Genomic DNA, 230,686 nt, shown 5'->3' on the forward strand with positions numbered 1-230,686 from the left:
TTATTTTTGATGCCATTAGTGCTGCTAAAGCGCGTGGTGTTGATGTACTTATAGCTGATACTGCTGGACGTTTACAGAATAAAGGCCACTTAATGGAAGAGTTGAAAAAAGTGGTTCGTGTGATGAAAAAACTTGATGTTGATGCGCCCCACGAAGTGATGTTGACTATCGATGCTGGCACTGGACAAAATGCTTTAAGCCAAACCAAATTATTTGATGAAGCGGTTGGCTTAACAGGCTTAACATTAACTAAGTTAGACGGCACCGCAAAAGGTGGTGTAGTGTTTGCTGTCGCCGATAAACATGCCATTCCTATTCGTTACTTAGGGGTTGGTGAAGGTATTGATGATTTACGCCCATTTGACGGCGATGATTTTATTGATGCATTATTTACCGAAGAAAGCTAATTTTCGTTAATATTAGCGAGATAAAATAACAATAATTAATAAGTACGGTAATGATCCGATTTAACAACGTAAGTAAAACATATCCCGGCGGCTTTTTAGCACTCAAGCAAGTGAGCTTTGCTATTGCTGCTGGCGAAATGGCGTTTTTAACGGGGCATTCTGGCGCAGGCAAAAGTACCTTACTCAAGTTAATGAGTATGATGGAAAAGCCAAGTGTCGGTAGTATTGAAATTAATGGTACCGAATTATCGTCAATTAAGTATCAACAAATACCTTATGTACGTCGCGGTATAGGCATGATTTTCCAAAATCATAATTTGCTGATGGATCGTACCGTATTTGATAACGTTGCATTGCCGTTAATTATCGAAGGCTATAGTCAGAAAGAAACCCGTAAACGGGTAGAGACTGCGCTTGATAAGGTGCACCTTTCGAGTAAGCTTAAATGCTACCCTTATATGCTTTCTGGTGGTGAACAACAGCGTGTAGGTATTGCACGTGCCATTGTAAATAAGCCGCCAATATTACTGGCCGATGAACCAACCGGGAATTTAGATCCGAAATTGTCGTTAGATATTATCCGCTTGTTTGAAGAATTTAACGATATGGGCGTAAGTGTGTTAATTGCTACCCATGATCTAGGTTTGATCGCACGGATGAAATATCGCACTTTAACCTTAAAACAAGGCCATATGATTACAGACGGCATTGTTGATGGCTTGCAAGCGGATGGACATGCTGATGGCAGCTAATCTTAGGCGACACAATCATCAATTGGGTTGGACTGGACGTTTGACCGCGTATGTTATCCGCCATCTACAACAAGCCATAGGTAGCATTGGAGATTTATGGCGCACACCGTTTACCTCGATAATGACAGTGTTAGTGTTAGGCATTAGTTTAACCTTACCTGCCACATTACATTTGTTTGTTAAAAACACTCAAGCCGTGACTGAACAGTGGGATTCTGCCTCAGAAATTACGTTGTTTTTGAAACTATCTACCGCCGACAAAGCGGCACAAAACTTTGTTCAACGTGTGCAGTTGTATCCTGAAGTTGAAAAGGTTGTTTATATTTCTGCAGAGCAAGCGTTACGTGATTTTAAGCTAATTTCAGGTTTTGGTCAGGCGTTAGAATATTTAGATACCAATCCGTTACCCGCTACGGTGCTAGTGACACCCTCTAAACGCTTTAGTCAGGCTCAGGCTGCCCGAGAATTATTAGTAAAACTAGAAAAAGAGCGAGAAGTTGAACAAGGTAAGCTTGATTTAGAATGGTTAACTCGCTTAGAAGCAATGGCCGCGTTAATTGAAGATATGGTGCTTGGCATCGCCCTGTTGCTTTGTTTATCTGTGGTGTTAATTATTGGCAATACCATACGTTTGGCGATTTTAAATCAAAAAGATGCTATTGCGGTTATGAAATTGGTGGGAGCAACCGATAGCTTTATTCAGCGGCCATTTTTGTATGCTGGGATTTGGTATGGCGTTCTGGGCGGTATAATTGCCGGTATATGTGTGGCGATTTTAGCAAGTTATCTTTCGGGAGCCCTGACACAGCTAACCGACTTATACCAAAGCCAGTTTGTATTATCTGGGCTATCTTTTTATGAATTTATGTTTCTACAAATGGTTGCTATTAGTTTAGGTTTGTTAGGGAGCTTTATTTCTGTTCGTCAACATATTCGCGCTATTGAACCTACCGCAGATTAATTTAGCGCATTTAGAGGATCGTTTACGACCTTAACATCACCTTGTTATTACTATTGATTTTCTACTCAGTGACAAAGTTTAACAAATTTTTAATAGAAAATTCGAAAGAGACTATTGTTTCCCCCTGTCTTCTAAGCTAATGTTGGCGTATTAAGTCGTGGTAGTAACAAAATTTGTGTTATAATCGCGAGCTAGGTTAGATAAAGAGGTTATTATTAAATGAGTGATACAATGCAATCGATGGCACTAACAGTTCCACAAAGTGGCAGCATTGAAGCATACGTGCAATCGGCGTACAGCATTCCTATGCTGACTGCTGAAAGGGAGCATGAGTTAGCGACTCGTTTATATTCTGAAAACGATTTACAAGCGGCACAAGAGCTTATTATGTCGCATCTTCGCTTCGTTATTCATGTTGCTAAAGGCTACGCCGGCTATGGTTTGCCGCAGGCTGATTTAGTACAAGAAGGTAATGTTGGCTTGATGAAAGCGGTTAAGCGCTTTAATCCTGAAGTTGGTGTTCGCTTAGTTTCTTTCGCTGTTCATTGGATTAAAGCAGAAATTCATGAATTTGTACTGAAAAACTGGCGTATCGTTAAAGTAGCAACAACAAAAGCACAACGTAAGTTATTCTTCAATTTAAGAAAGAATAAAAAACGTTTAGGCTGGTTTAGTAATGACGAAGTAAATAACGTTGCTGAAACGCTTGGTGTGAGTACCAAAGATGTGCTTGAAATGGAATCTCGAATGAGCAATCAAGATCAAGCTTTTGAGTTATCCAATGATGATGATGATAATGTTGGTGCCGGTAGTTATTCTCCTGCCCAATACTTAGAAGATAAACAATCTGATTTAGCCACTGAAGTTGAAGACCGAAATTGGGAGCAGCATGCAAACCAAAGATTAAGTAATGCTTTAGTCGGTCTTGATGAACGCAGCCAAGATATCATTCGCACGCGTTGGTTAACTGATGATAAGTCAACGTTGCAAGAGCTTGCTAATAAATATGATATTTCGGCGGAGCGTGTTCGTCAGTTAGAGAAAAACGCTTTAGCTAAGTTAAAAGGTGCAATGGCAGCTTAAAGCCTAGATAAGCATTCAATTTAAAGCCGGCTTTAGCCGGTTTTTTTATGCCATTTTTTCCTAGTGAATTAGAAAAATTGGTACTACCTGTTAGTTAAATGTAACGATTTAACGTCAAATAACATCGTTATGCCAGTTAAAACAACTCTCCAACATTAAATAACAAACCTGAGTGAACTTTTATCGCAAGATGAATTTAGGCGATAACAAGCCAATAAATAATAAAGATGTTAATTGATGTTGGAGATTTAGATGTATTCAAAGAAAAACTTAAGTAATGCTATTAGCATTGCTTTAATAGCAGGCACCGCAAGCTCATTATCGATTGTAAATTTAGCTAATGCAGCAGAAGAAAAACAAGCCGATGTTGAGCGAATAGAAGTTACAGGCTCTCGTATTAATCGTACTGATGTTGAAACGGCTAGCCCGGTTACCGTTATTTCTTCAGAGTTTATAGCTCAAAGTGGCTACAATTCTGTAGAAGAAATATTATCTGCGCAACCTACTGCTGCAGGTATTAATTTAGGTGCTACTACTAACAATGGCTCTGGCGGATCAGCGACCGTTAACCTACGTGGTATGGGAGCACAACGTACATTAGTATTGTTAAATGGTCGTAGAATGGTGTCTTCAGGTACTGGCGCTGATTCAGCGGTGGATTTAAATACAATTCCTGTTGCCATGATCAAAAATATTGAAATATTAAAAGACGGTGCCTCTGCGGTTTACGGCTCAGATGCTATTGCTGGTGTAGTTAATATCATTACTAAAAAAGATTTTGTTGGTACGGAATTAACAGCTGACGGCAGTCAAACTGACAAAGGCGATGGTACTAGCAAAGGTATTAGCATTTTGCATGGTTTAGAAATAGGTGATGGCAATTTAGTCGTCGGTTTACAATATTCTGACCGTGGTGAAGTTATTCAATCTGACCGAGATTTTGTTGAGCCTGGTCAGTCATCATTTATTCCTGAAGGTTCGCTAGGTGGCAAGGTGCCTGATGGTAATGGTGGTTTTAAAGATCGTGATACTTCGTATGATTACACCGAAGACAGTTATGCACAAACGCCAAATGAATTGTTAAGCTTTTTTACCGCTTTTAATACAGAATTAGATTCAGATACTGAACTCAGTGTTGACTTTATGTATACGCGACGTGAGTCAAATCAACAAATGGCACCACAACCAGCAAGTATTGATCTCGTTGTTTGTCAGTCAACAGAAGCAGATCCTAATTCTTGTATTGAAATGGGAGAAGGCTTGATACCAGAACTACAAGAACTAGAGTATCGTCGTCGTATGACGGATGCTGGCCCACGTATATTTGAACAAGAAACTGATACCTACCGTGCTTCAATCGACTTAAAAGGTTATTTAGAAAATGATGCCGTTTGGGATATCTCAGCAACTTATGGTCGTAATGACTCAAAAGACCGCGTTCAGAACTCAATTCATGCGGGCAATATGGAAGATAGTATTTATCAGGATCAATCACTTTGGTTTAGTGGTGATCCTATAAGCCGAGATATTTTATTATCACAAGGTATTATTTATACAGAAAATAATGAAGGTGGTAATGAGCAATTTACCTTAGCCGCTGGCTACAGTGGTGTTACGGAAAGTGATATTGGCTATGCGGTAGGGTTTGAAACTCGCCATGAAAGTGGTTACTACACACCAGATCAAGTAACACAAGATGGTGAAAGCACTGCAGCTCAGCAAGATCCAACCGACGGTAACTATTCTGTGCAGTCGGTGTATGGTGAAATTTCAGTGCCGGTAACCGATGAATTAACAGTGGAAGCGGCAACTCGTTATGATGAATATTCTACTTTTGGTGGTGAATTGACTTGGAAATTAGGGGCAACTTACCGCTTCAACGATTCTTTCATGGTTCGTTCTGTCGCAGCAACAGGTTTTAGGGCGCCAAATGTTAGTGAATTATATGGCGGCAACAGTGGCTCATTTGATTATCTTAGTGACCCGTGGGGAAATGAACAAGATGCCCAAATTAAAGTAAATTATACGAGCGATGCAAACTTACAACCGGAAGAAAGTGAATCATTTACATTAGGTGCTGTGTGGGAGGTAGCTGATGGTTTATCAACGACGCTAGATTATTGGAAATTTGATATTACTAATGCCATAAGTCGAGTTGATGTACAAAAGGAGTTAAATGCCTGTTTTGATGGCATGCAAACCTCATGTGATGCCATTAATGTTACTGCAGATGGTGATTTATCAAACATGACATCGGCATTGACCAACATTGGCTCACAAAAAACATCAGGAGTTGATTGGAATATTAGCTTTAGCCATGACTTATTCAAAGTTACCTTAGATACGACTTATCTAATTGAGTTTGAACAGGATGACACCGACTATACAGGCACTATTGATGGTAATATCGGTGGTTACTCAGAAATAAAATCTAACTTATCAGTTCAAGGTTTTGTGACAGAAGACTTAACTGTACTTTATAGCGCTCAGTTTATCCAAGGTATGGATGGCGAATACTATGGTGATAAGTTTTCAACTGATAATGTTATTTATCACAATCTTTCAGCCTCGTATCATATTAATGATCAGTGGACAGTTAATGGTGGTGTGAAGAACGCTTTTGACACAGAACCAGAAGAAGTATTGGGTGGTAATGATATGGGCACAGTGCCAAGTATTTATGATGTGGTTGGCCGTACTATGTTTGTAAGTACTTCTTATAGCTTTTAACATTTGGCATTTTTTAGTTTGATGATAAACGGTGGCAATGCCACCGTTTTTTAATTATGTATGTAAATAATTACGATTAAAGTGAGATATATAACTAATCATCTAGAATAATTGTAACTAAGGTCTAGCGAAAATTTTTTATTTTGATAGACTAAACGTACAAAAATAATACTAATAAAGATGGAATTTCCGTAATGGGATCAGGGGCGAAGGATAATATCCATGCGATACGCCAACTTCCGAAATTAAAGTCGTTATTAAAAAAATATCGACAACTTAAAACCATGCAGTCAGGTTTACTGCAGCTGTCAGAGTTGGCTAGCACAGTAACCGACATGGATGCGTTTTATCACGCCCTTGAATCAGTTATCAAAACTTTACTTGTTACTGATAGTTTTCATATTGCTTTATTAAATTCCGACGATGAATTACAACTAAGCTATTGTCACAACCCTGTTGAGATGCGATTACGTGAACATGTTGATTTAGCTGATTGGCGGAAAAGCTTAACTGGGTTGGTTCTACAGCGAAGACAACCACTGCACTGCTCTGCCGATGAAAGAATGGCGCTAGCGAAAGCTGATGAAATTGTTTTATATGGCTCGGTTTGTGTTGATTGGTTAGGCGTACCATTAATGCGTGGCCAGCAAGTGATTGGCGTTATTGCCTTGCAAAGTTACGATGAAAAGTTATTTTTTTCCGAACGCGACTGTCAGATTTTAGAGTTTATTGCTGAACATTTAGTCACTGCAATTGACCGAGTACGTAGTAGAGAATTACTAGAGTCGAGTATTCGACAACGGACTCTGAAGTTGACTGAAACCAATCAGCAATTACAACGAGAAATTGTTGAACGTCAACAAGCCGTCAAAACTCACCAAGTTTTGTTAAATGTTTCTGAGCTAACGGCTAAAACTCAGGCTATTGAGCATTTTTATCAAGCGCTACATCATGAAGTAAAAAAATTATTAGCCGCTAATAATTTTTATATCGCTTTGCTGTCTGAAGATAAATGTCAATTAGAATTCCCTTATTATTGTGATGAAAAACTTGCACCACCAAAAACGAGAAAGCTCAGTAATGGCTTGTCAGAGTTAGCAATTAGTACTGCTAAACCCGTTTTGTTAACAGAAAATGTGGTTTATACCTTAGCGTCCCAAGGAGAAATAACTCAGCGACCATTTACTTTGAATTATCCTGAAAATGAATTACCTAAATCGTGGTTAGCTGCGCCATTATCAGATCAAGGTGAAATTTTTGGGGTTATTGCCATACAGCATTATCAGGATGAGTCGGCCTATCAAAGTAGAGATTTAGAGTTAATGCGCTTTATCAGCCATCATATTTCTGTTGCAATATTACGTCATAAAACGCAACAGCAAGCGCTAAAAAGTAATGAAGCATTAGAGCAAGTTATTAATAAACGCACGCAAGAGCTACAAGCAACAAACCTTAATTTGAGAATGCAAATAGAAGAGCGTCGAAAAGCAGAAGCTCGCTTGTATCACGAGGCCCACCATGATGCTTTAACACAGTTGCCGAACCGAGCAATGTTTTCTGATCGTCTGACTTACTCTATTCGACACTTAAAGCGTCATCCTAATCATAGATTTGCTGTTTTATTTATTGACTTAGACCGTTTTAAAATGATCAATGACACATTAGGGCACCATGCTGGCGATCAATTTTTGATTGAGATTTCTCATAGATTACGTGATTGTGTCCGAGATAACGATATTCTTGCGCGTTTAGGCGGAGATGAGTTTGTTGTGTTATTAGATTCACTACAATCCTTAGAAGATGTAGAAGAAATCGCCTCACGTATTATTAACTCTATTGAACAACCTTTTGATCTTGAAGGGCACACACTTTATTCGAACGCCAGCATTGGTATTGCTCAAAGTCGTGTCAGCTATAAAGATGCTAATGAAATTTTACGTGATGCAGACGCTGCTATGTATCAAGCAAAAAGCTTAGGTAGAGGCCGTTACGTATTTTTTGACGACAGTATGCGTGAACAACTTATTGCTAGTATGACTTTAGAACAAGAATTAAGACAAGCGATTAAAAGTAAACAATTTGAGTTACATTACCAACAAATTTCTGATTTATCGCTGACCAACACCTTAGGCTTTGAAGTTTTACTGCGCTGGCAGCACCCAACAAAAGGTTTATTGACGCCAAGTGAGTTTCTATTTATGGCGGAAGAAACCGGCATGATTTTGGAAATTGAAACTTGGGTGATTGAAGAAGTGTGTTTGCAATTAAAGCTTTGGAAACAATCAAACGAATATCAACACGCGTATATTGGTGTCAATTTGTCAGGACGTCATTTAACTCAAGCAAACCAGTTAGCAAAACTTATTGAATTAATTAGTGTTAATACCATTGAACCAGAACGCCTGATTTTAGAATTCAATGAATCTGCTTTTGCTCGTCATACTGAACTAGCATTAAAAGGTTTGCGAAAACTGAAAGAGTTTGGTGTCAAACTCGCGCTAGATGATTATGGTGCTGGCTTATCATCATTTAATTTCCTTCATAATTACCCTTTCGAATTTATAAAGCTTGATCGTAGTTTCGTTCGCAGTTTAAATCACAATGAAAAGAATTTATCTTTGGTAAAAGCGCTGCATGAATTAGGTACTAACTTTGGGTATCGTTTGGTGGCAGAAGGCATAGAATCTGAAGAAATGTTACAGAAGTTGCAAACTGTTGGCTGTGAGTTTGGTCAAGGCTACCATATCAGCCGACCAGGAAAAATTGTTAAAGAAAAAGTTGAAGATAACGTTATTGAAATGTATCGAGCCTAACCTAATAGTTATAACTTTGGTTAACCTTTATGGAAAAAACCTTCAACTCTTAAAGCAATACCTGGTGTGGTGGTATAATTTTCTTGCTCAGGAAACTCTAAAAATGGTTCAACTTCAAAAAACAGCCAATCGCGTAGGGCATTAAATCGGTAGCGGTAGCCTAATGTGTAGTTATCAATAACAAAGCCACGCGCACCATTACGCTCCCCTTCAACTTGTAAGCTGATTACTGAAGCGGTATTTTCGTCAATTTGATGCAATTTATACATACCGTGTTTCCATCGAATACCACTAAAAGCGGCAGAGCCACGAATACTATAGTTAATACGAAATTGTGACTTTGCACTCAGTTGGTAGTCATATTCGAGCAGCAGCTTTGCGCCTAGCCCATCACCAAGGTAGTAATAAAGTGATGGCTCAACTAGAAATCCCTGTTGTTCAGAAAAATCAAAACGACGATTATGCTTTGCACGAGCGAATATATCACCACCTGATATACCAAGACGATAATTTATTAGCTTTTTTTTACTTTTTTCTTCGGTGTAATTAAGTGCGAGGGAAAATTTTTCATCTTCAGTTTCAGGTTTAGTGTTTACCGATTCTAACGGTAAATTATTAAGCTCATCATCTGTTTCATCTGAAAGCACTATACTAACTTTATCTTGTAGGTGCGGCAGTTTTACTCGGATGCGAAAGCGAGTTTCGATATCATTCCAATCACGACTTTTTGGTAACCAAGCAAAGCGAATTTTAGCCGTTGTGGTAGGTTGTTGCTGTTGTTCACTATCATTTGCAACAAAAAAACTATCGAACCATTGTGCTGATTGATAAACAGAATTCGAAACCGTTTCGTGCAATCCTTGCATCCAGTGATCATCTTTTGTTTCAGCTGGGCTTTTTGCGTCTTGCGCTTCGTTTGCCATTACTGATGTAGCAAATGCAGAGTAAAATAAAGCTAGGTTAAAGCACCTACAACATAATTTTTTACAATACATTTTTATCAAAATTTGTTTTACCTCATTATTTAGCATATCAGTTGATGATTTTTTTTCTATAAACTTTATAATGAATTCAATTAAATTATAGGGGTTTTTTATGGGCGGTATAAGTATTTGGCAATTATTAATTATTGCAGTGATTGTCGTGTTGTTGTTTGGCACTAAGAAATTACGTAATTTGGGCTCTGATTTGGGGTCGGCGGTTAAAGGTTTCAAAAATGCTGTAACAGATGATACGGCTAAAAAAGAAGATGAGACAACTGAAGCAGATAGTTTAGCGGATAAGTCAGTTGAACAAAGTAAAGTTGCTGAAAAAGAGAAAGATCAAGCCTAATGTTTGATATTGGCTTTTGGGAATTACTTTTAATCGCGATTATTGGCCTAGTGGTACTTGGGCCAGAGCGGTTACCTGTCGCTATTCGAACGGTTCGTGGTTGGATGAATAGTATTCGTAGTTTTAGTGATGGTGTTAAGAATGAACTTTCTGAAGAGTTGCGCATCCAAGAGCTACACGCAAACTTAAAAAAAGCTGAACAATCTGGTATGAAAGATTTATCACCAGAAGTTGCAGCTTCAGTAAAGTCGCTACAAGAAGCTGCAGAGATGGTAAATAGCCCATATCAAACAGAAGATAAAAAAGACAACTCTCCTCAAGACGCTGAGTCTCTTGACGATAAAAAAATTGAAAAGCAGGATTAATGAGTTCAGGCGCTAAGCAAAACTACACCTTATTTGATCATTTACTCGAACTTAGAACACGATTACTGCATGCCGTCTTAGGGGTGTTAGTGGTGTTCTGTTGTATGATCTACTTCGCCCAAGATATCTATCAATATGTTGCGCAACCCTTACTTGAAGTGATGCCGACCGGTACACAAATGATTGCAACTGATGTTGCCTCACCTTTTTTTACGCCGTTTAAATTGACCATTGTTTTAGCAATCTTTGTCGCCATGCCATATATTTTGTTTCAGTTATGGTCTTTTATAGCGCCTGGTTTGTACCAAAATGAAAAGCGATTAATTGCACCACTAATGTTTGGTAGTACATTGTTGTTTTATGGCGGTATTGCCTTTGCTTACTACATTGTTTTCCCTGTTGCTTTTGCTTTTTTCTCTTCTGTAGCACCTGAAGGGGTAACGATCGCGACAGATATAAGTAGTTACTTAGACTTTGTACTAAAACTTTTTTTCGCTTTTGGTATGGCGTTTGAAATCCCAATTGCAATTATTTTAATGTGTTGGACAGGCGTAACAAGCCCTGACAGTTTGCGTGCTAAGCGCCCATATATTGTTGTTGGCGCTTTTATTATGGGGATGTTATTAACTCCTCCCGATATTATTTCGCAAACCATGTTGGCGGTACCTATGCTGCTACTTTTTGAGGCAGGTGTAATCATTGCCTCTTTTTATTATCGTGATGAAGAAGATGATAAAATTGAACCAAAGGAAGAATAATAATGAGAAAAATCACCCTTATTTCACTGGCATGTATTGGGTTAGCCTCACTTTCAGCGAATGCTGAAAATTTAAAAAATAATTTAGCACAATGTGCGAAAGTTAATGATAGCCTGGCGCGTTTAGTTTGTTTTGACGATTTAGCAAAAAAAGTAATCTCGTCGTCTGATAATATTAAACAGGAAACTATTGCGGGTTCGGTAATTAAACGTGATCCTGTTATTGCACCTTCAGTAAGTAAAGAAGCCAACTTTGGTGCGGAACATTTGAAAAAAACTAACGTTAGTGAAGAAGATTTACAAGTGGTTTTTGTTGTTGAAACATTAAAAAAAGATCAATATGGTAGATGGCGCTTTACCTTTAAAAATGGCCAGCAATGGAAACAGAGTGACTCTGGTTACTTTAAAATTAAAGTTGGTGAAAGTGTTTTGTTGAAAAAAGGTGTATTAGACGCTGTTTATTTGAAAAAGAACGATCCTGATTCTAACCGAAAAATTCGTGTTAAGCGGGTTAAATAAACCATTTAGAAAGGCCCACTTTTGATTGATATTGGTGTTAACTTAACCAATGCACGTTTTGATAAAGATCGCTTAGCAGTTGTCGAGCGTGCTAAACGTGCAAATATCAGTGCCATGCTGGTAACGGGCACTAGTGTCAATGAGAGTGAGCGGGCCATATCCCTTTGCCAGCAACATCCGAACTTTTTATATGCCACTGCAGGTGTGCACCCTCATGATGCGGACAATGTCACAAGTGATTACTTGAAAACTTTGGCTCATTTTGCTGAGCAACCTTGTGTAAAAGCAATAGGTGAATGCGGTTTAGACTTTAATCGAAACTTTTCAACTTCTGAAAACCAACAACGTGTTTTTAATGAGCAAGTTGCCTTAGCGCATGACGTACAGTTACCACTATTTTTACATCAACGTGACGCTTTCGAACCTTGGTTTAATATTTTAAAACCCTATTTTGGTAGAGTACCCGCTTTAGTTGCCCATTGTTTTACCGGTAATAAAATTGAATTACAGCAATGTTTAGATGCTGGAATGTATATTGGAATTACAGGCTGGGTTTGTGACGAAAGACGTGGGCAAGCGTTACGAGAAATTGTGCCTTTGATTCCTCTTGAACAATTAATGATAGAAACAGATGCACCTTACTTAACGCCAAGAACTATTCGGCCAAAACCTAAAAGTAGTCGTAATGAACCGAGTTATCTAACTTATGTTGTCGCTATGCTAGCGGAGTTAATCGGTTGCAGTGAACGGGAGTTAATTACCCAAACTCGACGTAATAGTGAAAGCGTTTTTAAAATAAGAGCTGAACATGGCTAAGGTTAATTTATTAGCTCTTGCGATATGTATGATGCTAGTGCCACTTTTTGCTGTTGCACAAGTTGTTGGCATGACTACCATTGCTGAGCAAACGTCAATTTTACCTTCTTCAGCGCACTTGCACCTCCAACACAGCTTTATTGGTAGTAGTTTAATTTTGTCATTTATGTGTTTTGCTTGGGCACGGGCATTACGTAGCTTTAGCATGGCCATTTTAGCATTATATTTTTCGATTAAGTCATTGTGGGTTCTTGCCGATGGTGGTATTTCTATTATGGCTTTATTCACTCATAACGTTGATTTCATGAAGATTGAGCACACACTGCTCGCTGCGTTATCTGTCATCATATTGATGAGCTTTACTGCTAATCTATTTGCGCTTAAAAAACATGCTTATCATTATTATGTATGGTTACAGCGGTTAGCTCTAATCTTTCTCTTACTTATTCCAATAAGTTACTTTCTAACACGCATAGATATTATTCTATTAACGCAAGTGCTAACCAGTGTAGGTTTACTTTCCTTACTCTATATCGCAAGAAATTTACCGGAAAAACAAAGCCGTTTGTCAGCGATATATTCCGCAATGCTGATCATACAGATATGCTTTAATTTAGTTGCCTATGGCTTACACTTTGCTGATGTAACAGTAAAAGTTATTAATTGTATTGATATGTTTGCCTTTTGGTCGATGGCGGTAATGGTAACTTATATTATGGGACGTCGTTATCATAGTCATTTACAAGATGTGAAATTGGCACAAAAACAAGTACTAGCAAGTGCTGAGGCTTCAGAGCTCGCGCAAAAAGAACTTTTTGCCGTGCAACAAGAAGGACAAGAGCTACTCGAAAGTCGTGTGCAAGAACGAACGCTCGAACTTAATATTGCATTACAAGAGCTAGAGGTTGCTAATCAGGAGCTTAAAGATAAAAGCACAATAGATGAATTATCTGGCCTTTATAATCGTCGCTATTACGATCAAAAGTCACTGGCGGAATTTAGACGAAGTCGGCGAAATTTAACACCACTGAGTCTTATTATAGTGGATATAGATCATTTCAAAAAAGTGAATGATAATTATGGTCACTTAATGGGTGACAAGTGCATTATCGCGACGGCTAAAATTATCAAATCGTTATTACGACGCAGTACGGATATTGGTTGTCGCTATGGTGGTGAAGAATTTTGCTTAATTTTACCGGAAACCGACGCCAAAGGTGCATTGGCATTAGCACAGGAGGTTTGCCAAACTATTCGTGAGCAACGAGTTTTTGGTAATGAGACGCAAATTAGTTTAACGGTAAGCTGTGGCGTCACAACGTACCATCAAGAAAAGAATATTATACCAGAAGCTATTTTTGCAAGTGCAGATAGCGCGCTATATAAAGCGAAACAAGCTGGTCGAGACCAAGTGCAAGTCAGTTTGTTAAGCGAAATTTAAATTACTGTAGGAAATTAATATGAACAATGCCTTTGGTCAATATCCAGCACGCCGTTTGCGTCGTATGCGCAGCGATGATTTTTCTCGTCGTTTAATGTCTGAACATCAGCTGACGGTTAACGACCTTATTTATCCCGTTTTTGTTTTGGAAGGTGAAAATCAACGTGAAGTTATAGACTCAATGCCTGGCGTTGAACGCAAAAGTATTGATCTATTGCTTGAGGAGTGCCAAGAATTAGTAGATTTAGGTATTCCTGCCATTGCTATATTCCCAGTAACACCGGCAGAAAGTAAGTCGTTAATGGCAGAAGAGGCATATAACGAAGATGGTTTAGCACAGCGCACAGTGCGCGCAATTAAAGCGAAGTTTCCTTCGCTAGGTGTGATTACCGACGTCGCATTAGACCCTTTCACTACCCATGGACAAGATGGCATTATCGATGAAGAAGGTTATGTTTTAAATGAGGTCACTAAAGATATTTTAGTGAAACAAGCTTTATCCCACGCCCAAGCCGGTGCTGATGTTGTGGCCCCGTCAGATATGATGGATGGTCGTATCGGTGCTATTCGCGAAGAATTAGAAAAGCATCATTTTGTTAATACTAAAATATTGGCCTATTCAGCCAAATATGCTTCAAATTATTATGGCCCATTTCGTGATGCAGTCGGTTCAGCTGGAAATATTAAAGGCGGTAATAAGTACTCTTACCAAATGGATCCAGCTAATAGTAATGAAGCGCTACACGAAATTGCTCAAGATATTCATGAAGGGGCTGATATGGTGATGGTTAAGCCGGGTATGCCTTATTTAGATATAGTTCGTCGTGTTAAGGATAACTTTCAAGTGCCAACTTATGCTTATCAAGTTAGTGGTGAATATGCCATGCATATGGCAGCAATACAAAATGGTTGGTTAGCCGAAAAGCCTTGTGTTATGGAAGGATTATTGGCATTTAAACGTGCCGGCGCTGATGGCATTTTGACTTATTTTGCCAAGCAAGTGGCACGTTGGTTAAAAGAAGACGCTTAGTTGTCAATTACTAGTTAATAGATGACAAGTTATCGCACTGCAATGATCGCGCTACATAGCGCGGTTTTATTATTTGCCCTATCAGGTTTATTCGCTAAATGGTTAACCGTTTCGGCTAGTGTTATTGTTTTTGGTCGAGCAGCTTTTGCCGCTATAGCGCTGGGAGTTTTTATCCGTGTTATAAAAGCTCAATCGTTAATTATAAGCAATAAATATATAGTACTTATGGCAGTCACTGGCGCGGTTCTAGCACTACATTGGTTAAGTTTCTTTTACGCTATTCAGGTGTCTAGTGTTGCTATTGGTTTGATCACTTTTGCGACATTTCCTGTTATTGTCAGTGTTTTTGAACCATTATTTTTTAAGTTATCTTTTCGTAAAGACTCCTTAACTCAAGCTCTGCTAACTTTAATTGGCGTAGCACTTGTTTTACCTTGGGAGGAGCTTACAACGAGCACACTAGATGGCATATTTTGGGGTTTTATCTCGGCACTATTGTTTGCCATATTAGCCATTTTGAACCGTAAATATGTTCGAAAAATATCACCACAACACGTTGCGTGTTACCAAAATCTATTTGCTAGCTTACTCTTAATTCCCGTGATCTTGTTTAATGATTTTGAAATTACATTTACTGAGTTGTCGTTGCTGGTGCTTCTAGGTGTTGTATTCACTGCTCTGGCGCATAGTCTTTACAATTTATCGCTTACACGTTTACATGCCTCTACTGCCAGTATTGGTGTATCCTTAGAGCCTATTTATGGTATTGTTGCCGCGAGTATATTTCTGAATGAGTTACTGACACCGTTAATGATATTAGGGGCCAGTATAGTTATCTTTGCAAATGTTTGGGCGGCGAAAAAAGCTATTAACAGCTAATTGTTAAAGTTATGTCCACACAGCTAAGGTGATGGGATTCTTGCTGTAATTCATCGGCGATTAATGGATGTTGGGATAACCAAGTATTAGGTACAGTTAGCTGAATTGCTTTTTCTGTAACGTTTACTACGCAATCAGGCAAGGGTTCATTAGTGCGTCGGCGACATAAAACAATGGCTAAACGAAGTAAAGTTAACAGCTTTTTTGCTTGAGGGATATTCACTGCCGATTGCTCGACTAACACTTTATGTTCAATTTCGCCTTTATATAACTTTACCAACATGACTAACAGTTGGCGATCGGTAAAACTAAAACCAGGCAAGTCAGCATGATTTAATATATAGGCGCTATGGCATTGATGATTTTTATACGCTAACAACAGGCCAGCTTCGTGTAGATCACAACTTGCTAATAAAATTTTATAAGCATTATCTCTCGGTAATTGCCAGCTAGAACTTACCTGGAGAAAGAGTTTCTCAACTTGATGCTTGACATTGTTTGCATGTGCTTGGTCAATATGGAATCGTTGAGATAATGCATTTATTGTTCGCTGACGAATGTTAGTGTCGCGGCTATTAGGTAGCATCTCATAAAGCAACCCCTCTCTCAGTGCGCCACTAGAAAGCTCTAACTTTTCAATAGAAAATTGCTTAAATAAGGCGATTAAAATGGCTAAACCGCTTGCAATTACAGGGCTGCGTTCTGATGACAGGCCGACAATGTTTATCGCGTTTACATTTTCAAAATTGAGTAATTCTTGCTGAATTTGATATAAAAAGTTTAGGGAAAGTGTTGTTGGTTTATGTTGATAAATCAGAATTTCTGCGAGCGCTTGCATGGTACCTGAACTACCTAAAACGCACTGCCATCCGATATTTAAATATTCATCTCGAATAGGTTTAATAACTTGCTCGGCCGCACTGATAGCCTGAATAAAGTTATTTTTGCTTATGGTACCGTTTGGAAAAAATCGTTGATTGAAGGTAACACAGCCAATGTCGAGACTTAGGGCTTTTTTTACTTCAAAACTGTGTCCTGCAATGATTTCGGTACTTGCACCACCAATATCCAAAATTAGTCGTTTGTCGGCACTACAACTGGTGTGTGCAACACCCAAATAAATATTCTTCGCTTCTTCAATGCCACTTAATAAGTTTATTTTGTTGGCTAAAATTTGCTCAGCTTGAGCAATAAATAAGTCGCGATTAACCGCCAGCCTCAATGTTGCAGTGGCAACAATACGAATATTTTGTGCAGGAATATCCTGTAAGCGTTCAGCAAAAAAATTTAAGCACTCTAAGCCTTTTGCCATTGCTGACTCAGACAAAATGTTATTGTTATCTAAGCCTGATGCTAAACGAACCTTACGTTTCACTTTGTCGACAACTTGCACGCTATCAGCAAGTTGTCGAGTGATCAGCATATGAAAGCTGTTAGAGCCTAAGTCGATCACCGCATACAGAGGCGATAAAGACTCTTCTTTGGTGAACGCCATGAACTAACGGTTCCTTTGTTGCCTATTACCACCGCTACGACTGCGGTTCTGACCACCATTATGAGGTTTATGGCGACGTTGACGAGGTTTAGGTTTTGGTAAATCTGTTAGTAAGGCGTCATGATCATATTTACTCACAGGCAGTGCATGTTCAATGTAGGTTTCAATGGCTGGCAAGTTAAATACATATTGTTCACAGGCTAAACTAATGGCATGGCCTGTCGCCCCTGCTCTACCTGTACGTCCGATACGATGAACATAATCTTCGCAGTCGTCTGGCAAGTCGTAGTTAAAAACATGTGTTACCGCTGGAATATGTAAACCGCGAGCGGCAACATCTGTAGCAACTAATATGTCGAGTTGCCCGGCAGTAAACTGCTCTAAAATCTTAAGGCGCTTCTTCTGCATAACATCGCCAGTTAATAAGCCTACGCGAATTTTATCGGCATCAAGGTGTGCATGTATTTTTTCACAAACGTGTTTAGTATTGGCAAATATAATTGCTTTCTCTGGCCAATCCTCTTCAATCAATGTTTGTAGTAAAGGCATTTTATCTTCGTTTGAAGGATAAAATAGCTCTTCTGAAATACGAACATTGGTTTTTTGCTCTGGCTCAACTTCAACACTGTCAGGCTCATTCATGTGTTCAAATGCTAATTCTTTAACACGAAATGATAACGTTGCTGAAAATAGCATGCTTAAACGTTCAGTTGCGACCGGCATTTTTCTAAACATATAGCGAATGTCTTTAATAAAGCCTAAATCGAACATACGATCGGCTTCATCAAGCACTACTGCTTCAATATTGTTTAGGTTATAAACGCCCTGTTTTAAGTAATCAATTAAGCGGCCACAAGTACCAATTAAAATATCAACACCTTGCTCTAATTCCTGGCGTTGACTTTCGTAACCTTCACCACCATAAACACAACCTAAGCGTAAGCCAGTGCTTTTGGCCATTTCAATGGCATCGCGGTGAATTTGAATAGCAAGTTCACGTGTTGGTGCCATGATAAGGGCACGAGGTTGATTATGGGTAACATCTTTCTTTTGTAATAAATGATGAAATGTTGCCGCTAAAAAGGCGATGGTTTTACCTTCACCTGTTTGTGCTTGACCAGCAATATCTTTACCGGTTAGCAGAATAGGAAGAGACTTTGCTTGAATTGAGGTGCAATATTCAAAGCCCATTGATTCGAGGCCAGTAACTACTGTTGGCTCGAGCTTAAGTTCCGAGAACTTTATTTCAGTTAAGTGTGTTTTTTTCATACCGCTAGCTTAACAGGTTACGCTATTTAATAGAAACGAGAATTAGTGAATTTCATTGTTATATTGACACTATTAGTTGATTTTGAAATTAAATGCCCATAACTGTTATATATGATTGTTGGTAATTCAAGATGATGAAGGTATAATCTTAACCAATTGGCATAGTGCCACCATTAATGGAGATATAAATGAGCGATAAAATTGTTCAGTTAACTGATGATAGTTTTGACTCTGATGTGATCAATGCATCAGGCCTTGTTCTAGTTGATTTCTGGGCTGAGTGGTGTGGTCCATGTAAAATGATCGCGCCGTTGTTAAACGACGTTGCTGAAGAATACGCTGACAAGGTGACTGTTGGTAAATTAAACATTGACCAAAATTCAAATACTCCGCCTAAGTATGGTATTCGTGGTATTCCTACCTTGTTACTATTTAAAGATGGCGTAGTTGCAGATACTAAAGTTGGCGCCCTATCTAAAACTCAACTTAAAGAGTTTATTGATAACAACTTGTAATAAAAAGGTCCGATTTTCGGGCCTTTTTGTTTTTTAGTCAAAGATCAAGCATGTGATCCTTTACCTGTTTTGTTTTTAGTGCTAAGTTTAACATTCGAAAGAAAATAACATTTCAAAAATCATACTCAAACATTCTAAATTGCCAAACGGCACAGCATAACAACCTAAATAGTTTAAGAAACCTCCACTATGAATCTTACCGAACTTAAAGAAAAAACCATCAATGAATTGGTTAAACTAGCTGAATCTATGCAGCTAGAAGACCTAGCAAGAACACGTAAACAAGACATTATTTTTGCAATTCTTAAAAAGCATGCTGAAAATGACAACGACATTTTCGGTGGTGGTGTTTTAGAAATACTGCAAGACGGCTTTGGTTTTTTGCGTTCGGCAGACTCATCGTATTTAGCGGGTCCTGATGATATTTATGTGTCTCCAAGCCAGATTCGACGCTTTAGTATGCGTACCGGTGACACTATTCATGGCAAGATTAGAGCACCTAAGAAAGGCGAACGTTATTTTGCCCTGCTAAAAGTTACAGAAGTAAACTTTGACCGCCCAGAAAACTCTCGTAATAAAATCCTTTTTGAAAACTTAACGCCGATTCATCCAACTGATCGTATTACCATGGAACGTGGTAATGGCTCGACAGAAGATATTACAGCACGTGTTCTAGATTTAGCGTCGCCAATTGGTAAAGGTCAACGTGGTTTGATTGTTGCTCCGCCAAAAGCTGGTAAAACGCTATTGCTACAGAATATTGCGCAAAGTATTGCTCATAATCATCCTGAAGCAGAGTTAATGGTTTTGCTTATCGATGAGCGTCCGGAAGAAGTTACAGAGATGCAGCGCTTAGTTAAAGGTGAAGTAGTTGCTTCAACATTTGATGAGCCAGCAAATCGTCATGTGCAAGTTGCTGAAATGGTCATTGAAAAAGCCAAGCGTTTAGTTGAACACAAAAAAGACGTAGTGATTCTACTTGATTCAATCACTCGTTTAGCGCGTGCATATAACACGGTTATTCCATCGTCTGGTAAAATCTTAACTGGTGGTGTTGATGCTAATGCTTTACATCGTCCAAAACGTTTCTTCGGTGCCGCTCGTAATATTGAAGAAGGTGGCAGCTTAACTATTATTGCTACGGCGTTAGTTGAAACTGGCTCTAAAATGGATGAAGTTATTTACGAAGAATTTAAAGGTACAGGTAATATGGAATTACACCTTTCTCGTAAGATCGCTGAAAAACGTGTATTCCCAGCTATTCACTTTAACCGCAGTGGTACTCGTCGTGAAGAGTTGTTAACTAAGCCTGATGAATTACAAAAAATGTGGATTTTACGCAAGATTGTTCATGAAATGGGTGAAATTGATGCGATGGAGTTTATGATTGATAAACTTGCGATGACGAAAACGAATAATGAGTTTTTTGATTCAATGAAACGTCAATAGACTTAGTTGTTAACATAAAAATGCCAGCAAATATGCTGGCATTTTTTATGTCTGATAATATTATTTTTCGATGTTTTTTGTATAAAGGCCATCAAAGGCTGTTTGCCAAGTTTTGCCATTATCTTGGCTAAATTGCCAATGTTGCTGAACGGTACCATCTTTATGCGGCGTCCAACTTATTTTATTTATTACTACTTCTTGGTTTTGCCCTATGGTTTCTCCTGTCATCACCATTGAACCTTTCTCGATACCACCTTGCAATTGTAGCAGTAAACCTGAGCTATCTGTCCAAGTTTGATGCCATTGCTTGGTTTGTTTATCGTAAATATTAAGGCTTTTTCCAACATAGCCACTTGGCGAACTATATTCTTCTATAATTGTGCAGCCATTATTAACTTTATTTATGGTATTAAAGCGGGTGATATTATCGGCTGAGCTTGTTACATGCCATTTTCCTAGCCAAAAATCGAATGCTTGATAGTTTTCATCACTACAGTTTGCATGTGCGATATTTGGCACTAAAAAGAAAACAAACAGTGTATAAAGTGCTTTTTTCATTAAAACGAATCCTTGATAATGATTTTCTAAGTTGTAAATGAACTTGTATAAAAATTATACGACAAATTAAAGTTAATAGTGTAGTATGCGCATTTTTTTTAATCATATGCTGTTATTTTAATCATGCAAAGACCATTTATGCGTTGTGCTGCTGTTTTTTGTCTATTGATATCACTTGTTAGCTATCGCGCGCTAGCATTTGAAGAGCAAGTAGATATTCACATCAAAGTGGTAACAGAAGACACCTTTCCCGTGCAGTATATTGAAAATGGAGTAATTACCGGCCCAGCGACAAAGCTCGTGGAACAAGTGTTAATTACCGCTAACCTTAAATACGATATTGAAGTGTTACCTTGGGCTAGGGCTTATTATTTAGCAAGAACAGAGCCTAATGTGCTTATTTACTCATTAGCTAGAACTCCTGCACGAGAAAAACATTTCAAATGGATTGGGCGTATCATGGCATTAGATTACTATTTGTACGGTGCGGTTGACGCAAATATTGGTTTTAGTACACCAATAGCAGCTTTAAAGAACTATCGTATCGGTACAGTAAGAGATAGTGCTGTTGATCAGCATTTAAGAGCTAATGGCTTTAAAAATTTAACAACCGTTGTACAAGGCACACAAAATTTCCATTTATTTGCACAGAAGCGAATTGACTTATTACCAGCGAACCAATCAAGTTTTCAGGCGATATGCCTGCAATATGCTTTTAATTGCGAGGCGCTAAAACCTTTGTATAAGCTAGATATTTCGTCAATTGATTTATTTATGGCATTTAGTAGGCTTAGTAGCGATCATATCGTTGAGAAGGTTCATAGTGCATATCAACAAGTGATGAAAAAACGAAAAGCATTGCTGGCGCTTTAGTTAAATGAATATTACTGATTAAAGAATGATATTAATTGGTATTAGCGTTCTTTGGCTTGTTACCGTTATAATGCATGAAAAATTTTTAGTCTATATCGATTATGAAATACAGTGATTTAAGAGATTTTATCGATCAACTTGAGAATTTAGGCCAGTTAAAACGTATTAGTCAGCCTATTTCTACTGATTTAACTATGACAGAAATCAGTGATCGTACTCTGCGCCAAGAAGGTCCCGCATTATTATTTGAGAACCCAGTTGATAAAGATGGTAATCCGCATGGTATGCCTGTTTTAACTAACTTGTTTGGTACCCCTGAACGTGTTGCACTTGCCATGGGTCAAGAAAATGTTAGCGCCTTACGTGATGTTGGCAAGTTGTTAGCGACATTAAAAGAGCCTGAACCACCAAAAGGCTTTCGCGATGCTATGGATAAGTTGCCGCTTTATAAGCAAGTGCTAAATATGCCTGTTAAAGTGGTCAAGAAGCCAGTTTGCCAGCAAGTTGTTATTGAAGGTGATGATGTTGATTTAACTAAATTACCTATTCAAAAATGTTGGCCAGGTGATGTTGCACCACTCATTACTTGGGGTTTAACAGTAACGAAAGGCCCACACAAGGAACGACAGAATTTAGGTATTTATCGTAATCAACTTTTGGGTCGTAATAAAGTGATAATGCGATGGTTATCACATCGTGGCGGCGCATTAGACTTTCAAGAATTTAAAAAAGCATTTCCAGGGGAGAAGTATCCAGTTGCCGTGGCGTTGGGAGCTGATCCTGCCACTATTTTGGGCGCAGTAACCCCGGTTCCTGATACGCTATCTGAGTATGCTTTTGCTGGCTTGCTACGTGGAAGTAAAACCGAAGTGGCAAAATGTATTAGCAACGAATTGGAAGTACCTGCTAGCGCTGAAATTGTTTTAGAAGGTTACATTGACCCAGAAGAGTTAGCTCCTGAAGGTCCATACGGTGATCATACCGGTTATTATAATGAAGTTGATGACTTCCCAGTGTTTACTGTTACACACATTACTCATCGTAAAGAGCCTATTTATCACAGTACTTATACTGGCCGTCCACCTGATGAGCCAGCTATTTTAGGTGTGGCATTAAATGAAGTGTTTGTACCTATTTTGCAAAAGCAGTTTCCAGAAATTCAAGATTTCTATTTACCGCCAGAAGGCTGTTCATACCGTTTAGCGGTTGTAACCATTAAAAAGCAATATGCTGGTCATGCGAAACGGGTGATGATGGGCGTATGGTCATTCTTGCGTCAATTTATGTATACCAAATTTGTTATTGTTTGTGATGATGACGTCAATGCGCGTGATTGGAAAGATGTGATTTGGGCAATGACCACTCGTATGGATCCAAGCCGTGATACTGTATTAATAGAAAATACACCGATAGATTATTTAGATTTTGCTTCTCCTGTTTCAGGGTTAGGTTCTAAAATGGGCATGGATGCCACTAATAAATGGCCTGGCGAAACTGACCGAGAATGGGGTGAACCCATTGAAATGACACAATCAGTTAAAGACCAAGTAGATGATATTTGGCATGAACTAAATATTTTAAATTAGATAAATTAAACACCTACTTTTTGCCATAAAGTAGTCATAAGGTAATAATTAATGAATGAGATTAAATGTCAGGTAGCGGCAATAATGCCGTTAACAGAGTATGTTTATAAAGTGCTGTTAAAGCCAAATCAAGCGGTTGATTTTGCTGCCGGACAATATCTAAACTTTGTTATGAGTGATGAAGACAAGCGACCATTTTCTATTGCTAGTGCACCTGGAGCAGAGTTAATAGAATTGCAAATAGGTGCCTTTGGTTCGGATAGTTACCCAATGCAAGTCATTGAGCGCATTAAAGCCAATACTGAAGTGACTATTGAAATGCCGTTTGGTAATGCACAATTGCGTGAAAGTAGTGAACGTCCGTTATTGCTTATTGCCGGTGGCACGGGATTTTCGTATATAAAATCAATGTTTGAACACTTAGTGAATAAAAATTCACAGCGTGAAGTTATTGTTTACTGGGGCTTACGTGATCCAAGTGCTTGTTACGAATTAGAAGAAACTGCTGCCATGATCAAGCAATTGGCTAATGGTAAATTTATTCCGGTCATCGAAACACCGCATGATGATTGGAACGGTAAGTTAGGTATGGTGCATAAAGTGGTCATGAACGATATTGATAATTTAGCTGATTTTGATATCTACTTAGCGGGGCGCTTTGAAATGGTTGGTGCTGTGCGCCAAGATTTCGTAGCAAAAGGCGCGTTAGTGGAACATATGTTTGCTGATGCCTTTGCGTTTATTTAATTACAATATTTTACCAGACATTAATAAAGCTGAGCACCTAGTGCTCAGCTTTTTTATTTTCAGAATGAACAGTACGAAGTGATCGAACCGATGTGAAAAACCGTCAATGTTCAAAATAAGTTACTGGCATATAGATATCGAATAAATTCAATATGATGTGTATTATCTATAGTCAAGGTTAGATCTATAAATATGGCACTTTTTCTTTAGCATTATTTAAGTAGTCATTTGCTAAAACTACAAAGTTATTAACCGGACTATTTAGGTTATTGGCCGCAATAAATATGTGCGCGCCATATGCCTGACGTAGTATTTCACAGTGATGTAAAAATGCTGCTAATGGTCCTTTAATAATCTCACCATTCTTCAATCGGAAAGGCTCAAAGTTTATTATACCTTGCTCGAAAGTGATTAAATTATGCTTAATGGCATATTGAATTAAGGGCTTTTGTTCATGAATCAGTCGATTCGCAAGGCGTAAAGAAATATTATTTACCAGCACATCGACACAAGGCAACTTTATACCGACATAGTTTAACTCCTCTCTAGTTACACCGACCGTATTTGTTACGCTATGTACGTTATGTATTTGATGCCATGAAAGTTGCCATTTTCCATGACGGTGATAAAAGCTTATATCTTCAGTTTTAAGAATTAAACTGTGTTGAGGTTCGGCTAATTTTAGTAAACCAATAAATATAGCGACACCACTAGTTAAGAGCATGAACATTAACGGAAAGCGCGCTTGCTGCCAAAAATAGCTAGATAAAAGAGCCACTAGCAATAAAGCAATAAAGCCCATTAAGGTGATAAACATGCCGTGATGTCGAGCTATAGCTTTTATTTTAATCGTTTTTTCTGGTCTCAGAGCAGGCGACTTCATAAGGTAATTGCAAACTGAATAATTTTCATGAGTGTTTATATATTACGCATATTTGGTTGCTTAAGATATAATGCGTTTTGAGAATGAATATTGGTATTTATTCTCCATTAACCAAAGTAATAATTTAAAAAGGAACTAGCTTTATGGCTAAAAAAAATAAAGTTCAGCGAAACAATGCTGGATGCGAACTAGGGCGAGGAATTATAAAGGATAATTTTCTAGCAGCAGTGGTCACTTCTCGACTGTATAAGCAACAAGTTATTAATGCTAAAAAAGGAAAGGGCTCGTATCAGCGTAAGCAAAAACACAAAGGACAAGAGTCCTATTTAATAGCAGCCTAAAAGGCTTTTATTAAATAGGGCTTTTATCATTTTGTGGTAGCAAGTGATAACGATTATATTCGTGTTTATGTATGAACTTTACGTAAAACTTGATTAGCTTTTTCTAGTTGATTTTGATGTTCTAACACTTCGGAAAAAGCCAATAAATCCACGTTGTCGTAAGGTGTGCCTTCAAGGTTAACCAAAGTATTAAATGCTTTTTCAGCTAAAGGCCATTGCTGAGAAAATACTGCAAAATGTGCAACAAGTGACAGCCAAAGAGCATTGTGTGGGTCACTATGTAAATGCTTTTGCGCAGCAGAAATTAAGTCATCAGCTTGTGTTATTGGTAAGCTTCTTATTGCTTTTAACAACTTGATATCAGCGCTTTTTTTAATTACCGGTAATAGTATTTTTGCTAAGGGTTGGTGAATATTGTTTTCGGCTAATACCTGACAATAAGCTAGAACAATGACATCAACTTGTTTAGTTTTTCTCGGCAATTGTTGCCAGTATTGAGTTAATGCATTGTTGTCATGTTGTGTTATCTGTTGATTAAAAGCGCCATAGAATGCAATGTTCTGCCACTGAGTAATGGTTGTTGAAGTAATCGTTTTTTGTTTCTTTGCCGCACTCAATTGCTTAATAACGTAGTCAAAGCGCTTTTCGATTAAGCTTAGTTCTATTTCTAATGACAATAAACGAGCATCATGGCCAATATGCTTGTGATGTTGATCAATAACCTCACGTGCCTGTTGATAATTTTGCTGACCGATCAGTAATTTAATTTTAATTAAAATGGCTTCCAAACCTGCCGCTTTTAACGTGTCACTACTTTTCTCTAGTAATGTTAAATAGTGTTCGGTGTTAGGTTTTAACGCTTGTTTTTGTGCGGCATCAGCAGCAACTAAATAAGCAATATGCTCTAATGATGATGCATCAGCCGACTTTGCCAATAAATGCTCAGCTTGTTTGTAGTCGCCTAATACATAAGCCGCAATACCTTTGTTTAAATCGCGTAATGCACGGCGACGGCTAGCAAAGGCCACTTTATTCCAAGCAGCAAAGCTGAAATTAATACCACCACGAAATATTTTCAATGCAATTAACAGCGTTATAAACGCTAGAATCAGCATGATAGAGGCTGATATTACTGTAGACTCTATGGTTAGATCGCCCATTGCAATTAAGATATAGCCTTTTTCGTCGATTAAAAATGGGCTTAGGGCTACTGCCGCAAATATTAATAGCAATAATAAAAAGAGTCGTTTCATTATGCTTCCTCACGCGTATCTATTTTATTCTCATCATTAGACTGCTCGGTTGCTGGTTCAGCTTTACTTTCGCTCTTGAAACTTTCAGAGTTTTCTATATCAGTCTTATCAGGTTGTGTAGTTTGCGTTTGCTCGGAAAGCAAATCACGAATGCTAGCTAACGATGCTAATTTTATCGGATATTGAGCACTAATCGTTGCTTTATCGAGTGCTGTAATAGCTTTAATAAAGTTCTGGTTGCTTATAACGCTCATATCAAAGTAATCGATCAACCAAGCACTGATATCTGTGAGTGATTGCTGATAAATTTCAGTATTGTTTTTACTTGCCGCCCAAATAGCTGTTTGTATTTTCAAGTTTAAATTTTCACGTAAATTTTGTTGAAACTTTGGTGACATTAAAGGCTCTACATTGCCTGTTCTTCGGCTTACCGTAATAAAGTCAGCAGTAAATTTTTTCCATGATTTCGCTAAATTTTCACGCCAATCACTCGTGTTTTCTGTTAGCTCTAAATCACTTGCTTTCTCGTCATTACTTGGAATTTTCACCGTAGCTAAAGGTAGTCGTTCAATTTGTTGGGCGAGTGCCATCAATTTCAGTATCACTTCATCGGTGTCTAATTTTGGCAACAGTTGCAGGCTAGTAATGTCTTGTTGAATCGTTTGGCGTAATGGTAAATATTGCGGATCATTAAGCTCTTGAATACGTTGCTCTGCGTCATTTAACAGGCCAATTGCTGCAGTGGTGTCTTTTTCTAACCATAAGGTGCGCGATGCGATACGAATTAAATACTCGGCTTCGTGTAATAACCAATCACTTGGTTGATTCTGAATTAAACTTGCCATTTGTCGTTTAACTCTAGCGAGCTCTTGCTGCTGCTCAGAGATATTGTTCAGTGTATCGTGTTGAATGCTTTTTTCTATGGCTTTTAACTGCGCACTGCTTTGCTGATTTTGTTGCTGAAGTTGCTGTGAAATCTGTGTTTGATTTAATTGCAGTTGTTTTTGAAACTCAGTATTTAATTGTTTTGTAAACTGTATTTTTTGTTGCTCTGCCCAAAAGTAATGCACAACGCTGGCAGCAATTGCCAGCAAAGCAAGAAGCAATGCCAATACTGCCGTTTTTGATAGTTTATTTGGTTTTTCAGCTGCTATAGTTGCGGAAGTTTTTGCTGAAGAAGCCGCAGATGATTTATTCACAGGTGTTTTACTCTTATCATTGATTTTTGCAGTAGTAGATACTTTTGTTTTTTTGATGTCGGTATCGGCTTTATTTTCTGGTGTTTTACTACTTTTGGTTGTTGTTAAATTTATCGACGCAGATAGGCCTTGCTGATTTTCTGAACGCTCAGCGCTAGAACTACTTGAGGTAGTCTTATTGTCTTGGTTGCTATTTTCTTGCTTGGGCTGATTTTTATCGCTCATGACTGATCCTATCTTACATGTTGGCGCAGGTGTTTGCCTTTCTAACTAATTGCTCATTGAGAGCACTATAATTTTATATTCTTAAAATAACGCCAAAGACAGTGCTTGAGAGATAGCGTGTTTATTAGCACCATCAGCGTTAATAACCCGCTTTAGCCCTAATTTTTCGGCGTTTTTAGCAATGCGCTTGCTTGCCACTAACCAAATACAATCATCTTGCCAGTAACTGTCTGAATCTTTAACTAAGTTTACTATGAATTCCAATAAAGCGTTACTGGTAACTAAGATACAATTTATCCGCTGTTGTTGCCATGATTTGATGACACTAACAGGGAAATTTCGCCAAACACGTCGATAACTTTCAAAATAATGAACATTGGCACCACGGGCCGTTAGTGTTTCGGCAATTAATTCTCGTCCACCATCACCGCGAATAATAATAACGTCTTTGGTATTAACATTATTTAGTCGTGGTAAGGCTAATAGCCCTTCACTGTCGTGTTGCTCAGGTATGCTTGCTGAGACATATACCGTTTTGAGCTTTTGCTGTGTTGCACTTCCTACTGCAATAACATCTGATACTGGCCATTGCGCAATAGGGATAATTTTTTCAGCAAACTCAACTGCGGCGACACTGACAAAAATAATGATAGGTGCTGCTAATTGGTGTTGTAAGTTTGTAAGTTGTTCGAGTGTATCTTTGGCTTGATAATCAAAAAAAGGCTGACAATGACTTGCAATACCCTGGCTTTCAAGGTGTTGTTGGAGTTCACGCCCAGCAGATTCTGGGCGCGAAATTAAAATATTAATCTTATTGTTGGTCATAAACCTGGCGAAGAATTTTATCTGCGCCATCTGCTAATAATGTTGTTGCCAGATCGTTACCAAGCTGTTCGGCATCGGCAGTTTTGCCGCGTACTTCACTGGTTAAAATTTCGCTGCCATCAACCGCACCTACTAAACCGCGTAAATAAACTTCGTTATTTTCAATAATGGCGTAGCTGCCAATTGGTACCTGACAACCGCCTTCAAGTGCTCTGTTCATGGCTCGTTCTGCGAGTACGCGAATGCGTGTTTCTTCACAGCCCAGTGGCGCAAGTAGGTTTTTAATGATGTTATCGTCAGTTCGGCACTCAATACCGACTGCACCTTGGCCATTTGCTGGTAGCATAACTTCTGGAGCAATAAATTCACGAATACGCTCAGGCATTTCTAAGCGAATAAGACCAGCTGCCGCTAAAATAATCGCATCATATTCGCCGTTATCTAGTTTCTTAAGGCGAGTATTTACATTACCGCGTAAATCACGAATATCTAAATCAGGACGTAATGCTTTAATTTGGCATTGGCGACGTAAGCTTGAGGTACCAACAATGGCGCCTTGTGGTAAATCTGCGAAGCTTGCAATGGTATTTGAAACAAAAGCGTCACGAGGATCTTCACGCGGACAAATAATTTCTAAGCCTAAGCCTTCCGGAAACTCTACCGGTACATCTTTCATTGAGTGTACGGCAATATCGGCGCGGTTTTCTAACATTGCCACTTCAAGTTCTTTAACAAATAGTCCTTTACCACCAACTTTAGCAAGTGGAGTATCAAGAATAATGTCACCTTTAGTGGTCATAGGGACTAATTCCACGTTAATACCTGGATGAAAGTGCTCAAGTTGCGCTTTCACGTACTCTGCTTGCCATAGTGCTAAGGCACTTTTTCGCGTTGCAATACGAACTGTTTGTTGAGTCATTTCGGTTACCTTATTTATTGTGCAGACAGGACAATGGTTTCTTCTGCTTGTTTACTTACTGCGTCAGATAGAAACTGCCATAGTTCATCGCCGCCACGCTTATCAAGCCACTGATCATTTTCAAAGTGAAAGTGGTGACCATTAAATTTCGTTGCTACCCATATTTCGTGTAATGGTGCTTGTTTGTTAATGATGATTTTAGTCGCATTCTTAAAGGTTAGCGTGAGCAAACCACCAACCCCTTCATAATCGATATCGCAGCCGCAATCTTCAATGGCTTCTTCTACTGCCAATAAGATATCATCGGCGGCTAAATTGTATTGACTATCATTCATTAACTATTCCTTTTTACCTAAGTGTTATGATTGTTTAATCTTTGCTTGGTAATTATTGGTCATGGGATTATAAAACGTCTATCATGGGAAAAAAATCGAATAAATCAATTATGCGTAAACAAATTGCAATTATTTTCATCAGTTTGCTTAGTTTAGCCACAACATCCGGCTGCGGTATTAAAGGACCTTTATACCAAACTCCCGAGCAACAGCAAGAAAACTCGTCTAAAACAAACGATGAAACCAATAAAAACAGTGAAAATACTAAGCTGACTAATTAATTAGCGCACATAGCAAAGATATTAGCAGCGGTATTATTTATTAAACGAGTATAAAATAGTAGGAATAGTTCCTTGGACTTTTTCAATCGTAAACAAAAAACCTTGTTTGCTGAACAATGTTCGGTACCTGCATTAGCAAAAGAATACGGCACGCCGCTTTACGTTTATTCTAGAGCGACTATTGAGCGACATTGGCATGCCTTTGATCAAGCTGCAGGCGATCGCCAGCATTTGGTGTGCTATGCGGTGAAAGCCAATAGTAATATTGCCGTACTCAATGTGATGGCGCGTTTGGGCTCAGGTTTTGACATTGTTTCAAAGGGCGAGCTATTACGCGTACTGGAAGCCGGTGGCGACCCTAAAAAGGTAGTTTTTTCTGGTGTGGGGAAAACGTCGGATGAAATTGCTTTTGCACTCGATTTAGGCATTTACTGTTTTAATGTTGAGTCGGCTGCAGAGCTAGAGCGTATTCAAGATGTTGCTAAAAACCTAGATTTAGTCGCGCCAATATCACTGCGTGTTAACCCTGATGTTGATGCCGGCACACATCCTTATATTTCTACTGGCTTAAAAGAAAATAAATTTGGTATCAGTATTGATAAAGCGCCTGAACTATACGCGTATGCCGCGTCTTTATCGCACGTGAATATTCAGGGAGTTGATTGTCATATTGGTTCTCAATTAACAGAAATACTGCCATTTTTAGATGCTTTAGATCGCGTCTTGAAGTTGATTGATATACTCGACGCGCAAGATATTTCAATTTCACATATTGATGTCGGTGGTGGTTTAGGTGTTTGTTATGATAATGAACAACCACCGCACCCAAATGAATATGCTAAAGCTATTGCTGACAAACTTGCTGGCCGTAAACTAAGCTTAATTTATGAGCCAGGCCGTGCAGTTATGGCAAATGCCGGCATATTAGTGACGGAAGTAGAATATATAAAAACCAGCGAAGATAGAAATTTTGCAATCGTTGACGCGGCAATGAATGACCTCATTCGTCCTTCTTTATATCAAGCTTGGCAAGCAATTATTCCCGTAGAACAACGTAGTGATATTACTGAAGCTCAATATGACGTAGTTGGACCGATTTGTGAAACCGGTGATTTTTTAGGTAAAGAACGTAATTTAGCAATTGAGGCCGGTGATTTATTGGCAGTGCGAAGTGCTGGTGCTTACGGGTTTACCATGAGTTCAAATTATAACAGTCGACCGCGAGCAGCAGAAGTGATGGTTGATGGCGATAAGAGCCACTTGATTCGACAACGTGAAACCTACAGCCAACTGTGGCAAGGTGAACACTTATTACCGTGATGGTGTGAGAATAAATAGTAATGTTAGTAAATTTTTCTAAAATGCACGGCTTAGGTAATGACTTTCTGGTGCTTGATAATGTCACGCAAAATGTTTATTTGTCGAATGAACAAATTAAGCAATTAGCGGACAGAAATTTTGGTGTTGGCTTCGACCAAGTATTGGTGGTTGAGCCGCCGTATGATCCTGATTTAGATTTTCACTATCGTATTTTTAATGCTGATGGTAGTGAAGTGGGTCAGTGTGGCAATGGTGCTCGTTGCTTTGCTAAGTTTGTACGGTTAAAGAATCTAACCAATAAAAACAAAATTAGAGTTTCCACCCAATCGGGCAAAATGACATTATTCATTGAACGTGACGGTAATGTCTCAGTTAATATGCCAGTGCCGCAATTTGAGCCAAATAAAATCCCTTTTACCGCCCAAAAAGCCGAGGGCACATACATACTGCGCAGTGAAGAAGAAACCGTATTGTGTGGTGTTGTATCGTTAGGTAATCCGCATTGTGTACTCACTGTTGATGATGTTAAACAAGCGCCGGTTGAGAAGCTTGGTAAGGCTTTATCGCATCATGAGCGTTTTCCAAAACAAGCAAATGTGAGTTTTATGGAAGTGGTTTCGATGGAATATATCAAACTACGAGTATACGAACGCGGTGCTGCAGAGACTCTTGCTTGTGGCAGTGGTGCTTGTGCTGCAGTTGTTATTGGGCAAATGCAAAAGAAACTTAATCGACAAGTTTTAGTCGACTTGCCTGGCGGCCAATTAAAAATTTATTGGAAAGGGCCAGGTAACTCCGTGAAAATGACAGGTCCGGCGGTTCATGTATTCGACGGGCAAATTAACTTATGACACAAGATAAAAATAAATCTATGCAATCAAAAGAACCTCTATCATCTAGTGAAGCTGAGATGATATCGAACGATATTAGTTTAACCGATGAATTGGTGGTGACTTATTTACAAGATCACCCTGAATTTTTTAATCGCCAAGCTGAGTTTGTCACGGGCTTACGCTTACCTGATCATCAGCGTGGCGTAGTTTCTTTAGTTGAGCGCCAATTGTCACAACAGCGGCAAAAAATTCATAACCTAGAAGAAGAGATCACTCAATTAATGGTGATCGCTAATCAAAATGAGCAATTATTCGCCCTTTACAGTGACTTGTACTTACGATTATTAGATTGTTCAACCGCTGAAGAACTCTTGGATTGTTTGCACTTAGCTACGACGCAATTATTATCATTAGATGCGTTAAAACTATGGCTAGCTAAACCAACTAAGGTTGAACATAGTTCTATTGTTGACTCGGACTGTAGTGAAATTGTTGAAAGTAAATTAAGCAAAGATGGCTATTACTTTGGCCGTTTACAGCAAAGTGAACAAGAGCTGATTTTTGCTGAACCAACGCAAGGTTCTGTAGTATTAGTACGACTAACGCACCATGATCAAGATATTGGCTTTTTAGCAATTAGTAGCCGTGATGCCGAGCATTTTGATCCAAGAATGGATACTTTGCTACTTAACCAATTTAAAAAGTTGGTGGCTAAATTACTTCATCAGCAACTTTACTAAGTAAAGTTAATGAGATTTTATCGTCGTTTATTACCGTTTCAGGCTATTAGCTTTGATTTGGACGATACCTTGTATAGTAATCACCCGATAATGTTAGCGACCGACAAAAAAATGGTTAGCTATTTTGCTCGGGTGTTGTCAGACTTTGGTATCGATACCATGAAAAATATTTATAACTTTCGTTTTTGGTTTCCATATCGTCAGCAAGCTATTTCACGTTGGCCTAGGCTAAAACACGATGTTGGTTTATTGCGTCAAAAAAGTTATTTTTTAGGGGCGCAAGCGTTAGGGCTAAATAGTAATGCTGCAACGGAAGTTGCTGACGCAGCCTTAGCTTATTTTGTTGAGCAACGTAGTAATTTTACTTTACCTCAAGCTACCCATGATTTTCTCGCTTATCTTAAAAGTAAAAAACCATTAGTTGCTATTACCAATGGTAATGTTGATACCGATAAAATTGGTATCTCCCAGTATTTTACACACCACTTTCATGCTTCAATTGAAAACCGCTTAAAGCCAGATGCCGATATGTTCAATAAAACCTGTATGGCATTGAATATTAGTGCTCAACAGCTATTACACGTTGGTGATTGTGGTAAAAATGACGTTTTGGGCGGCGTTAATGCTGGTTGTCAAACAGCCTGGTTAAATAAATATTCTGTTGGTAAGCCATTAAAAATCATACCCACCTTAATGCTTGATAACGTTGAGCAATTGACAAAAGTTGTTGGCTAAAGTGAATTCTAAGTAAACCTCAGCAGTATCAAGTTTACATATAGCTTTAAGCCGCCGCGCTAAATTTTAACTAAACTTGTTATAATACAAGGCTCTACTTTTCATTGTTAATGTCGAAGCTATATTGGAAATAACAATATAATTATCAATAGCGTTATTAATAAAGTGCTGAGCTTGCTATGATAGCGCCATATTTTTGTTATTAATTTTTACCTGTTATGGACGTTTCTGAATTACTTGATTCGCTAAATGATAAGCAACGTGATGTTGTGGCCGCACCCTTACAAAATATGTTGGTGCTTGCCGGTGCGGGCAGTGGTAAAACACGAGTTTTAGTGCAGCGCATTGCTTGGTTGATGAAAGTTGAACAAGCCTCTCCTCATAGTATTTTAGCGGTAACTTTTACCAACAAAGCTGCTGCAGAAATGCGTGCTCGCGTTGAGCAAACTGTTGATGGTAATGTTCATGGCATGTGGGTTGGCACTTTCCATGGTTTAGCGCATCGTTTGTTGCGCATGCACTTTCAGGAAGCGAAATTACCGCAAAGTTTTCAAGTATTAGATTCTGATGATCAATTACGGTTAATTAAGCGTATTGTGCGTTCATTAGAGCTTGATGAAAAACGTTGGCCAGCGAAACAATTTCTTTGGTATATCAATGGTAAAAAAGATGAGGGCTTGCGTCCTCAGCATATTGATACTCAGTTCGATGTTACTGAAGAAATGTTTGTTAAGGTTTATCGTGTTTATCAAGATACCTGTGATCGTGCCGGCTTGGTCGATTTTGCGGAATTATTGCTAAGAGCCCATGAGCTTTGGTTGAATAACCCTGAATTGCTACAACACTATCAACAGCGTTTTTCACACCTACTTGTTGACGAGTTTCAAGATACCAACGCCATTCAATATGCTTGGCTAAATATGCTTGGCCAGAAAAGCGGTAATGTCATGATTGTGGGTGATGATGATCAATCTATCTATGGCTGGCGTGGTGCAAAAATTGAGAATATTCAACGATTCTTAAAAGATTTTGATGGCGCAAAAACCATTAAACTTGAGCAAAATTATCGTTCGACTGCCAATATATTAACAGCCGCAAACCAATTAATTGGTAATAACAATAATCGCCTAGGTAAGGATTTATGGACTGATGGTGATGCTGGTGAAAAAATTTCTATTTATACTGCCTTTAATGAAATTGACGAAGCACGATTCATTGCAGGTCGCATTGCCGATTGGCAAAAAAATGATGGCTCGCTTGATGATGTTGCTATTTTGTATCGTAGCAATGCTCAATCGCGATTAATGGAAGAAGCGCTTATTCAAGCCCAATTACCATATCGAATTTATGGTGGCCTGCGATTTTTCGAACGTCAGGAAATTAAGGACGCTTTGGCGTATTTACGATTATTAAATAATCGTGATGACGATGCTGCTTTTGAACGTATTATTAATACGCCGGCTCGAGGTATAGGTAATCAAACCTTAAGTTTAGTGCGCGACGCGGCGCGCAGTTTAGAGTGTACTTTGTGGCAAGCGTGCCAACATATGATGCAAAATGAACAACTTAAAGGGCGTAGCGCTAAGGTTATTCAACAGTTCATTCATTTAATTGATCAACTAGAAGATGATTCATGTAATTTAAACTTAGATCAGCAGGCCAATTTTGTTATTCAACATTCCGGTTTGAAAGCTATGTATCAAGCGGAAAAAGGCGAGCGTGCTGAGGCGAGAATTGAAAACTTAAATGAATTAGTTACCGCTTGTCAAACCTTTGAGGTTGATCCAGAGTTAGAAGAAGAGCAAAGTGAACTAACGGCGTTTTTAACCCATGCTGCATTGGAATCAGGCGAATCACAAGCAGATGATTATGAAGCTGCGGTGCAACTAATGACCATGCACTCAGCCAAAGGTTTGGAGTTTCCATTAGTTTTTATTGCCGGTTTAGAAGAAGGTATGTTCCCTTCGCAGCAATCGGTAGAAGATATAAGCCGCTTAGAAGAAGAACGTCGCTTGTGTTACGTTGGTATGACACGTGCTATGGAAAAGTTGTACTTGTGTCATGCCGAAAGTCGTCGTTTATATGGCCAAGAAAAATATCACAAGCCAAGTCGTTTTCTTAAAGAACTACCTGACAAGTGTACTGAAGAAATTCGTATGCAAAATCAAGTGAGTCGTCCGAAAACTACGGGACGATTTTCATCAACCATTACTTTAGAAACTTTTGAGAGCACAGGCTTTAAATTAGGTCAAAATGTTCGACATAAGAAATTTGGTGACGGGGTTGTGTTAAATTATGAAGGCAGTGGTGCGCAAAGTCGTATTCAAGTAAATTTTGCAGATGTAGGTAGTAAATGGCTGGTTGTCGCCTATGCTAATCTAGAAGCGTTATAAAAAAGAGCGAGGAAGTAGGATTATTATGTCAAAAAAGTTGTTAGTAGTGGAAGACAGTCGTCCGATAGCTCGTGTTATTAAGCAAATTGGTGAAGCATTAAATTATCAAGTCACTGTAGCAGCGAGCTTGGCGGAAGTAGAGGCGATATTACAAGGCGGTGAAAATGAATTTTTCGCTGCAACCATAGATTACGCATTGCCTGACGCTACTGATGGTGAAGCTATCCCATGTATATTGTCTCACGGTATTCCTGGTGTGGTAATGACAGGGAAAATGGATGATGCTACTCGGCAGAAAATTTTATCCCAACCCGTTATTGATTATATTCCAAAAGAAAACAGCCAAGCATTTTTGTATTTAAAGCGCATTTTACATTGGCAGTTAACTAACCAAGGTAATGGTATTTTGGTGGTTGATGATTCATCGTCGGCGCGAAACCATGTTGTTGAATTATTGAAACGTCGTAACTTTAATGTTTATGTTGCTGAAAATGGTCAGCGAGCGTTAGAAGTGTTAGCACAGCACAATGATATTAAAATGGTGATTACCGACCTTGAAATGCCGGTAATGGACGGTATTGAGTTGACCAATGAAATTCGTAAACTCTATAGTCGCGAGCAACTTGCTATTATTGGAATTTCAGGGGCTAGTAATGGCGTACATTCTGCTCGATTTATTAAAAATGGTGCCGATGACTTCTTACGTAAGCCATTTTGCCCGGAAGAGTTTTATTGTCGAATTACCCAAAACATTGAAAGTTTGAACAATATTGAACAAATTCAAAAAGCAGCCAATACTGATTACCTAACTGAATTGCCGAATCGACGTGCCTTTATTCGCGATGCACAAGCCGCTATAGCTGAATTTACCGCAAATAAAACACCTTATGCGCTTGCTATGCTTGATATTGATTTCTTTAAACGTGTAAATGACAATCATGGCCATGACGCCGGTGATCATATTCTAAAAGTACTTGCCCTTTATATGCGCAAGCATTTCGGTAATGGCATTATCGCCCGATTAGGTGGTGAAGAGTTTGCTGTTGTTATCTCAGGAATCGATGAAGATCAGCTGTATAATCGTTTGGACGATTTTCGTCGTACCATTTCTGTGGCGCAAATATCATTTGAGCAACAGCACATTAGTTTTTCGGTGAGCTTAGGTGTGGTGTTTAATAGTGAAGAGCAACTTGCTAAGCAAATGAGTGTTGCCGATGGCGCGTTATACTATGCAAAAGAAAATGGTCGTAACCAAGTCAGTATTGTTGGTGCTACTGAGGAATAAACATTTCTCTGGAAAGCGCGTATACGATAGTTAATTCTAGATAGAAAAAAGCAGTGAGTTTCACTGCTTTTTTTATTTGAAAGGTTATCTGTTTTAACTTGTAGCTACTTTTCTTGAATTTTTTCGTGCCTTAATTGAGTCAATGCTGAAAATTGCTAGTGCGGTCCAAATACAGGCAAAAGTAACAAGTTTGGCAAAATAAAGTGGCTCTTGATAATAAAATGTCGCTAATACAAACATAATACTTGGGCCAATATATTGGAAGAAACCTAAGGCAGAAAGTGTCATGCGTTTAGCGGCAGCAGTAAAGCACAGTAATGGTGCTGTAGTAACGATACCTGCACATATTAATGTGGTATTTAGCGACCAGGTATTGTTTAAAATATTACTAGTAGAGGTTTCGAGAAATAGCAGCCAGTACACAATTGCGATTGGCAGCATCATTAATGATTCAATTAATAATCCCACAAAAGAATCAACATGCATCTTTTTCCGCAATAAGCCATAAATACCAAATGTGCCTGCTAATGCAAGTGAGACAATGGGTAATGAGCCGATCATTACTAGCTGAATAAGCACGCCAATAAGCGCTAAAATTACTGCAAATATTTGCCAAGGTCGTAAGCGCTCACCGAGAAAAACAACACCCAAAGCGACACTAAATAACGGATTAATGTAATAGCCTAAACTCGCGTCTAACAGATGGTCGTTATTAACGGCCCAAATAAACATAAACCAGTTAACACCTAAAAACGCTGCTGATATCGTCAAACGTATTACCATGCTAGGTTGGCTAATAACGCTGACAAAACTACGCCATTTCCTAGAAATAAGAACTACTAATAAAAGTAATAGTGTTGACCAAACCACGCGATGAACAAGAATCTCATCAGTGCCTATGTGCTGAATAAGTTTAAAATAAAGCGGCGCTATGCCCCACATAGTATAGGCGCTTATGGCACTGATAATTCCGCCACGTAGGGCCGTTTGTTGCGTAGTTGACATGAGATACTAATTTGCGCTGGTGATATTCAATGAAGTGCAATGATATCATTAATCACGTTGAGGAAGCATCAATGTTAATTAGCCCACCATATAGGTACCAGTACCAAAGGCAATATGATCCCCTTGCTCATTATGCATTTCCATTCGGGCAACCGCGACTTTATTGCCACTTCGGATGATTTTTGCTGTTGCAACAAAAAGCTCGCCGCGGCCTGGTCTGAGAAAATCAGTGCGTAAGTCAATAGTACTTAAACGGCTAAGGCTTTGCGATATTACTTCCGGTGTTAGCGTTGGTAATTGCATTAAAATATTAGCTGCCGCAACTACGCCACCAGCAAGATCAAGTGCCGATGCCGTAACACCACCATGAAGAATTTTTTGTTCCGGATTACCAATAAGTTTATCGTGCCAATTAATGCTAACGGCTGATTCTTGAGCATTAAAGCGTGTTATTTCTAGTCCCAATAGCTTATTGAATGGCATAGCTTGGTTCCAATAATGTGCTATTTGTTGAAATGATTCTTCCTGTGTCATGATATATCCTTCTGGTCGGATGAGATTAAAGAATAACAATATTTATTGAGATTATGAAAATAATTCTCTGCACATAGCAGCGACTGGGTTAAAATGGCGGCTGATTTAACCTAGCGAAGATTATCTGTTGCACGCGACATCATCCACAACATTGACTGAAGCCTTGAAGCATCATTTCGGCTATCAAGCGTTTCGCCCCGGACAAGAAGAAATTATTCAACAGGCACTACAGGGCAGAGATAGTCTAGTATTAATGCCGACCGGTGGCGGTAAGTCGATGTGTTATCAATTACCGGCCACAATAATGTCAGGCGTCACTATTGTTATCTCACCATTAATTGCTTTAATGAAAGATCAAGTGGATGGTTTGATCAGGCAAGGTATCTCTGCAGCGTATGTCAATTCGTCATTAAGCACTGAAACTATAAACGATATTTTTCAACGTTTAGGTCAAGGTGAAATTAAATTACTATATGTTGCGCCTGAACGTTTAAAAAATTATTACTTTATTCAAGGCTTGTCGCAGTTAAATATTAGCTTATTTGCCATTGATGAAGCGCATTGTATTTCTCAGTGGGGACATGACTTTAGGCCGGCTTACACTCAACTGCACTTATTAAAACAACACTTTCCCAATGTGCCATTAATGGCCTTAACAGCCACGGCCGATGTAACTACTCGACGTGATATCTTGCAGCAGCTTGCCTTAAATGATCCTTATATTCACCTTGATAGTTTTGACCGACCCAATATTCGCTTTACCTTGGCTGAAAAATATCAGGGTGAGCAACAAATTTTGGGTTATGTTAAAAAGCGCAAAGATGAATGTGGCATTATTTATTGTAATAGTCGTTGGCAAGTTGAAAAACTCGCAAAATCATTAGCGAGCTCAGGTGTTAATTGCGCGGCTTATCATGCGGGCTTAGAGGCCGAAATTCGCAATATTATTCAAGATAAATTTGCAAAAGACGACGTGCAAGTTGTTGTTGCGACTGTAGCATTCGGTTTAGGTATCAATAAGTCTAATGTCCGTTATGTTATTCATTATGAACCACCAAGAACGTTAGAATCGTATTATCAGGAAATTGGCCGTGCTGGTCGAGATGGCTTACCCGCCGAAGCATTATTTTTACATGATGATAAAGATGTGGAACGTATCAGTAAACGTATTGCTGAAGGTGAAAATGAACAACGCGTGAATGTTGAAATGCAAAGATTTCAAGCGATGCGAGGTTTTGTAGATGCACAAACTTGCCGACGCCGTGTTGTCCTTAACTATTTTGCAGAGTTTACTGAAAAAGGCTGTGGCAATTGCGATATTTGTTTAGATCCACCTAGCCAATTTGACGCCACACAAGCGGCCCAAAAGGTTTTGTCATGTGTTTATAGAATTGCACAGAGTGGTGATATTGAACATGTAATTGCCGTATTACGTGCAGATAGCAACGAAAAAGTACGTCAGTTTGAGCATGATAAAGTGTCAACCTTTGGTATTGGCAAAGATAAAACTCCGGGTTATTGGTTTTCTATTATTCGACAACTTATTCACTTGGGCTACTTACAACAAGATATCGCTGAACAATCAAATTTGTGCTTAACACAAGCTGCTGGCGATGTTTTAAAAGGGCAAAAGCCATTAATGCTTGCAGCTCCTCGACTACAAAAAGCAAGTTACTGGCAGCGAAATAAACAAGGAAAAGTATACGACCGAGCTTTATTCTCTAAGTTAAGGTCACTACGCAAAGAGATTGCTGAGCTAGAAGATATTGCGCCATTTATCGTATTTAATGATGCGACATTAGCTGAGTTAGCACGAGTTAAGCCGATGAGCTCTTCGCAAATGCTTAATATTAGCGGTATCGGAGATACTAAGCTTGCGCGTTATGGTGAACCCTTTCTATCACTTATTAAGCAGCACAGTAGTTAGGAAATTAAAGACAAAAAAAGCGCTAATTGCGCTTTTTTTAGAGATCGTACATCAGGTTGTGCTCACGTATTAGCGAAACCTAGATATGCACGAAAGTATGAAAGAGACAATCTTAATAATCGTCTATCACTTAACTTTACTTAAGGCTTGCGTAGTATGCTGCAATGTTTGCAACATCTTCGTCAGATAATGCCATTGCCATTGGTGCCATTACTGGATCTTTACGGCTACCCGATTTAAAATCTTTTAATTGCTTAGCTAAGTATGCTTCTTTTTGGCCAGCAAGGTTAGGATACATAGGAACAGCAGAAATACCTGCAGCACCGTGACATGCGGCACACATACCTGATTTAGCTTTACCGGCAGCTGCGTCGCCAGCGAAAACAGGTGAAGCCATCATAACAGTAGCAGCAACAGCTAAAGTAAGTTTTTTCATAAATATTATCTCTCTTTGATAAAGAATTTTAAAGGATCCTTACTTGATTATATGTAAAAAGTAGCCAATTGTCCTTGCTTTTTTTGGTATCGTGCCAGTTGATAAAATTATCTGATATTTAGTTGCGCTAGCACAAGTTTTGGTCAATTAAATAACCTATTCGGAACATTAAATTACTATGCAAAACCAGAATACAAACGAAATATCGTCAGTAACTTTAATTGATCAGCGTATATTGCAAGTGCAGTTTAGCCAAGATTGGTCGATAGATGAATGTGCGCAGCTTAGTGAAAAGTTGATTTCATTGACATCTGCAACGGTGACCGAGCAAATATTAGGTGCTGATCTACAATGTACCCGTTTAGACTGCGAAGACGCGCAGTTAAACTTAACTTTTGAAGAATATAGTCAGTCATGTTGGTTTGAATGTGCAACAGAGCTAGATAGCCGTGGTTTAATATTCGTTCAACAACGATTATTACCAGCAGTGGTAGGGTAACGAAAAAGTTAATTTTATTTGAGCGATAACTGTGGAAAAAATATTAATTAGTAGCTGTTTTTTAGGCAATAAAGTGAGATATGACGGCGCAGACAACTTGTTAACCGAAAGTGTTATTCAACGTTGGCATCTTGAACAAAGGCTTGTCGTTATTTGTCCTGAATTATCTGGCGGTTTATCAACGCCTCGTGCGCCAGCAGAAATACAAAATAGTATTGAAATTCAGGTGCTTACTAATCTTGGTGAAGATGTTGCATCTGCCTTTGAGCAAGGCGCTAAGGCAGCATTACGTTTATGCCAATTACACAATATTCGTTATGCCCTATTAAAGGAGTCGAGCCCGTCTTGCGGTAGCACAACTATATACGATGGCTCATTTAATGGTAAAAAAATTGTTGGGCAAGGTATGACAACGCGATTGTTAACCGCCAATGATATTAAAGTGTATTCTGAAAAAAACATTGCGGCGTTAGCAGCGCAAATCGAAAAATCATCAAAGTAGAATTGCTTTTAAGCTTTGGCGATATTTACATGGTTAGTGATATTGCTGGCAATGTTGTCAATTAGTTTTCGTGTTTGAGCAACAATTGTATTGGCACTTGTCGCGACATTATAATCGCTAACACCTATGCTAAGGGTCATTTGAGGCAAACGAGCACCAGACTTGCTACTCACAAACCTTAATTTTTCAACGCCCTGCCGAATTTTCTCTGCAATTTCACCCGCAATATTACGTTCGACATCAGGCAGTAAAATTAAAAACTCATCACCTGCAGATCTAACAGGTAAACCACTTTCTCCAACATAACTACTAATTTTGTTCGCGACCTTGGTGAGTAATACATCACTTATTAACGGGCCAAATTGCTCATTCATTGTCGAAAATTGATCAATATTGACAATAATAGCGGCTACTTGCTTGTTCGGGTTATCAGACAGCCAAACATCTAAGTGCTTACTCATAGCTTTACGATTATATAAACCCGTTAGCGGATCTAAATAAATTTCTTTTTTAACGTCGTCTAACTCTGTTCTCAAAGCGTCTGTTGATTGTTGAGAAACTTGTAATTGTTCTGCAAGTTTTTGCTGTTGCAGTTTAAATTGTTGTGCTGCGTCACGTATTTGTTTTATTGCAGTGAATACTTGACGCTTATCCGATGATTTCAAGTTTGAAATGTTATCATCAAGCTGGCTAACAAGTCGTTCTGTGCAATGTTTTGATTTCTGGCTATTATCTTTTAAATCGACGAGAACATCGTCTAGATCATCAATAAGATCTTCATTAAGCGCACTTTGCCCTAAGACATATTGGCGATAGAGTTCTTCCAGAAAAAAGTTATCGAGTTTTTTACCAGTGGCAAGTTGCTTTTCAATGGCACTATTTAGTGCTTTTGAGGTTTTATTGAGGTAATCGTAACTAACAGCGTAATTAATTGGCGTCGCAGGTATATGCCATAACTGCAATTGTTTTATGGCGGCGTGCATTTTCTGTTCGGCTTGTACTATGGAATCATGGTACTTCACTATTCCAACCTTTTTACACCTTACTGAGTTAACCTTCTATTGTTAGTATTCTCTAGTAAATTGCGCAAAAGTGCCATAGCTAAATGCTTTTAATACTAATATAAATGCAAAAATACTCATACAAAATTGTAAATATGTATTTGTCGTGTGTGAAACAAATAAATACTTTATAAATGTCATTGTTTTGTTATGGTTAACAGCCATTCACTGCCTTTATTCATTCACTAATGAGATTTTTAATGAAAGTACTGCTACCTACTATCGCTATGTTAGTTTTTCTAACAGCTTGTCAGTCAAACTTTACACATGCGCCAGCACCAAGCCTAGAACAAGTTATTAGTGAATATCAGCAATTTAAGGATCAACAAAGCCCATTTAATCAAGATGTTGCAGGTGGCAGTAATAGCTTATTGCCTGATTTGTCTCCAGAAAATTTAGCTCAGCAACATCAGAAACTCAGTGTTATTTACCAAAATTTATTGGCAATCGATAGTAAGCAACTCGGTCGCTCTGCTCAAATTAACCATTCTGTATTGTCTTATACCATTAAAAATCAATTAGATAGTTATAATAATAACGAGCATTACATGCCACTTACAGCTGAGTCTGGTTTCCATGTTTGGATCAGCCGAATTAATCAGCAAGTTAGTTTTAAAACTGAGCAAGATTATCGCGATTATTTAATGCGGCTTGCCGCACTTCCTCAGTATTTCGACCAACAAATGGCTTGGATGGATAAAGGCATAGCTGAGGGGGTTACTCAACCACAAGTAGTTTTACAGGGATTTGAAGAATCAATTGCTGCATTTATTAAAGATGATGCAACTCAAAGTGGTTATTATCAGCCTTTTAAAAAGATGCCGAACCATTTTTCTAAGCAATTAATAACACAATTACAATCACAAGCCGTTAATGTAATTTCTGCATCTGTTATCCCTAGTTATCGTAAGTATTTTGATTATATGGTAAATACTTATCAGCCTAATGCTCGAGTAAATATTGCGGCAAATTCAATTCCTAATGGCGAAGCTTATTACCTTAATAGACTTCAGCATTATACGACCTTACCTATGTCGGTTGAGCAAGTACATCAAACAGGTTTGGCGGAAGTAAAACGTATTCGCCATGAAATGGAGCAAATTATTGCTCAGGTGGGTTTTGATGGTAGCTTTGCTGATTTCGTACAATTTTTGCGTACTGATAAGCAATTCTATGCAACAAGTCCTGAAGGTTTGTTAAAAGAGGCGTCATTTATTGCTAAAAAAATGGATGCGCAATTACCTAAGCTTTTTAAAACCTTACCAAGAACGCCTTATGGTGTAGTTCCTGTGCCCGCCAATATTGCGCCTAAATATACTACTGGCCGATATTCTGGACCATCAAGGGATGACCAACCTGGTAATTATTGGGTAAATACTTATCGCTTAGATCGTCGACCATTATATGTATTAGAAGCGCTTACTTTGCATGAAGCCGTTCCTGGTCATCATTTACAAGGCTCACTAGCGCGTGAAATGAAGAATGTACCTAAGTTTAGAAATCGCACCTATATCTCAGCTTTTGGTGAAGGCTGGGGTTTATATTCTGAATATTTAGGAATTGAGGCTGGTTTTTACCAAGACCCCTACAGCGATTTTGGTCGTCTAACATATGAGATGTGGCGCGCTGCACGCCTAGTTGTTGATACTGGCATGCATGCACAAGGTTGGAGTCGTCAGCAATCTATGGACTTTTTAGCTAATAACACCGCCCTGTCATTACATAATGTTAAAACTGAAATTGACCGCTATATTTCTTGGCCTGGGCAGGCGCTCTCATACAAAATGGGTGAGCTGACTATTAAGCGACTACGTACCATGGCTGAAGAAAGTTTAGGGGAGAATTTTGATTTACGTGACTTTCATGATCAAGTCTTGAAAAATGGTTCTATGCCACTATCTATGCTTGAAATTATTATTACGGAATATATTGAGGAGCGTAAAGCGCTCATATTGAAAGATAAAAACGAAAAATAAGATGACAAAGGAAAGGCACGCAAAGTTACCGAGGGTTATGATGGCTGGCTGTTCAATAAAGACAAGCCCCCACTATATCTAAATCTGGCAGTCCCGCTATCATAGGTTTCCCCTTAGATCGGTAACTTTGCGTCTCCAGTTTTCACTGGGTTTGCCCTTGTCGAGCTTTAGCAGCTCAAGGACGATTATAGGCAAAGAATTTTATTTGTAAACTTTTTTTACAATTATCATGTAAATTCAAAGCTTAATACTTTCAATCGTAAGTAAAAGCATTAAAATATTAATTGCTATATGTTTGTCTTGTATGGAATTTTTATCACTACCAGTTAAATTCGCGTGCTATTTGATGACGATAAATAAATTAAAGGTGTTTACGTTTAATGTTCAACACGGAAGTCAGATTTAAATGACGGCAATACGACAAGGCCTATTTTCACTGTTTTTAGTTATTTTCACGAGCCAAGTTAATGGAGCTGAGGCTAGTAAGGAAACTCGCTTAAAGCTCAATAATTATTATGAACAAGATAAAGAGTCGCTGATTTATCAAGATGTTGTTCTGGTTGCTCAAACTGTTGTTAATAATAGAAAAATCTATAGTCGAGATATGGTTGCTAAAGCCTTTTCTTTATTGTCTGATATTGCCTATAACCGTGGAGATTTAGTTGCCGCGCTGCAGTTTGCACAATATGGCGGCAATATTGGTGAAACAGCAGTGTTAATCCGACTTGATTTACTCCTTAAAGTGGCACGTGGTTATTACTCACAAGGTAAATATAGTCAACTAAGGGATATCTCCCAAGAAACTGCTTGGCTGGCAGAGCAAGTGGGTAATATGAATTACCATTTACAAGCGAGTGCCTATTCTGTAGTAGCCTATGCCTTGAGTGCTGATTACGGCTTAGCAATTAATGAGTTGAGTAAAGTTGAAAAGCTTTTAAGCCAAAATCAACACCGTGTTGAACAAATAACTTTATTGGAAACCATTGCCGAAGCGCATTTCTATTTAGCAGAATATGACAATGCCACCGAGTTACTCAATAGAGTATTGACCCTGCGTATTGAGCTGGAAAAAATGAGAGGTGTTGCGCGAACTTATCACCTATTAGCAGCAGCATATTATCAGCAGAAGCAGTACGACGATGCTTATCATGCTTATTTTGAATCACAGCAGTTTGCCGCGAAATTTGGTTTGAATATAAGAACATCTTACGCTGAACTTGGTCTTGGGGAGGTGTTATATCAACAGCAAAATTTTATACAAGCGAAAGAGCATTTAATAAGTGCTCAAGCAACTTTTGAACGTTATAACCTACCTAGAGTTAATTTAACGACACAAATTGTTTTAGCTAAAGTTTATTATGCATTAAATGAAGACCAACTAGCGGTTTCGCTACTATTGGATGCTGAAAAAACTGCAGAAAAACTGGTTTTAACACCGGAGCAAATTGCTTTGTATACGCTGTTGGCAGAGCATTATCAAACGCAGGGTGAATTTCAAAAGGCGATAGCAATGCAAACTCGTTTTATTGAATTGCATCAAGGCTTTAATCATACCATTGAAGCTAAAAATGCAATGGTTTCTGCAGCTATAAATGCCAGTAAAAAAACCAAAAATTTAGCGCTAAATTTGGTAGAGCAAAGCGAATTAAGCATCCAGTTCAATGAAAAATACCGTACACAAGCGCTACAAATTAAGCTATTAGTGGCTGCATTAAGTATTATTGTGTTGCTATATATTTTGCGGCGTTTTCGACAGTATCGTGAAAAATTGCATCAAGGCTACGATGAAATCGAGTTACCAAAAAATCAATTAGCTCGTCCAGTAACCACTAAGCAGTGGTATCAACAGCAATATAAAATGGCGCGTAAATATCAGTATGAAATTTCGATAGCTTATTTGGTTGTGGAAAATTGGCAGGAATTGTCATTTCATTTTAATGCAAAAATATTGGCGGATGTATATCAGGCTATTGCCGTTATTGTTAATGATAATTTGGAAGAAGAAGATTATTCAGGAGAAATTTGTGCTGGCGAATATTTGTTTTTATGCCCACATCAAGGTGAGGAAGAAACGCAAATTAAATTAACAAGGATTAAGCAGGCAATAAATACCAGATTTTTTGCCAATTTAGGTGATTATTCGGTTAAGATTAGTTTTTCAGTTGCGTCGCCCAATATTCAAGATATTGATCCGTATGTTTTTCTTTCTCGTTTAAGTGATGATACCGGCGCAGAATTTACTGAGTAGATTGAAGGGTAAATAATGGTTTTTGTTTTAATTGTAATCGCAATATTTGTTGCCGTTAGTATCTATTTCTTCTTCAAAGCAGAGAGCTTGCAGCGTGAAGTTTTATTAATGAAGAGAGAAGTTTCAAGTGCTAAAAAAGAAAATAAGGTTTATATAGAAACTGTAGCGATTATTGGGCAGCGTTATGAAGATATTGCCAAGAAAAAGCTTAATAGTTTGCGTGAGAATGGCAATGCAGATGCCAAGGAGCTTGATTTAATTGCTCCTATGATTAATAACTATGCAGTGATCTTTACTGATAGTATTAATGGTAAAGGCAAATTGCAAGCGGCGGTTAAAAAGGTCTACGAAGGATTTCAAAAAGGCTCTTATAAAAAGTTAGCTAATCATATTAGCCAATCGAGCGCAGAAGTTAAACGAGCGTGGTCAAGTAATAATATCAATGGTTGCATTGTTTTAATTGAAGCATTATTACAAACAGATAAGCAAAAGTGATGTTTTAAAAAGCAAAAATCCACCGCTTGCGGTGGATTTTTTGTAAACTTGATAGTTACCTAAGGGCGAATAGTAATGTCGGGTGAGGTATCTATTTCACCATCATCGGTAATAGTTGCCGCGTTACTATCACATAATAGCACGGCTATATTGCCTGCTTTACTACTACGAATAAAAGCTAGGTCATAGCCAAATTGCGTTAAGCTACTGGTGGCAAATTTTTGTGCAAGTGACAGCTTATCCCATAAATTAGATTGCTCGGGTATATAATGACGTCTTTCAAGTAAAACTTCGCGTTCAAGAACTGCTTGCACAATGGCCTCTTTATTTATCTTTAAATCAAATAACATGGTTGTTACATGTAGCAACTTATATTAGATATTTATCAATTACAACCTTAAATTAAATAAATTTGCCTATATATTGTTCTGGTAGACCAGATTGCAAATAAAACACTTACTTTATAATGTCAGTTTTATTGAACTAGCCTTTATGAATTGTGCTTTTGCTCGTTATAATGTCGATAAATAATGTTAGTAATAAAGAGTATGTATGAGTCAGGTATTGAATGATTTATCCGCGCTATTAAAATTGGAAGTGATAGAGCAAGGTATTTTCCGTGGTGAAAGCCAAGATTTAGGTTTTCGAGCCTTATTTGGTGGCCAAGTTATGGGGCAAGCTTTGTCTGCTGCGCAAGAGACCGTTGAAGCAACTCATCATGTTCACTCACTACATTCGTATTTTTTAAGGCCTGGAGATGCTAGTAAACCTGTGGTCTATCAGGTGGAAAATATTCGTGATGGCCGCAGTTTTAATACTCGACGAGTTAATGCCATACAAAATGGTAAAGCAATTTTTTATATGACAGCATCGTTTCAGCAACAAGAAACGGGATTTGATCATCAAGATACAATGCCAGAGGTTCCGGGTCCTGAAGAACTTAAATCTTATACTGATTTTATATTTGATAATCAGGCGGCAATTCCTGAAGAAATTCGTGGCAAATTTTTATCTGAAAAACCAATAGAAATAAGACCAGTAGAGCAATATAACTGGGTTAAACCAGAAAAAACAGCAGCTAAATGCCAGATGTGGATTAAGTCTAACGGTTGTTTGCCTGACGACTTACGTATTCATACTTATTTACTTGCATATACGTCTGACTTCTTATTTTTACCAACAGCACTATATGCTCATGGTTTAAGCTATTGGCAGCCAAATTTCCAATTGGCAACCATAGATCATTCAATGTGGTTTCATCGTCCATTTCGTTTAGATGAATGGCTACTGTATAGCATAGATAGCCCGTCAGCTAGTGGTGGCCGAGGGCTAGTGAAAGGGCAAATATTTAACCGTGAAGGTTTGTTAGTAGCCTCAACAATGCAGGAAGGCGTTATGCGTCAGCGTTAGACTTTTGCCAGTCATAACCACTTGGGTGTTGAAAAATACGAAGCTCAAATAAAGGGGCTGCCGCATATAAATGATCAAATATATCAGCTTGTATTGCTTCGTAATTGACCCAATTTTTATCATTACTGAAAAAATACAACTCTAGAGGTAAACCTACTTCAGTGGCTGGCAGTTGTCTAACCATGCAAGTCATATGTTGGTGAACTTTAGCATGTTGTCGTAAATATGCGGTGATATAGGCGCGAAAAGTACCAATATTGGTAAGTTGCCGAGTATTTATAGTACTGGCGGTTATCGTAGCACTTTGCTCACTTTCATTGTTAATTTCTAATTGTTTTTGTGCCAAATAGTCAGTGATAAGTTGTACCGATTTAAGTCCCTCAATTTGTTGCTGGTTATAGAAACGAATACTGGCAACGTCAATTACAATGGCCCGTTTAATCCGTCGACCACCAGAGTTAAACATGCCACGCCAGTTTTTAAATGAGCCACTTGTTAACGCGTAAGTAGGTACAGTGGTGATAGTATTATCAAAGTTTTTAACTTTCACAGTATTAATACCTATCTCAAGAACGTCACCATCGGCACCATAGGTTGGTAGCTCTATCCAATCACCAGGAGCTACCATTTTATTGGCAGAAATTTGAATGCTAGCCACTAACCCTTTGATAGTATCTTGGAATACTAATATAAGTACTGCAGTTAAGGCACCTAAACCACTGAGTAAATATAGTGGTGATCTATCTAAAACTTGTGATATTGCGAGTATTGTCGAAACTAGGTAAACCGCAAGCTTAATGACTTGCAGTGTTGAATTTAGCGGTAAATAGCGCTCACTAGCAGTTTGTCGATATAAGCTATTAATGACATTTAAGACTGAGCTAATACTACGGGCTATTTGAAAGCAAATAGCTACTTTAGCAAAAACAATTAAACTAGTGGCTAGTAAGGTATTAAGTTCAATAAATATAGGTGTGAGAAATAATAATAGAACAAATGGAACTAATAATGCGATGCGAGAAAAAACGTGATGATCAAATAATAGATCATCCCAAGTGTTTTTTGAGGCTGTAATAAGTTTTTGAATAATCACCAACACCTGATGTTTGGTCAGGTAAAAGCTAATACTGCATAGCAGTAAAATAATAGTGCAGCCGATTACTGCAGCGCTTAGCTCGATATAAGAACTATTAACACCTTGTTCAATTAACCATGCAGTGATTATTGCTTGCATTACATTTCCTTGTTTGCCTTTTCTTCAAATTGCAGCATTTTTTGGTCTTTTTCAAGCCAAAGTTGGTTTACCCATTTTTGAAATTCAATTTTATAAGCACGATCATTAACGTAATCGCCCTTGAGTGAGTCGTCAATATCTTGTGTCTCAATGCAAATATTCACCTGTTTAATGCGACCGCATAAAAAATCAATAAAGTTCGGTGTGCCATCTGGATAGTGAATGGTTACGTTAACCACTTTGCTTAAATTACCTTTCATGGCTTCTAATACAAAGCCAATACCGCCAGCTTTAGGCTTTAGTAAGCGTTGAAAGGGCGAATTTTGTTTCTTATGTTTTTCATCAGTAAAACGCGTTCCCTCAATAAAATTCATCACACTAACAGGTTTGTGCTTGAATTTTTTACAGGCCTTTCTCGTCGTTTCTATGTCTTTGCCTTTTAGATGAGGATTCTTTTTAATGAAGTGCTGGCTATAACGCTTCATAAATGGAAAGTCTAGAGCCCACCAAGCTAACCCCAAAAGAGGCACGTAGATTAGCTCTTTTTTTAAGAAAAATTTTAGAAATGGAATTCTGCCATGTAATACACGTTGCAGAACAACAATATCTACCCAACTTTGGTGATTACTGATCACTAAATACCAGTCTTTCATTTTTAGTTGCTCTAAACCAATAACATTCAATTTCGTTTTAGTGAATAACTTTTGATTAAAGGTGTTGAGTAATACCCAGTTGCTAGCCATTTGATCAAGCAAGTAACTAAAAAATTTTTGCCAAAAGTTTAGCGGTACTAATGCTTTTAAAAGTGAACAAACTAAAATAGGAATTAGCCATAATATTGTATTGGCAATATAAAGTATCAGCGATAAACAGCCGATTAGAGGGCTAGGTAAAAAATGAAACATAGAGCAATAACCAAAATCTGTAGAACCATAATCACGAACCATAATATTAATGGGTTTCAATTAGGGTTTCAGTAAAAATCGTTAAAAATTTATTTAGTATTTATTAGAGCCGGAGTATTGAATTGTGATGAAAGTCACAAAATTTACAGTTATTGCAGACTAAATTTCTATAATTTAAGCTTGAGGGCCTACAACTTGGTATTTTTATTATCAAAAAATAGTGACCGAAAACGCATCACATTTTTATTGTATCGTGGTGTTAATCACTAAATGTCTTTTTTAGCTTAGTAAAATTGTTGATTAGTGGGGCTAATTCCATAAAGCGTTAGAAAATAGCAAACAAGTCTATAATTATTGCAAAAGTTGATTGCAAATCAACCATCTTTCAAGGCAAGCTTATTGAACATTAAATAGAGGAGTCGTCATGAAGTTTAATCGTGCGGTTATTAAAGTGGGCAGTGCCTTGGTTTCTCCAGACGCCAAGGGATGTAGTGGTAAGTATTTACTTGCAATAGCTCGCTTTATTACTGAATGCCAACAAGCAGGTAAAGAAATTATTCTGGTCTCATCCGGCAGTGTTGCTGCCGGCAGAAATTTGATTACGCACGGTTCACCCAACCCCTCAATTCCAACGAAGCAGGCAATGGCGGCCGTAGGGCAAATGAAAATGATGGCTAATTGGCAACGCTTTTTTGATGTGCCATGCAGCCAGCTATTGATAACTCATGGAGATTTAAAAGATCGTCAACGCTATATTAGTATTAAAAACACCCTAAGAATACTATTAGAAAACGGTGTTATTCCCATTGTTAACGAAAATGATACCGTTGCGACTGATGAGCTGAAAGTGGGTGATAATGACAACCTCGCGGCGTTAGTTGCTTTAGTCAGTGAAGCGGATAGTTTATTTATTTTAAGTGATGTAAATGGTGTTTATCAGCAAGATCCAAGGATAAATCCACAGGCAAAATTATTACCTGAAATTACGAAAATTGATCAATCCGTGTACGCCATGGCTGGTGCTACTAATAATCATATCGCTACTGGCGGTATGAAAACAAAAATTCAGGCGGCAGAGAAAGCGGTAGAAAATGGCATTGAAACCTTTATTTTGAACGGTAGCAATGGTGATGTCTTTGAAAAAATTCTCCGGGGGGAAAATCCAGGCACACATTTTGTTGCTCAACAAGGTGCAATGCGTGCGCGTAAACATTGGTTGAAACATACCTTAAAAAGCAACGGTAAGATAATGTTGGACGCAGGAGCAGTGCAGGCGTTGATAAAAAAAGGAGCTTCTTTACTACCATCGGGAATTGTGAGTATTAGTGGTGAATTTACTGCCGGTGATTGTGTTGATCTTTATGATGCTTCTTCTGAGCAGTATATTGCTAAGGGCATAAGTCAATACAGCTATCGAGATTTACAACGTATTCAAGGTCAAAAGAGTGATGAAATAACAACTATTTTAGGTTGTTGCCCTAGCAAAGTTGCTATTCATCGAGATGATATGGTTGTGATTGAAAAATCAGAAATAAATTAGCAGAGTAAGAAGTTATGTTTGATATTGTAAAAAGCGCTGCCTTAGCAAAACGAGCAGCATTAACAGTTGCACAATTAACAAGCCATGAAAAAAATCAATTACTTGTGAAGATGGCTGATGCTATTGCTGAAAATAGCACAACAATTATCGCGGAAAATGCCAAAGACATAACTGCTGGCAAAGCAAAAGGTTTATCGACAGCAATGTTGGATAGACTATTGTTAACACAGCAAGGCGTTAGAGATATTGCCGAAGCAATCCGAGATATTGTACGTTTAGATGATCCCGTCGGCCATATTAGTAATTTAGCGTTAAGACCCAATGGTATCCAAGTGGGTAAAATGCGTATTCCGCTTGGGGTTATTGCCATGATTTACGAAGCTCGGCCAAATGTGACTGCGGAGTCTGCGGCCTTGTGTTTGAAGTCAGGTAATTCGGTCATTCTGCGCGGCGGCTCTGAAGCTATTTATAGTAATATTGCTTTGGCAAATTGCTTACATCAGGTATTGGAGCAAGCTAATGTTGATAAAAACTGTATTACCGTTATTCCTGATACTAGCCGTGATGTGATTGAGCAGCTATTAAAACAACGAGAAAGTATTGATTTAGTAATTCCACGTGGTGGTGAAGGCTTAATCCGATATGTGACTGAAAATAGTCAAATTCCAGTCATTCAACACTTTAAAGGTGTATGTCATCTATTTATCGATAAGTATGCTGATATTGAAAAAGCGATTAATATTTTGGTCAATGGCAAAACGCAAAGGCCAAGTGCCTGCAATGCCCTTGAAACTGTATTAATTCATGCCGATATTGCAGAAGAAATATTACCTAAAATAGCCAGAGCATTAAAACCTGCGGCTGTGACAGTACACGCCTGCGCCGATAGTATCGATTATTTCGAGAATGCGGAGCTTGCCACTGATGCCGATTTTGCAGCTGAATATTTAGCACAAGAGATTGCCGTTAAAATTGTGCCTAGTTTCCAACAAGCGCTTGAACATATTCAAACGTATAGTTCTGATCATACTGAAGTTATTGTTACGCAAGATACGAGTCGAAGTCAGCGTTTTATTCGCAGCATTAATTCTTCAGTGGTAATGATAAATGCTTCATCACGCTTTTCTGATGGTGGTCAACTTGGCCTTGGTTCAGAAATTGGTATTTCTACCAGTAAGTTACATGCCTATGGACCTATGGGGCTAACAGCATTAACGACGGAAAAATTTGTAGTATTAGGAGACGGGCAAATTAGAGGTTAAGTGATTTATTAGTTGTATAGATCAAACTTTAGCATCCGTTAAATATAAAAATGGCATTGAATGGGAGTTCCAATGCCATTTTCGTAAGCTATGTTAGTGGCTTGCTTCAACAATACGTTTCATATCTGTCATGTAACCACGTAACTCTTTACCAATAACTTCTACTTGGTGGCTACGAATCGCTTCATTCACTTCAATTAAACGTACGTTATCGACACCGGTATTTGTTGCTGATAAACCTTCGCCTAATTGTTCTAAGCTTAAATTACTGGCGTAGTCAGCTAGTAATGGTACTGCGGCATGGGTGAATAAGTAGTTGCCATATTCTGCGGTGTCAGAAATAACAACATTCATTTCATACAGTTTATTACGCGCAATACAATTAGCAATTAATGGCGTTTCGTGCAGTGACTCATAATAAGCTGACTCTTCAATGATCCCTGCCGCTACCATAGATTCAAATGCGAGCTCTACACCTGCTTTGATCATAGCAACAACAAATATACCTTTGTCGTAATATTCCTGTTCGCTAATTTCGATATCACAGTCTGCAGCTAGTTCAAATGTTGTTTCAGCTGTTTCTGCACGCCATTTTAATAAGTTAGCATCATCGTTCGCCCAGTCTTCCATCATAGTTGATGAGAAACGGCCTTCAATAATGTCGTCCATGTGTTTTTCGAATAAAGGGCGTAGAATGACTTTTAGTTCTTCAGACATATCAAACGCTTTAATTTTAGCTGGATTTGACAGGCGATCCATCATATTGGTGATGCCGCCGTGTTTTAGCCCTTCTGTTGTGGTCTCAATACCATATTGCAAAAGTTTGCGTGCATATGCAGCGTCAACACCTTGGGAAATTAGTTGTTTATGGCCTAAAACTGCGGCAGTTTGTAGCATGCCACATAAAATGGTTTGTTCACCCATAAGATCTGATTTTACTTCAGCAATAAATGAAGATTCCAAAACACCGGCACGGTCGCCACCAGTTGCAGAAGCATAGGCTTTTGCAATAGCTAACCCGTTACCTTGCGGATCATTTTCAGGATGCACTGCAATTAGCGTTGGTACTCCAAATCCACGTTTATATTCTTCTCGTACTTCTGTGCCTGGGCATTTAGGCGCAACCATAACTACAGTAATGTCCGGGCGAACTTGCATACCTTCTTCAACGATATTGAAACCGTGAGAATAAGACAGTGTTGCACCTTGCTTCATTAAGGGCATAACGGCGCTTACAGCTGAGGTATGTTGTTTATCTGGTGTTAAATTAAGTACTAAGTCTGCCTGCGGAATTAGTTCTTGGTAGCTGCCCACTTTAAAGCCATTTTCATTGGCCCATTGATATGATTGGCGCTTTTCGGCAATGGCCGCATCACGCAATGCATAAGAAATATTCAAGCCAGAATCGCGCATGTTTAAACCTTGATTGAGGCCTTGGGCACCACAACCTACAATGACAATATTCCAATCTTTAATGAAGTTACAGCCGTCGTTAAATTCTTCTCGTTGCATAAAACGACATTTGCCTAATTGCGCCAATTTTTCACGCAAACTTAATGTATTGAAATAGTTAGCCATTTTTGTCTCCTGTGCTTGGCCATGAACCAAGAAATGTAGTGAATCAGTTAAATTATTACCAGTTGATATATCCTAACGAAATTTTTATGTTGCTTAAAATGATATATTTGCATTGTAGTGTTGCTAAAAACGCAATATAAAATTAATATTATCTAATTCTCATTAAGTTAAAGGTTTGAATATGGATTTGAAAGCATTGCGCATGTTTGTTGATTTAGCTAAATCACTACACTTTGCAAAAACAGCAGAACTTCACCATGTTAGCCCTTCAACCTTGAGCCGAACAATTCAGCGCTTAGAGCATGAAGTAGGGAGTTCGCTATTACATCGCGATAACCGCACAGTGGTATTGAGTGAGGCAGGAAAGCAGTACGGTAAATTTGCCGAGCAGCAGCTTGAGCAGTGGCAGATATTGCAATTATCGCTGAATCAAAAACAGGCTGAACTGCAAGGTAAGTTACATATTTATTGTTCGGTTACTGCAGCTTATAGTCATTTACCTCCCTTGCTTGAACGCTTTCGACAACAACACCCTTTGGTTGAAATCATGCTGACAACAGGTGATGCAGCAGATGCACTAGAGCAAGTTGAGAAGCAAGCGGTTGATTTTGCGATTGCTGCACGGCCTGAGCAATTATCTCGTATTTTTAATTTTCATCATCTTGCAGAAATTCCTCTCTCTGTTATTGCCCCGACTATGATATGTCAGGTGCAACAGCAGCTACTGCAAGCGTTTTTATGGTCTGAAATTCCAATTATCTTGCCTGAGCATGGTCCTGCACGTAAACGTTTTGAACTCTGGTTTCGCAAGAAACAACAGGGGAAAGCTAATATCTACGCTACGGTTTCTGGTCATGAAGCATTGGTCAGTATGGTAGCGTTGGGTTGTGGCGTTGGTATTGTGCCACAGGTTGTCGTTGAAAATAGTCCGGTAAAAGAGCGAGTGCACTATTTGACCAATGTAGGAGAAATTGAGCCATTTGAATTAGGCGTTTGTTGTTTAAATCAGAGTAAAGATCAGCCATTAATTAAAGCTTTTTTTGAGTCAATAAAGTAGTTAATTATACTGAAACGGCTTCGGTTAAGTGACGTAAAATCCTATCCATGGCGCGATAGGATAAGGCTTCAGTTAAATGTTTTCGCTCAATGTTTTCTAGCGCTTCCATATCAGCAATCGTGCGTGCAATTTTAAGTATTTTATGGTGTGCTCTGGTGGATAAATTTAACTTTTCAATTGCTAATTCTAAAAACTCATTATCGTCGGCATCTAGTTGACAGTTAATTTTAAGTTCAGTGCTAGATAATTGAGCATTCGCTTTTCCTTGGCGTATCATTTGTCGTTGATGACAGGAAAATACACGTTGTTGAATTACTTCACTGGATTCATTTTTTTCCGTACTGTTAGCCCACATTCCCTTTGGCAATCGTGTAACTTCAATTTGAATATCGATACGGTCGAGGAAAGGCCCAGAAAGACGATTTAAGTAACGTAATACTTGTTCTGGCGTACTACGATGGTCGTTGTAAAAACCGGTCGGACTGGGATTCATCGCCGCTACTAACTGGAATTGAGCGGGAAACGTTTGCTTGACCAGTGCTCGTGATATTGTTACTTCGCCAGACTCCATAGGCTCACGTAAAACATCAAGTACTTTGCGTTCAAATTCAGGCAATTCATCAAGAAATAATACACCGTTGTGAGCAAGTGAAATTTCTCCTGGCTGAGGATGACTGCCGCCGCCAACTAAGGCGGCAGATGAAGCGGTATGGTGTGGTGCTCTAAATGGCCGAGTTAACCAAGAATCAGGGCTAATGCTTTTGTGGCAAATAGATTGAATGGCAGCACTGTCAAGTGCTTCATGCTCAGTCATTGGTGGTAGAATTCCCGGTAAACGACTGGCTAACATCGTTTTTCCGGTGCCCGGTGGGCCAATAAATAATAAATTATGACGGCCACTTGCAGCTATTTCTAATGCACGTTTTGCTAATGGTTGACCAACAACATCAGCAATATCTTCCTGAATACTAATTTGCGGTTTGTTAGTTAAATTTGTTTCAACAAAGGGTAATACTTGTTGGTTAAAAAAATGTGGAAATAGTTGTGTTAAATGCGACAAACTCAATATTTTTGCTTGTTTCACCCAGCTTGCTTGGTCGGCATTTTCTTTTGGGATAACTAAAGTTCTGCCACTTTGTTGACATGCCATAGCCATTGGAATTTCACCAATGATGGCTCTAAGCTCACCAGAAAGTGCCAATTCACCAGCGAATTCATATTGCTTAAGATCTGTTTCGGGTAATTGCTGGGCGGCTGCCAAAATACCAATTGCTATGGGGAGATCAAAACGGCCACCTTCTTTGGGTAAATCGGCTGGCGCTAAGTTAACGGTTATGCGTTTGGCGGGAAATTCATATCCGCAATTAATAATGGCACTTCGAACTCGGTCTTTTGCTTCCCGTACTGAAGTTTCCGGCAAGCCAACAATATTAAATGCCGGTAAGCCATTCGCTAAGTGCACTTCCACAGTAACTAAAGGTGACTCGAGGCCAATCCTTGCCCGGCTATAAACACATGCTAATGCCATAAAAGTCCATTTCAATTATGTCAGGTTTAGCCTGTAGTTTAGTCAATAACTGTTTTTTTGCGCGAAAATTTATTGAGAAAAGTACCTTGATATAACTAATTAAATAACCTTGCTTAAAAAAACTATAACAAAAATACTTGCGTTGGAGATTAGAGCTATGGTACTAATTTAAATAGGCTGGAAACAGCAAAACTAAAATTAATAAATTTACAGAAAAATTATATAAAAATGCAAAACTATAGCTCAGTGATTATTAACATTCTCGTCGTGGTGATTATTAAATCGTCGCGAGGTTGTTTGTTGAGCTAAAGAAAAAGAATTCAAAATAACAAACCCCTCGCTCCGAAAGGACCGAGGGGTTTGTTTTTTTAGGGCTTTAAGAAACTTATTACAACCTACTAGCATCATTAATCTTGGAGAAAACTGGAAAATTACGAAATTTTAGAATATTTGTTCAAATTGAATGGTTTCTGAATAAGTGATAATTGAAAAGTTAAATGAAACATGGCAACAGAAAAGAAATTTACCGGTGGAAATTTGCTATTTAAAGTGTTGGAACAGCACGGTGTTGAGCATGTTTTTGGCTACCCTGGTGGTGCGATTATGCCTATTTACGATGCACTTTATGACAGCAATGTAGAACACTTTTTATGCCGTCATGAACAAGGTGCTGCCTTTTCTGCCGTTGGTTATGCAAGGGCTTCAGGGAAAGTTGGGGTGTGTTTTGCCACCTCGGGTCCAGGTGCAACAAATTTAATAACCGGTCTTGCTGATGCATTAGCTGACTCTATCCCTGTAGTTGCTATAACAGGGCAAGTTGCTACATCAGCTATGGGTTCTGATGCTTTTCAGGAAATTGATATTTTTGGTTTGTCATTGGCCTGTACTAAGCATTCTTTTCAGGTAACAGATATCAACGATTTAGCTAAAGTGTTGCACAAGGCATTCGCGATTGCTTTAGAAGGCCGGCAAGGCCCAGTGTTAGTCGATATTCCGAAAGATATTCAGTTAGCAGAAGTTCAAGGCTGCTTAGATGAATTGGTTAGCTTGAAAAATAAAGTTAAGTTGCCACCAGCCAATGTTGGTAGTGCTATTGCGTTATTAAGCCAAGCAGAGCAGCCGGTATTATATGTTGGTGGCGGTGTTGGTATGGCAAATGCTATTGATGAACTAAGAGAGTTTTCGAAAGTAACCAATATACCTAGTGTTTCAACGTTGAAAGGTCTAGGCGCCATTGCACCAAGTGATGAAAATTATTTAGGTATGTTGGGCATGCATGGTACGAAAGCTGCTAATTTAGCGGTACAAGAGTGTGATTTATTGATTGCAGTTGGAGCCCGTTTTGATGACCGAGTAACCGGTAAATTAAATGAATTTGCGCCGCATGCGAAAGTGATTCATTTTGATATCGATACCGCTGAAATTAACAAACGTCGAATGGCCGATGCAGCTATTTTAGGGGACCTAAAAGTTAACTTACCTGCGTTGGCAATTCCATTGGCCATTGTCCCATGGCAAGAAAAATGTCAGCAAATGAAAACTGACTTTGCTTGGGATTACAATCATCCTGGGGAATCTATTTTCGCACCTGCAGTTTTGAAGGAGGTCAGTGATCGCATGCCTGCAAACACTTGTGTAACCACAGATGTCGGTCAGCATCAAATGTGGGCAGCGCAGCATATGTTATTTGATGACCCTAGCAACTTTCTAACCAGCGGCGGAATGGGAACAATGGGATTTGGCATTCCTGCAGCTATAGGGGCACAGGTTAGTCGGCCGACTGACTGCATTGTTGCTGTGTCAGGTGATGGTTCATTTATGATGAATGTTCAAGAATTATCAACCATTAAACGCTTTCAATTACCGGTTAAAATTGTCCTCATAGATAATGCTAAATTAGGCATGGTTCGTCAGTGGCAAGATTTATTCTTTAACGGCCGATTAAGTGAGACTGATTTGGCAGATAACCCTGACTTTATCATGCTTGCAAATGCCTTTGATATTAAAGCAAAACAGATCACCAAAAAAGCACAGGTGAGTGATGCAATTGAAGAAATGATGAACCATGACGGGCCGTACTTACTACAAGTTAAAATTAATGCACAAGATAACGTTTGGCCTTTAGTTCCACCAAATACTGCCAATGATAAAATGATGGAGAATAGCTAAATGAACCACTATCAATTAATGATCAAAGCAGACGATAAACAAGTGGTACTGGAACGAATTTTACAAGTGGCTCGTTACCGAGGGTTTTTAATTGCTGGCATTAATGCACAAGTTAATACTGGCACTCATATTGGCACCATTGAATTACAAGTTAAAAGCGAGCGTCCGATAGAACTTTTGGTCGATCAAATTAATAAACTGATCGACATCAAAGAGGTCAAAGTAGACAATAGCGCATCACAGCAATGCATTGCATAATGCTGGGTGACAACTGACAACAACAAGTATTCAAAATTAAATTAGAGAGACTAGCGGAGTTTAGTTCTATCTGATTGATATAAAATAAAATTTAGGAATGAAAAATGGCTAAAGTTAATGCAGAACTAATTTGGTTTAATGGTGAACTCATGCCGTGGCAAAATGCTACAGTACATGTGATGAGCCATGCACTTCATTACGGTTCTTCAGTTTTTGAAGGTATTCGTGCCTATGAAACACATAAAGGCACTTGTATCTTTCGTCTAGAAGAGCACATAAAGCGTTTATTTGATTCGGCTAAAATTTACCGAATGAATATTCCATATTCGCAAGAAGAAGTTATTCAAGCGTGTAAAGATTCGGTAGCAAAAAATAACTTAAAATCAGCGTATTTACGTCCGTTGGCCTTTTTAGGTGACATTGGTATGGGACTTCGTCCACCAATTGATGCTGTTGCTGATGTTATGATTGCAGCCTTTAGCTGGGAAGCTTATTTAGGTGCTGATGCTGTAGAGAATGGCGTTGAAGTGGGTGTATCAAGTTGGAACAGATTAGCACCTAATACTATGCCTACAGCAGCTAAAGCTGGTGGTAACTATTTATCTTCACAGTTAATTTCTACCGAAGCTGCGCGTCATGGCTATGCTGAAGGTGTGGCTTTAGATGTTAACAATATGGTGAGTGAAGGTGCGGGTCAAAACCTATTTTTAATTCGCAAAGGCGTGATTTATACACCGCCAGGAACGGCTTCTATTTTACAAGGTTTAACTCGTGATACGGTATTTTTCCTTGCTGAGCAATTAGGTTATGAAGTACGTGAAGAGCCAATTTCTCGTGAATCATTATACCTTGCAGATGAATTCTTTATGTGTGGTACAGCAACTGAAGTGGTACCGGTGAAATCAGTTGATGGTATGCCAGTAGGTAATGGTTCTCGAGGACCTATCACCAAAGCTTTACAAGAAGCATTTTTTGGTATTTTTGATGGTACCACTGAAGTACCAGAAGGTTGGTTAGACAACGTAGAATAACGTTAGATTAAATTCAGTGCTCGCTGAAGATAGCCTAGCTACGCGTTCTGCGTAGCGGGCTAATTTAACCTATCGAATTTAGCTCTCCTACCGTTGTATTTAGCCATGTTTACAAGCGTTTTCTTTAAAGCGGCTTGTGCTTACAGGTGCAAATTATTTTAAAAGAACATTCAAGCAGTGTTTTTTTAAAATAATTCATTTCACATTTTATAGATTTAACTTAACGCATTTAGGGAATTTGTTATGCCAAAATTACGCTCAGCAACCTCGACTCAAGGCCGAAATATGGCGGGCGCTCGTGCGCTCTGGCGTGCAACAGGCATGACAGATGGCGATTTTGGTAAACCTATTATTGCCGTAGTTAATTCATTTACCCAATTTGTGCCCGGTCATGTGCACTTAAAAGATATGGGACAATTAGTTGCCGGCGCAATTGAAGAAGCGGGTGGTGTTGCTAAAGAGTTTAATACTATTGCAGTAGATGATGGCATCGCCATGGGACATAGTGGCATGCTGTATAGTTTACCGTCTCGTGATCTAATTGCCGATTCGGTTGAGTATATGGTTAATGCTCATTGTGCCGATGCTATGGTCTGTATTTCAAACTGTGACAAAATTACCCCCGGCATGTTAATGGCGGCAATGCGCCTAAATATTCCGGTTATTTTTGTTTCTGGTGGCCCGATGGAAGCAGGAAAAACTAAACTTTCTGATCAAATTATTAAATTAGATTTAGTTGATGCCATGATCCAAGGTGCTGATCCAACTGTGTCTAACGAACAATCTGAGCAAGTGGAACGCTCTGCTTGTCCTACGTGTGGCTCGTGCTCAGGTATGTTCACCGCCAATTCCATGAACTGTTTAGCAGAAGCTCTAGGCTTAGCCTTACCAGGTAACGGTTCTATGTTAGCGACCCATGCTGATCGTGAGCAGCTTTTCTTAAAAGCAGGCAAGCAAATAGTTGCGTTGACTAAGCGTTACTATCAAGACAACGATGAAAGTGCATTGCCACGTAATATTGCTAGCAAAGAAGCGTTGCATAACGCTATGTGCCTCGATATTGCCATGGGCGGTTCAACTAATACTATTTTGCATTTACTAGCTACTGCACAAGAAGCTGAGATAGATTACACCATGGCAGATATGGACAAGTTATCACGCATTGTTCCGCAGTTATGTAAAGTGGCACCATCAACGCCGAAATATCATATGGAGGACGTTCATCGCGCTGGTGGTGTTATCGGTATACTAGGTGAGTTATCACGAGCGGGTTTATTAAATACAGAAGTACCAAATGTATTAGGTTCTACTTTAGCTGATGTGATTGCTCAATATGATATTAAAGTGACCGATAATGAAGATGTGAAAAAGTTCTATTGCGCTGGCCCAGCCGGCATTCGTACGACTAAAGCCTTTAGCCAAGATTGTCGTTGGGATACTTTAGATGATGACCGTGAAAATGGCTGTATACGCAGCATTGATAATGCTTTTTCAACGGAAGGTGGCTTAGCTGTTTTGTCCGGTAATATTGCCGTTGATGGTTGTGTCGTTAAAACGGCTGGTGTTTCAGATGATAATTTAACATTCACAGGTCCAGCCCATGTATTCGAAAGCCAAGATGAGGCGGTAGCGGGTATTTTAGATGGTAAAGTAGTTGCTGGAGAAGTGGTAGTTATCCGTTATGAGGGCCCTAAAGGTGGCCCAGGGATGCAAGAAATGTTGTATCCAACCACGTATTTAAAATCGATGGGATTAGGTAAAGCATGTGCACTATTAACTGATGGTCGCTTTTCGGGTGGCACGTCTGGTCTATCTATTGGTCACGTTTCACCTGAAGCGGGCAGTGGCGGAACTATAGCTTTAGTCGAGCAAGGTGACATTATTGAAATTGATATCCCTAATCGAGCAATTAAATTAAATGTAGATGAAGCAATATTGGCGGATCGCCGTGTGAAGATGGAATCCAAAGGCAAAAGTGCTTGGCGGCCTGCAGAGCGAATTCGCCCTATCAGTTATGCACTGAAAAATTATGCCATGCTAGCAACTAGTGCGGATAAAGGTGCGGTTCGTAATCGAGCCTTACTTGATGGTGAAGAGTTTGATGGTGATGCTCATGACTGAAACTGAGCAGCAAGCATTGGTTCAAGCCAACGCTACTCAAGAACAAGCGCTCGATTATTTGCGTCGAATATTGCTTGCGCCGGTTTATGATATTGCAGTTGAGACTGAATTAACGCCGTTAACAAAATTATCGTCTCGTTTAGGGAATCAAGTTTTTCTCAAGCGTGAAGATCAACAACCTGTGCATTCATTTAAGTTACGTGGTGCTTATAATAAATTAGCGAATTTATCTGAAGCGCAATGTATTCATGGTGTTATTGCCGCATCGGCAGGTAATCATGCCCAAGGTTTGGCATTAGCGGCAAGTAAACTCGGTATCAAAGCAACCATTGTTATGCCAATTACTACTCCGGACATAAAAGTTGATAATGTTCGACGTTTTGGCGCTGAAGTTCGTTTGGTGGGTAAAAGCTTTAATGAAGCACAAACAGCTTCTTTAGCTTATGCAAAAGATGAACATAAAACCTTGATTCACCCTTTTGATGATGTTGATGTTATTGCTGGTCAAGGCACGGTTGCTAAAGAGTTGCTGCAACAACAAGCTAAAACCGATGTGGTATTTATTCCTGTTGGCGGTGGCGGTTTGCTTGCCGGTATGGCGGTTTACTTAAAACAATTACAGCCAAATATTAAAGTGATCGGTGTTGAGGCAGAAGACTCTGCCTGTTTACAAGCGGCGATGATCGCTGGTGAGCCGGTTGACTTAGCACAAGTAGGCTTATTTGCTGATGGTGTAGCGGTAAAGCGTATTGGCGAACACACTTTTAATTTGATTAAGCATTATTGTGATGACGTTATTACAGTATCGACTGACGAGATTTGCGCTTCAATTAAAGATATTTTTGAGCAAACTCGTGTTATTTCTGAGCCCGCCGGTGCTTTGTCGCTTGCTGGCTTGCAAAAGTATTGTAAAAACAGTCCAGGAGATGAATCATTAGTGGCTATTCTTTCTGGCGCTAATATGAATTTTCATACTTTGCGCTACATTTCTGAACGCTGTGAATTAGGTGAACAAAAGGAAGCCGTTTTTGCGGTTAAAATTCCTGAAGAAAAAGGTAGTTTTAGAAAGTTCTGTCAATCACTTTCTGGGCGAGTTATTACTGAATTTAACTATCGTTACGTGGATAAAAGCACAATAACGGCAAAAGTTCAGCAAGCTAATATTTTTGTTGGTGCAAGGCTAGGTGGTAATGCTGATGATAGGCAACAATTGACGACAAGTTTGCAGGAAAAAGGCTATCAGGTAACCGATTTTACCGAAAATGAGTTAGCAAAATTACATGTTAGATACATGATAGGTGGTCAAAATACTCTATCTGCACAAGAACGAATTTTTCGCTTTCAGTTTCCCGAATATCCTGGCGCATTAGAAAAATTTTTAGATACACTTGGTGAACGTTGGAATATCACTTTATTCCATTACCGAAATCACGGTGCCGCGTTTGGGCAAGTATTAGCAGGATTTGAGGTGCAACAAGATCAAGAACAAGACTTCTTTAAGCACTTGCAAGATTTAGGTTATGAATGGCAGGAAGAATCTGATAACCAAGCTTATCGAGCTTTTCTAACTTAAGTTAACATGGTTATTCGATAGCTAACTATAAAAATGCAGCATTTCGCTGCTTTTTTTATATGGAAAAATTTATATTTAGATCAGATAAAATAATAATAAAAATAAGGAAGTTTTATGTCAAATGATCAAACTAAGCAAGCAGATTTACCTCTGTTTTCATTAACTAGTACAGATAATTTATCGCCAATCGCGATGAATGAACGCATTGATGCAATGGATATACTCCGAGGTTTAGCTTTAATCGGTATTTTGTTGATGAATATAGAGTGGTTTAATCGTGCTATCGCCGGTTTAGGCAGTCAAGATACTAGTTTGACGGGAATAGATCATGCAGTGGGTTGGTTCATTCGATGTTTTGTTGAAGGAAAGTTCTATACCTTGTTTTCATTACTTTTTGGTATGGGCTTTGCCGTGATGCTCATTCGAGCTAAAGAATCTAAGCGCCCTTTTGGGGCTTGGTTTTCTCGAAGAATGTTAGCACTAATTGTTTTTGGCCTTTTGCATATGGTGTTTTTATGGGGTGGTGACATTCTGCATGTTTATGGTTTTGCGGGGTTTCTATTACTGGGTTGGGTGACATTATTAAAACGAGAGCGTTTTAAAATATATGATAATCCGAATGCCTTTTTTAAACTTTCTGTTGTCTGGCTCTCTGTGCCCATTTTTGTAGCGATTCTGGCAGGTATTAGCTATGGCGTAATGCAAGACAATGATGATTTAACCTTACTATGGCAAGAAGAAAGGCAGGTTACTGAGCGTGTTGAGGCAATTCATGCAGAAACTGATGTTTTATTAGAAAAAAATAATGACGAAATTGCGCAACAGTATAGTACTGACTCAGAACAGTTATCTTTGCAAACCTCTATTGAGCAACAAGCACAAGCTATTATCGTTCAGCAACAAGAATTAGCAGCCGATGAAGCAGAAGAGATAGCCGCCTTTACTCAAGGAAGTTATATAAAAGCAACTGAGTACCGATTAGGCTTTACGCTGTTTATGCTGATATTTGCCATACCATTTTCTTTTATGATGCTATTACCATTATTCATCTTAGGCTATTGGCTAGTATCAAGCGGTATCATGAAGAATTATCGACACCACTCTGGTACTTTCAAAGCGGTGGCTTGGGTTGGTATAAGTATGGGACTAGTTATGGAAGTATCAGGGTTGCTAGTTACGCAACATCCTGTTGCCAACCAAGTTTCATTGCTCTTGGTGGTTGGTGAAACACTCTTTTACATTGGTCAACTCGTCATGACAGCGGGTTACTTTGGCTTAATCATGTATCTACTAAATATTGGTAAGTGGTATAACAGGTTATCAATATTTGCGCCAATGGGTCGTATGGCACTCACCAATTATATTAGTCACTCAGTAATATTAACCAGTATTTTTTATGGTTATGCGGGTGGTTACTTTGGTGAAATATCCCGTGCACCACAAATGTTGATTGTGTTTGCAATTATAATGTTTCAGTTATTTCTTTCACGCTGGTGGTTAAATAACTACGCTTTTGGGCCACTTGAATGGCTGTGGCGCTGTTTGTCTTACAAGAAATTGCAACCAATGCGTATTACGGAAAATTAATATTTAAATTTGTTTACAGGCCTATAGCTTATCGACTTTAGGCCTTTAATTAGGTTATTCGGCGTTAAACTTAGCTTCTAATTCTGCAACTTTTGCCTCAAGTTCAGTTAATTTAGCGCGGGTTTTAATCAGAACTTGTGTTTGCACGTCAAACTCTTCGCGTGTTACTACGTCAAGTTGCGACAGTTTTCGTTGTAACACTACTTTAGTTTTGTCTTCCATTTCGTTAGCAAATTCTTTTAGTCCTGCAGGAATTGAATCTGTGACTTGCTTGGCGATATCTTCTATTTTTTGAGCGTTGATCATCTGAGTTCTCTGTATGGATAAGCAATGACGTTATTGTAACCAATCTTAGCAACATTGATAATTAATTCGCACATAAAGAATGTAAGAAAATGCCCTACTTGGAGAAAGTTTATGTTGTCTTGCGTTAAAAGCAGGTAAAATTGGCGGCCGATCATCTTATTCACGAAATTGAGTTACAGCGCAGCAATGAAATTAAACCCAGGTCAAAATGAAGCAAAGAAATATGTTAGCGGTCCATGCCTAGTGTTAGCTGGGGCTGGTAGTGGTAAAACAGGGGTTATTTGTCAAAAAATTGCGTACTTAATTCAAAACTGTGGTTACAAAGCGAAAAATATCGCTGCGGTTACTTTTACTAATAAAGCTGCACGAGAAATGAAGGAACGTGTGGTTAAAATGATGGACAAGTCGTTAACACGTGGTTTAACGGTATGTACTTTTCATTCTTTAGGCTTAGATATTGTTCGTCGAGAATTAAAAACTTTAGGTTATAAACCCGGCTTTACACTTTTTGATGACCAAGACACACTTGCGCTATTGAAGGAACTTACCCAAGAACAGCTTGATGGTGATAAAGATTTATTAAATAAGCTGCAGATGATGATTTCTAACTGGAAAAATGACCTGCTACTGCCTGATGCCGCTATTAAGCAAGCTGGAGATGCCGATGCTAGATTATATGCAGAGTTTTATGGCATGTATCAAAAGCATATGAAAGCTTATAACGCTTTAGATTTTGATGATTTGATTTTAATACCAACATTATTATTGCGCAATTACCCTGAAGTTCGAGCCCGTTGGCAACAAAAAATTCAGTATATGTTGGTGGATGAATACCAAGATACTAATGCGAGCCAGTATGAATTAGTAAAACTAATCACCGGTGAGCAAGGCTTGTTAACTGTGGTTGGAGATGATGACCAGTCAATCTACTCTTGGCGTGGTGCCAAGCCACAAAACCTAGTGCTATTGGGGCAAGACTATCCTAATTTAAAATTGATTAAGCTAGAGCAAAACTATCGTTCAAGTGGCCGTATTCTAAAGTGTGCCAATATCCTGATTGCCAATAATCCACATGTATATGACAAAGCTCTTTTTAGTGAACTTAACTATGGTGTTGAACTGAGAGTACTGCAAACAAAAAATGAAGAGCATGAAGTAGAGCGCGTTGTTGGTGAGCTGATTGGTCATCGCTTTTTAAATAAAAGTAAATTTAAAGATTACGCAATTTTGTATCGTGGGAATCATCAATCTCGCTTACTTGAAAAAGCACTGATGACTAACCGTATACCCTACAAAATTAATGGTGGTACTTCATTCTTTTCTCGCGCTGAAATAAAAGACATGATGGCTTTTTTGCGTGTGCTTGTTAATCCTGATGATGACAATGCTTTTTTACGCATTGTTAATGTTCCACGTCGAGAGATAGGGCCAACTACCCTAGAAAAATTAGGGAGTTACGCAAATATGCGACAAATTAGCATGTTTGCCGCTAGCTTCGAGTTAGGGTTAGAACAGCATTTAACGGGGCGTGGCTTAGTCAGCGTGCAACGATTTACGCAATGGTTAGTTGAAACCGCAGATCATGCTGAGCGTGGTGAAACCTCAGCGGTATTACGTTCCATGGTTCGTGAAATTAACTATGAAGATTGGCTATACGATACTTCGCCTAGTGCAAAAGCAGCTGAAATGCGTATGAAGAATGTAACTCAGCTATTTAGTTGGGTGACACAGATGTTAGAAGGCGATGATGATGAAGAGCCGATGACATTAGCGCAAGTTGTTACGCGTTTAACATTACGCGATATGATGGAACGTAATGAAGATGAAGAAGACACCGATCAAGTGCAATTAATGACTTTACATGCTTCAAAAGGCTTAGAATTCCCGTATGTATTTTTAATTGGTATGGAAGAAGGTTTATTGCCACACCAAACTAGTATGGATGAAGGCAACGTAGAGGAAGAGCGACGGTTAGCTTATGTGGGAATAACGCGTGCCCAGCGAGAATTGATATTTACTTATGCGCGAGAGCGACGTCAATTTGGTGAAGTAGCGCGAACAGAAGCAAGCCGATTTTTACATGAATTACCGCAAGACGATCTAAGTTGGGAGTTAACTCAAACCAAACAAAGTATTGAGAAGAAGCAAGCAACCGCAAAAATGGGTGTGGCTAATTTACGTGAAATGTTAAAAAAGAAGCAACAAAGTTAACACTATTTTCTTGATTAGGTTCAATTACTAACCTAAGACAAACAGCTTTACATTGACGGTTAATATTTAGACAGGTATTTTAATGGGATAACTAAATCTTACATGTGACAGAACGTAATGACAAAACGCACTACATCAGAAACCATGCTACTGATTTTAAGTGCGTTATCTGCTTTATTAATTTTGCCATTTGTATATTTACGTTATTCAGAAGGTGATTATCTTGTTGCCTTGATTGACGCAATAATTATTCTTATTTTAATCGCATTTTTCATCTTTGTTTATGTCACTCGTAAGGTTGAAAAAGCAAAGCTATTGCTGGCGTCTTTTTTAGCTGTTGCAATTGCGTCGGTTGTAATTATAAGAGGGCTGGGACATATATATTGGCTATATCCGGCTATCATTGCGTTTTACTATATTCTGCCAGAACGCGTGGCTGGAGTGATATGCTTACTAGCGATTTCGGTCATTTCCTTTCAAATATATCCTCAACTTAGCATCATAGATTTTGTGACTATTGTTATGTCACTATTACTAACTTTATTGTTCTCTTTTATGATATTTAACAATTATCGTAAATCAAATGAAAAACTAACCTTATTGGCGACGATAGATCCTTTAACTTTGACGGGGAATCGTAGAGCACTCGATCTCAAATTAGCTGATATTCTTGCTGACCAAAAGCGACAGTTTACTCAAGCATCACTTTTACTTTTAGATCTTGATCACTTTAAACGCATTAATGATAAGTATGGCCATGCTATAGGCGATCAAATATTGGTTGATGTCGTGCAAGCCCTATCAGAACATACACGGCCTTTAGATGCTTTATTCCGATATGGCGGTGAAGAGTTTATCATTGTGCCATTGAAGATAACTTTGCCTGATGCAATAGCTGTAGCAGAGAAGCTCAGAGCACTAATAGCTAATCATCAGTTTGTTAAGGGTATTCAATTAACAATTTCTATTGGTGTTGCCCAATACCGTATGGATGAAAGTGCTGAAGCATGGATAGCTAGAGCTGATGCCGCACTGTATGTTGCGAAGGAAGATGGTAGAAACAAAGTTGTTGCTGAAGCTAAAAAAATACATTGCCCAACCCAGGAAAATTAATCACTGTTTTAGATTGGTTTATAGATCGTATTTATTGATAATTTTTTGGTAAATGCCAGCGTCTTTAATTTCAGTTAACGCCTTTGCTAATTGCTGTACAATTTCTTTTGATGTATCTAAACCGGTGGCAATGTTTAATTCATTGGGGAAGTTTGTAATAGATAAATAAGGGGTGATATTTTCTGGTTTAAAACCTGCTTTTTTGATATCTCTATCTAAGGCCATATAGTTGGTTAATACCAAATCTATGCGTTTATTAAATAACATTGCCCACATATGTTTGCTTGTAACACTAAGCGATAGATTTTGATGTTCTTTAAAGCCATGTGTTTTTAGAAAGTGTGCAGAATGATAACCTCGAATAGTACCTACGAAAAATGCTTGTGCATCATTAAGTGATGACAACTTAATACTTTTGTTATCTTTTAGGCCAACAAGCACTGCATAGCTTCGATAGGTTTCTCCAACCCATTGAAAACTCTTATCTCGATTTGGTGTTTTTAACAAAGAAAACATGAACGTATTTGCTTGTGTTTTAGTTGCTTGAAAGCTACGAGCAAACGGCCTAATTTGAATATTTCCAGTTAGGTTTGCTTGTTTAAGAACGGCCTCAACTATTTCAACTAAGGCACCGTCAACCTCACCCTGTTGATTAATAAAATGATAAGGAGGGAGCTCTTCGGCGAGGAATGTAAGAGGTTGTTGGATAGCGAAAATTGTCTGTGTAAAAAAACACAAAGCTAAACACGAAACCTTTAATTTTAGCATTCGACTCACTAGCATTTGATAACTACAGCAAACTGTTATTGGTTATAATATAACCTAACTGGTTTAACAGGTAAACCAGCTTCAAGTAACATATAACAGAGGTAACACACTCAGCAAATAGTATTTTTTGAATTAATTGCTGTGTGCGCTACTCTTTGATTTCTTTAATGGTAGAACGATATTTTAAATGTAAGCCATTAAAAAATTTTGTTAAGGTTTCATCGTGACAAGGGCGGTAGTGCTTATGCTCTGGCTTTCTGAAAAAGGCACTGAGTTCATGCTTACTTAAAGTGAGCTCTGCTGCAGCAAGTAGGTTAATAATATCGTCAGCCTTTAATGCCAACGCTATTTTCACTTTATTAAAAATAATATTGTTATTAACTTCTTGGTTTAATTGCGCTTGCGCCCCTTCTTTTTTACCTCGATTTTCAATAATTAAGCCATCAAGGAAGCTTGCCAAAATATTATTAGGTAAGCGTGAAAATTTATGTTCTCCATTTTTTCGTAAGTAATTTTCAATTACTTCATCTGCTTGCTGACATTCGGCATGCTGAAACAATGTGGAAATTTTTTCACTATTTAAAGCGAAAATATAACGAATGTGCTGAAAAACTTCGTTGTTGGTCATGTATATTCCTATTGAAAATGCTTGTTAAGCTATAAGCTTGAACAAATACCAGTGGTTATGTAAAAGCGATGGTTAGGCAAATAGCAATAGTTGCTATTAAGGATAGCTTCGTTATTTGTTTGCTATGTTGATTTTGTTGTTGATGAAGTTTATTTAACATCAATAACTGCTGGCGTTGAGCTTCACGATTAGTTTTTAGATAGTCATAAACTAAGTCTGGAATTTCAGGTAACTTTTCGTTCCAAAATGGCAAGTTGTCTTTTACTTTTGTAAATACCGCCTTAACACCCATTTGCTCTTTAACCCAGTTTTCCAAAAATGGTTTTGCTGTTTGCCATAAATCAAGCTGTGGGTACAATTGTCGGCCTAAGCCTTCGATATAAAGTAAGGTTTTTTGCAATAAGACCAATTGCGGCTGCACTTCCATATTAAAACGTCGTGCAGTATTAAATAAATTTACTAATACTTGTCCAAAAGATATTTCTGAAAGTGGTTTGTTAAATATTGGCTCACAAACTGTGCGAATAGCAAACTCAAACTCATCAACACTGGTGTCGCCAGGGACCCAACCGGAGTCAACATGTAGTTGTGCGACCTTACGGTAATCTTGATTAAAAAAGGCAACAAAATTTTCTGCTAAATAACGCTTATCTTCACGGTTTAAGGTACCAACAATACCACAGTCAATAGCAATCCAAGTTGGGTCGTCAGGGTTCGTAGCATTAACGAAAACATTACCCGGGTGCATATCTGCATGAAAGAAACTATCACGAAAAACTTGCGTAAAGAATACTTCAACGCCACGTTCTGCAAGAAGTTTCATATTTACGTTCTGTGTGGTTAGCATGTCAACTTCACCAACACCAATACCGTAAATTCTTTCCATTACCATAACTTTTTTGGAGCTAAATTCGCTATAAACTTCTGGTACGTAGAGAACTTTGTCGCTTTCGCGACCTTGGCTGAAATTTCTATTTAATTGAATGGCATTTGCTGCTTCACGGTTTAAATCTAATTCTTCTAAGATGGTTTTTTTGTATTCCGCAACAACTTCTACAGGGCGTAATCTTTTGCCGTCAGGTAGCCACTTAGCGACAATGCCAGCGAAGCGCGACATCACTTTAATATCGGCTAAAATAGTTTTTTCAATATTTGGTCGTAGGACTTTTATGACGACTTCATGTTCTTCATCTTGGTGCAACATAGTTGCGGTATGAACTTGTGCTATAGATGCCGAAGCTAAAGGGGTAAAATCAAAATGTTGGAAATGCTGGGTAAAAACGTCTTGTCCCATAGCATTAATGATTATTTTCTCGGCATCTTCGCCTGAAAAAGCAGGCACTTTGTCTTGAAGTAATGTCAGTTCAGTGGCGAAGTCATCTGGCAGTAAATCTCGTCGAGTTGACAGCATTTGACCAAACTTCACAAAAACTGGGCCAAGCGACTCTATGGCTATACGAAAGCGTTCAGCTTTGCTTTTATCTTTATGTTTATTTCTCAGCCAAAATAATGAAGAACGGGCAACCTTTACATACCATGGCAGGTATTTTTTGGGCAAAAGTTCATCTAAGCCAAACTGCAAAAATGTTTTTACTATTTTGTATAAACGCTTGCTACTCACTGTTGGCCTTATTATGTTGTTTAGTTAAATGCTCAATACGACTACTGAGTTGCTCGACATGGCTAGAGGCTTGCTCAACACCTTGGTAGTAATGTGTTAGTTCGCTTTCGGTAACAAAAATATTTTTCTCGTGAATTAACCATTCACTGGCATCAGATTGAACTTGTTGGCGAGCGAAGCTTAATTTTTTAGCTAAACTCTTTCCTAATTGACCAATCTTATAAGTTGGAATATCACCAATACGTTTCGCTAATTCACTGCGCCAGTCGATATCAAGAGTACTGGCTATATCGGCAAAGCGTTGGGCTATTTTAATATCACCTTCAATATCTAACTTATCTTGTTTAATTAAGTCAGTTAAGTTTTGCTGATCTTTTAACGTTCGTAAGGTTTCGATACTAGACGTTAAGGTGCAATCACTTTCATTAACGCCGCTGCTAACATGTATTTTTTCAGCGCTTATAAAGAAGTTTAATGGAAAACCCAATTCCGCTAACTTAACCGTTAAGGATTTTTCGTTTAACGGGATTAAAGCGCGAGTTCCATGCAAGTTATATATTAACGCTTGGTTAAATAGTTTTTCTATCACCGCACTAATGGCTTGAGCAAACATCAATTGTTGACTTATAGAAGATGGCATAGTGCTAGAACTTATAACCTTTGTGGAGTGCAACAACACCACCCGTTAAGTTTTTATAACTGGTTTGCTCAAAACCGGCATTATCCATCATAGACTTTAAGGTTTCTTGATCTGGGTGCATGCGAATAGATTCAGCTAAATACTGATAGCTGTCGCCGTCTTTTGCGACAAATTCTCCCATTTTCGGTAAAATATTAAACGAATAGAAGTCATATGCTTTATTTACAAGTTCATGTTCAGGTTTTGAAAATTCCAAGACCAATAAACGCCCGCCAGGCTTTAATACGCGAAAAATAGACCGTAAAGCCATATCTTTGTCAGTGACATTTCTTAAACCAAAGGCAATGGTTACGATATCAAAGGTGTTATCTTCAAAAGGTAGATACTGTGCGTTGGCTTGTACATATTCAATATTTTGTACTAAACCGCGATCGCGTAATTTATCACGGCCAACGTTGAGCATAGAGCTATTTATATCAGCTAAAATAACTTTACCTTCACGGCCAACTAATTGTGAAAACTTTGCAGTTAAGTCGCCAGTACCACCAGCTAAATCAAGTACCTTATTACCTGGACGTACACCACTTGCGTCAATAGTGAAGCGTTTCCATAGGCGATGAATACCAAAAGACATCAAGTCGTTCATCACATCATATTGTTGGGCAACAGAATGAAATACTCCGGCAACTTTAGATTCTTTTTCAGTTTTATCGACAGTTTGAAAGCCAAAATGAGTGGTGTTTTCATCGCTATTAGCGTTATTGCTTTGATGATTTTGATCGTGTGCTGACATCATGTGTTCACTATTAACTAAAATTGTCGTTAGTTTACCGCATTTTCTTTGATTAATTAACCATAGAGATCAAGGTGATAATTAATAGATTTGAGCAGATGTTGTAAAAATTATTATTAGGTCTTGTTGTTTAAGGTTTAAACCATTTATCTGCTATTGTTGTTATGCTGCCATTGGCGCGTAACTCATCGTATGCGCGTTGTATCTTTCGGCGAATTCGAAGTGAAGTATCATGACTGGCTGCGATATAAAGCTCATGTTTTTGCTGCGGAAAATCAAGCGTTTTCGTTAAATCATACTGACTAACAGCCATTGATTTTAAGCGCCAATTTAAAATTAACTCATTGGCGAGAAAGTAGTCCGCTCTTTGTTTGGCAACCAAGGCAATTGATTGTTCTTTAGAGTCAGTAAACAGGAAATTTTTTTCTGTTAAATTTGCGTAGTTTCGAAGCATAAGCTGATGATGGTCATGGCGATTAACGGCAATAACTTCATCGGTTATATCATTAATTGAGTTGAGTACATTATTGTTACCTTCATAACTCCATAGACTTGCCGTGCTATCACTTAGTTTTATTAACCAATGGAACTTTTTTTCTCGCTCAGCTTTTTTCACCATTGAAAGAATGAGAGTGTTTGGTTTAGTTCGTCCGATGCGGTATGCACGATCCCAATTGGTTGGCATAATAGAATAGTCAATATGGGCTTGTTTTAAGGTAGCTTTCAACACCTCAATACTATAACCTTCAACAGGATGTTTTGGATTACTGTCAATTATTTGAAATGGTGGCATGTGCTCAGTCACAACCATTAGGTTTTCATTTCTTGCCAATGTTGATGTTGAGCACAAAGCAATTAATGATAAAAGTATAATGAATGAAGTTGAACGAAACATATAGTATTTATTTTAACCTGATGAAAACTATCTCGGACAAATTATAGTCGATATTGGTTACAGGTAATTCGCAGGTTTGTTATTGTTTTGTAATCAATTGTGCAGTGTCTACATTATGCGTTTGAATAATGTTCACGATTGCCAAGCCAACGGTCAATCAGAGCCATGGCTTGTTTTGGATGTTTTTTCCAAATCAAATAGGCGCTTTGTTGAATTTCAGGAATTAAATGGGCATCTCGCTGTAAATCAGCAATTTTTAAATCAGCAAGTCCTGTTTGCTTAGTGCCAAGTAGTTCGCCAGGCCCTCGAATTTCCAAATCTTTTTGTGCAATGACAAAACCGTCATTACTTTCCCTTAGCACATTTAAACGCTTGGTTGCTGTTTTCGATAATGGTGCCTTGTACATCAACACACAGTGGGAGGCGATGGAGCCTCGACCAACACGACCACGTAATTGATGTAACTGTGCAAGACCAAGGCGTTCTGGATTTTCAATGACCATTAAACTGGAGTTTGGTACGTCAACACCCACTTCAATAACGGTAGTAGCAACCAGTAAATCAAGCTCTGCTTGTTTAAATTGCTCCATTACCGCTTGCTTTTCGTCAGCTTTCATTCGGCCATGCACTAAGCCAATTTTTAACTCATTTAATTGCTCTTGTAAATAGACGGCAGTATCTTCAGCTGCTTGGCATTGCAAAACTTCTGATTCTTCAATAAGCGTACATACCCAATATGCTTGGCGGTTATCGTTGATACATCCTTGGCGAATACGCTCAATAACGTCATCTCGCCTGCTATCTGGTAAGGCAATGGTTTGAATGGGAGTGCGTCCCGGTGGTAGTTCATCAATAACTGAGGTATCAAGGTCAGCATAGGCTGTCATGGCTAATGTGCGAGGTATTGGGGTTGCGGTCATAATTAACTGGTGTGGATAATTGCCCTGCCAAGCCCCTTTTTCACGTAGTGACAATCGTTGATGGACGCCAAATCTATGTTGTTCGTCAATAATGATCAAAGCAAGTTTATTGAATTCTACTTGCTCTTGAAATAGTGCATGGGTACCAATAACCATTTGCATATCGCCATTTGCAATATGCTCTAGGGCAGTTCTTCGGGCTTTAGCTTTGGTTTTTCCCGCTAGCCAACCGACTGAAATTGATAGTGGCTCAAACCATTTCTGAAAGTTTATTGCATGTTGTTCTGCTAAAATTTCAGTGGGTGCCATTAGTGCTACTTGAAATCCCTGACCAATGGCTATTAATGCTGCTAAAGCCGCAACTAAGGTTTTACCTGAACCGACATCACCTTGTACTAAACGCATCATAGGTAATGGCTTTTGTAGGCCTTGCTGGATTTCTTTGGTTACTCTTGCTTGTGCCCCTGTAGGTGAAAATGGCAATGAGGCAAGAAATTTTTCATTTAAGGCTTTATCTAACGACAGTGGTACCGCTGGATGTTGGTCGCTAGAAGCCCGTAATTTTAACATACTTAAGTTATGAGCCAGCAATTCCTCTTTAATTAATCGTAGTTGTGCAGGATGTTTCCCTTCTTCCATTAAGGTTACTGAGGTGTCTGGCGGGGGACGATGAATAAGTGCTAACGCATCTGCTAAATCATATTGTTCGTGGCACACATCGGCAGGTAAAAGTTCTTCAACTTGACCACGTTGCAAGCGCTTTAAGGTTTGTTCTGTTAAGTTTCGCAATGAAATTTGTCGTAAGCCGTCGGTGGTTGGATACACTGGTGTTAATGTTTCTTCGACAGGTGTTAAAGCTTGGTCTTGATCGAGTGGCTTATACTCTGGGTGAACAATTTCAAAACCACGCATACCCCGATTAATTTCACCATAACAACGGATACTCAAGCCAATGGCTAAACTGTTCTTTTGGCTAGCAGAAAAATGGAAAAAGCGTAAATTAACACTACCAGTACCGTCATTAATGGTTACTAGCATCATTCTGCGTTTGCCTTGAATGATTTGGTTTTGGGTGATTTCACCAATAATATTAGTGTAGATACCAGGTATAAGATCGCGTACCGTAGTAATTCTGGTGCGATCTTCATACCGCAACGGTAAATGAAAAAGTAAATCTTGTAGGCTCACTAGACCTATTTTTTCCAGTTTACTGGCCATGCCGGGACCAACACCCTTTAACGTTGTTACAGGGATTTTGGCTAAGTTATTCAGCGCTTCGATTTGTCGTGGCACAATGTGATTTCTCTATAAATATAGCTTATTCGTCATCAATGTTTTGCCATGCATCTTGTGTCATTTGCATTTGCTGCCACCATTGTTCAGAAGCAACTATTTGTCCATCTTCATCAATAGCTGGATAAGGTAAGCCTTTACGCTGACATGCTTTAGCAAATATTGGGTGACCACCTTCAAATAAAATACGCTGACGGCGTTCATGGCTAATACTAGGTTTATTATATAAACCGGCGGCCTGACGTTGGCGCTGTGCTTCATAAAGAACAACAGAACATGCAACTGATACATTCAATGATTGTACCATTCCGACCATAGGAATAATGATATCTTGATCAGCAAGTTCTAATGCTTTTTCTGATGCACCAAATTTTTCTTGGCCAAGGATAATTGCCGTTGGCTTGGTGTAGTCAATTTCTCGAAAATCAACTGCTGTGTCAGATAAGTTAGTAACTAGCACCTGCATACCTTGCTTTTTTAACTCTGCAATTGCATCTTCGGTAGCGTTGTAATTATGAACATCAATCCAATTTTGACTACCAGCTGCACTGCCACCAGATACCCGCATTGTTTCGTTTTTCCATACGGCGTGCACATCACTAACCCCAATGGCATCGGCAGTACGAACTACAGCGGCTAAATTATGGTTTTTATGTACGCCTTCCATACATACAGTTAAATCGGGTTGGCGTTGATCTAACATGCTATTAATTCGTTGTAGTCTATCTGGGGTCATATACTTTTTCTAAGGTTGATTGAATCGGTGGCAGGTATTTAATCAAATAACCTGCCTATTTAACTAATGAGCGCTTAACTGAAGTTCGGTAATTCCATAACACCATCAATTTCAATGGCTACGTCTTTTGGCAAACGCGCTACTTGCACGGCCGCACGCGCTGGGTAAGGCTGCTCGAAGTATTGGCTCATAATTTCATTAACAGTGGCGAAGTTAGCTAAGTCTTGCAGGAAAATGTTGACCTTAACCATATCGTTAATATTGCCGCCTGCCGCTTCACATACAGCAACTAAGTTCTTAAATACCTGCTGGGTTTGCTCGGCAAAGTCTTCAGAAACGATTTCCATCGTTGCTGGTACTAACGGAATTTGCCCCGATAGATACACTGTATTGTTAACTTTTACGGCTTGACTGTAGGTACCAATTGCACTTGGTGCGTTATCTGTATTGATGATAGTTTTCATGACTATTTTCCTAAGCTAGTTTATTTGTTACGAACAACGCGTTGTACGTCGACCATAACTTTAATTTTTCTAATAATATCAGCAAGGTGAATGCGATCTCGACAGGTTATTTCCATATCAATAAGGTATAAACCCGAATCTTTTTCACCTGAATTCAATGTGTGAACATTTGAACCGCCGCGCGCGATAACGTTAGTTAGGGCAGCTAATGCGCCTTTGTGATTAATGATTTCAATACGAAGTTTGGCAATAAAGTCGCGATCAATATCGGTATCCCATTTTACTGGGAATAAGCTACCTTGTTCATGGCCTTTATGGTTTCGACAGCCTTGCTGATGCACCATTAAGCCTTTACCTGGACTTAGATAGGCAACAATAATGTCGCCAGGAATTGGACGGCAACATTTACCATAGCTAACCATCATGCCCTCAGTACCTTTAATTGGCATTTTAGTTTTTGATTGCGTTGGTTGTAGATCAGACTCTTCGGAAAATTCATCTTTTAAACGCTTGGCAATACCAATACTTAAGGCGTTACCTAAGCCAATGTTAATCAATAAGTCTTCAACACTGTCATTACCTGAATCGCCAACAACTTGTGCGAGCTTTTCTTCAGCAATGTCTTCAAGTTTCGTTGCACCTAAGGCGTGGCTAAGTAAACGCCGACCTAATGCTAATGATTCAGTCTGCTCTTGAGAGCGTAAATAAGTGCGGATTTGCAGTCGCGCTTTCGATGTTACGACGAAGTTTAGCCAAGTGGCGTTAGGTCTTGCTGCCGTGGAGGTAACGACCTCAATGGTTTGGCCTGAATCTAAAGGGTGGCTTAATGGGTAAGGTTTTCGGTCAACCTTCACACCGACACAGGAGTTACCAACATCAGTATGTACTGCGTAGGCAAAATCGACAGCAGTTGCTCCCATCGGCAGCTCTATAATGCGCCCGTCTGGTGTGAATACGTAGATTTCTTCTGGGAATAAATCCGACTTTACGTTTTCGATAAATTCAAATGAGCTACCTGCACTTTGCTGTAACTCTAATAAACTTTGCATCCAGCGACGTGCTTTCATTTGCGCCGTGGTACCAGTGTCATCGCCTTCTTGTTTGTAAAGCCAGTGAGCTGCGACCCCTTTATCTGCCATTTGATCCATATCGTGGGTACGGATTTGAATTTCAACAGGAATACCATGCGGACCGATAAGAGATGTATGCAAAGACTGATAGCCATTGGTTTTAGGAATGGCGATATAATCTTTAAAACGAGTTTCAATAGGCTTATATAAATTATGAGCAGCACCTAAAGCACGGTAGCAATCATCAATTTTATCGCCAACGATAATTCTAAAAGCGTAAATGTCCATAACTTCGTTAAACATCAATTCTTTGTTTTGCATTTTACGATAGATGGAATAAAGATGTTTTTCTCGGCCAATAACTTGAGCCTTAATACCGCTTTCTGCTAAGCGACTGCATACTTCATTTTGAATGTTGTTGATAATTTCTTTGCGATTTCCACGGGCTTGTTTTACTGCTGATTTTAAGGCCCGTGAGCGCATCGGATAAAGGGCTTCAAAACCAAGTACTTCTAATTCATTTTTAACATCGTGAATACCTAAGCGATTCGCAATTGGTGCGTAAATATCTAAGGTTTCTCGGGCAATACGGCGACGTTTATCTGGGCGTAATGATTCTAATGTCCGCATATTGTGCGTACGGTCGGCCAACTTTATCAGAATTACACGAATATCCTGCACCATGGCTAATACCATTTTACGGAAGTTTTCGGCTTGCATTTCTTCTTTGTTGTCGAATTTTAGTTTGTCGAGCTTACTAACCCCTTCAACAAGCTCTGCAACTGTGTGTCCGAAAAGCTCTGCGAGTTCATCTTTTGTTGTTGCCGTATCTTCAATTACATCATGTAGTAGTGCTGCCATGAGGGTTTCATGGTCTAGGTTCATCTTCGCGAGATTAAGCGCAACAGCAACAGGGTGAGTAATATAGGGCTCACCACTGGAGCGCATTTGGCCGTCGTGTGCTTCACGAGCAACGAGGTAAGCTTGCTTCAATAAGTCAATCTGCACTTTTGACAGATAGCTCGACACATGTTCTTTTAATGGTTCAAAAAGGTACACCCGATACTTCCTTAATGATAATTGTAATTCTGTCTAGTTCAGTAAAGTTAGAATACGACTATTTTGCCGCGATGCCAATGTTTTAGCATGCTAGCATAGGTTTTTGTTGCTAATGTGTTAAAAAACGTACAGATAATAAAAAACGCGTAAATTACCGAAAAGTAATTTACGCGTTTTTTGTTGCTGCTAACGTTAAACGTTAGTAAAAATTATTGGTTACCACCAACAATTGCTGCAACAGCTGCTAATTCAGCAGAATCTTGCTGTATTTGCTCATGACGTTCAGAATTGTCCATTACTTCAGTAGTAATAAGACCAGCTTCAATTTCACGTAAAGCTAATACTGTTGGTTTATCATTTTCAACTTCAACCAAAGGATCTTTACCGCCCGTAGCAATTTGACGAGCACGACGAGATGCAATTAACACCAAGTCAAAACGGTTACCGACTTTTTCTACGGCACCTTCAACAGTTACGCGAGCCATTTGGTCACTCCAACAATTAAATTTAAATACAAAATAGTGGCGTAGTTTACTTGATCCTTACCTAGGTAAGCAAGCGTTCTACGCTAATAAATCTTCAAATAAGTTTTGATGTTGTTGAGCTTGTTGGCTACGCTTTAAACGCTGATTGTTAACTATGGTGGTTAAATCTGTTAGTGCTTGCTCGAAATCATCATTAATTATGATGTAGTCAAATTCTTGGTAATGCGAACATTCGGCTTGTGCTTGTGCCATACGTCCTTGAATAACCTCTTCACTATCTTGCCCGCGATTACGTAATCTATTTTCTAGTTCTTGCTTCGAAGGAGGGCTAATGAAAATTGTTGTCACATCTGGCTTTTTCATTCTTACTTGTTGAGCGCCTTGCCAGTCGATATCTAAAAATACATCAATACCTTGAGCTAATTGTTGATCAATGGCTACTTCACTGGTGCCATAGTAATTCCCAAAAACTTCAGCATGCTCATAAAATGTTTTATCGGCAATAGCTTGTTCGAACTGAGCTTTGCTTACAAAGTGATAATGTTGACCATTAACCTCGCCTGGACGAGCATCGCGTGTAGTATGAGATACTGATACTTGCATAGGTCGAGTGCTTGCTTGTTTAAGCAAAGCCGTAATTAAGCTAGATTTACCGGCGCCACTCGGGGCCGACAAAATGAATAGATTGCCTTTGGTTGTCAAAATTTATCCTCTGCCGCTGTTGCCATTATGCGGGGTATAAAACTGAAAGTTAATTGCGCGCACTATACCCAAAATCACGGTTAAATTCGACCATAAAATCGTAGGTAGGGAGTAATTGCTATTACCAGTTTTAAGAAATATCGAGAGATATTTGTTGATCGTCAATATTTAAATCAAGAAAGCTTACTGCATTTCGCGTGCTATTTTTTACAAGATAGAGGCGCTCATCAGCTTGTTGCATGATTTGTTCAACGGATAATTTTTCATTCGGAATAACTTGAATCGCGCCAATACTGACAGAAACACAGCTACCTAAACTAATAGCGTGATGAGGAATGGCTAATTGTTCAACACTATTTAGTGCCGAAGTTAAAACCTGTTTAGCGTTATTTTGTTGAGCTGGAAAATAGAAATAAAACTCTTCACCGCCACAGCGAAAAATAGCGCCACCGTAATCAAATAAGGTTCTTCGGATAGTGTTGGCAACTTGCCGTAATACTACATCCCCTTGTTGATGGCCGTAGTGATCATTGTATTTTTTAAAGTGATCGACATCAATAATGCCATACACCATAGCGCTTTGGGCATTTTTAGATGATAACCAATAATCAATGCTGTCTTGTTGCCATTTTCGTCGATTAGGTAATTCCGTTAAACTATCGAATAAGGCAAATTTTTGCAGTAAATTACGTTGACGAACAATTTCTAAATGGGTGTTGACGCGCGCACGAACAATACCGTAATTAAAAGGCTTATGAATATAATCACAAGCCCCCATCATTAGGCCTTTTTCTTCATCTTCCGCGTCTTGTAAACCGGTAATAAAAATAACTGGGATGCTGGCAAGTGTTGGGTGCTGTTTGAGTTTTTCCATTAACTCAAAGCCGCTTTCCTCAGGCATGAGGACGTCGAGTAAAATTATGTCTGGCTTTTCATTTAATGCTCGCTCGAAACCTTGCTTAGCGGTTTTAGCGACTACAACATCATAATGACCTTTAAAAATTGATGCCAACACTTTTAAGTTGGCACTTTCATCGTCAATACACAAAATAGTGTAGTTTTGCTCACCTGCTCGGCGATGTGACTCCTTAGTGAACGATTGCATTTTACTACCTCTATCGCAATGGCGAGAATGATTAATTCGCGTCTGCTATTGCTTGCTCTAAGCTCAATAATGCCGTTAAAGCATCGTCAAAGTCAAAGTCGTTGACCAGTTTTTGAATATCAAGAATTTGTTGATGGTACTGAGTTTGATAACCAATATTCATTAATTGTGCAGTAATATCTTCTGCTTGAATATTGGCTGATGCTAAGCAAGGCTTTAATTCTTTTATAATTTTTGTCGCATCGTCAGCATTAAAACGCTGGTCACTTTTTGTTGTTTCAACATGCTGATAAATACGATTGAGCTGGGCTAAAATAAAATCTAAATGTGTAGTGACTTCATTTAGTTTTAGTTTTATATGTTGTCCGTTATGGTGTATTTCGCTTTCTAAGGCACTCGCTGATGCCGCTAGTTCATATGCGCCAATATATTGTGCTGTAGATTTTAACGAGTGAGCGGCACGGTAAAGATCGTCCTTTTGTCCTGAGTTATGTAAGCTTGTCATTTCTTGTGCGAGTGACTGGTATTTAGACCAAAAGTCATAAATTAACTCGGAATATAACTTTTCTTTACCGTGAATTTTTTTAATGGCCTCATCAACAGATAAACCGGTTTGCTGGCGTAGTTTTGTCAAGGTTGATGTTAACTCATCTGTTTGTTGCTGAGATGTGATTTTAGTCGCGTTATCGCTACCTTCTTTGCCTAAATATTGGTTTAAAGTTTGGTAGAGCAAAGCAGGCTCTATTGGCTTAGTTAAGTGCTGATTCATGCCAGCAATAACACTTTTTTCAATATCCCCTTCCATGGCGTGAGCTGTCATAGCAATAATAGGTAAATCAGTCAGTTTTAGGGTTTGACGAATTTCTGTTGTAGCAGTTAATCCATCCATTTCTGGCATTTGAATATCCATCAATACCAGGTCGAAATGTTGAGTGGCGACTTTCTCTAAAGCGACTAGGCCATTTTCGGCACACTCAACGCTAATATTAGTATCGGCTAAGAATTCTTTTGCTACTTGCTGGTTGATCATGTTGTCTTCAACCAATAGCACTTTGTAGGCACTTAAATTAGGCGGTTCTATAGCTGGTAAGGTGTTTTCCACAGTAATGCGTTTGCTCTCTTTACTTAATAATTCAACAATGGCGTCAACGAGTACTGATTGGTTTATAGGTTTTTCTAAAAACTCATCAATACCAGAAAACTTAGCTAGCTCTTTTGCTTCATCTTTATCGTAGGCTGATACCATTAATATGTGAGGTAATTGACCATTTGCTTGTGCTTGAATTTGCTTAGCTGCCTCAATACCGTCCATTTCTGGCATTTTCCAATCCATTAAGACCAAGTCATAAGGGCTACCACTACGTTCTGCGGATAATACGGCATTTACCGCTTGTTCGCCATTTTCGACACCATCTGCAGCAATTTCAATATGTGCGAGTGCCTCAATAAGCACTTTTCTGGCAATTTCAATATCATCAGCAACCAATACTTTTAAGCTTGTGAGCATTTGGCGATTGACCGTTTGGGTAATTTCCATTTCTTGTTCGGTATGTTCAAACATGGCAGTAAAACTAAATGTTGAACCAACATTTACCTCACTAGTTACCGATATTTCACCGCCCATTAATTCAGTAAGCTGCTTACAAATAGCTAATCCAAGCCCTGTACCTCCATATTTACGAGTAACAGAAGCATCGGCCTGGGTGAATGATTGGAATAAGCTATTCTGTTGCTCTTTGGTCATGCCTATGCCGGTATCGTGTACAGAAAACTTCAAGGTACTGGTTTGGCTATTTTGTATTTGCATAGCAATACTGATGTGAATAGCGCCAGCTTGAGTAAACTTAACCGCATTATTGGCTAAATTAATAATGACTTGTTGCAGTCGTAGAGGGTCACCTAATAGAAATTTAGGTACATCGGGTGCAACATCGATAACAAATTCTAATCCTTTTTCATGCACTTTGAAGGTACATACGTTTACCACACGTTGTAAAATTTCGTGTAAAGAAAAGCGTATATTTTCTAAGGTGAGTTTTTGCGCCTCAATTTTAGAAAAGTCTAATATGTCGTTAATTAAACCGAGTAATGACTTAGAAGAATCTTGTATTTTTTCTAAATAATCTTGTTGAGTATTCGACAAGTTGGTACGCAACGCTAATTGACTTAGACCAATAACCGCATTCATTGGTGTTCGTATTTCATGGCTCATATTGGCCAAGAAGTTAGATTTTGCTTGGCTAGCTTGTTCAGCTTTAATTTTTTCTGCGGCAAGCTCTTTAGTGCGTTCGTGAATTTGATTTTCCAAGTTACGGCTGTAGCTTAAAACTTGTTGATATAATTTTGCATTATCGAATGAAATAGCGGTTTGATCCGCTAATAATTGCAAAACATTAATCCTGTCATCACTGAACGCACCTTCAATATCGTAGTGCTCTAGGTAAACAATGCCCTGTAGATTCCCTTTAACGATACTTGGAATACAAATAATGGACTTTGGCTGGTGATTTTCAAAATAAGGATCTGATAAAAACTGCTCTTGCGCACTAACTTTACTTAATACTTGCGCCCTTAATGTTCGCGATACTAAATTAATTATGGAGTAGGGCAAGTGTTGATTTTTATTTGCTATACCGTCACTTGCTAGGGCTATTTCGACATTTAAAATACCATCACTTTGTAATAATAACGCACCACTTTGAGCACCAGCATTTTCGATAATAATTACCATCATGCGATGTAAGAATGCCGTTAAGTCAACCTCACCACTTAAAGTTTCTGAAGCTTTTAATACTGATGCTAAATCAAGAACTTGAGTGTTATTGTCATGTTGATGATTAAGAGAGTTAACAGTGTCACTCGGTGTACGTTGAAACAATGTCGGGTATAATTGCGCTAACTGGTTTGCTTTATGGCTTGCCCCCCAAATTTGGAAGCTATTGTATGCGTCTTGCAAGTATTCATTAGCCATGACCTTTTTATCAAGACTTAACCAATAAGTGCCAGCAAGTTCATTAGCAATGGCCAGTATGTTATTGACTTTATATTTCTTTGCTAGCGCAATGGCTTGGTCATAATTTTGCCAGGCTGTCGGTTCATTCAATATTGCTTGTAGCTCTGCCTGAACTAAAAATACTTTATAGGCATAGTTTTCTGGCGCACTGGCGGCCCACTGTTCAAGCAAAGCCAAGTTTTCTTTTAATTGTTTTAGATTGTTTTCAAATATGCCTTTTTCACTTTCACGACATAATTGATGGCTTTGCTGTGCAATAATCAAGCTAGCGTAAAATTGGAACTCGCCAAAATGATAAAGTGAAACTACTGAGCTATGGTATTGCTGCGCTAACTGCATTTGAACAATTGCTTGCTTATTATCATTGATCAAATATGCTTGGATCATACGTGCAAGATGATAAGTAAATAAAGTCGTTACATTTTGAGTATCGTTAAGAATTTTTAGCTGTGCTGCTTCGTCAAAATGTTCACCTTGTAAATCTGAGCTGTTGCCATTTTCTTGCTGTAGATTTTCGATAAGTTGCTGCCAAACCTGCATCATAACAAGCTGATAATGCTGTTTTTTGCTTTTCATTACCGCCATATGTTGTGTAAATGTCGTTTGGCAATTTGTTAGGTCAGCACCACTTAATAACTCGTACATACTTTGAAATAACGCGGAATGGAAAGCGTACTCGATGCTGCCACATTCAATACCATGATAAAAATTTTGCGCCAGCGGTTTTACGGTATCTTTTAATGATGATGTCCAATGGATAATGGAAGCATTACGAGTAAACTCAATTTCAACTTGAATCGACTCTGATGGGTATTGCTGATTGACCACTCTCGCTAACGTGGCAAATTCTAACCCTTCTTCAAATCGACTAAATGCGCCACACAACAATAAACCATGAGTTACAAATACTTTTGCCGCTAGCGGAGATAAGCCGGAGGTTAAGCAAAGTTCAAGTGATGCATAAGCAATGCGCATATACTCCATTGGGCTCAATAAGTATGCCGGAGTTTGAATGGCATTTAGCGTATCTAATGCTAACAGCTGACTTTCATTGGTCATTGCTGGTAACTTGGCTAAGTCAGCAATGGCTTCCTTCTGATAATGTTGTTCAATGGCTAAGTAATTACCAGCGATCGTTGCTTCAGGCAAAGAAATACCAATCGTTTTTATAATAGATATGCCTAAATCGAATGCTTGTTGCATTTTATTTTGCGCAATTAACGACAGTACTTGGATATTGGCAAATCTTGCTTGATCAATGACTTCGTTTAGTAAAGCACTGGTGCTTCGAAAATGTAAATTACCTTGGTTGTAGTCTTGAGTGAAATACAATACTTTAGCTTTGCCTAAAGCAAGACGGAAACATAGCGAATATTCCGATTGCCAGTGTCGTGCATCTAAATAATTTTCCGCCTGTTCGAAGTAGTATAAAGCACTGCTGTAATCATTAGCCTCTAATGCTTTATTGCCGGCAAGAAAATTAAACTGTGCCAATAATGTTTGCTTATCTTGTTCAAGATAAAGCGCCGCGGCCAAGTTAAGGTGTTCGATAAAAGCAAAAACTTGTTCTTCAACAGTTTTATTTTCTTCAGCATTTACCTCTGACGCGGATAAGTAGTATTGGGCAACTTTATAATGAATAAGCGATTTAGGTGTTGGGTTAGTTAATAAATAGGCTGCTTGTTGAATTTTATCGTGAGCAAATTTAATTTGCTGTAAAGCATCTATTTTTTGATTGTTTGAATAGGCGATTAATAGGCCATCGGCAATCAAAGGTCGTAATTCACGTTCAATTTCTTTACTGGTAATATCTAAAACATGAGCGAGTAATTGAATTGGAATTAAGCTACCGATACAAGCTGCGTGGTGCAAAATACTTTGGCCAATTTTGGATACGTGGGTTAAACGTAGTGCCATTAGCTCAATAACATTGTCTGTGGCAGAAAGTGCCTGTGACAACTTCTCATCCCACTGCCATTGATTTTGTTTATTTTTCGCCAAAATACCTTGTTCAATAAGTGACTTTATAAATTCTTTAATAAAGAAAGGGTTACCCGCTGTTTTTTCTATAACTATATCCACTAGTGGCTGGATTTCATCCAATGCTAAGGCTAAAGATGTTGCAATAAATTGGCCTACGGCGGCAGTATCTAGCGGTAACAAATTTATATGACTATGAAAAGCGGCGGTATTCTTGGTATCAGTTAATAGCTGATTTAATGGGTGAGTATCACTGACTTCGTTATCACGATAGGCAAGAATGAGTAATAAATTACTAATGCTATTTTGCTCAATGAGATAATGTAACAATTGCACGGTAGCAACATCAGCCCATTGCATATCGTCAATAAATAATGCAGTAATTTTATGTTGTTGCCCTAAGGCGACTAAAAACTGCTCAATGGTATGATGAATGCGATGACGAGTTTCCGCAGGTGGTAATTCTGTTAACGGTGGCTGTGAGCCAATAATCAATGAGAGTTCAGGCACTAAATCAATAATAACTTGGCCATTACCCTGTAGTGCATCAAGAAATATTTGTTGCCAGTTTTTTAAACTTCCGGCACTTTCACCTAATAATTGTTCAACAAGTTCGGTACAGGCTTGGGTAAAGGCAAAATAAGCACTTGGCTTTTTATACTGCTCATATTTTCCAGAGATACAGTAGCCATGCTTTTCTATAATGGGTCGTTGAATTTCTTTTACTAATCGAGATTTTCCAACTCCAGAATAACCACTAATAATACTAACCAAAGTACCTTGGTGTTCAACAACTTGACTATAAGCATTAAGTAACGTTTGTTTTTCACTTGCACGGCCATACAAGTTCGAAGCGAAAACTAATTTATTGCTAAAGTCTTTTTCACCAAGTGGAAATAAAGTGATATCTGATTGCTTTTCATAAGCTTGTAAACAGCGAGTAAAGTCTTCTGCTATACCTGTGGCTGTTTGGTAGCGCTGATTTGGATCTTTAGCTAACAAACGCGCCAGTATTAAAGAAATTTGTTTTGGTAAATCAGCATTATATTCATTGGCAAGCTTCGGTGTTTTAGCAATATGTGCGTGTACCAGCTCCATATCGTCTTGATATAGAAATGGCAAACGACCAGAAAATAATTGAAATAAACTGGCTCCAATAGAGTAAAAATCTGAATAAACCTCAACAGCGTGATTCATCCTCCCAGTAGCTTCAGGAGAAAGAGTTGCTAAGTATTGGCGATCAACACTGTTATTTGATGCGCGTTTATGTAAAGCAGATATTTTAGTAGCAAAATTTAAATCGTATATTTGAGCATCAAGCGATTGATTTACATAAATATTGCTAGGAGAAATGTTATTTACAATAAAGCCAAGTTGATGCAATTGTGAGAATAGTTGACAAACGCTGACGGATATCTTTAATTTTTCTAATAATGTCAATGGTTGCTGAGATAAATCGCACAGCGTATAAGTTTGCTTTGAAAATGGAAAAATTGCGTAACAATATTGATGGTCATCTAATTGATTAATTGGCGCAATAAGTTGGCTAATGGGTAACTTGCTTTGCAGCTTGGAAAACTTATTAAAACGGTTAATGTTTTGATTATTAGCGTCTTTTTCAATTCTTTTGATAAGGAAGCTTTCTTTTTGTTCATTTTCAGCAATAAATACCTGAGTTGAGCTCGATATTTCCTGTTGTTCCTTAACGACTGTATATCCGTGGAGATTGACCATTTTGTTACATTAACCTTGCTAAATTTAAACGCAGAAGTGCTTTGTTTATATGCCAAATAAACTCGTTGAAACCATCTTGCATACTAGTTGATTTTTACATAAATATTAAGCCCTTATTTACGTATTGAGGACTGTATTAAAGAATGTCGGCTGCTATTTAGCGACTCTTAAGAATAAAGTTAAGCCATTTTTAAACCTTGCCGTTATGATCAGAAGCGTACGTCGAATGTAACAATAGTTGCTATTGCTACATTTTCTTTAGATAATGGCAGCATAGTTTAGCTTTTTCGCTGACAAATAGGATTTGAATTTTTCTCTAAGGGAGCTATAGCGATACCTGTGCACATGCATAGACTAGCAATAATAAAAATATTTACGCCATGGTAACAATGGATAAAAATAAAATTCTTGAAGGGAAATAAATGTTCAGAACGACTCATCTTTCTGCAGCTATAAGTGCTGCGTGTTTAACCTTGTTACCGCTTTCTGCGTATGCTGTATCTGCCATTGAGAATGTTCAGCAGGAAAATATTGATTCAAGTGAAGAAGCTATTGAAGTAATAGAAGTTTACGCGCAAAAACGTAAACAAAAAATTACCGATGTTAGCGTTGCCGTTTCTGTGTTTGACGGTGAAGAGATTGCTCGTCAGCAGTTAAAAGACACCACACAATTATCGTCTTTAGTACCTAATGTAAAAATTACTAATAATGCCGGCGAGGGTACACCTCCAGCTTTTAATATTCGTGGTGTAGGTATGATCGATTACAATACCTCGACAATTTCACCTATTGCAGTCTATTCTGATGATATTGTTAGTGGCAGTGCCAATAACCTATCGGTAAATTTATTTGATTTAGAGCATATTGAAGTATTACGTGGCCCGCAAGGAACGTTATTTGGTCGCAATACTACCGGTGGTGCAATTTTATTACGCTCTAAAATGCCTGAACATGAGTTCGGTGGCTATATCAATGCCAGCGTTGCTGAGTTTGATACTTTATCGCTAGAAGGTGCGGTGAATATTCCTGTATCCGATACCACAGCAATGCGCTTTGCAATGAGTCATCAAGATTATAACTTTTCTACAGAAAACCAAATGCCGGGACAGCCTGACGGCGGCTTAAAGCAAACCAATCTGCGTTTAATTGTCTTATCAGAGTTTGATAATTTGACCATTACCAGCAAATTTCATAAGGAAGATTGGTCTGGTAAGCCTAAACCAATTGCAAGTTTAGGCGTTAACCGTACTGACGGTGGTGGCTTGTGTACGCCATCGCAAGCGGGTTCAAGCTTATGTGCTGACAATTTTGGCAATCAAATTGGTGGTGATGACTTCTGGGCAGTAAACGCCGATACCGCTGACCGAGAGCATGATACCGATAGCTGGGGTGCTAGCGTTAAAGTCGAATGGCAATATAACGACGATATTTTATTAACCTCAATTAGCGGTTACCGCTCATTAGAACGCTTCCATTCATGGGACTCTGATGGGCCGGGCAATTTTGTTGAAGGCTCGATGGGCACAGATAATACCTTGTTTAGCCAGGAATTGAGCTTAGGAATAGATTTAGGTGAAAGTTTCTGGACTACAGGGCTATTTTTTGTTGATGAAGATATTAAACAAAAAAATGATTTTGATTTATTCCGCGATTTCCGCGCGGTTCCAGCTTTAGCGGCGGTGCCGGCACAATTTTTTTATGATAATGAATTAAATAATCGCTCTTTTGCTATTTATTCACAAGTTGAGCATCAGCTTGATGATGTATTCACGGTAACAGCAGGTATACGCTATACCGATGAAAAAACTGATTATCATGCTAATGCTGACCTTGATACTGTGGCTGGCTTTGTTCCTGATTTTTGGGATATCAGAGGTGCAGTAGAAGATGATGAAGTTTCTGGAAAATTAGCGTTAAACCAAAAGCTTAATGAAGACTCTTCGCTTTACTATAGTTATTCTCGTGGCTATAAAAGTGGTGGTTATAACGCTGGCTACTCAACCAGCCCCGCACAAGCGGCAGAGTCAGAATATTCGCCAGAAAAACTTGATGCTTATGAAATTGGTGGTTACTTTCAATTTTGGCAACAAGATGCCCGTTTACATGTAGCGGCTTTCTATTATGACTACAAAGATCAACAAGTATTTGTTAATCAAACGCAGGGTGTAGCGGTTGATCATGTACTAAAAAATGCTGGTGACTCGACTATTTATGGTTTTGAATCTGAGCTTGTGGTAACACCCGATGTTGATTGGGAATTACGTTTAAATATTGGTTATTTACCAGAAGCCAATATGGGTGAGTTTAACCAACATGGTGTGGTGGTTGAAGATAATCGTTTACCGTTTTCTTCAAAGTGGAATATCAGTGGTGCCATTATTCATGAAGCCGTTGTTATGGGGCGTGATTTAACGGCTCAGCTGAGTTTTGATTACCAGTCTGACTTCTACTTCGATCAGGAAGAAAATGCTTATACTGAACAAACCGACTTTATTGTTTTTAATGGTCATATTAGTTATGAAGTTAACAGTGCCTTAACCATGACATTGTGGGGTAAAAATTTAACTAACACTGAATATAGTGAGCTACGATTTAATTCGATTGCTGCTTTAGGTGCTGTGACAGAATTAAAAGCAAATGCTCGACAACTTGGTATTGAAGCAAGTTATAAGTTTTAGCGAGTCATTGATTGCGTTAACCACGAAAAGCTGAGTATATCTCAGCTTTTTTTTACTTCTTTTTTAAGAGGTCAACCAGGATTACTGCTGGAATTATTGAACTAATGTAAAATATTTCAAAAGCATTTGATGTTATTAGCTTTTTTCTCTTATTGTTAATCTTTTTTTGTAGGTTTACTTTACTACAAGCGCTTGTTACTTTAGCAATATTAATTGTACTTATAATAATAACGAGAGAGTCGCCTAATGAAATGGAAGTTACTTTGGCCAGTTTTACTGACCCTATTGATCCCGCTTGTTGTCGCTTGGTTTATATATCCCAACCACCTACCACCTAAATTTGGCGTTTTTCCGCCGCAATTTGTTGCTAGTGCACCAGGGTTTAGTTTACCGTACTTTTTAGTGATGCTGGCAGGTGTGATATATATTGGAGGTTTGATATTAGTACCAAAATACTTTGGTTTTAAAGGTGCGTCAGTTGAGCCAAGGCCGAAATCAACAGTATCTTTGCCATGGTGGTTTTGGGCTGGCGGTATTGTTATGGGTTTCTTCTGGTGGTTAATGTGGACCCGTGTCACTCCTTTTGGCAATTTAGTGCATTGGGCCTTTACGCCTTTATGGTGGGGTTTTATTTTCTTTCTTGATGGTATTGTTTATCAACGAAACAATGGCGCATCATTATTTTCCAAAAAACCTTTAACATTGTTAATTGCTGCCGGAATTTCAATTGTAGGCTGGCTGTATTTTGAATATTACGACTATTTTGTTTTAGGGAATTGGTATTACCCTAATGCAGACAAAGTAGGTTGGTCTCAAACTGTAATAACGATTGAGTTTCTAATTACCTATTCAACGGTAACTCCGGTTTTATTTCAATGGTTTAATTTACTTCACACTTTTCCGAAAATGAAAGCAAGATATCAAAATGGCCCCAAAATGGCGCTTAATGGTAACCATATGATATTCATAGGTTCAGTATTAATTGCAGCAATGGTGTATTGGCCATATGAGTTGTTTTGGGCTGTTTGGATTGGGCCATATGCGGTAATGACAGGTATTTTAATGCGCTTAAATATTTGGAACCCGTTTACCGACATTGCAAAAGGTAATTGGACTGCAGGTGTGCTAATTGGTGTTTCGTCGCTACTTAACGGACTATTTTGGGAAATGTGGAATTATGGTAGTAGCGCCAATGCATCATTGCCCGTCACTAACCCTAATTATTGGATTTATGATATTCCTTACGTCAATGTTATTCATATCTTCTCTGAAATGCCGTTACTAGGTTATTTTGGTTATATTCCGTTTGGTGTGTTGGTTTGGCAAGTGTTTATTTGGAGTGGTAAGTTTATCGGCTTTGATTCTGATATTTTAATTAAACCTGTACCGCCTAAAGAAGATAGCGAAACAGCTGCAGCTATAACACCGTAAACCTAATGAGAAATAATAATCATGACCCCTTACCTTCATGGCATGAAGGTAAAGTAAAACAACGTATATTAGAGTTTGTTGAACAAGTTACGACACCTGAATCAGAGCATTTCGTTGTTGAAGAAGAGCGTATAGCAACTTTTGATAATGACGGAACTTTGTGGGTTGAAAAACCGTTATTAGCTCAAATGGCGTTCTATAAAAAAGAGCTGTTAGATGCCGATGTGCTTGAGGATGCTTCAAAAATAAAGCGAGCAGTGAATTGGAGCATTCGCGGCGTTAAAGATTTAGGTGGTTTAACTAAAATGCTAGTGGGGTATTTTCGCGCTGGCATTACAACTGATGAATATAGAGAACGGGTTGCACAATGGATAGCAAAGGCAGAACATCCGAGGTATAAACGCAAATATACCGAGCTTGTTTATCAACCTATGCAAGAGGTCTTACAGCTTTTTACCGAGCATGGCTTTACTAACTATATAGTGTCTGGCGGCAGTGCTAACTTTATTCGTCCGTGGGCTGATGAGGTTTATAACGTACCTGAAAATCGTATTATTGCCAGTAGTAGTCGAACTCGATTATCAAAGCGTGATAACGAGCTGGCAGTCAAACTAGAAGCGATGCCATTTTCTTTTGAATATCGCTCAGGTAAAGTTTTAGGTATTGAACGAAGATTGGCTAAACGCCCTATTGCAGCTTTTGGTAATAGTTTAGGTGATGTTGAAATGTTGCGATGGGCGCGAACTACACAGCAGTCATTATGTGTTCTTATTCATCATACCGATGATGTTAGAGAATATAAATATGGCCCTGATCCGCGTTTTCATTTTGGCAAAAGCACGTTGAAATTTGCTCAAGAACTAAACTGGCAAGTAGTTGATATGAAAAACGACTGGCAAACACTGTTTAACTTTGAAACCTCAAGTAACAAGGAAGTTTAATGAACTCTGTTCCGGTGCACTTTACCGTTGTAATTAATTTTATACTTGCATTTATTCCATTTATATTGGCTTTTTACTTATTTAAAGTTAGCCACCATCGCACGGTATTATGGTGGTTATTAACGCTGGTATTTATTGCTTTTTTACCTAACAGTGCTTATGTCTTAACGGATATTATTCATTTTATCGCAGCGGTAAAATCACCTAATATTTCAACGGTATATTTAGTCTTGGTGTTGGTGCCCTTTTATACCGTTTTTCTGTTGGTTAATTTTGAATTTTATGTTATTTCCATTCAATGGGCTGATAAATATTTACAACAAGTTAATCAAGGTTTTTTAAGTAAAGCGTTTATACCTAGTATTCATTTTTTAGCGGCAATAGGAGTTTATTTAGGGCGTTTTCAGCGTTTAGAAAGTACTGATATTATTCATCACCCTATCATTGTTTTTAGGGACTTACTTATCGATTTATCCGGTGGCAAAAGCTTACTGATTATTATTGGCTTGTTTGTTTTATTTTATGCATTGTATGAGTTGTTCAGCCGTATTAATAATAAGTTCGCTGAGAAAATTCACGCTAAAATAGCAACACACCCAATGAAGTTAATTCATAATAATTAAAAACTGCTTTTAAGGTACTGTTTTTAAAATAATAAAAAGCCGCTAATAACAGCGGCTTTTTGTGCTTTATAACAGTAGTAACTTATAGTACTTTGGCAATTGATTGCGCTAAGTAATCAACATTACTATTGGCAATGCCGGCGATGCTCATGCGACTAGAGCCAACCATGTAAATACTGTACTCGTCTTGTAATTGCTGAACCTGTTCAGGCGTTATGCCTAAGAACGAGAACATGCCCTTCTGGCGTGGAATAAAGCTAAAGTCACGAGTTACCCCGTTTTCAACAAGCTTATCTACCAATAACTGGCGATTGCCATTAATGCGATCACGCATTTCTTTTAATTCGCTATGCCATTGAGTGCGTAATTCGTCAGAGTGTAAAATGGTTTCAACAACTGCCGCACCGTGCGCTGGTGGCATAGAATAAATACAGCGAATCACTGTTAACAATACTGAATTGGCAACATCAACACTGTGCGAGCTTTCACCAATAATGGTGCAAGCACCAATACGTTCACGATATAAGCCGAAGTTTTTCGAACAAGAGCTACATACAATCATCTCTTTAACGCTATCAGCCATTAAGCGTAAACCGTACGCGTCTTCATCTAGGCCTTCACCAAAACCTTGGTATGCCATATCAACAAGCGGCAGGAAACCTATGTCTTTAGCTACTTCAGCTACTTGCTGCCACTGTTCTTTATTTAAATCCATACCACTTGGGTTATGGCAACAGGCATGTAGTAATACGGCATCTTCAGCTTTCACTTCTTTTAACGCTGCAAGCATGCCGTCAAAATCAAGATTTTTGTTCTCGTAATCGTAATATGGGTATGTTTTTACTGTTAAACCTGCGGCTTGAAATAAACCTGTGTGGTTTGCCCATGTTGGATTACTTACCCAAATAGTGGTACCAGCTTTACATGAATTAATAAATTCAGCAGCAACGCGTAATGCGCCAGTACCGCCTGGTGTTGAAACTGTGCGTGCACGGTTTTCAATCAACACTTTATGGTGACCGAATACTAACTTGCTCATTTCTTCGTTAAATAGCGGTGAACCGGTTGGGCCAATATAAACTTTGGTATCTTCGGTTTCGAGTCGATGTTTTTCAGCGGCTTTTACACAATCTAAAACAGCGGTATGGCCTGCTTCATTTTTGTATACACCAACACCTAAGTCGATTTTTTGAGAATTTGAATCTTCACGATATTTAGCCAACAAGCCTAAAATAGGATCGGCAGGCAACGCCGTTAAGCTACCAAACATTTCTGGGTTTACCTTTTTACGAAGAGAGGGAATTAAGTGAATTAACACCTATGTTAAGTCACCGGTATAATCCCTGTGATTAAAGGGCAAGCATAACGGCAATACGGCGAAAATTAAAGCATAAAGATTAAAATAATCAGTAGAAAATAGTAGAAATAAATCTAGCTGATAACTTAACGCTATTTATTGATTTTTTTGCTTTTTAAAGTGTTGATTTATATAGCTTTACTTTTTATATTTGATTGTCAGTGGGGTGTCAATTTAGCTGTAACTTATAGTTAACACTTAGTTTTATTTAATGGAAAGAAACCTATTCCCGAAAAAGACTAAAGCGGTAGGTGAATATATTGTCTTTTGTTGACTTACTACAAAGTCAGGAGCTATGTCACAATAACTAACTTATCGTGACATGTTGGCTATTTTACCCGTTCAAACAACAATACAAAACGGTCTGTTTTGCGTCTTAGTTGCGGAGAAAATACTGAAATATTGTGTTTATCCTGCTTATTTTCTAGAAGCTTTGAACGTTCAACTAAGCTAAAGCCATATTTTTTTAGGTCATCAATAACAAAATCAGCCTCAATTCTGTGCAAGGTTTTTGTGTCTTTTGAACCACGCCCCTTTGCTGCTTGGTGGTCAATAACCAGTAGTTTACCACCTAGTCTTATCGATTTTGCCACTTGCGGCATAACAGTAGCCGTTGGAAAATCCCAGTCACCGTCAGTAAAGAACATATCGTGGTAACCCAGCACTAAAAAGGCACTGTCGTAGTAATTTTGCGGTAAATGTAAGTTGCTCGCTTCGCTAAGCAGGTAATTAACATTAGGTAAGCGGTTGTTTGCCAAGCGTTTGTCTAGCTCATCACCAATAAAGCTCAGATATGCTTTAGGAATTTGTAGGGTAATTTTACCGTTTTTACCAACAACATGTGCCAGAAGTTCCGAGTAATACCCACCGCCTGCCAGCAAATCTAGTACTTTGTCACCTTTTTCCACCCCCGTGAAATTGATGATTTCAGTAGGCTTTCTATATTCATCAAGTTCAATGTCTGCAGCGGTCCTATCGGTTAGTTTTAGTTCGTTTGCCATTGTCGGCAGCGTAAGAAAAAGCACAGTGCTAATAACAAAAAGACGTATTGGTAGGTTAGAAAGTACAGGCATTAGTGATAATTCCTAATAATTTTTTATTTTTAGAATTACTGAGTGTAGTTAATTGGATTTAAATGACTAGCCTTTATCTGTTTCAAATTATGTAACTTGTCAAATATTACCCGTTACTGACGCTATAAAGCCAATTATTGCACCGAAAACACCGCCCCAAACCACAAGCCAGCCTAAATGCTCGTGAATCATTTTTTGTACTATCTCTTTGACTAACTGTGGCGTTAATTCATTTAGCCGTTTTTCGATAATGTCACTGACTTTATCTCGCATACCAGCCATGACATTAGGCTGTTCTAATTCTTCTCGTAGAATGTGATTAAACTCTTCACTTTGGCTAATATCAATTACCGAAGCGCGCATTTTTTCAATAAAAGGTTCACGCATCGGTTGCAAGGCTTCTGTGCCTCCAACCATAGCTAACATGCCACCAAATGAAGATTGTTCAACAACTGTAACCAAATTATCAAAGGCTGGAGACAAATCAACTTTGTTAATTACAGGGGCTAAATCAATCGCGGTTGCAGGGTTATCACTGCCAGCTAAAAAGCGATCAATGTTTTCCTCAGTGAAAAATTGTTCCATCATTAAATTACGTATGGCAATTTTAAAATCTTCAAAGCGTGCAGGAATAACGCCCGAGCCATAAAGAAAAGGTACGCGCTCGAATAACATATGTATAGCTAGCCAATTGGTTATGGCACCTGATAAGGCAAATAAACCAACAGTGAAAAGAATGTTATTAGTCAAAAAATAGCCAAAAAAAACTGCTAAAAGGGCTGAAAAGTTAGTGATAACGCTCTTATTCACAAAAACTCCGTAATATTAAAAAGATTAAAATTTTATGTCAGGATATATGGTATCAATTGCTCGCGATTACGCCAATAATTGATTTTGCCGCAATCTTTTTAAGGAAAAACTAGCACCAATATCTATGATCTGATTTACTAAAGAAAGTAAGGTGTAAGCAGCTAATACTGCTCTGAAAATAAATATAATAATAAAGGCATCACATGAAGTTTAAAAAAACCTTTTCGAGTTTGCTGCTGACGTTAAGTAGTTTGGCTATTGTTTCTAGCAATACTGTCAATGCTGAACAAAGTGTTCAAGAACAAATAATGGCAAAAGTTGCTGCTGAAAATGCTATTAAAAACAAAGATGAATGGCGTAAAGTCGCGATTGAAAATATGGTGGTGATGACATTGCCACATGGGCAAGTTGTGCTTGAACTTGCACCACAATTTTCTCCTAAACATGTTGAACAATTTACCCGTTTAACTAAGGCGAAACATTATGATGGCAATAAGTTTTATCGGGTAATTGACGGTTTTGTTGCGCAAGCGGGTCCTGTAGATGATAGCCCTGCCGATCGTGAAGTGCCTTTGCTTAAACTTGAAGGAGAATGGCAAACAGATAAAGATTGGTCATTTACCTTAGTGCAAAACAAAGATTTATTTGCTGAAAAAACAGGGTTTAAAGATGGCTTTGCTTTAGCACATAATCCTAGTGAGAAAAAAGCTTGGTTAACCCATTGTCCTGGCGTTATTGCGATGGCGCGTGGCAATGATGCTGATTCAGCATCAAGTCACTTTTATATCACTAATGGTCAAGCGCCAAGATATTTAGATCGAATTATGACTATTTTCGGCCGAGTTGTTTATGGAATGAATCACGTACAAGCGATTACTCGCACAGCTACAATTGAAGGTGAAGAGGAAGTTGCCAGTTCAACACATACACCGATTGTTTCGATGAAAATGATGGCTGATTTACCACAAGAGCAACAGATTCACTTAGAAGTGAAAAATACTGAAAGCAAACTATTCGCTACTAAATTAGAAGAGCGTATTAAGCGTGAAAATGCTTTTTTCTTTAAGAAGCCGCCACCGGTGCTTGATGTTTGCCAAACGCCGGTTTTAACGCGAATAGTTAAAACTAAGTAAGAAGTTTGGTTTAACTGTTAATATTTTTATATTTTTCTTTAGCCTTGCGGCCTTTGCGATAAAGTGCAGGCCGTAACACTCTTCTTAATGTCGGAAATAAATAGGAAATAGTCGTTAGCCAACCACTGGCCTTTGGTAATGAAATTTCCACAGCTTCTCCAAGCGCACAGCTAATAATTGCATCTGCGACTTGTTGCGCACTGCTCATTGGCTGAGAAAATACAATATCTTCCACCAGATCTATTTCTGACATAATAAAACCGGTATCAATTGGGCCTGGCGATACTATACCAACATTAATGTTGCTACCTTTTAATTCGTCTGATATTGAATAAGTGAACGCTCGCAAACCAGCTTTGGTAGCGGCATAAGTGGCCGCACCTTGCAATGGAGTTCTACCAGCTAAAGAACCGACATTAACAATAGCGCCGCCTTGAGCTTTGCGCATATAGGGTAGTACTAGCGTAGATAGTTGAATGGGGGCTCGTAAATTAACATCAACCATTTGTGCTAATTTGTCGGCCTGATTTAACTCAACATCGCCACGTTGATGAAATCCTGCATTGTTAATTAATACATCGATGGAGCCAAATTTTTGGAATGCTTTTAGCAATAACTCTTCATTAGCGTTGGCATCATTGATGTCCATAGCGACTGTGAGCACTGAAGTACATTTTTCAAGCTCTTTAGCTATTGTATCAAGCCCTTTTTGTCCGCGGGCGACTAATACTAGGTTGGCTCCTAGTCTTGCAAAAGCTTTAGCTGTGGCGGCGCCAACCCCGGCAGAAGCGCCCGTAATGATGACCGTTTTACCGTTGAAATTACCATTCATAAGAAAATTCCTCGCTATTGCCTGTCTTAAAGTTTGAGTTGTATGTATTCTGTTACAGAAAATATTGTAAATTTATTGTTAAAGTGATGAAAAACACTAGCGAGTTTCATAAGATAGCAGCATAACAATAAAGGGATCGATAATGAAAATTAAATATTTAGCAGCGGCCATTGTAGCTAGCTTGACTCTCTCAGCTTGTGTTGCGACACAAAACAATCAAAATTCAACACCAGAAAGTGCAGCTGTTGAAGTAAATCAAAATAAAGTATTTAGCCAAAACTATGTTTTTAAAGAGTTAGAGAATGGTTTACGAGTACTCATTGTCAAAACGGATTACCCAGATTTAGTGTCAGTGCAAATTCCGGTTTCTGTTGGTTCTCGTGATGAGGATGAGGCAGGCCGAACTGGCTTTGCACATTTTTTCGAGCATATGATGTTCAAAGGCTCTGAAAAATTCCCACAAGATGTGTACGCCGACTTGTTTAAAAATGCCGGCGTAGATAACGGCGCATATACCACCAACGATTATACGAATTATCACTTAGACTTTTCTAAAGATCACTTAGATAAGGTTTTAGAAATTCAAGCGGACCATTTTAAAAACCTCAAATATACTGACGCACAATTTAAAACCGAAGCTTTGACTGTTAAGGGTGAATATTTAAAAAATAACGCCAGCCCAATTCGTAAGTTATTAGCGGCAGTTCGCAAAGAAGCTTTTGATACTCATACCTATAAGCATACAACAATGGGCTTTTTTGAAGACGTTGAAGCTATGCCTGAACAATTAGCTTACGGTGAAAAGTTCTTTAAGCAATTTTACAAACCAGAATATGTTTCACTGGTAATCGTTGGTGATGTTGAGCCAGATGCAACTATGGCCATGGTTGAGAAGCACTGGGGTAACTGGAAAAAAGGCGATTTTGTTAATGATATAGCACAAGAGCCGGCACAGACTGCACCACGTTATGTTCATGAAAAGTTTGATGGTTTACCTGGCCACTGGTTATTAGTTTCTTATAAAGGCACTGATTGGCAACCAAAAGAGAAAGATCGTGCAGCATTAGATTTAATTTCAGAATTGTACTTCTCTAATAACTCAGCGTTATATCAGGAATTAGTTGTTGATAAGCAATTGGCGAGCCAAATGTTTAACTATAACCCTGAAACTAAAGATGCTGGTTTGCGCCATGTTTTTATTAAGGTGAATGAAGAAAAAGACTTAGCAACCGTTCGTGACGCTATTAACCGAACTTATGCTCAAGCACGTACAGAATTAGTCTCTTCAGAAAAATTAGATAACTTAAAATCAAATTTAAAATATAGCTTTGTCAATAGCTTAGATTCATCAGAATCAATCGCATCAACGTTAGCAAGCTATATGCATTTTGAGCGTGATCCAGAAACCATAAATCACTTATATGATAGCTTTGATAATATTTCTGCTGAAGATATTAAGCGCGTTGCAAATAAATACTTTATTGACGATAACCGCACCACCGTTACCTTATCAGCATTAGATAAAGTTGATGCTTTTGCGCAAGAAGTTGATTTAGATGCTGCTGTTGCAAAAATTGCAGCAGATAATGCACAACCTAAAACGGCACAATTTACTGTATTAGATAAAACTAATGACTCACCGTTAATTGATGTTAATTTCTTATTTTATACAGGTGCAGCAGCTGATCCAGTGGGTAAAAAAGGAGTCGCGGCATTAACTGCACAAATGCTAACGCGTGGTGGCTCAGCAACACATACCTATAAAGATATTCAAAAAGGGCTATATCCTTTAGCGGGACGTTTTTCTTCGCAACTTGATAAAGAAATGATGTCGTTTACTGGTCGCGTTCACAAAGATAATGCCGAACAATGGTATCAGTTAATTAGTGATCAATTATTGAATCCTGGCTGGCGCGAAGATGACTTTAAACGCCTGAAAAAGGAGTTGATTGATGGTATTAAGTCGGGTTTAAAATCTTCAAATGATGAAGAGCTAGGCAAAGAAGTGCTTTATAGCGAGCTTTACCAAGGCCATGCTTATGAAAACTTTAATAGCGGCGATTTATCTGATTTAGAAGCAATTACTCTTGATGATGTGAAAGCTTTTTACGCTTCACAGTTAACGCAAGCTAAGTTGCATTTAGGTATTACAGGCGCTATGCCAAGTGACTTAAAAGCACAACTAATGGCAGACTTAACCGTGTTACCTGAAGGCGATGAAAAGCGCTTAACGATTGCGAAAGCACCGGTATTAAAAGGCCATCATGCAACAATTGTTGAGAAAAATGCACAATCAACAGCGGTTTCTTTCGGTTTTCCAATTGACACCATACGTAACGATAAAGATTGGGCGGCACTTTGGTTAGTGCGTTCATACTTTGGTGAGCACAGAAGTTCAAATAGCTATTTGTACCAACAAATACGCCAAGCACGTGGAATGAACTACGGTGATTATTCTTATATTGAGTATTTCCCGCGTGGTATGTTCCAAACCAAGCCTGATGCTAACTTAGGTCGTTCAAGCCAAATTTTCCAAGTATGGTTACGTCCATTACGTTCAAACAATGACGCACACTTTGCAACACGTGCCGCGTTATATGAGCTGGACAAGCTAATTGAAAACGGCATGAGCGAAAAAGACTTTCAAGCCACGCGTAACTACTTAACAAACTATGCACCACAATTAGTGGCTAGCCAAGACCAACAACTAGGTTATGCACTAGATAGCGAGTTTTATCAAACAGATGAGTTTGTTAAATATGTTCGAGAACAGTTTGCTAAATTAACTTTGGCTGATGTGAATCGTGTTATTAAAGAAAACTTGCAGACGGATGATATTCACTATGTATTTATTTCTGGTGATGGTGAAGATATGAAAAAGCGCCTATTGTCAGAACAAGTTTCACCGTTGAAGTATAATTCAGAGAAACCTGCTGAGTTATTAGCAACCGATAAAGTAATCGAAAGCTATAAACTCACATTGCCAGCGACAAACGTTGAAGTAATTGCGGTTGATTCAGTATTTGAATAAGTAGTTTGTCGAATGATCACCATTTCACAAATGTGTGACTGTGATATTGCTGACATTGAGGTAGGTACTTAGTTTTAGTCTGGAAAAAAACTGACCTAATACCTTATTTATAAACACCACGCTTGTCGTGGTGTTTTTATATCTAACGTATTAAAATGTTCAATTAACGTTAATCACTTTATGTGAGCAATAACTTTTGTTCATCAATTATTCAGCTTGAGTTGGTATGATGACAACAAAGCTAATCTCTTTAGGATATTTATCATGCAGTTAAATAAATCCACGTTATCACTTAAAAAAACATTTATGGCATCGCTTATTACCCTTTCATTGGCAATTACCGGCTGTGCTAGTACCAATGCTGAAAAAGGTGCGGCAATAGGTGCTATTACTGGTGCGGTGTTAGGTAAATCAACCAGCAACCATAAAAATAAACGCGCCGTTTGGGGCGCAGCTATTGGTGCTATTGCAGGAGCGGCCATTGGTGATTATATGGATAAGCAAGAGCAAGAATTTCGTGATGAGTTAGCTGGCTCAGGAATAGAAGTAGTGAGGGAAGGCGATAATTTACGTTTAATTATGCCTGCCAATATAACTTTTGCTACAGGTCAGGCTTACATAACGTCAGGTTTTTACAATACTTTGGACGACATTGCCCGCGTATTAAACAAGTATGAGAAAACTCTATTAAGTATTGAAGGTCATACTGACAGCCAAGGTGCAGAGCAATTCAACCAGAATTTGTCTGAACAACGTGCCAGCAGTGTTAAGCAGTATTTAACCAATAAAGACATTATTGCTAGCCGTTTAAAAACCATTGGTTATGGTGAAACACGCTCTATTGCCGATAATGCCACTGCTAACGGTCGAGCGCTTAATCGTCGAGTTGAAATTCAGATCATTCCTAATCAAGCCTAAGTTGAAAGCTTAATAAAACCTTGAAAATACCGCGAAAAAATCGCGGTATTTTTTTATCCATTCCATCGCTCTTCACTAAATTTTCGTTCATAGCCGACACTGTTCGCACATAAAGTTTTGCGAACACGTACTTGTTCGCACAAGTACGAGTTTTATTTTTTATATAAATATCAATGAATTATGTTTTGGCATTGTTTGTGCTATATCGTCTAGTAAAGCACCCCTCATATGACAATAAGTTTCAGGGAAAAGAAAATGTTAAAAGATACTTCTGGTCAAGATGTACAGATTGCTCAAACGGGCAAAAAAAAATCACTGATAATTAAGGTGGCAATTGCAACGTTGGCAGTAGCAGCTATAGGTTTCTATATTGCACCTAAATTTAACAATATGTTTAGCTCAGATATGGCTATCTCGAAAGAGCGTTTACGTTTTGCTGTGGTAGAAAAAGGTAACTTGCAGAGAGACATTGGTGTGCAAGGCCGTATTGTTGCTGCCAATAGCCCAACGCTATACGCGACGGCTCCTGGTATTGTCAGCTTATTTGTTAAGGCCGGTGACACAGTTACTGAGAATCAAAAACTAGCTGAAGTTGATAGCCCACAGTTGAAAAACCAATATGAACAAGAATTGGCAACACTCGAGCAACTAGAATTAGCAGTTGGCCGCCAACGTATTGAAATGAAAACTACGCAGTTAAATAACCAGCAAACCATAGAAATGTCAGCGGTAAATTTAGAGGCTGCAAAGGTGAATAAAGACCGTGCTGTCACCAGCATCAAAGATTCACTGATAAGTAAAAAAGAATATGAAGAAAAAGTGGCAGAGTTTAAACGCGCAAGTTTATCGCATGCACATGCTAAGCAAAGTTTTGATTTGCAAAAAGAGAGCATGGAATTTGAATTAAAAACCCGTCAATCACAGCTTAATCGTCAGCAGTTTGTTGTTAATGACCTACAACGACAAGTGAACGAACTAACCTTATTCGCGCCAACTGATGGCATTATCGGTAGTGTCAATATTCGCGAAAAAGACAGCGTTGCAAGTAATACCTCATTAATCACGGTTATTGATTTAAGCGCTTTCGAAGTAGAGGTGAATATTCCTGAAAGCTTTGCTGATGATCTAGGTGTTGGCTTAGCGTCAGAAATTAGCTTTAACGGTGAGAAGCATGATGGTCAATTAGTGGCTATTTCCCCTGAAGTGACTAATGGACAAGTTGTTGGACGCTTACGTTTTAATGCTGAAACAGTTGCAAGCTTACGTCAAAACCAGCGTGTTAGTGCTCGTATCTTAATTGAATCAAAAGAAAATATTTTAAAAGTTCGCCGAGGTGCATTTGTTGAAAGTGGCGGTGGGCGAATCATTTATCAAGTAAATGGCAGCAATGCAACACGCCAGAAGGTCACTTTAGGTGCCCGTAGTATTGGCGAAATTGAGGTGGTATCTGGCTTAAATGCTGGTGATGAAATTGTTATCTCAAGCATTGATGTCTTCAATAATCGCGAACAAATCTATCTGACTAATTAGGAGAAAAGCAAATGTTAAGAATGGAAAATGTCAGCAAAATATATCGTACAGAATTAGTAGAAACACATGCCTTACGTAAGGTGGATTTACATATTAAAAGTGGTGAATTTGTTTCCGTTACCGGCCCTTCAGGCTCAGGGAAAACAACCTTTTTAAATTTAGCCGGCGCACTAGAAACCTTCGAAGAAGGCGATTATTTTCTAGATGGCCAAAACGTGAAAGGACTCAGTGATGACAAACTATCAGAAATTCGAAATCAAAAAATCGGATTTATTTTTCAAAGCTTTAATCTTTTGCCTGATTTACCCCTCTTTGACAATGTTGATGTTCCATTACGTTACCGGGGTATGAGTGCAAAAGAACGTAAAGAACGTATTGAGCATGCACTTGAGACTGTTGGTTTAGCATCTCGTATGCAGCATTTACCAACGCAGCTTTCTGGTGGGCAACAACAACGTGTTGCCATTGCTCGTGCTATCGCTGGTGATCCATTATTTTTGTTGGCTGATGAACCAACCGGTAATTTAGATTCATTAATGGCACAGCAAGTCATGGAGCTTTTAGAAGATATTAATAGCAAAGGTACGACTATTATTATGGTGACTCATGACGACCAACTAGCGCGTCGTGCCCATCGTAATATTCAAATTTTTGATGGCCAAGTCAGTGATATTGAAAAGTCTGTTGCTGATGATGTTATTCGTAGCGCATAGGAGTTAATCATGTTCAGTTATAATTTTCAGTTAGCGCTGAAAAGTTTGAAAGAACGACCTGCGCTAACCTTGCTCACCATTCTCGCCATAGCTACGGGTTTAGGGTTATATACGACAGTAAAAACCATGAGTTATCAAAGTAGCCAGGTACCACTGGCACATAAAAGTAAAAATATTTTTTTACTACAAATGGATAACCGTGAAATTACTGCCGATGCTGTAGAGCATCAAGCGCGTATGGTTGACACTACCTATAAAGATACATTAAACCTGATGCAGCTTGAAATGCCGGGTGTAAAGCAAAGTTTTAATTGGTCTACCTATGGCATTTTAAATGTTGAAGATGAAAACATTAATCCGTTGCAAACCACCGCTGCTGTGGTGAATAGCACCTTTTTCACTATGTTTGAAACACCATTTCTTTATGGAAATGGTTGGGATAAAGCCACTGAAGAAAGTGGTGAAGCAGTTATTATTATTAGTAAGTTAATGAATGATAAGCTTTTTGGTGGCCGTAATAGCGTTGGTGAAAGCGTTCGTATCAACACCCATGTTTTGAAAATTATTGGTGTTTTAGATACTTGGTATTTAAACAGCAAATTTTATAACCGTAGTTTTTGGCCGGGTTATCCTGATAATTTCTTTATTCCTTATACTTTTGCAATGGATAACAATCTGCCACGCAGTGCTGGCTTTGATTGTTGGGCTGCTAATGCAGACATTTCTCGTTCGTTTCGTACTGAGAATAAAGACCGCTTAATTAACTCTGAATGTGCGTGGGTAACGTTTTGGGCAGAAGTACCTGAAGCAAAAGTTACAGATTATCGTCAGCAAATTATGAGTTATATGGAGAGTGAAAAAGCCTTAGGCCGCTTCCCGCGGGAATTAGAAATGTACTTAACAAACCTCAACGATCAATATAATTATGTTAACGGCCGTAACCAGTTTCTTAATACTTTCTCTGTATTAGCGACACTATTTTTTGCCGTATGTTTATTAAATGCGGTTGGGATTTTACTGGCTAAATTTATGCGCCGTAAAAAGGAAGTCAGTTTACGTCGAGCTTTAGGTGCGAAAAAGAAGACTATTATCATGCAACATTTACTTGAGGTGATCATTATTGGTTTCTTAGGCGGAGTGCTTGGTATTGTTATTTCTTACTTTGGCTTGCAGGGCATGTTGAATATTCGTATTTATTCATCGGATTACACGGTACGTGTTGAAGATATTCAGCCGTTATTTCAATTAAATTGGGTGATGATAGGTAATGCCTTTGCAACAGGTATTGTATGCACCATAGTCGCCAGTATTTATCCCATTTGGCGCCTCTGTAATGTACCGCCTGCTAGCCAATTGAAATCACAATAAGGAGAAAAACATGGATATTAAACCTATTTTTCTTGGATTGAAGCAAAATAAATTTATGGCAATGTTGATGATAATTCAAATTGCTTTCACTATGGGGGTCTTAAGTAGCTCTGTATTAGTTGCCACGACAACATTACAAGAGTGGAATGTACCTTCAGGTATCCCACATAACGATATTGTTCGTATTTCACCAGAATTTTTTGATGATAATCAAGATGTTGGTCAAGCAATGTTTAATGACCTTAAACGAGTGAAAGACATTCCCGCTGTCATTAATGCCGCACCATCAAACGCTGTGCCTTTTACCGCTGAAAATATGATTGATGTTTATTTAGCAACAGAGGAAGACGCACAAGGTTTTAAAACCGTAGTATTTGAGTCAGATGAGCAAATTATTGATGTATTACAACTTTCCTTGATTGATGGTCGCTTAATTACCGCCAGTGATGTTGTAAAGGGTGAAATTGATTTAACACCACAAAGTGCATCTGAAGTGATGATCAGCCAAGACATGGCGAAAGTTTTATTTGGTGATGATTCTGCTATAGGTAAAACTATATGGTTAGCGAAAAGTGCTGATCCTGTTAAAGTTATTGGTGTTTATAGTAACTTTATGACCGGTGAGCGTTTGAATGGTCGCGGTAAATCGTATCATTCAATTATTCGCCCGCAAGTTAAGTGGAATCAAAATCAACAACCACACTATTTAATGAGAGTTGAACCAGGCACAGCGGTGGCATTACTAGAAGATATTATTGATGTATTTTACTTAGAGCGTGGTCGTTATATTAATTCAAGTGAGCTATTAAAACGCACACAAAAGCGTATGTATGATGGTCGTGGTAGTCGAGCATTAACTTTCTTAGTATTGAGTTTAGTCTTATTAATTATTACCGGCTTAGGGATAACAGGGTTAACCGCTTTTCAAGTGACACAAAAACGTAAGCAAATAGGCACTCGCCGTGCGTTAGGTGCTAAGAAAAGCGATATTATGCGTTACTTTTTGACTGAAAACAGTGTCTTAACTTTGATCGGACTTGTCATAGGTGTTGCAGTAACTTTGTCGATTACCTTTGAATTATCAGAGCAAGCAGGACAAAACTTTTTCAATTTAGGCGTGCTATTAATGACGGCACTGTTACTTTGGGTGGTGAATATATTAGCGGTTTGGTTTCCAGCTAAGCGTGCCGCCAATATCGCCCCAGCGATCGTAACGCGTGGTGCATAATGTTATTTCTATGTAGCTTAACTTATCTGATTGAATTTTAAAGTTAAGCTACATGCGTTAACATCAAGCTGTAAGAAAATCGAAAGGAATGAAATGAAAGCTCGAATACTCATTATTGATGACAATCCAGATATTGCCCATGCGCTAAAGGTATTATTTACCATAAATAATTTGGAGTGTGATCATTGCTTAACACCAGAGTTAGGGCTTTGCGCACTTGAAAATGCTCACTATGATCTCGTGATACAAGATATGAACTTCACCCAAGATACCACTTCAGGTGAAGAAGGTATTGAGTTGTTCAATGAAATTCGCGGCCGCTTTGCTGACTTGCCAATAATATTGATGACGGCATGGACGCATTTGGAAACGGCAGTAGAATTAGTGAAGTCGGGTGCGAGTGATTATATTTCAAAACCTTGGGACGACGATAAGCTGATTGTAACGGTTAATAACTTAATTGAGCTTAGTGAATTACAGCAAGCTCATCGTAAAAGCGCACTGAAACATAACCGTCAGCAACGAGAATTGGCACAGCAATATGATTTATGTGGTATTCGCTATCAAAGTGATGCCATGTTTAATTTATTGCAAATCACCACACAAGTTGCACATGCTGATGTTTCGGTATTAATCACAGGACCAAACGGTGCAGGGAAAGAGAAAATAGCTGAAATCGTGCAGGCTAACTCTAGCTGTAGCCAAGGACCTTTTATAAAGGTCAATGTTGGTGCGCTCTCGCCAGAATTGATGGCGGCAGAATTATTTGGTGCTGAGGCTGGTTCTTATACAGGCAGTACTAAACGTCGTATCGGTCGTTTTGAACTGGCAGACAAAGGTACCTTATTTCTTGATGAAATTGGTAATTTATCATTAGACGGTCAAGCGAAATTACTTCGAGTACTTGAAACAGGTGAATTTGAACGTATTGGTGGTAGTGAAACCTTAAAAGTAAAAGTTCGCATTATTAGTGCAACCAATGCTGATATAAAAACTGCCATTGCTAATGGCGATTTTAGAGAAGACTTATATTATCGCTTAAATGTTATTGAATTACCTTTGTTGGCGTTGAATGAACGTAAAGCAGATATACTGCCTTTGGCCGAACATTTTTTAGGGGAAAAATATCAATTGACCGAGCAAGCAAGTTTAACGCTGAAGCATTACACTTGGCCAGGTAATATCAGGGAATTAAAAAATGTTATGCAGCGGGCGTCTTTGCTTGCGCGTGATACGGTTATTGATGAAAAAATTCTGGCGTTAAATGTTCAGCTACCTGAATCAACTTCTCTATCGACGAATACTGAAGAGATCACTGCTCAAGATATTCAGCACGCAATAGCTGATGCCGGTGGTGTTATTTCTGAAGCCGCTAAATTATTAGGGCTTAGTCGCTCCGCGCTTTATCGTCGAATGAAAAAATTTGAGATAGCCAGTTAATGGTAAAACGTTCGTTATTTCTGCGCTTATATCTAACATGTACTTTTATCATGCTGCTTTATGGTGTGATATTGGCAAATTTTCCTGGAGAATTTCATTTTTTTAGTGCGCCGGTGCTGTTAATTACACTTGGTTTTTTGATGATATTGTTATTGTTATCAAAATGGTGTTTAGCACCACTTACTAAAACCCTTTCTGCAATAGATAATGGTATTGATGCTTTTAAAGATAACGATTTTAGTCTTACTATTCATAACCAAAACTACACGGAAGTTTCCAATTTAGTCAAAATTTATAATGAACTCGCCACCGTATTACGTAATGAACGTATGGATATTTTTCAACGTGAGTTACTGCTTGATACCGTTATACAAAGTACACCAGTTGCTATGGTGCTGGTTAATAGCAACAACAAAGTGGTTTATAGCAATTTAGCGGCCAAAGAAATGTTTCGCCAAACCCGTAAACTTGAAGGTGGCGACTTTTCACAGTTAATAGCTAATCTTACACCGGTATTACAAACGGCGACAATTGAACGAAGCGAAGGGTTAGTTAGCGATGTATTAGACGACCAAGCATTGGTTTATAACATCAATTGCCAACAATTTACACTCAATGGCCGTGAGCATCAGTTATATCTTTATAAAAATATGACTAATGAAATCTCTCGTAAAGAAACTGATATGTGGAAACAAGTGATTCGATTAATTAGCCATGAATTAAATAATTCATTAGCGCCAATATCATCGCTTACGCGTTCTGCACAAAAAATTATTGCTCAACCTGAGCATAGTCATATGTTAAATGACGTGTTAGAAACCATTGGTAATCGAGCCAGCCATTTACACGGCTTTATTGAGCAATATGCTAGTTTTTCTCGCTTACCTAAGCCCAACTTAAAATCGGTTAATTTAAGCAGCTTTTTTCAACAAATTGAAACTCTAATTGGCGTAACTTGCTACTGTGATGTTGTGCGCGAACAAGCAATGTTCGATGCGGGGCAAATTGAACAAGTGATAATCAACTTAGTAAAAAATGCTAAAGAATCAGGATCGGCACATGAAGATGTTGGTTTTGAAATGAAGCAGCAAGGTCGACAATTAACTTTTAATATTTTTGATCGCGGCACAGGGTTAAGTACTCAACAACAACAACAAGCGCTGTTACCTTTTTTTACCACGAAAGCAACAGGCACTGGCGTTGGTTTAGCGCTGTGTAATGAAATTGTTATTGGTCATCAAGGTAAGCTGCGGCTATATAACCGTGCCCAAGGTGGCTTATGTGTTAGTTTTAGCCTAGAGTTGACAGACTAGCGCAATATAACAATTCACTATATCATCAGCTATTGCGCTTATTACCTTATTAATACTTCCATATCTGCACTATGAAAACGAAACTAATTACCCGACCTGGCTATGTTTTACTGCAACAAGAATTAGATAAACTTTGGCGAGAAGAACGACCTGAAACAACGCGGAAAGTTTCATGGGCCGCTAGTTTAGGCGACCGAAGTGAAAATGCTGATTATCAATATAATAAAAAGCGTTTGCGTGAAATTGATCGCCGCGTTCGCTATTTGCGTAAAATTCTTGAAGAACTAAAAATTGTTGATTACGGCCCCCAACAAGAAGGTAAAGTATTTTTTGGCGCTTGGGTTAGCTTAGAAAATGATGATGGCGAAACGTTAAAGTTTCGCATAGTTGGCCCAGAAGAAATTTACGGTCGTAATGATTATTCCTCAATTGATTCTCCCATATCACGGGCATGTTTGAAAAAACAAGTGGATGATGAGGTGGCGGTAAATACGCCTACAGGTGAGAAAATTTGGTATGTCAGTGACATTGAGTATGAAAAGTAACTTGTTAATTGAAGATGTGTTTTGGATAAAATATGAGAGTTAAAACTCCAGTAAAAGCTGATTATGTCGAGCTAATTACTGTTTGGGAGGCCTCTGTTCGAGCGACTCATCAGTTTTTAAGTGAAGCAGATATTTTGTCACTAAAACCGTTAATTCTTGAGCACTATTTTGATGCGGTTGATCTTCGTATCGTTGAATGCGATAACGGTAATATCATTGGTTTTATCGGTGTTGCCGATGAAAATATTGAAATGTTGTTTGTGGCACCTGAGTTTTTTAAAAAAGGTGTTGGCAGTAAGCTGTTAAAGTACGCTATTGAGCACCAACACGCGAAAAAAGTTGATGTCAATGAACAGAACCCGGCGGCAGTTGGCTTTTATCAGCATTTTGGCTTCAATATTGTTGACCGATCAGCACTTGATGGGCAAGGACAAGCTTTTCCTTTGCTTCATATGCAGTTATAGCCAATCACTAAAAGGCCAACATACTCTATTGGCTCTTTTACAGGCGATTGGAATATATTACTGCGCTATTTTTACGCGAATTTTATTTTTAGCAACTCTTGTTTCATGCAAGCTAGATAAAGCTTGTTTTGCTTCCGTCTCATTTGGCATTTCAACAAAGGCGAAGCCCTTTGATTTTCCAGTCTCTTGATCTAAAACTAAAGTACATTCCTTAACCGTACCATGCTCAGAAAATAAGGTGCGAAGTTCTTGTTCGGTGGTTGAGCGTGAAAGGTTACGAGCTAAAAGTTTCATTTTGGTACCAGTAGTATGTGATTTCGAGCTTAATTGTCTCATAGATTGCTACCCAACAAGGTAATTTTGTCTATTTATCTGTATTTTTCTTGGTATTTTAGTACGCCTGCAGGCATGTTTGCCTTGATATTCGAGTTAATAGCAGACAATATTTACACTCACTTATAGCGTTATTAAAATAAAAAAGGTTAGCTAATGAATGACTTATATGCTCAAGCCGTGACTGTATTTCTAGGCTTTTTCGCAATTATGAATCCAATTGCTAACACGGCTGTATTTGCTGGCCTTGTTGGTGAAAAAAGTAAAAGTGAACAAATTAAAATTGCTGCTAAGGCACTTATTATTACTTTTTGTGTGATCACATTGTTTTCGGTATTGGGCAAAGCAATATTTCACCTTTTTGGTATTACTATTTCAGCACTGAGGATTACTGGTGGTATTTTAGTGTTTCTTGTTGGTTATCATATGCTAAATGGTCAAGGCTCAAAGCTACATTCGGCTGAAAATCATGATGATTCCGATGTCGCTATTTCTCCACTGGCGGTGCCACTACTTGCTGGACCAGGAACAATAGCAACAGCAATGAATTTTTCATCATCAGGTGAAACGACAGGTATATTGATGACGATAGCTGTATTTGCACTACTTTGTTTTATTACTTTTTTCTGCTTTATATTTAGCTCTAAAATTATTAACGTTATTGGTAAAGCGGGTATTAGCATTGTTACCCGTTTAATGGGACTTATTCTGGCCGTTATTGGTACACAAATGGTGATTGTTGGTATAAAGGCAATAAGTGCATAATTAACTATCTGTTTAAAACCAAATGGATAGCTCTGCTTCGTTTAAAGGAGCAGCCTGATGTTCATCGTCGAACAGTAAGGATAATGTGTAATTATCTGATTGAATTTCGACTTCATTATCTGATTCATAACTATTTTGAGGAATATACTTTGTAAGTTCCTCTCTAGGCGTACCATAAATAAATTGTCCTAATGCCCAAGCATTGTCATGTGTAAATTGCTTACTTAGCAAACTATCTTGGCTTAAATGCACTTTTCTTAAATCAGATTTTTTAATTTCCAACATGAGAAATGAATTAAATATTTCTAGCGTCGAATTTCTATCCAGTATTATCTCGGCCATTGGCCTACCAAGCTGGGCGCGTAATAATTGCAAATCAACTTCTTGATTAAGTTCAAGTTGCTTATACATTTGTTTTATTAATTTTAGCTGTTGCTTGTGTTTAATTGTGTTGAGGGTTTTGCTTACTTGATAGTCATTTACTTGTAATTCGAAGCCTGCAAGTTCATAAGAGTTTTCATTGGTATGCAAATTTGTGTTGTGCTTGAAGTTTAGTTTCAAAGTTTTATCTGCTTGCGAATAAACAAGCTGGTTTTTTTTGTTTAGCGGTTTATTGAGTTTCAATAACTTTAAGGTTTCTGTTAATGACATACTTACCGTTACTTTGTTGTTAATCCTCCAATTGTCATTATCAAATACATTATGCAAAGGAATTTTATTTAATGCAGTTTGTGATAATAAGTGATTGCTAGTTTCGATTTTCACTAGTTGATTTGATTGAAAGTGTAGCCAAAGGCGACGTCCATAGCCGATGATCAATTCATCTTCCACAAGGTTAATTTTAGTACTAGGAATACCTAACTTCGCGATTACATCTTGGTAGGAGTCGTTAAGTTGTGCACCATACAAACCGTTGTTAATTGATACTTCATTATTATTTATTTTTACGTCTTTTATTGCCTTTGTTGGTTGCACGACCTCGAATACTGTTGTCGTTTTATGATTTAATTCAGGATTTATTTTGTGCCCTAAATGGTTATATTTAGATAACTTTTTCTTTGAAATGTTGACTTCTTTACATTGTTTTATTAATTCTGCGGTATATTGAACATGATATCTGAGCTTGGTAGCGTCTGATGTTGTACGTTTAAACGATTTCTTTAGTTTTACCGTTTTATCTATCAAAATTAATGCATCAGCGTTGGCTGATTCTGCTTTTCTTTGAAGCTTCATCAGCAAATCTGCAATCGTTTTATCACCATTTGGCGTTAATGAAATGTCCTTAGCGCTGGCATTCTCTAATACGATATAATCACAACTAGGGTAATAATCAAGAATAGGTGGTAGGGCTTTATCTAAAGAGGCTGCCTGTATTGACAAAGCGCAAATATAAGTAAATATAAAAACTAAAATATTTTTAATATAGTGATGCATTGTAAGTCCTTTTAACTGTAGGTTTAAAACGATTAAAATATCAAAGTTTTATCAATTTTAAGTTTATCTGTTAGCTCAATTATGTCATTGAAATTATTGTTGAAAATCACTTCACTGTTAAATGCTGATGTTAATGATGGCAATTGGATTATCTCGATATCTAAATACGTTAAAAGCTTTTTATTACGGTCTTTACTCTCAATTGGGTAATTTTTGAAATTGCCTTTAGGCTCTAGAATACTTTTTTCTAGGTTCTGCCATTTTTGATACCAGTTCGCATGCTTGTCTTTGTTTGTTAAGTTTTCGGCTAAGGCTACATTTTCGACAATATTTTGAAATTCGCTATAGTGATCTTGAGATTGAATAAATTTTTTCTGCATCGATTCTTTTGCAAATTCTTGACGAACCAGTGACAGTAATTTAATGCTTTCGCTAGTTAGGTTGTCATTTAAGGTTTTCAACAAATTGGCGCTATGGTATTGCGCTACATTGGCGAAATGGTGTCGAACTTTTTTCAACAATTGTTGCTGTTCTGCTAATGCCCGTTGCCAGTTGTATAAATTAGGAATGTTATGATTTTCCTCATCGAATATGAGTAGCAAATTGGCTGCTGTTTCTAATTCATTGTAGGCAATGCTGAGTTGTTCAATATTGTTATTAACTGTAATTAAATTCCAATCGCTTATTGATAACTTACTTTGTTGCTCAATTTTCTGCCGTAGTTCTTTTGTTTGAATGTTTAAATATTTTTCAATACTTAGTGTTGCTTTTAAAAGCGGGAGTAGCTCTTTTCCTGTTTTTATCAGTATATTTTTTGCTGCTGAATTGGGAATACTTCGATATGAGTTGTGGCTTGCGATATAGGCGGCGTAATTATTGCCTAGTTGCAGTTCATTTTCAGCTGTTTGTAAATGTAAATGTGCTTTTTCTACCTTAATGAACTCACTTTGAAACCTATCTGGGGCTATGCTAGTGAGAGTTTTCAATGCCAATGACAATTGCTTAAGGTTCTGCTCTGTTTTAGCTGCTTCATAATCTGCCAAGGCTTTTTTATATTCTGGTGAGGTACATGAGACAAGAATCAATAGAGAAAAAACGACTACTATGTACTTACACCGATATAACATGAATTCTATCCTTGTCTCTTAAGTTTATGATATTCCTTTAGTTAATCTAAATGTTTTATTTAAGGAAAGCAAATTTGTGTTTATCAAGCTGACAAAAGAAGCTATAGCAATAGCTTTTCTAATGCTGGGTTTTCATGGCATTCATTGGTTTGGGCGAGTAATAGTTCTGCGGTAGCTATTGCATCATTAAGGGCGTTATGGGCGTAGTGATCAGGTAAGTTATATTTAGTACGTAGTGTTGATAACCTTAATTCTGAGGGATCATAGGCGACATCTTTTTTATCTAATCGTCTTTTTGCCACCATTAGAGTATCTATCATTGGAATAACCGGAGCCATACCATATAACTCGATACAGGCTTGGCGTAAAAACTGCCGTTCAATACGTGCAAAATGTACTAACATCACTTTTCCTGCCAGTCGTTGTAATAACTGTTCTATAACCTGAGCTAGTGATTGACCTTGATCTTTTTGGTCATCAGTAATTTGATGGATACTGACATTATCGGGCGTCAGTCTGCCCCGACTGCTAATGATTTGATGGTAGCTGCTACCAAGCTTTATTTGATTATCAATGAGATCAACACAACCCACACTGAGTAATTTGTCTTGTATTGCATCTAAGCCTGTAGTTTCAAAGTCGACAGCTAAAATGGGCACTTGGTCAAAAGGTGTAAATAGTTGAGGAAAAGGCACACTGAGGAAATTATATAGCGGGCCTTTTGGAGCCTTTTTTAGCATACGCTTTCGCTGAGCTTCATAGCCTATTAGCCAGCTGGCAAGTGGGTGATTGTTTAACATAAATTTCCGCTATTTAAAAAGTTGATTGTCGATTATCTTGCATGGTTTTAATCACTTTAAATGCATCTTTTAAGTGTTCACGCTCAAGCTTTGAAATTTCTTTTGGCGACAGGTAATTATTGGGCTTTTGACCTAGTTGTAATTTATTCGCTTGATGCTCCATACGCAGCATACTTAAAAATTCATACGCATCAATAAGGTTTGCCGCGGAGGCTTTAGTTAATGATGGTGTACCGGCTGCTTGTTGAAGCCGTTCAATGGTATTTACGGAAGCAACGCCTTCTGATAATGCATAAATACGGGCAAGATCAACTATTGGTGCTATACCATTGTGCTTTAGGTCTAGTGTTGCTTTATTTTCACCATCTTGTATCAATACGAAGTCACGAAAAAAACCTAATGGTGGTCTAAGTTGCAAAGCATTTCGAGATAAATGCGCAATAAACAAAGTACTGCGTTGAGTGGTTTTCAGCATTTTTTCACGCACAGTATTAAGTAATAGACTATCACCATGAACAGTCGTTAAGTCGAAGAAAATACTGCAATGCATAAGAGATTTTGGATCAGGATGATTGATCCAATGAGCAAAATATTGCGCCCATTTATCTTGTGTTTGGCACCATTTTTCATTAGTTGCCATCACTTCACCAGGGCAATAAATAAAGCCACATGCAGCAAGGCCATCAGAAACAAATGTTGCGAGATCTTTAAACCAAGGCTGATGTTGTGGCTGTAAATCATTTGAGGTGATGATGGCGTTGTCTTGATCTGAATGGGCAAATTGTTCTTGTCGAGCTTGTGAGCCTGCGGCTAGCCAAGCGTAAGGAACGGGAGCAGGGCCAAGTAACTTTTCCGCCATGGTAATTAATCGTATGGTAAATGCCATAGTGATGGCGCTAATGCTTTTACCGACATGATCAGCAGTAGTGCCTAGCTTTGCCATACGAATTTGCAATTTAGGGATCATTTTACTAATTTCTGCTAACTCGCTTACGGATTTCGCTTTATGTATGACACTTGTGATGTTAACGGCATTTTGCCCTTCGTTATTCATAAGATCGGTGACTGTCACCATACCTTTTAGTTGATTATTGGCAGTTACGGGTAAGTGATGAATATGTTTTTGAGTCATCATCATTAACGCATCATAGGCGGTGTTTTTAATGTCTATGGTGGTCATGTTATCAGTCATGATCGTTGTAACAGGCTGTTGAATATCAAGCGCTTGTGCAACACAGCGGCGGCGAATGTCTTTGTCAGTTACTATACCTAAAGGAATATCTTTCTTGGCAATAACCAAACACGAAAATCCACGTTCGGTCATCAAAATGGCTGCTTGCTGGATGCTTGTATCAGGCGTAACCGTGACCACAGGACTATGATAAAAATTGGCTATTGAGCTATTCAGTAAAGAAGAGTTTAAAATGGCTTCTTCATTCACTTGCAGCATTTTTTTACTAAGTCGTTGCTCAGCGGTTTGCTGAAAAAAGGCGACAACATCAGGGAATTTAGCTACTAATTCTTCGAATTTTTCATAATTAATGCTGTAAAGTAAGGTGTCTTCGTCTGTAGTCACTTTAATGGTATTACCATTATCGTCTTGGTTACCGATACAAAAAACCGTACAAATATCCCCCTCGCCATATTTGCCAATTAATTCATTATTTTCTGTGACATAGCTTAATGCGCCCTTGCGTAGTATGTATAAGTTTTTCGCAACACTACCTTGTGGCGGTAGTGCTAAACCTCGTCGAACATAACAAATACTGATCTCTTTAACGATTTTTTCTATGGTAGAAGGCGGTAGCAAACCCATGGGAGGAATTGCTTGTAAAAACTCACTGATTTCCGTTAGTGCCGAATCCATGTCATATCTCATTTAAAAGTAAAATGCGTTTGTTGTATGTATTTAGGGACTTTAGCAACATGAAGTCAACTGTTTAGCCTAGCTCCTAGACTAAAGTTTAATAGGAGCGTAGAAAAAAGGTTGCTAGTGTGTAGGTCAGAGTAGGTTAAGTATTCATTTCCCCGACGTTGGTCATACTAACAGGTCGAATTAATAGTCAACCTCTCTTTAAATAACAGGTGAAGTTAGCGTATAAAAATCATAAAACGCTGTGCCTAAAAGGTCTAATTGGCCTGATAGGAATAATTGCTAGGAGAGAATGATGGAAGGTGAAGGTAATACAACATATTGGCAGGAAAATCTGCGCTTAATATTTATATGTCTTGCCATTTGGTTCGTAGTTTCATTTGGTTTAGGTCTACTGCTTGTAGAACCGTTAAATGCGATACGTCTGGGTGGATACAAACTAGGCTTTTGGTTTGCACAACAAGGTTCAATTTACTCATTTTTAGGTTTGATTTTTTGGTATGGTGCCAAAATGAACAAGCTTGATAAAAAATACCATTCGGAGGACTAAAGATGGAAGAGTTAAAGCTTTATACATACATTGCCGTTTTTGGAACTTTCGCAGTTTATTTCGGTATAGCTTGGTGGGCCCGCGCAGGTTCAACCAGTGATTTTTACGTTGCCGGTGGCGGCATTACACCATTGCAAAATGGTATGGCAATTGGTGCGGATTGGATGAGTGCGGCGTCATTTATTTCAATGGCCGGTTTAATTGCCTTTTTAGGTTACGGTGGCTCTGTATTCCTAATGGGGTGGACGGGTGGTTATGTGCTACTTGCCATGCTACTTGCTCCATACATGCGTAAACACGGTAAGTTTACGGTGCCTGAATTTATTTCAGACCGCTATTATTCAAAAACGGCACGTATTGTTGCAGTTGTTTGTTTGATTATTGCTTCAGTTACATACGTTATTGGGCAAATGAAAGGTGTTGGTGTAGCATTTTCTCGCTTCCTTGAGGTTGATTATGACCTAGGTTTAATTATCGGCATGGTAGTTGTTTGGGTATACGCAGTACTTGGTGGTATGAAAGGTATTACTTATACACAAATCGCACAGTATGTTGTGATGATTTTTGCCTACACAATTCCAGCAGTATTTATTTCGCTACAATTAACGGGTAACCCTATTCCACAATTAGGTTTAGGTAGTACCTTAGCTGATGGAAGTGGTATTTATTTGCTTGATAAGCTAGATATGGTGGTAACTGATTTAGGCTTTAAAGAGTACACTACATCGAACATGGGTGGCACATTGAATATGTTTGCTTACACTATGTCTCTGATGATTGGTACGGCGGGTCTTCCTCACGTAATTATGCGCTTCTTCACGGTTCCATCAGTACAAGCCGCACGTCAATCTGCAGGTTATGCATTAGTATTCATTGCTTTACTTTATACAGTTGCTCCAGCAGTTGGTGCTATGGCTCGTTTCAATTTGATGAACACCATTGAACCAGCGGCAGGTCAAAATTTAGAATATGCTGAACGCCCACAATGGTTTAAAGACTGGGAAAAAACAGGTCTTTTACAATTTGAAGACAAAAATGGCGATGGCAAAGTTCAGTACACAGCGGACAAAACCACTAATGAAATGGTAAAAGTTGACCGTGATATTATGGTATTGGCTAACCCTGCTATTGCAAACTTACCTAACTGGGTTATTGCACTTGTGGCAGCGGGTGGTTTAGCGGCAGCGCTTTCAACAGCGGCCGGTTTACTATTGGCGATATCCTCATCCGTTTCCCATGATTTAATGAAAGGGGTGTTCGTGCCTGATATGTCAGAGAAAAGCGAGCTGCTGGCGGGTCGAGTTACCATGACCATAGCCATACTATTTGCCGGATATTTGGGGATGAATCCGCCTGGATTTGCCGCGGGAACGGTGGCGCTAGCCTTTGGCTTAGCAGCGTCGTCAATTTTCCCGGCACTAATGATGGGTATATTCTCTAAGAAAATGTCAGGTAAAGCCGCGGTAGCAGGTATGATAGCGGGTATTGGTGTAACTATGTTGTATGTATTCCAACATAAAGGCGTTATGTTTATTCCTGGTACATCTTTCCTAGGTGATATGGGTCCAAATTGGTTCTTTGGTATTTCACCGAATGCCTTTGGCTCAGTGGGTGCTTTAGTTAACTTTGCCGTTGCTTTTGCAATGCTTAAAGTAACAGGCCCAGCGCCATCGCATATTCAAGACCTTGTTGATAATATGCGTATTCCAATTGGTGCTAATGCAGCACATGATCACTAAAATTCTGTGATTGTTGAAGATAAAGGCTCCATTGATGGAGCCTTTACTATTTAGTCTTTAACCTTTTTAAACATTTAGCCCTTAAAATTTTGATTTGCTGACAAAAGGATATTTATGAACCGTCATACAAAACTAGCATTAATGGTAGCGCCCTTTCTTCTTATTGGTGGTTATATCGCTTCAGATTTTTATATAGAAAATGAAGCAGGGAAGCAGCGAATATTTAATATGGTTCCGTTCGGCCATTGTGATGTTATTAACCAAAAATGTATTCTTAAATCGGGTGATTTTGAGGTTAATATTTATGATGAAAAAAGTACCACGACTTTAAATGCTACCTTTCCATTAGACAGTGCGACACTTTTTATGGTTGATAAAGCAGGACAAGCAACAGCCTATCCTCTTGGAATGAGTGATAGCCCTTATTATTGGCGCAGTGAAACACCGTTGAGAAGTCAAATTAGTCAAAAAGGTGAAAAATATAAATTACGGATGATTGCGAATATTAAAGGTGGCCAATATATTGCTGAGTTCTATACACAAACTGTAAAGTAGCCAAGGTAACTTACAATTAGGGTGTTTATTGCAAGTATTCTTTATGCAACTCAGTGAGTAGCTGAGTTTTAAGTTGATTCTATTACATTAATCCTGACTTATTACCCCGATATGTTTAGTGTTGATTGCTCATGAAAATATCATGGCTTTTACATCCTTTAGCACTCTAAAGTAAGTAGATATGATTTAGCTTTGTCGTATTGAGTATGCTTTGAACCTAGCTGCTCTTTCTATCGTCGTGTATTTTCTCTAAGATAGTCGTTATTTATCTCAATTACTTTATTGCAATTATGCCAAATTTGTCTATTAAACAGAAAGTAACACTCGCATTAATTATCTTCGTATTACTAACAGCCACTTTAGTTGGTATGTTGAGCCAATGGAGTGCCAGAAGCATTATTGAAGACAGAATGCTTACACAAGAGCTACCAAATACGATTAAACAAATTAACGGAGAAATAGACAAAGAAATCTCTCTGATGCGTATTATTGCAGAGCAAATTGCGACAGATCCATTTATAAAAAACTGGTATGAACAAGGTCGTTCGAAAATTGGTGAACAGCAGTTATTAGAAAAGTTAACTGGCATTGCAAATAGCCATAAATTAAGTAAAACCTCTTTTGCTGATCGTGAATCCGGACATTATTGGAACCAAGATGGTTACCTTCGTCAATTGCAAAATGATAATGTGGACGGTTGGTTTTACGCCTATCGTGATAGTGGTAAAGATAGTTCGGTGAGCATTTACGCTTACCCTGATTCAGGTAAAATAGATTTATTTGTTAATTACCAAGAAATTAATGGCAAAGGTTTAGCTGGTATCGCAAAATCATTTGAAGATATTGTTAACCTATTAAGTAGTTTTAAACTAGAGCAAACTGGCTTTGTTTACTTAGTGGATGATAAAGGGATTATTCAGTTACATAAAGATAAGGGCCTTGTTGGGCAATCTATTGACAGCATCTACTCAAAAGATATTGCTGGTAATATTTTGCTTCAATCAGCATTCAGTCTTGATGAAGTACAGGATAATAACCAAGACATATTGGTTGCGGCGAGCTTTATCCCTAGTGCACAGTGGTATGTGGTGGTACAAGTACCCAAAGCGGAAGTGTTTTCTTCATTAAATGAAACCAATGCGCAGATGATCACTTGGTCTTTAGTGGTAACAACAATTGCGATTTTTGTAGCGCTATTAATTGCTAAGTCAATCACTAAACCTATTAACTTACTTGCTGAATTATTTTTACAACTTGGTCAGGGTAAAGCCGATATATCTTACCGTATACCTGAAAGTGGCCAAAAAGAGTTAGTTAATGTTGCGCTAGGTTATAACCAATTTATAGCTAAGCTTGAAGACGTATTTGCACAGGTCTCTCATACCACATTAGCCTTGCGAGAAACTGCCGATGCCTTACAAACTAAAGCTGGGGAAACCATTACAAGTTCAGTAAATAATGATGAGCATTCACATCATATTTCCAGTGCCTTAGGCCAAATCAGTGAGACAGTGTCTGACGTGGCAAAAAATGCAATTCAGGCATCGGATATTGCAGGAAATATTAAAGAGAATAGTGATTCGATAAGTCGAGTTATACATTCTGCAAAATCAGAGGTAGAAGAGCTAGGTCACAAAATAAATGATGTTTCTAGCGTTATTAATACGCTAGCTACTAACAGTGACACGATTGCAGGAGCATTAGGCGTTATTCAAACCATTTCCGATCAAACCAACTTGCTTGCATTAAACGCTGCTATCGAAGCAGCGCGAGCAGGTGAACATGGGCGCGGATTTTCAGTTGTCGCAGATGAAGTCAGAACATTGGCAAGTAAAACCGTTGAGTCTACGGCTGAAATTCAAACAATAATGAACAATTTAAAAGATACATCAGCAATTGCTTCAAAAGAGATAGCACAAATTATTGAGCAATCAGAAAACACTACACAATCAATTACTAAAGCAGAAGATATTTTAAAAATGAGTGTAGAGCTGACTAATCAGATCCTAGATTCAAACCATTTAGTAGCCTCTGCAACGGAAGAACAAGCGCTTACCATTAATGATATTAATAATAATATGACTGATATCACTCATGCCTCTAAAGAGAATATGAGCAATGTAGAAGATATTGTTGGTAATGCTGATAACTTGAATCAACTCGCAGAAAACTTAGAAAGTTTAGTAATTCAGTTTAATGGCAAACGTAGCGAGTAGATTTCAGAAACAGTATTTAATGTTATGGTTGGCGTTAATAAACTATATCAAATAATACTACGAAGAAACTTCCTACGACTAATGTCTAATAGAAGGAAGTTCCATTCGTTTAATACGCTTGCTATTTTAACATTAATTGTAGTGATAAAAATCGCTGAGAATAATAACTAGAGAGCTCTTATGTTTCCAAATTGGCAATTAGCAGGCTTAAGTTTTGCGTATATTGGCTTACTATTTATTATTGCCTACCTTGGAGATAAATATCGTCATAAGTTAGTGCGTAAAAGCCAAGCGGTAATTTATGCGCTAACGTTAGGGGTGTACTGTACATCGTGGAGCTTTCTCGGCACTACCGGGCAGGCATCAAGTAATTTTCTCTCGCATTTACCTATTTATTTAGGGCCGATATTACTGTTTATTTTTGCTTGGCCCTTTATACAACGAATAATTCGTGTCAGTTTAAAATTAAATCTCACCTCCATTGCTGATTTATTAGCAGCACGTTTTGGTAAGTCACACAACTTAGCCATTTTAGTTACTATTGTGGCATTGGTTGGCACAATGCCGTATATCGCACTGCAATTAAAAGCAATTGTTTATTCGTTTCAGCAATTGCAAGCAGAGCAAAGCTTACCTAATTGGCATTTTGGTCTTATCGTTAGTGTTGTGCTAGCAGGCTTCACCGTAGTTTTTGGAATTCGCAACATTGATGTTACTGAACGCCACCCTGGGGTTATGCTTGCTATTGCATTTGAGTCGTTGGTGAAGCTATTTGCTTTTTTATCAGTGGGGCTTTTTGTGACTTATGTTTTATTTGATTCGCCAATGGAAATCTGGCGTCGCTCTTCCGCCAATATTCAACTTGACCAACAACTTACGTTTCCGAATATAATGTCAATGTTTGCGATGTTAATTATTACCATGGCGGCATTTCTTTCGTTACCACGTCAATTTCAAGTCATGGTTGTTGAGCTCAAAGACGAAAAAGACACTTGGCTTAGCCGACGTTTATTTCCAATTTATCTACTTGTTTTTGCTATTTTTGCTGTGCCATTAGGTTTAGCAGGGCATTTATTATTAGGTGATAGCGTCCCCTCTGATGCCTATGTGTTGTTTTTACCTTGGTATCAGCATCAACCTTGGTTAACCCTGTTAACATTTTTGGGCGCTATTTCTGCCGCCAGTTCAATGGTTATTATTTCATCTATTGCCTTGAGTACTATGCTCAGCAATGAAATTGTTTTCCCTTGGCTTTACCGCGCTAAAAAGCATAACAACACTGACTATGATGATTTTCGATTACGTTTACTAACCATACGCAAAGTTTTAGTACTGTTTGTTATTTTGCTTGGCTATGGAGTTTTTCTCATGGCTTCGCCTGATACGCTAAGCTCGTTAGGTCAAATTGCTTTTGGGGCGTTTGCGCAATTATCACCAGCATTAATTGCTGCATTTTATTGGCGAAGAGCAACATTAACAGCAATTTATGGCGGTATTGTTATCGGGTTTTCAGCTTGGCTATTTTTAAACTTTATTCCTCAATTTGGTCTTTATGCTCATCCCTTTGAAGGTGGCTTTATACCGGCCAGCTCAATGGCCAGCTTACTGTCTTTATCAGCTAATATTATTTCGATGTGGCTGCTATCTCATGTAAGTAGACAAAGTGTGCAAGAGCGCATGCAAGCTTCATTGTTTATGGAGCATCAGGCGCCTAAATCGTTAAATTCTCAACGTAATAAGCAAGTTAATTACCAAGAATTAGAGTTATTGGTTTCTCGCTTTGTAGGTGAGGAAAAAGCCAGCGTAAGTTTTGCTCAATTTCAGCGTTTAACGGCAAAAAATACCTTAGGTAATATTGCATATAATCAGCAGCTTCTGCAGCACACTGAAAATACGCTTGCCAGTGTGATGGGGGCTTCATCAGCTCGTTTAGTACTTTCCTCAGCTTTAGATGGCCGTGATATTGCTTTAGATGAAATTGCGGTATTAGTTGAAGAAGCGTCGAGTCAACGACAACAATTTAGCCAAGACCTGCTACAAAGTGCCATTGAGAATGCCAGCGAAGGAATTTCAATTGTTGATAGTGATTTGAACTTAGTGGCATGGAATAAAAAGTATGTTGATTTGTTTGATTACCCAAGTGAACTTATTTATCAAGGTAGCCCGATACGAAACTTGATCCGTTTTAATGTACAGCGAGGGCTATGCGGAGTGGGTAAAATTGATCAACAAGTTAATAAACGCTTAGCGCATTTGCGTAATGGTAGCCCACATAGTTCAGAACGCGAACATAGTGACGGTAGAGTTATTCGTATAGAAGGTAACCCGCTACCAGGTGGCGGTTTCGTTATGCTGTTTTCAGATATTACTACCTATCGCCAGGCTGAGCGGGGGTTAAAGGAAGCTAATGTTGATTTGGAAACACGGGTGTTAGAACGAACTCAGAAACTAGCACAAACTAACGAAGCTTTGGCATTAGCTCGAGAAAAAGCTGAGCAAGCACACGTTAAGAAAAGTTTGTATTTAAAAGCTTGTAGTCATGACTTAATGCAACCACTAGAAGCTGCGCGATTATTTACTTCTGCTTTGGCGAGTCAAGGTAACTTAACGGACACTCAGCAACGTCAGGTTGATAATATTGATCATTCGCTTAAAGTTGCTAACGATTTAGTAGCCGATTTAGCGGAAATTGCCCGCATTGAAAGTGGCAATATTAAACCGAATATTAGCGCATTTTCCGTTAAATCATTATTTGATGATTTAGCGAAAGAGTTTTCAGCTAATGCTCTCGACCTCAACGTGGATTTTCGAGTACATTGTAATTCATTGTGGTTGCGATCTGACCGTAATTTACTGCGACGCATTTTACAGAATTTAGTTGGTAATGCTTTTCGTTATGCTAGCCCAGGTAAAGTATTATTAGGGGCTAGAATTAAAGGTGAAACGGTTGAAATTCAAGTACTGGACAATGGACCAGGGATACCAGTTGACAAACAAACTATGGTTTTTGAGCAATTTACACAGCTTGATAACCAACAAAGTACTGGCTCTGCTGGCTTAGGGCTGGGCTTGAATATCACACAAAGTTTAGCCAGATTGTTAGGCCATTCGTTAGCGCTGCAGTCAGAAGTTAGCATGGGTTGTAAATTTACTGTCGGTGTTGAACTAGCACCAGCGCAAACTGAAGCGCTGAAAGTAAAATCCAGTGGTAATATTGGTTTAAAAGGCGTAACTGTGATGTGTATTGATAATGACCCTGCAGTACTTAATGGTATGGTGGAATTATTAACGGCATGGGATTGCGATGTTATTGCGGCGAACTCCTATCATCAGGCGTTATTGCTTTACAATGATCATAAAAACGATATTGAAATACTACTTGTTGATTATCAGCTAGATCATGACTTTAACGGTATCGCCCTCATTAGCGAAATGCGAAAGCAATTAAGTCATTATATTCCGGCTATCCTGATCACCGCGACGACAGACAGTGACTTAGAAGAAAAAACCTTAGCGGCAGATATTGGCTTTATGCGCAAGTTAGTTAAACCTGCGGCGTTAAGAGCTATGATGAGTTCAATGCTAACTAAAAAACTTCAGGCTAAATACTTGTAAGAGTAAGTTTTTAATCTGAAGCTTGTAGGATTAATTTAGCTATCTTGTAATTGCACGTCGGCTATATCAAGTTGTGCAATAGCAATAACCGCTTGAGTGCGATTACGAACATCTAATTTACGAAATATTGCGGTGGCATGCGCTTTTATTGTCGCTTCTGAGACATTTAAATCATATGCAATTTGTTTATTTAGCATGCCTTGAGCGAACATCATCAAAATTCGATATTGCTGCTGCGTTAAGCTAGCAACTCGTTCAGCAATGTCGTTATTATCTTGTGTTGGCTCAGACTCATTGTAAGCTTCAGGTGTCCAAATATTACCTAGCAATACATGTTGAATCGCGTTGTAAATGTCATCCACCGGCGTTGATTTTGGAATAAAACCAGAAGCACCGTATCCCATTGCTTTATTGATGGTTTCATGATCTTCATGGGCCGACACCACTACCACAGGTATTTGTGGAAAATGATTACGTACATGAATAAGTGTATTAAACCCATGTGCGCCGGGAATGTGTAAATCTAGCAACACTAAGTCGCTATCATTATGATCGCTAAGCTGTTGTTCTAGCTCTGCAATTGTTTGTGCTTCCAACCATTGTGTTTGCGTTAGTTTTAATTTTAATGTGCCTAACAACGCTTGTCTAAATAATGGGTGATCGTCAGCTATTATAATTTTTTCTGGCTGAATCATGTCATTGTTTCCTTTAAAGAACCCCAAATTTAGTTTAGGACGTTTAACGTTATTTGTTTATTAGACTTTAGGCTAATTACGCTAACATTGATCTGGTCGACCTTTTTATTATAGGTAACTAAATAGAAAAGGTGTAGGAATGTTAGCGCAGTATAAGGGTTATACTGCGCTGAAAAGCATATTTCAATGCGTTATGATTTTTCTGGAATATTCGCTAATACTGCAACTAAAAGCTGCCAATATTGCTCAACTGTTGCGATTTGAATTTTTTCATCAGGTGAATGTGGGAATTTAATTGTCGGACCGAATGACACCATATCCCAATGCGGGTATGCGGTTTTAAATAGACCACATTCAAGTCCGGCATGAATGACCATAATTTCAGGCACTTTATTGAATAACGATTGATAAGTGTCACGCACGGTCTGCATTAATGCTGAACTTGTGTCTGGCTTCCAGCCTGGGTAAGCTCCTGAAAACTTAATGTCAGCGTTGGCTAATTGAAATACCGACTGTACTGTTGTTTGCGCGTCTAGTCGACCATCATCATGTAAACTACGAATTAAAGTCATGGCAACAAATTTATTACCTTTACTACGCATTACACCAAGGTTTAATGAAGTTTCAACAATACCTTCAATGTCGTCACTCATACGTAATACCCCGTTAGGGCAAGCGTTTAACGCTCGTAGAATTATGCTTTGAGTGTCGTTAGTCCAACACTCATCAAAGGTTTCTGGCGAAATCAGTAACATCTCAATGTCAGTTTCAATAGAACCTAGAGAATGACGAATAGTTGCTAAGTAATCCGTTAGCTTTGCTTTAAAAGCGTCAACTTGTGTTGCGCCAATAACAAAGCTCGCGTCGGCTTCACGTGGAATTGCATTACGTAAACTACCGCCATTTAATTCTGTTAGACGTAAATCAAATTCATTACTCGCGTCAAGCAAAAAGCGTACTAATAGTTTGTTTGCATTGGCGCGACCGGTGTGAATATCTACACCAGAATGACCACCTTTTAAACCTGAAATTGATAAGTTAAAAGACTCCACATCAGCTGGAGCATCTTCATATTTAATAGCAAATGTAGCTTCGCCATCGATACCACCTGCACAACCCATGTAAACTTCGCCTTCTTGCTCAGAGTCAGTGTTGATCAGTAAATCGCCCTCTAACCAACCCGCTTCAAGACCAAAAGCGCCTGTCATGCCAGCTTCTTCATCAATGGTTACTAATACTTCTAATGGACCATGTGGAATATCGTCACTGGCTAAAACGGCTAATGCTGAAGACAAGCCAACGCCATTATCAGCACCTAATGTTGTTCCTTCGGCGGTCACCCAATCACCATCTGCCTCAGTAACAATATAAGGTTTGATTGGGTCAACTAAAAAGTCGTGCTCAGTATCCGAATTTTTTTGCGGTACCATATCCATGTGAGCTTGCAAAATAACGCCTTTTCTATTTTCCATACCTTGAGTTGCTGGCTTTTTAATGATCAGGTTACCAACGGCATCTTCTTTAACACTCAGCCCTAGCTCTTTCGCCCAAGATTGGATCCAAAGTGATATTTTTTGTTCGTGTTTCGAAGGGTGTGGAATGCTGCAAATTTTTTCAAAAATTTGCCACAAAGAACTTGGTTTTAGATGTGCTAACTTACTCACGTTGTTTCCTTAAATATTTTAGATGCCAATGTTGATTGGCTTTTTGTCGACAAAGGTACTTTCAACTCAGGCTATTTGTCAGCCATTAAAAATTGCCATTGTTCATTAAAATCAGTGCTCGGTTTTTTGCTAAAATTAGAGCGTACATATTGGTTTATTTTGCCTTCAGCAAATGCCATTAAAATATTCGCTAATGCTTGTTCTGAAATAGTAAACCCTTTGCCTTCACGCAATTTACGTTCTCGTAATACCTGCTTAAATTGTGATTCAAGTTTTTCAAAAAACTGATTTACACGGGCACGTAAACGTTCATTTTCACCCATTAAGGCATCACCTGCTAGAATGCGGCACATACCGGGGTTACGCTCGGCAAAAATCAACAGTACGTGCAAAATATGATGACAACGCACTAATGCTTCTTTGTGATCGGTCAAAATGAGATTAACTCGTGAAAAAATAGACTCTTCGATAAACTCTATTAAGCCTTCGAACATACGCGCTTTGGAAGGAAAATGACGATAAAGTGCTGCTTCCGACACGCCAACTTCAGCGGCAAGTTTGGCGGTGGTGATCCGCTGTCCTGCGCCAGTTTGTAACATATGTGCAAGGCATTCTAAAATTTGTTGTTTGCGATTTGGTTTTTGAGTCGCCGGCATAAAACTGATTCTCTATTTTTGTTATTTTTTCAGAGTGACTACTGAAAAGTTAGCGTAATTGTATAGTGAGAACTGGCTGCGATTCAACAATGAACCGCGCCATTCATATCTTAGATTAACTTTTCAGTGAATTTTGATAGTTGTCTTGAATAAATTGCACTAGCTGTTTGGCAAGCTCTGCTTTATTCGTCAACGGTAAAACCTTTTCATCATTAGCAGTGAATACCGTTAAAGCGTTGTCATCACTATTAAAGCCTTGTCCTGAAGTTGCAACATTGTTGGCAGCTATCATATCTAGATTTTTTCGGGCAAGTTTGCCACGAGCGTAGTGTTCAACGTCTTGGGTTTCAGCAGCGAAACCAACCGTAAATGGTTTATTAGCCATTGCTGCAACGTCGGCAACAATATCAGGGTTTTTAATCAGGTTTAGCTGCATAGTATCTTGTGATTTTTTAATTTTTTCATTGGCTATAGTATCAAGGCGGTAATCTGCAACCGCTGCACAGGCAACGAAAATATCAGCACTTTCCGCTAATGTTGTCGCGTGTTGGTGCATTTCAATAGCACTATCAACGGCTATTTTTTGACAGTGCTCTGGTGTAGTTAAATTTACTGGTCCAGAAATAATGGTAACGTTTGCCCCGAGTGCTTGTGCGGCAGCGGCAATGGCAAAGCCCATTTTTCCTGAACTGTGATTAGAAATATAACGAACGGGATCAATGGCTTCACGTGTTGGTCCAGCAGTAATTAGCCATTGTTGTCCGGTTAATGGTTTTGCTTGTACTTTCTCTTGTGTTTTTTGTATTGGTTGTGTGAATTCTTGGCAAGTTAACGTGACTAATTCATCCACTTCTAACATGCGTCCTAAACCAACGTCACCACAGGCTTGTTCACCTGCACCTGGGCCAAATATGGCGTAATTCCATGATGTTAAGGTGTTGATATTATTTTGCGTTGCTCGGTTGTGCCACATTTGCTGGTTCATCGCAGGTGCAATGGCAATGGGAGCAGCGGTTGCTAAGCACAAGGTAGTTAATAAATCGCTCGCCATACCGGCGGCTATTTTAGCAATAATGTCAGCGGTTGCAGGTGCAATTAAGATAAAATCGGCCCACTTTGCTAACTCAATATGGCCCATCGCCAATTCTGCTTGAGTATCTAATAAGCTATCAGACACCGCGTTTGCCGACACCGCTTGCAACGTCAGTGGCGTAATAAATGCTTTAGCACCTTCGGTCATAACCACTCGTACATCAGCACCGTGGTCCTTGAGGCGACGAACTAATTCTGGTGTTTTGTAGGCGGCAATACCACCACTGATACCCAATAGGATTTTTTTACCCTGAAGAATCTGCATAAACTGCTAATCTTAATAACGACAATTGGCGATAAGATAGCATTATACCCGTGCTACTTCAAAATACGCCTTTCAGCAAGCCGAGAAAGGGTTAGCACCAAGATATTGATTGAAGAAAATAGTGATTCTATTGTCAAAATCAATAACGCCGGAGATGACCCATTATCGGCTTGCCCGCAGGGAGTTAAGCTAAAAAACCAGTTCAGCGTTGCAATGCTTGATAAGGGAATAACCATTACCTTCATATTGCGCCTTGCCCTAGTCTCTTAGCTAAACTCTGAAAATGCATTTTGAAGTAGTACGGGTATATTCACACTTTTTTAAAATCACTTTGCAAGGATGCAACTATGTTAAAAGACTGGCCTGCCTGTGAAAAACCAAGAGAAAAATTATTGCAACATGGAGCAAATAACCTTAGCGATGCAGAATTATTAGCTATTTTTCTTCGCACCGGTGTCAAAGGTTGTCACGTAGTTGACCTTGCTCGTAAGTTATTAAAAAATTTCGGCAGTATTTCGAAAATTTACCAAGCAGAACTCAATGAGTTTTGTCAGCAGCATGGCTTAGGTACAGCTAAATATGTACAACTACAAGCCTGCTTAGAGATGTCTAAGCGCTACTTAGCAGAACAGATGCAAATGGGTGAAGCACTTGCCTCTTCAGCTAGTACTAAAAATTTTCTTATTGCAGAGCTACGCAACGAAAGCCGGGAAGTGTTTGCGGCATTATTCTTAAATAGTCAGCATCAAGTAATAAAATTTCAGCGCTTGTTTTATGGCACCATTAATGCTGCAGCTGTATATCCTAGAGTAATCGTTGAAGCGGCATTAAAACACCAAGCTGGTGCCGTTATTCTTGCTCATAATCATCCTTCGGGTATTGCCGAACCTAGCATTGCTGATAATCAAATCACTGAGCGGTTAACGCAAGCCTTGGCATTAATCGATATCAAAGTCCTTGATCATATAATAGTTGCGGGTTGCCACTGTTATTCGTATGCTGAGTATGGTCGAATAAATGAACAATAATTGGTTGTATATAATCTTGCTGTAAACAAGGAGTCTCTATGAGCGTTATTGACAATACATTAGATAAAGAAGAAAACGAACGTCGACAAGCTTTTCGTATTGATATGGAAAAAGAACTTGTTGATATTGTTTGGGCCGATAACGATGGTAACGAGTGTCGCAAAAAAATTGCTTGCTTAGACTTTTCTCGCGGCGGTTTAAAAGTTGATTGTGATTGTGAAATTGCAGCAAAAACGCCAGTCACTATTATTTTTAAGGCAGCAAATCCGAATAGTCAAAAACTATTTGGGCAAGTTGTACGCTGTATCAAGCAAGATAATGGTTGGTTTGAAGTAGCCATACAGCTAACCGATTTACCTTAAATAACTGGCTGTTAATTATTGAACTATAATGAAATGGTTGTTGTATTAGTAGTAGCAAACAAGGAATTAGCAAAATGATGATTTTAGTAGGCGGGGAAAAAGGCGGTAGCGGTAAAAGCTGTCTAGCACAAAATTTAGCTGTGTATTTTGCCCGAGAGAAAAAAGCCATTGTCTTAATGGTTGATTGTGATCCGCAACGAACAACTTCTGATTGGATACAAGCACGTAATGCTGATCCTTCTTTACCTGCAATAAACTGTATTCAGTTATACGGTAAAATCCGCAATGACTTATTAAGCTTAAACCAACATTATGACTATGTAGTGGTTGATTGTGGTGGCCAAGATAATTTGGCGTTACGAGCAGCAATGTCAGTGGCAGATCATGTGGTTATTCCACTACGACCTAAGCGTCGTGACTTAAAAACCGTACCACACATGGAAGATATGCTCAGTACCTGTAAAATGGTTAACCCAAAAATGTTAGCATCATTTGTTATTACTCAATGTCCATCGCTGCCAAATCAAGCGGGGCGTATTTTAGAGGCAAAAGATGTTTGTAGTTCCTTTGGTATTAATGTATTAAATGCAGTAACGTTTAATCGAAATGTTTATGATGATAGTGAAGAGTTAGGTTCTTCTGTATTAGAAATTGAACCTGATGGAAAAGCTGCTGCAGAAATGACCGCCATAGCGCAAGAGCTATTGGCAATGAAACCGGACAACTCCCATGAGTTTAACTGATCTAAAAAAATCCAAGGATGGCCCGAAAAGGAAAAAGCAATTCACGGTAGATGAATTTATCTCTGATGCGGAAAATTATGCTCAAGGTAAACCTAAAATTGTCAGTTCTGAACAAAAAGAACTGTCTTTACAAGATGCAATTTTAGCCGCGAAAGAACACCAGAAACAGAAACAAGAAAACAAAACCGAAGGTGGTCGACGTTTTCGTCATGCCACTTTTACACTCAGTGAATCTGCTATAGAGCAGCTGCAAGAATTAGCTATTGATAGCCAATTAGCAAAGTCACATATTATTCGTATTTTGATTGATGAATTGTGTAATCAGGATCAAAAAGAAAAATTAACGAAATTATTGGCGTCTAAAATAGGCTAAAATTGCTGTAAAATTATTCGACTCGAATGATATTACAGCAAAAAACACCCCTTTTCTGACCTTCTTATTACTGTAAGTGGCTGAAATTAAATGATTTTCAAATCTATCTACTTTAAAAGTGATTAAAGCTGGTATTCGTTTTTCAGTTTCTCTATAATATGCCACCTTTTTCAGGATCCCGAGGCGACGGTCTTGGGGAAATATAGCTCGAGCTGAAATTAATTTTGGAGTGACTCACATGTCTAAAGTTTGCCAAGTAACAGGCAAAAAGCCAGTCGTAGGGAACAACCGTTCTCACGCAAGAAACGCAACACGTCGTCGTTTCTTACCAAACCTTCAATCTCACCGTTTTTGGGTTGAGAGTGAAAACCGTTTCGTTAAATTACGTTTAACTCCGAAAGGAATGCGTATTATCGATAAAAAAGGTATTGATGCAGTATTAACTGACATTCGTGCCCGTGGCGAAAAAGTTTAAGGAATTACAATGCGTGATAAAATTCGTTTAGTTTCTAGTGCTGGTACAGGTCATTTTTATACTACTGATAAGAATAAAAAGACTATGCCAGAAAAAATGGAAATCAAAAAGTTTGATCCTAAAGCACGTAAACACGTGATTTATAAAGAAGCTAAAATCAAGTAATTGATTACTTCTAATTTAAAAGCCCGGTTCTTACCGGGTTTTTTATTGCCTATCAAAAGTTAAACAGCTCGATAATTCCCTTCAATATTATATTTACTTACTTTTATCTACTCGTTGAAAGTTGTCATGATAAATTTTTCTGATATAAACTCACTATAAGAACAATAAATTGTCGCGTTGATTAATTAGTTAGCAACGTAAAGACAAAATAATAACCATTTGGCTAGCTCATAAGTCAATTTGGTAGAGTGTATTTGGAGTTATTATTAATACTTGTCATGATTTACCAGTGCTGATCGCCGGTCCAGTTTTACGGCATGTTAGCCAACAGCAGTTAACGTTTTGGTTAGTAACAAGCAAGCCCTATGCTGCGCAGTTTCAGTTGTTTTCTGATATTGAAAATTCGCCTACTCATGTCATCGATTTAGATGCGCAGCAACACCAGCAAGTGCGTATTGGTGAGCATGCAATCATTAATTTAATATCGATAGACTTTAGCCAAGCTTTACCGTTGAATCAGTTATTGGCTTATAACTTCATATTTTCCGCAGATGAACAGCAACACTCGCTGGTTGAGCTGATGCCTGAATTGTTATATCCACAGCAAAAGTATCCTAATTTTGTGATTAAATCTGACGTGAAGCAAATGCTGCATGGCTCCTGTCGTAAGCCGCACTTTGATAGCGGTGATGGATTAGTACAAGTTGACCATGTTATTGCTGACTCGGTTTCTGATGCTGAATTACGACCAGCGATGCTTATGATGTCGGGTGATCAAGTATATGCTGATGATGTTGCGGGACCGACATTGGTCGCTATTCATCAAGTAATAACATTGTTGGGTTTATATAATGAACAATGGCAAGGAACTGTCGTTAGCTCCAGTGAGGAACTATTTTCAAGCTCACTTTGCTATTATCAGCGCGATCAGCTGCTACCGCATGATACTGCTAATAAGGCAGTGTACGATAAAATTTTTGCCGCCAGTAAAAAACCAATATTCACTTCCGTGAATGCTAAAAACCATTTAGTCACGCTAGCTGAGGTGTTCGCCATGTATTTACTGACATGGTCACCGATTATGTGGCGTATGGTGGATTTAAAGTCGCATCAAGTGGCTGATGCGTTTACCGATACTTATCAGAAAGAAATGACCATTATTACACGCTTTATTGATGGTTTGTCGGTGGTTAGTCGTGCATTAGCACATATTCCAACTTATATGATTTTTGATGATCATGATATTACTGATGACTGGAATTTAACCCGTGGCTGGGAAGAGGCAGCCTACGGCCACCCATTTTCCAAACGTATTATCGGTAACACTTTAATTGGTTATTGGTTATGCCAAGGCTGGGGTAACGCGCCAGATAAATTTGTTGATTTCAATAAAAATGCCATGCAGCATTTCAATGAAAATGCATATTCACAGCAGGAACACTTAATTGATGCACTTTTGGACTGGGATCAATGGCATTATAGTTTAGCAACGAGTCCAAAAATTATTGTGCTTGATACTCGCACACAACGCTGGCGATCAGAAAGCAATGCCGGTAAGCCGTCAGGTTTAATGGATTGGGAAGCGCTATCAGAACTACAACAAGAGCTCATTAACCAACCTGAGGTAATTCTGGTATCTCCTGCGCCGATATATGGTGTGAAGATGATAGAAACAATACAGCGAGTATTTACCTTTTTAGGAAAGCCATTGGTGGTTGATGCTGAAAACTGGATGGCCCATTCTGGTACGGCGAATGTGATGCTAAATATTTTTCGCCACTATAAAACACCACCGCATTTCATCATTCTTTCTGGTGATGTACATTACTCATTCTTTTATGAAGTCACTCATAGATTTAAGCGTAATAGTTCACGCATATTCCAAATTACCTCGAGCGGCATTAAAAACCAGTTTCCTTCAGGTTTATTACGCTGGCTAGAGCGTTTGAATCGTTATTTATACGCCAGTTATTCGCCCCTGAATTGGTTTACTAAACGTAGACGTATGAAGGTGAAAGTACGTAAGCCTGATCCTGAAAGCAATAATACTTTAGTTAATCAAAGTGGTATTGGTTTAATTACCATGACTAATGACGAGCAAGTGGTTAAGGCTGAGCTGTTAACAGCAAACAATGAGCGAGTACTGTTTCATCCACTCAAGAGCCAAGAAAGCGATGAGTAGCCATTTATTACACTGAATATAGCGCACTACTTTACATAAAAATTAAAAAGGAGAAATTGTTTCAAACACTTTCTCCTCCTTAAAACTTTCACTTATCAGTAGTCTAATGGCTAAGATTATTGCTGCTTGATCCAATCCATCGTTAGCTCTTCAAGTAATGCCATAGGTAAGCTACCATTTTTCAGCATTTGGTCATGAAATGCTCGAATATCAAACTTATTACCTAATGCTTGTTCTGCTTTAGTGCGTAATTGGCGAATTTTGATTTCACCAATTTTGTATGAAAGTGCTTGTGCGGGCCAGCTGATGTAACGATCAATTTGGCCAATAACATCGGCCATGCTTAGTGCGGTATTTTCGGCTAAATAATTAATCGCCTGTTGACGAGTCCAGCCTTTAGCGTGAATACCGGTATCAACTACTAAACGACAAGCGCGCCAAGCTTCATAAGTTAAGCGACCAAAATCACTATATGGATTTTGGTAAAAACCAATTTCTTTACCTAAACGCTCAGAGTATAAGCCCCAACCTTCGCCATAAGCCGCGTGGTAAAGTGTTTTACGAAATTCTGCCATATCAACTTCTTGGGCAATAGCACTTTGAAAATGATGACCGGGCTCTGCCTCATGAAATGTTAATGCTTCTAAGGTATATAAAGGCTGACTTTTTAAATCTTTAGTATCTAAAAAGTAAGTACCCGATGTGGTGCCACTACCGTCAGAAGCAACATAATACGCACCGCCATTAGGGCTTGATTTAATATCAAACGTTGAGCGAGGTAATACTGAGAACCATTTTGGTAATTGTGCTGCCATCTTACGGGTGATGTAGCTGGCTTTTTCAACCATATCCATGGCACTGTCAGTATAAAACTGCTCATCAGTGCGCAGGAATTGAATAAAGTCTTTAAACTCGCCTTTAAAGCCAACTTCTTTAATGATTTGCTGCATTTCTTGACGAATACGTTTAACTTCATCCAAACCTATCTGATGTATTTCGTCTGCACTTAGGTTGGTGGTGGTGTAATATTCAATGAGGTACTGATAGTAGTCATCGCCGCCTTTCACGCTGCTGATACCGGCGGTTGTACGGCAGTTAGTCATATACTCTTGTGTAAAGAAGTCGTAAAACGCTTGGTATTCAGGCAACACACTGTCTTTAATTAAGCTTTTTACTTGTTGACGATATTTTGCTTGTTGTGTTGCTGAAATAGCTTTTGGCATGTTTTTCATTGGCGCGTAAAAAACACTGTCTTCAATATTATCGACCAAATGTTTGCTAATCGATTTTTCATAGCCTTTAAAACTCTCACAATAATGGGTGTGACCTAAGGCTATGGCTTGCTTCATATCAACAATATGCTCTTGGTTGTATCGAGGATAATCTGCCAAACTAATTAGGTATTTGCTATAGTCTTTCTCGGTTAGAAACGACATGTTAGCTGGTGCACCGGCAAAATAACTATGGAAGCCTGAATAATATGTTAATGGATACAGGTGATCTTGAAACTGATAACTTTTTGCTTCTGCTTCGCGCTCGTATTTAAATAAGCGATAAGTCACTTGGTCGGCAGCAGGTAATTTATCGACATCAATATTTGCCATGCGCGCTAACAATTCATTGTTATATTTTGAGCGACGTTCGCGACCTTTTGCCGATATTTTTGGTAGTTTTCCGTTCATACGAAAGGTATCAGGGTCTTTACGGAAGAATATTTGTTCTTTGTTGGCCGTTTGCCAATGTTCGTCAAGTAACTGATTAAATTGCTCACTTGCTTGGTTGGCAAAGGTACTTGCTGCACCGAATAAGCTACTGAGCAAAATTATGCCAGCACTTAATTGTTTTAGTTTCATAGGAATGCCTTACGTTGGGTAGGTATTTTTATTGGCAATAGTGTAAAGCGAAGTACAATTAAGCTCAATTTTTTCGTATGATGATCACCCAAGTAAATGCTTAATGTTGTGCCATGATCAAATTATCAAAAACCGGTTGGAATAATGTCATTATCTTCGCGGTAATGGGGTTTATTTTATTAATTAATGCCACTCATGAAAATGTTTATGCTCCGAGTGAAGCAAGGGATGCAAGTCATCAAAAAAATGTTGCGCTAATTGGCGAGCAACAAGTCATTTTAACCTTAACAATACCTAACACTGTAGTTGTTGAACGCATTGGGCGCACTTGGCGAGCAACACCTGCTAATATATCAGGGCAGGCGTTAGAGCAAATGATGATGTCGTGGCAACAAAGTAGCGCAGACGTTATGGTACAAGCGCCTGAGGTTGATCGACAATTTTCACTAGATGTACAACTCGATATTGCTGGCGTAGCCGAGCCATTACAATTTAATGTTTATGCTACAGAACAACAATTATTAGTTTTTAACCAAGCAACACAGCAATGGCTCGCATTACCTATTGAGCTTTATAACCAGCTATTTCCGAAAGAAATTTTTATTAATTAAGTAATTTAAACGACTGTAACTTCAGTCAGTAACCATATTCACAAGAGGCAAGTAAATTTATGAGAAAATGTGCAATTTTATCGATGGACAGTTTGGCTGATTTTGAAGTCTATGATTACTTGATTGACCAGCCAATGCATGCGTTAGGTTGGCAAACAGAGATAGTTTCATGGCGTAACCAAAGTGTTAATTGGTCTGATTATGAAGTGGTTATCATCCGTAGCCCATGGGATTATCAAGATGACATGGCGAGCTTTGTTGACGTACTTAGCAATATTGAACAATCAAGTGCTCAGTTAGAAAATAGCTTGGCTGTGGTCAAATGGAATATTAATAAAGATTACTTAAAAAGCTTAGAAAGCGATGGTGTGACGATTGTACCAACACTTTGGCCGGAAACATTTGATGCTAGCAAAATGGCAGGATATTTTACTCATTTTGATACCGAACAAATTGTACTTAAACCGCGAGTGAGTGCAAATGCTGACAATACTTTCTGGCTCACCAAAGACAACTACCAAGATAAAACTTCTGAACTACAAACAGCATTTTCCGATCGTGAATTAATGGTGCAACCTTTTATGGCTGATATTTGCCAAGAAGGTGAGTTTTCATTGTTTTATTTTAATGGTCAGTTAAGTCATACCATTTTAAAAACACCAGCAAAAGGTGATTTTCGAGTACAAGAAGAACATGGTGGTGGCTTGTTAGCAGTAAGTCCTGAGCCAGCACTACAAGCTGCTGCTAATGAAACTATGCAGGCAATTAGCAAGCTTCATGGTGAATTACTTTTTGCACGAATTGACTTTGTTCGACATCAAGATGCGTTTGCGCTAATGGAAGCAGAACTGATTGAACCGTCGTTATATTTCAATATGGACGCTGAATCTCCTCAACGTTTTGTTGATGCATTCGCAGCTCGCATTGCAGCTCAATCAAGCAAAGGTACTGTTTGAAATGCCTGAGTTGCCAGAGGTAGAAGTATGCCGGCTAGGTATTACTCCACATATTGCGGGGCGAAAAGTTGAAAATGTAGTGGTACGTAATGGCAAGTTACGTTGGCCTATTCCTGACGAGGTGCATAGCGTCGTCGGTAAAAGCTTAGAAAAAATTGAACGCCGTTCAAAATACTTGTTGTTACGATTTTCTAGCGGCACCTTACTACTACATCTAGGGATGTCAGGCTCAGTGCGGATTTTGGAGCAAGGCACGCCTGAGGTTAAGCATGATCATTTTGAAATGCTCTTTGACAATGAAAAAATGCTTAGATTAAACGACCCTCGACGCTTTGGTGCGGTGTTATGGTTTCCTGAGCATGTTGACCAGCAAGGCTTGTTAACTAAATTAGGGCCTGAACCATTGAGTGATGATTTTAGCTATGGGCATTTATTTACCAAAGCTACAAATCGCAAAGTGCCTATTAAAACTTTTCTCATGGATAATCATGTGGTGGTGGGCGTTGGTAATATTTACGCCAATGAATCTTTGTTTATTGCCAGTATTCATCCTGCGACACCAGTTAATTGTATTAGCGAAGAAAAACTCAATGAACTTACCGACATTATTAAGCAAGTGTTGGCGGCCGCTATTGAACAAGGTGGTACAACGCTGAAAGATTTTACGCAAGCAGATGGTAAACCAGGATATTTCGCTCAAAAGCTTTTTGTTTACGGGCGTGCAGGTGAAAAATGTGATGGTTGCCAGACGGTGTTGGAAGAAATTCGACAGTCTAATCGCAGTTCAGTATTTTGCCCGCAATGCCAAGTATTACCTAAGCAAAAAGCAAAGCAAACAACAAAACTAAAAGCTAAGGTAATCAGGAAAAAAAATTAGCATTACGCACGTTAACGACAAGAGGTTTTTTGCGCCTGATCAACTGCTTATTTACATTGTTAGTATACAATTATTGATATGTTGCATGTATGTCTAACTATTGGAAATAGCAAAAATGAATCGATGGATTTACTTTATTGTTCTGCAAATCATTATTGCACTTGTCATCGCAGGTATTGTTTATAAGCATGACGATAAGGCGGTTATTGTTAAAACACCGCCAAAAACGCTAGCACAATGGTATAAGCCTGAGAATAAACGTCAGGTTTGGCTGCATAATATGTTTAAGTTGCGCCGAGAAATGCAAGCCGTTACTTTTTATGCTGAGCAAGAAGATAATCAGCATTTGCAAAAATGGGCTCAATCTTTGGGCGAGCATTATCTTAAAATTGCTGAAATGGTACCTAGCTGGGATAACAAGCTTGATAAGACAACCCTGTCAAATTTAATGGCGAGTGTTGCAGAGCAAAATTATTCCAAGGCGTTAACCGCAGTGAATAGTCTACAAGACAGCTGTGACTCATGTCATGATGATTATCAAGCACTTACCGCATTAACCTACCGAACACCTGACTTTTCTAAAATTGAAGTAACGCCTGATTTAAATTTTAACAGTCATATGAAAACGCTGATCACGCAAGTTAATCAAATTAAAATAGCGTCTGAAGATGGCATGACTGATTTAGCATTAGCCTCACTCGGCGATCTTAAACAAGGCATGGATGAACTTGGAAAAGTATGTACGGACTGTCACAAAAAAGATAAAAAGCCTTACCCTAATCAGCAAATGAATAATACTCTGATAAGTTTAGAAAGTAGTTTGAAAACAGGCACCCTTAAAGAGCAAGGTCGAGATTTAGGTACGTTGGCTGTGTTGGCATGTGCGCGCTGCCATGGTACCCATAGAATAGCCTCAGGCGCTAAGAACCTCTTAACTCGAGAACAAAGCTTAGCTGAATTACTAAAGCATTAGCAGTTATTACTGCAAAATAATTAATATGCGAAGGAGGTGTGTTGCTAAATACCTCCTGAGTTATGTTGTAGCTGGTTATTTTTTATCTTGTTGTAATGCGATTTCAAGAGCTTGTTTAACCACAGGATGCACAAATTGGCTAACGTCACCATTATGTAGTGCAACTTCTTTTACTAAAGTAGAGGAAATAAAAGAGTTTTCTTCCGCGGGGGTTAAAAATACCGACTCTAAATCTGGTGATAAACGACGGTTCATGTTGGCTAATTGAAATTCATATTCAAAATCGGAAACTGCGCGTAAACCCCGAATTAGCACATTTGCTTGATGCGTTTTGGCAAAATCAACTAATAGGCCACTAAAACCCACCACTGTAACATTCGGTAAGTGTTGAGTTACTGCTTCTAGCAATTCAACACGTTTGGCTAAATCAAAACGTGGCTTTTTACTTGGGCTTGCAGCTATTCCAACAATAACCTCACCAAATAAACGACTTGCTCGTTCGATTAAATCGGCATGACCATTAGTTACAGGATCAAAGGTTCCAGGGTAAATTGCTTTTACAGACATAATGTTAAACGACTTTAGTAATAATAAAGTCTATTGTAATAGTTGCGCTAATTAAATTCAAAAGCCATTTTAAGCGCAAAGAGAAAACAAAACTTTGCTGAGCAAACAGCGCTAGAATGGTCGTTTGCAAGACTTCAGATGAATGTTGGCTAAAGTATTTACTCGAAATGCTTTAATTTTGGCTAATTTTGATAGTATGATAGAAAAATCTATGTCAATAAATACGAGAAGTAGTATCGATGAAAACTCGGGATAAAATAATTCAAGCCAGTATTGCATTATTTAATGATCAAGGTGAACGTAATGTTACCACTAACCACATTGCTGCCGATCTTGGCATTAGCCCAGGGAATCTTTATTACCATTTCCGTAACAAAGAAGACATTATTCTCTCTATCTATGAAGAATACGCCCGTAACTTACTGATAGAAACCATGCCGGAAGTTAGTCCTGATGTAAAACCACTTGATGCCATTATTTTATATATGGACGTGGTGTTTCAGGCGATGATGAAGTTTCGCTTTTTCTACAGTAATTTGCCTGTACTATTGGCGAAAAACCCATTGTTGCATGATAAATATGTAGAAGTGCAAGGCTTTATTGCACAACGGGTAAGTGAGTTGTTACTTTCGCTACGTGATGCAAATATGATGGAGTTTGCTGACGAAGATTTGGCTGATATTGTTAGTATTCTACGTTTAGTGAATACTTTTTGGTTAAGTTTCTATCAAACGCAAAATAACGATACAGAAATTAATGATGCGGTATTTTATCAAGGCGTTTTGAAAATATTAGTCATTATTCAGCCGTATATCAGCGACTCTGCACGTAATGAGTTTTTGGAAGCTCGCGCTATGTATCGCCAACGCTGTCAAGATAGCTTAAACGCGGCCTAACCTTTAAAGCTGGTAACCGTTTAATAACGCTTGCCAGTTTTCTTCTTGCCATTGAAAGTTAGCAACCCTGTTCACTTCTTTGCGGAATGAACGTAATAATCTTGCCATATTCTCTTCGGGCCATTTATTTTTATGCGATCGTTGCTCGCCTTGGTCGAAATCAATTAGCCAAACTTTCTTGTTTTCATCTACTAAAATATTGTGAGCATTTAAGTCATGATGATAAATGCCCTGCTGATGAAACGCTTTAATAACTTTACCAATTTGCTGCCAAAGTGTGTCATCTATCGTTTTTTTACTCAATATACCAACTAAGTCGTTAGCATTTTCAATACGTGATGATAATAAATCGGCACGATAAAATAGGCCTTTTTTAATTACACGAAAAGCTACAGGCTTTGGTGCAGGCAAACCTAATGAACGCATGGCTTTTAATAAGGAAAACTCGCGCGCTGCACGGGTTTTTTCGATACCTGTAAAGAAATATTGATCATTAATTACTTTACCAATTAAGCCACCACGAAAGTAATGGCGTAATACCCAATTGCTCGCCTCACTTTTTGCATTCTCTGTGGCAATAAACCAAGTTGTACCGCGTCCCTGCGCGCTGCCAACAATGGCATTTTTTTCTTGCCAGTACTCACCATCGAGCATCTTAGGTGAAAATGTGCCAATTTCCGTATTGTCGTATTGGCAATAAACATTGCCTTTTTGGAAAGTTTCTTGCTGGCAGGGTTTTACAATTGCAGGCTGGTTCAAGATAATAGACCTATATTTTATATCTGCTCCTATTGTGGTGATTCCTTTATGCTGGGTCAATTATCTGTGCCAAAAAATTTATGTTTATTACGTCTTTCCGCTATTGGAGACGTGTGCCATGCCGTTGCTATGGTTCAAAATATTCAGCGACAGTGGCCTGAAACTAAAATCACGTGGGTTATTGGTAAGGTTGAAGCGAGCTTGCTTGCAGGTATGGCAGGCGTAGAGTTCGTCATTTTTGATAAACGCGCGGGTTTAAAAGGTTATCGAGATTTACGACAACAACTAAAAGGCCGTAATTTTGATGTACTGCTACATATGCAGGTGGCACTGCGCGCGAGTATTGCCAGTTTATGTATTCCTGCAAAAGTAAAAATTGGCTTTGATAGCCAAAGAGCAAAAGAAGCACAATGGTTGTTTACTAATAAAAAAATTGCCGCACAAGCCGAACCACATGTGTTAGATGGCTTTATGGGTTTTGCACAAGCACTTGATTTAGAGGTTACGCCGCCATTGTGGCAAATGCCAATAACTGATAATGACCAATTATGGGCAAGTGAGAAATTAAGCAGTAATAATTCCACCAATAAACCGATTGCGGTTATTTGCCCAGCAGCAAGCAAAGCAGAGCGCAATTGGCATGCTGAAGGTTATTCGCAAGCTGCTGAACATTTGAGTAAACGTGGTTTTAAAGTCGTTATTTGTGGTGGCCCAACAACCATGGAAAAGTTACTAGCGGAAGCCATTATTAGTCGCAGTGAGTTTAGCTTTGATGAAAATGAAATACTCAACTTGGTTGGTGAAACTAGCCTTAAGCAATTACTCGCAGTATTAAAAATTGCCCACTTAGTGATTGCCCCTGACACTGGTCCCGCACACATGGCCGTTACCGTTGGTACACCTGTTGTTGGTTTATACGCTCATAGCAACCCAAAACGCACAGGTCCATATTTATACCCTCAGTACGTTGTAAGTGCTTATGAATCTGCGATACAACTACAATATAACCGAAGTGCTAATAACGTGACGTGGGGAACACGTGCTAAAGGTAAAGATTTAATGATGCAAATTAGTATTGCTGAGGTCAATAAAACGGTCGATCGCTTAATCGCTGATAACTATAGCGAACTTGTTTAATCGAAATGAGATTTTAGTAGCAAATATAAGGACGTTATTATCCATACCAGATCACAGCGCTTAAACTTGTCTAGTGGGCAGGTTTTTGTAAAGCATTGGCTACCGGATAAACTAATTTCTAATACGCCTATTATTTTATTACATGATTCACTCGGTAGTGTTGAATTATGGAAAACCTTCCCCGAACAATTAGCCAAGCATTTTTGTCGCCAAGTTATTGCCTATGACCGTATAGGGTTTGGGCAATCTTCATCTTTGCATGAATTGCCTTCAATTGACTTTATTGCTAAGGAAGCTTGCCACTACTTTCCGCAAATTAAGCAACGACTTAACCTAGAAAATTACGTTTTAATAGGGCACAGTGTTGGTGGTGCTATGGCTATTAACATTGCCGCATCTGATACAGATTGTTGCACAGCTATCACTATATCTGCGCAAGCATTTGTTGAAGATATTACTCTTCAAGGTATAAAGGTAGCTAAAGAGAATTTTAAACAACCAGGGCAAATTAAGCGTTTAGAAAAATGGCATGGCAGCAAGGCTAAATGGGTTTTAGAGGCATGGATTAAGGTTTGGTTATTGCCGGAGTTCTCAAGCTGGAGTTTAGAGGGCTGTATTGGACGGGTTACATGTCCTGTGCTGGCAATTCATGGTGATAGCGATGAATTTGGTTCAAGTGCTTTTCCCGAGTATATTGCTAGCCATGTTAGTGGCAGATCAGAAATGCTCCTTCTACCTGATTGTGGACATATGCCACATAAAGAAAAAGTCACCGAAGTAATTGAAGGTATTGATAAATTCTTAGGTTGTTAATTCTCAATATTTAAGTGGCACTAATATTTTTAAAGTAAGGATAGCTATCAATGCCAAGGATATTTGCACTCGTTTTATCGATGTTATTTACCTATCAAGCAATCGCAGCACACGTTAATCTTGGTGAACTGCGTCTTGATTATCAAATCTCAGGGTCAGGAAAATATACTATTTTACTTGAAGCCGGAATGGCTAGAGATTTAAGTGACTGGGATGCAGTGATTCAAGACATGGCAAAGATGGCTAAAGTTATTCGCTATTCCCGCTTAGGAAACGGCAGGTCCTCGAAAATAAAACAGCAGTTCAGCGCAGAACAATATGCTGAACATACCAAAATATTGCTTGAAGAATTAGGCGTTACCCAACCAATAATTCATATTTCTCATTCTTATGGCAGTATTGTCGCTAGAACATTTGCTGAAAAATATCCTGAATCAGTTAAAGCCATGATGTTAATTGAACCAGCATCCGAACATGATCTAGATATCATGAGAGAAATAGACTTAGTCAAAGCTACGAAAGAAATAAAATGGCTAAAAGAATTGGATATCAAAGATGGCATGGCGAATGAGTACCTAGATTACTGGGCAAAGAGGCCAATGCCGAACTTCACTGAAATTGGTGATAAACCTTTAACGCTTATTGCATCTATTAAAAAATGGCAAGAGCCACCAATACTATTAATGACTAATGTCGGTCGAGTCAAAATGGGCCAACAGCATAGAGCTTGGGCTGAAAGTTTCCCGCAAGGGCGAGCAGTATTAACTGAAAACAGTTATCATTTTATTCAAAAAGAAGAACCAAAACTAATCGTTAAAGAACTCAAGTTATTGTTAGCTAGGTTAAATTAATTAGTTGATAAAACGGTAATATATTACCTATTTTCAGTGTTATCGAGAGCAAACATGACAGTTATATATAATTTTAACGATCGGCAAATAAAGCAGGTTTATCAGCTTCATAAGCAAACTTGGTGGGGGAGTGGTCGTACGCTAGCGGAAACTAAGTGTTGTATTCAAGGCTCGCAAGTTTGTATTGGCATATTGAATGAAAATAATGACGTGATTGCTTTTACTCGGGTGATCACTGACTTTATTTTTAAAGCAATAATTTTTGATGTTATTGTTGATAAGTCGTATCAAGGCTCGGGTTTAGGGCAGCGTTTGATGATGTTGGTGAAAGAGCATGAAAAATTAAAGAATGTACGGCATTTTGAATTATATTGTTTGTCCGAAATGGAAGCTTTCTATGAAAATTTTGGCTTTACTACAGATGTAGGCGGTATTAACCTAATGCGTTGTATTAACCCTTGAGATATTAGTTATGCAAGAATATGTTACCGGTTTTATGTTTTCTGCGGATGCTGAAAAATTGGTGGTTATAAAAAAACTAAAACCATTATGGCAATGTGGCTTGTATAATGGTGTTGGTGGAAAAATTGAAGCTAATGAGTTATCAATTGATGCTATGGTTAGGGAATTCAAAGAAGAAACTGGCGTAATTACCCAGCCAGAAAATTGGACTTGTTTTGCCAATGTGTATCGACCAAACGTTTACGATGTTGATATGTATTTTTCCCGCTCTGACCTTGCGTTTCAGGTACAAAGCATTGAGCAAGAAGAAGTGCATATTATTAACGTTAATAGATTACCCGAAAATCTTATTCCAAACTTACGTTGGTTAATTCCGTTAGCATTAGATAGCCAAGCCGACTTTTCAGCACCTGTGCGAATAACCGAAGTGGCAGAAAATCGTGTAAAGGCTTAATTGCGTTTATCCTAAAATACCTCATTAAAACATTATAATAAGAATAAATAACGTGATAAAAAGTAGAAAACTCCACAAAATTATTGGCTTAATTTTAGTGTTACCTATGCTGGGTTGGACAATCACAGGTGTTATATTTTTTATCAAGCCTGGTTATCAAGATGCATACGAACAACTGGCTATAAAAACTTATCCACTTAACGATGCAATTGCTGTTCAAGCAAAGAGTGACTGGCAAGAAATGAAATTAGTCACCACCATTTTGGGTGATCACTTATTGGTTAAAACTAAAAACAAAACAAAGCATTTAGATCCTAATTCACTGCTTCCTATAGCTACGCCTACTGAAACTGAATTTAAAACCTTATTAGTTGATGCATTTTCTCGTAATAGTGAACGTTACGGTGAAATTGTTACCTTAGACGGCTTATCGGCAATAACTAATACCGGAGTTGAAATTAAGCTTGATTGGAATAATTTAAGGTTAAGCCAAAAAGGCCAAGACACTCACGTAATAAACTTGCTGTACAAAGTGCACTATTTACAATGGACGTCACATAAAGGGTTCGACCAAGTGCTAGGTATCGTTGGTTTAATATTACTGATTTTTCTTACGTTTTTAGGCGTTAGGCTTTACCTTAAAAAATAAAGCTGTATTGTATATCAACTTGTAGCTCAATGAATGAGCCACGTTATACGCTTCTTTATTTCATTCATTTATAAGGATTTAATGTGAATAAATGCCTTTATATTCTATGCTTTTTTTATATTTTCTTTTTCTATTCAAGCGACAGCGATTATTGATAACGAAACGGTCGTTCGCCACAAAAATTGCTTCGAAGGACGCTTTGCAACATTTGAAAATTGGCAAACATTTATTAGTAATAAAATAGCGAAAAAAATCGAAAATAAGGATATGCGTGTTAAACGTCTAGCCATGTTTGAGCGTAACTTTAAAGCGGTTGATTTTAAGCGATTTAAGAATAATTTAGAGTGCCAATCAATAAAGTATATGGTTGATGGTCATCAGGTTTTGTTGTTAAACCGAAAAACACAAACGGCAAGCTGCCAGTGTTAATATATAACCGTGGTGGTAATGGCAATTTTGGCGCAGTGGTTTTTGCAGCATTGATGCGTAATATTTTTCCAGTAGCAGAACAAGGCTTCATCATTATTGGCAGTCAATACCGAGGCACACTTACTAAAAATAAAACTGCTGCTGATGAATTTGGTGGTAAAGATGTAGATGACGTTGTGGCATTATTTGATTTGATTCCAAGTATTACAGCCGCAGATGCTGAGCGAATAGGCATGTTCGGCGCTAGCCGTGGTGGTATGCAATCATATTTAACACTCAAGCGAACTAATAAAGTTAAAGCTGTTGCTGTGACAGCAGGTAAATCGGATGCGATAGTAGGTTTAAAGCAGCGACCCAATATGGAAGCTGTGTATCGTAAACGTATTCCTAATTATGAACAGAATAAGCAAGTAGAACTTGAAAAACGTTCTGTGCTTTATTGGCTTGATAAAATTCCTCAAAATGTGCCTATTCTATTACTTCACGGTATGTCCGACGAGCGTGTTTCTGTAGAGCAATCAATATCTTTGGCTGAGGCGTTAGAAAAAGCTGGTATGCCGCATAAGTTGGTACTTTATCCCGGCGACAATCATGGACTTACGCAAAATAAAGCAAAAGCAACTCAAGAAATAGTTACTTGGTTTAACAAGCATCTATAAGTACGAGTTGCTGTGTTCATTCATCAATAAGTTGCTGTAAAGCCGCTAATGAACGTTGTGTTGCACCTTGGTTAGCCTGTACAACGCTGTAAGCATTTTTCCCTAATGAAAGGGCTGTGTCGTGATCGGTTAGTAAAGCTTTAACTTCTTGTGCTAATGCTTGCGGCATATCTTCATTTTCATCGACTTGTACTATGCCATGTGCATGATGGAGTTGAGCTAAAATTTCTTTAAAATTACTCATATTTGGGCCAACAACAACTGGTTTTTGAAATAATGCTGGCTCTAATGGGTTATGACCACCAATTTCACTAAAACTTCCACCCATAATAACGATGTTGGCTAAGGCACAAGCAGGAAGTAATTCGCCTAATGTATCAATAATCCAGACATTAGTGTTTAAAGTCACCGAATGAGCTTCGCTTCGTTTTAACACTTGATTGCCAGCATCCTGAGCAAGCTTGGTGACTCCTTCAAAGCGCTCCGGATGACGAGGAACAATAATTAATAAAGCGGTATTATCTTGTTGCTTTACTTGGTTAAAAGCTTGCAAAGCTAAAGCTTCGTCACCTGGGTGTGTACTAGCAATGAGTAATATATTACGTGGCTCTACAATTAGTTTTGCTAGTTCTTGTTGTTTTGATACAACATCTGGGCTTAATGAAATGTCAAACTTAAGGTTACCAGATAATTCGCATTGTTTAGTATTTGCACCTAAAGCAAGGTAATTATCTTGATTAACCTGACTTTGGGTTAATATTTTATGAAAGCATTGAATAGCCGGAGAAATTAGCCAGGTGAGTTTTTGATAACTACGCATTGATTTATCGGATAAACGCCCGTTCACTAGTAGTAACTTAATATTTTTACTTTTACTCTGAGCAATTAAATTTGGCCATAGTTCTGTTTCCATAAACACCATAACTTTTGGTTTTAGACGTTGCAGGAATAATTGTGTTGATAAGATGTTGTCGAGTGGCAGGTAGCAATGTTGAACCTTGTCAGCAAAAAGTTTTTTGACTTGTGCTGAGCCTGTAGGTGTAAAGGTTGTTACTGTGATCGCCAAGTTTGGGTATTTTTTTATAAGCTGGCTAATAAAAGGCTTAAGGGCAATAATTTCACCAACACTCGCCGCATGAACAATAATGCCGTTAGGTTTTAGCGTTGTAGGCAAAACCCCTAAACGTTCACTCAATCGCTGGCGATATTCACTATGATTGATTGAACGAATAAGTAGTACAATGACTAACACTGGTGTTAGCAATAGAAATATTAAACGGTAAAGCAGCAAGGCTAAAAAATATCGCACTAAAATAAACTCAAAATCAACTAGCTAAATAGGTTGTTAGTATAACTAACTATCGCTATAGATAGTTATAGCAATTTGATCAATTAATTAAATTGGTATTAGTAAGAATTAAAAGCTAGCGTTCAAATATGGTATCGAGAATGATTGAAGAATTTGTTCTTTCCACCCCTTCAGTTGAACATACCATGTTGAGTACTTCGCTGAGCTTTTCTAATGTACTCGCTTGAATCGTAACAAGTAAGTCGTATTCACCGCTAATTGAATAAATATGGCTGATTTGATGAACCTTACGTAATGCTACACAAATGGTTTGGCGCAAGTTAGGCTTTACTTTTAATGAAACGTTAGATGAAATTAGTTTACTGGTATATTCACTACCTAACACGACGCTATAAGCTTTAATAACATTGTTATCTTCTAGCTTATTCAGGCGATTTTGTATCGCTGTTCTAGACACGCCAGTTGCCCTAGCAATATCAGACACACTGGCTCGGGCATTGACCCGTAGTATCGATAATAATTCTTCATCTTTTTCTGTTAGCAAACTCAATAGCCTTTACAATAAACCTATAAATCAGCTAGTAAGTTACACTTTGGTATGCTTATATGTCAATTTAACTATTAAAAAGGTCATATTAACAAGTATTGCCACTTTTCTTGTTTAACCGTCTAAGCTGATAATACAACAATTGAACACATATCATTTATTAAGGAATTAACGTGACTGATTCTTCATCAACAAAAGGTTTTTACTCGCATTTAACTGCACAAATAGAGCAAGTAAAAGAAGATGGTTTATACAAAGCTGAACGTGTTATTACCACGGCTCAACAGCCGCAAATAGCCGTAAATACTGGTGAAGATGTGGTTAACTTTTGTGCCAATAACTATTTAGGTTTAGCAAATCACCCATCGTTAATTACTGCGGCAAAGCAAGGCTTAGATGAGCATGGTTTTGGCATGGCATCAGTACGTTTTATTTGTGGTACACAAGATATTCACAAAACTTTAGAAGAGAAATTAAGTGCCTTTTTAGGAATGGAAGATACCATTTTGTATTCTTCATGTTTCGATGCCAATGCAGGTTTGTTTGAAACCTTATTAGGCCCAGAAGATGCAATAATTTCAGATGCTTTAAACCACGCTTCTATTATTGACGGTGTACGTTTATGTAAAGCTAAACGTTTTCGTTATGCCAATAATGACATGGTTGAATTAGAAGCACGCTTAAAAGAAGCTGATGAAGCCGGTGCTCGTTTTAAGTTGATTGCCACTGATGGTGTATTCTCCATGGATGGTGTTATTGCCAATCTTAAAGGCGTTTGTGATTTAGCAGATAAATATAATGCTATGGTAATGGTTGATGATTCACATGCAGTGGGATTTGTTGGTGAACAAGGCCGCGGTAGTCACGAGTATTGTGAAGTGATGGGTCGTGTCGATATTATTACTGGTACTTTAGGTAAAGCAATGGGTGGTGCGTCAGGCGGTTATACGGCAGCGAAAAAAGAAGTTGTAGAGTGGTTACGTCAACGTTCTCGTCCATACCTATTCTCAAATTCATTAGCCCCGGCAATTGTAAATGCTTCAATTAAGGTATTGGATTTACTTGCAGACGGTGATGACCTGCGTAAAACCTTAAAAGATAACGCGGCATATTTTAGAACTCAGATGGAAGCTGCTGGCTTTACTTGTGCTGGTGCTGACCATGCCATAGTGCCTGTTATGTTAGGTGATGCGAAAGTGGCTAGTGATATGGCCGATCGCTTATTAGCTGAAGGTATTTACGTGATTGGTTTTTCATTCCCTGTAGTGCCAAAAGGTCAAGCACGTATTCGTACTCAAATTTCAGCAGCGCACACTAAAGCTGAATTGGATAAAGCGATTGAAGCGTTTATTCGTATCGGTAAAGAAATGAAAGTGATTGAGGGCTAATCATGAAGTCTTTAGCAAAATTAAAAGCAGAACCTGGCATTTGGATGACAGATTCGCCTATGCCTGAGTTAGGGCATAATGATCTGTTAATCAAAATTAAGAAAACAGCGATTTGTGGTACTGATATTCATATTTACAACTGGGACGAATGGTCACAAAAAACCATTCCAGTGCCTATGGTAGTTGGTCATGAATATGCTGGCGAAGTGGTTGGTATAGGCGAAGAAGTTAAAGGCTTTGCTATTGGCGACCGTGTATCAGGTGAAGGCCATATAACTTGTGGCCATTGCCGCAATTGTCGTGGTGGACGTACGCACTTATGCCGCAATACGGTTGGTGTCGGCGTGAATCGTGAAGGTTCATTTGCTGAATACTTAGTGATACCAGCATTCAACGCTTTTAAATTACCCGACGAAATATCTGATGATTTAGCAGCTATTTTTGACCCGTTTGGTAATGCTGTACATACTGCACTTTCTTTTGACTTAGTAGGTGAAGACGTGCTCATTACAGGTGCAGGCCCGATTGGCATTATGGCTGCTGCAGTTGCTAAACATGTGGGTGCGCGTCATGTTGTGATAACCGACGTCAATGAATATCGCCTAGACTTAGCACGAAAAATGGGTGCAACGCGCGCTGTAGACGTTAGTAAGGAAAAACTTGCTGATGTGATGACTGAGCTGGGAATGACCGAAGGGTTTGATGTTGGTATGGAAATGTCGGGTGTTCCTATGGCATTTACTGATATGTTAGCCAATATGAACAACGGTGGAAAAATAGCCATGTTAGGTATTCCAGGACAGGATATGGCAATTGACTGGAGCCAAGTTATTTTTAAAGGCTTAACCATTAAAGGCATTTACGGTCGTGAAATGTTTGAAACTTGGTATAAAATGGCTAGTTTGATCCAGTCAGGTTTAGATTTGTCACCAATCATTACCCATCATTTTAATATTGATGATTTTCAGCAAGGTTTTGATATCATGCGTTCTGGGCAGTCAGGTAAAGTTATTCTAGATTGGGAAGCATAATGGCACATAGCGAAGAAAATTTTAAACACATGCAAATTGGTGAATTGCAGCAGGTATTAGCTGATAACACGCATGTTGTGGTTGATATTCGCGACCCGGCTTCATTTCAGGCTGGTCATATTCCAAATGCTTTGCATTTAAGTAACGAAAGTTTACCTGAATTCTTACGCACAGCTGATTTTGATGCACCCGTAGTAGTTTGCTGCTATCACGGTATTTCAAGTCAGCAAGCGGCGCAGTTTTTAATCAGTCAAGATTTTACTGACGTATACTCGCTTGATGGTGGCTTTACTGATTGGCAGCTGCAATATCCGGATACTGTTGCTCGTTAATGACTACTGAAGATTTGCGTCCACTGGTAAGTGTAAAGCAACACAATATTGCTTTATTGTTTTGTGATTATTTAGACACTATTGAGATCAGGGCGCAAATTAACAATGAAGATGATAACTTCGTTATCTATTGTCAGCCGGATAAATACGAACTAGCAGTAGTAGAATTTAAGCAATTTATTGAGCAACCTTATCAAGCTAAGTATCAACAAGCGGCATGGAAAAACGGTAATGTTACCGATGTTAATTCACATTCTCCATCGTTATTCAGCAGTTTTAAAAAGCAGTTTTTAGCTCATGCAGGCATTGTTACTTTAACGATATTTCTCGCGTGTTGGTTGGTATTTATTGCAAGTTTACTGGGTTGGTCAGGCACATTATTCCAGCAATTAAAGTTTTACTCTTATTTTAGTTTTGAACAAGTTATTCAAGCACCGCACCGCTTATTAGGCCCAGCACTGTTTCATTTTTCTTGGCTGCATATCGTGTTTAATACGATGTGGTGGTGGCAATTGGGCGGCTCAATTGAGCAAGTATTTGGTAAAGCTAGTTTAATAAAAGTATTTTTAGTCACAGCCTTGGTATCAAATATTGGCCAATATTTAGTCGATGGGCCAAATTTTGGCGGCTTATCGGGTGTGGTTTATGGCGTTCTCGGTTATGTTTGGTGGCTTGGCTGGTTGTTGCCAGAGAAAGGCCTTACCTTGTCTAAGCCAATTATTGGTTTTATGCTGTTTTGGTTACTGTTAGGTTACACCAACATTTTACCCGTTAATATCGCTAATACAGCACATTTGTTAGGCTTAATTAGTGGTTGTTGTTTAGCATATATTAAAGTGCTAAAAGAGAAAAAAACCACGACTTAATTAAAGTTATGGGCTTTTGTAATAATTTACAGTAGGTGGCTAGTTATCTAACCATTGGGTAAATAACAATTTCTTAATTAATGGCTTACCGGTTTCTTTTTCTAGAAGCTGTTTTACTTTTTCTTCACATAAGCGCTGAATTTCATGGCGACCATTAATAGATTTAACTTTTGATTCAGGCTGCTGGCCAATAATATTTATGATAGCGTCACGAAGTAACGGTGAATGATGTTCAACCACTTCATAATTAGATGAATCTTCTATCATTAGTTCAACGGTAAGGCGAACGTAGCCCATTTTTTTCTTTACTGCTATGTAATTAGTCACAATTGAAGGTTCAAACCCAAAGTAAGCGTAATCAGCTGCTTTAACCGATGTTGAACTTAACAATACTACTAATAATAAAATGGACATTTTCATAACACTAAAACTCGAATCAAAAAATTGTTAATTGGCTAAGTGAATTACTTCACTACACAGGTTTAAAAACCATAGTATCTTCAATAGTAACGCGAATTTTACTTGCGCGCAGAATTATTTAGTTATTTTTTCACGATAAGACTCTCAAATGTATTATACCATTATCAGGCGCTGAATATTCATCCATGCAGGCTATATTTTTCCCATGCTTAACGCTATCATACGTCGTTTTTGACAATTTAAGTTATAGGTATCGTTAGCAGGTATGGCAGCAGAGCACTCTTTATTTCCTGTACAAATGGCCGCAACTTGGCAAAACCCAAGTGCAGCAAAAATAAATCACCAGCTACGTGATTGGTTACTTGACCCTGCTTCGTTAACGGCGCGCCTAAAGCAACATTGTCAGCACTTTCGTGTTGAAGTACTTGGGCAAAAAATTGAAGCATGCAGTGTTATTGAAGCTAATCAAGATATACTCGCTGGTGAGCAAGTGCTAGTGCGTGAAGTGCTATTGTATTGTGATGATATAGCGCAGGTTTTTGCTCGTAGTTTACTGCCGTTAAAGTCTCTAACCGGTGAGCAGCAGCAACTTGCCCATCTAGGAACACAATCACTTGGGCAAGTACTATTTAATCATCCTGACTTGTTGCGGAAAAAAATAGAAGTCGCAGAATTTAACCAACAATCTACAGTGGCAAAAATAGCTCAGCATTTGTTATTCGACGTGGTGCAACCTATGTGGGGGCGTCGTTCAGTGTTTATGCTAAATAATAAGCCGTTAATGGTGGCGGAAGTATTTCTTCCTGGTGCCTTTGCTTACCAAGAATAAAAGGGTTTTACATTGAGTGAATTAACCGAAAAGCTAACCGCGATAATGCAAATTACCCGTATGGATAAGCCAATAGGAACTTACTTATTATTGTGGCCTACCTATTGGGCACTTTGGGTTGCGGCTGACGGCTGGCCGTCAATGCATATGCTGATCGTGTTTAGTTTAGGGGTATTTTTAATGCGTAGTGCAGGCTGTGTGATTAATGACTTTGCTGATCGAAAAATAGATGGCGCAGTTAAACGGACGCAAAATCGCCCGTTAGTTACAGGTGCGCTGTCGAGTAGTGAAGCATTGCAGTTGTTTGCTACCTTTGTACTCGTTGCTTTTGGTTTAGTGCTGACCTTAAGTGATTACACAATTATGTTGTCTATGGTCGCAGTGATGTTAGCGGCCAGTTATCCATTTATGAAGCGTATTACCCACTTACCGCAAGTGGTGTTAGGGGCGGCATTTAGCTGGGGTATGATCATGGCTTTTGCTGAAGAGCAAGGATATATACCTGTAGTCGCTTGGTTATTATTTAGCGCAAATGTTTTATGGACTGTGGCTTATGACACTATGTATGCCATGGTTGATCGTGATGACGACCTAAAAATTGGTGTGAAGTCGACGGCAATACTATTTGGTAATAACGATAAGCGTATTATTTTATTGCTACAGTTACTGACTTTAGCCTTACTGTTTACCGTTGGTAATATATTGGCATTTGGTTGGCCATATCAGCTGTCATTAGTTATAGCTGCTGGCTTTTTCTGCTATCAACAAATCTTAATTGCTGGTCGAGAACGTGATCGTTGTTTTCAAGCTTTTTTAAATAATCACTATGTAGGATTAGTGGTTTTTGTTGGTGTAGCTATTGAATATTTATAGCGATTTACATGATTAAAATTAGCATTTGCTCAAACAGTAGCAAATGCTAATTTTAACTAGCTCTATCGCATAATACTTTGCAATACTTCAATATCTACTAAGTTACTAACTGAGCTTTTTAACAAGCCTAATGTGCTGCTATCAACGAGCTTGTCGTCTTCATCTTGCATAATGTAACCGTGTTCTTTCATTGCTAATATCAAGGTCGACTGAGCTTTCTTATCAATAAACTCTGGCGCGTTAATATTATTTAATACAGATAAACGTTGGGCTATGGCAACAACTTTTTCATCTAGTTCTGATTTTGAAATTGGCGCTAATCGGCCAAGTAATGAAGTTATTATCGCAAACCTTTGCATGGTTTCATTTACACATTCAGCCATTAAGCGAACGGTGGCGCGAGCTTCACTAGCACTTTCCAATGACCAAAAGCCGGCTTTGCTTTGCTTGGCAAGGTTTTCGTTAGATAGAAACTGACAAATTGCCTGCACTTGTTCACTAATATCGTCTGCTGATTGCCATAAAAACAAATCAGTTTTTAACAATTGAGTGATGCGCTGTATTTGCGCTACAAGGTCTTCATGACTGATTTTTGCATTACGCTCCAATAAGCGACAAACCAATGAAGGGACAATAAAAGTGTGCAAAATATTATTACGATAATAACGAAGCTCTAAAATAGCGCTTTCAGTTAAAGATACTATTTCACCAAAACTGTCTTGATTGATAGTGACCTTGTTTAAGGTGACCACATGCTCAAGTAGTTGTGCGCCTGTTTCGCTTGGTACCGTTAATTCAGTGTGATATGGGGCTGCGCGTTGCAAGGCTAAAAAGAAATCTAACTGACTAATTAATTCTGCTTTTGTTAAAGCTTTGCTTTCGGTCGCATGTAGAATAAGAGAAATAAGAGCAACGCCATTTAACGCCGCACATTGGTTAATTGAAGTCATTACTTGTTGCGCAAGTTTATTAACGCTTGGTGTTAACCATTTGGGTTTTTGAGGATCAATCGGATCAATTGCTTGTTTCCAGTCTGGTACCTGTTTGTTGAGAAACTGATTGATATTAATAGGCTCGCCAAAGTTTACATAACCTTTACCATAATTTCTTAAATTACGAATTGCTTTAATAACACCGAAAATTGATTCGCCTTTTTTCTGACTACCGCTGAGCTCTTTGTGATAAGTGCCTACTTCCATAACATGTTCATAACCTAAATATACGGGTACTAAGGTGAGAGGACGATCAATACCGCGCAGTAAACTTTGAATGGTCATCGCAAGCATACCGGTTTTTGGTGATAGTAATCGCCCGGTGCGACTGCGACCTCCTTCAGAGTAATATTTGACTGAATAGCCACGTTCAAACAATAGGCCTAAATACTCTCGGAAAATAGTTGAATAAAGACGATTACCTTTAAAGCTTCGACGAATAAAAAATGCTCCTGCTTTTCTAAAAATAGGTCCAGCAGGCCAGAAGTTTAAGTTAATGCCAGCGGCAATACGCGGTGTAACTAACCCTTGTTGAAAAATAACATAAGTCAGTAATAAATAGTCCATATGACTGCGATGACACGGCACATAAATAATTTCATGGCCTTCCTGTGCTAAGTTACGCAAACGTTCGGCTTTATTGACTTCAATGCCGTTGTACAATCTATTCCATAGCCAACCTAAAATACGCTCGCCAAAACGCACAGTAACATCGCGATAATCACCGGCTATTTCATCCATAATCGCTAATGCTTGTTTTCTTATTTCTGCTTCACTAACGGCTTTATTTTTTGCTTCGTCAGAAATTAGACGTTTAATTGCTGGATTGACTAGTAATGTTTCAAACATTTGCTGACGATGCATAAGCCTTGGGCCAGTAGCTGCAATTATTTGGCGGTGAAAATGAAAGCGAGCGATACGCATTAATTTTCGTGCGCTAGCTTCATCACTACCGTGTTTGTCCGCCATATGACGAAATGAAATAGCTTCACTAAAGCGCACCATAGTATGGCGACCTAAAAACAGCACAATAAAAAATTTTCGCAACCATGTTGGTGATTCTTGATCCGCTAATAAGTTACCGACATTGGTGGTGTTTTTTTCTTTGGTTGGTGTCCGCCCCCAAATTACATTCGCAGGAATTAATTGTGCGTCAAGATTTTCATCGTTCGCATGTGCATTTAATAGTTCGAAGCCTTGAGCTATTGCGGTGGTTTTGCTGGGCTTTCGCCAATGAAATAATGCCGTTGGTTTTTCTAAAAATAATAATCGAGATAATAGCTGATTATTAACACGGACTTTCTCTAGCGGGTCGGGTAAGTTAGCTTTTTTACACGCTTTACGTAACGATAAAACATCACTCGCAGATTGGTGACGTAACACATAAAAAATGGGTTGCTCAGCTTTAAGTCGGCCTGAGTTAATAATTTTATCGGCAACAATTTTGCAACGAACCAATAACGTAATTGGTAAACGGAGCAATAAATAGAATAATTTACGAATAGCTAACATCTTGTTTTACTCAACATAATTTGACTGGTTATTGTATCACTTAGCGACAATATTGTCTCTTTTTAGCTACGTTCGAGACATTTTTAACAATAGTAAGCCATGATATTTTACTTATTTAATGTTTGTCTCATGCTAAATGCTATTAGTTTAGTGAAAAATAACCAAATTCTGTGAATAATGTGACTCTCATTACTGTATTAATTTAGGCTAAACATGCAAAACAATAAGCCGGTAAAGAAAATTGCGATATTTGTTGATGTACAAAATATTTATTACACCACCCGCGATACTTTTTCCCGACAATTTAATTATCGAGAATTTTGGCGTCAAATAAGTGCAGAAGGTGAAATAGTTATTGCCAATGCGTATGCCATTCAACGTAGCGATGATCAGCAGCACAAATTTCAAAAAGCACTTAAACATATAGGTTTTGATGTTAAGTTAAAACCTTTTATTCAGCGACGTGACGGCTCTGCAAAAGGTGACTGGGATGTTGGAATAACTATAGATGTAATGGAAGCTGCTGCCGATGTTGATATTGTTGTACTGCTTTCAGGTGATGGAGATTTTGAGCTACTATTGCGTAAAGTGATGGCTCGAAATAGCGTACATACTTATGTTTATGGTGTAACAGAATTAACTGCACAAGCCTTAATTAATAGCGCAAGTGAGTTTTTTCCAATTGATAGCAGTTTACTGATGTAAGCTAAATCTTTTTAGCGATGGTTTACTGATATTTGTAATTTTTGTTAGAGATAAGTATGGTATTTCGATAACAACGATAAAAAACAATAATAATAAGGAATCGTCATGTCAGTTGAAGCTCTATACAAAGTCATTTTATACCCCTTTATTAATGAATCGCTTGCTAGTTTAAAAGCGATGACGAATTTAACCGGTGAGGCAGGCGAAGCCTTTGTTGATAGCGTTGATGATTTTCGCTTCAAAGGCTATGCGGTATGTTCTGAAGTTACAGGCGGACTCGATGGCGTTATTATGATGCACCATTATCCTGAAACGGCAATTGCCATTGGTAATTCGGTGTGTGAAAACATGTTTGAAGAAAGCTATGCTTTTACCGAAATTAATCAAGATTTAAGCAATGCTTTAGCAGAATGGGGTAATACCATTGTTGGTCGCTCAACTGATTTACATGGCCGTTATAGCTTAGATTACAAGTTTTCTAGCCCTTATTTTGTTCACGATGTACAAGACATGGACAAATATTTAGTGGGTGTAAAAGAAGTTATTACGGTACCTATTACTGTTAACGGTGTTGGCCGTTACTACTTTAACCTGCTTATTCGCAATGTTGAATATCAATCTGTCGGTATTAAACGTGAGGCGAGTGCCGGCATCGCTAATACTCACTCCACTCCGTTACCACTGGCGAGTAAAATTTTACTAGTTGACGACAGTGCCATGATCCGCAAAGCACTTAAACGTTACCTGTCACAACTGGGCTATAATAATGTGATTGAAGCCGATGATGGTTCAACTGCAGTAAAAATGGTAACGCAATATCAGCCTGATTTTATGATTATGGATGTGGTAATGGGCGAAATGAATGGCGATCAAGCCCTTGCTGAAATTCGCGCTAATGGTAGCGATGTACCTGTTGTGATGTTGTCATCGGTTACCGATAAAGCTTTAGTAAGTCAGTGCCAAACGCATGGTATTTCCGGTTTTATATTTAAGCCAATTCAAGCAGATACTGGCGCAGAAATTGTTAAAGATTACTTAAAAATTGCCTAGTAAATTATGCTCATTCAACTTTGCCGTGCTTCATTTTTTAAACTGAAGTGCGGTCAAAGAACAAATGTGTAGCAATTAAATTTGCTGTTTTGAAACAAAATGCTTATTTCCTAGGTCAGTGTTAGCCAGCTTAATTAACTTTTGGATATTGTAGTGCGCTTTTTTTGTTTTACATGGTTATTGGTTTTGTTTAGCTTTGATACTGTTGCAACTAGTGATTTTGAAGTTAAACTCGTTGACGTAAATAATGAGCCTTTGACCGATATGGTGGTATTTTTGCAGCCACTAGACGATGTTGTATTACCGGTAAATAATAAAGTTGTTGAAATAGGACAACTCGATCGTGCCTTTACACCTTATATCAGTGTTATGCAGCTTGGCAGCACTGCGACGTTTCAAAATCAAGATGATATTACCCATCATATTTATTCTCCTGTAGGCGAAAATAAGTTTTCGTTTAAAATTCGTGCTGGTCAGTCTCAAATCAAAAATGATTTTCAGCAGCTCGGCGAAGTTGCTATGGGTTGTAATATTCATGACTGGATGAGTGGTTATTTGTATATCGTTGATACGCCACTTTTTGGCAAAACTAACAATCAAGGTATTGCTAGTATTGTAATGCCACACGAGGGAAAATATCGTTTGGTAGTTTGGCATCCACAAATGAAAGTTGAAGGCCATAGCGTAAGCAAAACGTTAACATGGCCAACAAGCCAACAATTTACATTCAAAGTTCCACATAAAATAGCTAAAATATCTAAACAAGAAAATGAAGAAGACTTCGATTTTTTATCTGACTACTAAGGATAGTTTTTCTTAATGAAGAGCTTACAAACTAAAATATTTTTGTTTTTTGTGCTGCTGTTGCTCATGGTGCAAGCTATTGCTTTTTGGACGATTATGGCTGGCAATAAAAGCCAAGAACAGCAAGAAATTGCTAATCGTTTAAATACTGCGAAAACAATATTTAATGCTCAATTTGATAGTCGACGCGATTATCTAACCGCGTTTGCTGAAACTGCAGCAAAAGACTATGGCATTAAACAAGTATTTGAAGATGAACTTCGTAGTTTGTTGGTAGCAATGAACAATCATCGTAAACGCATTGACGCTGATATAGCGATGGCGATTTCAGCGGAAGGTGTGGTAACAGCACAATTACTTGCAGAACAAACATCGTCAGGCACAGTAAAAATAAAACAAGGCATCGAGCGTAATCAAACATTTCGGTTCCCTAAGTGGTTAGAAAACCAAGAGCAAGCCCATTTGTATGTAGTTAATGGCGCAGTATACCAAATAAGTTTTTCACCAATGACCGTTGGTGCTCGTACTATCGGTTGGTTAGCATTTGGGTTTAAAATTGATCAAGAGCTAGCACAACACTTTTTTGATATTACCCAGCTACATACCGACTTTGCTATATTGCACAATGATAACTGGAGTTTGATTGCCTCATCCAATGAAAAAGCACATTTAACATTAACAAAAAGCATAATTAATAACACCACTCCAAGTGAGTATATTGCCATTGGTGATCTGATTGATGAAGAAGGCCATGTTCAACTTGCCCTTGCGATGTATGGTTTACGTGCAGATATCGTTGAAGTACTGCAAAAGCAATGGTGGCAATTTCTAATACTTACCTTCGTTACTTTACTACTATCTTTAGCTGTTGCTTATATTATAGCGGCGTCAATTACAAAGCCGGTAAAACAACTAGTTAAACAAGCGAAAATTGTTGCCAGTGGTGATTATCACCAAACGGTAAAAGTTAATGATAATAGCGAATTAGGACAATTGGCTACTGAGTTTAACGCTATGCAATCAGCAGTGTTATCACGTGAAAAGTCAATTACTCACCGTGCTAACCATGACCCACTTACTGATTTACCGAATCGCAGCGTATTAAAGCTAACCTTACAAACCTTGGCCAATAAAAAACAGCCGTTTACCGTATTTCATTTGAATTTAAGCCGTTTAAAAGATGTTAATGAAACACTTGGTCATGATGTCGGTGATTGGTTGATTAAAGCGACAGCCAAACGACTTAGCACCTTGAAAGAATTTCAGTTGCTTTGTCATATTGGTGCTGATGAATTTGTGCTATTAGCCGAACTTTCTGCGACATTACCGAAAGATGTTTTAGTTGAGAAAATACATCATGTGCTGGAAGAAAACTGTGAATATCAAGGGATCAGTTTACAATTGCAAGTACGTATAGGTATTGCTGCTGTCCCAGAGCATTGTCAAACTACTAAATCAGTACTGCAAATGGCGGATACTGCTTTACACCATAGTCATAAAGTTAATAAATTGGTACAGACTTATCACCAAGATTTTGATGTAAATAGTGTTGAACGATTAAATTTAATAAATGATTTAAAAGATGCTATTGCTGATGATCAATTAGAACTACATTACCAACCTAAGTTAAATTTACAAACGGGTATTGTTACCCATGTTGAGGCGTTAGTACGTTGGCGTCATCCAAGTTTAGGTATGGTACCTCCTGATAACTTTATTCATATTGCTGAACAAACCGGACAAATTAATGCATTAACACAATGGGTCTTTATTACTACATTAAAGCAATATCAGCTATGGCGAGAATTGGGGCTGAATATTAGTGTTGCTGTAAATATTTCTGCAGAAAACCTTAAAGATAGCCATTTTTATCAATTTATCTGTCAGTCTTCTGAGGAATATAAAGTACCAGCAGAAAAAATTACCTTAGAAGTAACAGAAAGTGCAGTAGTTGATGACCCTGAGACTGCTATTGCTTTACTACAGCAGTTTAAATCGCGTGGAATGCGCATTTCTATTGATGATTACGGTACTGGCTATTCGTCATTAGCACAATTAAAGCAATTACCGGTGCATGAACTGAAAATTGATAAGTCCTTTGTGCAGCGATTATCAGAAGATGAAGATGATCGAATTATTGTTCGCTCAACCATTGAGTTGGCTCATAATATGGGCTTGAGTGTTGTTGCTGAAGGTATTGAAGATGAATTTGCATTAAACTGGTTAGCAAAAAATAACTGCGAACTCGGACAAGGATACTTTATTAGTCGCCCGAAGCATGCCAATGAATTAACGCCTTGGTTATTAGAACAAGAGGCGTATGTTTTTGAATAGGATCTTACTTTGTTAAAAATACTGGTAGTGGTTGCATTAATTGTTAGTTTTGCCACCGCATATGCTACTGAATATAAATGGCATGGCGTGCTTGATGTGCGAGCTACCAGTGCATCAACCCTTAAAAGTTATGTTGATGGTGGGTATGGAAAGTTTACTAGCGGCAATGGCGAAAATATTTCATTAGCACAAGCTGGTATAGAGCTTTCGATTGAGTGGGATACAGGTATTAGTGCACATATGGTTGCCAATGCTTACAGCGATGAAAATGACACACTAATAGGCTTTACGGAAGCCTTTCTTAAATATCGCAGTTTACCCAATAGTGATGGTTATCGTTGGCAAACCAAAGCAGGTATTTTTTATCCTGAAATCTCACTAGAAAATAATGCCTTTGCATGGGCAAGTCGAAATACCCTCAACTCTTCAGCAATTAATACCTGGATTGGCGAAGAAATTCGAGTTTTAGGTAGCGAAATTGCATTAACAAGATTAGGAAAGTTCTCTGATAGTAATTTTGATCTTACCGTTGCTGCCACGGCTTTTATTAACAATGACCCCGCTGGCGCTTTACTTTCCTGGCATGGTTGGACAATTGGCAATCGTCAAACCTTATGGACGGAATCGAAAGCCATTCCTGATTTCGCAGCTCGCATGCCAGGCTATGATCTGAATGGCCAGGCAGCTAAATCTGATCCTTTTTTAGAGCTTGATGACAATTGGGGATTTCACTTAAGAAGTAAAATAAAGGTACATAATAAAGGTCAAATAACCTTAGGTTATTACGATAACAAAGCGACACCTTATAGGGTTGAAAATGGCCAATATGGTTGGCGAACTCGTTTTACTCATGCTGGTTTTAGTTGGCGTTTGCCTTATGCCTTGGAATTAAGTGGGCAATATTTATCGGGCGATACCTTGATGCAAAGTCCACTAAAAATGGATGTAGTAAATAATGATTACTCTAGTGGTTATTTAGCATTATCAAAAAGATTTAAAAAACATCGAACCACGATAAGATTAGAAGAGTTTTCAGTCACGGACAACGACAACACTGTCGGTGATAATAATAATGAATACGGTAAATCAGCGACATTTAGCTACACCTATCGCTACAGTAAGCCTTGGTTGTTATCTGTGGAATATAATTGGTTGAATAGCCACCGTCCTGCACGTATGTACCTAAATCAACCTATAAACTTAGTAGAACGCCAATGGCAAGTGGCAGCAAGGTATTTTTTTTAGTCGCTTCAACTGAGTGTCAGTAATTTTAACAATTGTGAAAACATGGTTTTTCAGTTGATTTTAATTTGCTGTAATTTAAGGTTTTTTTATGTGGCGTGATTTATGCAATTTAATTAAAAAATAAGTGATTACTTCTTAGTTTAAGCAATGAAGAGTTAAGCAACACTTAAAGTTAATCTTGAGGAACATAGATTATGTTGCATTCTATCAAAATATTAATAGTTTTATTTTTATTGGTGGCTCAGTCTGCGTTTGCGGGCTTTATAGCTAATCCAGGAACATGTGATGTAACTCGCGCAACACTTACAAGTATTGAACAAATTGTAGCCCCACCTCTTCCTTCAGGGCAGCCATCAGGTACTAATTTACTTTCTACTTCGTATGATGCTACCGCGTGTGTAGGTGTTTATCCAGGAAACGATGACGCAGGTGGTTTGAGTTCTCCCAGCCCTAATATTGGCCAAGCGGGTGATGGATTACTAAATGGTGAAGACATTTTTAATGGTGAAGAATTTGTTGATCCTAGTGATTTTCAGGCATTAGATGCTGACGGTATTAAAGATGATCCAGGTTGGATTCATTTAGCTCATTTTGATTCAGAAAATAATGCCGCAGGTAATATATCCTATAGCACAGTTGGTCCATCTCCTTTAAATGACCCATTATTGACATTAGATGTGAGTGACTTATTAACTTTGTCATTATCATGTAATGTCGTGGGTGACAATTTAACAGACTGTGATTCCATTGATTGGTTGTTAACGACTAAACTCGATATTATCGATAATGTTCAAGAATTATTAGGTCCGTCAACTTTTGACCATTTAGCTTTTTCAGTCAAAGCTGGTAATCAAAAAAGCGGCGGTGGCTTTGCTGTATATGATTTTAATTTTAAGACAATATTTGCTGCAGAAAATAACCCAGCGTTAAATTTTCTTACACCCTATCAACTAGGGGGAACTTTAAATACGATGGATTTAGGCAGTAAAGGTATCTCCCACCTTAATGTTTGGGCACGTGACCCCATTGACAACACAACTAGAGTTCCAGAGCCATCGAGTTTGGCCTTATTTGCGCTGGCTATATTTGCTGGTAGCTATATCAGAAGAAGATATAACCGATAGTAAGGGCTCTGATACGTAGAAATAGAGTTTAATAGATATTAAAAACGCTTCCAATTGGAAGCGTTTTTAATTTCTCGAACAACATGTTTGTTAATATTCTGTTAATTCATGATAAGCTATTCTGCATAACTCAATGTATCAAAGCTGATACAAATAGTAGACAATTCGCTACTAACATCTATATTTTCAAACGCTATGATGTAAATTCAAAGTTGTAAATGCAGGAATTTAAAATGGTTAAATCAAAATTATTTGTCGGCTTATCATGTCTTGTCGGGGCACTAAACTTTGCTCAAGCAAGCGACTATTCAAACCTTGTGATTGATAAACGAATTTGGCAAGCATCTAACTTGACTGAATCAGTACAAACACCTAATACCAATATTAATAGTAAAGCCAAAGCAGGCTTATACTTCAATATTGATATTACTACACTTGAGCAGCAGCTTTTAAATAATAATACCCTGTTGGTTGATTTACCCTTGCCAGATGGCCGATATGTTAAATTTGAATTAACAGCCTCACAAGTTATGCACCCTGAGCTTGCTGCGAAATATCCGGGCATTAAAACATTTTCTGGTCGACAAGTTGGAAACGCTAATAATACCGGCCATTTTGATATTACCCCGCAGGGTTTTCATGGGGTATTCAGCCAAGGTGTAGAACAAGTATTTATCGATCCAAGTAGCAGAGATAGTAATAGTAAATATCATAACTATTATCGTAAAGACGCAAAGCCTATCATTGAAACTGAATTTTCAAAACGCTTGCCACCACGTAAGAAAAATGTAACTACGACAAGTATTCAGTCGCAAAGAGCTTTGACAAACAGTGCAAAAGTGACAACTTTAACAACCTATAAGCTTGCTATTGCTACAACCGGTGAATATGCCGCTTTTCACGGCGGTACAAAAGAAAGTACACTGGCGGCTTTGGTAACGCTAGTTAATCGGCTGAATGACGTTTACCAGCGTGACCTATCAATAAAATTTGAGCTAGTAGCAAACAATGACAGCATTATTTTTACTGATAGTAGTACAGATCCTTTTGCTAACACGGATGAAGATATTAACGTCAATGCTGGTGTGATTGATGGTGCTATTGGAGCCGCGAACTATGACATTGGTCATCTTGTTGGCACTGGTGGTGGCGGTTTAGCTGGGTTTGAAGTGGTTTGTACCAGTATCAAGGCAGAAGGTGTAACGGGGAGTGGCCGACCAACCTCTGATTCTTTCTATATTGACTATGTTGCACATGAAATTGGTCATCAATTTGGCGCTGAACATACATTCAATGGTGGTCAAGGCGCGTGTGACGGAAATCGCTGGGCAACTAGTGCTTATGAACCTGGCAGTGCTTCAACCATTATGGGTTACGCGGGTATTTGTGATGGCCAAAATATACAAGGTAATTCAGATCCGTATTTTCATATTCATTCAATCGATCAAATTAGGAATTTCACCTCTCGCTTGTCAAGTTGTGGCACAACGTCGAGCTTAGCTAATGATGCACCAACAGTAAATGCTGGCGTTAATCGTACAATACCAGCAAACACACCGTTTACCTTAACAGGGACAGCGACTGACCCTGACGGTGACAGCTTGAGTTATAGTTGGGAACAGCATGATTTAGGTGCGCAAAGTAACAGTGCAGCCGAAGATGCAATCGATGATGGAAGCCGACCGCTATTTCGAACCTTTAGCCCAACAAATAATGCAGAACGTACCTTACCTAAACTTACAGATATTCTTGCTAACAAGGCCAGTTATGGTGAAGCATTGCCAAGCGTTACACGTGAGTTAAACTTTCGCCTTGTCGTACGTGACAATCAAAATAACCTTGTTGATGATGCTATGAAGATCAATGTTGTTGGTAATGAACAAGGTTTTAGTGTCAACGATATTACCAATTGGAATGGTTCGGCACAAACAGTTTCATGGCATACGGCTGATTCTGAAAAGGCACCCATATCTTGTGCTGCTGTTGATATATTATTATCAACCGATTCAGGTATTAGTTTTAGTCAAACATTAGCAAGTGATGTTACTAATGATGGTAGTCATAATGTTAGCTTACCTAATTTAACAACGACTACAGCACGAGTGAAAATAGCTTGTAGTGACAATATATTCTTTGCTATTAACAACGCAGATTTTGAAATAAGTTCAACAGACGCAGCTCCTACAAAACCTGTATTTACAGGGCAAGACAACATTAATATCAATGAAGATACTAATGTTTTGTTAAGTGCATCCTTGTTAAACTTTGAGAATAATCTAAGTATTGATAGCCTGACAATCACTGCCGGTGAAAACTATAGCTTTAATGGCTTAACAGTCACGCCAATGTTGAATTTTAATGGCAATATCAAAGTGAATATGACGGCAACATCTAGTGACCTCGTTAGTGACCCTTTTCAGGTAAGTATTGATGTTAATGCCGTTAATGATTTGCCGACCGCGATTGCCGATAGCGCGACAGTTGCTCAAGATTCTAGTAATAACGAAATAGATGTTCTAGTTAATGATAGTGATATAGATGGGCATACTATTACTCTAAAAACGGTTAGCGCTTCAGGTAACGGTACCGTCACTATTGCTAATAATAAAGTAAATTATACTCCAGCGAGTGGATTTAATGGTGCCGAAACTATTAGCTATACCATTGAAGATTCGGAAGGTGGTACCGCGAATACGGAGGTATCAATAACGGTCACTGCAGCACCAGTAACACCGCCTCCTGTTACACCTCCAACAGTTGAACCGGCCAGCAGTTCTTCTAGTAGTGGTAGCATGTATTATTTACTAATAGTTTTACTACTAGCATTAAATCGAACCAGAACAAGAGGATCGCATAATGCTTAAAAATTATTTTTTATCGACAATACTTGCAATGGGGTTGCTACAAATTAGTGGTTGTACTCATCATATAAAAAGCGAACAGTTAGGTGCGGACAGTGCAATAAAGCAAACGCTAAAAAATGAAGTTTCTATTGCAGTTGAACAGGCGGTAGAAAAGAAAGACTTCAATCTGTTACATAGTAAAGGCCGTCGTATTGTAGTGCCAGGACTAGAGCAACTTGACATCTCTTTGCTGAAATCACAATGTGGCTTAAAGCCTATGATTAAAAGTGGCGATGTTTTGAAAACGACAGAGCAACGTCAACAGCAAAAGGCAGCATATGCTTACGCTAAACAATTTAATCAAGAGATTTACCAGAAATGTTTAGCGAGTTTGACGAAATAGCATGAAGCTTCTTATTACTGCAGAGGTTTAAGTCCATTGGCGATAGAAAAAATTCTTCTGGTTGATGATGATGTGGAATTAACATCTTTAATCAGCCAGTTTCTAACAATGAATGGCTTTGACGTCGAAATTGAGTCGAATGGTGATAATGCGGTAAAGCGTATTTGGTCGCTAAAGCCAGATCTCATTGTCTTGGACTTAATGCTGCCAGGGTTAGATGGTTTATCTATTTGTCGGCAAATTAGAGAAGACTTTTTTGGTCCAATCATTATGCTAACGGCGTTAGATGACGATATTGATGAAGTTACTGGCCTTGAAGTGGGGGCTGATGACTATCTATGTAAGCCAATAAAACCTAGAGTTTTATTGGCTCATATTCGCGCTCAACTTCGTCGGCATACTCACATAAGTCAACAGTTAGATATTAATATTAAAACAGCGCTATCTGACGAGTTAGTGATAGACGCGACAAAGCGCAAAGTGAGTTATCATCAACAAGAAATATCATTAACTTGTGCAGAGTTTGATTTATTATGGGTACTTGCAAGTCATGCAGGCAGAATTATTTCACGCGATGAATTACATCAGGAGATTTTTCGCCTTGCCTATGATGGCTTAGATCGTTCTATCGACTTACGTATTTCAAGATTACGAAAAAAACTTTCTGACAATTCGAAAGAGCCCAATATAATTAAGACTATCAGGAATAAAGGCTACCTACTTGCAAAGTAAAATGAAGCATAAGTTATCGTTACTTTTTTTACTATTCTTGCTTAATATAATTTTTGCAAGTTTGTTGCATAGCCATATATATAGCTTAGTTGAAGATTTCATTTACCAAGAATATGATAATTATTTGTTAGTAACTAAAGAAAAAGTACATGAAGCTTTTAATGGTACAAATGCTGAAAATTGGCAATTGAAAGCGAACCAACTTGCGAGCGCTTATGATACACAATGTTTAATAGTGGCTAACAATAGCGATAATTTCTCTAATGATATTCTGCAGCTAATTAACTCACCGCAATCTGCCTCAGGTGTTGCCGATTTTACAGGTGCTATGGTGTATTACCCGCTTAATGATGAATTTGTTGCTGAGCTTGGCCCTATTCCTTTTAATTCATTGCTTTCATTTATTTACGATTGGTTTGCCTGGGCGATGGCAATATGTCTAAATTTAATTTTTGCTTATGGATATTTGACTTACAGTGAGAGAAAGCAACAAAAGTTAATACAGGACATTTTGTCACTACCTGTTGCTGTTAAAGCTGATGAAAAACCAACAGAAATTCTAGCGCAGCTTAAAATATCCTTAGCGCAAGCGCAGCAAGAAAATGAAAGCCATCTGTTATCACAAAGAGATTTATTGCATGGTGTAGCGCATGAATTTAGAAGTCCGATGGCAAGAATACAATTTGCTTTAGATATGTTGGAAGATACACCTGCCGATGAACATGCTCGTTTAACTGAAAGTATGCATAACTCGTTAACTGATTTAGATGAGTTAGTAAAAGAGTTGCTATATTACGCTCGAATAAAAGACAGCCAATCGGCATTAAAATACGAGCTTCTAGACTGCCCCAATATATGTAAAGAAAGTATTGAGCAAGTTAGCGCATTTTATCCTAAAATTAGTTTTTCCCTGCACATGCCAGAGCCAGTAATTATGCAGGGTGATGGTAAGCTTATTAAGCGCATGTTAGTAAATTTGCTGCGCAATGCCGGTCGTTTTGCTAAAAATAGCTGTCGCCTCAGTGTAAAGGCGAGTGAATCAGATATTAGGATTTGGATAGATGATGACGGTGTTGGGGTTCCCCCTGGTAAAGCTGAACGAATTTTTGAACCGTTTACGCGTTTAGACCCAAGTCGTTCGAGAGATTCTGGTGGTTGTGGACTTGGTTTAGCTATTGTTGCTTCCATTGTAGACAAGCATCATGGCACTATTGAAGTTACTGAAAGTAAACTGGGTGGTGCTTGCTTCAAAATAGCTTTTAGTAATAAAAATTAATAAAATCAACTGGTAGCAATTAAGTTTTGCTCTGTCCTGTTCTGTTCAAGTGAAATATCTAATTCTGTTGTTTGCGTATGTTATGAATCACAACTTGCCTTAGCCAATAGCCTTGCGCCTTGGTGTGTCGATAGTTTGCAATTTTAGTATTGCTAAGACTGATTCTATTAAGCAATCAGTTAATTGAAATTTCTTGCCATTCTGAATATTTTTGTGCGTTATTTAACAAGCTTTTGTATGGCAATATTCAAACGCCCTTGCTGCACGTTCAGAGCCGATGAAATAGCATCGCGCTAATCTTTACATAACTTTACTCCTTACCATATTTTAATATTTCGATTATTTACCTAGACTCAAATATAACCGAGTAATGAAGAGTGTTCTTTGTAGTAAACTGAAATTCAAAAGGTGGTATCGGTGCAATATTTTTATAAACTAGTAGTGCTAAAAGCGATAAATAATATAAACATCTTGGCGATATTGTTTATTTTAATATTCATTTCTGCATGTGGCGGTGGAGGCAGTAGCAGTAATATTGATACGCCAAGTAACGAGCTAGATAGCAGTGTGCCAAGTGTTCCCCAACAATTAACAATTCAAAACCAAACCGCAAGTTCTGTAGCACTTTCTTGGGCGGAGTCTACAGATAACGTTTCGGTAGTCGCTTATAAAATTTTTCGAGATGGCGTGAACATTAGCCAGGTCACGGATACGCAATTTGACGATACCGATCTGTTACCTGAAACGAGCTATACCTATAGCGTTAGTTCGATTGACAGTAGCATTAATGAGAGTGAGCAATCTACGAGTGTCTCTGTTACTACGCTAAGCGCTCCAGTAGTACTAACGGCGCCTAAGCAGGCGATAGCAAATGCATTTTCTGGCACCAGCATTGGCCTTTCCTGGCTTAATGAAGGTGCTGAAATTAGCATTTATCGTAACAATATTAAATTAGCAGATGTAACAGACAGCTTTTATGTTGATAGCGGCCTAAGTATTAATACTGAATATTCGTATTTGCTGACAACTGGTGATGTTACCGACGAAGAACAAACGGTAGCCATTACGGTAAAAACATTAATTAATAACACCAATACTGGCTTAAATAACGGCGCTGAAACAGAAATTGTTAATGACCGTATAATAAATTTTGCTGAATGTGACAATCAAAGAAATGCCTTAACGATTAATGAAGGCTCGCTAGATAACTGCTTACAGGCTATGTTAGCTCACAACAGTATGGCCTCGCATTTGGAAGATATGAGGGCATTTGCTGCCCGTGTTCGCAGTGAACAAACATCAGCTATGATTGAATTGGGTAAACGGTTATTTCACAGCAAATCACTGAGTGCTAACCAAGACACGTCTTGCTCTTCATGTCATCACCCTGCACTGGGCTGTGGTGGTGATAATTTGTCTATGCCAATTGGTGTTAATGCACTTGATCATGACGTGCTTGGTTTAGGCCGTGTAGATGAAAATAATACTATTCCCATTGTACCAAGAAGCTCTCCGGCGACATGTAACACTGCTTTGTGGACGAGAGGTTTATTTTGGGACAATCGCACCGAAATTAGGCGTAATCGTCTAACAACTGAATCAACCGATGTTACTAACAATACGGTTGTGCAAGTGGGTGATAATTCAACTTTAACCTTGCTAGCAGCACAAGCCCATTTTCCAGTTACAGCTGCTTCTGAAATGGGTGACGTCACTCAATTTGGCTACGATGAAAATAATTTGTCTGAACATACTGCATATCGCGAGAATAATCTTGCTGATAATTTAGACAAGCAAACATGGGAGCCGCTCTTCCAAGCTGCATTTGGCGACAACCTCATCAATTACTCTAGAATTGCCAATGCAATTGCTTCTTACGAAACGGTACAGCTTTTTATTGATAATCCTTTCTTTAATTATGTTGATGGTGATAATGCCGCAATAACTGGTGATCAAAAACGCGGAGCAATTACGTTTATGTCCAGTAATTCAGGTTGTACTTTTTGCCATGCTGGCGCTTTTTTTACTACTCAAGCACAACTGCCTGGAAACTACCCGCAAATAGGGATAGGTAAAGAGGAAAATAATGCCGATTGGGGTGCTGAAGGCCCTAATGGCCCTGGAGTATTTCGTGCTCCAACCCTTTTAAATGTCGCTATTACGGGCCCGTGGGGACATAATGGGCAATTTGCAACTTTAAAGCGAAATGTTGAACATTATCGGGACCACGGAGCATCAATTGAAGATTACTTTGCCAATAATGAAATGTGTCAGCTACCTCAGTTTGCGTCGCTGGTCAATTGCGCAGACATTTTAGCTCCGAATGGTTTAGCAGTCTCGACAGCTCTACTAGAAGGCAATGCTGAATTTTCTAATAATTTAAGCGATGCCGAAATTGATCTTATCGTGACATTTTTAGAAACGTTAACCGATCCAGATGCGGCAAACCCTAATTCCAATGCTATTCGAGCGTTGATCCCAATAAGAGATTCAGGCCCTGATGGCAATCAGCTTGACGCTAAAGACATTAATGGTAATGAGCTTTAGCATTAGCGGGAGGTTGCTACATGCAACCTCTTTTTTAAACATCGGTTATTTTCGTGTGACAGTGATATGAGAAACACTATTTAAATGGAACTTGAGAAAAATACCTTTGGTTCTTGATTACTAAAAGAAATATTAATGATGACTTTAGTGCTAGGCCAATTACCCATTTTCAGCATTCGTACAACTACGTTATTTGAACGAGGGACGGTCATTCGCAAAATGATTGAAAACACACTATAGTCGATCTTCATGCCTTCAACTTCGAGGGCAGTTATGTGCGTGTAACTGCCATTCAACAGGAGGAATTTAAGCGATAGTTAACACACCAAAGCGGACAACTATCTCTGAAAAAAACATTAATAATATTTTCAATAGAGCGTGAGTTTTAGTTCAGGATTAATGTTCCTTCAATTTTTTTAATAATTTCATTAAAATAATGGCAAACCATAATAAATAAGGACATTTTTAATGCATTTGTTTCAGCGATTTTCCACAGCAATCTTACTCTGTTTCACCGCTTCAATTGTTCAGGCTGGTGAACCTTTACTGCAACTTGTTTCGATAACCTCTAAAGTTTTAAATGAAGAGCGTAATATAGCTGTACAGCTTCCAGAGTCTTACTTTAAAAATATCGAGCAAAAATACCCACTTATCCTCAGATTAGACGGCGCTGGCAACATTCCTAAAGAATCCACAATTTTAAAAACGCTATATGATGCGGGTTCCGCTCCAGAAGTTATATAAGTAGCGATAGAAAATACAAACAGACTGAGAGATTTAGCCCCATATGTGAATGAAGATCCAAGAGGACCTCTCGGTGAAGGTGGTGGTGCTGATAAGTTTTTGGAGTTCATTGAAACTGAGTTGCTCCCCCATTTAAACAAACAATATAGAACTACAGATTTTAAGGTTATTGCTGGTGCCTCAGTTGCAGGCTTGTTCACGCTACATACTTTGAGAACCAAACCTGATTTGTTTGATGCTCACATAGCATATAGCCCAGCAGTTTGGTGGGGAGATCATAAAACCGCCAAAAAGTTAAAGGAATTCATGTCTATTACAAAAGAACTTAATAGCTACTTGTATATGAACATAGGCTCTGAAAATATTCAGATGCGTAAAGTTTATGATGATATGCTTGCTGGTATTGAGCCAAACAAGCCTAAGAATTTTAATCTAGCTACCGACTTTTTTCCTGAAGTCCCTCACGGATTAACCTCAGTTGCAGGGTTATTCAATGCTTATCATAAGCTTTTTTTACCCCTAACAATGCCTAACTCAGAACTAAAGGAAGGAGTAGGTTCAATCAAAAACTATTATAACCGAGTGTCGGAGCAGCGAGGCCATTCGGTTATTGCCGAAGAGTGGGTAATGCGAGAGCTAGGGTATTATCTAGTTCAGAATAAAGATTTTAAAAATGCGATTGAAGTCTTTAGATATAACATTGACTTATACCCTGATATGGCGAGTGCATACAACGGTTTAGCTTATGCCTATGAACAAAACAAGCAACTTGAAGAGTCTTTGAAGCAGGTAAATACTTCATTGGAACTTTCAAAAGAAGGTGATGATGGTTATGACATATACGTTAGTCGTAAGCAGAGATTAATTAACCATTTAGAGCGAAATAGCAAGTAATCGTTTTATTGTTAAAATAGCGGACAAGAGCCTGCTATTGGTACAAGTAAGCCACAAAGATTTAAGTGAACGACCGCTTTGGTGGCTTAATTGCCATTCACGGTTTGATGGGCTGAGAAAGTAACTAAGCTAATGATTTATAACAGAAGGGCTAATTAATACGCTGTAGATAAGGACTGGTTTTATTGCAAATAAGCAGAGATTATGAGCATGCTATTCATAATCTCTGCTAAATCATCTACCATTTTTCTACATTTTTCATAAACCTAACTAAGCGGCCCTCTTCAACTTCTTTATTAAAATCGCAGCTTGTTAGCCTTAACATCACCGTATTGTCTTCAACAGTATGGGTATCGTGAATATCACCCTGAAGATAGACACTACATTGACCGGCTTTTAATGGATATGCGTCTTTTTGGACAAGATGTAATGAACCGTCTGTCTTAATAATCTTTTGATATATGCCCATATCCACTTGACCAGTTACAGTAGAGTACAATACCCACCCATTGCCGTGATCATGGGGTGGGCTAAGTTCACCGTTTTGCTCAACATGTCCCATCAAAATGAACCTATGCTTTTCGCTTCTGTAGATTTCCTTTGCAGGAGATTTACTTTTTACTAAATCTTTATACCAATCATCATTAAGACAAGTTTGCGATAGATCTTCAAGTAACTGCTTACTTTTTAAGGTTAAAGCGGAGGATACAACTCCCCACTCTTCGTTGAGTGCTTGGGTGAATTTAACTAAACTGCTATTCGACATATTAATTTCCTCTATTATTGAGTATTACGTGCTGATTGAGTAACAAAATAAAAAACGGCAACAAAGATTAATGTTCCGCCAATGATGCTTTGACTGCTGGGGATCTCGCCGAGAAATAGAAAGGCTAAATAAGGTGCTAGCACTGCTTCGCACATAAGGATCATGCCGACTTCTGTTGCGGTTATATATCGAGTAGCTACTTGAGATAAAACCCTTCCTAGTGGGGCTGTAAATAAGCCCATAGCCCCCATAATGAGCCAAGTTTCTTTTGAAAACTGACTAGGTTCAACAAACCAAAACAAGAGTAATGCCATTAATAATCCACCTACACCGATAGTAGCAACACGCTTCACATCTTTGTGCTTACGTAAATAGGTTTGGTTAAATGACAAACTCATTACAGATAATAATGCTAAACCATCCCCTAAAATATTTACTGTGTTTAATGAACCAGATACCACAGTTAATACGCCTAAAATAACAACCGCACTCGCTATCAAAGTAACGCTGGTAACAGCCTCTTTTAAAAGTATGCGGCTGAAAATTGCGGTTATTACAGGTGACGCACAGAACATGACAAAGATATTAGTCACAGAAGTATATTGCAGGCCGAGCACTAAGCTGCTTGCGCTGATTAACATCAATATACCTGATATCCAAAGTGGAGCGCCTTCTTGTTTAAGGCTCTGAATTAGCCCATTGTCATTGGTGGTATGTAATAAGCTCAGCATGGATATTGCTGAAAAGAACCCAAATAAAAAAGCAGCATCTTTACCTTCAACCCCTGAACTTTTTATAAAAATAGGATCAAAACTCATTAATACCGCGCCGAGGAATGCGAGAGTTATACCTTTATTTTGAGTTGATGAAAGCAGTTTTCCTATCCAAATTGCACTAGTCATAATTAACTCCATATAAATCATACTTGTCAGTATGATATTGGACAAGGTTAATGAATTCAAGTAAAATCATACTCATGAGTTTGATAATTAAAGTAAGCATTTGATCATATGAATAAAATAACTGATAAAAAGAGAATGAAGATGTCGAGCATATTGCAAGCGGCTAGAGATGAATTCTTGTCTTTTGGTTATATTGCAGCAAACATGGATCGCATATCAAAGGCGGCCAAAGTGACGAAGCAAACGGTGTATCGATACTTTCCATCGAAAGCAGAGCTTTTTAAGTCAACGCTGAGCTATATGGGAGAGCATTCCCACATCAGTTATTACGAATATTTAGATTTAAACGATACGGAAGAGGCGTTAGAAAAGTTTGCCTTAGGGTTTATCAAAGCTCATTTAACAGATGAGCATATTGAGACGTATCGTTTACTCTTGTCTGAATGTAAAAATGAACCTAGCATTGTTAGTTATTTTTTTGAACAAGGGCCTGATGAGACGAAAAATAAGCTGACTGGATTTTTTACTAACAAGTTAAAAATTGATACGCCTAGTACCAGCATTAATCTTTGGACAGCAATGCTACTGAGTTATAGAAACAGAGCTATGCTAAACAAAGACAGGCCATCTAAAAAAACAATAGAAGAACACGTTAAAGAATGTAATAGGTGGTTATTGGGGAGTATATAGGACAGTACATCTGTTTTTATACTGGCCTTAAAAATGCCAGTAATAAGTGAATTACTGCTTTGGTTGCTAAGCTGTTTGTCTAAGTCATTCTATATTTGCACAACTAACGCATCTTATTACCGTAAATAGCTACGAAGCTGGAAAGTAAATGAACTCAATTAACGAGTTCTATCTCAACTTATCAATGTTGATGAAAACACATGAGCACATATTATTAACTTTTAATGGCTTTTATTTATTTTTCGACGGCACAGAGTCCGCACAAGAGTAGAAAATTGATTCGATGTTTTATTGGAAATTCAGCGTGTAAAAAGTTGAATTAAATAAAGGGGAAAGTAGTTAAATACCACATGGGTATTAAATTGATGGATAGTTTAAGAATTTTTCGAGGTAATATAAAATATGGGGTGGCTAATGGGACTTGAACCCACGACAACCGGAATCACAATCCGGGGCTCTACCAACTGAGCTATAGCCACCACTGATATTACTGCAAGCACCTCTTGATAAGGCGCGAGGATTGTATTGTATTTTAGGGTTAATTGACAAGTACATTTTTAGGTTTTTTAGTAATAATTGTCAATTCTGCTCTATTCCACAGCATTCTACCGTAATTGTAAGATTTTTCGGTATCAACCATATCTGTTTAGCTTATTAAACTCTGAATGTACTGACTTGTTCAGTTAAGTCGACTGCCAAATTAGCTAGTTCTTCACTTGCTTGTGAAATCTCTTTCGCTCCTTCACCTGTTTCAATTGAGATATCACTAATTTCTACTGCTTGCTGGCTAATATCTCGTGCAACTTCACTTTGCTGTTGTGCTGCTGTGGATATTTGAATATTCATATCTGAAATAAGTGTTACAGAAGATTCAACCTCAGTTAATGATTCAGTGACTTCATTAGTTTTATTAACAATTTCTGAAGCTTGTTCGCTGCCAGTGTTCATCGATTCGGTTGCTTTACTCACTTTTGTTTCTAGTGATTGGATCATATTTTCTATTTCAATAGTGGAGTTTTGGGTATTTTGTGCCAGGGTTCTTACTTCATCGGCAACAACGGCAAAACCTCTTCCTTGTTCTCCTGCACGAGCAGCTTCAATTGCGGCGTTTAATGCCAGTAAGTTAGTTTGGTCGGCGATACCCTTAATAACAACTAATATATTGGCGATATTTGAGGTGCCTTCTTGAACCTCGTCAATAAGGCTTTTAGAGTTAATAATACCGTCTGATAATTTATGAATTTGGGCTATGGTTTCGTTAATGGCCTTTGAGCTAGTGGTAACTAGACGCTTTGACTCATCGGCAGCATCCGATGCTTCAGTTGTTCTTCCTGTCACTTCATCAATCGACGCACTCATTTCGTTAATTGCCGTTGCAACTTGGTCTGTAGCCTGATGCTGGCGTGTAACATTAGTATTAGTTAAGTTGGTTATATTCGATAGTTCCTGAGAAGCTGCTGCTTGTTGTTCAGCCGAGGAAGAAATATGTTCGATCATATCTTTTAGCTTTAGCACCATATCGTGCATCGCCTGCTGCAATAAACCTAATTCATCATGTTGGTTTATGGTGACTGTTGAGGTTAGATCACCTGAAGATACGGTTTGCGCTGCTTTGGTAACTTGAATAATCGGTTTGCTAATATTCTTTGCGATAATTAGTGCGACAATGGCGATTAACACTGTAGCTACTAACACCAAAATTAATGATATATATATTAGATGGTTGGCAGTTTCAAATGCTTCTGCTTCATCTATTTCGGCAATAAGTGCCCAAGTGAAGTCACCAAAACTAATGGTGCTAAAAGATGATAAAACCGGATTGCCGTTATAATCAATAATAATGCGGCTGGCTGTTTCGCCAGCAAATGCCGAATTAACAGCATCGGTATCCACGCCATTATTAGCAACATTACCGGCAAATGATGCGATTACGGAATGGCCTACAGGATCTAAAAACGAATCAGAACGCATTAACTTATCTTGGCCAACTAAATAGGTTTCACCTGTTTTACCCATACCGTCTCGTTGTTGCATGATGGCGTTAATTTTATCGAGTGGGAATTGCAGCGCGACATATCCGGCTAATGTACCGTTAGTATCAATGAGCTTGGTCATCATGAATGCTGCAGGTTCATTATTTGATGGTGGATATGGGAAAAAATCACTGGTTACTATGGTGCCATTGTTTGCTTTTTTAGCCTTGTTAAATGCATTACCCATACTGCTGTTATTAAGGGATGAGGAAGGAATATTCATACCTAAATCTGACTCTTTAGCAGCGGTGAAAACAATATTTCCAGCTAGATCGATGAAAAATAAATCATACCAGCCATTAATTTGATTAACTTTTTTAAAGTGTTTGCCATATAAAGCTTCTGCTTGTAGCCATTGTTCATCACTAATATTCCCGACTGTAAGTGCCTCTTGAAATTTTGATAGTGCGGTAAGTACAACGGGGTCTTCATTAAGAATCTGTAAACTGGCTTTTAGGGAAGTGATGTAATTGTCGAGTTGCGATTTCTTGATAGTGCGTACTGATTCTAGCTGATTAAATGCTTGGGCCTGTAATGAATTATTTGCCATATTAATACTAAACAGCGCATAGAGAATAAATGGAACTAAAGATAATGTTAGAAATGAAAAAACAAGTTTATGATTAATTTTTGTGAACTTTAACATATTACTTCATACCTTAAATTTGTAGTTTTTAGCGACAAAATTATGGTCAGTTTCATCCATGCGGTATCTGAGCATTGTAGTGAGTTTGATAGCATTTTTTGGTTAACAAGCGTTGCTATTGCTTAGTGTTTTCAGTTTGTTATCACTTGCTGATATTGAGTATAGGTACAAATAATTTATTTCGCGTAATCAAGATGAAAATAATTTTAGTCGTAATGAGTTTGCATTTTTAACGGTTTAATTTGCTAAACTAAAGGCATAGAAAGTGATGAGATAATAAAATGTCATTAGATAAAATTATTGGTCAGTTATCAGGACATGAAAGTAAAGTACCGCCTGTTGAACTATGGAATCCACCTTATTGTGGCGAAATGGACATTGTTATTAAAGCTGACGGCAGTTGGTTCTACAATGGTACGGTATTTAAACGCATAGCATTAGTGAAACTTTTTGCCTCGGTGATCAAAAAGGAAGCCGATGAATACTTTTTGGTTACTCCGGTGGAGAAAATCAAAATTACCGTTGAAGATGCGCCATTTGTGCTAACACAATGGCAGTGGCAAGACGATGCTAAGCTTGCCATGCTAGCTGCAACCAATTTAGATGATGAGTTTATACTTGATGCTGATCATCCCATATTAATTGAGCCTTCAGGGAGTATTTATGTCACGGTAAGGCGCAATTTGACGGCAAAAGTGCATCGTAATGTTTATTATCAGTGGATTGATCTTGCTAAAGAAGAAAGCAGTAAAAACGGCACTGAATTATGCTTTTACAGTGCCGAACAAAGGTGTGTGTTAGGCGTGCTAGATAACTAGCTTAAATAACGCGTGAAAAGCGCTGCTTGCTTACATGCTGTTTCATGTAGGCGTCGAAACTCATGCAAATGTTACGTATTAATAAACGCGCCTTTTGCTCAACTTTAATTTCGTTGTCAGTGTTTGTCACTAGCCCATCATTAATGAAGGTTTCTAGCAAAGGTAAATCGTCAGCAAAATAATCATCAAAGTTAATATCGTATTTAGTATTAATTTTGTTTTTGTCTAAATATAAGTTACACATGAGTTCGCGAATAACTTCGCCACGAATAATGTCATCGGTTGATAAGCTAACGCCTTTAATTTGTGCATGTGCTTTGGTGTCTATCGCTTTATAGTAATCTTGTAGCTCTTTTGTGTTTTGGCTAAAGCTGTTACCAATAGCGCTGATTGACGATACACCTAACCCTAGTAGGTCACAACCACCTTTAGTGGTATAACCTTGGAAGTTACGGTGCAAACTGCCATCTTTTTGAGCAATTGACAATTCATCTTCAGGCTTGGCAAAGTGGTCCATGCCGATAAAGTCGTAACCAAAATCGCATAATTTCTCGATAGCAAGTTTCATCAATGCAAATTTTTCATCAACACTAGGTAGCCATTCATCGCGAAGTTTTCGTTGTGCAGCAAAGCGTGATGGTAAATGTGCGTAACTAAACAGTGATATGCGGTCTACGTCCATCTCATGTGCTTTATTTAAGGTACGGGTAAAGGTATCAATATTTTGATGAGGTAAGCCGTAAATTAAATCTATATTGATTGATTTAAAGCCAACTTGCTTTGCATGCGCAATAAAATTTTCAATAAATTCGGTGGATTGCACACGATTAATAGTTTGTTGTACTTTTTCATCTATATCTTGCACGCCAATACTTAAACGATTAAAGCCTAAACTATACAAATGTTCGGCTAAATTCATTTCAATTTCGCGTGGGTCGATTTCGATACTCATTTCTACTTGCTCTGCAAAAGTAAACTTTTCTTTTAGCAGTTCAACGAGTTTAGTAATTTGTTCGTGACGTAGGAAGCTTGGTGTACCGCCGCCCCAGTGTAATTGCTTTACCGTGTAATCTTTAAATAGTGGTGCTCTTGAAGCAATTTCTTCCGCTAAAAATTCAAGGTAGGTATCAGCTTTGTCACGGTGGCGCGTGATAACTTTATTACAACCACAGTAATAACAAAGACTATGACAGAAGGGAATATGTACATATAAAGACAATTCACGATTCGGCGATGTTTCTATCGCTTGCACTAAATGGTCATGATTGAATTGATCATGAAATTCAAGAGCCGTTGGGTATGAGGTATATCGTGGGCCACTTGTATTGTACTTCTTTAATAGTGCGCTATCGAAAAATTGAGTTGCTTGCATGAGTCTTCCCGTTTATCAATCTGACGCTATTATAAGTAAATTAGCTGGACAAACATTGATCAAGCGCAAAGCTGGTGTTTTTATTGTGACTTATATCAAATTAAAATAGATTTTGTTTGTAAATACAATAACTTACATCTTTGAGGGTAAGGTGTGTTTTTAATTGCGGTGTTGGAAAGATAAGAAAGCCACTTACGCGGCTTTATTATTTAATACAGTTGCACGCTCATTGGCATATTGATGTAATAAGTCGAGGTCACGTTTAATATCATCAGCTAAAGTTGCTTCTGCTTTCATTCGTTCTAAATCAAGTTTCATGCGTGCTTTTTTATCAAGTTTTTTACGCTCTTCTAAAATAGGCATGTGCTTAATGGTTTCATAGAGTTTAAAGATAGCAGGGAATTGTAATGCTAAGTCTTGGCTTAATTTTAATGAATCCAATAAGACACTTAAGCGCCAGCAACCTTCGGAAAGATCACATTGCTCTTCTTTCATTGCACGGACAATAATTACGACACTAGCAATAACCTTTTTATCATGTGTTTGATGTGCTAACTGCTGCGCTTTTTTCGCTTTGGCTTGCGCTAACTCTTGTTGTTTTAATTGCCGTAATAGTTTAGTCGCTATTGTGGCTAATACGCCAATAATGACTATGCCAAGCAGAGTTAAGTATAACCATGGGTTGGTAAGCATTAATCATCCTTACTCAAATCGTGATAAATCACTGTTATCAAACTTATCCCAAAGGTCGTCTTCTGAGTTAGCTTTGGTGTTAGTTACAACAGCTTCTTCGTCTTCATCTAAACCGAGTTCTTGGCTAATTTTTTCATGCTTTTCCATTAACTCGTTATAGTAGTCAATTTCTTCTGGAGATAATGCTATTTCATTGTCTTGCTTTTCTAGAATCTCAAGCAGTCTAGAATCTTGTTCAATACGACTTAGCTGCTCAGTCAAAGATTCCCCGGTTTCAACAACACGAATTGCCGCAATTGGAGAGCTGTCGACTACTTTTTTAACTGGCTTTGTTTTAATAGGAGCTTTAACAACCTTACCTAAGTCGATAGGTGTTTTGCTACCAATGCGCGGATCTTTTTTAACCTTCCCACTTTGTTGATTGTTAACGCTTGCAGTTGCTTCTTTTTGGCGATTACCTGCTTCTTTGCCATTCTTTTTCTTTGGCTTGCGTGGTGCTGGTGTGGCTAATTTCTTTTTATCATCTTTAACGACGCCGATAGAGCCTGAACCTGGTTTACGAGATTTTTTAGTACGAGACATAGAAATAACTTTAAATAATGAACACTGATTACTATTTTACGACATTACACGCTAAACAGCGATAGAAAGAAAAAAAGCGACGTTAATAACGTCGCTTTTGGAGAAGAATGTGGCATATACCCACATATGTAGTTCCGATTCTTAGGTGGCTATCCTAACCTTTTGTTACAGTCCCTGTGAATTTGACAGTTTCCACTTTTATTATAATATCTTCCGTGTAATATTTTATTTTTCTCGGTCATCCTGACACTTTCTAATGCTATCCGTAATGCCCTTCTGGACTAAATATTTCAAAACTCTTCCTGAGTACTAGTGAACAATCCGTATTTAAAAATTATATTGCGTTTTAAACGCTTATTGCTTTCCGTGCAATGCTTTCCGTTTTGTTGTTCGCTGCTTTAACAGCTGCCCTATACTTTACTGAAGTTTTTTAATGCGGCAAGTAACTTTTGTCGTTTATTTATTGCACTAATTAGCCGTTATTCACAACTAACTGTTTTTAAATGTAATTTTTTTGTTAAAACATGTAAATTATTTTTTAACATTGGCAAAACAATAGTCAATGTCTTACAAATTATTAGATAAGTGATAACTTTTAATGGCTATAAGTATTTTACGAAACCCTTCGTTAATAGGGCTTGTAGTGAATTTCATTCTTTGATTCGTTTGAAATCTATCAAGAATAAGCCTGTGTTTATAGTCGTGGGCTTCTCGCATAAATAACAAGTTAACAGTAAATATTGCTAAGTTATATATAGGTGAAGATTATGGAGGTAAATTAAATAGCGCTAGTCTAAGCTAACGCTATTAAAATTACTTAAGACGGCGCTAAACGGCCATTAATCGTCTTGTTGATGTAACCAAGCAGCATGTGTTGGTGCTTTTTTAGTTTGCGACCATTCTTCAACCATTAATGGTGCGACACGTTTTAGTTCTTCATATTGTTCAACGGTGCCAGTATTTGCTGCCAATTCTAAACGGTGCCCGTTAGGATCAAAGAAGTAGATAGACTTAAATACGCCATGATTGACGGGTCCTAAAACCTCAACATTTTGTGCTTGTAAGTCTGCTTTTGCTGATACTAAAGCGTCAACATCTTCAACTTCTAAGGCGATATGTTGTACCCATTGCGGCGTGTTTTCGTCACGTCCCATATCAGGGGAATTTGGTATTTCAAAGAATGCCAAGACGTTACCCATACCTGCATCTAAAAATATATGCATGTAGGGATCTGGTGCTTTTGTTGATGGTACTTCGTTTTCAGCAATGGCGACGGTCAATTCCATGTTTAAATGTTTTTGATACCATTCAACCGTTTCTTTTGCGTCTTTACAACGATAAGCAACATGATGGAAGCGTTTTAATTTAATCATAATATTTTATTATTTAGGCGGTTCTCGAATGAGCTAATTTTTACCATAACTCGATCAGCCGCCCTAATTTTATTGTTAGTTTTGTACCACTATGTTGTCAGCAAATACGTACGCTTTAGTTTACATTAGGTGGATATGCTGCCGGCTTTGTTAGCCATGCTGCTGCCAATTTTTAGTTAATGTATCGTCAATCACCTTAAAGGCAATGCCTGCTAGTGGAGAGTCTATGACTTTACATGTTGAGGTAAGCAACTGGTCATCACGAAAGTAATGACAACTTAATTCAGCATTTTCAGCACTATGATCATACAAAGCCTGTAGTGATGACTCACTGGCTTTTAAACCATCAATGGCAACGAGTAAGTCGTTAACAGCTAAACCTGCTTTTGCAGCGGGTGAGTTTTCCAACACTTGTGTAATTTTCAGACCAGTTTCTTGTGCTTTAAAATGAGCACCTAGATATGGTGTGAATTGTTCAGAGGTAGTGGTTTCAACACTATTGATTTTTTTGAATTTTTGTTGTTGAAGTTGAACGCCAAATTTTGCTAATTGTGACGTTAATTCAATACGTTGGTTGCTATCAAGGAGCTTTTTGAATTGAGAAGAAATATCTTCATCACATAGAATGTTAGCAATATTAATAAAGTCTTCTTCGTTAGTGCCAATACTTGTACGTCCAAAATGAATCCATAACTCTCGCATTAAGGTATCTAAGCTGTATTGTTGTGCAGATTTTTCTCGAATGGTTAAATCAAGCCATAGCGCAATTAATGAGCCTTTGGTGTAGTAACTGACAATGTTGTTAACGGCGTCAGGACCTTGTTGATAAAATTTAGTCCAGGCATCAAAACTTGATTCCGTTACGCTTTGTTTTAACTCACCTTTACCGCGATAAACCCGAGTTGCGGTTTTTGCTAACAAGCCAAGGTAATCGTCAAAACCAATTAAACCTGCGCGATATAGTGAAAAATCATCATAATAAGAGGTAATACCCTCATACGCCCAAAGTTGCTTGGTATAAACTTCTTCTTGTAAATTGTATGGGGTGAATTCTTTCGGCTTAATACGACACACATTCCACGCATGGAAGTATTCGTGCGAGCATAAGCTTAAAAACGTTTTATAATTATCTGCTAATTCGGTGCTAGCTTGCTGAGGATTCGGTAAGTCAAAACGACTTGCTTGTAGAATAGTTGAATTTTTATGTTCAAGGCCACCGAAACCATTGGCTTGCAGGTGGGTAATAAACCAGTATTCTCGAAATGGTATTTCGCCAAATAAGTTGACGTGATGCTGACATAATTTACTAATGTCATCAGCAAGGCGCTTAGTGTCGCCATAATGCTTGCTAGTAAATACCAAGTGATGAACAACACCTTCGACGGTAAATTCGGTACTATCAAATTCTCCAATGGCCACTGGGCAATCAATTAAGTGTTGATAATCATCAGCGATATAGCGGCCAAACTGGTATTTTTCTGTTTCTTTGGCGCGTGTTAAGCCTGTGGCAACACGCCAGTTTTTATCATGAGTTTCTGGATTAGCGCTTATGATAAGTTCACATGGGCAATCACTAAACTCCAATACTTGCAAAAATGTTGAGCTACCATTAAAAAAACCACGTTGGCTGTCGAGATATGCGGTGCGCACTGAAAGGTCAAAAGCAAATACGTGATAACGAATAGTAACTTGCTCAGTGTTGGCAGTAATAGACCAAGTTTGTTTGTCTTTTTTTTGTAGTGCTATTGGCTGGTTTTTATCATCAACAGCATGAATTTCAACAATGTTTTTCGCAAAATCTCGGATCATATAACTGCCAGGTAACCAGGCAGGCAATGATAAAGTATAATTTTGGCCGAGTGTTGCCTTAAATGATAAAGACACTTCAAAGAGGTGGTGGTTTAGGCTAAGCGGGGAAATTTGGTATTGGATCATTAGGCACAAATGTTGAGTATATATTTGTGCCTTAATGTAACAGAGTTAAGCACTTAAAACAGTTGAAAACTCTGACTAGCTCAATATAACGGTTTTATCTTGGTTTAAACAAATTCGTTGCTCTGCATGCATTTTCACGGCATGGCATAACGCGGCTGCTTCAAGATCGTGACCTAAGTGCACCATTTTTTCTATAGTAAAGGTATGGTTGATAGGCTTGACTTCTTGAACAATAATTGGTCCTTCATCTAGATCCGCGGTGACATAATGTGCTGTTGCACCTATAACTTTTACACCACGCATGTGAGCTTGATGGTACGGTTTTGCACCTTTAAAGCTAGGTAAAAATGAATGATGTATATTAATAGCTTGGCCGCGTAATTGTTCGCAAAGCTGGTCTGAAAGTATTTGCATGTAACGCGCAAGCACCAGTAAGTCACCTTGGTATTTGTGATAAATAGCGAGCATTTCTTGTTCTTGCTGTGCTTTGTTAGTTTTATCTATCGGTAAGTGGTGAAACGGAACCTGATGCCATTGAGCAAGTGCCTGACAGTCGGTGTGATTTGAAACAATAGCAACAATATTGATTGGCAATACACCTGCTCGCCATTTGGTCAATAGTGATACTAAACAATGATCATCTTTTGACACAGCAATAACGACATTTGGCACATTACTGTGCTCACGTATTTGGTATTGCATATTGAGTGGTTTTGCTAGTAAGTCTAGTGCTTGAGTAAACTCGTCGATAGTGACATTAAGTTCACGATCATCAAATGCTATTCGAGAGAAAAATGTTTCAGTGTATGGATCACTGTATTGGCATGTTTCCGTTATAAAAGCGCCATGCTCGAATAAGCTTTGGGTTATTTTAGCTAGCACACCAGAGGTATCTGGGCATTGCCAGGTAAGAATATAGTGGTGCGTATTTTTCATTAATTTCTTAGTATTTAATTTAAGGACTTTTGAGTGTGTCATTTCAACTTAAGCAAAGTAAATACTTTTCTGCTATATGCTAATGCCTTTAAAATTATTTATTTAAGAGATTTCACTTTTATGCTGGATATAAAGTGATTCAACTTTTTCACGCGCCCAAGGGGTTTTACGCAAAAACTTTAAAGTGGAATTGATACTTGGGTTGTCGGTAAAGCAACGAATGTTAATTTGTTTACCTAGATGGGCAAAACCAAAATGCTCAACTAGCTGAGTCACGATAGTTTTTAAGGTAATACCGTGTAAAGGGTTATATGGCTGGTTGTCCATGATGTATACCAAGAAAATATTTGCTAGCTATTCTAGCATTAAATATGAGGCGGTGAATATTGTCATTCTTTGCCATCGACATGCACGGATGCATTAATGCCGTGAAGCCATGGCTGGCTAAGAACGGTCATGGCACTATGGCATTCCATTCACTTTAAACATCGCCATTCTTTGTCATCCATGACACCATGGCATACCGTTCATCCTGAACATAAAAAACGGCGCAAAGGCGCCGTTTTATTAAGTAATAGTTTTTGTGTTCGTTAATGCTTAGCTAAAGTATGCTGCTAAGTCTTCACTGCCACCAATATGCTTACCATCAATAAATACTTGTGGCACGGTATCAGCGTTAGTAATTGCTTTGAACATGGTTAGGTTTACGTCTTTACCCACTTCTAAATCTTCATAGGTTAAGCCTTTTTCTGTTAGCAACGCTTTCGCTTTTTTACAGTAAGGGCAAGTTGGTTTGCTAAATATAGTAATTGCAGATGTTTGACAAGCTGCAGGGTTTATATGGCTTAACATGGTGTCAGCGTCTGACACTTCAAATGGGTCACCTGGTAAATCAGGTTCAATAAACATTTTTTCAATAACACCATTCTTAACCAACATCGCATAACGCCAGCTGCGCTTGCCAAAGCCAATATCGGCTTTATCTACTAACATTCCCATCGCATCAGTAAATTCGCCATTGCCATCAGGGATAAAGCTAATATTGTCGGCATCTTGGTCTTGCGCCCATGCGTTCATAACAAAGGTGTCATTTACCGACATACAAATAATTTCGTCAACACCATTTTTAAACAGTGTTGGAGCCAGTTCGTTATAACGTGGCAAGTGCGAAGATGAGCATGTAGGAGTAAATGCTCCCGGTAGAGAAAAAACTACCACAGTTTTATTATTGAAAATCTCATCGCTATTGCGTGTTGTCCACTCATCATTTGCACGTAGTGTGAAAGTAACATTTGGTACTTTTTGCTGCTCTTTATTTTCTAACATAATGGCTCCGTTGGTTATTTTTCATGACAGTTAGCTTTGTACTGTTTTGCTATAAGAGTATTATCTAGTGATTTTTGTTTTAAATAAAATTAATTAAATTGATGTAATTAATCTAAAAAATAGATTTATATTAAATTAACTTGATTCTTTAGTGTAGCAAGCGCATTGAATTTTTGTTTTTACTCGCTAGATAAATAATTTATTCTAACCATAATAACAGCTAATTTTGATGACTTAACCAATGTTGAATTTCATCAACGAGTTGATCTATTTGCATTATTAACTCAGCCGCTTGCAAATTCATTTGCTTTTGCTCATGGCTCTGCGCAAGTAGTTCAGTGCTTTGGGCTAAGGTATCTAGTTTTTGACCACATAAATAGCGTACGCTACCTTTAACTTTGTGCACCACAGCTTGAATATTTGGATATTCTAATGCCACCAACGCCGCCTTGAAGTTGTTTTTGTCTTGGGCCCATGAAGTAATGAAAATTGTTGCAATTGCTCGACTTAGCTCAATGTCATCACCGTTGGTGGTCAATAAGGCTTGTGGCTCAAATAAGCGATAGCTTGAAGATGAGGTATTTTCAACAGCATTATTACTTTTCATGGCTTGCAACTGTCGGTAAGCGTGGTTGAGTTTGTTGGTAATTTGCTCTTGAGGGCAAGGTTTTGCCATATAGTCATCAAAACCAGCATCTAAGCACATTTGTGCTGCACCACTCAATGCATCTGCTGTTACTGCTATTAACCATAGTGGTTTTAAGTGCTTAATTTCAATTAAGCGGCTAGCTAACTCAAAGCCGTCTATATTTGGCATATGGCAATCGGAAATAATAATGTCATAAGGCTGTTCAGCGTGCATGTCTAAAGCTTGTTGGCCATCGTAAGCTATATCAGCCACTATATTTAAGCGTGCCAACTGCGCGCTTAATACCTTAATATTAACTAAGTTGTCTTCGGCAACCAGTACACGAATACCTTGAAAACGCTGATCATCTTCTGCATTAACCATACGGGTATTTTCACGTCGTTTATCTGTTATTGCTTGCTCTTGTGCACACTTAAGTTTCAAATTGAATGAAAATGTACTGCCTTCGTTTTCCACTGATTTCAGCTCTATTTTACTACCCATAGCGGTTGCTATTTCCTGACAAATGCTGAGCCCTAAACCAGTTCCACCAAAGTTTCGGGTAATATCGTCATCTGCTTGGATAAAGGGGGTGAAAAGTAGCGCTTGTTTGTCTTTTGCTATGCCGATACCACTATCAGTCACAGAGAAGTTTATGGTGTGATAAGTGTTGTTATTTACTGACGTCTCTTCTAATAGGTACATAGCAAGCTTGATATAACCATTTGGAGTAAATTTTTTGGCGTTGCTAAGCAAGTTATTAAGGATCTGTGTCAGTCGTGTCGGATCAGTGAAATAGCTATGAGTAATTCTTTCGTCAATCTCTAAGCTTATTGGTGTTTGATTTTCATCAGAGATATGACTGATGCTTTTAATAACATCCTTGGCGATTAAATGTAAGTTCGCGGCAACAGATTCCAAGGTAAGCTTACCTGCCTCTATTTTTGAAAAGTCGAGTACGTCGTTAATTAAGGCAAGTAAATTACGTGCTGAGCCTTTGAGTGTAGTTAATAATTCTTGTTGAGAATTATTAAGGTCGGTAAACGATAGTGATTCCGCCATCCCTAGAACACCATTCATTGGTGTACGTATTTCGTGACTCATACGGGCTAAAAAGGTAAGTTTTTCTTGTGCTGACTGTTCTGCTTTTTCTCGCGCTAATTCAGCGAGTGATAATGCGTGAACAATTTTGCGTTGTTCTGCTTTTTTTACTCGACGGCGTTGATAATTAAACCAAGTGATGCTTAAGAAGATTAGCACCGTTATCAACAGTAAAAATTTCGCATTTTGATACGTTACGGCAATTTTATCTTGGTTAGTATGTTGGTTAACAAAGGCTGATTTGTTCCATTTTACGTAGATATCATCTAAGCGAATTGCAGAAATATCGCTAATAGCACGATTAATAATGGTCAGTAAATGACTGTTATCTTTGTGGCTAGCGAAGGTAAAGTTAGCATCAGGCAAAAATTCTGGTAATGGCTGACTGGTTAAGCTTGCTAATTGCATTTTTTTTATTAGGTATGCAGAAGATAAAGACTGACCGATAAATGCGTCAACTTCATTGTTTGCTACTGCTAAAACGGCTTTGTCGATACTAGTGAAGGGTTGAAATTTTGCTTCTGGATATTTTTGTTGTAAATAGCGTCCAGAGGCGAGCTGCTCGACAATGGCAATGGTTTTGTCGGCTAAAATATCAATGTTAATTTTATCTTGGTCATTAATACGGTAAATAACGCTATGGTTAGCTTCTAGGTAGGGCATAGAAAAATTAAAGAATTTTTCATAATCAGTATTTTGTTCAATATGAACAAATATATCGGCTTGCTTATTTTTAACTCGTTCAATTGATTGCAAATAGTTGGCAACATATTGTGGGCGAAATACCAAACCAGTTTTTTCTGTAATAATTTCGATTAAGTCAATGGCATAGCCGCGCTCTGTAATGTTATTCAAGTTTTTGGTAATAACATAAGGTGGAAAACCTTGCTCAAGAATTGGGTATTGCAATTCGTTATGGTCGATTAAATATTGCTTATCACTTTCAGATAAGTCTTGAAGGTAATTACCTAAAGTAATGTTAATTGTACCTTTATCTTCAAAGGCATATTTTTTCCGCCATAGCTGTGCTTGTATGGCACCAACCGCTCGCAAGTTTTCGTTTATTTGATATAACAACGCACGGTCACTTTTACGGGTAACTGCGTGGAAGTAAATCTTTGGTGATTCGTCAAAGTTTACCGAGTAATTGCCCAATAAATTTCTTTGCGCAAGATGTTTAGTCAAGTTCCATGGCTCAACCGAATACAATACATCGTATTGTGAAATGTTATTCATTAAGCTCTTAATTGAAGGGTAGTAGTGGCGTTCAATGTTTTTATTTAAATAATTTAAAGTTCGTTGGTTGTCACTGTGAATTCCAATTTGAACATTGCCATTATTATTACTGTTTACTCTTCTAAAAACGCGTTGCTGAAAGTTAGCAAATGGCGCACTGTATAACACGTTATCTTGCTTTTCTTCAAAAACGGCGATTGCCGCTACATCAATTTTATTGTTTGCCAATGCGTGATAGATATCACGTGAAGCTAAAAAAACAAATTCAATTTGAGTTTGGTGGTCAATGGCCCATATTTGCCAATATTCTTTTAAAAACTGAGTTAGTCGTTGTAATTCTTTATTGCCTGTATTTTCGATAGCGTCTTGGTTCGGTAATGCTATACGCAATATTGGTGCTTGAGTGTTGCGTGCTTCCAACTTTACCGTTGCTTGTATCGTAAAAGAAGTAAATGCCAACCACAAAAGCAGTAATCTAAAAAAAGTAATTGGCAGTAGTTTTTTGCATGTCATTGATGTGAGCGCTCTAATCTAGATGATGAATTTGAAATTCATAACTTAGCGAGTGTATATGAAGCTATATTGTATCCTGAAAACACTTATTAACGAGGCTATTTGTGCCATGGTAGCAATTTAATATGTCTTGGTTACGCTTGGTTTACATACTTGATTAAATTTAGTAACAACAGGCTAAATTTTAGCGTAATGAAGTTATGACATAAGTAAAATTAATGACGTAGTGACATTTAATTGTGGTGTTTCATTATTTTGATGAACAATAAATATCGGTAAAGGAGCTAAAAGTATTTTATGTTCTGATTATGGCGTGTTAAATTAACTTTATTGAAGTTGTATATACAATTTGAGAGGGTCAAATGTCAGAAAGTTTTCAGTTAATCAAAGGTACAGTGCCATTATTAATTAGTATGCCACATAATGGTGAAGAAATTCCTGCCGATATCGCCAAGGTGATGACAGATAAAGGTCGAGAAGTAGCAGATACTGACTGGTATATGGATCGCCTTTATGCTTTTGCTCAGGCACTTGGCGCGTTCATTCTTGTTCCTAAATATAGCCGATATGTTATTGATTTAAACCGCGACCCTGACGGTGTTGACCTGTATCCTGGAGCAAACAGTACCGAGCTTTGCCCAACTACAGCATTTGATTTATCACCTTTATACCAAGATAATTTCGCGCCAACTGTCGAGCAAGTTAGCCAACGAGTGACTAACTATTGGCAACCTTACCATCAGGCACTTTCGTCTACTTTAGAAGATATTCAGCAGCAGTTTGGTCGTGCAGTACTACTTGAAGCACATTCTATTCGCTCAGTTGTACCACGCTTCTTTGAAGGTCAATTACCTGATTTTAACTTTGGCAGCTCTGATGGCAAAAGTTGTTCATCAGCATTAGTCGATGCAATCACAAACCTTGATTATGCGCCTTACTCTATGGTTTGTAATGGTCGATTTAAAGGTGGCTATATAACCCGAGCTTATGGTCAGCCCGAAAAAAATATTCACGCCATTCAACTTGAGTTATCACAGCGAACCTACATGCATGAATTGGAAATGACATACCATGAAGAGTTTGCTAAGCAGGTTCAGCGGAAATTAGAGATGTTAGTACAGGCTTTAATTGATTTTTCACTAGCACCAACAGGAAAATAAGGAATGGCAATGAAACTTTTCGCTAATAAAATTTTACTTGCTGATGGTTGGGCAGCAGAGCAAACCTTAACTATTGAGCAAGGTGTTATTACTGATATTACCCAAGGTTATGTTGCTGGCGCAGAGCGAGCAAAAGGCGTGGTGATCCCAGGTATGGTTAATTGTCATTCTCATGCTTTTCAACGAGCATTTGCTGGATTTAGCGAACAAGGCAGTGAAGGTAAAGACAGTTTTTGGACTTGGCGCAGTATTATGTATAAGTTTATTGAACAGTTGTCGGCTAAAGATGCACAAGTTATCGCAACACAACTTTATATTGAAATGCTGAAAATGGGCTACACCCGAGTAGCAGAGTTTCATTACTTACATCATGATATTGACGGTGGCAATTACCCACATTTATCGGCAATGGCACAAGCTATTTTTAGCGCGGCAAAACAATCAGGTATTGGCTTAACCTTGCTACCTGTACTGTATCGGTTTAGTGGTTTTGGGCCAAAAGCACCTAATGATGGGCAAAAGCGTTTCATCAATTCAGTTGAACAATTTAATCACCTAATTACTGAATGCTTTGAAATTGCTAGTACTCATGACAATAGTAATGTTGGTATTGCGCCGCATTCATTGCGTGCTGTAGATAAAGACTCTTTATCAGCAGTGGTAACTCACGTTAGAGCGCTTGATGCTAATGCACCAATACATATTCATATTGCTGAGCAACAAAAAGAAGTGGATGATTGTATCGAGCATTATGGACAGCGTCCTGTGCAATGGCTTCTGAATAACGCTGATTTAGATAAGCATTGGTGTTTGATTCACGCCACGCATATCAACGAAGAAGAGCGCCAAGGGATAATTTCCAGCCAAGCGATAGCGGGGATTTGCCCGACAACTGAAGCTAATTTAGGCGATGGTATTTTTCCTACTGACGAGTTCTTACTTGAAAATGGCACCTTTGCTATTGGCTCTGACAGCCATATTTCTGTCAACCCAATAGAAGAATTACGTTGGTTAGAATATGCTCAGCGTCTAAGTAAGCAACAAAGAGCATTGTTGGCTAATAGCGAGCAAAAATCAGTTGGCTTGAACCTATGGCAACGGGCGGCATTGGGCGGAGCACAAAGTACCAATAGTAATACTGGTGAATTAGTCGTTGGTAAACAAGCGGATTTATTAGTGCTAGACGACAGGCAATTACGTTTATTTGCTCACGATGACGACCATTTACTTGATAGTGTTATTTTTGCTAGTCAGCAAAACTTAATCCAAGATGTCATGGTTTTTGGGCGATGGGTAATACAAGATAGTAAGCATGCATTAGAGCAAGTAAGCGCTGATGATTTTGCTGAGTTATTAGCCAAGCTGTCAGCATAAAACTACCGAAAGATAGTTTAAAAATGATAATGCCGAATAACTATGGCGGTTAGCTTAGTTATTCGGCATTTTTAGTTATTTAAAAGTGAAAATTTATAGCAAACTACTGTACTGGCCTATCACTTGACAAACTTTTGCGAAATTCTCTCGATGAAGCTTAGGTGTTTGTTTATTGGTATTACAGTATTGTTGATAAAAGTCCTTCACACTTTTTCTACTACTGGTTATTTCCGCAACGTATTCTTTTTCTTTGGCAGTAAATTGTGCAAAATCTTTTGATAAGTCTTGATATATTTTATCTGCTTTTAATCTTATTTTAGTATCGGTTGCGTCAGAAAAATAACCGAGAATCATGGTTTTTTGTTCACTTAACCAGGTGTTGAGTTTTTCATTTGGGTAAAAATGAAAATATAAAGCACCAGCCACGATTAAGATCAATAATTTTTTCATATCCTACCTTATAATTAATATGTGCAGATAAATAACAAGTGGTTAACACTGATTTAATTTATTACCACACAGAACATTATTGTTTTATTGGACGAAATATAATGAGAATAGTTCTAGGGTAATCAATTTTGTACTAACAAAGCAATAATTTGCTATTTTTTGATAGGTAATCAGGTCTAATTCGTTATAATTAACCTGCCTTATCGAACTAAGAGTCGAACCAAGAGTCGAACTAAAGGATCCGCTTTGAAATCAAACGATAATAACAGTAAAAATCATCGTCAGATTCCGGTAAAAAATGTTGAAATTCATCAACCAGATAAAACCGGTGCCTACAAACCTCGTGATCAAATTTATGTCCGTAAGGTAGAAGGAATATTTCAAAAAATACGTCAAAAAATGAATTTTTTCTTTTTGGCGCTTTTCGCATTGTTACCCTGGCTACAGTATGAAGGCCATCAAGCGATTTTATTTGATATTAGCGAGCAACGCTTTACGTTATGGAGCGTAACGTTATGGCCGCAAGATCTTACACTACTGGCTTGGTTGTTTATTCTTAGCGCCTTTCTACTTTTCTTTATTACTACTTTTTTAGGGCGTGTATGGTGTGGTTATTTGTGCCCTCAAACCGTTTGGACTTTTATTTTTATTTGGTTTGAAGAAAAAATAGAAGGTAGTGCTAACCAGCGCAAAAAGCTTGATAGCCAGCCATTATCTGTGAACAAGCTTTGGCGAAAAACCTTAAAGCATTTCTGCTGGGGCTTCTTTTCATTATTGACTGCATTAACGTTTGCTGGTTATTTCGCACCTGTTCATGAAGTTTTTATAGATTTCTTTACCTTTAATGCCTCATTTACCTTAGCGGCAACGGTATGGTTTTTTGCTTTTTGTACTTATGGCAATGCTGGCTGGATGCGTGAAATTATGTGTTTGCATATGTGCCCGTATTCGCGCTTTCAATCGGCAATGTTTGATAAAGATACTTTAACTGTTTCTTACGATACAAAACGCGGTGAAAATCGCGGTCCTAGGTCAAGAAAGCAAGACCCTAAAGAAATGGGATTAGGTGACTGTATCGACTGTAATTTATGTGTTCAGGTTTGTCCTACTGGCATTGATATTCGTAATGGTTTGCAATACGAATGTATAAATTGTGGTGCCTGTGTTGATGCCTGTGATGGTGTTATGGACCGTATGAAATATGATAGGGGCTTAATTCGTTATACCACAGAGCATGAATTAGAAGGTAAGAAGGTTCACTTCATTCGTGGTAAATTAATTGGCTATGCCATTGTACTTGTAGTAATGACCAGTTTATTGATCATGGAAATGGCGAGTCGTGTACCGGTTTCTATGGATATTATTCGAGATAGAACCGAGTTAGCGAAAGAGAACTTTAATGGTGAAATAGAGAATGTTTATACCCTCAAAATTTTGAATAAATCGCAAAAAGATAATCATTATCGAATTTCGGTAAAAGGTATAGAAAATACTAAATGGCATGGTGAACAAGAAATCTTTGTTAAAGCAGCCACGGTTTACACGCTACCGATCAGCCTTTCGGTTGATCCATATGAATTAGATGGCTATATGACAGATATAAGTTTTGTGATTGAATTAGTTTCAGATGAGGAAGAAGTTATGCTTGAGCATGAAAGCCGCTTTTTTAATAAACGCTAATGTCAGTATTTGATTTCTCTTCGTTATCACCAGATCTCATTCTAGATGGTTTAGAAAGTACTGGCTTAACAGTTGATAGCGGCTTGTTGCCGCTAAATAGCTATGAAAACCGTGTTTATCAATTTCATGATGTTGATAAAACGAAGTATGTAACTAAATTTTATCGTCCACAGCGGTGGAGTGAAGCGCAAATTCGTGAAGAGCATGCGTTTTCATTTGAACTTGATGCTAATGAACTGCCACTTGTGGCGCCAATAAAGATTGATGGTGAGTCATTATTTACTCATCAAGGCTATCATTTTTCGATATTCCCGTGTCGAGGTGGGCGAATCTTTGAAGTTGATAACCTTGACCAACTAGAGTGGATGGGGCGTTTTCTTGGTCGTATTCATGCTATTTCAGCCCAGAAAAATTTTATTGAGCGACCAACATTCAATAGTGTAGAAATGTTGCAACAAGCGCAGCAAACAATTGAAGATGCGAAGTTTGTCCCAAATAGCTTAACGACACCATTTTTCACCATTTTAGAACAAGTGATTACCGTTGCAAGTGAGCAATATCAGCCGGGATCTCAAATTCGCTTGCATGGTGATTGCCATGCTGGAAATATTTTGTGGACAGATGACGGTCCTCATTTCGTTGATTTGGATGACTGTCGTATGGGGCCAGCAATACAAGATATTTGGATGATGCTTAGTGGTGACCGTCAGCAACAAATATTGCAGCTTGATACCATACTGACGGGTTATGATGAGTTTCATAGCTTTGACAGCAATGAATTGCCTTTAATAGAATCATTGCGTACTATGCGGGTAGTTAATTATATGGCATGGCTATGTAAACGATGGCAAGATCCTGCTTTTCCTCATAATTTCCCATGGTTTAATACCGAGAAATATTGGGAACAACAAATTTTAATGTTGAAGGAACAAATGTCTGCCTTACAGCAACCGCCGCTTAGTTTGATGCCATAGCAAGCATATATGCTGTTAAATATTTTTATTAATGATTAGGAATTGTATTTTTATGAAAAAGTTAGTGAGCTTATTCGCTTTGATGTTATTACCAGTATTGGCTTTTGCAGCGGATTATACTGAAGGCGAGCATTACACTAAAGTGAGCGAAGAAATTACCAAAAAACCAGAAGTTCGTGAGTTTTTCTCTTTCTATTGTCCACATTGTTTTCAGTTTGAACCGTTTATGGCGAAATTAAAAACATCACTTCCTGAAGGCGCAAAGTTTGAAATGAACCACGTGGATTTCTTACGTGCAGCGTCACCTAAAATACAGCAAATGTTGAGTAAAGCCGTTGTTGTTGCTCATCAAATGGGTGTGGAAAAGAAAGTTATTGGTGCATTATTTAATTATATTCATGTACAAAGAGCCGTATTTACCTCCGAAAAAGATATCCGTAATGTTTTTGTTTTAAACGGTGCTGATGGCGAAAAATTTGATAAGTTAATGAAAAGTTTTGGTGTAGTAAGTAAAGCAAAAGCTATGAAAAAACAACAAAACTACTTCGCTAAAAAAGGTGCTTTAACAGGTGTTCCAGCAGTGATTGTTAATGGTAAATATCGTGTTGATGCAAAAGGTTTAGATCGAAACAATTTTGAACAAGATTACATTAATCTAGTTAATCATTTATTGACATTAAAATAGGTCTACTGTGTATCATAAAAAAGAGGCCTAGGCCTCTTTTTTTGTTTTAAAATTACTTAAATAACCTGAACTCTGCTTAATTAATATTGCTCTAGTTGCTATTTTCTACCTATCTCTGCGTTTAATTCACCTCCAATAGGTTAGCTATTGACGCGTGAATCAGCCTGAGTTAACTAAAACTATCAAGCTAGAAGCAAGTGGTATAACTTAACTTATATTTCAATAAATTAGAGTTTCTCTTAATCCGAGCTCAAGTTAAATAATTAATTTAATGTCAGTTTAAGCTTAGTTTTACGGTATAAGTAGCTACTTAGCACAAGTGCAATAACCAATAGGATGATGCTGAGAATAAGCTGTTGCTGACTATTAACTTTCAAACCAGCACCCATCAAGGAAAAAACTATCATTTGCGGTATAAAACCAAGCGCTGAGCCTAATATATACGGTGTAATAGGTGAATGCGCCGTACCTGCAAGGACATTGGTTAAAAAGTTTGAACCGGCGGGTACTATTCTAATGATTATCGCTTTTAAAAAAGTATCGTGTGCAAAAAAGTGATGCACCTTTGCAAGTGGTTTTGGGTAATGCTGCTTAATGGTTTTATTAAAGAGTTTTCGGGCAATGATTAATGTTAACAGGCAGGCTAGTACAGCAGATACTGTGGCTAATACCACGCCATAACCGGCGCCAAATAAATAACCAGCAGATAGTGCTGCTATCTGTCGTGGTAGTCCAACAGCCATGGTAAAAGTGAGTATAAATAGTAATGTTAAAGCGCCAAATAAAGTATTTGGGATCAGCGTGTTTAAATAGTTTTCAATAGTGCTGCTATAACTTCCTAATAGTACCGTTGCAAGCACAATAGCCAAAATAACAGATAAAATACTGGTGATAACGGCGACTTTAGTTGCTGATTTTTGTAGTAACATGCTGAAAGCTTATTCCTATTTGGGCTGAATACACCAGCTTTGTTTCTTGCTTTTAGCGGAATAAACCTTAGCAAAACCTTCGGCAAGTAAACCTTCAGCTAAATTTTCGCCGTCAATAAATACATCAGCGGTAACGCGAAAGTATTTACCACGATTAAGCTGCCTTAGTTCAATTTTTTTAGCATGCTCGAGTTTGTTTTTAGTGAAACTCTTTGCTGCTAAGGCTAGCTGTTTTTCTGCGGGGCATTTTGCTCTGAGCTCTGGCGTGTCGATATTATTAATGCGTATGGGGGCATTCTTACCTATTAAGGCAGGCCATTGGTCTATATCAACACGAAACGTATCGCCGTCGTATACACTAGTGACGCGGCTAACAACGACATTGCCGTAATCAGCAGCACTAAGCTGATAAGAAAAAAAGCATAAAGCTACAACTAATTTCGACCACATGGCTTATTAATACTGCGCCTAAACGAAAAAACGCTATTTTGCGGCGCTTTTACTGGAAAAACAAGTACTGTTATTTGTTGATATTAATTGGGCTTTGGAAAGCCATTATTAATTAGCTTTATTATTTTATGAAATCGTTAATAATTTTAGTTTTAGCGATATTAAATTCATCTTCGCTTAAAAACCCCTGTTTTTTCATCGCAACAAGTTTGTCTAGTGCTGTAACAAGTTCTGTGTCCTGATTAATTGCTATATCGTCTTCAGTTGTTGAACTTTGTTTTAGTGGCTTAATTGGCGTATTACTTTCTTGACTCTGATTTATTGGGGGTTGAGACCCTGCTTGTTGATTTAGCTCAGCTGTATTTTGAGAGGAGTTAAGCTTAACCTTAGCTTTAATTTTTACTCTAATTTTTCGTTTACTGGTATGTTCAGCATTAATAAATTGTGAAAATAACCAATTCCAGTCAATAACCTTGTCCAGTACCTTGTGATATTTAAGCTTTGTATGGCGAATATTACCGACACGATAGTACAGACAAAACATATAGCTTGCCTCAGTAGTATCTGTTAAGCGTAGCTGTATTTTTCGCTGCTTATCATTGACCATTTTTAGCCTGTGTTCTTTGGCAAAGTAATTTAGTACTTGTTCTTCAAGTGAATTCGAGAACCCTTGCTGAGGATCAGCACTAATAATTGAAATGACTTCGTCATTGAGTAAAATTTCGCTAGTTTTTAATGTTGATATATTAACAATTTGCCCAACGCTTTTTTCATGGCGCTTATATAAAGACAGTGATTGTGTGGCGGTGTTTACGTCAAAATTAGCCCATTGTGAATGCAGAAAATGCTGCTTTTTACCGGCGCGAAATTTAACATACCAAAGGTAGCTAGCAAGGCTGGCGAAAATGATCAGTAAAATGAGTAAAAGGTGGCTATTTCCCTTGTTACTTGCTGGTGTTTGCTCAGTTATGGTTGTTGGCACTATTTCTTCTGGTGCGGCCGATATGCTATATAGTAGCTGCTTATTATGAGCTAGAATTAATAATTCATTATTACTGTGTCGGTGAAGACTTAGTTTTTCGCCATTACTTTGTGCCAAATTAGCAAAGTTTGCGGTGACCGAAAAAGATGGCTTTGGTGTAAGCGAAAGTGCCTGTAATTGCCAATTTCTCTCGACATACTTAAGCTGTAATACTTTGCCCCATAAGTTTTTTAGCTCTCGGCCTTGATAGAGAATGACTTTGTTACTCGTATCGCTAGCCTGTTTTGTGATCTTTGCTTGTTCAGATACAGGCGGTAAATTTTTGCGAAAATCATCCCCTAATTTGGCTTGAATAAGAGTATTTTGTTCTACGCTATTTAATTGCAGTAGTAATCTTGTTTTGCCATTTTTAAGCCAATCAAAATTGATAATATTTGCACCTGTCATAATCACTATTTCGTTACGAATATCTGCATTTCTCATAAAGGGATTATTTAGCGGAATAGTGTAACTTTGCAGACCAAAGCGCTCAGGCTTGATGCGTAAAACAGTGCCGGAATATAATGCTTTTTCTGACATTTCTTCATTATCAGTTTTACTTAATAGTACATAAAGTAAACCAAAATCTTCATGCCATGATTCAGTGTAAGGGTTGAAAGATAGCTGGCGAATGGCTTCATTGGTTTTTTGAATAGGAATGCGCAGCACTTCATGAAATTGAGAAACAGTTGAAGGTTGATGCTGTGAACTGCTTAATTGCCAGCGGGTTATTACAGTATCATAAGGAAGGTTTTTATCTGTATAACTGTCGGCATTACGGGTTGAATTACTACCTGCACTAATATCGAGTTTATTGTTGGAAGTCTTGTTAGATGACGTTGTTTCTTCAATATGGGCAGTATAAAAGGTGTTATATCCGTTACGATCACGATAAGCAAAGCTTGGATCTATTGCTATGGCCGTTAAACCATGAATTGTTTTGTTATTGAAATGCCTCGTAAGGTCTAATATGGCTGTTGTTGTCGCTTTCTCGTTGTTTAGTAGATAAACCTTGCCATTTTTGCTGGCAAGAAAATATTCCGAATTACTGCCTATCACTGGCAATACGCTTTGCCACTTATCATTATTTAACGTAATCGTTGAAAGATCAGCAAGTGCAGATAAAGTCAGATCATTAGTCGTTTGCTGAAAAGCGTGTAAGTTAACACTGAATAATATCAATGTTAGGTTTATAAAGCTTAAACTACAGCGGCTAAGCCAGCTAGATTTATCCATAAAACTGCTGTGTTCCTATTGAAAATATAGGCTTGTGAACAACTAGTGCTTGTTAAGCAAAATCGCTTGTTGAGCCTCGATAAATTGACTTTTATTCTTATTATTCAGATAGCTTAATTTTCCGTCAACCATTATTTGATCATTTCTTTGACCATGCTCCGCAATATAGAGTGCTTGTTTGCCCCAAATGTGTACTGGCCGCTGCACTGAAAAGGTATGCTCTTGTTGGCTCAAGGTTGAAAAAACACTCTGTTGACATTCAACAATGAGCTCGACAAGCTCTTTATTACTTTCAGTAGTAACTACCTTAATATCTGAGCAAATTGTTGCACTACAATGAATTTGATTTACTGATTGTGCATAACCTTTAGGGTAGGTTTGAGCATAGGTTGCATGAATAATTTCACGGTTGTTTTGTTTGCTATTGATTAAGTAACCTTGCAATAAAATAATATCACCTTTGTCGGCATGAATAAGTGCTTGCTCAACAATACCACCAATGACTTTAACCGTGTGGTAACTAGTCCACTCTTTAAACTTTTTACTGGCTTTATCAAACCAGCGGCTATGTGTTGCTAATGTTAACTCCGCAACGGCAACCACAGGATTTGCTTTGTAACGAATATCTGGTTTTTTCACTAAATTACCTAATAGCGTTACTGTACATAGATGGTGATGTGGTGTGTCAGTTAACATGGGGTCACTTGTGTTTAATAGATGAAAATAATGCCTCTAAAACTAACGATAGTTTTTTTCGCTGGTTTTCAGCATTTAAGATGGATACGAATACTTAACACTATAACAAGAATTTGCTATGAATTTCAGTGTCGAATAAGTTTTTAATTAATAAAGAAAACTCTTTAATAAAGCTTAATTGCTGCTCGGTTACTGCATTATTGACTACACCGGAAAGAATTTCTTGTAAGTCATAAACAATCGCGTCAATTTCACGAATAATAGTATTGCGTTGGTTAAATGTTAGTGCTTCGTTTTGATTACACAAAGAAATAATTTGCGTACTCATTTCTTCTTCAATTACCTCAAGTACGGTGCTATTTTGTGAGGTGTTAGCAGAGTTTTCAAACAACTCTAAGTGCTCAGTTAAGTATTCAATAATATGAATATAACCTTCAGTATCGGTAACCATATCAAACAACTATTAATTTAACTTGTTGTACTACTGTACCTTTTATTGAAGGTGGGGATCAAGTAAGCAACTGTGACTTTTGTTAAGGTATAAAATTTTAATGCTGTAAGGAATTAAATAGCGATTAATGAAGAGGGTATAAGCACCTATAACTGCATGGTATAGGTGCTTTGAGGCAAAATTGAGGTTAAGCGGCTGCGTTAGTGCTTTCAAATATTTTATCAGCAGATGCTGCAACAAAGCCTGTATAAAGTTCGCCGTTATCCATTGGATATCGTTTAGCAAACTCATAGAAGCAGCTAGGGATAGCAACGGTTTTGTCTGAGAACTCAACTAGTACGTGGTCAGCCATTGTTGACGATTGCTCAAGTTTTACTTCTTCATCGCCCTTGATTTCGCCGCCAGCGCTATTAAGAGTGAAACCACCAGCTTTAACTGCGTCGTTTACTGACTCAATTGAGTCGTAGTTTTCTAAGTGGTTAATGCTAACCGTGAAATGGTTGGCACGGTAACCCCAAGCAGCAACCCAAGCAGCATATTCACTTTCTGCTAAAAGGTCTAAGTATTCTTGATGGCTTACTTGCCAGTGTGTACCTGAGTATAAAAAGCTCTCAACATTTATATCGCTTTCGTTGATATTTGCCACCATCTTTTCAATAATCTCTTGTACGCGTGGTGAAAACTCTTCAACTAATAGTTCACTAATAAATACTTTTGGTAAGTTAGTGTCTTCGTGTTCAAAGTGCTTAGCGTACAATTTTTTAGCTTCAAAATGGTATTCGCCACATTCTTTGTAGCCAAGATTAAGTAAATGAGCTGAAATTTTTTCGATATTAACTTTAGCAATGTTAAATGTGCGGTATGCAACGTGATCGTTAATTAAGTCGTTACCAGTACCTAATAGTCGATGCACTTTATCTGCAGAAGGGGTAACTTCTAAATAATTCTGCCAAATGTTGTTAAATAAATTTTTAACTGGGGTCATGTTAAATTCCTATATGCTTAAAATAAAATTCTTCGATAATTCATGTCGATTGAATGGCATACAAAAGCTATTTAACTGGATATTCAGAGTAGATAAAAACTCAATAAATATTTAAGACAAGCGTGTTCGATAACCATTCAGAACGATGGCTATATTTGATCGATATTCTTGAAAAAGCTGGGACGTATCCCAGCTTTTTTAATTGGACAATGAAACTTCATGCTAATAAATAATACTGCTTATTTAATAGCTAAGCCTGGGCTTAAGGTTGCAGGCAACGCCACTTTTTCAGCTTCAACTGATGCTACAGGGTATGCACAGTAGTCAGCAGCATAAAATGCACTTGCTCTGTGGTTACCACTAGCGCCAATACCACCGAAAGGTGCAGCACTACTTGCACCAGTAATCGGCTTGTTCCAGTTTACGATGCCAGCACGAATGCGACGGAAGAAATGGTTATATAATTCTTCGCTATCACTTAATAAACCAGCAGATAAACCAAATGAAGTGTTATTAGCTTCGTCGATTGCTGTATCAAAATCAGTGTAACGGTAAACTTTTAATAATGGTCCGAAATGCTCATCATCTGGCATATCAGTGATGTTAGTTACATCAACAATACCTGGAGAGATAAAGCCCGTACCTACTTCAAGGTGCTTCATCATAACGATAGACTCGCCACCAAGGTCAAATAACTGCTGTTGAGCTGCAACTAAACCTAGAGCCGCTTTTTCAGAAATCATTGAGCCAATAAACGGTTGTTCTTCATCATCAAAGTAACCAATTTTAATCGCTTCAGTGCTGGCAACTAACTTAGCTAAAATAGCATCGCCTTGTGCGCCAGCTTCAATGAATAATCGGCGTGAACAAGTACAACGTTGGCCTGTCGTGATGAATGCTGATTGTAGAATGTCATGAACTACAGCATCGATGTCAGTAACATCTTTAACTACGAGTGGGTTATTACCGCCCATTTCAAGCGCTAAAATTTTGCCAGGTTGGCCGCCAAATTGCTCGTGTAAAAAGTGACCTGTAGTTGAACTACCTGTAAAGAATAAACCGTCAATTTGTGGATGACTTGCTAATGCTTTACCTGTTTCAACTTCACCTTGCACCATATTAATTACACCAGCTGGTAAGCCTGCTTGTAACCATAGTTTTAAGGTTTCTTCAGCAACCATAGGGGTTAATTCACTTGGCTTAAACACTACCGTATTACCTGCGATAAGTGCCGGTACAATATGGCCATTAGGTAAGTGGCCAGGGAAGTTATAAGGACCGTATACAGCAACAACGCCATGTGGCTTATGACGAATAAAAGCTTTAGCGCCAGGCATTGGGTTTTCAACGGTACCGGTACGTTCTTCATTTGCACGTACAGAGATCGCAATTTTACCTACCATAGCACCAACTTCAGTACGAGTTTCCCAAAGTGGTTTACCGGTTTCACGTGCAATGGTGGTTGCCAAAGCTTCTTTGTTTTCTGCTAATAATTCAGAAAATTTCACGGTAATGGCAATACGCTCTTCAATTGGCATATTAGACCATGTTTCAAAAGCGGTGCGTGCAGCACTTACTGCTTCTTCAACTTGTGCTGGTGATGCAGTATTGCCCTGCCAAATCACTTCATTTTTAGCTGGATTTTTTGAAAATATTTCATGACCTAAACCAGCAATCCATTGACCGTTTATTAACTGTATATTGTGTGACATTCTTTATTCCTCTGCGTGTTTATCGCAAATGAGTATAGTAATTAATTGAAATTTTGATTAGTTAGAAACTAGGCGCACCCAGTCACCTTCACTAACCATTAACGCATCAGCAACCGCTTGCGTTAAAACAACTTGGTTAGCTGTTTCACGTAATAAAACCGGTGCTTGAGTCGCTCTAAAATCTGCTACTTTGCTATTACAAATAATATATTTATTGTCGCTATCAACGTCGCCAATTAATACTTGGCATTTTTGACTTTGACGAACCGTTTTCACCAATGCGGTTTGTGTTTCAACCGTTGGACCACCATCAAAAATGTCAACATAACCGCGACGAGAGAAACCCTCAGCTTCAAGTAATCGCAATGCTGGTACTGTTTTAGGGTGTACTTTGTTGATAACTTTTTGTGCTTCAGGACTCAATAAATTAACGTAAATCGGGTATTTTGGCATTAACTCAGCAATAAATACTTTCTTACCGATACCAGTTAAATAGTCAGCAGTTGGAAAGTCTAATGAGAAAAAATGCTCTTCCAACCATTTCCAAAATGGTGATGAACCATCTTCGTCTGAAACACCACGCATTTCAGCAATTACAGTTTCAGAAAAACGTTCTGTGTGTTCTGCCATAAATAAGAAACGAAAACGCGATAAGAATCGCCCGTTACTATTTTTACGGTGACTTTCGCTTAAAAACAACGTGCAAATTTCTGATGCGCCAGTGTAGTCGTTACATAAAGATAATGTTTCGACGGTATTATAAATATTAAGCTCACGAGAGCTATGCACAACCTTACCTAAATGGTAATGATAAAATGCGTCGTCTAGACCAACGGCAGCCTCAATACCACTTGTACCAACAACTTTACCTGTTTCGGTATCTTCCATAACGAACAAGTAACCTTCATTACCTGGCTCTGTTACGTTGCTGTCAAAAGATACTTCAGCGTGAGAAATACGCTTTCTCAATAATTCTTCGTTGACCGGCAGTGATGTAAAACCGTGTCCTGACTCAACAGCAATACGATGTAATGCATCATAATCACTATTTTGTATAGGGCGTATAATAATCATAGAAAACTCTCAATGAGACAGCTACATACCCATAAACTATGATATGTAGCTAATTTAATAATAGGTATTTTACTTAGCTAGTTTAGCTACTGCTTTTTCAAAGCGTGCTAAACCTTCTGCGATATCTTCGTTTGGAATAACTAAAGAAGGTGCAAAACGAACGATGTTAGCGCCAGCAACTAAGGTCATTACACCTTCAGCCATAGCAGCATTTAAAAAGTCTTTTGCTTTTCCTTGATATGCTTCAGTTAATACCGCACCAATTAATAAACCTTTACCACGAATTTCACTAAATACGTTGTACTTAGCATTGATTGCATTTAAACCGTCAATGTAAAGTTGCGCTTTAGCTTTTACGCCGTCTAATACTTCTGAAGTGTTAACGGTATCAAATGCAGCTTCTGCAACAGCACACGCTAATGGGTTACCACCGTAAGTACTGCCGTGTGTACCAATTTTAAGGTGCTTAGCAATCTCTTTAGTGGTGATCATTGCACCAATAGGGAAACCGCCACCAAGAGCTTTAGCTGTGGTTAAAATGTCAGGAGTAATATTTAAGCCTATGTATGCGTATAACTCACCTAAACGACCAACACCAGTTTGTACTTCATCAAAAATTAATAGTGCGTTATGTTCGTTACAAAGTTCGCGAACACCTTGAGCAAATTCATCTGTTGGTGAAACAATACCACCTTCACCTTGTAATGGTTCCATTACTACAGCACATGTTTTATCAGAAATAAGTGCTTTAACACTTTCAAGGTTGTTGTATTCAGCATGTACGATATCGCCAGGCTTAGGACCAAAACCATCAGAGTAAGCTGCTTGGCCGCCTACCGTTACAGTGAAAAATGTACGGCCGTGGAAACCTTGTTTAAAAGCGATGATTTGAGATTTATCAGCACCGTGGTTATCTAATGCCCAGCGGCGTGCTAATTTTAAAGCTGCTTCGTTTGACTCAGCACCTGAGTTGGCGAAATAAACTTGATCAGCAAATGTGCTGTCAGTTAACTTTTTAGCTAAACGTAAAGCTGGCTCGTTAGTCATAACGTTTGATAAGTGCCAGATTTTATTTGCTTGCTCGGTTAGTGCGCCAACTAATGCAGGATGACAATGTCCTAAACAGTTAACCGCAATGCCGCCAGCAAAATCGATAAATTCGCGATCTTGTTGATCCCAAACACGAGAACCTTGTCCACGAACAGGGATAACAGCCGATGGTGCATAGTTAGGTACCATAACATCATCAAATAATTCACGATTTACCGGGAAGTGGTTAGACATTGTAAACTCCTCTCATAATTAGGATATTGTAATCAATATATGTATATTAATTTTGAACAAACATAGTGAACAAAATTAAATGAATTAATCAGTATTACCGCTTAAAAGGTAGCACTAATCAAAAAATAGACAGGGATTATGACAGAAAAAAGCAGCATTGTCTTGCTTCGTGGCGCTGTACCCCTTATAAAATAAAGGCTTGGCCGTTTTTATTCAATATTAGTGCATAACTATGTTTGGTCGGTTTTTACTAAGCTGAAGTCAGTAACTAGCGCCTTATGTCGGCTGGCAAGATCTCTAATCGAGTTTAAGTTTCATAATTAATCAAAAATAATTTTAATTAAAATTTAATTTAATATGGTCAATATCGCTTTTCTTCAATAAAGCTATATCATTAGTGCTTAGTTGCCCGGCGGTAAGCAATATTTTCGCTTCCTCTGAGGTAATTAAATCTTCTTTCGCTAAACTTCTAAAAGCAATATAAGCCTTGGCTTTTGTGACTAACTTTGCGATAGGGCACATATGGTTAATATTAATAGCATAGGCTAGGTCAAATAAGGCTTCAGTGATTTGTAAACGATCAAAGCGCATGAGTTCAACCATGTCAGCCGCTACTTTGCTGCTTCGTTGCATAAGTTGCTCAAGCAGTAAGTCAGGTGAAACATCAAGTTCAACGAGTACGTCATGCAGCCTTTTATCTTTATTTTCATATGCACTACGCAGTTCTTCATTATATAACTCATTATAAGTGTTTAAAAAACCACGAGTAACAGCAAGTAAACCTAGGTTACTCAACATGCCAGCAGTAAATGCAGTAAATTCATCTAGTCCTTGCTCTTTCGCTAAACGTTGCGACGCCAAAGCGATTGATAAGCTATCATTCCAAAGCTTTCTTTTCATTAACGGGTATGGTGCAGTGCTAATTGGTAGCCAATGTTTAAGCATAAACGTTGGCATCACAAGCTTAAGGTTATCAAGGCCAACATAGCTTAATGCGAGATTTGGCTCAGTAACTTGGATGTCTGAACGCTTCCGATATTGCGGCTTATTAACTAAATTTATTAATTCTGTACATAGCCAAGGTAATGCTTTAGCAAGCGGAGTAATGCGGTTAATGGAGGCGGCTTTAACTGCCAGTATCTCCATGATAGAAGGCGCGGCGTCTTCTATTTTTAATATATTGCTGTAAAGATGTTCTTTGTTATCAAACTCTTTATTAACTTGCGTTGAAACTTGGCTGAAGAACTTGCTCATTACTTGTGCTTTAAAGTGTTCTTGGCCATGTTCTTGGATGATTTTATTTTTTTTAGCTTCTTCTTCAACGGCCAATAATTCACGGCGACGGTTGAGTTGCTCGCTGTCTTGATGCTTAGCAACTCGCACTTTGCCGTTTTTTAGTTGGGCAAAGTCTTTACTAATCGCAAGGCTTATAGCGCGACTGTATATTGGAGCAACGAGTTTATTATCTTCAAATATTTGCATCAGAACTTAATTATAGGTTTGCTATTGTATACTGACTAGTTAGGTTATCGACTAATTAGCTTGTTTCATTAATATTATCATCTATTTGATTGCAGTATTGATCAATAAAATTTTGCAACAATTGATGGCCTTGTTCAGTGAGTACTGACTCTGGATGAAATTGCACACTGGCAATGGCTAAGGTTTTATGTTGTAGCGCCATAATCTCTAATTGTTGCTCGTTGCCTAACCAGGCGGTTACTTCAAGTTCATCTGGTAGTGTTTGTTTATCAACCACTAATGAATGATAGCGAGTAACGGTTAAAGGTTGCGGCAGTGAGGCGAATAATCCTTGGCCGTTGTGGCTAATAGCGCTCGTTTTACCGTGCATGACTTTATCGGCTTTAATAACGTCGGCGCCAAAATGTTGTGCAATGCATTGATGGCCAAGACAAACCCCTAAAATAGGAGTTATACCTTTAAACCTGTCAATAATTGCCAAGGAAATACCGGCAGCATCAGGATCACATGGCCCAGGAGAGATAACAATAATTTTCGGCGCAAGTTCGGCGATATTTTCTAAGGTAATTTCATCATTTCTAACAACCATAACTTCTTGCCCGAGTGCTTGAAAATAATGCACTAAGTTAAAGGTAAAAGAGTCGTAGTTGTCGATCATTAATAACAAAAAAGTACCTGCATTAAGCTAGAATGAAAAAGCGGGCGCTATTCTAATCTTTTATTTATAGCCATTCTACCCCTAGACTTGGTCTTAACAAACTTGAGGTTGAAATTTAACAGGTATCGCTACTGTTTCTTATCCATGTGATCGTGGCATATAGTACATTTTGTACATACACGCTCTTATACGTCCAGTATATAAAAAAGGGCTTAAACGTTAGTTTAAGCCCTTTAATATTTATTGATGATAACTTTTTAGCTTGCGCTCTATCTAGAATTTAGCGGTAACTTGTACCCAAAGTTTATCAGTATCAGTACCTACATCGTCAGCGCTGTAGCTAGCAAGTTTAACTAATACACTATAGTTTTTGTTAAACGCATAAGCTGCAGCAACGTCAATTTCTGAACCATAATCAATACCATCAACGTCTGAAGATAAGTCGTGGTATGTAGCTGAAAGTTTAATTCCATTTACTTTAGTTTTAGCAGTAAAGTAGATGTCTTCAACGCCTTCACCTGGTGTGCCTAAGAATTTGTCAGCAAAACCTTGGAACTTATGTAAAGTAGCCAAAGGAGTTGAGAAACCCACACCATTATCGCTACCTAAAGATTCAATACCCGCTAATAAGGTTACTGAGCTAACTTTTGTGCCTAATTCAACATTGTAGTAATCAGCACTGAAATCATTAGTATTATCACCAGCTTCACTTTGTGTTGCATAAGCAGCATTTACCATAACTGGACCAAATTTGCCGTTGTAGCTCATACCGTATGTATCGGTAGATAAGCCAGCTGCAGTATCAAAATCAAGTAAGTATGCATAAGCATTAATCTTGTGATCTTTATTAATTTTGTAACCAGTATTTAACAAATGGAATTGACCATGTAAATCTGATGCTGGGCTGTCTGGGCCAAAAATACGGTTTACATTGTAAACGTAGCTGTAATCAACAGAAAAACCTTTCGCTGGATTTACTTGGAAACGGTAACCGTCGTAAGTTTGCTCGTTTTGTCTCCAGCCTACACCACCAACAAAACGTTGGTTGCTGTGTAAAATACGTTGACGACCAGCTGTTGCTGAAAAGTTGTCAGTGCTGTATTTCAAGAAAAATTGGTTCACATCAGTACCTGTTGGATCAACAACTTTCGAATATTCAGTTTCACCATTTGTTGTGCTGTTGTAGTTGTCGATAATGTCTGTCACGTTGTCAACTTCTAAACCAGCTGAAAAACCTTCAAAGCTACCAGTATTTACTGTTATTCGGCTTTTTAATGTTAATGCGCTGGCATTATCTAAATCGTTGTCTTCATCAACACCTTCATAACGAGCGCGGAAGTTAAGCTTAACTGTGCTGTCAGAAAGTGCTTTTTTAACGCCTGAAGCTACTGATGTTTCTTCAGCGAATGCTAATGGAGCAGCTAAAATTGAAGCTGAGAGTAAAGCTAGAGAAGTGTATTTTATGTTAGTTTTCATAATATCAAACCTTAATGTTTAAACTTGAGAGAGTTTATTTTTTAATCAACCGTAGTAATAAGTTAGTCAAAATTCCAGCTTGTTTAAGGCATTTTTTTAATCATTGTTATTTGTCAAAACAAACAAAATTTAATTTAATTACAAATCGTTATATCTCATTTTTGCTTTTTACTTACCCTATTCCTAATAAATTATGTCTCGAATGCAGTAAGTTTTAATTGCTCAAAAAACGAGTAACTTTTCAATGCGCTAAAATTAGCACTACTCTTGTCGAATGAGAACGATAAAAAGCGAAAAAACGCTGAATAACGTCGCAAATCTGATCTGGAACAATAAATAGGTGCTTTTTTGAGGAACTAACCGTAAAGCTTACAAAGTAAACTTGGTGAATTGTGTGAATATTAAGTTAATTATTGGCTGTTCAATAGACCAATTCTTCTCAATGGAGGTGAAAAGAGTTTATGAAAACCTTTGATAAAAAGCTCGTAACTGCTGCTGTGCTTGTTGGACGTTAATGATACTAAAGTTTACTTTGGCTCCGGGGCGCATTTGACTTAAACGAAATAAGTCAGTTGTCATTACAGTACCTAATACAGGGTAGCCGCCCATGGTTTGTCGTTCTTTCATTAAAATAATTGGCTCTTCATTAGCAGGCAGCTGGATCATGCCATAGCATACAGGCTTTGATAGGCAGCAACTTGCGCGTAGAACATCGGAAAGAATTGGCTTGTTAGTTGAAGTATTATCGGGATTTTGTAAATGTAGACGGTAGCCCATACGGTTACTATCGGCTGAAATACTATAGCTGCTTGATAACCATTGCTTTTGCATGGCTGCTGTCATTTTTAAAAACAAGGGGCTAGCAATAAAACGTAGGGTTAATGTTTGTGTAGCGTAAAATTGCTGCGGTATTGGCTTACTCATCTGTGAGTTTGGAATAACCGATGTTGCAGCGTTAGTTAATTCTGAAGTTATGAACGCGGCTGGCTTGAAATAAACTTTACTTGCTTTTGTTAATGGCTTGCCAGAAAAGCCTAGCGCTACCTCATTTGTCGTTTGTGAAAAACTGCCTAACCATGGTTGTTGATACTCTTGTAACTGAACCCCGCCAGCAATCGCTAAATAACAATGTAAGCCCGCTTTTGGCATGGAAAACTCAATAATATCACCCGCGCTAAGTTGCAAGCATTGCCAATTGCTTACTGCTTGGTTGTTGATTTTAGCTTGGCAGTCAGCCCCTGTGATCGCTATTAGGCAATCGCCGTGGGCTTGAAAGCTAATTTGCCCTAAGGTTATTTCAATAGCGGCGCAATTGAGTTGTGACTTTTTTGGGTTTAATGAGTGTCGATGTTCAGCAATAAGCTTGTTTGCTGATAGAAAAGCATATTCGTCGGCCGCACCACTGGCACTGAAGCCTATATGTTGACTATGAACTCGTCCTAAATCTTGAATACTGGCATGGCTATTTATCGCAACAACCTCTAGGTAGTTTGTCGTCATTGTGTTTTGCCTTCATTAAAAGCCAAAAACTCTGCTTTAGATATAGCATTGAAGCGCACGCTTTGTCCGATAGCGATTGTTGGCGTGAATTTGTTAGACAAGGCTTGGTACATAGGTAGTGGGGTTTGCCCGATAATATGCCAACCACCGGGGCTTTCATTAGGATAAATAGCTGTTTGTTGCTCGGCAATCGCTACGGCACCTTTTGGCACTTTAGTGCGAGGAGATGATTTTCTTGCCAGCTGTAATGTTTTCGGCAAGCTGGCTAAATAACAAAATCCTGGCGTAAAGCCTAAAGCATAGCTGCGATAAGTTGTGGAGCTATGTAGTTTGATAACTTCGTTAGCAGTCATTTGGCATTGCTTGGCAACAGAGTGTAAATCCCATATGTGCTCATGATCATAGTAAACGGGAATTTCAATAATATCTGTTGAATTTTGCTTATTTTCTAAATTACCGTGTTGAGTGTTGGTAGAAAATAATTCACCGATTTGCCTAATAATTTGCTCAGTGTTAACAATGTTGAAGTCGTAATAAATCATTAAGCTGTAATAACTGGCAATAGTATCAATAATCAAATTTGGGAGCTGCTTATTAAGCAAGGTTTGCAACGCAATAATTTGGTTATGTTGAGTAATAGCAATTTCTTGTGGCCAATTTAACAGCAGCGCATTTTCTGCAACTATTTCGATGCTGAAGGGAAGTTGTGATAACTTGCTTTCTATATTTGCCATAGTGTCAATGGCCGTATTAAGCATTTAAGGTGGCACGTAAAGCTTTTAGCATAGCTAAAGCATTGGGTGTATCGCCATGAACACATAAGGCATCAAGATGAAACCCGATAGGTTTTTGGTTAATACTTAATAGCGGCTGCTTATTGATGAGAGATTTACAGCGCTGAATTACTACTTCGTTATTGCTAAGCACAGCACCAGCTTCACTGCGCGGCACTAGTAAACCATTATCTTGATAGGCACGATCAGCGAACGCTTCAAATAAAAGTTCAATGGAATGTACTTTAGCTATTTGCTCAAATGCTGTGGTATTTTTCAGTGCTTGGATCATTAATGTAAGAGGTTGGCTACTGTTTCTATTAAGTTGTGAAATAGCGCGACAAATAAGGGTAAATATCTGCTCATCTTTCATCATATCGTTATAAAGGGCACCGTGAGGCTTTACATAGGTAACGTGGGTGTTCTCAGCATGGCATAACGATTGTAACGCCCCTATTTGATATTGAATTATTGCAATTAACTCGTCATCAGCAAGAGTCATTGATTGACGACCAAAGTTCTCAATATCAGGGTAACTAGGGTGCGCACCTATTATGACATTATGTTTGGCGGCTAACTGAATAGTTTTCTTAATCGTTAAGGGGTCTGAACCGTGAAAGCCGCAGGCGATATTGGCCATATCAATATACGGCATTATCTCTGCGTCATTATTTTCTTTAAACTCACCTAAATCACAATTTAACTTCATGGTTTTCCTAATTAATCACTTAATTTTGACTGTCGGCTCGGCGTTTTCTTGCTGGATGTTCAATTACTACGTCGGTTAATGGTGTGCTGCTGCAGCTCAAAATATAGCCTTGGTTTTGTTCATCATCAGATAAACCATCTTGGCAATGTTGGCTAACCTCACCTGAGATTAACTGTGCTTTACATCGGCCACACATACCTGCACGACAAGAATAAGGTAACAGCAGGCCCGCATCTTCACCTTGTTCTAATAAACTTTGCTGATTATTGCCTTTAACGGTTTTATTGAAACTATTAAAATAAATGCTAGGCGTTTTAGTTTTTGGAATTGTTGACGCAGTCTGTTCGTTGTTTTCAGCAGTCTTTCTTTGATTGCTGGTGGTAAACGGCTCTTTAAGTACCGGCGGAGATTGTGTTTTCAAAACTTCAATACTGTCACCTTGCTTAATTTGTCCTTGATTCAACGGCACCAAGTTTTGTCCGAAAATAACGTCACCATTTTCGAGTTGGCGATAACTTTTTAAGGTTTTTAATGGTTCTTGTTGGCGATGCTTTTCACCAGTGAGGGGATCAATAGTTGTGAAAATGCAGCGTGTACAAGGTTTAGTGATTTCAAATTCTACTTCGCCTATACGAATGTGTTGCCATGAGTCCTCTGCAAAGGCATCGCAACCATCAACAACAATGTTTGGCCTAAATTGTGCCATTGCTATAGTGGTTTCATCGGTTTTTATTTGAGTGTTAAGCTGCTCCAAGGAAGCCTGAGAAATTAATAAAAGCGGATAGCCGTCAGCAAAACCTACTTGCGTGTTTCGGTTTTTAACAAAGCGTTGAGAATCCCTACCAAAAAATAATAGCTGACTCGGTTTTTGCAAATATTGTGTGAACCATGAATTTATATTAGAGCTGCATTGCTGTGCGTTAATGTTGTCTTTCCAAACACGAACATTGGTGTAGTTGTTCGTTAATTTTTGGTAATCAAGGGTTAAGGCTGGCATGTCGGGTGCCGTTAGTATCAAACCTGAGGCCGTTAAATTTGCTTGAATAAGGCATAAACTTGGCTCGGTACGGGCGGTAAAAAACTCACCTTCCGGGCTGGCAACGACAAATCGACGGTCGAAGGTCAAACCAAGCTCTTCAAGCCAACTTGACGATAACTCGATACCAGCGGCTGATTTTAATGGATAAACATTAATATTTTTTAGATTTGCCTTAGTCATGAAATCCCTTCTGTAGTGCGAACGCTAATCGCATTGATAGTGAGCAAAAATCCTTGATTTTGCAATATGTATTTTTACTCGATTAAGGTATATTGAACGCCAAATAAATTTAACGAAGTTCTTGCCTGTGTACTGAGTGCAAGAGCGATTATAGCAAAAGCAGTTATTTATTTTATTACCAAAATAAAAATATACAGGTTTGCTATCCGGATCAATTAAGGCTTTTATGCACCTTCATATATTAGGCATTTGTGGCACCTTTATGGGTGGAATCGCGGCAATTGCAAAGCAAATGGGATTTCGTGTTTCGGGCTGTGATGCCAATGTTTACCCTCCGATGAGTACGCAACTCGAACAGTTAGGTATTGAGTTAAAACAAGGTTATTTAATAGAGCATTTAGAAGATGAGCCTGACTTAGTTATTGTCGGTAATGCCATGACACGTGGCAACCCTATGGTTGAATATGTTCTAGACCGAAAAATAGCGTATACCTCTGGGCCACAATGGTTATTAGAAAATGTGTTAAAAGACCGTTGGGTATTGGCGGTTTCTGGTACACATGGTAAAACCACCACTAGTTCTATGCTAACTTGGATATTAGAGTACGCGGGTATGAAACCGGGGTTTCTAATTGGCGGTGTACCACAAAACTTTGATAGTTCTGCGCGTTTAGGCTCAGCCCCTTTTTTCGTGATTGAAGCTGATGAATACGACACGGCATTTTTCGATAAACGTTCTAAGTTCGTTCATTATCGACCGAATACATTAGTGATAAACAACATGGAATTTGACCATGCTGATATTTTTAATGATCTAAGTGATATACAGCGTCAATTTCACCATCTTATCCGCATGGTACCTAACAACGGTTTAATACTGTCACCACAAAATGAAACCGCTATAAATGAAACCCTTGCCATGGGCTGCTGGACACCAACGGAAGTTAGTGTAGATGACGACAGTAAAATGTCGGGTTGGCATGCTGAAAAATGTTGCGTTGATGGCAGTGAATTTATTGTGCGCTTTCAAGGAGAGCTACAAGGGTGTGTTAAGTGGAATTTAATTGGTGACTTTAATATTGATAATGGCTTGATGGCGATAGCTGCTGCACGGCATGCTGGTGTGCCTGCTGCCGTGGCAATTGAGGCATTAGGCGAATTCGTTAACACTAAGCGTAGATTGGAACTTAGAGGCGAAGTGAAGCAAATAAGGGTATTTGATGACTTTGCTCATCACCCAACCGCTATCACAAAAACACTAGCCGCAGTGCGGGCAAATGTGGGCAATAAGCGAGTTATTGCCGTTTTGGAGCCAAGATCAAACACCATGAAATCTGGTGTGCATAAAGATACTTTAGCAAAGTCTTTATCTGAGGCAGATTTAGTTTTTATTTATCAAGGTGAACAAGTGCAGTGGTCAGTCGACAGCTTAATTAGCGATTGCCAGCAACCTTGTACTGTGACGCAGAATTTGGATGGCTTAGTCAGCGATATTGCCGCTCAAAGCCAAGCAGGTGATACTATAGTGGTGATGAGCAATGGTGGCTTTGGCGGCATACATCAAAAGCTCCTTAGCGCACTTTCTGATGTATAATAGCTTACAGCTAATATTATTAGTGGCAAAAATTTAACTTCATTTCAGTATTATTTGATTATTTAGGTGGCGCAGTGCAACAAGAAAGTACTATTAAAAACCAAGTAAAATTTACCGATAAGATTACCTTGGCAATTACCGGTGCCTCCGGTTCAGCCTATGCATTACGTTTACTTGAGTGTTTAGTTGCAGCGAATTATCAAGTCTTTGTTTTATGTTCAAGTGCTGCTCGAGTGGTGTTTGATACTGAACTAGGACTTAAGCTGCCAAGTTCGCCAGATGCTGCTAGTCAATTTTTAACAACTAAATTTAATGCTCAAGCAGAGCAGATTATTGTTTTTGGTAAAGAGCAATGGTTTTCACCTGTTGCTTCTGGCTCAGCAGCACCAAAACAAATGGTGGTTTGTCCGTGTTCAACGGGAACCTTAGCGGCAATTAGCCAAGGTATGAGTGATAATTTAATTGAACGAGCGGCGGACGTGGTAATTAAAGAACGCGGTCAATTGATTTTAGTGCCTCGTGAAACCCCGTTTTCGACTATCCATTTACAAAATATGCTGACCTTATCGCAAATGGGCGTAACTATTATGCCTGCAGCACCAGGCTTTTATCATCAGCCAGAATCGATTAATGACTTGATTGATTTTATGGTCGGGCGTTTACTCGATCATTTAGCTATCGAGCAAACGATTATGCCACGTTGGGGTTATCAACCACAGTAAAGTATGATTAAGTTTTTAGTGATACGTTAAGGTGACTTAAATTGGTTATTCTTGATCAGTTGATACTTTATTTTTTGCTTTGATTTCTTTGATATCAACGCCATCAAGTAACAACATTACATCAGCAAGTAATCGCTTTAATTCACCCACTTCGCTTGGTAATGACTTCTTCGCTTTCTGCACGTAGGCAATAGCCTCGCGATTTTGAATCACTTCTAGTAGCGCTTTCAATGTTTCTGTGTCGTTGGCATCAATGGTCGGTAATGGTTTTTCACTTGCCGCGTTATATAGCGAGTAAGTGGCAATTAAACTTGCTTGTGCTTCTGCTAATCTTTCCATAAAAACCTATCCTTATTTTTATTATGGTTATTTCATTACCATACTGAAAAATAAAAAATTGTCTAATTATTCACGCTTTTTCTAATAAAAATAATTTATATTTACAGTTAGTTAACAATTGGCACTGAACGGCAATTTAATACTATTTATCGCATTAAGCTTAAACTTTTGTCGTTGATGTGTTTTAGTAGGGAGATAACAATAATTCATACATATGATTAGGTTTAAAAATAATGTCTACATTTACTTCTCGAATCTCTTCGGTAGCGTTTAGCGTCGCACTTATTTTAGGTACTGGGCAAGTTGCTGTTGCCGCTGATAATGTTGTGAAAACCTCAGAAGAAGCCAAAACAGAAAAGTGGTCAGTGAATAACCCACAAGGGAAATTTACTACTGCAAAAATTGATGTTCGCCAAGGTACTTGGATGAATGTTGATATAAGCCCAGACGGCGAAACGTTAGTTTTTGATTTACTTGGTGATATTTATACATTACCGATTGAAGGTGGTGAAGCAAAAGCACTAATGACCGACATTGCTTGGCAAATGCAGCCACGTTTTAGTCCTGATGGTAAACATATCGCCTTTACTTCTGATGAAGACGGCGGCGATAACTTATGGATTATGAAAGCAGACGGTAGTGAAGGCAAAGCCGTTAGCTCTGAAACATTTCGTTTATTAAACAGTCCTGCATGGTCACCAGATGGCGACTATATTGTTGGTCGTAAGCATTTTACTGGTGCTCGTTCATTAGGTGCTGGTGAAGTATGGATGTACCACAAAACTGGCGGTAATGGTGTCATGCTTACCAAACGCCCAAATCAACAAAAAGATTTAGGTGAACCGGCATTTTCACACGATGGAAAATATGTTTACTTTTCACAAGATGCCACGCCGGGTAAAACTTTCCACTACAGTAAAGATTCAGAAAAAGGCATATATAAAATTAAACGCCTTGATTTAGCTACGGGCGAAATAAAAGTGGTTGTTTCAGGTAAGGGTGGGGCAATTCGCCCAGTACCATCACCTGATGGTAAGTACTTAGCTTACATTAGCCGTGATGACTTCCAATCAAATTTATATTTGTATGACTTAAAAAGTGGCGAAGAAAGTCTTATTTTTGAAGGATTAGATCGTGATATGCAAGAAACTTGGGCAATTCATGGTGTTTATCCAAGCATGGCATGGTTACCCGACAGTGAAGGCATGGTTTTTTGGTCAGGCGGTCAAATTAATAAGTTAGACCTGGAGAGCAAGAAAACATCCGTGATCCCTTTTCATGTTAAAACTGAAAAGAAAATCCAAACAGCACTGCGTTTTCAACAAGACCTTGATCAAGATAACTTTGACGTAAAAATGCTACGTGACGTCGAAATATCTCCTGATGGTCGTAAAGTTGTTTATGAATCAATGGGGCATATTTATGTTCGCACCATTGCCAACGGTAAAGTGAAAGGTAAAGCGAAAAGATTAACCAAGCAGAAATCTCATTTTGAGTTAAATCCGAGCTTTTCTCGTGACGGTAAATATGTTGTCTATAGCACTTGGAATGATAATAAATTAGGTGAAATTCGCTTAGTTTCGGCTCGAGGTGGTAAGAGTAAAGTATTAACGAAAGAGCCTGGAAAATATATTGAGCCTAGTTTCTCTCCTGATGGTAAAACCGTTGTTTTTCGTAAAGTCTCAGGCGGTTACATTACTGATCCAACATGGGGTTTAAACCCAGGTGTATACACGGTTAGCAGTAAAGGCGGTAAGGCGAAACTTATTACCGAATCAGGCTTAATGCCACATTTTGGTGCTCATAATGATCGTATCTACGTTCTACGCAACGGTGAAAAGCCGCAACTTGTTAAAGTAAATCTAACAAGCTCAGCCGATTCAGATAAAGAACAAGCTATTTACCAAGGTAAATTTGCAACTGAGTACAAAGTCTCACCAGATGGTAAATATTTAGCATTTGCTGAGCGCTTTAAAGTTTTTGTCACGCCGTTTGTTGAGCGTGGTCAGGTGATCGATATTGGTCCGAAAGCGAAGAACTTACCAGTGAAAAAACTGTCGATGCGTGCTGGTGAAAGTATTAACTGGAATGGCAAATCAAATGAACTGTATTGGAGTTTAGGACCAGATTTATATCAAGCAGGTGTTGGTGGTTTATTTGATATTTCAGCGAAAGAAAATGCTGAGAAAGAAGAGCAAGTACCAGTAAAAACTTACTTAGGTTACAAAGAGAAGGCAGATAAGCCGTCAGGCCGTGTTGCTTTTGTTGGTGGTAAGGTTATCACCATGGAAGGCGAACAAGTAATTGAAAATGGTGTTGTTGTTGTTGAAGGTAATAAAATTATTGCCGTTGGCCAACAAGGACAAGTTGATGTGCCTTCTGATGCTAAAGTTATTGACGTTATTGGTAAGTCTATAATGCCAGGATTAATTGATGCGCACGCACATGGTCCACAAGGCAGCAGTGAAATTATCCCACAGCAAAACTGGAAAAACTATGCTGGTTTAGCGCTGGGGGTTACTACTGTGCATGATCCTTCAAATGATACTACCGAGTTTTTTGCTGCCAGTGAAATGCAGAAAGCTGGTGATATTGTTGCGCCACGCTTATTTTCAACAGGTAGTATTCTCTACGGCGCAACCATAGCGGGTTACACTTCACATGTTGATAGTTTAGACGATGCTAAGTTTCATATTGAACGCTTGAAAAAAGCTGGTGTATTTAGTGTGAAAAGCTATAACCAACCGCGCAGAAACCAACGTCAGCAAATGGTACAAGCGGCACGTGAAGCTGAAATTATGGTCGTACCTGAAGGTGGCTCATTGTTGCAACATAACCTGTCAATGATCATTGATGGCCATACAACGTTAGAACATTCAATTTCGACAGCGAAAATTTATGACGACATTAGGCAGTTATGGTCGCAATCAGAAATGGCGTATACACCAACAATGGGCGTAGCTTATGGTGGTATTTCAGGTGAACATTTCTGGTATGACACAACTGATGTTTGGAAACACCCTCGTTTAAGTAAATACGTGCCGAGTGAGTTTTTAGATCCACGTTCGATGCGCCGTACTAAAGCGCCACATCACCATTACAATCACATTAATGTTGCGAAAGTAGCAAAAGAGTTACAAGACTTAGGTGTTGAAGTGAATTCTGGTGGTCATGGTCAGCGTGAAGGTTTGGCTATGCACTGGGAAATGTGGATGATGGCACAAGGTGGTATGTCACCGCTAAGCGCTATCCGTACCGCTACTATGTCGCCAGCGAAAACATTAGGTTTAGATAGCCAACTTGGCTCGCTAACAGTTGGTAAACTTGCTGATATATTAGTTATCGATGGTGATGTTAGCCAAGATATTCGATTGTCTGACCGTGTTGTATATACCATGGTAAATGGCCGTTTATACAATGCTGAAACTATGGATGAAGTGGGTAACTATGATAACAAGCGTAAGAAATTTTATTTCGAAAAGTAACTTGTTCTTCATTGGTTAACTAAATAAAACCCGGTTTATCCGGGTTTTTTATTGCTAGCAATTTGATCGTTTAATAAATCAAAAAACAGGGTACACTCGTTAAATAATATTGAGGCTAGAGTACAACTAGGAATATTTTGAAGATTGAAGTTATTGAAGAACCAAGTACAGAATTAACGGCTTTTTTAGATGCTAAAATTGCTGAATTTAATTGGGCGCGCTGGGAAGTTAGTGAACGTAAAGCGATTGCGGTAAAGTTGACGAATGAGCAAGGTGAAATTATTGCTGGTGCTGCTGGCAGAACTTTTGGTGACTGGTTAATGATTAATACGCTATGGGTCTCAGAAAGCTTAAGAGGCCAACATGTTGGTAGTGAAATTTTAAAGAACATAGAACAAGCGGCACAAACACGAGGTTGTAATAAGGCCCTGTTAGATACTTTAAATTTTCAAGCGAAGCCGTTTTATGAGCAGCATGGTTATCAAGTGCAATGGACCCAACAAGGGTATCCAAAAACAGGTTGCAAATATTACATGGTCAAGCAATTAGCAGATGTTATTTGATAAAAATAAATCAATTGAAAGGAAGAGAAAAGGTGTATTTAGGAAGCTGTTTATGTGGACAAGTGGCGATAGTGGTAACGGGTGAGATTAGTGACATTATTCATTGTCATTGCTCACTTTGTCGAAAGAATTCAGGTACCGCTTATGCGACAAACGGATTTGTTAATAGCCAAGACCTAAAGATTGAAAAGGGTCAAGAATTACTGAGTACATTTTCTTTTAAACCTGGGAGAACACGCCATTTTTGTAAAAATTGTGGTAGCCCGGTTTATAGTAGTAATGCTCAAGATAAAAGCAGAGTTCGTGTTCGCTTAGGCATTTTTGATTCTGATATTGAGGAAAGACCAATGTCTCATAATTTTGTTGACTCGAAAGCTAATTGGGAAAATCTTGATGCAAATTTACCTCGCAATGCCACCTTTGAATCTGCTCGACTAAAATGATTTAATTTTTGATAAGTATGGAGTAGGGTTTGAATATTGTTTTATTAATGAATAATGATATTGCCAGTAATTTAGCCCTGAACTTACTGTTACCGTCTTTAAAGCAATATAATCTCTCTGTATTTTTATCGAGTAACGTTGGCGGAAAAAAGGTAAAGCCAGCAGCGTTGGAACAACTAGCTCAATTTGAGCAGCATGATGTATTTAAGTCGCTGCAACAAATTGAAAATGTTAAGTATCAGTTAAAATTGTTTTCAGAAATTGCCGCGAAAAATAGTATTAGAATTGAAACCCTGAATGAAATAAATACTGCTAATGGTATTGATAAAATTAGCGCGCTAGCGCCAGATTTAATTATTTCTATTCGTTACGGTGTTATTTTAAGGAAACCCGTTATTGATTGCGCTAAACACGGCGTAATCAACTTACATTCTGGATCATTACCTGATTATCGCGGCGTGATGGCAACATTTTGGGCAATGTTTAATAGCGAAAAAACACTGTCGGCAACCTTACATTTTATTACCGACAACACCATAGATACGGGTGGTGTGATAGCCAAAACGAGATTTGCTGTGCAACCGAATAAATCTTATTTGTGGCATGTATTGTCGTTATACGTTGATGGCTGTCAGCTAATTGAGTCTGTTGTTAATCAAGTGCGGAATAATGAGCGAATTGATACTTATCAACAGGCGGATACCGGACAATATTTCTCATTCCCAACCACTGAAAAAATTGCTGAGTTTGTTGAGCAATATGGCGCGTTGTATCAACATGATGAGATTATCAGACTATTGCTAAAAGTAACGTTAAAAATAGCACCGAAAACACGTTAACTTGGCAAGTAATGAAAAGCTTATTTGAGTTTTGTTAGAGATATTTTAACGCTCGGGGTTACGAAAGTGCAGCCATTAGTTTTTCTGCACATTGTTTGGGAGAATTATCTAAGGTATTTATGATTAAATCATAAGATACCTGTTCATGGACACTTCGTAACTGTGATTGAGCTAAACCGATAGGGCGGTCACCTCGTGCCAGTTCTCGCTCTTCTAATTCGAATAATGGACATTCAACTTTAATCACACTAACGCTAATACCTGCTAGTGATGCTTTGAATTCGTCGTAAGTCTTTTTGCCGCAAAAAATAATATCGACAATAACATTGTGGCCCGTTTCCGCTAAAGCTCGTACTGACTTTGCCATTGCCAACTTCATATGAGGAAAATTATTTGAGCCTGCTGGAATCTTGTAAGGTGTCATATCCCAAAACGCATCAAGGGCACACAATAAATAAGGCGCTGAATATTGCATTTGCAACTCTCTGGCAAGTGTTGTTTTACCTGAGCTTGATGTGCCATTTAAAATAATTACTTTGCCTTTCATATTTCCTGCTTTTTAAGATTTTAAACAACTTTATTATAGCGTTTTCTCATGCATTGATATGGTTGTGACCGATTGTACCGAGCTGAGAAAGTATTTATTTTTAACCGCAAGGTATTTAGAGTCGTTAAAAAATTTTTCCATAGCGACTTTGTCGGGGAATTCAATAGTAAAAACACGGTTGATAGCGCTATCATCTTTTGATTTTAGTACTTCGCTAACTCTAAAATCAAAGCCAAAATCACCACCGTATGAATGAAGAATAGGGATCATGTGCTGACGATATTTTTGATATTCAACATCATCACTGACTTGTAGCCCCATAATTCTTTCGTAAGCCATATTCGTTCCTTGTATTTTCCTGAATGCGAGGGCGTGTTGAACTTTGTGGTATAAATACTCACTAAACTGTTGCAAAAACATACATCAAAGATCAACACGGCCTAATAGTTAATAGCAGCTAATATCCCATAACCTTAAAATATTAGAAACAAAAAATGGCAACTAGCCTTTTTAAAGCAGATATATTACCACTAGTCTTTATCCGTACCTCTTGTGATATGACCACTTTCCTTTTGCAATTAATAAATTTCTAGTTTAGTTTCTGCCTGCCATAACCCCACCATCATGATCCCAAATTGCACCAGTTACCCAAGCTGCTTTGTCGCTAAGTAAAAAATTAATACTATTAGCAATATCGTCAGCGCTTCCTATTCTTCCTATAGGATGAAAAGCATCAAAACTGGCTAAACTTGAGTCGATGTCTTTTTCATTAATAAATGAACTATAAATTGGTGTTTTAACAACTGCAGGTGCAACGGCATTTACGCGAATATTATGCTCAGCAAGTTCCATAGCCAGATGCTGAGTTAGCGCATGCAAGCCTGCTTTTGCCATAGAATATGCGGAAGATGGTGTCGCTTTAACGGCTTGTTTTGCCCACATTGAGCCGATATTAACAATAGCGCCTCCTTGATGTTTAATCATATTCTTGGCAACTGCTTGCGAAATAAAAAATGTCGCTCTATTCAGCTCCAAATATTGATCATATTCTGCAAAGCCATGTTCAATGAAACTTGTTGGCTTAAAGTAACCAGCAGCATTGACTAAGTAGTTAATGTGTTCAGGTAACTTCTTAATCGTTTGGTTGAGTTTTTCAACCTGTGCTGAGTGATATAAATCAACTGATATGGTATCAACTTGAGTCAGTTGTGAAAGCTCGTTACTCGCAGCGTTAAGTTTCTTTTGATCGCGACCGACAATGATCAAATTAATACCATTTTTTGCTAACTGTTTTGCAGTAGCTAAGCCCATACCGCTAGAGCCACCAAT

At 38.3% G+C, this 230,686-nt stretch carries 205 protein-coding genes, 1 tRNA gene, 1 pseudogene and 1 riboswitch (2 of these 208 only partly in view); of the genes and pseudogenes, 119 read left to right on the plus strand and 88 right to left on the minus strand.

Annotation, left to right across the window (positions count from 1 at the left end; translation table 11 throughout):
• The 6 genes from ftsY to AC27E9_RS00595 form a co-directional block, all read left to right on the plus strand.
• A protein-coding gene (ftsY, locus tag AC27E9_RS00570) for a signal recognition particle-docking protein FtsY (protein WP_487126302.1) crosses the window boundary here: on the plus strand, window positions 1-407 show its end. Its footprint begins 853 nt before the window's first position; 407 of the gene's 1,260 nt are visible here — the last part of the coding sequence; the start codon falls outside the window, past its left edge; its stop codon occupies window positions 405-407.
• Window positions 408-457: 50 nt separating this feature from the next.
• Window positions 458-1,159, plus strand: coding sequence for a cell division ATP-binding protein FtsE (ftsE, locus tag AC27E9_RS00575; RefSeq protein ID WP_487126303.1), 702 nt, complete (start codon window positions 458-460; stop codon window positions 1,157-1,159).
• A complete protein-coding gene (ftsX, locus tag AC27E9_RS00580) occupies window positions 1,149-2,120 on the plus strand; it encodes a permease-like cell division protein FtsX (protein ID WP_487126304.1) in 972 nt (323 codons plus the stop codon). The genes ftsE and ftsX overlap by 11 nt, the downstream gene beginning before the upstream one ends.
• A 219-nt stretch (window positions 2,121-2,339) precedes the next feature.
• Window positions 2,340-3,203: an RNA polymerase sigma factor RpoH gene (gene rpoH, locus AC27E9_RS00585; protein ID WP_487126305.1), complete on the plus strand. Its 864-nt coding sequence runs from the start codon at window positions 2,340-2,342 to the stop codon at window positions 3,201-3,203.
• A gap of 252 nt (window positions 3,204-3,455) precedes the next feature.
• Window positions 3,456-5,933: a TonB-dependent receptor gene (locus AC27E9_RS00590; RefSeq protein ID WP_487126306.1), complete on the plus strand. Its 2,478-nt coding sequence runs from the start codon at window positions 3,456-3,458 to the stop codon at window positions 5,931-5,933.
• A gap of 194 nt (window positions 5,934-6,127) precedes the next feature.
• The gene (locus AC27E9_RS00595) at window positions 6,128-8,746 is read left to right on the plus strand and encodes a sensor domain-containing phosphodiesterase (RefSeq protein ID WP_487126307.1); all 2,619 of its coding nucleotides are present in this window, start codon (window positions 6,128-6,130) and stop codon (window positions 8,744-8,746) included.
• Between the two features lie 20 nt (window positions 8,747-8,766).
• Here AC27E9_RS00595 and AC27E9_RS00600 read toward each other — a convergent pair whose 3' ends face one another.
• On the minus strand, window positions 8,767-9,669 hold the full coding sequence (locus AC27E9_RS00600; protein ID WP_487126308.1) for a hypothetical protein: 903 nt from the start codon (window positions 9,667-9,669) through the stop codon (window positions 8,767-8,769).
• 172 nt (window positions 9,670-9,841) lie between these two features.
• Here AC27E9_RS00600 and tatA point away from each other — a divergent pair, with 172 nt between their 5' ends.
• Genes tatA through AC27E9_RS00640 form a run of 8 tightly spaced genes read left to right on the plus strand, consistent with a single transcriptional unit; the run spans window position 9,842 to window position 15,885 of the window.
• On the plus strand, window positions 9,842-10,078 hold the full coding sequence (gene tatA / locus AC27E9_RS00605; protein ID WP_487126309.1) for a Sec-independent protein translocase subunit TatA: 237 nt from the start codon (window positions 9,842-9,844) through the stop codon (window positions 10,076-10,078).
• On the plus strand, window positions 10,078-10,443 hold the full coding sequence (tatB, locus tag AC27E9_RS00610) for a Sec-independent protein translocase protein TatB (RefSeq protein WP_487126310.1): 366 nt from the start codon (window positions 10,078-10,080) through the stop codon (window positions 10,441-10,443). Before tatA ends, tatB begins: the two co-directional genes overlap by 1 nt.
• On the plus strand, window positions 10,443-11,201 hold the full coding sequence (gene tatC, locus AC27E9_RS00615; RefSeq protein WP_487126311.1) for a twin-arginine translocase subunit TatC: 759 nt from the start codon (window positions 10,443-10,445) through the stop codon (window positions 11,199-11,201). Before tatB ends, tatC begins: the two co-directional genes overlap by 1 nt.
• Before the next feature lie 2 nt (window positions 11,202-11,203).
• A complete protein-coding gene (locus AC27E9_RS00620) occupies window positions 11,204-11,719 on the plus strand; it encodes a hypothetical protein (RefSeq protein WP_487126312.1) in 516 nt (171 codons plus the stop codon).
• 21 nt (window positions 11,720-11,740) lie between these two features.
• Window positions 11,741-12,535 (plus strand): TatD family hydrolase, encoded by a 795-nt coding sequence (locus AC27E9_RS00625; RefSeq protein ID WP_487126313.1) that lies wholly within the window; start codon window positions 11,741-11,743, stop codon window positions 12,533-12,535.
• Window positions 12,528-13,976 (plus strand): sensor domain-containing diguanylate cyclase, encoded by a 1,449-nt coding sequence (locus AC27E9_RS00630; protein ID WP_487126314.1) that lies wholly within the window; start codon window positions 12,528-12,530, stop codon window positions 13,974-13,976. The genes AC27E9_RS00625 and AC27E9_RS00630 overlap by 8 nt, the downstream gene beginning before the upstream one ends.
• A 19-nt stretch (window positions 13,977-13,995) precedes the next feature.
• Window positions 13,996-15,006 (plus strand): porphobilinogen synthase, encoded by a 1,011-nt coding sequence (gene hemB / locus AC27E9_RS00635; RefSeq protein WP_487126315.1) that lies wholly within the window; start codon window positions 13,996-13,998, stop codon window positions 15,004-15,006.
• Window positions 15,007-15,027: 21 nt separating this feature from the next.
• Entirely contained in the window at window positions 15,028-15,885 is an 858-nt protein-coding gene (locus AC27E9_RS00640; RefSeq protein ID WP_487126316.1) for a DMT family transporter, read from the plus strand.
• Here the strand turns inward: AC27E9_RS00640 and AC27E9_RS00645 are convergent.
• Together AC27E9_RS00645 and rhlB are read right to left on the minus strand one after the other, a co-directional pair.
• A complete protein-coding gene (locus tag AC27E9_RS00645; protein WP_487126317.1) occupies window positions 15,875-17,380 on the minus strand; it encodes a Ppx/GppA phosphatase family protein in 1,506 nt (501 codons plus the stop codon). The genes AC27E9_RS00640 and AC27E9_RS00645 overlap by 11 nt on opposite strands.
• 3 nt (window positions 17,381-17,383) lie before the next feature.
• Window positions 17,384-18,649 carry an ATP-dependent RNA helicase RhlB gene (gene rhlB, locus AC27E9_RS00650; protein ID WP_487126318.1) on the minus strand — a complete coding sequence of 422 codons (1,266 nt, stop codon included), beginning with the start codon at window positions 18,647-18,649 and terminating at the stop codon, window positions 17,384-17,386.
• Window positions 18,650-18,837: 188 nt separating this feature from the next.
• Between rhlB and trxA the strand changes: the two genes are divergently transcribed.
• Both trxA and rho read left to right on the plus strand, forming a co-directional pair.
• Window positions 18,838-19,164, plus strand: a complete 327-nt coding sequence (gene trxA, locus AC27E9_RS00655; RefSeq protein ID WP_085300150.1) for a thioredoxin TrxA — start codon at window positions 18,838-18,840, stop codon at window positions 19,162-19,164.
• 189 nt (window positions 19,165-19,353) lie between these two features.
• Window positions 19,354-20,613: a transcription termination factor Rho gene (gene rho, locus AC27E9_RS00660; RefSeq protein ID WP_487078195.1), complete on the plus strand. Its 1,260-nt coding sequence runs from the start codon at window positions 19,354-19,356 to the stop codon at window positions 20,611-20,613.
• A gap of 60 nt (window positions 20,614-20,673) precedes the next feature.
• Here the strand turns inward: rho and AC27E9_RS00665 are convergent, their stop codons facing one another.
• Window positions 20,674-21,171, minus strand: coding sequence for a hypothetical protein (locus AC27E9_RS00665; RefSeq protein WP_487126319.1), 498 nt, complete (start codon window positions 21,169-21,171; stop codon window positions 20,674-20,676).
• 123 nt (window positions 21,172-21,294) lie between these two features.
• Here AC27E9_RS00665 and AC27E9_RS00670 point away from each other — a divergent pair, with 123 nt between their 5' ends.
• From AC27E9_RS00670 to fre, 3 genes are all read left to right on the plus strand, one after another.
• The gene (locus tag AC27E9_RS00670; protein WP_487126320.1) at window positions 21,295-22,044 is read left to right on the plus strand and encodes a substrate-binding periplasmic protein; all 750 of its coding nucleotides are present in this window, start codon (window positions 21,295-21,297) and stop codon (window positions 22,042-22,044) included.
• A 101-nt stretch (window positions 22,045-22,145) separates the two neighbouring features.
• Entirely contained in the window at window positions 22,146-23,630 is a 1,485-nt protein-coding gene (gene ubiD, locus AC27E9_RS00675) for a 4-hydroxy-3-polyprenylbenzoate decarboxylase (RefSeq protein WP_487126321.1), read from the plus strand.
• Between the two features lie 51 nt (window positions 23,631-23,681).
• Window positions 23,682-24,377 carry an NAD(P)H-flavin reductase gene (fre, locus tag AC27E9_RS00680; RefSeq protein WP_487126322.1) on the plus strand — a complete coding sequence of 232 codons (696 nt, stop codon included), beginning with the start codon at window positions 23,682-23,684 and terminating at the stop codon, window positions 24,375-24,377.
• Window positions 24,378-24,561: 184 nt separating this feature from the next.
• Here fre and AC27E9_RS00685 read toward each other — a convergent pair whose 3' ends face one another.
• Window positions 24,562-25,260 (minus strand): DUF2982 domain-containing protein, encoded by a 699-nt coding sequence (locus AC27E9_RS00685; protein WP_487126323.1) that lies wholly within the window; start codon window positions 25,258-25,260, stop codon window positions 24,562-24,564.
• Window positions 25,261-25,403: 143 nt separating this feature from the next.
• Here AC27E9_RS00685 and arfA point away from each other — a divergent pair, with 143 nt between their 5' ends.
• The gene (arfA, locus tag AC27E9_RS00690) at window positions 25,404-25,601 is read left to right on the plus strand and encodes an alternative ribosome rescue factor ArfA (RefSeq protein ID WP_487126324.1); all 198 of its coding nucleotides are present in this window, start codon (window positions 25,404-25,406) and stop codon (window positions 25,599-25,601) included.
• Between the two features lie 65 nt (window positions 25,602-25,666).
• Here arfA and AC27E9_RS00695 read toward each other — a convergent pair whose 3' ends face one another.
• From AC27E9_RS00695 to cyaY, 5 genes are all read right to left on the minus strand, one after another.
• Window positions 25,667-26,854 carry a heme biosynthesis HemY N-terminal domain-containing protein gene (locus tag AC27E9_RS00695; RefSeq protein ID WP_487126325.1) on the minus strand — a complete coding sequence of 396 codons (1,188 nt, stop codon included), beginning with the start codon at window positions 26,852-26,854 and terminating at the stop codon, window positions 25,667-25,669.
• Window positions 26,854-28,278, minus strand: a complete 1,425-nt coding sequence (locus AC27E9_RS00700; protein WP_487126326.1) for a uroporphyrinogen-III C-methyltransferase — start codon at window positions 28,276-28,278, stop codon at window positions 26,854-26,856. Before AC27E9_RS00700 ends, AC27E9_RS00695 begins: the two co-directional genes overlap by 1 nt.
• Before the next feature lie 81 nt (window positions 28,279-28,359).
• Complete coding sequence (locus AC27E9_RS00705) at window positions 28,360-29,103, minus strand: uroporphyrinogen-III synthase (protein WP_487126327.1); 744 nt, start codon at window positions 29,101-29,103, stop codon at window positions 28,360-28,362.
• Window positions 29,090-30,022, minus strand: coding sequence for a hydroxymethylbilane synthase (gene hemC, locus AC27E9_RS00710; protein WP_487126328.1), 933 nt, complete (start codon window positions 30,020-30,022; stop codon window positions 29,090-29,092). The genes AC27E9_RS00705 and hemC overlap by 14 nt, the downstream gene beginning before the upstream one ends.
• Window positions 30,023-30,036: 14 nt before the next feature.
• Window positions 30,037-30,357 (minus strand): iron donor protein CyaY, encoded by a 321-nt coding sequence (cyaY, locus tag AC27E9_RS00715; RefSeq protein WP_487126329.1) that lies wholly within the window; start codon window positions 30,355-30,357, stop codon window positions 30,037-30,039.
• A 110-nt stretch (window positions 30,358-30,467) separates the two neighbouring features.
• On the opposite strand from cyaY, the gene lptM reads away from it, so the two are divergent.
• The 7 genes from lptM to AC27E9_RS00750 all read left to right on the plus strand — a co-directional run bounded on the left by lptM (window position 30,468) and on the right by AC27E9_RS00750 (window position 37,944).
• Window positions 30,468-30,638 carry an LPS translocon maturation chaperone LptM gene (gene lptM / locus AC27E9_RS00720; protein ID WP_487126330.1) on the plus strand — a complete coding sequence of 57 codons (171 nt, stop codon included), beginning with the start codon at window positions 30,468-30,470 and terminating at the stop codon, window positions 30,636-30,638.
• Window positions 30,639-30,710: 72 nt separating this feature from the next.
• Window positions 30,711-31,958, plus strand: a complete 1,248-nt coding sequence (gene lysA, locus AC27E9_RS00725; protein ID WP_487126331.1) for a diaminopimelate decarboxylase — start codon at window positions 30,711-30,713, stop codon at window positions 31,956-31,958.
• 20 nt (window positions 31,959-31,978) lie between these two features.
• Window positions 31,979-32,809: a diaminopimelate epimerase gene (gene dapF / locus AC27E9_RS00730; protein WP_487126332.1), complete on the plus strand. Its 831-nt coding sequence runs from the start codon at window positions 31,979-31,981 to the stop codon at window positions 32,807-32,809.
• Complete coding sequence (locus tag AC27E9_RS00735) at window positions 32,806-33,531, plus strand: DUF484 family protein (protein WP_487126333.1); 726 nt, start codon at window positions 32,806-32,808, stop codon at window positions 33,529-33,531. The genes dapF and AC27E9_RS00735 overlap by 4 nt, the downstream gene beginning before the upstream one ends.
• Before the next feature lie 9 nt (window positions 33,532-33,540).
• Window positions 33,541-34,266: an HAD-IA family hydrolase gene (locus AC27E9_RS00740; protein ID WP_487126334.1), complete on the plus strand. Its 726-nt coding sequence runs from the start codon at window positions 33,541-33,543 to the stop codon at window positions 34,264-34,266.
• A 218-nt stretch (window positions 34,267-34,484) separates the two neighbouring features.
• Window positions 34,485-36,659: a DNA helicase II gene (gene uvrD, locus AC27E9_RS00745; RefSeq protein ID WP_487126335.1), complete on the plus strand. Its 2,175-nt coding sequence runs from the start codon at window positions 34,485-34,487 to the stop codon at window positions 36,657-36,659.
• Between the two features lie 25 nt (window positions 36,660-36,684).
• Window positions 36,685-37,944 (plus strand): diguanylate cyclase, encoded by a 1,260-nt coding sequence (locus AC27E9_RS00750; RefSeq protein ID WP_487126336.1) that lies wholly within the window; start codon window positions 36,685-36,687, stop codon window positions 37,942-37,944.
• A gap of 93 nt (window positions 37,945-38,037) precedes the next feature.
• On the opposite strand, the gene rarD is transcribed toward AC27E9_RS00750, so the two are convergent.
• A complete protein-coding gene (gene rarD, locus AC27E9_RS00755) occupies window positions 38,038-38,949 on the minus strand; it encodes an EamA family transporter RarD (RefSeq protein ID WP_487126337.1) in 912 nt (303 codons plus the stop codon).
• 78 nt (window positions 38,950-39,027) lie between these two features.
• Window positions 39,028-39,483, minus strand: a complete 456-nt coding sequence (locus AC27E9_RS00760; protein ID WP_487126338.1) for a thioesterase family protein — start codon at window positions 39,481-39,483, stop codon at window positions 39,028-39,030.
• Between the two features lie 127 nt (window positions 39,484-39,610).
• Here AC27E9_RS00760 and recQ point away from each other — a divergent pair, with 127 nt between their 5' ends.
• Window positions 39,611-41,410 (plus strand): DNA helicase RecQ, encoded by a 1,800-nt coding sequence (recQ, locus tag AC27E9_RS00765; protein WP_487126339.1) that lies wholly within the window; start codon window positions 39,611-39,613, stop codon window positions 41,408-41,410.
• 136 nt (window positions 41,411-41,546) lie between these two features.
• Here recQ and AC27E9_RS00770 read toward each other — a convergent pair whose 3' ends face one another.
• The gene (locus tag AC27E9_RS00770) at window positions 41,547-41,846 is read right to left on the minus strand and encodes a c-type cytochrome (RefSeq protein WP_487126340.1); all 300 of its coding nucleotides are present in this window, start codon (window positions 41,844-41,846) and stop codon (window positions 41,547-41,549) included.
• 178 nt (window positions 41,847-42,024) lie between these two features.
• On the opposite strand from AC27E9_RS00770, the gene AC27E9_RS00775 reads away from it, so the two are divergent.
• Both AC27E9_RS00775 and AC27E9_RS00780 read left to right on the plus strand, forming a co-directional pair.
• The gene (locus AC27E9_RS00775; protein ID WP_487126341.1) at window positions 42,025-42,345 is read left to right on the plus strand and encodes a DUF3630 family protein; all 321 of its coding nucleotides are present in this window, start codon (window positions 42,025-42,027) and stop codon (window positions 42,343-42,345) included.
• A gap of 31 nt (window positions 42,346-42,376) precedes the next feature.
• On the plus strand, window positions 42,377-42,847 hold the full coding sequence (locus AC27E9_RS00780) for a 2-thiouracil desulfurase family protein (RefSeq protein WP_487126342.1): 471 nt from the start codon (window positions 42,377-42,379) through the stop codon (window positions 42,845-42,847).
• An 8-nt stretch (window positions 42,848-42,855) separates the two neighbouring features.
• Here the strand turns inward: AC27E9_RS00780 and AC27E9_RS00785 are convergent, their stop codons facing one another.
• Complete coding sequence (locus tag AC27E9_RS00785; protein ID WP_487126343.1) at window positions 42,856-43,869, minus strand: GGDEF domain-containing protein; 1,014 nt, start codon at window positions 43,867-43,869, stop codon at window positions 42,856-42,858.
• A gap of 239 nt (window positions 43,870-44,108) precedes the next feature.
• Between AC27E9_RS00785 and AC27E9_RS00790 the strand changes: the two genes are divergently transcribed.
• From AC27E9_RS00790 to AC27E9_RS00800, 3 genes are all read left to right on the plus strand, one after another.
• A complete protein-coding gene (locus tag AC27E9_RS00790) occupies window positions 44,109-45,884 on the plus strand; it encodes a DUF885 domain-containing protein (protein WP_487126344.1) in 1,776 nt (591 codons plus the stop codon).
• A gap of 83 nt (window positions 45,885-45,967) precedes the next feature.
• A riboswitch (cyclic di-GMP riboswitch) is annotated at window positions 45,968-46,050 on the minus strand.
• 240 nt (window positions 46,051-46,290) lie between these two features.
• Window positions 46,291-48,132 (plus strand): hypothetical protein, encoded by a 1,842-nt coding sequence (locus tag AC27E9_RS00795; protein WP_487126345.1) that lies wholly within the window; start codon window positions 46,291-46,293, stop codon window positions 48,130-48,132.
• A 15-nt stretch (window positions 48,133-48,147) separates the two neighbouring features.
• Window positions 48,148-48,627, plus strand: coding sequence for a hypothetical protein (locus AC27E9_RS00800; protein WP_487126347.1), 480 nt, complete (start codon window positions 48,148-48,150; stop codon window positions 48,625-48,627).
• 59 nt (window positions 48,628-48,686) lie between these two features.
• Here AC27E9_RS00800 and AC27E9_RS00805 read toward each other — a convergent pair whose 3' ends face one another.
• Window positions 48,687-48,941, minus strand: coding sequence for a hypothetical protein (locus AC27E9_RS00805; protein WP_487126349.1), 255 nt, complete (start codon window positions 48,939-48,941; stop codon window positions 48,687-48,689).
• A gap of 238 nt (window positions 48,942-49,179) precedes the next feature.
• Between AC27E9_RS00805 and tesB the strand changes: the two genes are divergently transcribed.
• Window positions 49,180-50,037, plus strand: coding sequence for an acyl-CoA thioesterase II (tesB, locus tag AC27E9_RS00810; protein WP_487126351.1), 858 nt, complete (start codon window positions 49,180-49,182; stop codon window positions 50,035-50,037).
• Here tesB and AC27E9_RS00815 read toward each other — a convergent pair.
• Together AC27E9_RS00815 and AC27E9_RS00820 are read right to left on the minus strand one after the other, a co-directional pair.
• On the minus strand, window positions 50,021-51,271 hold the full coding sequence (locus tag AC27E9_RS00815; RefSeq protein ID WP_487126353.1) for a mechanosensitive ion channel family protein: 1,251 nt from the start codon (window positions 51,269-51,271) through the stop codon (window positions 50,021-50,023). The two genes, tesB and AC27E9_RS00815, sit on opposite strands and share 17 nt — an antisense overlap.
• Window positions 51,271-52,176 carry an acyltransferase gene (locus AC27E9_RS00820; protein ID WP_487128243.1) on the minus strand — a complete coding sequence of 302 codons (906 nt, stop codon included), beginning with the start codon at window positions 52,174-52,176 and terminating at the stop codon, window positions 51,271-51,273. The genes AC27E9_RS00815 and AC27E9_RS00820 overlap by 1 nt, the downstream gene beginning before the upstream one ends.
• Window positions 52,177-52,600: 424 nt before the next feature.
• Between AC27E9_RS00820 and proB the strand changes: the two genes are divergently transcribed.
• Both proB and AC27E9_RS00830 read left to right on the plus strand, forming a co-directional pair.
• A complete protein-coding gene (gene proB, locus AC27E9_RS00825; RefSeq protein WP_487126355.1) occupies window positions 52,601-53,716 on the plus strand; it encodes a glutamate 5-kinase in 1,116 nt (371 codons plus the stop codon).
• 14 nt (window positions 53,717-53,730) lie between these two features.
• Window positions 53,731-54,978 (plus strand): glutamate-5-semialdehyde dehydrogenase, encoded by a 1,248-nt coding sequence (locus AC27E9_RS00830; RefSeq protein WP_487126356.1) that lies wholly within the window; start codon window positions 53,731-53,733, stop codon window positions 54,976-54,978.
• Window positions 54,979-55,071: 93 nt separating this feature from the next.
• Here AC27E9_RS00830 and ilvC read toward each other — a convergent pair whose 3' ends face one another.
• Window positions 55,072-56,556 (minus strand): ketol-acid reductoisomerase, encoded by a 1,485-nt coding sequence (gene ilvC / locus AC27E9_RS00835; protein WP_487126357.1) that lies wholly within the window; start codon window positions 56,554-56,556, stop codon window positions 55,072-55,074.
• 181 nt (window positions 56,557-56,737) lie between these two features.
• Between ilvC and ilvY the strand changes: the two genes are divergently transcribed.
• Window positions 56,738-57,613 (plus strand): HTH-type transcriptional activator IlvY, encoded by an 876-nt coding sequence (gene ilvY, locus AC27E9_RS00840; protein WP_487126359.1) that lies wholly within the window; start codon window positions 56,738-56,740, stop codon window positions 57,611-57,613.
• A gap of 4 nt (window positions 57,614-57,617) precedes the next feature.
• On the opposite strand, the gene AC27E9_RS00845 is transcribed toward ilvY, so the two are convergent.
• Window positions 57,618-59,141, minus strand: a complete 1,524-nt coding sequence (locus tag AC27E9_RS00845) for a YifB family Mg chelatase-like AAA ATPase (protein ID WP_487126361.1) — start codon at window positions 59,139-59,141, stop codon at window positions 57,618-57,620.
• A gap of 504 nt (window positions 59,142-59,645) precedes the next feature.
• On the opposite strand from AC27E9_RS00845, the gene ilvG reads away from it, so the two are divergent.
• The 6 genes from ilvG to AC27E9_RS00875 all read left to right on the plus strand — a co-directional run bounded on the left by ilvG (window position 59,646) and on the right by AC27E9_RS00875 (window position 67,880).
• The gene (gene ilvG / locus AC27E9_RS00850; protein WP_487126363.1) at window positions 59,646-61,310 is read left to right on the plus strand and encodes an acetolactate synthase 2 catalytic subunit; all 1,665 of its coding nucleotides are present in this window, start codon (window positions 59,646-59,648) and stop codon (window positions 61,308-61,310) included.
• Window positions 61,311-61,568, plus strand: coding sequence for an acetolactate synthase 2 small subunit (gene ilvM / locus AC27E9_RS00855; protein WP_487126365.1), 258 nt, complete (start codon window positions 61,311-61,313; stop codon window positions 61,566-61,568).
• 104 nt (window positions 61,569-61,672) lie between these two features.
• Complete coding sequence (locus AC27E9_RS00860; RefSeq protein WP_487126366.1) at window positions 61,673-62,599, plus strand: branched-chain amino acid transaminase; 927 nt, start codon at window positions 61,673-61,675, stop codon at window positions 62,597-62,599.
• Between the two features lie 243 nt (window positions 62,600-62,842).
• Window positions 62,843-64,720, plus strand: a complete 1,878-nt coding sequence (gene ilvD, locus AC27E9_RS00865; RefSeq protein ID WP_487126368.1) for a dihydroxy-acid dehydratase — start codon at window positions 62,843-62,845, stop codon at window positions 64,718-64,720.
• On the plus strand, window positions 64,713-66,293 hold the full coding sequence (ilvA, locus tag AC27E9_RS00870; RefSeq protein WP_487126370.1) for a threonine ammonia-lyase, biosynthetic: 1,581 nt from the start codon (window positions 64,713-64,715) through the stop codon (window positions 66,291-66,293). The genes ilvD and ilvA overlap by 8 nt, the downstream gene beginning before the upstream one ends.
• Before the next feature lie 114 nt (window positions 66,294-66,407).
• Entirely contained in the window at window positions 66,408-67,880 is a 1,473-nt protein-coding gene (locus AC27E9_RS00875; RefSeq protein WP_487126372.1) for a DUF418 domain-containing protein, read from the plus strand.
• 54 nt (window positions 67,881-67,934) lie between these two features.
• Here the strand turns inward: AC27E9_RS00875 and ubiK are convergent, their stop codons facing one another.
• Entirely contained in the window at window positions 67,935-68,186 is a 252-nt protein-coding gene (ubiK, locus tag AC27E9_RS00880) for a ubiquinone biosynthesis accessory factor UbiK (RefSeq protein ID WP_487126374.1), read from the minus strand.
• 186 nt (window positions 68,187-68,372) lie between these two features.
• Between ubiK and rep the strand changes: the two genes are divergently transcribed.
• The gene (gene rep / locus AC27E9_RS00885; protein ID WP_487126375.1) at window positions 68,373-70,397 is read left to right on the plus strand and encodes a DNA helicase Rep; all 2,025 of its coding nucleotides are present in this window, start codon (window positions 68,373-68,375) and stop codon (window positions 70,395-70,397) included.
• A 117-nt stretch (window positions 70,398-70,514) separates the two neighbouring features.
• On the plus strand, window positions 70,515-71,510 hold the full coding sequence (locus tag AC27E9_RS00890) for a GGDEF domain-containing protein (protein ID WP_487126377.1): 996 nt from the start codon (window positions 70,515-70,517) through the stop codon (window positions 71,508-71,510).
• Window positions 71,511-71,528: 18 nt separating this feature from the next.
• Here AC27E9_RS00890 and AC27E9_RS00895 read toward each other — a convergent pair whose 3' ends face one another.
• The 14 genes from AC27E9_RS00895 to AC27E9_RS00960 form a co-directional block, all read right to left on the minus strand.
• Window positions 71,529-72,278: a substrate-binding periplasmic protein gene (locus AC27E9_RS00895; RefSeq protein ID WP_487126378.1), complete on the minus strand. Its 750-nt coding sequence runs from the start codon at window positions 72,276-72,278 to the stop codon at window positions 71,529-71,531.
• Between the two features lie 148 nt (window positions 72,279-72,426).
• Entirely contained in the window at window positions 72,427-72,906 is a 480-nt protein-coding gene (locus AC27E9_RS00900; protein ID WP_487126380.1) for a YehS family protein, read from the minus strand.
• A 55-nt stretch (window positions 72,907-72,961) separates the two neighbouring features.
• Window positions 72,962-74,527 (minus strand): ubiquinone biosynthesis regulatory protein kinase UbiB, encoded by a 1,566-nt coding sequence (gene ubiB, locus AC27E9_RS00905; protein WP_487126382.1) that lies wholly within the window; start codon window positions 74,525-74,527, stop codon window positions 72,962-72,964.
• Window positions 74,520-75,167, minus strand: coding sequence for a ubiquinone biosynthesis accessory factor UbiJ (locus tag AC27E9_RS00910; RefSeq protein WP_487126384.1), 648 nt, complete (start codon window positions 75,165-75,167; stop codon window positions 74,520-74,522). The genes ubiB and AC27E9_RS00910 overlap by 8 nt, the downstream gene beginning before the upstream one ends.
• Window positions 75,168-75,171: 4 nt before the next feature.
• Window positions 75,172-75,960, minus strand: coding sequence for a bifunctional demethylmenaquinone methyltransferase/2-methoxy-6-polyprenyl-1,4-benzoquinol methylase UbiE (gene ubiE / locus AC27E9_RS00915; RefSeq protein WP_487128245.1), 789 nt, complete (start codon window positions 75,958-75,960; stop codon window positions 75,172-75,174).
• Window positions 75,961-76,090: 130 nt separating this feature from the next.
• The gene (locus AC27E9_RS00920) at window positions 76,091-76,855 is read right to left on the minus strand and encodes a substrate-binding periplasmic protein (protein WP_487126386.1); all 765 of its coding nucleotides are present in this window, start codon (window positions 76,853-76,855) and stop codon (window positions 76,091-76,093) included.
• A gap of 113 nt (window positions 76,856-76,968) precedes the next feature.
• On the minus strand, window positions 76,969-79,047 hold the full coding sequence (recG, locus tag AC27E9_RS00925) for an ATP-dependent DNA helicase RecG (RefSeq protein WP_487128247.1): 2,079 nt from the start codon (window positions 79,045-79,047) through the stop codon (window positions 76,969-76,971).
• A gap of 46 nt (window positions 79,048-79,093) precedes the next feature.
• A complete protein-coding gene (gene trmH / locus AC27E9_RS00930; RefSeq protein WP_487126388.1) occupies window positions 79,094-79,804 on the minus strand; it encodes a tRNA (guanosine(18)-2'-O)-methyltransferase TrmH in 711 nt (236 codons plus the stop codon).
• A 74-nt stretch (window positions 79,805-79,878) separates the two neighbouring features.
• Window positions 79,879-80,268: a RidA family protein gene (locus AC27E9_RS00935; protein WP_487126390.1), complete on the minus strand. Its 390-nt coding sequence runs from the start codon at window positions 80,266-80,268 to the stop codon at window positions 79,879-79,881.
• A 20-nt stretch (window positions 80,269-80,288) separates the two neighbouring features.
• Window positions 80,289-82,397 (minus strand): bifunctional GTP diphosphokinase/guanosine-3',5'-bis pyrophosphate 3'-pyrophosphohydrolase, encoded by a 2,109-nt coding sequence (spoT, locus tag AC27E9_RS00940; protein WP_487126392.1) that lies wholly within the window; start codon window positions 82,395-82,397, stop codon window positions 80,289-80,291.
• Between the two features lie 209 nt (window positions 82,398-82,606).
• The gene (gene rpoZ / locus AC27E9_RS00945; protein ID WP_487113005.1) at window positions 82,607-82,882 is read right to left on the minus strand and encodes a DNA-directed RNA polymerase subunit omega; all 276 of its coding nucleotides are present in this window, start codon (window positions 82,880-82,882) and stop codon (window positions 82,607-82,609) included.
• A gap of 78 nt (window positions 82,883-82,960) precedes the next feature.
• On the minus strand, window positions 82,961-83,584 hold the full coding sequence (gene gmk, locus AC27E9_RS00950; protein ID WP_487126394.1) for a guanylate kinase: 624 nt from the start codon (window positions 83,582-83,584) through the stop codon (window positions 82,961-82,963).
• 130 nt (window positions 83,585-83,714) lie between these two features.
• A complete protein-coding gene (locus AC27E9_RS00955) occupies window positions 83,715-84,689 on the minus strand; it encodes a GGDEF domain-containing response regulator (RefSeq protein WP_487126396.1) in 975 nt (324 codons plus the stop codon).
• A 31-nt stretch (window positions 84,690-84,720) separates the two neighbouring features.
• Window positions 84,721-91,416, minus strand: a complete 6,696-nt coding sequence (locus AC27E9_RS00960; RefSeq protein ID WP_487126398.1) for a response regulator — start codon at window positions 91,414-91,416, stop codon at window positions 84,721-84,723.
• 422 nt (window positions 91,417-91,838) lie between these two features.
• Between AC27E9_RS00960 and AC27E9_RS00965 the strand changes: the two genes are divergently transcribed.
• The 4 genes from AC27E9_RS00965 (at window position 91,839) to AC27E9_RS00980 (ending at window position 97,089) form a co-directional block, all read left to right on the plus strand.
• A complete protein-coding gene (locus AC27E9_RS00965; RefSeq protein ID WP_487126400.1) occupies window positions 91,839-94,094 on the plus strand; it encodes a TonB-dependent receptor in 2,256 nt (751 codons plus the stop codon).
• 246 nt (window positions 94,095-94,340) lie between these two features.
• Entirely contained in the window at window positions 94,341-95,525 is a 1,185-nt protein-coding gene (locus tag AC27E9_RS00970; RefSeq protein WP_487126402.1) for a hypothetical protein, read from the plus strand.
• Between the two features lie 5 nt (window positions 95,526-95,530).
• Window positions 95,531-96,466, plus strand: a complete 936-nt coding sequence (locus tag AC27E9_RS00975) for an HAD family hydrolase (protein WP_487126404.1) — start codon at window positions 95,531-95,533, stop codon at window positions 96,464-96,466.
• Window positions 96,466-97,089, plus strand: a complete 624-nt coding sequence (locus AC27E9_RS00980; RefSeq protein WP_487126406.1) for a DUF1361 domain-containing protein — start codon at window positions 96,466-96,468, stop codon at window positions 97,087-97,089. The genes AC27E9_RS00975 and AC27E9_RS00980 overlap by 1 nt, the downstream gene beginning before the upstream one ends.
• An 82-nt stretch (window positions 97,090-97,171) precedes the next feature.
• Here AC27E9_RS00980 and AC27E9_RS00985 read toward each other — a convergent pair whose 3' ends face one another.
• The 3 genes from AC27E9_RS00985 to AC27E9_RS00995 form a co-directional block, all read right to left on the minus strand.
• Window positions 97,172-98,359 carry an amino acid aminotransferase gene (locus tag AC27E9_RS00985; protein WP_487126408.1) on the minus strand — a complete coding sequence of 396 codons (1,188 nt, stop codon included), beginning with the start codon at window positions 98,357-98,359 and terminating at the stop codon, window positions 97,172-97,174.
• Between the two features lie 416 nt (window positions 98,360-98,775).
• Entirely contained in the window at window positions 98,776-99,519 is a 744-nt protein-coding gene (locus AC27E9_RS00990; protein ID WP_487126409.1) for a class I SAM-dependent methyltransferase, read from the minus strand.
• Between the two features lie 99 nt (window positions 99,520-99,618).
• Window positions 99,619-100,329, minus strand: a complete 711-nt coding sequence (locus AC27E9_RS00995; RefSeq protein WP_487126411.1) for a DUF445 domain-containing protein — start codon at window positions 100,327-100,329, stop codon at window positions 99,619-99,621.
• 203 nt (window positions 100,330-100,532) lie between these two features.
• Between AC27E9_RS00995 and AC27E9_RS01000 the strand changes: the two genes are divergently transcribed.
• The gene (locus tag AC27E9_RS01000) at window positions 100,533-101,462 is read left to right on the plus strand and encodes a peptidylprolyl isomerase (protein ID WP_487126413.1); all 930 of its coding nucleotides are present in this window, start codon (window positions 100,533-100,535) and stop codon (window positions 101,460-101,462) included.
• 10 nt (window positions 101,463-101,472) lie between these two features.
• Here the strand turns inward: AC27E9_RS01000 and AC27E9_RS01005 are convergent, their stop codons facing one another.
• Window positions 101,473-102,294, minus strand: a complete 822-nt coding sequence (locus tag AC27E9_RS01005) for an SDR family NAD(P)-dependent oxidoreductase (protein ID WP_487126415.1) — start codon at window positions 102,292-102,294, stop codon at window positions 101,473-101,475.
• 142 nt (window positions 102,295-102,436) lie between these two features.
• Between AC27E9_RS01005 and AC27E9_RS01010 the strand changes: the two genes are divergently transcribed.
• The 10 genes from AC27E9_RS01010 to AC27E9_RS01055 all read left to right on the plus strand — a co-directional run bounded on the left by AC27E9_RS01010 (window position 102,437) and on the right by AC27E9_RS01055 (window position 114,844).
• A complete protein-coding gene (locus AC27E9_RS01010; protein WP_487126417.1) occupies window positions 102,437-105,325 on the plus strand; it encodes a M16 family metallopeptidase in 2,889 nt (962 codons plus the stop codon).
• A 306-nt stretch (window positions 105,326-105,631) separates the two neighbouring features.
• Complete coding sequence (locus AC27E9_RS01015; RefSeq protein WP_487128249.1) at window positions 105,632-106,243, plus strand: YiaD family glycine zipper/OmpA-like lipoprotein; 612 nt, start codon at window positions 105,632-105,634, stop codon at window positions 106,241-106,243.
• A 255-nt stretch (window positions 106,244-106,498) separates the two neighbouring features.
• Window positions 106,499-107,773: an efflux RND transporter periplasmic adaptor subunit gene (locus AC27E9_RS01020; RefSeq protein WP_487126418.1), complete on the plus strand. Its 1,275-nt coding sequence runs from the start codon at window positions 106,499-106,501 to the stop codon at window positions 107,771-107,773.
• A gap of 11 nt (window positions 107,774-107,784) precedes the next feature.
• Window positions 107,785-108,486 (plus strand): ABC transporter ATP-binding protein, encoded by a 702-nt coding sequence (locus AC27E9_RS01025; protein WP_487126420.1) that lies wholly within the window; start codon window positions 107,785-107,787, stop codon window positions 108,484-108,486.
• Window positions 108,487-108,495: 9 nt separating this feature from the next.
• The gene (locus tag AC27E9_RS01030; RefSeq protein WP_487126422.1) at window positions 108,496-109,854 is read left to right on the plus strand and encodes an ABC transporter permease; all 1,359 of its coding nucleotides are present in this window, start codon (window positions 108,496-108,498) and stop codon (window positions 109,852-109,854) included.
• A 10-nt stretch (window positions 109,855-109,864) separates the two neighbouring features.
• Window positions 109,865-111,082: an ABC transporter permease gene (locus AC27E9_RS01035; RefSeq protein ID WP_487126424.1), complete on the plus strand. Its 1,218-nt coding sequence runs from the start codon at window positions 109,865-109,867 to the stop codon at window positions 111,080-111,082.
• 93 nt (window positions 111,083-111,175) lie between these two features.
• Window positions 111,176-112,522, plus strand: coding sequence for a sigma-54-dependent transcriptional regulator (locus AC27E9_RS01040; protein ID WP_487126426.1), 1,347 nt, complete (start codon window positions 111,176-111,178; stop codon window positions 112,520-112,522).
• Between the two features lie 71 nt (window positions 112,523-112,593).
• Entirely contained in the window at window positions 112,594-113,835 is a 1,242-nt protein-coding gene (locus AC27E9_RS01045; RefSeq protein WP_487126428.1) for a sensor histidine kinase, read from the plus strand.
• Window positions 113,836-113,906: 71 nt separating this feature from the next.
• A complete protein-coding gene (greB, locus tag AC27E9_RS01050) occupies window positions 113,907-114,380 on the plus strand; it encodes a transcription elongation factor GreB (protein ID WP_487126430.1) in 474 nt (157 codons plus the stop codon).
• A 32-nt stretch (window positions 114,381-114,412) separates the two neighbouring features.
• A complete protein-coding gene (locus tag AC27E9_RS01055) occupies window positions 114,413-114,844 on the plus strand; it encodes a GNAT family N-acetyltransferase (protein ID WP_487126432.1) in 432 nt (143 codons plus the stop codon).
• A 57-nt stretch (window positions 114,845-114,901) separates the two neighbouring features.
• Here AC27E9_RS01055 and AC27E9_RS01060 read toward each other — a convergent pair whose 3' ends face one another.
• A complete protein-coding gene (locus tag AC27E9_RS01060; RefSeq protein WP_487126434.1) occupies window positions 114,902-115,138 on the minus strand; it encodes an RNA recognition motif domain-containing protein in 237 nt (78 codons plus the stop codon).
• A 195-nt stretch (window positions 115,139-115,333) separates the two neighbouring features.
• On the opposite strand from AC27E9_RS01060, the gene AC27E9_RS01065 reads away from it, so the two are divergent.
• Window positions 115,334-115,942: a MarC family protein gene (locus AC27E9_RS01065; RefSeq protein ID WP_487126436.1), complete on the plus strand. Its 609-nt coding sequence runs from the start codon at window positions 115,334-115,336 to the stop codon at window positions 115,940-115,942.
• Between the two features lie 12 nt (window positions 115,943-115,954).
• Here the strand turns inward: AC27E9_RS01065 and AC27E9_RS01070 are convergent, their stop codons facing one another.
• The 4 genes from AC27E9_RS01070 to AC27E9_RS01085 form a co-directional block, all read right to left on the minus strand.
• Complete coding sequence (locus tag AC27E9_RS01070) at window positions 115,955-117,376, minus strand: hypothetical protein (RefSeq protein WP_487126438.1); 1,422 nt, start codon at window positions 117,374-117,376, stop codon at window positions 115,955-115,957.
• Between the two features lie 32 nt (window positions 117,377-117,408).
• Window positions 117,409-118,503 carry a hypothetical protein gene (locus tag AC27E9_RS01075; protein ID WP_487126440.1) on the minus strand — a complete coding sequence of 365 codons (1,095 nt, stop codon included), beginning with the start codon at window positions 118,501-118,503 and terminating at the stop codon, window positions 117,409-117,411.
• A gap of 101 nt (window positions 118,504-118,604) precedes the next feature.
• Window positions 118,605-119,303 carry an exonuclease domain-containing protein gene (locus tag AC27E9_RS01080; protein ID WP_487126442.1) on the minus strand — a complete coding sequence of 233 codons (699 nt, stop codon included), beginning with the start codon at window positions 119,301-119,303 and terminating at the stop codon, window positions 118,605-118,607.
• 13 nt (window positions 119,304-119,316) lie between these two features.
• On the minus strand, window positions 119,317-121,170 hold the full coding sequence (locus tag AC27E9_RS01085) for a putative nucleotidyltransferase substrate binding domain-containing protein (protein ID WP_487126444.1): 1,854 nt from the start codon (window positions 121,168-121,170) through the stop codon (window positions 119,317-119,319).
• 298 nt (window positions 121,171-121,468) lie between these two features.
• Here AC27E9_RS01085 and AC27E9_RS01090 point away from each other — a divergent pair, with 298 nt between their 5' ends.
• The 5 genes from AC27E9_RS01090 (at window position 121,469) to AC27E9_RS01110 (ending at window position 129,851) form a co-directional block, all read left to right on the plus strand.
• Window positions 121,469-121,726, plus strand: coding sequence for a DUF4212 domain-containing protein (locus tag AC27E9_RS01090; RefSeq protein WP_487078344.1), 258 nt, complete (start codon window positions 121,469-121,471; stop codon window positions 121,724-121,726).
• Window positions 121,727-121,728: 2 nt separating this feature from the next.
• Window positions 121,729-123,465 carry a sodium:solute symporter family protein gene (locus AC27E9_RS01095; RefSeq protein ID WP_487126446.1) on the plus strand — a complete coding sequence of 579 codons (1,737 nt, stop codon included), beginning with the start codon at window positions 121,729-121,731 and terminating at the stop codon, window positions 123,463-123,465.
• A 114-nt stretch (window positions 123,466-123,579) separates the two neighbouring features.
• Complete coding sequence (locus AC27E9_RS01100; RefSeq protein WP_487126448.1) at window positions 123,580-124,020, plus strand: hypothetical protein; 441 nt, start codon at window positions 123,580-123,582, stop codon at window positions 124,018-124,020.
• Window positions 124,021-124,310: 290 nt separating this feature from the next.
• Window positions 124,311-126,236: a methyl-accepting chemotaxis protein gene (locus AC27E9_RS01105; RefSeq protein WP_487126450.1), complete on the plus strand. Its 1,926-nt coding sequence runs from the start codon at window positions 124,311-124,313 to the stop codon at window positions 126,234-126,236.
• Window positions 126,237-126,416: 180 nt separating this feature from the next.
• A complete protein-coding gene (locus AC27E9_RS01110; RefSeq protein WP_487126452.1) occupies window positions 126,417-129,851 on the plus strand; it encodes a hybrid sensor histidine kinase/response regulator in 3,435 nt (1,144 codons plus the stop codon).
• Window positions 129,852-129,886: 35 nt separating this feature from the next.
• Here the strand turns inward: AC27E9_RS01110 and AC27E9_RS01115 are convergent, their stop codons facing one another.
• The 4 genes from AC27E9_RS01115 to coaBC form a co-directional block, all read right to left on the minus strand.
• On the minus strand, window positions 129,887-130,546 hold the full coding sequence (locus AC27E9_RS01115; protein WP_487126454.1) for a response regulator: 660 nt from the start codon (window positions 130,544-130,546) through the stop codon (window positions 129,887-129,889).
• 191 nt (window positions 130,547-130,737) lie between these two features.
• On the minus strand, window positions 130,738-132,210 hold the full coding sequence (locus AC27E9_RS01120) for an aminoacyl-histidine dipeptidase (RefSeq protein WP_487126456.1): 1,473 nt from the start codon (window positions 132,208-132,210) through the stop codon (window positions 130,738-130,740).
• 71 nt (window positions 132,211-132,281) lie between these two features.
• A complete protein-coding gene (slmA, locus tag AC27E9_RS01125) occupies window positions 132,282-132,866 on the minus strand; it encodes a nucleoid occlusion factor SlmA (protein WP_487126458.1) in 585 nt (194 codons plus the stop codon).
• A gap of 115 nt (window positions 132,867-132,981) precedes the next feature.
• The gene (coaBC, locus tag AC27E9_RS01130) at window positions 132,982-134,223 is read right to left on the minus strand and encodes a bifunctional phosphopantothenoylcysteine decarboxylase/phosphopantothenate--cysteine ligase CoaBC (protein ID WP_487126460.1); all 1,242 of its coding nucleotides are present in this window, start codon (window positions 134,221-134,223) and stop codon (window positions 132,982-132,984) included.
• 347 nt (window positions 134,224-134,570) lie between these two features.
• On the opposite strand from coaBC, the gene radC reads away from it, so the two are divergent.
• From radC to AC27E9_RS01165, 7 genes are all read left to right on the plus strand, one after another.
• Window positions 134,571-135,251 carry a RadC family protein gene (gene radC / locus AC27E9_RS01135; RefSeq protein ID WP_487126462.1) on the plus strand — a complete coding sequence of 227 codons (681 nt, stop codon included), beginning with the start codon at window positions 134,571-134,573 and terminating at the stop codon, window positions 135,249-135,251.
• Window positions 135,252-135,289: 38 nt separating this feature from the next.
• A complete protein-coding gene (locus AC27E9_RS01140; RefSeq protein ID WP_487126464.1) occupies window positions 135,290-135,613 on the plus strand; it encodes a PilZ domain-containing protein in 324 nt (107 codons plus the stop codon).
• A gap of 74 nt (window positions 135,614-135,687) precedes the next feature.
• Complete coding sequence (locus tag AC27E9_RS01145) at window positions 135,688-136,356, plus strand: AAA family ATPase (RefSeq protein ID WP_487126466.1); 669 nt, start codon at window positions 135,688-135,690, stop codon at window positions 136,354-136,356.
• A complete protein-coding gene (locus AC27E9_RS01150) occupies window positions 136,343-136,729 on the plus strand; it encodes a hypothetical protein (protein ID WP_487126468.1) in 387 nt (128 codons plus the stop codon). Before AC27E9_RS01145 ends, AC27E9_RS01150 begins: the two co-directional genes overlap by 14 nt.
• A gap of 238 nt (window positions 136,730-136,967) precedes the next feature.
• Window positions 136,968-137,204 carry a 50S ribosomal protein L28 gene (gene rpmB / locus AC27E9_RS01155; protein WP_159822134.1) on the plus strand — a complete coding sequence of 79 codons (237 nt, stop codon included), beginning with the start codon at window positions 136,968-136,970 and terminating at the stop codon, window positions 137,202-137,204.
• A 9-nt stretch (window positions 137,205-137,213) separates the two neighbouring features.
• Window positions 137,214-137,369, plus strand: coding sequence for a 50S ribosomal protein L33 (rpmG, locus tag AC27E9_RS01160; protein ID WP_033078277.1), 156 nt, complete (start codon window positions 137,214-137,216; stop codon window positions 137,367-137,369).
• Window positions 137,370-137,658: 289 nt separating this feature from the next.
• The gene (locus tag AC27E9_RS01165; protein ID WP_487126470.1) at window positions 137,659-139,551 is read left to right on the plus strand and encodes a metallophosphoesterase family protein; all 1,893 of its coding nucleotides are present in this window, start codon (window positions 137,659-137,661) and stop codon (window positions 139,549-139,551) included.
• Between the two features lie 116 nt (window positions 139,552-139,667).
• On the opposite strand, the gene AC27E9_RS01170 is transcribed toward AC27E9_RS01165, so the two are convergent.
• Entirely contained in the window at window positions 139,668-141,404 is a 1,737-nt protein-coding gene (locus AC27E9_RS01170) for a DUF885 domain-containing protein (protein ID WP_487126472.1), read from the minus strand.
• Window positions 141,405-141,517: 113 nt separating this feature from the next.
• Between AC27E9_RS01170 and AC27E9_RS01175 the strand changes: the two genes are divergently transcribed.
• From AC27E9_RS01175 to AC27E9_RS01190, 4 genes are all read left to right on the plus strand, one after another.
• Window positions 141,518-142,015 (plus strand): hypothetical protein, encoded by a 498-nt coding sequence (locus AC27E9_RS01175; RefSeq protein ID WP_487126474.1) that lies wholly within the window; start codon window positions 141,518-141,520, stop codon window positions 142,013-142,015.
• 59 nt (window positions 142,016-142,074) lie between these two features.
• Window positions 142,075-142,971 (plus strand): ATP-grasp domain-containing protein, encoded by an 897-nt coding sequence (locus tag AC27E9_RS01180; protein WP_487126476.1) that lies wholly within the window; start codon window positions 142,075-142,077, stop codon window positions 142,969-142,971.
• Window position 142,972: 1 nt separating this feature from the next.
• Window positions 142,973-143,848, plus strand: a complete 876-nt coding sequence (gene mutM / locus AC27E9_RS01185) for a bifunctional DNA-formamidopyrimidine glycosylase/DNA-(apurinic or apyrimidinic site) lyase (RefSeq protein WP_487128251.1) — start codon at window positions 142,973-142,975, stop codon at window positions 143,846-143,848.
• A gap of 115 nt (window positions 143,849-143,963) precedes the next feature.
• A complete protein-coding gene (locus tag AC27E9_RS01190) occupies window positions 143,964-144,821 on the plus strand; it encodes a multiheme c-type cytochrome (protein WP_487126478.1) in 858 nt (285 codons plus the stop codon).
• Between the two features lie 75 nt (window positions 144,822-144,896).
• On the opposite strand, the gene coaD is transcribed toward AC27E9_RS01190, so the two are convergent.
• Window positions 144,897-145,388: a pantetheine-phosphate adenylyltransferase gene (gene coaD, locus AC27E9_RS01195; protein ID WP_487126480.1), complete on the minus strand. Its 492-nt coding sequence runs from the start codon at window positions 145,386-145,388 to the stop codon at window positions 144,897-144,899.
• Window positions 145,389-145,627: 239 nt separating this feature from the next.
• Between coaD and AC27E9_RS01200 the strand changes: the two genes are divergently transcribed.
• Entirely contained in the window at window positions 145,628-146,284 is a 657-nt protein-coding gene (locus tag AC27E9_RS01200) for a TetR/AcrR family transcriptional regulator (protein WP_487126482.1), read from the plus strand.
• A 3-nt stretch (window positions 146,285-146,287) separates the two neighbouring features.
• Here the strand turns inward: AC27E9_RS01200 and AC27E9_RS01205 are convergent, their stop codons facing one another.
• Window positions 146,288-147,043: a 3-deoxy-D-manno-octulosonic acid kinase gene (locus AC27E9_RS01205; protein ID WP_487126484.1), complete on the minus strand. Its 756-nt coding sequence runs from the start codon at window positions 147,041-147,043 to the stop codon at window positions 146,288-146,290.
• A gap of 48 nt (window positions 147,044-147,091) precedes the next feature.
• On the opposite strand from AC27E9_RS01205, the gene AC27E9_RS01210 reads away from it, so the two are divergent.
• From AC27E9_RS01210 to AC27E9_RS01245, 8 genes are all read left to right on the plus strand, one after another.
• Window positions 147,092-148,180: a glycosyltransferase family 9 protein gene (locus AC27E9_RS01210; RefSeq protein WP_487126486.1), complete on the plus strand. Its 1,089-nt coding sequence runs from the start codon at window positions 147,092-147,094 to the stop codon at window positions 148,178-148,180.
• Between the two features lie 66 nt (window positions 148,181-148,246).
• Window positions 148,247-148,993 carry an alpha/beta fold hydrolase gene (locus tag AC27E9_RS01215; RefSeq protein WP_487126488.1) on the plus strand — a complete coding sequence of 249 codons (747 nt, stop codon included), beginning with the start codon at window positions 148,247-148,249 and terminating at the stop codon, window positions 148,991-148,993.
• Window positions 148,994-149,043: 50 nt separating this feature from the next.
• Window positions 149,044-149,844 (plus strand): alpha/beta fold hydrolase, encoded by an 801-nt coding sequence (locus AC27E9_RS01220; RefSeq protein ID WP_487126490.1) that lies wholly within the window; start codon window positions 149,044-149,046, stop codon window positions 149,842-149,844.
• Window positions 149,845-149,898: 54 nt separating this feature from the next.
• Window positions 149,899-150,306 (plus strand): GNAT family N-acetyltransferase, encoded by a 408-nt coding sequence (locus AC27E9_RS01225; RefSeq protein ID WP_487126492.1) that lies wholly within the window; start codon window positions 149,899-149,901, stop codon window positions 150,304-150,306.
• 10 nt (window positions 150,307-150,316) lie between these two features.
• A complete protein-coding gene (locus tag AC27E9_RS01230) occupies window positions 150,317-150,760 on the plus strand; it encodes an NUDIX domain-containing protein (RefSeq protein WP_487126494.1) in 444 nt (147 codons plus the stop codon).
• 52 nt (window positions 150,761-150,812) lie between these two features.
• A complete protein-coding gene (locus AC27E9_RS01235) occupies window positions 150,813-151,409 on the plus strand; it encodes a PepSY domain-containing protein (protein WP_487126496.1) in 597 nt (198 codons plus the stop codon).
• Window positions 151,410-151,676: 267 nt separating this feature from the next.
• Window positions 151,677-151,838, plus strand: a complete 162-nt coding sequence (locus tag AC27E9_RS01240; protein ID WP_487126498.1) for a hypothetical protein — start codon at window positions 151,677-151,679, stop codon at window positions 151,836-151,838.
• On the plus strand, window positions 151,832-152,497 hold the full coding sequence (locus tag AC27E9_RS01245) for an alpha/beta hydrolase family protein (RefSeq protein ID WP_487126500.1): 666 nt from the start codon (window positions 151,832-151,834) through the stop codon (window positions 152,495-152,497). Before AC27E9_RS01240 ends, AC27E9_RS01245 begins: the two co-directional genes overlap by 7 nt.
• A 16-nt stretch (window positions 152,498-152,513) precedes the next feature.
• Here AC27E9_RS01245 and waaA read toward each other — a convergent pair whose 3' ends face one another.
• Together waaA and AC27E9_RS01255 are read right to left on the minus strand one after the other, a co-directional pair.
• On the minus strand, window positions 152,514-153,806 hold the full coding sequence (waaA, locus tag AC27E9_RS01250) for a lipid IV(A) 3-deoxy-D-manno-octulosonic acid transferase (protein WP_487126502.1): 1,293 nt from the start codon (window positions 153,804-153,806) through the stop codon (window positions 152,514-152,516).
• A gap of 115 nt (window positions 153,807-153,921) precedes the next feature.
• The gene (locus AC27E9_RS01255; RefSeq protein WP_487126504.1) at window positions 153,922-154,350 is read right to left on the minus strand and encodes an Lrp/AsnC family transcriptional regulator; all 429 of its coding nucleotides are present in this window, start codon (window positions 154,348-154,350) and stop codon (window positions 153,922-153,924) included.
• 176 nt (window positions 154,351-154,526) lie between these two features.
• On the opposite strand from AC27E9_RS01255, the gene AC27E9_RS01260 reads away from it, so the two are divergent.
• The 4 genes from AC27E9_RS01260 to glpG are packed head-to-tail and all read left to right on the plus strand — an operon-like array spanning window position 154,527 to window position 157,970.
• Window positions 154,527-155,741, plus strand: a complete 1,215-nt coding sequence (locus AC27E9_RS01260) for a glycine C-acetyltransferase (protein ID WP_487126506.1) — start codon at window positions 154,527-154,529, stop codon at window positions 155,739-155,741.
• Window positions 155,742-155,743: 2 nt separating this feature from the next.
• Window positions 155,744-156,772, plus strand: coding sequence for an L-threonine 3-dehydrogenase (gene tdh / locus AC27E9_RS01265; protein WP_487126508.1), 1,029 nt, complete (start codon window positions 155,744-155,746; stop codon window positions 156,770-156,772).
• Window positions 156,772-157,104 carry a thiosulfate sulfurtransferase GlpE gene (gene glpE / locus AC27E9_RS01270; protein ID WP_487126510.1) on the plus strand — a complete coding sequence of 111 codons (333 nt, stop codon included), beginning with the start codon at window positions 156,772-156,774 and terminating at the stop codon, window positions 157,102-157,104. Before tdh ends, glpE begins: the two co-directional genes overlap by 1 nt.
• A complete protein-coding gene (gene glpG / locus AC27E9_RS01275) occupies window positions 157,104-157,970 on the plus strand; it encodes a rhomboid family intramembrane serine protease GlpG (RefSeq protein ID WP_487126512.1) in 867 nt (288 codons plus the stop codon). The genes glpE and glpG overlap by 1 nt, the downstream gene beginning before the upstream one ends.
• A 39-nt stretch (window positions 157,971-158,009) precedes the next feature.
• On the opposite strand, the gene AC27E9_RS01280 is transcribed toward glpG, so the two are convergent.
• Complete coding sequence (locus tag AC27E9_RS01280; RefSeq protein WP_487126514.1) at window positions 158,010-158,384, minus strand: flagellar basal body-associated protein FliL; 375 nt, start codon at window positions 158,382-158,384, stop codon at window positions 158,010-158,012.
• A 271-nt stretch (window positions 158,385-158,655) separates the two neighbouring features.
• Between AC27E9_RS01280 and AC27E9_RS01285 the strand changes: the two genes are divergently transcribed.
• Both AC27E9_RS01285 and ubiA read left to right on the plus strand, forming a co-directional pair.
• Window positions 158,656-159,219 carry a chorismate--pyruvate lyase family protein gene (locus AC27E9_RS01285; protein WP_487126515.1) on the plus strand — a complete coding sequence of 188 codons (564 nt, stop codon included), beginning with the start codon at window positions 158,656-158,658 and terminating at the stop codon, window positions 159,217-159,219.
• 45 nt (window positions 159,220-159,264) lie between these two features.
• Window positions 159,265-160,092, plus strand: coding sequence for a 4-hydroxybenzoate octaprenyltransferase (ubiA, locus tag AC27E9_RS01290; protein WP_487128253.1), 828 nt, complete (start codon window positions 159,265-159,267; stop codon window positions 160,090-160,092).
• Window positions 160,093-160,154: 62 nt separating this feature from the next.
• Here the strand turns inward: ubiA and plsB are convergent, their stop codons facing one another.
• Complete coding sequence (plsB, locus tag AC27E9_RS01295; RefSeq protein WP_487126517.1) at window positions 160,155-162,596, minus strand: glycerol-3-phosphate 1-O-acyltransferase PlsB; 2,442 nt, start codon at window positions 162,594-162,596, stop codon at window positions 160,155-160,157.
• 213 nt (window positions 162,597-162,809) lie between these two features.
• Between plsB and AC27E9_RS01300 the strand changes: the two genes are divergently transcribed.
• The 12 genes and pseudogenes from AC27E9_RS01300 to AC27E9_RS01355 all read left to right on the plus strand — a co-directional run bounded on the left by AC27E9_RS01300 (window position 162,810) and on the right by AC27E9_RS01355 (window position 179,297).
• The gene (locus AC27E9_RS01300) at window positions 162,810-163,301 is read left to right on the plus strand and encodes an NYN domain-containing protein (protein ID WP_487126519.1); all 492 of its coding nucleotides are present in this window, start codon (window positions 162,810-162,812) and stop codon (window positions 163,299-163,301) included.
• Window positions 163,302-163,406: 105 nt separating this feature from the next.
• Window positions 163,407-164,351 (plus strand): response regulator, encoded by a 945-nt coding sequence (locus AC27E9_RS01305; RefSeq protein ID WP_487126520.1) that lies wholly within the window; start codon window positions 163,407-163,409, stop codon window positions 164,349-164,351.
• A gap of 153 nt (window positions 164,352-164,504) precedes the next feature.
• The gene (locus tag AC27E9_RS01310) at window positions 164,505-165,155 is read left to right on the plus strand and encodes a cupredoxin domain-containing protein (RefSeq protein WP_487126522.1); all 651 of its coding nucleotides are present in this window, start codon (window positions 164,505-164,507) and stop codon (window positions 165,153-165,155) included.
• Window positions 165,156-165,170: 15 nt separating this feature from the next.
• On the plus strand, window positions 165,171-167,489 hold the full coding sequence (locus tag AC27E9_RS01315) for an EAL domain-containing protein (protein ID WP_487126524.1): 2,319 nt from the start codon (window positions 165,171-165,173) through the stop codon (window positions 167,487-167,489).
• A 9-nt stretch (window positions 167,490-167,498) separates the two neighbouring features.
• The gene (locus tag AC27E9_RS01320; protein WP_487126526.1) at window positions 167,499-168,734 is read left to right on the plus strand and encodes a hypothetical protein; all 1,236 of its coding nucleotides are present in this window, start codon (window positions 167,499-167,501) and stop codon (window positions 168,732-168,734) included.
• Between the two features lie 194 nt (window positions 168,735-168,928).
• Window positions 168,929-169,858 carry a PEP-CTERM sorting domain-containing protein gene (locus tag AC27E9_RS01325; RefSeq protein ID WP_487126528.1) on the plus strand — a complete coding sequence of 310 codons (930 nt, stop codon included), beginning with the start codon at window positions 168,929-168,931 and terminating at the stop codon, window positions 169,856-169,858.
• A 233-nt stretch (window positions 169,859-170,091) separates the two neighbouring features.
• Window positions 170,092-172,722 carry a reprolysin-like metallopeptidase gene (locus AC27E9_RS01330; protein ID WP_487126530.1) on the plus strand — a complete coding sequence of 877 codons (2,631 nt, stop codon included), beginning with the start codon at window positions 170,092-170,094 and terminating at the stop codon, window positions 172,720-172,722.
• Window positions 172,715-173,104, plus strand: a complete 390-nt coding sequence (locus AC27E9_RS01335; protein WP_487126531.1) for a hypothetical protein — start codon at window positions 172,715-172,717, stop codon at window positions 173,102-173,104. The genes AC27E9_RS01330 and AC27E9_RS01335 overlap by 8 nt, the downstream gene beginning before the upstream one ends.
• Before the next feature lie 42 nt (window positions 173,105-173,146).
• Entirely contained in the window at window positions 173,147-173,836 is a 690-nt protein-coding gene (locus AC27E9_RS01340; RefSeq protein ID WP_487128255.1) for a response regulator, read from the plus strand.
• Window positions 173,837-173,900: 64 nt separating this feature from the next.
• On the plus strand, window positions 173,901-175,112 hold the full coding sequence (locus tag AC27E9_RS01345) for a sensor histidine kinase (protein WP_487126533.1): 1,212 nt from the start codon (window positions 173,901-173,903) through the stop codon (window positions 175,110-175,112).
• A 417-nt stretch (window positions 175,113-175,529) separates the two neighbouring features.
• Window positions 175,530-177,659: a cytochrome c peroxidase gene (locus AC27E9_RS01350; RefSeq protein WP_487126535.1), complete on the plus strand. Its 2,130-nt coding sequence runs from the start codon at window positions 175,530-175,532 to the stop codon at window positions 177,657-177,659.
• Window positions 177,660-178,127: 468 nt separating this feature from the next.
• Window positions 178,128-179,297 (plus strand): annotated as a pseudogene (locus AC27E9_RS01355) (alpha/beta hydrolase).
• Window positions 179,298-179,535: 238 nt separating this feature from the next.
• On the opposite strand, the gene AC27E9_RS01360 reads toward AC27E9_RS01355, so the two are convergent.
• Complete coding sequence (locus AC27E9_RS01360; RefSeq protein ID WP_487126537.1) at window positions 179,536-180,063, minus strand: hypothetical protein; 528 nt, start codon at window positions 180,061-180,063, stop codon at window positions 179,536-179,538.
• 14 nt (window positions 180,064-180,077) lie between these two features.
• Window positions 180,078-180,965: a DMT family transporter gene (locus AC27E9_RS01365; protein WP_487126539.1), complete on the minus strand. Its 888-nt coding sequence runs from the start codon at window positions 180,963-180,965 to the stop codon at window positions 180,078-180,080.
• Window positions 180,966-181,073: 108 nt separating this feature from the next.
• Between AC27E9_RS01365 and AC27E9_RS01370 the strand changes: the two genes are divergently transcribed.
• Both AC27E9_RS01370 and AC27E9_RS01375 read left to right on the plus strand, forming a co-directional pair.
• Window positions 181,074-181,655 carry a TetR/AcrR family transcriptional regulator gene (locus AC27E9_RS01370; protein ID WP_487126541.1) on the plus strand — a complete coding sequence of 194 codons (582 nt, stop codon included), beginning with the start codon at window positions 181,074-181,076 and terminating at the stop codon, window positions 181,653-181,655.
• 148 nt (window positions 181,656-181,803) lie between these two features.
• Complete coding sequence (locus tag AC27E9_RS01375; RefSeq protein ID WP_487126543.1) at window positions 181,804-181,926, plus strand: hypothetical protein; 123 nt, start codon at window positions 181,804-181,806, stop codon at window positions 181,924-181,926.
• Window positions 181,927-182,058: 132 nt separating this feature from the next.
• On the opposite strand, the gene AC27E9_RS01380 is transcribed toward AC27E9_RS01375, so the two are convergent.
• Window positions 182,059-182,134: transfer RNA gene (locus AC27E9_RS01380), tRNA-His, on the minus strand.
• Window positions 182,135-182,309: 175 nt separating this feature from the next.
• Complete coding sequence (locus AC27E9_RS01385) at window positions 182,310-184,334, minus strand: methyl-accepting chemotaxis protein (protein WP_487126545.1); 2,025 nt, start codon at window positions 184,332-184,334, stop codon at window positions 182,310-182,312.
• A 281-nt stretch (window positions 184,335-184,615) separates the two neighbouring features.
• On the opposite strand from AC27E9_RS01385, the gene AC27E9_RS01390 reads away from it, so the two are divergent.
• Window positions 184,616-185,152: a DUF1285 domain-containing protein gene (locus tag AC27E9_RS01390; RefSeq protein ID WP_487126547.1), complete on the plus strand. Its 537-nt coding sequence runs from the start codon at window positions 184,616-184,618 to the stop codon at window positions 185,150-185,152.
• Window position 185,153: 1 nt separating this feature from the next.
• Here the strand turns inward: AC27E9_RS01390 and hemN are convergent, their stop codons facing one another.
• From hemN to AC27E9_RS01425, 7 genes are all read right to left on the minus strand, one after another.
• A complete protein-coding gene (gene hemN / locus AC27E9_RS01395; RefSeq protein WP_487126548.1) occupies window positions 185,154-186,524 on the minus strand; it encodes an oxygen-independent coproporphyrinogen III oxidase in 1,371 nt (456 codons plus the stop codon).
• Between the two features lie 192 nt (window positions 186,525-186,716).
• A complete protein-coding gene (locus AC27E9_RS01400) occupies window positions 186,717-187,217 on the minus strand; it encodes a DUF2489 domain-containing protein (RefSeq protein WP_487126550.1) in 501 nt (166 codons plus the stop codon).
• A 9-nt stretch (window positions 187,218-187,226) separates the two neighbouring features.
• On the minus strand, window positions 187,227-187,799 hold the full coding sequence (gene yihI, locus AC27E9_RS01405; RefSeq protein ID WP_487126552.1) for a Der GTPase-activating protein YihI: 573 nt from the start codon (window positions 187,797-187,799) through the stop codon (window positions 187,227-187,229).
• A gap of 839 nt (window positions 187,800-188,638) precedes the next feature.
• Window positions 188,639-189,172, minus strand: coding sequence for a VOC family protein (locus AC27E9_RS01410; protein WP_487126554.1), 534 nt, complete (start codon window positions 189,170-189,172; stop codon window positions 188,639-188,641).
• 150 nt (window positions 189,173-189,322) lie between these two features.
• A complete protein-coding gene (locus AC27E9_RS01415; protein ID WP_487126556.1) occupies window positions 189,323-191,107 on the minus strand; it encodes a M61 family metallopeptidase in 1,785 nt (594 codons plus the stop codon).
• A 75-nt stretch (window positions 191,108-191,182) separates the two neighbouring features.
• Entirely contained in the window at window positions 191,183-192,043 is an 861-nt protein-coding gene (gene purU, locus AC27E9_RS01420) for a formyltetrahydrofolate deformylase (RefSeq protein ID WP_487126558.1), read from the minus strand.
• 102 nt (window positions 192,044-192,145) lie between these two features.
• Window positions 192,146-192,370 (minus strand): VF530 family protein, encoded by a 225-nt coding sequence (locus AC27E9_RS01425; protein WP_487126560.1) that lies wholly within the window; start codon window positions 192,368-192,370, stop codon window positions 192,146-192,148.
• A gap of 129 nt (window positions 192,371-192,499) precedes the next feature.
• Here AC27E9_RS01425 and AC27E9_RS01430 point away from each other — a divergent pair, with 129 nt between their 5' ends.
• A complete protein-coding gene (locus AC27E9_RS01430) occupies window positions 192,500-192,637 on the plus strand; it encodes a hypothetical protein (protein WP_487126561.1) in 138 nt (45 codons plus the stop codon).
• Between the two features lie 3 nt (window positions 192,638-192,640).
• Here the strand turns inward: AC27E9_RS01430 and AC27E9_RS01435 are convergent, their stop codons facing one another.
• Together AC27E9_RS01435 and AC27E9_RS01440 are read right to left on the minus strand one after the other, a co-directional pair.
• The gene (locus tag AC27E9_RS01435; RefSeq protein WP_487126563.1) at window positions 192,641-193,369 is read right to left on the minus strand and encodes a glutathione peroxidase; all 729 of its coding nucleotides are present in this window, start codon (window positions 193,367-193,369) and stop codon (window positions 192,641-192,643) included.
• Window positions 193,370-193,589: 220 nt separating this feature from the next.
• Window positions 193,590-196,847 carry an ATP-binding protein gene (locus AC27E9_RS01440; protein WP_487126565.1) on the minus strand — a complete coding sequence of 1,086 codons (3,258 nt, stop codon included), beginning with the start codon at window positions 196,845-196,847 and terminating at the stop codon, window positions 193,590-193,592.
• Between the two features lie 362 nt (window positions 196,848-197,209).
• Here AC27E9_RS01440 and hutG point away from each other — a divergent pair, with 362 nt between their 5' ends.
• Complete coding sequence (hutG, locus tag AC27E9_RS01445) at window positions 197,210-198,007, plus strand: N-formylglutamate deformylase (protein WP_487126567.1); 798 nt, start codon at window positions 197,210-197,212, stop codon at window positions 198,005-198,007.
• A 9-nt stretch (window positions 198,008-198,016) separates the two neighbouring features.
• Window positions 198,017-199,381, plus strand: a complete 1,365-nt coding sequence (locus AC27E9_RS01450) for a formimidoylglutamate deiminase (protein WP_487126569.1) — start codon at window positions 198,017-198,019, stop codon at window positions 199,379-199,381.
• 93 nt (window positions 199,382-199,474) lie between these two features.
• Here the strand turns inward: AC27E9_RS01450 and AC27E9_RS01455 are convergent, their stop codons facing one another.
• Window positions 199,475-199,831, minus strand: a complete 357-nt coding sequence (locus AC27E9_RS01455; RefSeq protein WP_487126571.1) for a hypothetical protein — start codon at window positions 199,829-199,831, stop codon at window positions 199,475-199,477.
• Window positions 199,832-200,077: 246 nt separating this feature from the next.
• Between AC27E9_RS01455 and ccoG the strand changes: the two genes are divergently transcribed.
• The 3 genes from ccoG to AC27E9_RS01470 are packed head-to-tail and all read left to right on the plus strand — an operon-like array spanning window position 200,078 to window position 203,170.
• The gene (ccoG, locus tag AC27E9_RS01460; RefSeq protein WP_487126573.1) at window positions 200,078-201,511 is read left to right on the plus strand and encodes a cytochrome c oxidase accessory protein CcoG; all 1,434 of its coding nucleotides are present in this window, start codon (window positions 200,078-200,080) and stop codon (window positions 201,509-201,511) included.
• A complete protein-coding gene (locus tag AC27E9_RS01465) occupies window positions 201,511-202,485 on the plus strand; it encodes a serine/threonine protein kinase (RefSeq protein ID WP_487126575.1) in 975 nt (324 codons plus the stop codon). The genes ccoG and AC27E9_RS01465 overlap by 1 nt, the downstream gene beginning before the upstream one ends.
• 52 nt (window positions 202,486-202,537) lie before the next feature.
• Complete coding sequence (locus tag AC27E9_RS01470; protein WP_487126577.1) at window positions 202,538-203,170, plus strand: thiol:disulfide interchange protein DsbA/DsbL; 633 nt, start codon at window positions 202,538-202,540, stop codon at window positions 203,168-203,170.
• A 263-nt stretch (window positions 203,171-203,433) separates the two neighbouring features.
• Here AC27E9_RS01470 and AC27E9_RS01475 read toward each other — a convergent pair whose 3' ends face one another.
• From AC27E9_RS01475 to AC27E9_RS01550, 16 genes are all read right to left on the minus strand, one after another.
• Window positions 203,434-204,099 (minus strand): TVP38/TMEM64 family protein, encoded by a 666-nt coding sequence (locus AC27E9_RS01475; protein WP_487126579.1) that lies wholly within the window; start codon window positions 204,097-204,099, stop codon window positions 203,434-203,436.
• Window positions 204,100-204,114: 15 nt separating this feature from the next.
• On the minus strand, window positions 204,115-204,549 hold the full coding sequence (locus AC27E9_RS01480; RefSeq protein ID WP_487126581.1) for a thermonuclease family protein: 435 nt from the start codon (window positions 204,547-204,549) through the stop codon (window positions 204,115-204,117).
• A 121-nt stretch (window positions 204,550-204,670) separates the two neighbouring features.
• Window positions 204,671-206,806, minus strand: a complete 2,136-nt coding sequence (locus AC27E9_RS01485; RefSeq protein WP_487126583.1) for a hypothetical protein — start codon at window positions 206,804-206,806, stop codon at window positions 204,671-204,673.
• Window positions 206,807-206,848: 42 nt separating this feature from the next.
• Window positions 206,849-207,502 (minus strand): single-stranded DNA-binding protein, encoded by a 654-nt coding sequence (locus tag AC27E9_RS01490; RefSeq protein WP_487126585.1) that lies wholly within the window; start codon window positions 207,500-207,502, stop codon window positions 206,849-206,851.
• Window positions 207,503-207,602: 100 nt separating this feature from the next.
• A complete protein-coding gene (locus AC27E9_RS01495; protein ID WP_487126586.1) occupies window positions 207,603-207,953 on the minus strand; it encodes a DUF3802 family protein in 351 nt (116 codons plus the stop codon).
• Between the two features lie 187 nt (window positions 207,954-208,140).
• On the minus strand, window positions 208,141-208,938 hold the full coding sequence (locus AC27E9_RS01500) for a 2-oxoadipate dioxygenase/decarboxylase family protein (protein ID WP_487126588.1): 798 nt from the start codon (window positions 208,936-208,938) through the stop codon (window positions 208,141-208,143).
• 239 nt (window positions 208,939-209,177) lie between these two features.
• The gene (gene astD / locus AC27E9_RS01505) at window positions 209,178-210,650 is read right to left on the minus strand and encodes a succinylglutamate-semialdehyde dehydrogenase (RefSeq protein ID WP_487126590.1); all 1,473 of its coding nucleotides are present in this window, start codon (window positions 210,648-210,650) and stop codon (window positions 209,178-209,180) included.
• A 57-nt stretch (window positions 210,651-210,707) separates the two neighbouring features.
• The gene (gene astA / locus AC27E9_RS01510) at window positions 210,708-211,724 is read right to left on the minus strand and encodes an arginine N-succinyltransferase (RefSeq protein ID WP_487126592.1); all 1,017 of its coding nucleotides are present in this window, start codon (window positions 211,722-211,724) and stop codon (window positions 210,708-210,710) included.
• A gap of 69 nt (window positions 211,725-211,793) precedes the next feature.
• Window positions 211,794-213,008 carry an aspartate aminotransferase family protein gene (locus AC27E9_RS01515; protein ID WP_487126594.1) on the minus strand — a complete coding sequence of 405 codons (1,215 nt, stop codon included), beginning with the start codon at window positions 213,006-213,008 and terminating at the stop codon, window positions 211,794-211,796.
• Between the two features lie 336 nt (window positions 213,009-213,344).
• Window positions 213,345-214,490 (minus strand): HDOD domain-containing protein, encoded by a 1,146-nt coding sequence (locus tag AC27E9_RS01520; RefSeq protein WP_487126596.1) that lies wholly within the window; start codon window positions 214,488-214,490, stop codon window positions 213,345-213,347.
• A gap of 55 nt (window positions 214,491-214,545) precedes the next feature.
• A complete protein-coding gene (locus tag AC27E9_RS01525) occupies window positions 214,546-215,157 on the minus strand; it encodes an anthranilate synthase component II (protein ID WP_487126597.1) in 612 nt (203 codons plus the stop codon).
• A gap of 264 nt (window positions 215,158-215,421) precedes the next feature.
• The gene (locus AC27E9_RS01530) at window positions 215,422-216,624 is read right to left on the minus strand and encodes an alginate export family protein (RefSeq protein ID WP_487126599.1); all 1,203 of its coding nucleotides are present in this window, start codon (window positions 216,622-216,624) and stop codon (window positions 215,422-215,424) included.
• Between the two features lie 459 nt (window positions 216,625-217,083).
• The gene (locus AC27E9_RS01535) at window positions 217,084-218,124 is read right to left on the minus strand and encodes a 5-oxoprolinase subunit C family protein (RefSeq protein WP_487126601.1); all 1,041 of its coding nucleotides are present in this window, start codon (window positions 218,122-218,124) and stop codon (window positions 217,084-217,086) included.
• Window positions 218,121-218,882 carry a 5-oxoprolinase subunit PxpB gene (pxpB, locus tag AC27E9_RS01540; RefSeq protein ID WP_487126603.1) on the minus strand — a complete coding sequence of 254 codons (762 nt, stop codon included), beginning with the start codon at window positions 218,880-218,882 and terminating at the stop codon, window positions 218,121-218,123. The genes AC27E9_RS01535 and pxpB overlap by 4 nt, the downstream gene beginning before the upstream one ends.
• A complete protein-coding gene (locus AC27E9_RS01545; RefSeq protein WP_487126605.1) occupies window positions 218,875-219,606 on the minus strand; it encodes a 5-oxoprolinase subunit PxpA in 732 nt (243 codons plus the stop codon). Before AC27E9_RS01545 ends, pxpB begins: the two co-directional genes overlap by 8 nt.
• Before the next feature lie 19 nt (window positions 219,607-219,625).
• Window positions 219,626-220,825 (minus strand): YcbX family protein, encoded by a 1,200-nt coding sequence (locus AC27E9_RS01550; RefSeq protein WP_487126607.1) that lies wholly within the window; start codon window positions 220,823-220,825, stop codon window positions 219,626-219,628.
• Between the two features lie 226 nt (window positions 220,826-221,051).
• Here AC27E9_RS01550 and mpl point away from each other — a divergent pair, with 226 nt between their 5' ends.
• A complete protein-coding gene (gene mpl / locus AC27E9_RS01555; protein ID WP_487126609.1) occupies window positions 221,052-222,419 on the plus strand; it encodes a UDP-N-acetylmuramate:L-alanyl-gamma-D-glutamyl-meso-diaminopimelate ligase in 1,368 nt (455 codons plus the stop codon).
• Window positions 222,420-222,493: 74 nt separating this feature from the next.
• Complete coding sequence (locus AC27E9_RS01560; protein WP_487126611.1) at window positions 222,494-223,141, plus strand: flavin prenyltransferase UbiX; 648 nt, start codon at window positions 222,494-222,496, stop codon at window positions 223,139-223,141.
• A 45-nt stretch (window positions 223,142-223,186) separates the two neighbouring features.
• On the opposite strand, the gene AC27E9_RS01565 is transcribed toward AC27E9_RS01560, so the two are convergent.
• Window positions 223,187-223,480: a hypothetical protein gene (locus tag AC27E9_RS01565; protein WP_487126613.1), complete on the minus strand. Its 294-nt coding sequence runs from the start codon at window positions 223,478-223,480 to the stop codon at window positions 223,187-223,189.
• Between the two features lie 233 nt (window positions 223,481-223,713).
• Between AC27E9_RS01565 and AC27E9_RS01570 the strand changes: the two genes are divergently transcribed.
• The 4 genes from AC27E9_RS01570 (at window position 223,714) to AC27E9_RS01585 (ending at window position 228,810) form a co-directional block, all read left to right on the plus strand.
• Window positions 223,714-226,965, plus strand: coding sequence for an amidohydrolase family protein (locus AC27E9_RS01570; RefSeq protein ID WP_487126615.1), 3,252 nt, complete (start codon window positions 223,714-223,716; stop codon window positions 226,963-226,965).
• 137 nt (window positions 226,966-227,102) lie between these two features.
• Window positions 227,103-227,528 (plus strand): GNAT family N-acetyltransferase, encoded by a 426-nt coding sequence (locus tag AC27E9_RS01575; RefSeq protein WP_487126617.1) that lies wholly within the window; start codon window positions 227,103-227,105, stop codon window positions 227,526-227,528.
• A 32-nt stretch (window positions 227,529-227,560) separates the two neighbouring features.
• Window positions 227,561-227,971, plus strand: a complete 411-nt coding sequence (locus AC27E9_RS01580) for a GFA family protein (protein WP_487128257.1) — start codon at window positions 227,561-227,563, stop codon at window positions 227,969-227,971.
• 29 nt (window positions 227,972-228,000) lie between these two features.
• Window positions 228,001-228,810, plus strand: coding sequence for a formyl transferase (locus tag AC27E9_RS01585; protein ID WP_487126619.1), 810 nt, complete (start codon window positions 228,001-228,003; stop codon window positions 228,808-228,810).
• 58 nt (window positions 228,811-228,868) lie between these two features.
• On the opposite strand, the gene AC27E9_RS01590 is transcribed toward AC27E9_RS01585, so the two are convergent.
• The 3 genes from AC27E9_RS01590 to AC27E9_RS01600 all read right to left on the minus strand — a co-directional run.
• Window positions 228,869-229,357, minus strand: a complete 489-nt coding sequence (locus tag AC27E9_RS01590; protein WP_487126621.1) for a chloramphenicol phosphotransferase CPT family protein — start codon at window positions 229,355-229,357, stop codon at window positions 228,869-228,871.
• 33 nt (window positions 229,358-229,390) lie between these two features.
• Complete coding sequence (locus AC27E9_RS01595) at window positions 229,391-229,696, minus strand: DUF1330 domain-containing protein (RefSeq protein ID WP_487126623.1); 306 nt, start codon at window positions 229,694-229,696, stop codon at window positions 229,391-229,393.
• 255 nt (window positions 229,697-229,951) lie between these two features.
• Window positions 229,952-230,686, minus strand: partial view of an SDR family NAD(P)-dependent oxidoreductase gene (locus AC27E9_RS01600; RefSeq protein WP_487126625.1) — the 3' portion only. The gene runs 33 nt beyond the window's last position; only the last 735 of its 768 coding nucleotides appear in the window; its start codon lies off the right edge, out of view; its stop codon occupies window positions 229,952-229,954.

Source organism: Colwellia meonggei (assembly GCF_057537295.1).

Bases quoted from the DNA above. Each gene is read 5' to 3' on its own strand.
- pxpB (WP_487126603.1), bottom strand. From the start codon at position 218,882: ATGCTTAATACGGCCATTGACACTATGGCAAATATAGAAAGCAAGTTA.
- AC27E9_RS00990 (WP_487126409.1), bottom strand. From the start codon at position 99,519: ATGCCTGTACTTTCTAACCTACCAATACGTCTTTTTGTTATTAGCACT.
- AC27E9_RS00985 (WP_487126408.1), bottom strand. From the start codon at position 98,359: ATGTTTGGTAGCTTAACGGCGTTGCCTGCCGATCCTATTTTAGGCTTG.
- AC27E9_RS01425 (WP_487126560.1), bottom strand. From the start codon at position 192,370: ATGGACAACCAGCCATATAACCCTTTACACGGTATTACCTTAAAAACT.
- AC27E9_RS01335 (WP_487126531.1), top strand. From the start codon at position 172,715: ATGCTTAAAAATTATTTTTTATCGACAATACTTGCAATGGGGTTGCTA.
- AC27E9_RS01330 (WP_487126530.1), top strand. From the start codon at position 170,092: ATGGTTAAATCAAAATTATTTGTCGGCTTATCATGTCTTGTCGGGGCA.
- AC27E9_RS01110 (WP_487126452.1), top strand. From the start codon at position 126,417: ATGTTTCCAAATTGGCAATTAGCAGGCTTAAGTTTTGCGTATATTGGC.
- AC27E9_RS00845 (WP_487126361.1), bottom strand. From the start codon at position 59,141: ATGGCATTAGCATGTGTTTATAGCCGGGCAAGGATTGGCCTCGAGTCA.
- AC27E9_RS00860 (WP_487126366.1), top strand. From the start codon at position 61,673: ATGGCTAAAGTTAATGCAGAACTAATTTGGTTTAATGGTGAACTCATG.
- AC27E9_RS01545 (WP_487126605.1), bottom strand. From the start codon at position 219,606: ATGAAGTTAAATTGTGATTTAGGTGAGTTTAAAGAAAATAATGACGCA.
- AC27E9_RS01030 (WP_487126422.1), top strand. From the start codon at position 108,496: ATGTTCAGTTATAATTTTCAGTTAGCGCTGAAAAGTTTGAAAGAACGA.
- AC27E9_RS01150 (WP_487126468.1), top strand. From the start codon at position 136,343: ATGAGTTTAACTGATCTAAAAAAATCCAAGGATGGCCCGAAAAGGAAA.
- purU (WP_487126558.1), bottom strand. From the start codon at position 192,043: ATGAAAAATACGCACCACTATATTCTTACCTGGCAATGCCCAGATACC.
- plsB (WP_487126517.1), bottom strand. From the start codon at position 162,596: ATGTTAGCTATTCGTAAATTATTCTATTTATTGCTCCGTTTACCAATT.
- AC27E9_RS01170 (WP_487126472.1), bottom strand. From the start codon at position 141,404: ATGAAACTAAAACAATTAAGTGCTGGCATAATTTTGCTCAGTAGCTTA.
- AC27E9_RS01535 (WP_487126601.1), bottom strand. From the start codon at position 218,124: ATGACGACAAACTACCTAGAGGTTGTTGCGATAAATAGCCATGCCAGT.
- AC27E9_RS00695 (WP_487126325.1), bottom strand. From the start codon at position 26,854: ATGAAACGACTCTTTTTATTATTGCTATTAATATTTGCGGCAGTAGCC.
- ubiA (WP_487128253.1), top strand. From the start codon at position 159,265: ATGCAAATTACCCGTATGGATAAGCCAATAGGAACTTACTTATTATTG.
- AC27E9_RS01565 (WP_487126613.1), bottom strand. From the start codon at position 223,480: ATGGAAAGATTAGCAGAAGCACAAGCAAGTTTAATTGCCACTTACTCG.
- ftsX (WP_487126304.1), top strand. From the start codon at position 1,149: ATGGCAGCTAATCTTAGGCGACACAATCATCAATTGGGTTGGACTGGA.
- AC27E9_RS01080 (WP_487126442.1), bottom strand. From the start codon at position 119,303: ATGTTAAACAATCACCCACTTGCCAGCTGGCTAATAGGCTATGAAGCT.
- AC27E9_RS00895 (WP_487126378.1), bottom strand. From the start codon at position 72,278: ATGCTAAAATTAAAGGTTTCGTGTTTAGCTTTGTGTTTTTTTACACAG.
- AC27E9_RS01040 (WP_487126426.1), top strand. From the start codon at position 111,176: ATGAAAGCTCGAATACTCATTATTGATGACAATCCAGATATTGCCCAT.
- slmA (WP_487126458.1), bottom strand. From the start codon at position 132,866: ATGCCGGCGACTCAAAAACCAAATCGCAAACAACAAATTTTAGAATGC.
- AC27E9_RS01280 (WP_487126514.1), bottom strand. From the start codon at position 158,384: ATGTCCATTTTATTATTAGTAGTATTGTTAAGTTCAACATCGGTTAAA.
- AC27E9_RS00815 (WP_487126353.1), bottom strand. From the start codon at position 51,271: ATGCAAGCAATAATCACTGCATGGTTAATTGAACAAGGTGTTAATAGT.
- yihI (WP_487126552.1), bottom strand. From the start codon at position 187,799: ATGTCTCGTACTAAAAAATCTCGTAAACCAGGTTCAGGCTCTATCGGC.
- AC27E9_RS01190 (WP_487126478.1), top strand. From the start codon at position 143,964: ATGAATCGATGGATTTACTTTATTGTTCTGCAAATCATTATTGCACTT.
- AC27E9_RS00965 (WP_487126400.1), top strand. From the start codon at position 91,839: ATGTTCAGAACGACTCATCTTTCTGCAGCTATAAGTGCTGCGTGTTTA.
- AC27E9_RS01145 (WP_487126466.1), top strand. From the start codon at position 135,688: ATGATGATTTTAGTAGGCGGGGAAAAAGGCGGTAGCGGTAAAAGCTGT.
- AC27E9_RS01095 (WP_487126446.1), top strand. From the start codon at position 121,729: ATGGAAGAGTTAAAGCTTTATACATACATTGCCGTTTTTGGAACTTTC.
- AC27E9_RS00980 (WP_487126406.1), top strand. From the start codon at position 96,466: ATGAACTCTGTTCCGGTGCACTTTACCGTTGTAATTAATTTTATACTT.
- AC27E9_RS01390 (WP_487126547.1), top strand. From the start codon at position 184,616: ATGTCATTAGATAAAATTATTGGTCAGTTATCAGGACATGAAAGTAAA.
- AC27E9_RS01300 (WP_487126519.1), top strand. From the start codon at position 162,810: ATGCAAAACAATAAGCCGGTAAAGAAAATTGCGATATTTGTTGATGTA.
- AC27E9_RS00900 (WP_487126380.1), bottom strand. From the start codon at position 72,906: ATGACCAACAACGAAGTTTTTCAGCACATTCGTTATATTTTCGCTTTA.
- AC27E9_RS01070 (WP_487126438.1), bottom strand. From the start codon at position 117,376: ATGCATCACTATATTAAAAATATTTTAGTTTTTATATTTACTTATATT.
- mutM (WP_487128251.1), top strand. From the start codon at position 142,973: ATGCCTGAGTTGCCAGAGGTAGAAGTATGCCGGCTAGGTATTACTCCA.
- AC27E9_RS01115 (WP_487126454.1), bottom strand. From the start codon at position 130,546: ATGATTCAGCCAGAAAAAATTATAATAGCTGACGATCACCCATTATTT.
- AC27E9_RS01410 (WP_487126554.1), bottom strand. From the start codon at position 189,172: ATGATTAAATTAAAACGCTTCCATCATGTTGCTTATCGTTGTAAAGAC.
- coaD (WP_487126480.1), bottom strand. From the start codon at position 145,388: ATGTCTGTAAAAGCAATTTACCCTGGAACCTTTGATCCTGTAACTAAT.
- ilvM (WP_487126365.1), top strand. From the start codon at position 61,311: ATGAACCACTATCAATTAATGATCAAAGCAGACGATAAACAAGTGGTA.
- mpl (WP_487126609.1), top strand. From the start codon at position 221,052: ATGCACCTTCATATATTAGGCATTTGTGGCACCTTTATGGGTGGAATC.
- AC27E9_RS01175 (WP_487126474.1), top strand. From the start codon at position 141,518: ATGATCAAATTATCAAAAACCGGTTGGAATAATGTCATTATCTTCGCG.
- AC27E9_RS01450 (WP_487126569.1), top strand. From the start codon at position 198,017: ATGAAACTTTTCGCTAATAAAATTTTACTTGCTGATGGTTGGGCAGCA.
- rpoZ (WP_487113005.1), bottom strand. From the start codon at position 82,882: ATGGCTCGCGTAACTGTTGAAGGTGCCGTAGAAAAAGTCGGTAACCGT.
- AC27E9_RS00935 (WP_487126390.1), bottom strand. From the start codon at position 80,268: ATGAAAACTATCATCAATACAGATAACGCACCAAGTGCAATTGGTACC.
- AC27E9_RS01315 (WP_487126524.1), top strand. From the start codon at position 165,171: ATGAAGAGCTTACAAACTAAAATATTTTTGTTTTTTGTGCTGCTGTTG.
- AC27E9_RS00590 (WP_487126306.1), top strand. From the start codon at position 3,456: ATGTATTCAAAGAAAAACTTAAGTAATGCTATTAGCATTGCTTTAATA.
- AC27E9_RS01230 (WP_487126494.1), top strand. From the start codon at position 150,317: ATGCAAGAATATGTTACCGGTTTTATGTTTTCTGCGGATGCTGAAAAA.
- tatC (WP_487126311.1), top strand. From the start codon at position 10,443: ATGAGTTCAGGCGCTAAGCAAAACTACACCTTATTTGATCATTTACTC.
- cyaY (WP_487126329.1), bottom strand. From the start codon at position 30,357: ATGAATGATAGTCAATACAATTTAGCCGCCGATGATATCTTATTGGCA.
- greB (WP_487126430.1), top strand. From the start codon at position 113,907: ATGAAAACGAAACTAATTACCCGACCTGGCTATGTTTTACTGCAACAA.
- AC27E9_RS01595 (WP_487126623.1), bottom strand. From the start codon at position 229,696: ATGGCTTACGAAAGAATTATGGGGCTACAAGTCAGTGATGATGTTGAA.
- AC27E9_RS01305 (WP_487126520.1), top strand. From the start codon at position 163,407: ATGTCAGTTGAAGCTCTATACAAAGTCATTTTATACCCCTTTATTAAT.
- AC27E9_RS01005 (WP_487126415.1), bottom strand. From the start codon at position 102,294: ATGAATGGTAATTTCAACGGTAAAACGGTCATCATTACGGGCGCTTCT.
- AC27E9_RS01480 (WP_487126581.1), bottom strand. From the start codon at position 204,549: ATGTGGTCGAAATTAGTTGTAGCTTTATGCTTTTTTTCTTATCAGCTT.
- AC27E9_RS01375 (WP_487126543.1), top strand. From the start codon at position 181,804: ATGAACTCAATTAACGAGTTCTATCTCAACTTATCAATGTTGATGAAA.
- AC27E9_RS01015 (WP_487128249.1), top strand. From the start codon at position 105,632: ATGGCATCGCTTATTACCCTTTCATTGGCAATTACCGGCTGTGCTAGT.
- trmH (WP_487126388.1), bottom strand. From the start codon at position 79,804: ATGACCCCAGATAGACTACAACGAATTAATAGCATGTTAGATCAACGC.
- AC27E9_RS01485 (WP_487126583.1), bottom strand. From the start codon at position 206,806: ATGGATAAATCTAGCTGGCTTAGCCGCTGTAGTTTAAGCTTTATAAAC.
- dapF (WP_487126332.1), top strand. From the start codon at position 31,979: ATGTTAGTAAATTTTTCTAAAATGCACGGCTTAGGTAATGACTTTCTG.
- AC27E9_RS00890 (WP_487126377.1), top strand. From the start codon at position 70,515: ATGACAAAACGCACTACATCAGAAACCATGCTACTGATTTTAAGTGCG.
- AC27E9_RS01465 (WP_487126575.1), top strand. From the start codon at position 201,511: ATGTCAGTATTTGATTTCTCTTCGTTATCACCAGATCTCATTCTAGAT.
- AC27E9_RS01570 (WP_487126615.1), top strand. From the start codon at position 223,714: ATGTCTACATTTACTTCTCGAATCTCTTCGGTAGCGTTTAGCGTCGCA.
- uvrD (WP_487126335.1), top strand. From the start codon at position 34,485: ATGGACGTTTCTGAATTACTTGATTCGCTAAATGATAAGCAACGTGAT.
- AC27E9_RS00595 (WP_487126307.1), top strand. From the start codon at position 6,128: ATGGGATCAGGGGCGAAGGATAATATCCATGCGATACGCCAACTTCCG.
- AC27E9_RS01440 (WP_487126565.1), bottom strand. From the start codon at position 196,847: ATGACATGCAAAAAACTACTGCCAATTACTTTTTTTAGATTACTGCTT.
- AC27E9_RS00795 (WP_487126345.1), top strand. From the start codon at position 46,291: ATGACGGCAATACGACAAGGCCTATTTTCACTGTTTTTAGTTATTTTC.
- hemN (WP_487126548.1), bottom strand. From the start codon at position 186,524: ATGCAAGCAACTCAATTTTTCGATAGCGCACTATTAAAGAAGTACAAT.
- AC27E9_RS01590 (WP_487126621.1), bottom strand. From the start codon at position 229,357: ATGAAAGGCAAAGTAATTATTTTAAATGGCACATCAAGCTCAGGTAAA.
- AC27E9_RS01020 (WP_487126418.1), top strand. From the start codon at position 106,499: ATGTTAAAAGATACTTCTGGTCAAGATGTACAGATTGCTCAAACGGGC.
- AC27E9_RS01500 (WP_487126588.1), bottom strand. From the start codon at position 208,938: ATGACCCCAGTTAAAAATTTATTTAACAACATTTGGCAGAATTATTTA.
- AC27E9_RS01060 (WP_487126434.1), bottom strand. From the start codon at position 115,138: ATGAAACTTTTAGCTCGTAACCTTTCACGCTCAACCACCGAACAAGAA.
- AC27E9_RS01075 (WP_487126440.1), bottom strand. From the start codon at position 118,503: ATGTTATATCGGTGTAAGTACATAGTAGTCGTTTTTTCTCTATTGATT.
- rpmB (WP_159822134.1), top strand. From the start codon at position 136,968: ATGTCTAAAGTTTGCCAAGTAACAGGCAAAAAGCCAGTCGTAGGGAAC.
- AC27E9_RS00775 (WP_487126341.1), top strand. From the start codon at position 42,025: ATGCAAAACCAGAATACAAACGAAATATCGTCAGTAACTTTAATTGAT.
- AC27E9_RS00685 (WP_487126323.1), bottom strand. From the start codon at position 25,260: ATGAAGTCGCCTGCTCTGAGACCAGAAAAAACGATTAAAATAAAAGCT.
- fre (WP_487126322.1), top strand. From the start codon at position 23,682: ATGAATGAGATTAAATGTCAGGTAGCGGCAATAATGCCGTTAACAGAG.
- radC (WP_487126462.1), top strand. From the start codon at position 134,571: ATGTTAAAAGACTGGCCTGCCTGTGAAAAACCAAGAGAAAAATTATTG.
- AC27E9_RS01025 (WP_487126420.1), top strand. From the start codon at position 107,785: ATGTTAAGAATGGAAAATGTCAGCAAAATATATCGTACAGAATTAGTA.
- glpE (WP_487126510.1), top strand. From the start codon at position 156,772: ATGGCACATAGCGAAGAAAATTTTAAACACATGCAAATTGGTGAATTG.
- astD (WP_487126590.1), bottom strand. From the start codon at position 210,650: ATGTCACACAATATACAGTTAATAAACGGTCAATGGATTGCTGGTTTA.
- AC27E9_RS00820 (WP_487128243.1), bottom strand. From the start codon at position 52,176: ATGTTTCATTTTTTACCTAGCCCTCTAATCGGCTGTTTATCGCTGATA.
- ilvC (WP_487126357.1), bottom strand. From the start codon at position 56,556: ATGGCTAACTATTTCAATACATTAAGTTTGCGTGAAAAATTGGCGCAA.
- astA (WP_487126592.1), bottom strand. From the start codon at position 211,724: ATGATTATTATACGCCCTATACAAAATAGTGATTATGATGCATTACAT.
- ftsE (WP_487126303.1), top strand. From the start codon at position 458: ATGATCCGATTTAACAACGTAAGTAAAACATATCCCGGCGGCTTTTTA.
- lptM (WP_487126330.1), top strand. From the start codon at position 30,468: ATGCGTAAACAAATTGCAATTATTTTCATCAGTTTGCTTAGTTTAGCC.
- AC27E9_RS01455 (WP_487126571.1), bottom strand. From the start codon at position 199,831: ATGAAAAAATTATTGATCTTAATCGTGGCTGGTGCTTTATATTTTCAT.
- AC27E9_RS00770 (WP_487126340.1), bottom strand. From the start codon at position 41,846: ATGAAAAAACTTACTTTAGCTGTTGCTGCTACTGTTATGATGGCTTCA.
- AC27E9_RS01365 (WP_487126539.1), bottom strand. From the start codon at position 180,965: ATGACTAGTGCAATTTGGATAGGAAAACTGCTTTCATCAACTCAAAAT.
- AC27E9_RS01065 (WP_487126436.1), top strand. From the start codon at position 115,334: ATGAATGACTTATATGCTCAAGCCGTGACTGTATTTCTAGGCTTTTTC.
- AC27E9_RS01180 (WP_487126476.1), top strand. From the start codon at position 142,075: ATGAGAAAATGTGCAATTTTATCGATGGACAGTTTGGCTGATTTTGAA.
- AC27E9_RS01550 (WP_487126607.1), bottom strand. From the start codon at position 220,825: ATGACTAAGGCAAATCTAAAAAATATTAATGTTTATCCATTAAAATCA.
- AC27E9_RS01360 (WP_487126537.1), bottom strand. From the start codon at position 180,063: ATGTCGAATAGCAGTTTAGTTAAATTCACCCAAGCACTCAACGAAGAG.
- AC27E9_RS01370 (WP_487126541.1), top strand. From the start codon at position 181,074: ATGAATAAAATAACTGATAAAAAGAGAATGAAGATGTCGAGCATATTG.
- AC27E9_RS01435 (WP_487126563.1), bottom strand. From the start codon at position 193,369: ATGTTAGAAAATAAAGAGCAGCAAAAAGTACCAAATGTTACTTTCACA.
- AC27E9_RS01515 (WP_487126594.1), bottom strand. From the start codon at position 213,008: ATGTCTAACCACTTCCCGGTAAATCGTGAATTATTTGATGATGTTATG.
- ilvD (WP_487126368.1), top strand. From the start codon at position 62,843: ATGCCAAAATTACGCTCAGCAACCTCGACTCAAGGCCGAAATATGGCG.
- AC27E9_RS00760 (WP_487126338.1), bottom strand. From the start codon at position 39,483: ATGACACAGGAAGAATCATTTCAACAAATAGCACATTATTGGAACCAA.
- AC27E9_RS01200 (WP_487126482.1), top strand. From the start codon at position 145,628: ATGAAAACTCGGGATAAAATAATTCAAGCCAGTATTGCATTATTTAAT.
- rhlB (WP_487126318.1), bottom strand. From the start codon at position 18,649: ATGAAAAAAACACACTTAACTGAAATAAAGTTCTCGGAACTTAAGCTC.
- AC27E9_RS01475 (WP_487126579.1), bottom strand. From the start codon at position 204,099: ATGTTACTACAAAAATCAGCAACTAAAGTCGCCGTTATCACCAGTATT.
- arfA (WP_487126324.1), top strand. From the start codon at position 25,404: ATGGCTAAAAAAAATAAAGTTCAGCGAAACAATGCTGGATGCGAACTA.
- AC27E9_RS00640 (WP_487126316.1), top strand. From the start codon at position 15,028: ATGACAAGTTATCGCACTGCAATGATCGCGCTACATAGCGCGGTTTTA.
- AC27E9_RS00800 (WP_487126347.1), top strand. From the start codon at position 48,148: ATGGTTTTTGTTTTAATTGTAATCGCAATATTTGTTGCCGTTAGTATC.
- AC27E9_RS00735 (WP_487126333.1), top strand. From the start codon at position 32,806: ATGACACAAGATAAAAATAAATCTATGCAATCAAAAGAACCTCTATCA.
- AC27E9_RS01430 (WP_487126561.1), top strand. From the start codon at position 192,500: ATGGCACTATGGCATTCCATTCACTTTAAACATCGCCATTCTTTGTCA.
- AC27E9_RS01225 (WP_487126492.1), top strand. From the start codon at position 149,899: ATGACAGTTATATATAATTTTAACGATCGGCAAATAAAGCAGGTTTAT.
- trxA (WP_085300150.1), top strand. From the start codon at position 18,838: ATGAGCGATAAAATTGTTCAGTTAACTGATGATAGTTTTGACTCTGAT.
- AC27E9_RS01415 (WP_487126556.1), bottom strand. From the start codon at position 191,107: ATGATCCAATACCAAATTTCCCCGCTTAGCCTAAACCACCACCTCTTT.
- AC27E9_RS00645 (WP_487126317.1), bottom strand. From the start codon at position 17,380: ATGGCGTTCACCAAAGAAGAGTCTTTATCGCCTCTGTATGCGGTGATC.
- AC27E9_RS01035 (WP_487126424.1), top strand. From the start codon at position 109,865: ATGGATATTAAACCTATTTTTCTTGGATTGAAGCAAAATAAATTTATG.
- AC27E9_RS00960 (WP_487126398.1), bottom strand. From the start codon at position 91,416: ATGGTCAATCTCCACGGATATACAGTCGTTAAGGAACAACAGGAAATA.
- AC27E9_RS01220 (WP_487126490.1), top strand. From the start codon at position 149,044: ATGCCAAGGATATTTGCACTCGTTTTATCGATGTTATTTACCTATCAA.
- rpoH (WP_487126305.1), top strand. From the start codon at position 2,340: ATGAGTGATACAATGCAATCGATGGCACTAACAGTTCCACAAAGTGGC.
- AC27E9_RS01240 (WP_487126498.1), top strand. From the start codon at position 151,677: ATGCGTGTTAAACGTCTAGCCATGTTTGAGCGTAACTTTAAAGCGGTT.
- rpmG (WP_033078277.1), top strand. From the start codon at position 137,214: ATGCGTGATAAAATTCGTTTAGTTTCTAGTGCTGGTACAGGTCATTTT.
- AC27E9_RS01470 (WP_487126577.1), top strand. From the start codon at position 202,538: ATGAAAAAGTTAGTGAGCTTATTCGCTTTGATGTTATTACCAGTATTG.
- hemB (WP_487126315.1), top strand. From the start codon at position 13,996: ATGAACAATGCCTTTGGTCAATATCCAGCACGCCGTTTGCGTCGTATG.
- AC27E9_RS00670 (WP_487126320.1), top strand. From the start codon at position 21,295: ATGCAAAGACCATTTATGCGTTGTGCTGCTGTTTTTTGTCTATTGATA.
- AC27E9_RS01010 (WP_487126417.1), top strand. From the start codon at position 102,437: ATGAAAATTAAATATTTAGCAGCGGCCATTGTAGCTAGCTTGACTCTC.
- AC27E9_RS01285 (WP_487126515.1), top strand. From the start codon at position 158,656: ATGGCAGCAGAGCACTCTTTATTTCCTGTACAAATGGCCGCAACTTGG.
- ilvG (WP_487126363.1), top strand. From the start codon at position 59,646: ATGGCAACAGAAAAGAAATTTACCGGTGGAAATTTGCTATTTAAAGTG.
- AC27E9_RS01000 (WP_487126413.1), top strand. From the start codon at position 100,533: ATGAAGTTTAAAAAAACCTTTTCGAGTTTGCTGCTGACGTTAAGTAGT.
- AC27E9_RS00955 (WP_487126396.1), bottom strand. From the start codon at position 84,689: ATGCAATCGTTCACTAAGGAGTCACATCGCCGAGCAGGTGAGCAAAAC.
- AC27E9_RS00700 (WP_487126326.1), bottom strand. From the start codon at position 28,278: ATGAGCGATAAAAATCAGCCCAAGCAAGAAAATAGCAACCAAGACAAT.
- AC27E9_RS00975 (WP_487126404.1), top strand. From the start codon at position 95,531: ATGAGAAATAATAATCATGACCCCTTACCTTCATGGCATGAAGGTAAA.
- ilvA (WP_487126370.1), top strand. From the start codon at position 64,713: ATGACTGAAACTGAGCAGCAAGCATTGGTTCAAGCCAACGCTACTCAA.
- AC27E9_RS00970 (WP_487126402.1), top strand. From the start codon at position 94,341: ATGAAATGGAAGTTACTTTGGCCAGTTTTACTGACCCTATTGATCCCG.
- AC27E9_RS00875 (WP_487126372.1), top strand. From the start codon at position 66,408: ATGTCAAATGATCAAACTAAGCAAGCAGATTTACCTCTGTTTTCATTA.
- hutG (WP_487126567.1), top strand. From the start codon at position 197,210: ATGTCAGAAAGTTTTCAGTTAATCAAAGGTACAGTGCCATTATTAATT.
- AC27E9_RS01105 (WP_487126450.1), top strand. From the start codon at position 124,311: ATGCCAAATTTGTCTATTAAACAGAAAGTAACACTCGCATTAATTATC.
- hemC (WP_487126328.1), bottom strand. From the start codon at position 30,022: ATGACTCAACAAACAGTTCGTATTGCAACGCGAAAAAGTGCCTTAGCA.
- proB (WP_487126355.1), top strand. From the start codon at position 52,601: ATGAAGTTTAATCGTGCGGTTATTAAAGTGGGCAGTGCCTTGGTTTCT.
- coaBC (WP_487126460.1), bottom strand. From the start codon at position 134,223: ATGCAGATTCTTCAGGGTAAAAAAATCCTATTGGGTATCAGTGGTGGT.
- AC27E9_RS01140 (WP_487126464.1), top strand. From the start codon at position 135,290: ATGAGCGTTATTGACAATACATTAGATAAAGAAGAAAACGAACGTCGA.
- AC27E9_RS00600 (WP_487126308.1), bottom strand. From the start codon at position 9,669: ATGGCAAACGAAGCGCAAGACGCAAAAAGCCCAGCTGAAACAAAAGAT.
- AC27E9_RS00705 (WP_487126327.1), bottom strand. From the start codon at position 29,103: ATGACCAACAATAAGATTAATATTTTAATTTCGCGCCCAGAATCTGCT.
- AC27E9_RS00630 (WP_487126314.1), top strand. From the start codon at position 12,528: ATGGCTAAGGTTAATTTATTAGCTCTTGCGATATGTATGATGCTAGTG.
- AC27E9_RS00830 (WP_487126356.1), top strand. From the start codon at position 53,731: ATGTTTGATATTGTAAAAAGCGCTGCCTTAGCAAAACGAGCAGCATTA.
- AC27E9_RS01530 (WP_487126599.1), bottom strand. From the start codon at position 216,624: ATGAAAACTAACATAAAATACACTTCTCTAGCTTTACTCTCAGCTTCA.
- AC27E9_RS01385 (WP_487126545.1), bottom strand. From the start codon at position 184,334: ATGTTAAAGTTCACAAAAATTAATCATAAACTTGTTTTTTCATTTCTA.
- AC27E9_RS01325 (WP_487126528.1), top strand. From the start codon at position 168,929: ATGTTGCATTCTATCAAAATATTAATAGTTTTATTTTTATTGGTGGCT.
- tdh (WP_487126508.1), top strand. From the start codon at position 155,744: ATGAAGTCTTTAGCAAAATTAAAAGCAGAACCTGGCATTTGGATGACA.
- glpG (WP_487126512.1), top strand. From the start codon at position 157,104: ATGACTACTGAAGATTTGCGTCCACTGGTAAGTGTAAAGCAACACAAT.
- AC27E9_RS00665 (WP_487126319.1), bottom strand. From the start codon at position 21,171: ATGAAAAAAGCACTTTATACACTGTTTGTTTTCTTTTTAGTGCCAAAT.
- tesB (WP_487126351.1), top strand. From the start codon at position 49,180: ATGAGTCAGGTATTGAATGATTTATCCGCGCTATTAAAATTGGAAGTG.
- AC27E9_RS00920 (WP_487126386.1), bottom strand. From the start codon at position 76,855: ATGTTTCGTTCAACTTCATTCATTATACTTTTATCATTAATTGCTTTG.
- AC27E9_RS01495 (WP_487126586.1), bottom strand. From the start codon at position 207,953: ATGGTTACCGATACTGAAGGTTATATTCATATTATTGAATACTTAACT.
- ubiK (WP_487126374.1), bottom strand. From the start codon at position 68,186: ATGATCAACGCTCAAAAAATAGAAGATATCGCCAAGCAAGTCACAGAT.
- AC27E9_RS00620 (WP_487126312.1), top strand. From the start codon at position 11,204: ATGAGAAAAATCACCCTTATTTCACTGGCATGTATTGGGTTAGCCTCA.
- AC27E9_RS01090 (WP_487078344.1), top strand. From the start codon at position 121,469: ATGATGGAAGGTGAAGGTAATACAACATATTGGCAGGAAAATCTGCGC.
- rarD (WP_487126337.1), bottom strand. From the start codon at position 38,949: ATGTCAACTACGCAACAAACGGCCCTACGTGGCGGAATTATCAGTGCC.
- AC27E9_RS01100 (WP_487126448.1), top strand. From the start codon at position 123,580: ATGAACCGTCATACAAAACTAGCATTAATGGTAGCGCCCTTTCTTCTT.
- AC27E9_RS01055 (WP_487126432.1), top strand. From the start codon at position 114,413: ATGAGAGTTAAAACTCCAGTAAAAGCTGATTATGTCGAGCTAATTACT.
- AC27E9_RS01520 (WP_487126596.1), bottom strand. From the start codon at position 214,490: ATGCAAATATTTGAAGATAATAAACTCGTTGCTCCAATATACAGTCGC.
- AC27E9_RS00910 (WP_487126384.1), bottom strand. From the start codon at position 75,167: ATGCCATCTTCTATAAGTCAACAATTGATGTTTGCTCAAGCCATTAGT.
- AC27E9_RS00750 (WP_487126336.1), top strand. From the start codon at position 36,685: ATGTCAAAAAAGTTGTTAGTAGTGGAAGACAGTCGTCCGATAGCTCGT.
- AC27E9_RS01400 (WP_487126550.1), bottom strand. From the start codon at position 187,217: ATGCTTACCAACCCATGGTTATACTTAACTCTGCTTGGCATAGTCATT.
- AC27E9_RS01210 (WP_487126486.1), top strand. From the start codon at position 147,092: ATGCTGGGTCAATTATCTGTGCCAAAAAATTTATGTTTATTACGTCTT.
- ilvY (WP_487126359.1), top strand. From the start codon at position 56,738: ATGGATTTGAAAGCATTGCGCATGTTTGTTGATTTAGCTAAATCACTA.
- rep (WP_487126375.1), top strand. From the start codon at position 68,373: ATGAAATTAAACCCAGGTCAAAATGAAGCAAAGAAATATGTTAGCGGT.
- ubiD (WP_487126321.1), top strand. From the start codon at position 22,146: ATGAAATACAGTGATTTAAGAGATTTTATCGATCAACTTGAGAATTTA.
- AC27E9_RS01490 (WP_487126585.1), bottom strand. From the start codon at position 207,502: ATGTTAACTGACACACCACATCACCATCTATGTACAGTAACGCTATTA.
- AC27E9_RS01085 (WP_487126444.1), bottom strand. From the start codon at position 121,170: ATGGATTCGGCACTAACGGAAATCAGTGAGTTTTTACAAGCAATTCCT.
- AC27E9_RS00740 (WP_487126334.1), top strand. From the start codon at position 33,541: ATGAGATTTTATCGTCGTTTATTACCGTTTCAGGCTATTAGCTTTGAT.
- ubiE (WP_487128245.1), bottom strand. From the start codon at position 75,960: ATGTCAGCACACGATCAAAATCATCAAAGCAATAACGCTAATAGCGAT.
- rho (WP_487078195.1), top strand. From the start codon at position 19,354: ATGAATCTTACCGAACTTAAAGAAAAAACCATCAATGAATTGGTTAAA.
- tatA (WP_487126309.1), top strand. From the start codon at position 9,842: ATGGGCGGTATAAGTATTTGGCAATTATTAATTATTGCAGTGATTGTC.
- tatB (WP_487126310.1), top strand. From the start codon at position 10,078: ATGTTTGATATTGGCTTTTGGGAATTACTTTTAATCGCGATTATTGGC.
- AC27E9_RS00790 (WP_487126344.1), top strand. From the start codon at position 44,109: ATGAAAGTACTGCTACCTACTATCGCTATGTTAGTTTTTCTAACAGCT.